The sequence below is a fragment of the Pseudoalteromonas luteoviolacea genome (assembly GCF_000814765.1).
In the GTDB taxonomy this organism is placed as follows: Bacteria; Pseudomonadota; Gammaproteobacteria; order Enterobacterales; family Alteromonadaceae; genus Pseudoalteromonas; species Pseudoalteromonas luteoviolacea_H.
In genome coordinates this window covers 57,672-288,357 of the sequence record NZ_JWIC01000007.1, presented here as the reverse complement: position 1 = coordinate 288,357, position 230,686 = coordinate 57,672, and the positions used below count along the sequence as shown (strand labels likewise).

Annotated in this window: 196 protein-coding genes and 8 pseudogenes (2 of these 204 only partly in view); 85 read left to right on the top strand and 119 right to left on the bottom strand. The window is 40.6% G+C overall.

Going from position 1 to position 230,686, the window contains the following annotated elements:
• The 7 genes from JF50_RS15765 to JF50_RS15735 all read right to left on the bottom strand — a co-directional run.
• On the bottom strand, positions 1-275 hold the 5' portion of the coding sequence (locus JF50_RS15765; RefSeq protein ID WP_200890418.1) for a phosphoribosyl-AMP cyclohydrolase. It extends 235 nt beyond the left edge of the window; the window shows 275 of its 510 coding nt (coding positions 1-275); its start codon is at positions 273-275; its stop codon lies off the left edge, out of view.
• 421 nt (positions 276-696) lie between these two features.
• Entirely contained in the window at positions 697-1,662 is a 966-nt protein-coding gene (locus JF50_RS15760; RefSeq protein ID WP_039610383.1) for an acyl-CoA desaturase, read from the bottom strand.
• 95 nt (positions 1,663-1,757) lie between these two features.
• Entirely contained in the window at positions 1,758-3,830 is a 2,073-nt protein-coding gene (locus JF50_RS15755) for an EAL domain-containing protein (RefSeq protein ID WP_235423456.1), read from the bottom strand.
• A gap of 86 nt (positions 3,831-3,916) precedes the next feature.
• Positions 3,917-4,207, bottom strand: a complete 291-nt coding sequence (locus JF50_RS15750) for a hypothetical protein (protein ID WP_052262355.1) — start codon at positions 4,205-4,207, stop codon at positions 3,917-3,919.
• 41 nt (positions 4,208-4,248) lie between these two features.
• The gene (gene tsaB / locus JF50_RS15745; protein WP_039610382.1) at positions 4,249-4,935 is read right to left on the bottom strand and encodes a tRNA (adenosine(37)-N6)-threonylcarbamoyltransferase complex dimerization subunit type 1 TsaB; all 687 of its coding nucleotides are present in this window, start codon (positions 4,933-4,935) and stop codon (positions 4,249-4,251) included.
• Positions 4,925-6,847 (bottom strand): ATP-dependent DNA helicase, encoded by a 1,923-nt coding sequence (locus JF50_RS15740; protein ID WP_039610381.1) that lies wholly within the window; start codon positions 6,845-6,847, stop codon positions 4,925-4,927. The genes tsaB and JF50_RS15740 overlap by 11 nt, the downstream gene beginning before the upstream one ends.
• 132 nt (positions 6,848-6,979) lie before the next feature.
• A complete protein-coding gene (locus JF50_RS15735; protein WP_039610380.1) occupies positions 6,980-7,210 on the bottom strand; it encodes a hypothetical protein in 231 nt (76 codons plus the stop codon).
• Between the two features lie 345 nt (positions 7,211-7,555).
• Here JF50_RS15735 and hisG point away from each other — a divergent pair, with 345 nt between their 5' ends.
• From hisG to JF50_RS15675, 12 genes are all read left to right on the top strand, one after another.
• Entirely contained in the window at positions 7,556-8,455 is a 900-nt protein-coding gene (hisG, locus tag JF50_RS15730; protein ID WP_039610379.1) for an ATP phosphoribosyltransferase, read from the top strand.
• A 3-nt stretch (positions 8,456-8,458) separates the two neighbouring features.
• Complete coding sequence (hisD, locus tag JF50_RS15725) at positions 8,459-9,754, top strand: histidinol dehydrogenase (protein WP_039610378.1); 1,296 nt, start codon at positions 8,459-8,461, stop codon at positions 9,752-9,754.
• Positions 9,754-10,803 (top strand): histidinol-phosphate transaminase, encoded by a 1,050-nt coding sequence (gene hisC, locus JF50_RS15720; protein WP_039610377.1) that lies wholly within the window; start codon positions 9,754-9,756, stop codon positions 10,801-10,803. The genes hisD and hisC overlap by 1 nt, the downstream gene beginning before the upstream one ends.
• Before the next feature lie 9 nt (positions 10,804-10,812).
• A complete protein-coding gene (gene hisB, locus JF50_RS15715; protein ID WP_039610376.1) occupies positions 10,813-11,874 on the top strand; it encodes a bifunctional histidinol-phosphatase/imidazoleglycerol-phosphate dehydratase HisB in 1,062 nt (353 codons plus the stop codon).
• Positions 11,871-12,461 (top strand): imidazole glycerol phosphate synthase subunit HisH, encoded by a 591-nt coding sequence (gene hisH, locus JF50_RS15710; RefSeq protein ID WP_039610375.1) that lies wholly within the window; start codon positions 11,871-11,873, stop codon positions 12,459-12,461. The genes hisB and hisH overlap by 4 nt, the downstream gene beginning before the upstream one ends.
• A 12-nt stretch (positions 12,462-12,473) precedes the next feature.
• The gene (locus JF50_RS15705) at positions 12,474-13,208 is read left to right on the top strand and encodes a 1-(5-phosphoribosyl)-5-[(5-phosphoribosylamino)methylideneamino] imidazole-4-carboxamide isomerase (RefSeq protein ID WP_039610374.1); all 735 of its coding nucleotides are present in this window, start codon (positions 12,474-12,476) and stop codon (positions 13,206-13,208) included.
• A complete protein-coding gene (gene hisF / locus JF50_RS15700; RefSeq protein WP_039610373.1) occupies positions 13,190-13,963 on the top strand; it encodes an imidazole glycerol phosphate synthase subunit HisF in 774 nt (257 codons plus the stop codon). The genes JF50_RS15705 and hisF overlap by 19 nt, the downstream gene beginning before the upstream one ends.
• Positions 13,960-14,571 carry a bifunctional phosphoribosyl-AMP cyclohydrolase/phosphoribosyl-ATP diphosphatase HisIE gene (gene hisIE / locus JF50_RS15695; protein WP_039610372.1) on the top strand — a complete coding sequence of 204 codons (612 nt, stop codon included), beginning with the start codon at positions 13,960-13,962 and terminating at the stop codon, positions 14,569-14,571. Before hisF ends, hisIE begins: the two co-directional genes overlap by 4 nt.
• A gap of 58 nt (positions 14,572-14,629) precedes the next feature.
• Positions 14,630-15,127 carry a hypothetical protein gene (locus tag JF50_RS15690; protein WP_039610371.1) on the top strand — a complete coding sequence of 166 codons (498 nt, stop codon included), beginning with the start codon at positions 14,630-14,632 and terminating at the stop codon, positions 15,125-15,127.
• A 1-nt stretch (position 15,128) separates the two neighbouring features.
• A complete protein-coding gene (locus tag JF50_RS15685) occupies positions 15,129-15,887 on the top strand; it encodes a glycosyltransferase family 25 protein (RefSeq protein WP_039610370.1) in 759 nt (252 codons plus the stop codon).
• A gap of 293 nt (positions 15,888-16,180) precedes the next feature.
• Positions 16,181-17,299 carry a UDP-galactopyranose mutase gene (gene glf, locus JF50_RS15680; protein ID WP_039610369.1) on the top strand — a complete coding sequence of 373 codons (1,119 nt, stop codon included), beginning with the start codon at positions 16,181-16,183 and terminating at the stop codon, positions 17,297-17,299.
• 3 nt (positions 17,300-17,302) lie between these two features.
• Entirely contained in the window at positions 17,303-18,325 is a 1,023-nt protein-coding gene (locus JF50_RS15675) for a hypothetical protein (RefSeq protein WP_039610368.1), read from the top strand.
• A 495-nt stretch (positions 18,326-18,820) separates the two neighbouring features.
• Here the strand turns inward: JF50_RS15675 and JF50_RS15670 are convergent, their stop codons facing one another.
• The 3 genes from JF50_RS15670 to JF50_RS15660 form a co-directional block, all read right to left on the bottom strand.
• Complete coding sequence (locus tag JF50_RS15670; RefSeq protein WP_039608907.1) at positions 18,821-19,834, bottom strand: IS110 family transposase; 1,014 nt, start codon at positions 19,832-19,834, stop codon at positions 18,821-18,823.
• A gap of 695 nt (positions 19,835-20,529) precedes the next feature.
• Positions 20,530-21,543, bottom strand: coding sequence for an IS110 family transposase (locus JF50_RS15665; RefSeq protein ID WP_039608907.1), 1,014 nt, complete (start codon positions 21,541-21,543; stop codon positions 20,530-20,532).
• A gap of 695 nt (positions 21,544-22,238) precedes the next feature.
• Entirely contained in the window at positions 22,239-23,252 is a 1,014-nt protein-coding gene (locus JF50_RS15660) for an IS110 family transposase (protein WP_039608907.1), read from the bottom strand.
• 453 nt (positions 23,253-23,705) lie between these two features.
• Between JF50_RS15660 and JF50_RS15650 the strand changes: the two genes are divergently transcribed.
• Entirely contained in the window at positions 23,706-24,257 is a 552-nt protein-coding gene (locus JF50_RS15650) for a YkvA family protein (RefSeq protein ID WP_039610366.1), read from the top strand.
• Between the two features lie 51 nt (positions 24,258-24,308).
• Here the strand turns inward: JF50_RS15650 and JF50_RS15645 are convergent, their stop codons facing one another.
• Positions 24,309-26,087, bottom strand: coding sequence for a M61 family metallopeptidase (locus tag JF50_RS15645; protein ID WP_039610365.1), 1,779 nt, complete (start codon positions 26,085-26,087; stop codon positions 24,309-24,311).
• A 174-nt stretch (positions 26,088-26,261) separates the two neighbouring features.
• Between JF50_RS15645 and JF50_RS15640 the strand changes: the two genes are divergently transcribed.
• The 8 genes and pseudogenes from JF50_RS15640 (at position 26,262) to ilvN (ending at position 36,122) form a co-directional block, all read left to right on the top strand.
• Complete coding sequence (locus JF50_RS15640) at positions 26,262-27,794, top strand: GGDEF domain-containing protein (protein ID WP_039610364.1); 1,533 nt, start codon at positions 26,262-26,264, stop codon at positions 27,792-27,794.
• 14 nt (positions 27,795-27,808) lie between these two features.
• Positions 27,809-29,152 (top strand): nucleotide 5'-monophosphate nucleosidase PpnN, encoded by a 1,344-nt coding sequence (ppnN, locus tag JF50_RS15635; protein WP_039610363.1) that lies wholly within the window; start codon positions 27,809-27,811, stop codon positions 29,150-29,152.
• Positions 29,153-29,278: 126 nt separating this feature from the next.
• Positions 29,279-30,047: pseudogene (gene xni, locus JF50_RS15630) on the top strand (flap endonuclease Xni).
• Between the two features lie 78 nt (positions 30,048-30,125).
• Entirely contained in the window at positions 30,126-30,521 is a 396-nt protein-coding gene (locus JF50_RS15625) for a DUF3192 domain-containing protein (RefSeq protein ID WP_039610362.1), read from the top strand.
• Complete coding sequence (locus JF50_RS15620; RefSeq protein WP_039610361.1) at positions 30,511-32,196, top strand: hypothetical protein; 1,686 nt, start codon at positions 30,511-30,513, stop codon at positions 32,194-32,196. The genes JF50_RS15625 and JF50_RS15620 overlap by 11 nt, the downstream gene beginning before the upstream one ends.
• Positions 32,197-32,397: 201 nt before the next feature.
• Positions 32,398-33,405 (top strand): isocitrate dehydrogenase, encoded by a 1,008-nt coding sequence (locus JF50_RS15615; protein WP_039610360.1) that lies wholly within the window; start codon positions 32,398-32,400, stop codon positions 33,403-33,405.
• Between the two features lie 498 nt (positions 33,406-33,903).
• The gene (locus JF50_RS15610) at positions 33,904-35,625 is read left to right on the top strand and encodes an acetolactate synthase 3 large subunit (RefSeq protein ID WP_039610359.1); all 1,722 of its coding nucleotides are present in this window, start codon (positions 33,904-33,906) and stop codon (positions 35,623-35,625) included.
• Positions 35,625-36,122, top strand: coding sequence for an acetolactate synthase small subunit (ilvN, locus tag JF50_RS15605; protein WP_039610358.1), 498 nt, complete (start codon positions 35,625-35,627; stop codon positions 36,120-36,122). The genes JF50_RS15610 and ilvN overlap by 1 nt, the downstream gene beginning before the upstream one ends.
• A 177-nt stretch (positions 36,123-36,299) precedes the next feature.
• On the opposite strand, the gene hupB is transcribed toward ilvN, so the two are convergent.
• The 14 genes from hupB to JF50_RS15535 form a co-directional block, all read right to left on the bottom strand.
• Positions 36,300-36,575: a nucleoid-associated protein HU-beta gene (gene hupB / locus JF50_RS15600; RefSeq protein ID WP_023397797.1), complete on the bottom strand. Its 276-nt coding sequence runs from the start codon at positions 36,573-36,575 to the stop codon at positions 36,300-36,302.
• 151 nt (positions 36,576-36,726) lie between these two features.
• Positions 36,727-37,245, bottom strand: coding sequence for a DUF2878 domain-containing protein (locus JF50_RS15595; protein ID WP_052262354.1), 519 nt, complete (start codon positions 37,243-37,245; stop codon positions 36,727-36,729).
• Positions 37,217-38,482 (bottom strand): SAM-dependent methyltransferase, encoded by a 1,266-nt coding sequence (locus JF50_RS15590; protein WP_039610357.1) that lies wholly within the window; start codon positions 38,480-38,482, stop codon positions 37,217-37,219. The genes JF50_RS15595 and JF50_RS15590 overlap by 29 nt, the downstream gene beginning before the upstream one ends.
• 1 nt (position 38,483) lies before the next feature.
• Positions 38,484-39,209 carry a DUF1365 domain-containing protein gene (locus JF50_RS15585; RefSeq protein WP_039610356.1) on the bottom strand — a complete coding sequence of 242 codons (726 nt, stop codon included), beginning with the start codon at positions 39,207-39,209 and terminating at the stop codon, positions 38,484-38,486.
• Positions 39,202-40,458 (bottom strand): NAD(P)/FAD-dependent oxidoreductase, encoded by a 1,257-nt coding sequence (locus JF50_RS15580; RefSeq protein ID WP_039610355.1) that lies wholly within the window; start codon positions 40,456-40,458, stop codon positions 39,202-39,204. Before JF50_RS15580 ends, JF50_RS15585 begins: the two co-directional genes overlap by 8 nt.
• Positions 40,455-41,174, bottom strand: coding sequence for an SDR family NAD(P)-dependent oxidoreductase (locus JF50_RS15575; protein WP_039610354.1), 720 nt, complete (start codon positions 41,172-41,174; stop codon positions 40,455-40,457). Before JF50_RS15575 ends, JF50_RS15580 begins: the two co-directional genes overlap by 4 nt.
• Positions 41,171-41,596: a nuclear transport factor 2 family protein gene (locus JF50_RS15570; protein WP_327077600.1), complete on the bottom strand. Its 426-nt coding sequence runs from the start codon at positions 41,594-41,596 to the stop codon at positions 41,171-41,173. Before JF50_RS15570 ends, JF50_RS15575 begins: the two co-directional genes overlap by 4 nt.
• Positions 41,597-41,598: 2 nt before the next feature.
• Complete coding sequence (phrB, locus tag JF50_RS15565) at positions 41,599-42,981, bottom strand: deoxyribodipyrimidine photo-lyase (RefSeq protein WP_039610352.1); 1,383 nt, start codon at positions 42,979-42,981, stop codon at positions 41,599-41,601.
• Positions 42,978-43,934: a YbgA family protein gene (locus JF50_RS15560; protein WP_039610351.1), complete on the bottom strand. Its 957-nt coding sequence runs from the start codon at positions 43,932-43,934 to the stop codon at positions 42,978-42,980. The genes phrB and JF50_RS15560 overlap by 4 nt, the downstream gene beginning before the upstream one ends.
• A gap of 14 nt (positions 43,935-43,948) precedes the next feature.
• The gene (locus JF50_RS15555) at positions 43,949-44,629 is read right to left on the bottom strand and encodes a ChrR family anti-sigma-E factor (protein WP_039610350.1); all 681 of its coding nucleotides are present in this window, start codon (positions 44,627-44,629) and stop codon (positions 43,949-43,951) included.
• Positions 44,622-45,245: a sigma-70 family RNA polymerase sigma factor gene (locus JF50_RS15550; protein ID WP_039610349.1), complete on the bottom strand. Its 624-nt coding sequence runs from the start codon at positions 45,243-45,245 to the stop codon at positions 44,622-44,624. The genes JF50_RS15555 and JF50_RS15550 overlap by 8 nt, the downstream gene beginning before the upstream one ends.
• Before the next feature lie 58 nt (positions 45,246-45,303).
• Complete coding sequence (locus JF50_RS15545) at positions 45,304-45,876, bottom strand: LON peptidase substrate-binding domain-containing protein (RefSeq protein ID WP_039610348.1); 573 nt, start codon at positions 45,874-45,876, stop codon at positions 45,304-45,306.
• A gap of 105 nt (positions 45,877-45,981) precedes the next feature.
• Positions 45,982-46,287 carry an MGMT family protein gene (locus JF50_RS15540; protein ID WP_039610347.1) on the bottom strand — a complete coding sequence of 102 codons (306 nt, stop codon included), beginning with the start codon at positions 46,285-46,287 and terminating at the stop codon, positions 45,982-45,984.
• Positions 46,277-47,170 carry a LysR family transcriptional regulator gene (locus JF50_RS15535; RefSeq protein ID WP_039610346.1) on the bottom strand — a complete coding sequence of 298 codons (894 nt, stop codon included), beginning with the start codon at positions 47,168-47,170 and terminating at the stop codon, positions 46,277-46,279. The genes JF50_RS15540 and JF50_RS15535 overlap by 11 nt, the downstream gene beginning before the upstream one ends.
• Before the next feature lie 107 nt (positions 47,171-47,277).
• Here JF50_RS15535 and JF50_RS15530 point away from each other — a divergent pair, with 107 nt between their 5' ends.
• Both JF50_RS15530 and JF50_RS15525 read left to right on the top strand, forming a co-directional pair.
• The gene (locus JF50_RS15530) at positions 47,278-48,357 is read left to right on the top strand and encodes an efflux RND transporter periplasmic adaptor subunit (protein ID WP_039610345.1); all 1,080 of its coding nucleotides are present in this window, start codon (positions 47,278-47,280) and stop codon (positions 48,355-48,357) included.
• Positions 48,358-48,359: 2 nt separating this feature from the next.
• Positions 48,360-51,428: an efflux RND transporter permease subunit gene (locus tag JF50_RS15525; RefSeq protein WP_039610344.1), complete on the top strand. Its 3,069-nt coding sequence runs from the start codon at positions 48,360-48,362 to the stop codon at positions 51,426-51,428.
• A gap of 31 nt (positions 51,429-51,459) precedes the next feature.
• Here JF50_RS15525 and rluF read toward each other — a convergent pair whose 3' ends face one another.
• The 11 genes from rluF to JF50_RS15470 form a co-directional block, all read right to left on the bottom strand.
• A complete protein-coding gene (gene rluF, locus JF50_RS15520; RefSeq protein WP_039610343.1) occupies positions 51,460-52,356 on the bottom strand; it encodes a 23S rRNA pseudouridine(2604) synthase RluF in 897 nt (298 codons plus the stop codon).
• A 121-nt stretch (positions 52,357-52,477) separates the two neighbouring features.
• Entirely contained in the window at positions 52,478-53,566 is a 1,089-nt protein-coding gene (locus JF50_RS15515; protein WP_052262353.1) for an ABC transporter substrate-binding protein, read from the bottom strand.
• On the bottom strand, positions 53,567-54,655 hold the full coding sequence (locus JF50_RS15510; RefSeq protein WP_039610342.1) for a DUF418 domain-containing protein: 1,089 nt from the start codon (positions 54,653-54,655) through the stop codon (positions 53,567-53,569).
• Entirely contained in the window at positions 54,655-55,872 is a 1,218-nt protein-coding gene (locus JF50_RS15505; protein ID WP_039610341.1) for an EAL and HDOD domain-containing protein, read from the bottom strand. Before JF50_RS15505 ends, JF50_RS15510 begins: the two co-directional genes overlap by 1 nt.
• 143 nt (positions 55,873-56,015) lie before the next feature.
• Positions 56,016-57,545 carry a glycogen synthase gene (locus tag JF50_RS15500; protein WP_039610340.1) on the bottom strand — a complete coding sequence of 510 codons (1,530 nt, stop codon included), beginning with the start codon at positions 57,543-57,545 and terminating at the stop codon, positions 56,016-56,018.
• A 9-nt stretch (positions 57,546-57,554) separates the two neighbouring features.
• Positions 57,555-58,853, bottom strand: coding sequence for a glucose-1-phosphate adenylyltransferase (gene glgC, locus JF50_RS15495; RefSeq protein ID WP_039610339.1), 1,299 nt, complete (start codon positions 58,851-58,853; stop codon positions 57,555-57,557).
• Between the two features lie 30 nt (positions 58,854-58,883).
• Positions 58,884-61,367: a glycogen/starch/alpha-glucan phosphorylase gene (locus tag JF50_RS15490; protein ID WP_039610338.1), complete on the bottom strand. Its 2,484-nt coding sequence runs from the start codon at positions 61,365-61,367 to the stop codon at positions 58,884-58,886.
• The gene (glgX, locus tag JF50_RS15485) at positions 61,360-63,411 is read right to left on the bottom strand and encodes a glycogen debranching protein GlgX (protein ID WP_052262352.1); all 2,052 of its coding nucleotides are present in this window, start codon (positions 63,409-63,411) and stop codon (positions 61,360-61,362) included. Before glgX ends, JF50_RS15490 begins: the two co-directional genes overlap by 8 nt.
• A 2-nt stretch (positions 63,412-63,413) precedes the next feature.
• Positions 63,414-65,651, bottom strand: a complete 2,238-nt coding sequence (gene glgB / locus JF50_RS15480; protein WP_039610337.1) for a 1,4-alpha-glucan branching protein GlgB — start codon at positions 65,649-65,651, stop codon at positions 63,414-63,416.
• The gene (gene malQ, locus JF50_RS15475; RefSeq protein WP_039610336.1) at positions 65,651-67,639 is read right to left on the bottom strand and encodes a 4-alpha-glucanotransferase; all 1,989 of its coding nucleotides are present in this window, start codon (positions 67,637-67,639) and stop codon (positions 65,651-65,653) included. Before malQ ends, glgB begins: the two co-directional genes overlap by 1 nt.
• 6 nt (positions 67,640-67,645) lie before the next feature.
• Positions 67,646-67,948 (bottom strand): isoamylase early set domain-containing protein, encoded by a 303-nt coding sequence (locus JF50_RS15470; protein WP_039610335.1) that lies wholly within the window; start codon positions 67,946-67,948, stop codon positions 67,646-67,648.
• 457 nt (positions 67,949-68,405) lie between these two features.
• Between JF50_RS15470 and JF50_RS15465 the strand changes: the two genes are divergently transcribed.
• Complete coding sequence (locus JF50_RS15465) at positions 68,406-70,319, top strand: putative bifunctional diguanylate cyclase/phosphodiesterase (RefSeq protein ID WP_039610334.1); 1,914 nt, start codon at positions 68,406-68,408, stop codon at positions 70,317-70,319.
• On the opposite strand, the gene JF50_RS15460 is transcribed toward JF50_RS15465, so the two are convergent.
• Positions 70,316-70,744 carry an Lrp/AsnC family transcriptional regulator gene (locus JF50_RS15460; RefSeq protein WP_039610980.1) on the bottom strand — a complete coding sequence of 143 codons (429 nt, stop codon included), beginning with the start codon at positions 70,742-70,744 and terminating at the stop codon, positions 70,316-70,318. The genes JF50_RS15465 and JF50_RS15460 overlap by 4 nt on opposite strands.
• Before the next feature lie 151 nt (positions 70,745-70,895).
• On the opposite strand from JF50_RS15460, the gene JF50_RS15455 reads away from it, so the two are divergent.
• From JF50_RS15455 to JF50_RS15430, 6 genes are all read left to right on the top strand, one after another.
• On the top strand, positions 70,896-72,101 hold the full coding sequence (locus JF50_RS15455) for an aspartate aminotransferase family protein (RefSeq protein WP_039610333.1): 1,206 nt from the start codon (positions 70,896-70,898) through the stop codon (positions 72,099-72,101).
• A gap of 37 nt (positions 72,102-72,138) precedes the next feature.
• Complete coding sequence (gene astA / locus JF50_RS15450; RefSeq protein WP_039610332.1) at positions 72,139-73,164, top strand: arginine N-succinyltransferase; 1,026 nt, start codon at positions 72,139-72,141, stop codon at positions 73,162-73,164.
• A gap of 71 nt (positions 73,165-73,235) precedes the next feature.
• Positions 73,236-74,039: a DUF1338 domain-containing protein gene (locus tag JF50_RS15445; RefSeq protein WP_039610331.1), complete on the top strand. Its 804-nt coding sequence runs from the start codon at positions 73,236-73,238 to the stop codon at positions 74,037-74,039.
• Positions 74,040-74,199: 160 nt separating this feature from the next.
• A complete protein-coding gene (locus JF50_RS15440; RefSeq protein ID WP_039610330.1) occupies positions 74,200-74,970 on the top strand; it encodes a helix-turn-helix domain-containing protein in 771 nt (256 codons plus the stop codon).
• A complete protein-coding gene (locus JF50_RS15435; protein ID WP_152614559.1) occupies positions 74,967-75,797 on the top strand; it encodes a polyphosphate kinase 2 family protein in 831 nt (276 codons plus the stop codon). The genes JF50_RS15440 and JF50_RS15435 overlap by 4 nt, the downstream gene beginning before the upstream one ends.
• A gap of 1 nt (position 75,798) precedes the next feature.
• Positions 75,799-77,097: a DUF2252 family protein gene (locus tag JF50_RS15430; protein WP_039610328.1), complete on the top strand. Its 1,299-nt coding sequence runs from the start codon at positions 75,799-75,801 to the stop codon at positions 77,095-77,097.
• Here the strand turns inward: JF50_RS15430 and JF50_RS15425 are convergent.
• Positions 77,074-78,027, bottom strand: coding sequence for a ribonuclease Z (locus JF50_RS15425; RefSeq protein ID WP_039610327.1), 954 nt, complete (start codon positions 78,025-78,027; stop codon positions 77,074-77,076). The genes JF50_RS15430 and JF50_RS15425 overlap by 24 nt on opposite strands.
• Positions 78,028-78,104: 77 nt before the next feature.
• Here JF50_RS15425 and JF50_RS15420 point away from each other — a divergent pair, with 77 nt between their 5' ends.
• The 7 genes from JF50_RS15420 to JF50_RS15390 all read left to right on the top strand — a co-directional run bounded on the left by JF50_RS15420 (position 78,105) and on the right by JF50_RS15390 (position 83,996).
• Complete coding sequence (locus JF50_RS15420) at positions 78,105-78,638, top strand: isochorismatase family protein (RefSeq protein WP_039610326.1); 534 nt, start codon at positions 78,105-78,107, stop codon at positions 78,636-78,638.
• Positions 78,639-78,687: 49 nt separating this feature from the next.
• Complete coding sequence (locus tag JF50_RS15415; RefSeq protein WP_039610325.1) at positions 78,688-78,951, top strand: DUF3081 family protein; 264 nt, start codon at positions 78,688-78,690, stop codon at positions 78,949-78,951.
• Complete coding sequence (locus JF50_RS15410; RefSeq protein ID WP_039610324.1) at positions 78,944-79,252, top strand: hypothetical protein; 309 nt, start codon at positions 78,944-78,946, stop codon at positions 79,250-79,252. Before JF50_RS15415 ends, JF50_RS15410 begins: the two co-directional genes overlap by 8 nt.
• A 209-nt stretch (positions 79,253-79,461) precedes the next feature.
• Positions 79,462-81,069, top strand: coding sequence for an AbgT family transporter (locus JF50_RS15405; RefSeq protein ID WP_052262535.1), 1,608 nt, complete (start codon positions 79,462-79,464; stop codon positions 81,067-81,069).
• A gap of 321 nt (positions 81,070-81,390) precedes the next feature.
• Entirely contained in the window at positions 81,391-82,026 is a 636-nt protein-coding gene (locus JF50_RS15400) for a glutathione S-transferase family protein (RefSeq protein ID WP_039610979.1), read from the top strand.
• Positions 82,027-82,217: 191 nt separating this feature from the next.
• Complete coding sequence (zapE, locus tag JF50_RS15395) at positions 82,218-83,303, top strand: cell division protein ZapE (RefSeq protein ID WP_039610322.1); 1,086 nt, start codon at positions 82,218-82,220, stop codon at positions 83,301-83,303.
• 396 nt (positions 83,304-83,699) lie between these two features.
• Positions 83,700-83,996: a TonB-dependent receptor domain-containing protein gene (locus tag JF50_RS15390; protein ID WP_039610321.1), complete on the top strand. Its 297-nt coding sequence runs from the start codon at positions 83,700-83,702 to the stop codon at positions 83,994-83,996.
• A gap of 271 nt (positions 83,997-84,267) precedes the next feature.
• On the opposite strand, the gene JF50_RS15385 is transcribed toward JF50_RS15390, so the two are convergent.
• Both JF50_RS15385 and JF50_RS15380 read right to left on the bottom strand, forming a co-directional pair.
• Positions 84,268-85,566, bottom strand: coding sequence for a DEAD/DEAH box helicase (locus JF50_RS15385; RefSeq protein WP_039610320.1), 1,299 nt, complete (start codon positions 85,564-85,566; stop codon positions 84,268-84,270).
• A 57-nt stretch (positions 85,567-85,623) separates the two neighbouring features.
• Complete coding sequence (locus JF50_RS15380) at positions 85,624-86,538, bottom strand: 4-hydroxy-tetrahydrodipicolinate synthase (RefSeq protein WP_039610319.1); 915 nt, start codon at positions 86,536-86,538, stop codon at positions 85,624-85,626.
• 150 nt (positions 86,539-86,688) lie between these two features.
• Here JF50_RS15380 and JF50_RS15375 point away from each other — a divergent pair, with 150 nt between their 5' ends.
• Positions 86,689-87,342: a DUF6058 family natural product biosynthesis protein gene (locus tag JF50_RS15375; protein WP_039610318.1), complete on the top strand. Its 654-nt coding sequence runs from the start codon at positions 86,689-86,691 to the stop codon at positions 87,340-87,342.
• Between the two features lie 142 nt (positions 87,343-87,484).
• On the opposite strand, the gene JF50_RS15370 is transcribed toward JF50_RS15375, so the two are convergent.
• Entirely contained in the window at positions 87,485-87,760 is a 276-nt protein-coding gene (locus JF50_RS15370) for a hypothetical protein (RefSeq protein ID WP_039610317.1), read from the bottom strand.
• Between the two features lie 190 nt (positions 87,761-87,950).
• On the opposite strand from JF50_RS15370, the gene JF50_RS15365 reads away from it, so the two are divergent.
• Positions 87,951-88,208, top strand: coding sequence for a type B 50S ribosomal protein L31 (locus tag JF50_RS15365; RefSeq protein ID WP_039610316.1), 258 nt, complete (start codon positions 87,951-87,953; stop codon positions 88,206-88,208).
• An 84-nt stretch (positions 88,209-88,292) separates the two neighbouring features.
• Positions 88,293-88,433: a type B 50S ribosomal protein L36 gene (gene ykgO, locus JF50_RS26795; protein WP_080760261.1), complete on the top strand. Its 141-nt coding sequence runs from the start codon at positions 88,293-88,295 to the stop codon at positions 88,431-88,433.
• Between the two features lie 137 nt (positions 88,434-88,570).
• Here ykgO and JF50_RS26225 read toward each other — a convergent pair whose 3' ends face one another.
• Both JF50_RS26225 and JF50_RS15355 read right to left on the bottom strand, forming a co-directional pair.
• Complete coding sequence (locus tag JF50_RS26225; protein WP_052262351.1) at positions 88,571-92,623, bottom strand: rhombosortase-dependent cadherin domain-containing protein; 4,053 nt, start codon at positions 92,621-92,623, stop codon at positions 88,571-88,573.
• A gap of 346 nt (positions 92,624-92,969) precedes the next feature.
• The gene (locus JF50_RS15355; RefSeq protein WP_039610315.1) at positions 92,970-93,356 is read right to left on the bottom strand and encodes a cytochrome b562; all 387 of its coding nucleotides are present in this window, start codon (positions 93,354-93,356) and stop codon (positions 92,970-92,972) included.
• Positions 93,357-93,432: 76 nt separating this feature from the next.
• Between JF50_RS15355 and JF50_RS15350 the strand changes: the two genes are divergently transcribed.
• Positions 93,433-94,515 (top strand): ABC transporter substrate-binding protein, encoded by a 1,083-nt coding sequence (locus tag JF50_RS15350; protein WP_039610314.1) that lies wholly within the window; start codon positions 93,433-93,435, stop codon positions 94,513-94,515.
• A gap of 190 nt (positions 94,516-94,705) precedes the next feature.
• Entirely contained in the window at positions 94,706-96,358 is a 1,653-nt protein-coding gene (locus JF50_RS15345; RefSeq protein WP_039610313.1) for a S8 family serine peptidase, read from the top strand.
• Between the two features lie 8 nt (positions 96,359-96,366).
• Here the strand turns inward: JF50_RS15345 and JF50_RS15340 are convergent, their stop codons facing one another.
• From JF50_RS15340 to dnaK, 6 genes are all read right to left on the bottom strand, one after another.
• The gene (locus tag JF50_RS15340) at positions 96,367-97,185 is read right to left on the bottom strand and encodes an SMR family transporter (protein WP_039610312.1); all 819 of its coding nucleotides are present in this window, start codon (positions 97,183-97,185) and stop codon (positions 96,367-96,369) included.
• A 7-nt stretch (positions 97,186-97,192) separates the two neighbouring features.
• Entirely contained in the window at positions 97,193-98,146 is a 954-nt protein-coding gene (locus JF50_RS15335) for a phosphotransferase (RefSeq protein ID WP_052262350.1), read from the bottom strand.
• Between the two features lie 77 nt (positions 98,147-98,223).
• On the bottom strand, positions 98,224-100,476 hold the full coding sequence (locus JF50_RS15330) for an acyl-CoA dehydrogenase (protein WP_039610311.1): 2,253 nt from the start codon (positions 100,474-100,476) through the stop codon (positions 98,224-98,226).
• 210 nt (positions 100,477-100,686) lie between these two features.
• Entirely contained in the window at positions 100,687-101,145 is a 459-nt protein-coding gene (gene ybaK / locus JF50_RS15325) for a Cys-tRNA(Pro) deacylase (protein ID WP_039610310.1), read from the bottom strand.
• A 513-nt stretch (positions 101,146-101,658) separates the two neighbouring features.
• Positions 101,659-102,795, bottom strand: a complete 1,137-nt coding sequence (dnaJ, locus tag JF50_RS15320; RefSeq protein ID WP_039610309.1) for a molecular chaperone DnaJ — start codon at positions 102,793-102,795, stop codon at positions 101,659-101,661.
• Between the two features lie 119 nt (positions 102,796-102,914).
• Positions 102,915-104,843, bottom strand: a complete 1,929-nt coding sequence (dnaK, locus tag JF50_RS15315) for a molecular chaperone DnaK (RefSeq protein WP_039610308.1) — start codon at positions 104,841-104,843, stop codon at positions 102,915-102,917.
• Positions 104,844-105,061: 218 nt separating this feature from the next.
• Between dnaK and JF50_RS15310 the strand changes: the two genes are divergently transcribed.
• The 4 genes from JF50_RS15310 to JF50_RS15295 are packed head-to-tail and all read left to right on the top strand — an operon-like array spanning position 105,062 to position 109,388.
• Positions 105,062-105,871 carry a thioesterase family protein gene (locus JF50_RS15310; RefSeq protein WP_039610307.1) on the top strand — a complete coding sequence of 270 codons (810 nt, stop codon included), beginning with the start codon at positions 105,062-105,064 and terminating at the stop codon, positions 105,869-105,871.
• 46 nt (positions 105,872-105,917) lie between these two features.
• The gene (locus tag JF50_RS15305; protein WP_327077599.1) at positions 105,918-107,138 is read left to right on the top strand and encodes a PqiA/YebS family transporter subunit; all 1,221 of its coding nucleotides are present in this window, start codon (positions 105,918-105,920) and stop codon (positions 107,136-107,138) included.
• Positions 107,131-108,786, top strand: coding sequence for an intermembrane transport protein PqiB (gene pqiB, locus JF50_RS15300; protein WP_039610306.1), 1,656 nt, complete (start codon positions 107,131-107,133; stop codon positions 108,784-108,786). The genes JF50_RS15305 and pqiB overlap by 8 nt, the downstream gene beginning before the upstream one ends.
• Positions 108,786-109,388, top strand: coding sequence for a PqiC family protein (locus JF50_RS15295; RefSeq protein WP_052262349.1), 603 nt, complete (start codon positions 108,786-108,788; stop codon positions 109,386-109,388). The genes pqiB and JF50_RS15295 overlap by 1 nt, the downstream gene beginning before the upstream one ends.
• Here JF50_RS15295 and JF50_RS15290 read toward each other — a convergent pair.
• Together JF50_RS15290 and JF50_RS15285 are read right to left on the bottom strand one after the other, a co-directional pair.
• Positions 109,369-109,887 (bottom strand): GNAT family N-acetyltransferase, encoded by a 519-nt coding sequence (locus JF50_RS15290; RefSeq protein ID WP_052262348.1) that lies wholly within the window; start codon positions 109,885-109,887, stop codon positions 109,369-109,371. The genes JF50_RS15295 and JF50_RS15290 overlap by 20 nt on opposite strands.
• A 97-nt stretch (positions 109,888-109,984) precedes the next feature.
• Positions 109,985-112,849, bottom strand: coding sequence for an insulinase family protein (locus JF50_RS15285; RefSeq protein WP_039610305.1), 2,865 nt, complete (start codon positions 112,847-112,849; stop codon positions 109,985-109,987).
• A 353-nt stretch (positions 112,850-113,202) separates the two neighbouring features.
• Between JF50_RS15285 and JF50_RS15280 the strand changes: the two genes are divergently transcribed.
• Both JF50_RS15280 and ushA read left to right on the top strand, forming a co-directional pair.
• A complete protein-coding gene (locus JF50_RS15280) occupies positions 113,203-113,391 on the top strand; it encodes a hypothetical protein (RefSeq protein WP_039610304.1) in 189 nt (62 codons plus the stop codon).
• A 64-nt stretch (positions 113,392-113,455) separates the two neighbouring features.
• Positions 113,456-115,039: a bifunctional UDP-sugar hydrolase/5'-nucleotidase UshA gene (gene ushA / locus JF50_RS15275; RefSeq protein ID WP_039610303.1), complete on the top strand. Its 1,584-nt coding sequence runs from the start codon at positions 113,456-113,458 to the stop codon at positions 115,037-115,039.
• Positions 115,040-115,085: 46 nt separating this feature from the next.
• On the opposite strand, the gene JF50_RS15270 is transcribed toward ushA, so the two are convergent.
• Complete coding sequence (locus JF50_RS15270) at positions 115,086-116,009, bottom strand: hypothetical protein (RefSeq protein ID WP_039610302.1); 924 nt, start codon at positions 116,007-116,009, stop codon at positions 115,086-115,088.
• Positions 116,006-116,896, bottom strand: a complete 891-nt coding sequence (locus JF50_RS15265; protein ID WP_235423454.1) for a hypothetical protein — start codon at positions 116,894-116,896, stop codon at positions 116,006-116,008. Before JF50_RS15265 ends, JF50_RS15270 begins: the two co-directional genes overlap by 4 nt.
• Before the next feature lie 221 nt (positions 116,897-117,117).
• Between JF50_RS15265 and JF50_RS15260 the strand changes: the two genes are divergently transcribed.
• The 3 genes from JF50_RS15260 to JF50_RS15250 all read left to right on the top strand — a co-directional run bounded on the left by JF50_RS15260 (position 117,118) and on the right by JF50_RS15250 (position 122,206).
• Entirely contained in the window at positions 117,118-117,969 is an 852-nt protein-coding gene (locus JF50_RS15260; protein ID WP_039610301.1) for a S1/P1 nuclease, read from the top strand.
• 44 nt (positions 117,970-118,013) lie between these two features.
• Entirely contained in the window at positions 118,014-121,163 is a 3,150-nt protein-coding gene (locus JF50_RS15255) for a TonB-dependent receptor (RefSeq protein WP_039610300.1), read from the top strand.
• Positions 121,164-121,381: 218 nt separating this feature from the next.
• Positions 121,382-122,206, top strand: coding sequence for a hypothetical protein (locus tag JF50_RS15250; RefSeq protein ID WP_039610299.1), 825 nt, complete (start codon positions 121,382-121,384; stop codon positions 122,204-122,206).
• 47 nt (positions 122,207-122,253) lie between these two features.
• Here JF50_RS15250 and JF50_RS15245 read toward each other — a convergent pair whose 3' ends face one another.
• On the bottom strand, positions 122,254-122,700 hold the full coding sequence (locus JF50_RS15245; protein ID WP_039610298.1) for a MarR family winged helix-turn-helix transcriptional regulator: 447 nt from the start codon (positions 122,698-122,700) through the stop codon (positions 122,254-122,256).
• A gap of 118 nt (positions 122,701-122,818) precedes the next feature.
• On the opposite strand from JF50_RS15245, the gene hmgA reads away from it, so the two are divergent.
• Positions 122,819-124,114, top strand: coding sequence for a homogentisate 1,2-dioxygenase (gene hmgA / locus JF50_RS15240; protein WP_039610297.1), 1,296 nt, complete (start codon positions 122,819-122,821; stop codon positions 124,112-124,114).
• Positions 124,115-124,189: 75 nt separating this feature from the next.
• Positions 124,190-124,816 (top strand): maleylacetoacetate isomerase, encoded by a 627-nt coding sequence (gene maiA, locus JF50_RS15235; protein WP_039610296.1) that lies wholly within the window; start codon positions 124,190-124,192, stop codon positions 124,814-124,816.
• Between the two features lie 22 nt (positions 124,817-124,838).
• Here the strand turns inward: maiA and JF50_RS15230 are convergent, their stop codons facing one another.
• Positions 124,839-125,069 carry a TIGR02647 family protein gene (locus JF50_RS15230; protein ID WP_039610295.1) on the bottom strand — a complete coding sequence of 77 codons (231 nt, stop codon included), beginning with the start codon at positions 125,067-125,069 and terminating at the stop codon, positions 124,839-124,841.
• Between the two features lie 180 nt (positions 125,070-125,249).
• On the opposite strand from JF50_RS15230, the gene JF50_RS27900 reads away from it, so the two are divergent.
• Both JF50_RS27900 and JF50_RS15225 read left to right on the top strand, forming a co-directional pair.
• Positions 125,250-125,546, top strand: coding sequence for a DUF1496 domain-containing protein (locus tag JF50_RS27900; protein WP_080760259.1), 297 nt, complete (start codon positions 125,250-125,252; stop codon positions 125,544-125,546).
• Positions 125,547-125,571: 25 nt separating this feature from the next.
• Complete coding sequence (locus tag JF50_RS15225; RefSeq protein WP_039610294.1) at positions 125,572-125,823, top strand: VF530 family DNA-binding protein; 252 nt, start codon at positions 125,572-125,574, stop codon at positions 125,821-125,823.
• Between the two features lie 28 nt (positions 125,824-125,851).
• On the opposite strand, the gene JF50_RS15220 is transcribed toward JF50_RS15225, so the two are convergent.
• The 3 genes from JF50_RS15220 to JF50_RS15210 all read right to left on the bottom strand — a co-directional run bounded on the left by JF50_RS15220 (position 125,852) and on the right by JF50_RS15210 (position 128,898).
• Entirely contained in the window at positions 125,852-126,496 is a 645-nt protein-coding gene (locus JF50_RS15220) for a transporter substrate-binding domain-containing protein (protein ID WP_235423453.1), read from the bottom strand.
• Between the two features lie 224 nt (positions 126,497-126,720).
• Complete coding sequence (locus JF50_RS15215) at positions 126,721-127,833, bottom strand: arginase family protein (RefSeq protein WP_039610293.1); 1,113 nt, start codon at positions 127,831-127,833, stop codon at positions 126,721-126,723.
• A 285-nt stretch (positions 127,834-128,118) separates the two neighbouring features.
• The gene (locus JF50_RS15210) at positions 128,119-128,898 is read right to left on the bottom strand and encodes a DUF2189 domain-containing protein (RefSeq protein ID WP_039610292.1); all 780 of its coding nucleotides are present in this window, start codon (positions 128,896-128,898) and stop codon (positions 128,119-128,121) included.
• 258 nt (positions 128,899-129,156) lie between these two features.
• On the opposite strand from JF50_RS15210, the gene udp reads away from it, so the two are divergent.
• Positions 129,157-129,921: a uridine phosphorylase gene (udp, locus tag JF50_RS15205; RefSeq protein WP_039610291.1), complete on the top strand. Its 765-nt coding sequence runs from the start codon at positions 129,157-129,159 to the stop codon at positions 129,919-129,921.
• 16 nt (positions 129,922-129,937) lie between these two features.
• Here the strand turns inward: udp and cdd are convergent, their stop codons facing one another.
• From cdd to ppc, 3 genes are all read right to left on the bottom strand, one after another.
• Positions 129,938-130,792 carry a cytidine deaminase gene (gene cdd / locus JF50_RS15200; protein WP_039610290.1) on the bottom strand — a complete coding sequence of 285 codons (855 nt, stop codon included), beginning with the start codon at positions 130,790-130,792 and terminating at the stop codon, positions 129,938-129,940.
• Positions 130,793-130,835: 43 nt separating this feature from the next.
• On the bottom strand, positions 130,836-131,204 hold the full coding sequence (locus JF50_RS15195) for a hypothetical protein (protein WP_039610289.1): 369 nt from the start codon (positions 131,202-131,204) through the stop codon (positions 130,836-130,838).
• Positions 131,205-131,393: 189 nt separating this feature from the next.
• Positions 131,394-134,027, bottom strand: coding sequence for a phosphoenolpyruvate carboxylase (gene ppc / locus JF50_RS15190; RefSeq protein ID WP_039610288.1), 2,634 nt, complete (start codon positions 134,025-134,027; stop codon positions 131,394-131,396).
• A 193-nt stretch (positions 134,028-134,220) separates the two neighbouring features.
• Between ppc and JF50_RS15185 the strand changes: the two genes are divergently transcribed.
• The gene (locus JF50_RS15185; protein WP_039610287.1) at positions 134,221-134,940 is read left to right on the top strand and encodes an SDR family NAD(P)-dependent oxidoreductase; all 720 of its coding nucleotides are present in this window, start codon (positions 134,221-134,223) and stop codon (positions 134,938-134,940) included.
• Between the two features lie 4 nt (positions 134,941-134,944).
• Positions 134,945-135,577, top strand: a complete 633-nt coding sequence (locus tag JF50_RS15180; RefSeq protein ID WP_039610286.1) for a flavin reductase family protein — start codon at positions 134,945-134,947, stop codon at positions 135,575-135,577.
• A 70-nt stretch (positions 135,578-135,647) separates the two neighbouring features.
• On the opposite strand, the gene JF50_RS15175 is transcribed toward JF50_RS15180, so the two are convergent.
• Complete coding sequence (locus JF50_RS15175; RefSeq protein ID WP_152614558.1) at positions 135,648-136,457, bottom strand: DUF6279 family lipoprotein; 810 nt, start codon at positions 136,455-136,457, stop codon at positions 135,648-135,650.
• Between the two features lie 316 nt (positions 136,458-136,773).
• Here JF50_RS15175 and JF50_RS15170 point away from each other — a divergent pair, with 316 nt between their 5' ends.
• Positions 136,774-137,499, top strand: a complete 726-nt coding sequence (locus tag JF50_RS15170) for a tetratricopeptide repeat protein (protein WP_039610284.1) — start codon at positions 136,774-136,776, stop codon at positions 137,497-137,499.
• A 10-nt stretch (positions 137,500-137,509) separates the two neighbouring features.
• Here JF50_RS15170 and JF50_RS15165 read toward each other — a convergent pair whose 3' ends face one another.
• The 14 genes and pseudogenes from JF50_RS15165 to JF50_RS15115 form a co-directional block, all read right to left on the bottom strand.
• Complete coding sequence (locus JF50_RS15165) at positions 137,510-138,895, bottom strand: aldehyde dehydrogenase family protein (RefSeq protein ID WP_052262347.1); 1,386 nt, start codon at positions 138,893-138,895, stop codon at positions 137,510-137,512.
• A 376-nt stretch (positions 138,896-139,271) separates the two neighbouring features.
• Positions 139,272-140,728 (bottom strand): annotated as a pseudogene (locus JF50_RS15160) (SLC13 family permease).
• Positions 140,729-140,946: 218 nt separating this feature from the next.
• Positions 140,947-141,606, bottom strand: coding sequence for a M28 family peptidase (locus tag JF50_RS27655; protein ID WP_268747839.1), 660 nt, complete (start codon positions 141,604-141,606; stop codon positions 140,947-140,949).
• A 65-nt stretch (positions 141,607-141,671) separates the two neighbouring features.
• Positions 141,672-141,725: pseudogene (locus JF50_RS27800) on the bottom strand (hypothetical protein); the annotation flags it as partial.
• A gap of 389 nt (positions 141,726-142,114) precedes the next feature.
• Entirely contained in the window at positions 142,115-142,414 is a 300-nt protein-coding gene (locus JF50_RS27650) for a hypothetical protein (protein ID WP_052262344.1), read from the bottom strand.
• A 57-nt stretch (positions 142,415-142,471) separates the two neighbouring features.
• Positions 142,472-144,643, bottom strand: a complete 2,172-nt coding sequence (locus tag JF50_RS15150; RefSeq protein ID WP_052262343.1) for a M4 family metallopeptidase — start codon at positions 144,641-144,643, stop codon at positions 142,472-142,474.
• A gap of 380 nt (positions 144,644-145,023) precedes the next feature.
• Positions 145,024-147,015 (bottom strand): TonB-dependent receptor plug domain-containing protein, encoded by a 1,992-nt coding sequence (locus JF50_RS15145; RefSeq protein ID WP_039610283.1) that lies wholly within the window; start codon positions 147,013-147,015, stop codon positions 145,024-145,026.
• Between the two features lie 134 nt (positions 147,016-147,149).
• Positions 147,150-147,410: a CBU_0592 family membrane protein gene (locus JF50_RS15140; protein WP_039610969.1), complete on the bottom strand. Its 261-nt coding sequence runs from the start codon at positions 147,408-147,410 to the stop codon at positions 147,150-147,152.
• A 154-nt stretch (positions 147,411-147,564) separates the two neighbouring features.
• Positions 147,565-147,816, bottom strand: a complete 252-nt coding sequence (locus JF50_RS27645; RefSeq protein ID WP_080760258.1) for a hypothetical protein — start codon at positions 147,814-147,816, stop codon at positions 147,565-147,567.
• Positions 147,817-148,227 carry a DUF1761 domain-containing protein gene (locus JF50_RS15130; protein ID WP_039610968.1) on the bottom strand — a complete coding sequence of 137 codons (411 nt, stop codon included), beginning with the start codon at positions 148,225-148,227 and terminating at the stop codon, positions 147,817-147,819.
• Positions 148,228-148,298: 71 nt separating this feature from the next.
• Positions 148,299-148,820, bottom strand: coding sequence for a response regulator transcription factor (locus JF50_RS15125; RefSeq protein ID WP_039610281.1), 522 nt, complete (start codon positions 148,818-148,820; stop codon positions 148,299-148,301).
• On the bottom strand, positions 148,817-149,023 hold the full coding sequence (locus JF50_RS27640) for a sensor histidine kinase (RefSeq protein ID WP_052262342.1): 207 nt from the start codon (positions 149,021-149,023) through the stop codon (positions 148,817-148,819). The genes JF50_RS15125 and JF50_RS27640 overlap by 4 nt, the downstream gene beginning before the upstream one ends.
• Complete coding sequence (locus JF50_RS15120) at positions 149,020-150,051, bottom strand: hypothetical protein (RefSeq protein ID WP_052262341.1); 1,032 nt, start codon at positions 150,049-150,051, stop codon at positions 149,020-149,022. Before JF50_RS15120 ends, JF50_RS27640 begins: the two co-directional genes overlap by 4 nt.
• A 78-nt stretch (positions 150,052-150,129) precedes the next feature.
• A complete protein-coding gene (locus JF50_RS15115) occupies positions 150,130-150,528 on the bottom strand; it encodes a DUF4440 domain-containing protein (protein ID WP_039610280.1) in 399 nt (132 codons plus the stop codon).
• Between the two features lie 138 nt (positions 150,529-150,666).
• Between JF50_RS15115 and JF50_RS15110 the strand changes: the two genes are divergently transcribed.
• Positions 150,667-151,740 (top strand): ketoacyl-ACP synthase III, encoded by a 1,074-nt coding sequence (locus JF50_RS15110; protein WP_039610279.1) that lies wholly within the window; start codon positions 150,667-150,669, stop codon positions 151,738-151,740.
• A gap of 274 nt (positions 151,741-152,014) precedes the next feature.
• Entirely contained in the window at positions 152,015-153,490 is a 1,476-nt protein-coding gene (locus JF50_RS15105; protein WP_039610967.1) for an aminoacyl-histidine dipeptidase, read from the top strand.
• Positions 153,491-153,534: 44 nt separating this feature from the next.
• Here JF50_RS15105 and JF50_RS15100 read toward each other — a convergent pair whose 3' ends face one another.
• Together JF50_RS15100 and JF50_RS15095 are read right to left on the bottom strand one after the other, a co-directional pair.
• Positions 153,535-154,899: a leucyl aminopeptidase family protein gene (locus tag JF50_RS15100; RefSeq protein WP_039610278.1), complete on the bottom strand. Its 1,365-nt coding sequence runs from the start codon at positions 154,897-154,899 to the stop codon at positions 153,535-153,537.
• Positions 154,900-155,069: 170 nt separating this feature from the next.
• Entirely contained in the window at positions 155,070-155,435 is a 366-nt protein-coding gene (locus JF50_RS15095) for a hypothetical protein (protein ID WP_039610277.1), read from the bottom strand.
• A gap of 438 nt (positions 155,436-155,873) precedes the next feature.
• Here JF50_RS15095 and JF50_RS15090 point away from each other — a divergent pair, with 438 nt between their 5' ends.
• Positions 155,874-158,495, top strand: a complete 2,622-nt coding sequence (locus JF50_RS15090) for a TonB-dependent receptor plug domain-containing protein (protein ID WP_039610276.1) — start codon at positions 155,874-155,876, stop codon at positions 158,493-158,495.
• An 89-nt stretch (positions 158,496-158,584) separates the two neighbouring features.
• Positions 158,585-160,024 (top strand): tetratricopeptide repeat-containing sulfotransferase family protein, encoded by a 1,440-nt coding sequence (locus JF50_RS15085; protein WP_039610275.1) that lies wholly within the window; start codon positions 158,585-158,587, stop codon positions 160,022-160,024.
• A 15-nt stretch (positions 160,025-160,039) separates the two neighbouring features.
• Here the strand turns inward: JF50_RS15085 and JF50_RS15080 are convergent, their stop codons facing one another.
• A complete protein-coding gene (locus tag JF50_RS15080) occupies positions 160,040-160,945 on the bottom strand; it encodes an alpha/beta fold hydrolase (protein WP_039610274.1) in 906 nt (301 codons plus the stop codon).
• A 121-nt stretch (positions 160,946-161,066) separates the two neighbouring features.
• Between JF50_RS15080 and rlmF the strand changes: the two are divergent.
• Positions 161,067-161,935: pseudogene (rlmF, locus tag JF50_RS15075) on the top strand (23S rRNA (adenine(1618)-N(6))-methyltransferase RlmF).
• Positions 161,936-161,961: 26 nt separating this feature from the next.
• Here the strand turns inward: rlmF and JF50_RS27635 are convergent.
• From JF50_RS27635 to JF50_RS15040, 7 genes are all read right to left on the bottom strand, one after another.
• Positions 161,962-162,270 (bottom strand): response regulator, encoded by a 309-nt coding sequence (locus tag JF50_RS27635; RefSeq protein WP_235423452.1) that lies wholly within the window; start codon positions 162,268-162,270, stop codon positions 161,962-161,964.
• Positions 162,271-162,326: 56 nt separating this feature from the next.
• Positions 162,327-164,390, bottom strand: a complete 2,064-nt coding sequence (locus tag JF50_RS15065; protein WP_235423451.1) for a PAS domain S-box protein — start codon at positions 164,388-164,390, stop codon at positions 162,327-162,329.
• Between the two features lie 107 nt (positions 164,391-164,497).
• Positions 164,498-165,838 carry an ATP-binding protein gene (locus JF50_RS15060; protein ID WP_052262340.1) on the bottom strand — a complete coding sequence of 447 codons (1,341 nt, stop codon included), beginning with the start codon at positions 165,836-165,838 and terminating at the stop codon, positions 164,498-164,500.
• Between the two features lie 52 nt (positions 165,839-165,890).
• Complete coding sequence (locus tag JF50_RS15055; RefSeq protein ID WP_039610273.1) at positions 165,891-166,472, bottom strand: thymidine kinase; 582 nt, start codon at positions 166,470-166,472, stop codon at positions 165,891-165,893.
• A gap of 63 nt (positions 166,473-166,535) precedes the next feature.
• Complete coding sequence (locus JF50_RS15050; protein WP_160290489.1) at positions 166,536-167,330, bottom strand: substrate-binding periplasmic protein; 795 nt, start codon at positions 167,328-167,330, stop codon at positions 166,536-166,538.
• 176 nt (positions 167,331-167,506) lie between these two features.
• The gene (locus JF50_RS15045) at positions 167,507-168,115 is read right to left on the bottom strand and encodes a superoxide dismutase (RefSeq protein WP_039610272.1); all 609 of its coding nucleotides are present in this window, start codon (positions 168,113-168,115) and stop codon (positions 167,507-167,509) included.
• An 18-nt stretch (positions 168,116-168,133) separates the two neighbouring features.
• Entirely contained in the window at positions 168,134-168,640 is a 507-nt protein-coding gene (locus tag JF50_RS15040; RefSeq protein ID WP_052262338.1) for a hypothetical protein, read from the bottom strand.
• Between the two features lie 297 nt (positions 168,641-168,937).
• Here JF50_RS15040 and bfr (JF50_RS15035) point away from each other — a divergent pair, with 297 nt between their 5' ends.
• Together bfr (JF50_RS15035) and bfr (JF50_RS15030) are read left to right on the top strand one after the other, a co-directional pair.
• The gene (gene bfr, locus JF50_RS15035; protein WP_039610271.1) at positions 168,938-169,408 is read left to right on the top strand and encodes a bacterioferritin; all 471 of its coding nucleotides are present in this window, start codon (positions 168,938-168,940) and stop codon (positions 169,406-169,408) included.
• 12 nt (positions 169,409-169,420) lie between these two features.
• Positions 169,421-169,884: pseudogene (bfr, locus tag JF50_RS15030) on the top strand (bacterioferritin).
• A 55-nt stretch (positions 169,885-169,939) separates the two neighbouring features.
• On the opposite strand, the gene JF50_RS27630 reads toward bfr (JF50_RS15030), so the two are convergent.
• From JF50_RS27630 to JF50_RS15000, 7 genes are all read right to left on the bottom strand, one after another.
• Positions 169,940-170,134 (bottom strand): (2Fe-2S)-binding protein, encoded by a 195-nt coding sequence (locus JF50_RS27630; RefSeq protein ID WP_023397915.1) that lies wholly within the window; start codon positions 170,132-170,134, stop codon positions 169,940-169,942.
• A 505-nt stretch (positions 170,135-170,639) separates the two neighbouring features.
• The gene (locus tag JF50_RS15020) at positions 170,640-173,417 is read right to left on the bottom strand and encodes a response regulator (protein ID WP_235423450.1); all 2,778 of its coding nucleotides are present in this window, start codon (positions 173,415-173,417) and stop codon (positions 170,640-170,642) included.
• Between the two features lie 58 nt (positions 173,418-173,475).
• Positions 173,476-174,366 (bottom strand): cation diffusion facilitator family transporter, encoded by an 891-nt coding sequence (locus tag JF50_RS15015; protein ID WP_039610270.1) that lies wholly within the window; start codon positions 174,364-174,366, stop codon positions 173,476-173,478.
• 147 nt (positions 174,367-174,513) lie between these two features.
• Positions 174,514-175,686, bottom strand: a complete 1,173-nt coding sequence (locus JF50_RS15010; RefSeq protein WP_039610269.1) for an NERD domain-containing protein — start codon at positions 175,684-175,686, stop codon at positions 174,514-174,516.
• Between the two features lie 54 nt (positions 175,687-175,740).
• Positions 175,741-176,460: a WD40 repeat domain-containing protein gene (locus tag JF50_RS15005; RefSeq protein ID WP_235423449.1), complete on the bottom strand. Its 720-nt coding sequence runs from the start codon at positions 176,458-176,460 to the stop codon at positions 175,741-175,743.
• Positions 176,454-176,729 (bottom strand): hypothetical protein, encoded by a 276-nt coding sequence (locus JF50_RS27625; protein ID WP_235423448.1) that lies wholly within the window; start codon positions 176,727-176,729, stop codon positions 176,454-176,456. The genes JF50_RS15005 and JF50_RS27625 overlap by 7 nt, the downstream gene beginning before the upstream one ends.
• A 147-nt stretch (positions 176,730-176,876) precedes the next feature.
• The gene (locus JF50_RS15000; RefSeq protein WP_039610268.1) at positions 176,877-177,875 is read right to left on the bottom strand and encodes a WD40 repeat domain-containing protein; all 999 of its coding nucleotides are present in this window, start codon (positions 177,873-177,875) and stop codon (positions 176,877-176,879) included.
• A gap of 268 nt (positions 177,876-178,143) precedes the next feature.
• Between JF50_RS15000 and JF50_RS14995 the strand changes: the two genes are divergently transcribed.
• Positions 178,144-178,380 (top strand): hypothetical protein, encoded by a 237-nt coding sequence (locus JF50_RS14995; RefSeq protein ID WP_152614556.1) that lies wholly within the window; start codon positions 178,144-178,146, stop codon positions 178,378-178,380.
• A gap of 290 nt (positions 178,381-178,670) precedes the next feature.
• Positions 178,671-180,035 (top strand): hypothetical protein, encoded by a 1,365-nt coding sequence (locus JF50_RS14990; protein WP_039610266.1) that lies wholly within the window; start codon positions 178,671-178,673, stop codon positions 180,033-180,035.
• Between the two features lie 262 nt (positions 180,036-180,297).
• On the opposite strand, the pseudogene JF50_RS14985 reads toward JF50_RS14990, so the two are convergent.
• The 3 genes and pseudogenes from JF50_RS14985 to JF50_RS14975 all read right to left on the bottom strand — a co-directional run bounded on the left by JF50_RS14985 (position 180,298) and on the right by JF50_RS14975 (position 184,199).
• Positions 180,298-181,787, bottom strand: a pseudogene (locus JF50_RS14985) (trehalase family glycosidase).
• A gap of 14 nt (positions 181,788-181,801) precedes the next feature.
• Positions 181,802-183,043, bottom strand: coding sequence for an MFS transporter (locus tag JF50_RS14980; RefSeq protein ID WP_039610265.1), 1,242 nt, complete (start codon positions 183,041-183,043; stop codon positions 181,802-181,804).
• A gap of 148 nt (positions 183,044-183,191) precedes the next feature.
• Entirely contained in the window at positions 183,192-184,199 is a 1,008-nt protein-coding gene (locus JF50_RS14975) for a LacI family DNA-binding transcriptional regulator (RefSeq protein ID WP_039610264.1), read from the bottom strand.
• Between the two features lie 478 nt (positions 184,200-184,677).
• Here JF50_RS14975 and JF50_RS14970 point away from each other — a divergent pair, with 478 nt between their 5' ends.
• Complete coding sequence (locus JF50_RS14970) at positions 184,678-186,897, top strand: TonB-dependent receptor (protein ID WP_052262533.1); 2,220 nt, start codon at positions 184,678-184,680, stop codon at positions 186,895-186,897.
• A gap of 257 nt (positions 186,898-187,154) precedes the next feature.
• Positions 187,155-187,346: a hypothetical protein gene (locus JF50_RS14965; RefSeq protein WP_039610262.1), complete on the top strand. Its 192-nt coding sequence runs from the start codon at positions 187,155-187,157 to the stop codon at positions 187,344-187,346.
• A gap of 46 nt (positions 187,347-187,392) precedes the next feature.
• Here the strand turns inward: JF50_RS14965 and JF50_RS14960 are convergent, their stop codons facing one another.
• The 8 genes from JF50_RS14960 to JF50_RS14925 form a co-directional block, all read right to left on the bottom strand.
• A complete protein-coding gene (locus tag JF50_RS14960) occupies positions 187,393-189,087 on the bottom strand; it encodes a hemolysin D (RefSeq protein ID WP_039610261.1) in 1,695 nt (564 codons plus the stop codon).
• 145 nt (positions 189,088-189,232) lie between these two features.
• Positions 189,233-189,925 (bottom strand): aspartate/glutamate racemase family protein, encoded by a 693-nt coding sequence (locus JF50_RS14955; RefSeq protein WP_039610260.1) that lies wholly within the window; start codon positions 189,923-189,925, stop codon positions 189,233-189,235.
• Between the two features lie 200 nt (positions 189,926-190,125).
• Positions 190,126-190,719, bottom strand: coding sequence for a hypothetical protein (locus tag JF50_RS14950; protein WP_039610259.1), 594 nt, complete (start codon positions 190,717-190,719; stop codon positions 190,126-190,128).
• Between the two features lie 213 nt (positions 190,720-190,932).
• Positions 190,933-191,544, bottom strand: a complete 612-nt coding sequence (locus JF50_RS14945; protein WP_039610258.1) for an outer membrane beta-barrel protein — start codon at positions 191,542-191,544, stop codon at positions 190,933-190,935.
• A gap of 485 nt (positions 191,545-192,029) precedes the next feature.
• Positions 192,030-193,049: a low-specificity L-threonine aldolase gene (gene ltaE, locus JF50_RS14940; protein WP_039610257.1), complete on the bottom strand. Its 1,020-nt coding sequence runs from the start codon at positions 193,047-193,049 to the stop codon at positions 192,030-192,032.
• Positions 193,050-193,167: 118 nt separating this feature from the next.
• The gene (locus JF50_RS26200; RefSeq protein ID WP_080760257.1) at positions 193,168-193,659 is read right to left on the bottom strand and encodes a cupin domain-containing protein; all 492 of its coding nucleotides are present in this window, start codon (positions 193,657-193,659) and stop codon (positions 193,168-193,170) included.
• 40 nt (positions 193,660-193,699) lie between these two features.
• A complete protein-coding gene (locus JF50_RS14930; RefSeq protein WP_200890417.1) occupies positions 193,700-194,209 on the bottom strand; it encodes a DUF2938 domain-containing protein in 510 nt (169 codons plus the stop codon).
• 162 nt (positions 194,210-194,371) lie between these two features.
• Positions 194,372-196,621 carry a response regulator gene (locus tag JF50_RS14925; RefSeq protein WP_052262336.1) on the bottom strand — a complete coding sequence of 750 codons (2,250 nt, stop codon included), beginning with the start codon at positions 196,619-196,621 and terminating at the stop codon, positions 194,372-194,374.
• Positions 196,622-196,926: 305 nt separating this feature from the next.
• Between JF50_RS14925 and JF50_RS14920 the strand changes: the two genes are divergently transcribed.
• From JF50_RS14920 to JF50_RS14910, 3 genes are all read left to right on the top strand, one after another.
• Positions 196,927-197,361, top strand: a complete 435-nt coding sequence (locus JF50_RS14920; RefSeq protein WP_039610256.1) for a hypothetical protein — start codon at positions 196,927-196,929, stop codon at positions 197,359-197,361.
• Positions 197,362-197,460: 99 nt separating this feature from the next.
• Entirely contained in the window at positions 197,461-197,919 is a 459-nt protein-coding gene (locus JF50_RS26195) for a BLUF domain-containing protein (RefSeq protein ID WP_052262335.1), read from the top strand.
• Between the two features lie 163 nt (positions 197,920-198,082).
• Complete coding sequence (locus JF50_RS14910) at positions 198,083-199,501, top strand: EAL domain-containing protein (RefSeq protein ID WP_039610255.1); 1,419 nt, start codon at positions 198,083-198,085, stop codon at positions 199,499-199,501.
• 71 nt (positions 199,502-199,572) lie between these two features.
• Here the strand turns inward: JF50_RS14910 and JF50_RS14905 are convergent, their stop codons facing one another.
• The 3 genes from JF50_RS14905 to JF50_RS14895 form a co-directional block, all read right to left on the bottom strand.
• Positions 199,573-200,160, bottom strand: a complete 588-nt coding sequence (locus JF50_RS14905) for a hypothetical protein (RefSeq protein ID WP_039610254.1) — start codon at positions 200,158-200,160, stop codon at positions 199,573-199,575.
• Positions 200,161-200,273: 113 nt separating this feature from the next.
• A complete protein-coding gene (locus JF50_RS14900; RefSeq protein ID WP_039610253.1) occupies positions 200,274-200,687 on the bottom strand; it encodes a hypothetical protein in 414 nt (137 codons plus the stop codon).
• Positions 200,688-201,137: 450 nt separating this feature from the next.
• On the bottom strand, positions 201,138-203,936 hold the full coding sequence (locus JF50_RS14895) for an SEL1-like repeat protein (RefSeq protein WP_039610252.1): 2,799 nt from the start codon (positions 203,934-203,936) through the stop codon (positions 201,138-201,140).
• Between the two features lie 198 nt (positions 203,937-204,134).
• Between JF50_RS14895 and dgt the strand changes: the two genes are divergently transcribed.
• Complete coding sequence (gene dgt / locus JF50_RS14890; protein WP_039610956.1) at positions 204,135-205,580, top strand: dGTPase; 1,446 nt, start codon at positions 204,135-204,137, stop codon at positions 205,578-205,580.
• Positions 205,581-205,672: 92 nt separating this feature from the next.
• Here the strand turns inward: dgt and JF50_RS14885 are convergent, their stop codons facing one another.
• The gene (locus JF50_RS14885) at positions 205,673-206,569 is read right to left on the bottom strand and encodes a LysR substrate-binding domain-containing protein (RefSeq protein ID WP_039610251.1); all 897 of its coding nucleotides are present in this window, start codon (positions 206,567-206,569) and stop codon (positions 205,673-205,675) included.
• Positions 206,570-206,792: 223 nt separating this feature from the next.
• Between JF50_RS14885 and JF50_RS27620 the strand changes: the two genes are divergently transcribed.
• The 4 genes from JF50_RS27620 to JF50_RS27380 all read left to right on the top strand — a co-directional run bounded on the left by JF50_RS27620 (position 206,793) and on the right by JF50_RS27380 (position 209,198).
• On the top strand, positions 206,793-206,984 hold the full coding sequence (locus JF50_RS27620; protein ID WP_235423446.1) for a hypothetical protein: 192 nt from the start codon (positions 206,793-206,795) through the stop codon (positions 206,982-206,984).
• Positions 206,985-207,271: 287 nt separating this feature from the next.
• Positions 207,272-207,691: a hypothetical protein gene (locus JF50_RS27390; RefSeq protein WP_039610250.1), complete on the top strand. Its 420-nt coding sequence runs from the start codon at positions 207,272-207,274 to the stop codon at positions 207,689-207,691.
• A gap of 155 nt (positions 207,692-207,846) precedes the next feature.
• Entirely contained in the window at positions 207,847-208,365 is a 519-nt protein-coding gene (locus JF50_RS27385; RefSeq protein WP_200890416.1) for a hypothetical protein, read from the top strand.
• A gap of 2 nt (positions 208,366-208,367) precedes the next feature.
• Entirely contained in the window at positions 208,368-209,198 is an 831-nt protein-coding gene (locus JF50_RS27380; RefSeq protein ID WP_200890415.1) for an amidohydrolase, read from the top strand.
• A 43-nt stretch (positions 209,199-209,241) separates the two neighbouring features.
• On the opposite strand, the gene JF50_RS14865 is transcribed toward JF50_RS27380, so the two are convergent.
• On the bottom strand, positions 209,242-209,610 hold the full coding sequence (locus tag JF50_RS14865; protein ID WP_039610249.1) for a hypothetical protein: 369 nt from the start codon (positions 209,608-209,610) through the stop codon (positions 209,242-209,244).
• Between the two features lie 344 nt (positions 209,611-209,954).
• Between JF50_RS14865 and JF50_RS14860 the strand changes: the two genes are divergently transcribed.
• The gene (locus JF50_RS14860) at positions 209,955-210,236 is read left to right on the top strand and encodes a GIY-YIG nuclease family protein (RefSeq protein ID WP_039610248.1); all 282 of its coding nucleotides are present in this window, start codon (positions 209,955-209,957) and stop codon (positions 210,234-210,236) included.
• Between the two features lie 290 nt (positions 210,237-210,526).
• On the opposite strand, the pseudogene JF50_RS14855 reads toward JF50_RS14860, so the two are convergent.
• A pseudogene (locus JF50_RS14855) lies at positions 210,527-211,339 on the bottom strand (IS110 family transposase); the annotation flags it as partial.
• 18 nt (positions 211,340-211,357) lie between these two features.
• Positions 211,358-211,540 (bottom strand): hypothetical protein, encoded by a 183-nt coding sequence (locus JF50_RS27615; RefSeq protein WP_052262333.1) that lies wholly within the window; start codon positions 211,538-211,540, stop codon positions 211,358-211,360.
• A gap of 203 nt (positions 211,541-211,743) precedes the next feature.
• Here JF50_RS27615 and JF50_RS27215 point away from each other — a divergent pair, with 203 nt between their 5' ends.
• Both JF50_RS27215 and JF50_RS14850 read left to right on the top strand, forming a co-directional pair.
• Positions 211,744-211,920 carry a helix-turn-helix domain-containing protein gene (locus JF50_RS27215; protein ID WP_160290488.1) on the top strand — a complete coding sequence of 59 codons (177 nt, stop codon included), beginning with the start codon at positions 211,744-211,746 and terminating at the stop codon, positions 211,918-211,920.
• Positions 211,901-213,991 carry a DNA phosphorothioation-associated putative methyltransferase gene (locus JF50_RS14850; protein ID WP_080760256.1) on the top strand — a complete coding sequence of 697 codons (2,091 nt, stop codon included), beginning with the start codon at positions 211,901-211,903 and terminating at the stop codon, positions 213,989-213,991. Before JF50_RS27215 ends, JF50_RS14850 begins: the two co-directional genes overlap by 20 nt.
• A 423-nt stretch (positions 213,992-214,414) precedes the next feature.
• Here the strand turns inward: JF50_RS14850 and JF50_RS14845 are convergent, their stop codons facing one another.
• Positions 214,415-215,197, bottom strand: coding sequence for a restriction endonuclease (locus tag JF50_RS14845; protein WP_039610247.1), 783 nt, complete (start codon positions 215,195-215,197; stop codon positions 214,415-214,417).
• Complete coding sequence (dndA, locus tag JF50_RS14840; RefSeq protein WP_039610246.1) at positions 215,194-216,321, bottom strand: cysteine desulfurase DndA; 1,128 nt, start codon at positions 216,319-216,321, stop codon at positions 215,194-215,196. The genes JF50_RS14845 and dndA overlap by 4 nt, the downstream gene beginning before the upstream one ends.
• Positions 216,322-216,455: 134 nt before the next feature.
• Here dndA and dndB point away from each other — a divergent pair, with 134 nt between their 5' ends.
• Genes dndB through dndE form a run of 4 tightly spaced genes read left to right on the top strand, consistent with a single transcriptional unit; the run spans position 216,456 to position 221,491 of the window.
• On the top strand, positions 216,456-217,544 hold the full coding sequence (gene dndB, locus JF50_RS14835) for a DNA sulfur modification protein DndB (protein WP_039610245.1): 1,089 nt from the start codon (positions 216,456-216,458) through the stop codon (positions 217,542-217,544).
• Positions 217,537-219,192 carry a DNA phosphorothioation system sulfurtransferase DndC gene (gene dndC / locus JF50_RS14830; RefSeq protein ID WP_039610244.1) on the top strand — a complete coding sequence of 552 codons (1,656 nt, stop codon included), beginning with the start codon at positions 217,537-217,539 and terminating at the stop codon, positions 219,190-219,192. Before dndB ends, dndC begins: the two co-directional genes overlap by 8 nt.
• The gene (gene dndD, locus JF50_RS14825; protein ID WP_039610243.1) at positions 219,192-221,156 is read left to right on the top strand and encodes a DNA sulfur modification protein DndD; all 1,965 of its coding nucleotides are present in this window, start codon (positions 219,192-219,194) and stop codon (positions 221,154-221,156) included. Before dndC ends, dndD begins: the two co-directional genes overlap by 1 nt.
• The gene (dndE, locus tag JF50_RS14820) at positions 221,156-221,491 is read left to right on the top strand and encodes a DNA sulfur modification protein DndE (RefSeq protein ID WP_039610242.1); all 336 of its coding nucleotides are present in this window, start codon (positions 221,156-221,158) and stop codon (positions 221,489-221,491) included. Before dndD ends, dndE begins: the two co-directional genes overlap by 1 nt.
• Positions 221,492-221,565: 74 nt before the next feature.
• Here dndE and JF50_RS26185 read toward each other — a convergent pair whose 3' ends face one another.
• The 6 genes and pseudogenes from JF50_RS26185 to dptF form a co-directional block, all read right to left on the bottom strand.
• Positions 221,566-222,825 (bottom strand): potassium channel family protein, encoded by a 1,260-nt coding sequence (locus JF50_RS26185; protein ID WP_052262332.1) that lies wholly within the window; start codon positions 222,823-222,825, stop codon positions 221,566-221,568.
• 128 nt (positions 222,826-222,953) lie between these two features.
• A complete protein-coding gene (locus JF50_RS14810; protein WP_052262331.1) occupies positions 222,954-223,901 on the bottom strand; it encodes a ParB N-terminal domain-containing protein in 948 nt (315 codons plus the stop codon).
• A gap of 24 nt (positions 223,902-223,925) precedes the next feature.
• Positions 223,926-225,281, bottom strand: a complete 1,356-nt coding sequence (locus tag JF50_RS27610; RefSeq protein ID WP_235423480.1) for an ATP-binding protein — start codon at positions 225,279-225,281, stop codon at positions 223,926-223,928.
• A pseudogene (gene dptH, locus JF50_RS14805) lies at positions 225,276-229,010 on the bottom strand (DNA phosphorothioation-dependent restriction protein DptH); the annotation flags it as partial. The gene JF50_RS27610 and the pseudogene dptH, both read right to left, overlap by 6 nt.
• Positions 228,991-230,091 (bottom strand): DNA phosphorothioation-dependent restriction protein DptG, encoded by a 1,101-nt coding sequence (dptG, locus tag JF50_RS14800; RefSeq protein WP_235423445.1) that lies wholly within the window; start codon positions 230,089-230,091, stop codon positions 228,991-228,993. The gene dptG and the pseudogene dptH, both read right to left, overlap by 20 nt.
• A 243-nt stretch (positions 230,092-230,334) precedes the next feature.
• Positions 230,335-230,686: the end of a DNA phosphorothioation-dependent restriction protein DptF gene (gene dptF, locus JF50_RS27605; protein ID WP_235423479.1), read on the bottom strand. It continues 398 nt past the right edge of the window; 352 of the gene's 750 nt are visible here — the last part of the coding sequence; its start codon lies beyond the right edge, outside the window; its stop codon occupies positions 230,335-230,337.

Below are 230,686 nucleotides of genomic sequence, written 5' to 3'. Positions count from 1 at the left end.
ACAAAATAAGAAAGTGCCTCTTTTTGAGTGCCTCTAAATTGATCAACTGATGCCAAAGTCGGCTTAAACAGTACCTGACCATCATTAAACGCATAGAATTGCTCTAAATGCTTAATCGCTGCTTTTTTTGGGTCTTGCGCTTGCCCTATTTTTACGATCCCTTCACCCCAGCCTTTTTGTGCAGCCTCTACTTCAACCGTCGTGATAGAGGCAGCCTGTGCACTCAGTGACATCAATGAAGCAATTGCTAGTGATATTGCAGCTAACTTAATCATGAAACTCTCCTTTAGAATCTTCTATATTTTTTATCGCTAGTTAAACTTGACCACAACATATGTAATCAACTTTAGGGGTCGTCAAGCCTCATACCCTTCCACGAGTTTCAATACCTCGCCCAAAAGGACTACAGTACAAGGTCCACCCATTGTCGTTAAAATTAAGTTATATAACAATTAACTTTATGTAATATTACAAAGTTTCAAGATTAGTAAATTGAACATGGGAAATGGAGAAAAAGATCTAGCACAGAACATCAAAAACATTCATATTATGATACTAGTTACCACACCCATTAGAATTTAATATCAGGTGAGTCTTCAGGCCACACAACAATTTAACCGTGTATTTAATGTACATTTTGTGCTTTGGGAAAACAGTCTTTTACAAACCTATGCGTTCGTCTAGCGACCAAGTTGGTTAAGTGCCTTTTCGGAGAAACTGTGCAACTTTACAATCTTCTGGAGTCCGTTCAATCCGACTGTCTATATTTTTCGACACATTCACCAATTCATTGCGAACTGGAAGTTGTTTGGGCAACTTAATATTTTTAACGATGCCAAGGTTATGTAACGCATTTAAAACCCACCAGCCAGGATCAGGTTCATCCTTATAAAGCCCTAACATGGCGGATCCTGGATAAGCGTGGTGATTGTTATGCCAAGCTTCTCCCATAGACAAGAACCCTGCTATTCTGATGTTGTGCCCTTGTACTGCGGCTCCTTCAACCTCCCATGTTTTATCTCCTTGGTTGTGCGCAAAATACCCAATTAACCAATGCCCTCCAACAGAGATGACTACTCGTACGGAAACACCCCATATTAGCCATGAAAAACCACCTATCATGTATAAAGGGATGGCTAAAGTTAACTGCTGAAACATCCAAGTTTTCTCAATGAATTGATAAAATTTATTTTGAGAAACGAGCTCTTCTATTTCAAATTTAGGGGGATTATTTAGGACGAGATCGCAATTAAGTTGCCACCAAGCATCTTTGATAAGATTTGACCCATGTAGTAAATAGTCATGGCATTTATTTTGCCTTTGAGCCCAATCTCTTAGGTCGTGTTGGATCATCATACCTATGGGACCCGCCATACCAACTAACACACCCAAATAGACAAATAAATACTCCATCCATTTAGGGCACTCGTATGCACGATGAATAAGCAACCGGTGCATGCCAAGAGAGTGGCCACAGCATAATGTAATTCCTGTAAGAACAAAGAATATAAACACCGAAGAAAAAGAGATTACAAAAGGCGCAATAAATACAGCCAGAGCCAGATGAGTTAGGAACCAAATGGATTTAATTGGCTTCCACTTTACATCGCCATCGTACGCATTTGTTGATTGTTGCGACTTTACTCTCTGCGTATTTAACATATCGATCCTGTTATTGACTTGTGTACACACTGCCTCACTTTTTATCTATAACAGTGACTTAAATATAGTTTAAAGCATAAATGAAAGTTTGTGGGTTACTCCTCAACTGGCTCGCCTTTATCTTTTGCCATATTATTGGAGTCGACTAAATCGCCTTTGGTCATATACAAATAAATAGCCTCTTCCACCGGCATGGCTTTAAAGTATAAAAAGCCTTGTACGCACTCAATATGAGACTGTTTTACGACCTTTTCTTCATCGGTAGTTTCAACGCCTTCAGCCACCAGCTTAAAGCCTAATTTCGAGATCATCTCAGATAAATTGGTATATAACGAAATCGACTTACTATTCAATTGTTCTGGCAACAAACTACGGTCTAACTTGATAGTTTCAATATTTAACTTGGATAATACTGACAGGCAAGAATAACCCGTCCCAAAATCATCCATTGCGCAGGCAATTTTATTTTTTTTGAGTGCATCTACAATGGTGACTGTTTTATTAAAATCTTCAATATAACTGGACTCTAGTAACTCAACTTCAACCTGTCCTGGAAACTTAGCAAATGCCTTTATAATTCGTCGATACCCTCCAGTGAGCAGGTTTTGTGGTGATATGTTAAAACTAATTTTCGGTTTTAGGCCATGCTTGGCAAACTGTTCTAAATCTATCTCTAATTGGTCAATGACGTAATTGTCGATGATGTGCAACAAATTATGCTGATCCAGTGTTTCTAAAAACCACGGTCCTGAAACAGTACCATCTTTATTTGTAAGCCTTAATAGTGCCTCAAAACCAACAACATGCTTATTATATGGATTAATTTTAGGTTGATAAAATAACGTCAATGCACCTTGATTCAAGGCCTCTGTTACTTCTTTTAAGCTATGCGCACTAATTTGCTCTTTTCTTTGCGTTTCACTGAAAGAGCCTTCAGCCCCCTCTTCAATTAAACGCCCGGCAGTGTAGCGTTTCATCAGCACATCTAGTGCTTTACCCGATAAGTTATTGTCTCTATTTGCCTTTAAAAATGGGAAATAAATCAGCGCATTAATGAGTACTAAGCCCACTTGTAGCACAATACCTTTTACACTCTCTGTAAGTAACCAACCGTTTATAAAAATAGGGGTAAACCAAGGAATTTCATCGGCATACTCGACCGAAACAAATCCACTATAAAACGCAAAATAAGCAATAGATGCGTTAACTAATGGACAAAGTAAAAACGGCAAAAGGATATAAGGGTTAAATACGATGGGGAGTGCGTAAATCATCACCTCACTGATATTAAACAATGCCAAAGGAGATGAGATAGCTGCAATACGCTTTTCATGTTGACCGTTTTTCAAGAACATCGCAGCCACAATCAATCCCCACAAACATCCTGTGCCGCCTAAAATCACAAACCCAGTAAAAAAGTTATAACTAATTAAATCGGGCAAAACATAGTAGCCCGTTAGCTCACTTGATACGAGCAGTTGATAAGTGTTATCACCATGAACACCGATAAACCAGAGCAAATGAGAGATGATCAGCTGCATTGATAACTTTTCAAATACATTCCAATGGGGGTTAAGTGACCTCAAAAGTTCTACGGTGGCATCAGCCACCATATCAATGTAAGGAAACAGTAGCAGCACAACACTGGTAACAATCAGGTAAGGTAAAATCAAATTTAAATGTTTGCGTAAAAACAAACTAATCGAGCTTACACCGACCAAACGGAACACTCTCAAGCGCTCTAAATAAGACAGAAAATAGCAACAAACAACAGGCATGAGCAAAGAGTATAAAGCCCCCATACGATGATTAATGGCCAGATCACCATCTGATATCGTGATATACCCTGTCGTTGCCGTAAAACAAGTAAATACTAATATGGGGCTGGCAATAGAATGAACTTTTAGATTTTTAGACAGGTAGTAACTAAAAGACATTAAGGTCAGTACTGGAAATATCCCCCAGACCAAAACATTAAAGTCTTCTAAAAATTGATGCTCAACGCCTTTCATGGATATGTTGAGCCACTGATTGATGAGTGTGATTAACGACGCCACGATGAAAAATGGAATTAACGCAATATAGCCCTCACGCAGCGAAAGTATCACTGTGTTGGAGGAAATTTTAAATGCATATTGGTTAAATTTATTAAGCAACGTTCTTGTCACAACTCGGTTTTTCTTTTTACATTACCCCAATAAATTTAGATTACAATCGGTTATTGCAATTTTTTACTGAAAATAATTCAACCTGATCAAGCGTATAAATCAACACCTATGAGCGCTTGTATTTCTGAGCGTCTAGTTTCATTTTGAACGGCCGAGTATGACTGGACTGCTTTGCTGGAGTTGAAGGAAGGTTGATCGTAGATGACCGAGCGTTTGTCCTGTTGAAACTGCTCCGCCAATTTAACACCTTGAGGACTGAACTTAATGTCACTGACTGGGCTGCTATTGTCATTCGGGCGCGCATTCTCCTGAGTTTTAACCACCTTGGAGTTGAACTGATAAGTGTCCTGATTTTGAACTACTTGATTAATCCGCATGCTACGCGCCCACTATTTGTGCCTAATTTAAGGATAGTGCCTTATTCACGACCTGGCAACTTCTTCCAAGTTACCGTATCCCTGACATAATGCGGCTGAGCATCTTGAGCCATAACCGTATCACCATTGCTAAATGCAATATCGCCACTTGCCAACATATATAACGCATTGGGTAAAGATACTGAATCAATGACTGATACATTCAGACGTTGTGCATCATCTGCATAAGTTTGCCAACCAGTGCCGACACCTTTCACACCATTAAAGCTATCATGCAGAGCATCAGGCTTAACGACAATCTCTGCTTGTTTTGCAATGGCGTTACCCAGCTCATCTTTACCAAAATGGCCAAGGTAAATTTCGCCCATACGTGCATCTATAGCACTGATAACTTCGTCACAGTCCTGTGTTTGCAATGCTTCTTGCGCCATGGCTTGTAAAGTTGATACACCATGTAATTTCAAACCTGCCGAATACGCTAGACCTTGAGCGACTGCCACGCCGATTCTAACGCCAGTAAAACTGCCCGGTCCGCGACCATATATAATGCCATCTAAATCTTTAAGTGTGCAATTTGCTTCAGATAATAACGCATCTACAAGCGGCAGAATTTTCTGACTGTGTTGCTGTGGACACACTTCAAAGTGAGTAAAAGTTTTACCTTTAAAGTGAAGGGCAAGGCTCAAAGCTTCTGTAGAAGCATCTATTGCTAGCAAATTATGTTTCATGTTTATCGATGTTCTCTAAAAAATTCAATGCCTTCTCCAAATCTCGCGTACGCGTCATCGGTGGAAGACTTTTAATAAACGTTTCACCGTATTTTCTCGTAACTAAGCGATTATCGCAAATAATAAGCACACCTTTATCAGATCTATCGCGGATCAAACGCCCTACACCTTGCTTTAGTGCAATGACCGCCTGTGGTAGTTGAATATCCTCAAAAGGCTCTTTACCACTGAGCTCTGCATCTTTCATTTTAGCTTGTAACAATGGATCATCTGGCGATGTAAAAGGCAGTTTGTCGATAACAACACAGCTTAAGGCATCCCCTCTCACATCTACCCCTTCCCAAAACGATGCAGTGCCAAGCAAAACAGCATTACCGTGGCGAATAAACTGCTCAAGTATAATACGCTTTGACGACTGACCTTGCATAAAGACGGGGTATTCAGTCGCCGTGCTGATCCCCTCATAAACAAGGTGCATCACGCGATAACTAGTGAAGAGTAAAAATGTACGACCCTCAGCCGCATTAATCACCGACTTCGCTATTTTAACTAACGAGTGCGGCATAAGTTCATCTTTAGTCTCTGGTAAATACCTTGGTAAACACAATAGCGCCTGCTTTTGATAATCAAACGGACTATCTACAATTTTATGAAAATCAGGCTCTAAACCAAGACTGGCGTTAAAGTGGTCAAGTTTATTATCAACAGACAAGGTAGCCGAGGTAAAAACAAAACCAGCCTCTGTTTTTTTTATCAACTCTTGAAAACGATTTGATACATCCAATGGTGTGATATGAATGGTCACAAATCGACGCGTAGTTTCAAACCAATAACTGTAACCCGTTTGAGCAACATCAAACGCACGTTCCATTTGCCCTTTGAAGGCCAATACGCGCTCAAAGGGGTGTTCGATTTTGTCACTACGATCAAGGCACAGTTTGAGTACTTTATACAAAAAGTCTAAATTACCAATTACTCGGTGCAGCGCCTCGCAGATCACTTTGTCTTGCAGCGCTTCTCGCCAATCTCCGCGCGCACCATCACCACCAAACACCAGTCTTAAATCAGCGATACTGGTGGTGAGCTTATTAAGGGTTTTACCTAATTGCAGCATATCTGGCATATCACTGAGATAGATAACACGAATGTCATTCACTAAATCATTGAGTTGCTTGGTACTGATTGACTCACCAAAATAATCGCTCGCAATCTCATTGACCTGATGCGCTTCATCAAAAACATAGGTATCTGCGGTAGGCATTAATTCAGCAAAGCCAGAATCCTTGACCGCCATATCGGCAAAGAATAAATGATGATTTATCACCACCAAATCGGCTTCCATGGCTTTAAGGCGCGCTTTACGTATATAGCACTCAGCAAAATCTGGGCACTCTTTCCCTAAACAGTTATCTGCTGTCGAACTCACATAAGGTAAGACTTTGGCATCTTCCTCTATACCAACACAATCAGCGAGGTCACCACTTTGCGTTTCTGTTGCAAACTTCGCAACCATTGCAAGTTGATGCATCACGTCCGGGTCATCTGTTGGCACATGGGCAACATGCTGATTTAGACGATAAGTACACAAGTAGTTGGCTCGGCCTTTAAGCAAAGCAGTTTTACGCCCTTTACCAAGTGCCTTTAAAAGGCTCGGCAAATCTCTGTGATACAACTGCTCTTGCAGCGCTTTAGACCCCGTTGAAATAACGACTTTTTTGGGACTTATCAAAGCAGGGACGAGGTAGGCAAATGTTTTACCAGTCCCTGTACCAGCTTCAACTACGCATTGACCACCGTTTTTAACGATATCATCAATCGCAACAGCCATTTCAATTTGAGGTTGTCTTGGTTGGTATCCACTAAAATGATTAGCAAGTGGACCGGTCGCTGAGAAGTACTGTTCTATGGACAAAGAAAAATATTACCTGACTAAATAACTCAGGCAATTCTAATTTTAAATCTAAGCGAGAGCAAGGTACCCAACAAACTCTGCCGTTATTTTTCTATTAAATTAAATACGTTTTACCCAGTCTTCATGGCCAAACTAAGCCCAAGTATCCAGATGTTTTTCATCATCTGAGCTGTGACTATTTTCATCGTCCTCATCTGGAGGCAGCTCCCGCTGATGTTTTAATTCACTGTCTACACTATTAGTTTGAGATTTACCTTTGATCTTTTCCGCTTTGTTATCGAGCACACCAACAATTTTAAACGGACCATTGTGCGCAACTTTTAATCGTACGATAGGCGCCATGTAAGGTTTAAAAACATCCATAAGCTTATCCTCCCAAGAAATAAACCACTGACCTATATACTTATTATCGGCAGCTATAATGTATTCTTTATTTATTTTCAAAAAGTACTTGCATGCTTTGGTAATTTCATGATTATCTATAAAAAGTTAATCGAATTACAGAAAATTTTACAATTAGGTAAGAACATGTTTTTAAATCTGACAGCAGTACATCATCACCATCATACATCGGGATAGCCTGTCAGGTATTTCGCTGGTGGGTTATTCCTAAAAGGAACCTCCGGCGAATCATTCAACGTATTTAAAATTTATTTCGCCCTGAGGTTCCCTCGGGGTTTTTCGTTTTTGAATATTAGGAAATAAATTATGAATACATCTAATCGCTTACGTATCGCAATCCAAAAATCAGGCAGATTGTCAAAAGACTGCCAATCCTTGTTAAAACAACTAGGCGTTAAGCTGAACTTGCGTGAACAACGTCTAATCGCGCACTCAACAAACATGCCCATCGATGTACTTCGTGTTCGAGATGACGACATTCCAGGCTTAGTGATGGACGGCGTATGTGATTTAGGCATTGTTGGTGAAAACGTACTGGTAGAAACACAAGCAGAGCGAGAACGCGCAGGCCAATCCAACGCGGTTAAAAAGCTGTCAAAGCTTGACTTCGGTTATTGTAGGCTGGCGCTTGCTTGGCCACAAGAATTAGGTGAACAGTCAAAAGATTGGTTTAACGGTAAACGCATTGCCACCACCTACCCAGAAATTCTTAAGCAATATCTTGCCAAAGAAAACATCGATGCCAGCGTGGTTATGCTAACGGGTTCAGTTGAAGTTGCGCCGCGTGCAGGTCTTGCTGATGCAATTTGCGACTTGGTATCTACAGGCGCAACACTGGAAGCAAATGGTTTAATGCAAGGTGATACCATTTTAGAGTCAAACGCATGTTTAATCCAAAATGCGAACCTGAATGACGACAGTAAGCTCTCATTAATTAACAAATTGCTACCACGCTTAAAAGGCGTTCGCCAAGCCAAAGAAAGCAAATACATCATGCTGCACGCACCAAAAGCAAAACTTGAAGAGGTATGCGCACTACTACCTGGCACTGGTCAACCAACACTGTTATCACTTGCAGGCAGTGAAGATTACGTTGCCCTACACATGGTGAGCAGCGAAACATTGTTCTGGGAAACCATGGAAGAGTTAAAAGCGTTAGGTGCGAACTCTATCCTCGTCATGCCAATCGAAAAAATGATGGAGTAAATTATGCTAGTTTGGGATCAACTTGACCAACAAGCACAGCAAGCAATACTCACTCGCCCTGCCGTTAGTGCAGGTGCGGGAGTGCAAGCAGCAGTCGAAGGCATCATTGACAGCGTGCGTCAAAAAGGCGACCAAGCCCTACTGGAAATGGCCAAGCAGTTTGATAACCGCCAATCAGATAGACTACGAGTACCTGAAGATGAAATCACACAAAGTGAATTTCTGCTCAGCAATGAGCTAAAAGGTGCCATCGATCAAGCTTACAACAACGTACGCGCATTTCACGAGCTTCAACTACCTGAGCCTAAACAACTTGAAACGCAGCCTGGCGTGATATGCGAGCTAAAATATCAAGCCATTGAAGCTGTCGGAATTTACGTACCGGGCGGGAGCGCACCTTTGCCTTCTTCTGTGTTAATGCAAGGTGTATGTGCGCAGCTAAGCGGCGCAAAAACCGTGGTGCTCGCAACCCCAGTGAAAGGTGAAGAGCCGATCCACCCTGCTATTTTATATGCAGCAAAAAAATGCGGCATAAATACCATCATTGAAAGCGGTGGCGCAGGTGTGGTAGCGGCGATGGCACTAGGTACTGAGAGTGTACCAAAAGTCGATAAAGTATTTGGCCCTGGTAATGCGTTTGTCACTATGGCAAAGCAACTGTTATCCCAGTCTGTCCCTGGCTTTGCTATCGACATGCCTGCAGGTCCATCAGAAGTACTGGTCATCGCAGATGAAAACGCTAACCCCGCTTTTGCTGCAGCTGATTTACTATCACAAGCTGAGCACGGCGCGGACTCTCAAGTACTACTGCTAAGTGACAGTGAAACCTTTATCACTGAAGTAGAAGCTGAAATCACAAGGCAACTGGCTGAGTTATCTCGATCTGAAATCGCAAAACAAGCCATGAACAACAGTGCATTGGTTTTAGTTGATTCAATTGATAAAGCATTTGAATTGTCAGCCGAGTATGGTCCTGAGCACTTAATACTGCAACTTCGAGATGCGCAGTCTCGTGTTGATTTGGTGAAAAACGCAGGCTCTGTTTTTGTCGGTGACTACACACCAGAGTCAGCTGGCGACTATGCATCGGGAACCAATCATGTACTACCAACGTATGGTTACTCTAAAACCTATTCCAGTTTAAATTTAATGGACTTTTTTAGAACCTATACCGTTCAGTCCATCACTAAACAAGGCTTATCTGATTTAAGTAAGGCTATCTTGCCATTAGCAGAAGCCGAAGGACTTGATGCACACGCGAATGCCGTTGCAGTTAGATTAAATGGTGGAAAACAATAATGGCAACTTCATTATTACCAAAAAATATCGAGAGCTTGAAAGCATATAGCTCAGCAAAAAGCGAAAAGCTCACAGGAAATACGTGGCTAAATGCCAACGAGAGCCCATTTAATAAAAGCATTGAGATCTCTATTGATGATTTAAACCGCTATCCGGAGCCTCAACCAGAATCCGTAATTAATGCATACAGTCAGTACGCACAATTGTCGCCAACGCAGGTGTTGATGACCCGAGGCGCCGATGAAGGCATTGAGCTATTAATGCGCACATTTTGTGAACCAGCCAGAGACAGTATCGCGATTTTCACACCGACTTACGGTATGTATAAAGTCTCAGCTGATACACAAAACATTGCCATTAACACCCTTTCACAAGCTCAATTGAAAGAAGCGCAAAGCAGCGAACTCAGCGCACTTATCGGCGATGCTAAACTGGTATTTATTTGTAATCCAAATAACCCTACTGGCAGCCTGACACCGATTGACAAAATTGCTGCGCTTGCCAAAGCACTTGAGAACTCTGCACTGGTCGTCGTGGACGAAGCGTATATTGAGTTTGCCCCAGAGCAAAGTGCGGTGTCTTTGCTACAAGATTTCGATAATGTCGTAGTGCTAAGAACCCTTTCTAAGGCGTTTGCCCTCGCAGGACTTAGAACAGGCTTCTTGTTGGCCAATGATGCGGTATTAAACCCTGTACGCAAAGTCATCGCGCCCTACCCAGTATCAACCGCGGTAGCAAAAATAGCAGAACAGGCGCTGTCGGTAGATGCAGTCACGCAAATGCGCAGACAGGTAAATATCTTAAATAGTAATAAAGCCAAACTAAAAACATGGCTGAGTAACTCACCTAAAGTCACTCAGGTTCTTTGCGGTGAGGGCAATTTCGTGACGCTGCAATTAAGCGACAAAGCACTTATCGAACAAGCAATGAAAGCCGGCACCATTATGCGCCCGTTTACACTATTTGGTGAAGACAACTGGCTAAGAATATCAATCGGTAGCGAGCAAGAATTAGAACAAGTCAAACTTTGGCTAGAGCAAAGCGAGTAAGGAAGTAAAATGAGTACGCCATATCTATTCATCGACCGTGATGGCACATTAATCGAAGAACCTGTTACAGACAAGCAGGTAGATAGCCTAGAAAAATTAGCGCTTCTACCTAATGTTATCCCAGCCATGCTGGCTTTGCAAAGCGCAGGATACCGCCTTGTCATGGTATCTAACCAAGATGGCTTGGGCACAGACAGTTTCCCAGAAGAAGACTTTGCCGCACCGCACAACAAAATGATGGAAATCTTCTCATCACAAGGCATTAAGTTTGACGAAGTGCTGATATGCCCGCACTTTGACGAAGACAACTGTGATTGTCGCAAACCCAAAACGGGTTTACTCACTTCTCTGATGCGCTCAGGAAAAGTGGACCTAGCACGCTCTTATGTGATTGGGGATCGTCAAACAGACATCCAACTTGCACAAAACCTATGTATTCAAGGCATCTTGTACGACGATGATTGGAACAAAATTGTCACCGAGCTGACCACGCAAAACCGTCAAGCCAGTGTGATCAGAAATACTAAAGAGACGCAGATCTCGGTTGCTGCAAACCTAGACCAAACCGCCAATGGCGAAATTAATACTGGCCTTGGTTTTTTCGATCACATGCTTGATCAGATCCGTACCCACGCCAATATTGGCCTTGAAATAAAAGCACAGGGCGATTTACACATAGATGAGCACCACTTAGTCGAAGATGTCGGTATCGCGCTGGGGCAAGTATTACGAGAAGCACTTGGCACTAAATCTCAAATCGCGCGATACGGTTTTGCTTTACCGATGGATGAATGTAAAGCAGAGTGCCAATTAGATTTATCAGGCCGAGCATCATTTGTACTCAATGCCGACTTTACTCGCGATAATGTCGGTGACTTAGATGTGCAAATGGTCGAGCACTTTTTTAAGTCGCTATCCGATAACGCCCAAGTAAGCCTAATACTCAGTGTCTCTGACGGCAACTGCCACCACCAAGTTGAAGGGTTATTCAAAGCATTTTCTCGCGCATTAAGAATGGCCATTGCTAAAGATGCGTCTCAACTTACTGCTAGCTCAAAGGGGTGTTTATGATAGCCATAATTAATACCGGATGTGCCAATATCAACTCAGTTCGCTTTGCATTCGAACGTTTAGGCGTGACACCTGAAGTGTTATCTGATCCTAGTCAGTTAGCTAAATTTGACCGCGCTGTCCTCCCGGGAGTTGGGCACGCTAATATGGCCATCAAACGATTGAATGAGCAAGGGTGGAAAGACGCCATTAACGCTTACCAAAGACCCCTCATGGGCATTTGTTTGGGTATGCAAATGCTCTGTGATGACAATGAAGAAGGTAATATTACAGGGCTTGGGGTCATCGACGGCAACATTAAAGCACTGCAAACCGGTGAACTAACGAGTCCGCACATGGGTTGGAACAACATCAATGTCACCAAGGCACACCCATTAACACAAGGGATCAGTAATGATGATCAGGTGTATTTTGTGCACAGCTTTGCCCATGAGCTCAATGACACAACGCTCGCGAGTTGCGAATACGGACAAGCATTTTCGGCCATCATCGCCAAAGATAACTACGCAGGCATGCAATTTCACCCTGAGAAAAGCGCCAAAGTGGGCGCACAGCTTTTAACTAACTTTATGCAATGGCAAGTTTAATAAGGAACGAACATGATAATTCCAGCACTAGATGTTTTAGATAGCCAAATTGTTCGCCTCTATCAGGGCAAATACGATACAGCGCAATTTTACCCGTTTGACTTGCAAACTCGCTTGCATGAATACCAAGATGCAGGAGCAATAAAATTACACCTTGTTGATTTAGAGGGCGCGCGCGATCCAAGTAAAAAGCAGTGGCAACAAATTCAAACAGCGACAAGCAAACTGGATACACCATACCAAGTAGGTGGTGGGATCCGCGCTTATGAAGATATAAAACAGTGGCTTAAAGCAGGTGCAAACCAAGTAGTTATTGGATCATTAGCCGTTGACCAAAAAGAGCAATTAGCTCAGTGGATCCAAGAGTTTGGCGCGGAACGTTTTGTCATTGCATTAGATGTAAATAAAACAGCAAATGGCTGGTCTGTTGCTACGCACGGCTGGCAAAGTGACTCAAGCGTTTCACTATTTGAGTTAATCGACTTTTATCTGGCACTTGGCGTGTATGACTTCCTATGTACGGACATCAGTAAGGATGGCACCATGACTGGTCCTTCATTTGAACTGTATCAGCAAATAGTACAATACAGTCCAGCCGCAAAAGTACAAGCTTCAGGTGGTGTAAGCTCATTGGACGACATCAAACAGCTTATTGAAATTGGTGTCGCAGGCATTATTTTAGGCAAATCTTTATTAGATGGCGCATTTAGTGTTGAGGAGGCAATTGCATGTTATCGAAACGCATAATTCCCTGTCTTGATGTAAAAAATGGCCAAGTCGTCAAAGGGGTCAAGTTTAAACAACACGAAGTGGTTGGCGACATCATTGAACTAGCCAAGCTATATAGCGAGCAAGGTGCGGATGAACTGGTTTTTTATGAGATCAGTGCCAGCGTAGAAAAACGCTTGCTTGATTTAAGCTGGGTCAGAGACATCGCGAGAAATATCGATATTCCTTTTTGTGTTGCAGGTGGCATTAAATCCGTTGCAGATGCCGCAAAAGTGTTAGAACAAGGCGCGGATAAGATTTCTATTAACAGCCCTGCGATAGCTAGGCCTGAACTTATCAAAGAATTGCACGATGAATTCGGTAAGCAATGTGTGGTTGTGGGTGTAGACAGTTTTTATGATGATAAAAGTAGTGAGTATTTAGTATATCAGCTAACCGGCGACCCGAACGCTGCCAGCCAAACACGCTATAAAACACAGGAATGGATCCAGCGAGTGCAAGATTTAGGTGCTGGTGAAGTCGTACTAAATTGCATGAATCAAGATGGTGTTCGCAAAGGTTATGATTTATCACAACTAAGTAAAATGAGATCACTGTGTGACATCCCGCTTATTGCATCTGGTGGCGCAGGCAAAGAACAAGATTTTGTGGATGTATTTAACCAAGCAAATGTAGATGGTGCGCTGGCAGCCAGTGTATTCCACAAGCAAGTAATTGAAATACCAAAACTAAAACAGTATTTGAAAAAGAATAAGGTAGCGACAAGATTATGAAATTAACACCAGACAACATAAGCTCTGTCGACTTTAGTAAATCAGAGTTGATCCCTGCGATAGTACAAGATTACGAAACGGGCGTCATTTTGATGCAAGGGTTTATGAACTTAGAAGCACTACAAGTGACGTTTGAAAAAAAACTTGTCACCTTTTATTCAAGATCTAAGTCAAGACTGTGGACCAAAGGTGAATCTTCAAACAACGTACTCAAGCTCATAGAAGCACACACTGACTGTGACAAAGACAGCATATTAATTTTGGCAACGCCTGCCGGCCCTACTTGCCACCTTGGCACCGAAAGTTGCTTTGATGGCGCTCAACCCGAACTCGCCTTTTTAGGCACACTGCAAAAAGTGATTAAGGAGCGTAAAAACGCTGATCCCGAGTCCAGCTATACCGCATCACTGTTTGCCAAAGACTTAAGCCGAAGCTGCCAAAAAGTCGGTGAGGAAGGTGTTGAAGTAGCACTGGCTGCGATGAAACAAGATAAAGCCGAATTACTTAACGAATCTGCGGATTTAATTTACCACTTATTAGTACTTTTACAACGAAGTGAACTCGACTTATCACAAGTTGTCGAGACATTAGCCAAAAGGCACCAATAACCTACCTCATCCCAAATGACCATGGTATGCTTAGGGAAAATTCGATAAGGAAGCTGCCATGGTTTTTCGCCACCTCATATACTCATTTGGTTTTATCACATTAGTTGGATGTAACTCATTACCTAACGACGTTCAGAAAAAAGTTGAAAACATGACTGACTGTGAAAAAGTCAACGCATTGATCACGGGTGCGGGTGATGGCTTTTCTATTTTGAAAGGCAGCGAAATAAACGGCAAGTTAATGAAAAGCTGGCGTCCCAAAGCACATCTAATTGAAAACAGCTGCCAGATTAATTTGTACACAAGTGGCAACACAGCCTATGAATGTAATAAATCTTTCTCAGGTAAAACTGAAGCGCTAGTTAGGTTTGAGCAAGTAAATGAACAGCTTAAAACCTGTCTAAGCCCTGACTGGGAAGAAAAACAGCACTTTGGCAACGAAAGCAGTCGATCCACTTTTACGAGTGAGCTTTCAGAAACTAAAGTTGCAGTCAATTTTGGTACCACCCTCGATAAGCAGAAACCTTGGGCGGTCAGCTTGGAAATAGTAAAATAATATGACTCAACCACCAATATTTTTAATAAACTTAGATAAGAGCACAGATAGACTGGATGCGGTAACGCAGAGACTCGCACCTTTCGATATAAAATTTGAGCGTATAAGTGCAGTATTGGGAAGCAAAGTAGATCAAACAACACGTGACAGATTTTATTCAGTAGAAAAAAACAGCAGTGATTACCATAAACCACTTAGTCCGGGAGAGATCGGCTGTTACATGAGCCATCTAAAAGTACTGCAACACATTGTAGACAATGAAATTCCTTGGGCCATCATATTAGAAGATGACTTTGAAGTTGTAGGCAACCTTAATGAGGCCATCTCCGCTCTATCAGAAATTGATTTTGAATGGGATATGATAAAGTTAGCTGAGTACGGTGATCGCACTCGCCCAACCGCTTATGAGTTTAAGCTCAATGCTACTTTTAATTTAAAAATTCAAAAGAAAGTATCTGCAGGCACTTGTGCACAAGCTGTCACTCTAGATGGTGCAAAAAAAATCCTACAGTCGAGTATTCCGTTTGGTCGCCCTGTCGATACTGATTACCAACATTGGTGGGAAAAGAACATAGAAATTTTGACCTTATCTCCTTGTCCACTAAAACAAGATCTAGACTTTGACTCCACAATTGGAAATATGAGTAAAGGCCTGTCTTTTAAAACCGCTTTTTGGAGAAGGAAAATACAACAGCTAAAATATAAAGCGTTAAATAAATCAAATACGCGTCGAATTATTAATAAATTCATTGAAAGATAAAATTATGGGGTGAATTCACTTCACCCTAATAATTAAAACCTCATCATTATAAAAAGTAAAAACAAGATTAAAAACAAAAAACGTTACCTATCTTAAAAACACATAATTTAGTTTTCCAACCCTACAACAGACTCATTAATTTCCACCATTAATTAATATATTAAATTTAAAAACAACCGAATTATGAAAATATTAATTATTAGCGACATTTAATTTTATTTAAATTAAATCCTCACTTATGTGATATTATTTTAGGTTAGTTATTAAATATTTATTAAGTGAGGCTAAATCGAATGAAAAACACGCAGTACGACTATCTTATAGTTGGTGCAGGTTTATTTGGTGCAGTGTTTGCCCGAGAGGCCACAGATCAAGGAAAAAAAGTCTTAGTTATTGATAAACGCGACCACACTGGTGGTAATATCTATTGTGAGAATATAGAAGGTATTAACGTCCACAAGTATGGTGCACATATATTTCACACCAGCAATCAGCTGGTCTGGGATTATGTAAATCGTTTTGTTACATTTAATCATTATGTCAACTCCCCGGTTGCCCGCTATCAAGACAAGCTCTATAACTTGCCTTTTAATATGAATACCTTTTATCAATTATGGGGCGTAACTACACCACAACAAGCAAAAGATAAAATCGAAGCAGAGCGCGCTCCTTATGCTGACTTAGAGCCACAAAACTTAGAAGAACAAGCTCTATTTTTAGGTGGGCGAGATCTGTATGAAATACTAATCAAAGGATACACTGAAAAGCAATGGGGCCGTCCAGCCACACAAATACCTGCGTTTATTATCAAGCGCCTCCCCTTCCGGTTTACTTTCGATAATAATTACTTTAATGATACTTATCAGGGGATCCCTGTCGGTGGCTATAATGCATTAACTGAAGCGCTGTTAGAGGGCGTCGAAGTGATAACAGGCATAAACTACTTTGATAAAGCTGATGACTATAATCAACTAGCAGATAAAGTATTGTATACAGGTAAGATTGATGAGTTCTTTGATTGTCAGTTCGGTGCTTTAGAATATCGCAGCTTACACTTTGAAACCGAAGTGCTAGATCAAGACAGCTACCAAGGTAATGCAGTGGTTAACTATACTGAGCGTGACGTTCCTTATACTCGAATTTTAGAACATAAACATTTTGAATTTGGCACAAGTGATAAAACTGTCATCACTAAAGAATACCCGCATGAGTTCAGTAAGGACAACGAACCTTACTACCCAATTAATGATGAAATAAATAATGCTCTATTAGCCAAGTATCAGGAGTTGGCTAAAACAGCACCTTATGCTGATAAATTTATTTTTGGGGGTCGTCTTGCCAATTATAAATACTACGACATGGATGACACCATTGAAGCTGCACTTGCATTAACAACTCAGGAGCTTGTTTAGGTTATGAGTAATAAAGTATATATAGCTAGAAACTATCGCTCTAAGTTTGATGCAGCTGGCAAAGCTAAAATGGACTGTGAAACCATTTTAGAAAATAATGGCTGGAAAAATATTGGTTTCAAGCAAACATGGATCTCAAATTCGATTCTTGGCACGTTAATAAGCGCACTGGGCGTTACATGGGCGATTTTAAAATTAAAGCCCGGCAGTGCCGTATGCCTACAATATCCATTCAATAAGTTTTATGGTTATTGTTTATGGGGCGCAAAACTGAAAAATAGCAAAGTCTTAACCCTTGTGCATGACCTGAAAAGCTTAAAAGGTAAATATGGTCATTCAGATAAGGAAGTGGCACTTTTAAAGCAGTCTGATCAATTAATTGTCCACAATGACAAAATGGCCGCATGGTTTACCGAACAAAATTTTCAAGCCCTAATTACCAATATTGAGGCTTTTGACTATTTACACACAGATAGCCCCAATGCAAAACGAACGGATACTGACTATGCAAAAATCCGCGTCGTGTTTGCAGGTAATATGGGTCCATTTATTTATGAGTTAGATAACCTTGACCGTGGCAACTTTAAATTTGATCTGTATGGTGTGGGCTACGACAAAAATAAAGTCAAAAATGTCGAAGACACAGTATTAGATTACAAAGGCTGCTTTCCATCAAATGAGGTTATTGACCATATTGATGGTGACTTTGGCTTAGTGTGGTATGGCAATACCTTGGACTCATGTGATGGCGTAACGGGCAAGTACTTAATGTACAACAACCCGCATAAGCTTTCGTTATATTTGCTCTGTGATATGCCAATTATTATTTGGGATAAGGCGGCAATGGCGAGCTTTGTGGAACGAGAAGGTATTGGTTTTAGTATCAGCTCTCTTCGCGATATAAAGCATAAATTAGCGGAACTTAATCCAGATCAGATTGAACAAATGAAACGCAATGTAGCACGCGTTAAAGCTGACGTTCAGTCAGGAAAGTATTTAGAAAGAGCCCTGAACCAATTCTCTTAACGAGACATACAATAGGGTCAAATAAAAGCCTTAATTAACATAAAGGCTTTTATTTATATGCTATGACCATAAATTTGCCCCCTACAACACTCTCGCACCAGCACCTTACATTACAAACCTTTATCCATAGCTTGCTTTAGAGCCCACGTATTGATGGCATACGAGCATATCAACCTCAAAATGGATTGCGGAGCAACCCCGCAACGACGAAGGGTGAGAAAGTGCAACTTGTTCAAACCAACGGTACCAACCCCCACCTCGTCACCCTGAACTCGTATATGGACTCCACTTGTTTGACAACATGTTTTTTAAAATTAAAGATGCTTGCGTATATGCGGTTTCTTTTGAGAGCGCTACTCTCTAACCTTTGATTTATTCGCACCTTCTGTCCTAAACGCTTCGTTAGTGTATTATCACTTCAAGTTCAGACAGGTTTTCAGAAGGTTGGTCTTACCTTTTAATTACATTGTTGTCGAACTCTTTTTAAAATGTTTTTTAAATCATAACTGGCTGGTAATTCGTACCTTGTTTTAACATTGCCCAAGCAGTTCTGATATTTTTATTCACCAGCGCAATACAAGCTCGCTTCACTCCTGAACGAGCAACTAACCTTAAGAGCCATTGCTGCTTCAATGTCTTGGGTTTCTCCGGCAGATTAGAAATGTATGACAATGCCCCCAAAAATAAACAGGACTTTAGCTGTTTATCTCCAGCACATTTATCAATTCCCAGCATCACGGTTTTTCCGCCACTGCTAAATTGTTTTGGGGTAACGCCTAAATATACTGAAGCACATCGCCCATTTTTAAAATGCTCCGTTTGACTCAAGCTGGCAATTAGCCCCGCTGCGCCTAAAACTCCCACACCTTCAAGCGCAATAACACGTTGGCATTGTTCATTTTGAGAAACAAGCAGTTCTAGGTTTTTAGTGACTTTATTCAGAGATTGCTCTATTTGATGGTATTGAGCTTTTAAGACACTGAGTAATGGCAATAATACCTCTGGTAAACTATTGCACTCTGTTAAAACCTCTTTCAATGCTTTCTTGGAGCGAGGAATAGTGATGCCATATTCATAAAATAAGGCCCTAATATGATTACTGAGTTGTGTAAGTTGTTTATCCAGAAACTTACGACTCACAGTGAGCGTTTGGAGAATTTGCTGTTCTATGTTTTTTACTGGAGAAAAGGGCATATTTGGTTGAATAGCAGCAATCGCAATCCCGATAGCATCATTGGCATCTGTTTTTTGTTTGCTTATATAAGGCTTAACATGTTTCGGAGACATCCCTCTCACTTCATGACCATAGGATTGAGCAACCCGCCCCCAATAATGAAAACTGCCACATCCCTCCATTGCCACAATGCTAGGAGGAGAGTTAGCGAGTATCTGGCGAACTTTAGATGGAGACTGTGCTTTATTAAAAATAATTTCGCCATGTTTAGAGACTTTTGCGACTTGGATAATATTTTTTGCAAGATCGAGCGCAATCACGTTACGATTATTCATATATGGACTCCTTTGTTTTGGTCGACACCACATTACACTGTATGTGAAGTGTGGTGGAGTCCATATATCGCTTCAGGGTCCGCGTATTGACCGCATACAAGCATAACGACCGCAAAATGGATTGCGGGGCAAGCCCGCAACGACGAAGGTGAGAAAGTGCAACTTGTTCAAACCAACAATACCAAACCCAACTATTTCAACCAACAGTACCAAACCTAACGCCGTCACCCTGAACTCGCTTCAGGGTCCATATCGATCTCAAAATGGATTGCGGGGCTAGCCCGCAACGACGAGGGTGAGAAAGTGCAACTTATTTAAACAACAGTACCAAACCCACCCCTTCACCCTGAACTCGCTTCAGGGTCCATAACTATCTCAAACATGGATTGCGGGGCTAGCCCGCAACGACGAAGGTGAGAAAGTGCAACTTGTTTAAACCAACGGTACCAACCCCCACCCCGTCACCCTGAACTCGTATATGGACTCCACTTGTTTGACAACATGTTTTTTAAAATTAAAGATGCTTGCGTATATGCGGTTTCTTTTGAGAGCGCTACTCTCTAACCTTTGATTTATTCGCACCTTCTGTCCTAAACGCTTCGTTAGTGTATTATCACTTCAAGTTCAGACAGGTTTTCAGAAGGTTGGTCTTACCTTTTAATTACATTGTTGTCGAACTCTTTTTAAAATGTTTTTTAAATCATAACTGGCTGGTAATTCGTACCTTGTTTTAACATTGCCCAAGCAGTTCTGATATTTTTATTCACCAGCGCAATACAAGCTCGCTTCACTCCTGAACGAGCAACTAACCTTAAGAGCCATTGCTGCTTCAATGTCTTGGGTTTCTCCGGCAGATTAGAAATGTATGACAATGCCCCCAAAAATAAACAGGACTTTAGCTGTTTATCTCCAGCACATTTATCAATTCCCAGCATCACGGTTTTTCCGCCACTGCTAAATTGTTTTGGGGTAACGCCTAAATATACTGAAGCACATCGCCCATTTTTAAAATGCTCCGTTTGACTCAAGCTGGCAATTAGCCCCGCTGCGCCTAAAACTCCCACACCTTCAAGCGCAATAACACGTTGGCATTGTTCATTTTGAGAAACAAGCAGTTCTAGGTTTTTAGTGACTTTATTCAGAGATTGCTCTATTTGATGGTATTGAGCTTTTAAGACACTGAGTAATGGCAATAATACCTCTGGTAAACTATTGCACTCTGTTAAAACCTCTTTCAATGCTTTCTTGGAGCGAGGAATAGTGATGCCATATTCATAAAATAAGGCCCTAATATGATTACTGAGTTGTGTAAGTTGTTTATCCAGAAACTTACGACTCACAGTGAGCGTTTGGAGAATTTGCTGTTCTATGTTTTTTACTGGAGAAAAGGGCATATTTGGTTGAATAGCAGCAATCGCAATCCCGATAGCATCATTGGCATCTGTTTTTTGTTTGCTTATATAAGGCTTAACATGTTTCGGAGACATCCCTCTCACTTCATGACCATAGGATTGAGCAACCCGCCCCCAATAATGAAAACTGCCACATCCCTCCATTGCCACAATGCTAGGAGGAGAGTTAGCGAGTATCTGGCGAACTTTAGATGGAGACTGTGCTTTATTAAAAATAATTTCGCCATGTTTAGAGACTTTTGCGACTTGGATAATATTTTTTGCAAGATCGAGCGCAATCACGTTACGATTATTCATATATGGACTCCTTTGTTTTGGTCGACACCACATTACACTGTATGTGAAGTGTGGTGGAGTCCATATATCGCTTCAGGGTCCGCGTATTGACCGCATACAAGCATAACGACCGCAAAATGGATTGCGGGGCAAGCCCGCAACGACGAAGGTGAGAAAGTGCAACTTGTTCAAACCAACAATACCAAACCCAACTATTTCAACCAACAGTACCAAACCTAACGCCGTCACCCTGAACTCGCTTCAGGGTCCATATCGATCTCAAAATGGATTGCGGGGCTAGCCCGCAACGACGAGGGTGAGAAAGTGCAACTTATTTAAACAACAGTACCAAACCCACCCCTTCACCCTGAACTCGCTTCAGGGTCCATAACTATCTCAAACATGGATTGCGGGGCTAGCCCGCAACGACGAAGGTGAGAAAGTGCAACTTGTTTAAACCAACGGTACCAACCCCCACCCCGTCACCCTGAACTCGTATATGGACTCCACTTGTTTGACAACATGTTTTTTAAAATTAAAGATGCTTGCGTATATGCGGTTTCTTTTGAGAGCGCTACTCTCTAACCTTTGATTTATTCGCACCTTCTGTCCTAAACGCTTCGTTAGTGTATTATCACTTCAAGTTCAGACAGGTTTTCAGAAGGTTGGTCTTACCTTTTAATTACATTGTTGTCGAACTCTTTTTAAAATGTTTTTTAAATCATAACTGGCTGGTAATTCGTACCTTGTTTTAACATTGCCCAAGCAGTTCTGATATTTTTATTCACCAGCGCAATACAAGCTCGCTTCACTCCTGAACGAGCAACTAACCTTAAGAGCCATTGCTGCTTCAATGTCTTGGGTTTCTCCGGCAGATTAGAAATGTATGACAATGCCCCCAAAAATAAACAGGACTTTAGCTGTTTATCTCCAGCACATTTATCAATTCCCAGCATCACGGTTTTTCCGCCACTGCTAAATTGTTTTGGGGTAACGCCTAAATATACTGAAGCACATCGCCCATTTTTAAAATGCTCCGTTTGACTCAAGCTGGCAATTAGCCCCGCTGCGCCTAAAACTCCCACACCTTCAAGCGCAATAACACGTTGGCATTGTTCATTTTGAGAAACAAGCAGTTCTAGGTTTTTAGTGACTTTATTCAGAGATTGCTCTATTTGATGGTATTGAGCTTTTAAGACACTGAGTAATGGCAATAATACCTCTGGTAAACTATTGCACTCTGTTAAAACCTCTTTCAATGCTTTCTTGGAGCGAGGAATAGTGATGCCATATTCATAAAATAAGGCCCTAATATGATTACTGAGTTGTGTAAGTTGTTTATCCAGAAACTTACGACTCACAGTGAGCGTTTGGAGAATTTGCTGTTCTATGTTTTTTACTGGAGAAAAGGGCATATTTGGTTGAATAGCAGCAATCGCAATCCCGATAGCATCATTGGCATCTGTTTTTTGTTTGCTTATATAAGGCTTAACATGTTTCGGAGACATCCCTCTCACTTCATGACCATAGGATTGAGCAACCCGCCCCCAATAATGAAAACTGCCACATCCCTCCATTGCCACAATGCTAGGAGGAGAGTTAGCGAGTATCTGGCGAACTTTAGATGGAGACTGTGCTTTATTAAAAATAATTTCGCCATGTTTAGAGACTTTTGCGACTTGGATAATATTTTTTGCAAGATCGAGCGCAATCACGTTACGATTATTCATATATGGACTCCTTTGTTTTGGTCGACACCACATTACACTGTATGTGAAGTGTGGTGGAGTCCATATATCGCTTTAAGATCCATATCAATCTCAAAATGGATTGCGGGGCAAGCCCGCAACGACAAAGGTTAGGAAGTGCAGCTTGTTTCAACCAACAGCGCAAAGCCCAACCCCAAAGTGCGTTTATTAAACCAAATATGAGCGATGATTTTACATTTCAACAAATAAACATTAAAAAAGTGACACGTTACACTGCCAAAAATCATATCTTTTACTAAGATATTTATAAGGTTGAACACTACACAATCAACTTTTGACTTTTTTTCAATTATTGTTAATTTGAGCTTAAATTAGTGATGATTTAATGGCATAGTGTCGTAACTATAGTGGGTAATCACATGCAGTGTATTACCCAACGGATATAAAAATAAACAAGTGCGTAAGGGAGAAATAATGTCCATCCAAGTAAACTTTGAACTCACTGATGTTGATTTAGAACACTTTCGTTCCATGATGCAATCTGCCATTGAACGAAGCACTCATCTGAGTGAAGAAGAAATTATCGCCAAAGCGCGTGAACTTGTTGAGCAGATGGAAGGCACCAATGTACCTGAATTTGTCAGAACAAGAATGATGTCACTCTCAGCACTTATTGATGCAGTTCAAGATGATGAATGGCAGATGCCAGAAGATGAAAAGAAAGAAATCATGCTTTCTTTAGCCTACTTTGGTGAGCCTGAAGATATTGTCCCAGACAATGTGCCAGTACTTGGTTACATTGATGATGCCATCATGATTGAATTAGTGCTACAAGACTTATCTTTAGACTTAAAAGCGTATCGCGAATTCTGCGGCTTTAGAGCAACTGAAGAAGCAAGACGTGGCGATCATGCAAAAGTAAACCGTGAAAGCTGGCTTGCAAGCACTCGAGCTCAAATTCGTTCTTCTATGCGTAGAAACCGTTCAGGTTCTAAAGGCTCTCGTTTCTTCTCTCGTATCATGTAATCAACAGCATTGCAATGAAAAAAGGGAGCGTAACAAAGCTCCCTTTTTTAATTATTTTGCATTTGGATGAGCGACACCTAACCAAGCTTTGTAAAGTCTGGTTTGTCTTTTTGATGGCCTATCAACCGCTCTAACAAACTTATCCATATTCGCTTTTTCGGATAATTTAATCTTAGCTTTCATGAGTTTATGCCGACGAATAAAGGATACTTCCACGGTTTGCCCTGAACGGAATAAAGCTAATGTATGAGGTAAATCTTTTCTAACATGGTGGTTATCAATTGCGACTAGTTTGTCGCCTGCTGTTAACCCAGCCTGCCATGCACTACCGCCTCTGGCGACGTGAGTCAGCTCTAACATTTGACCAACACTTTTCGCAGTTCCATCAATACTGGCAACCCTTATCGTGCTAGGTGGGTAGACATATTCTAAGCCGACTTTTTTGAAGAGCTCGTCGAAATCTATAATGGCAGGCTTTTCAACATATGTGTCCCACCACATAGCATAACTATGACCGCTTAACTGTTTAAGGATCCTTTTAACATCTTCGCTATTAAAAGAGCTTGGGAGTTTATGCTGTTTATACAGCTCGCCATGTACATCTCGATAACTGACCTTACCGTCACTTTTATCGATAAGATCGATATCTAATGCCATTGACACTAATGCGCCTTCCAAATAGATATTAGTACTATAGTTTTTGCCGTGGTCACCCCCTTGGTTGATCCACTTGTCAAAACTTGTATCAGCAACTGATTGCACCTCTCGGCCAGGTGTATTTAAATGGCGATTAAGCGTTCTCGTTAGAGATTTATAAAACTCTTGGTTAGTTGTGATACCAGCACTCAATAATAGGAAGTCTTCTAAATAGCTTGTTGAGCCTTCGACTAACCACAACAAGTCACTATAGTTAATGTCGATATAATCATAGGGGACTAACCCATCCGGTCTATAGTGCTTTACATTCCAAGTATGAATGAACTCATGAGCTGCCGTTGAAATAAAACCAAGATAGTCATCTCTTGATGCAAAGCTGTCTCTATGTCTTTGGATAATCGTTGAATTTAAATGTTCCGTTGCGCCTCTCGCCCCACTGGTGGCATGAACCATGAAAACATATCGTTCATAAGGGTAATCATGCCAAATCAAACTACCTGTTTTAACGAGCTTTTTTAAATCCCGTATCATGAGTTCAACATCATAATTCCCCTCTCCCCAGATCACCAATTCATAATCTCGACCGTCAACCGAATACTTATGTAATTCATTGATACCTGTTTCTATTGGCGAATCAAGTAGCACATCATAGTTTGCTGCTTTGAAACTGTGTTGTGAGTCGGCAAAATCCATACCTGATACGGAGCGCCAATTTTTAGGCACGTTTAAGTTGACCTTCACAGGTTCTTGCCTAAAAGAGTCACTGAACATAAAGAACCCTGAAGCGTCGATAAAGGCATGACTGTCATCTATATGTCGTGACCTAAGTGCTAACTCATTAGCGTACACTTGATAAGAGACAGAAACTTGTGCCGGTGTGTCTAAATGCACTCGCCAAGTATTTTTATCAATTTTATGCCATTTTAATTTTTCACCTCGTCGCGTCTTGGCTGAAAAGAATCGAATACCGTTAGCCATATCAAGTATTTCATATCGACCAGTTCGCCAGTCAGGCAACATCACGTCAACATATGATTGTGCAGACTTTGGGAAAGTGATTTCAACATTACCAAGATGATGCGCAGGTTCAGTAATAGAAAGCGTGTATTCAACATCCGCATAAGAAAATGCACTATAAAGTGCCAATGAGATCAGCGAGAGAGTTTTTTTCATATCATAAAAAATTAAATAGTTTTCTTAAAATTAGCAAAATTCCTTATACTTGAGTTAATAAATTCGTTAAAACTACATGATAAAAAGCTAAGTTGAACATTAAATTCTCCCACATTTTTCAGTAATTTGATGTAAACTTGCTAATGTTATAGTAAAAAAAGATGTTGGATTTTTGTGACTGATAAAACTGTACTATTAGAAAAAAAGCTCTCTCAAGCTATTTCCGCTAGAAAAGCGTTAGAAGAGGCAAAAAAGACACAAGTTTCGATGCTGTCTGACTTCGCCACTCGTCTTTCTTTTAGTTGTAGGGGGCAAGATGTTGCGCTAGATAATCAACTAGCAAAATTTCGCAGTGCTTTGAATAAAGGCATGGAAATAGAACAGATAACCCCACTTATCGAAAGTGCCATCACACAGCTAAAACAACAAGAAACTGTCTATGAAGCGAATGAACGTGCGTTAACAACACACATCCAATCTGCTGGTAAACAATTACAAAAACTAAAAGGCTTACCAGATGACACACGCCGCAAATTAAGGCATGTACTCGACCATGAACTAGGCGATATCAAAGCCGTCTCTGAATTTGTCCCGTTGCTTGAAAAAGTCCTACAATTTTATATGCAGACTTTGCAAGCTAAAGCTGCCCCTGAATTTAATACATCTCAGAGCAACCCAGAATTAGCTATTGAGCTACTCTCTCTCACAAATGAATTGGTTTTTGAAGAAGATGTCTCAGAAAAAATAAAGCAAATCAAACAAAGTTTGTCGTCTGATGACTCCGTAGACTCGTTGCTTGATAATGCGGTCAGTATTATTCGTATTTTTGCAAAGTCAATTGCAAGAGAACGCCAGTCAGCCCAAGGGTTTCTCGTTTCTTTAAATCAAACGCTTGAAGAGCTACACAAATCCATTGTAGAAACAACGAGTCAGTCAAAGTCAGTTAACCAAGAAGTGTCTGCTTTAAACAAGCGAATTGAAGAAAAGATCTCGACACTCAATACCCAAACTCAGCAGGCAACGTCAATTACCGAGCTAAAGCAACTTGTTGACAATGAGTTAAAAGAACTGAGTAAAGACCTCATAGAAAGAGAAAACATAGAAAGGCGCGATAAAGAAGTTTTACTACAAAGTTTCGACAAGATTAATGACCGCATTAACTTACTCGAGACAAAAGTGACAAATTACAAAAAGCGCTTGAATGAACAGAAATTCAAGAGCTTACTAGATGGCCTTACCAAACTGCCCAATCGGACAGCGTTTGATGACAGATATAATCAAGAATTTCACTTGTTTGAAGTTCACAACAGTGATGTGACGCTCGTCGTCATCGATGTTGATCACTTTAAATCAATCAATGATAAATATGGCCACAGTGCTGGCGATAAAACATTACAAGTCATCGCTCGCGCACTGAAAAAATCAATTCGAAAAGCAGACTTTATCGCGCGTTATGGTGGCGAAGAGTTTGTTTTATTGATGCCAGGAATGCCTTTGAGCTCAGCACAGAGCCCACTTGAAAAAATACGCAATACAGTTAAATCGATCCCCTTTAAATTTAAAGAAAAAGAGGTACAAATTACGATTTCACTGGGAGCGACTCAACTTAAAAAAGGTGATACAACTCTATCTGCATTTGACCGTGCAGACAATGCGTTGTATGACGCCAAAAACTCAGGTAGAGATAAACTTTGCATTAGAGAATAACATGGAGAATGCCTATGCATGTACAGCTAAACCCCACTGGAGTTCTTAATTTATTATCACAATTAGAAGTAGACTTGCTACAGCAGTCTTCAACTTTCGAAAGATATCAATTATTTAGAAACTGCGTTTTAGCCGTACTGAACGTAGGCAGCCATACAGACTCAAGCTATGAGATTTACAGGAAGTTTGAAAACTTTAATGTCAAATTAGTCGCTCGCGAACGCGGCATAAAAATCGAACTGACTAATCCTCCTGAATCTGCTTTTGTCGATGGCACCATCATAAATGGTATTCACGAGCATATTTTTTCCGTGATCCGCGACATTTTATTCATATGTCAACGCCACCAGGATGCGCTCGTTGACCCGAAAGAGATTACCCATATGGTATTCGATATGCTTCGAAATGCTGACGCATTAGAAGTGAATACTGACCCTAATATGGTCGTCTGCTGGGGAGGCCATTCAATTAATGAGCAAGAATATAAATATACCAAAGAAGTAGGTTATCAACTTGGCCTAAGAGGGTTAAATATTTGTACAGGGTGCGGGCCCGGTGCAATGAAAGGCCCCATGAAAGGCGCCACCATCGGTCATGCTAAGCAACGTATAACCAGCAACCGTTATTTAGGCCTGACTGAGCCAAGCATCATTGCTGCCGAGCCACCCAACCCGATTGTTAATGAGCTCGTTATATTACCTGATATAGAAAAACGCCTTGAAGCCTTTGTTAGAACGGCACATGCGATTATCATTTTCCCGGGCGGTGCTGGGACCTCAGAAGAGTTACTTTACTTACTCGGGATTTTGCTCCACCCAGAAAATAAAAAACAAGTGCTCCCGGTTATACTAACAGGCCCAGCATCGAGCGCTGCTTACTTTGATGAGATTGCAAAGTTTGTAGAAAAAACGCTTGGTAAAGAAGCGCTTGATAAATTTGAAATTATCATTGATGACCCTGAACGTGTGGCAAAACACATTAAATCAGAAATGCCGAATGTAAGAGAGTATCGAAAGTCAGAAGGTGATGCTTACTACTTTAACTGGACCTTAAAAATAGAAGAGCCTTTCCAAATGCCATTCGAACCCACACATGAAAACATGGCATCATTGAATCTTCATTTAGATCAACCTAAAGAGATATTAGCGGCAAACTTAAGACGAGCGTTTTCGGGTATTGTTGCAGGCAACGTTAAAGACAATGGCGTCAAAGCCATTAAACAGCATGGGCCCTACATTCTCGAGGGTGATAAGTCACTGATGTCTGATATGGATAAACTATTACAAGCCTTTGTTAATCAAGGGCGCATGAAGCTTCCGGGCAGCAAGTATACTCCATGCTATAAAATTCAGGCCTAGCCATAGTCAAATCAATATAATTTGCATTTTTTAGCGAAAACAAAACATTGTGGGGCGATGAACTCTCATTGCCCCTCTGATATAATCCACTTTATTCAGAACTCTTTATGTTAATTTTATTTTTATATGGCTCATTTATTACTCATAGACGCACTAAACTTAATACGTCGCATTTATGCCGTTGACTGCGAGCAAGCAGGTTTAAATGATGAGCAGATTATTAAAAGTTGTTCCCAAAGAGTTAAAAATGCCACTCGTAAATTATTGAAAATTACTCAGGCGACTCATGCCATTGCTGTTTTTGATGGCGATAGAAGTTGGCGATATCACCTCTACCCAGAGTACAAAGCTACAAGAAAACCAATGCCTAACGAGCTTAAGGTTAATCTAGAAAATGTTGCCACAGCGTTTACGGATAACAATGTTAAGGCCTATTTCCCGACACAAGATGAGGCTGATGACATTCTTGCGACACTTGCGTTCAAAGCGTCAAACCATGGTGTTGCCTCAACCATCGTATCCACCGATAAGGGCTTTTTACCGCTCATTAGCGAACACATCAAAATTTACGATTATTTTAAACAGCAGACCATTTCAGCAGATGATGTTGCGAATAAATTCTCTATAGATAAAAGTAAACTCCATGATTTTTGGGGGTTAATGGGTGATAAGACCAATGATATCCCTGGTGTAAAAGGGGTTGGAAAAAAAAACAGCGATTGAAGTATTAAGCCAATTTGATTCCGTAGAAGATGCCCTCGCTGATGTTGAACTGCCATCACCTATCAGGAAAAAAATAGAGGCTGACATCGACAACTTTGTTTTAAGTAAATCATTAGTTGCCTTAAGGACAGACATTGAAGTGGGTTTTACGCTCAGAGAACTGAGACTCTAGTTATTACGTTAAACTCAAATTACTTGTTATGGATACAAGCTTCAGATAGTCTTACCGTGCTCTTCTCAGGTGACTTAAATGATAAAAAAAGTTCTACAATATATATTTCTAGGCCTCGCAGTGTACGCTGGCATTGTCTATCTTGTTATCAACTTTTATAAAGATGATCCAAGAGCAATGCTTTGGAAAGACCGAGAAGCGTTCAATAAAAGGTTCATTAGCAAATTAAAACCAGATACACAAATGGACTTAGAAACTGTGTTAGACAATTTAGGCAGCCCTGACCTAACCTACGTTAAGTCAGACGAGGATACCGTTTTTCAAATCGTATATTACAGAACACAATTGATGAAACCTGATGGCATAACCACACAAGACGAATGCACTGGTTTATTGTTTAAAAATGGTCAGCTAATATTATGGGGTGCTGGTGCCATAGTAGCCTACGAGAAAGCGCTCAAGAATGACGAATAATAAAGATGTATCAAAACAACTTCATGAACTAGTGAATAAAACGGAGCAAACTCTAAGGCTCTATTACAATAAACAAAAGTGGCCAAGTATATTTCCCACACTTGCTGAACTGGCACAACTGTATACAGAAACCTATCAAAATACGCCAAACGCACTGCACAGTTATTTAACGTTTCAGTTTGAACAATTGTCCCCCACTACAAATTTGGTAATAAAAAAATGTATCCTAGTTTGCATCATTGCTCAGGGGCATGGCTATTCTCATAAAATACGGCAGGAACTTCTTGTGGCCTGTCTTGCAAGTTTCTTATGCGTGAAAAATGAAAGTGATAAACTACTTACAGCCAAACCATTAACAGAACAAGGAAAGAAAATCTGGAAAATTAGATATCAACTTGCAGTGAAAGTCCTCCAACATGGTGGTTCAGTAAACAAACAAGCTGCACGAATGATGTCTAGGCTCTCCCCCTATTGCGATACGTTGAAAAGTAAGCGACTGTCTCCGCTATATGACAACATCACACTTATCGTTGCTATTGCGCAAATCATTGCGACTGCCTTGGTTCAAAAACCAAAGCCCAACGCACTCGCTTATACAGTAAAAAAACTCTACCTTGCTAGCCAAAATGGCTTTGTTCGAGATACATTAAATAAGTTAGCGACACAATTTAGTCATTACCCTGTAGGCTGCAGTGCCCAATACAAGGGGCAACGTGCCTTACTGCTGCAAAAGAATGAAAAAAGCCAGATAATTTGTACATTCAAAGATCATAAAATAGACCGACTCGTCAAGACACAGCAAAGACTCTGCTTTGAATTTACGTCTATCAGCAGCGCAGACAAACATCTATTATTTAAAGTTTGGAGTCATATTGAATCTCAGCCGATCGAATTGAGTGCAGATGGGTTTGAGACAACCTATTCAGTTATTGATAAACTGGGACAAAGCAGCTTTAGCAGCTTTAGGGCAATTGAGAAAACCATCGCACCTTTTCCATATATAGAGCAAGCACTGCAACAAGCCGCTAAACAATATAATAGAGAATCCCAAAAAGGCGCTAATACCCGTCATTGTTTGACTATGGTAGGCTTAAACACCGCTAGCCTGTTGTGCCAGAGAGTTCTGATAGAGCAAGTGATTTCACAATTAAAGCACCCTTTTGCAGTCGACATTTGGCACAAGTACCAACAACTCTCTTTAATACTGGCTACGTTAACCAAGCAAGCCTATGGCCAAGATTATGAAAGCATACTCTCGCCAATCAGTGCGGTCATTGCTTTTATGCTTAAACACCACGACATCGATATCAAACGCTTTACTTGCGTAAGTGAGCAAAGTGATACGGCTATCCCCTACTCGTTGGCAAGATTGTTTGGTTTTTTAGAATTCAACTCAGAAAAATTAGATAGCTACTTTGAACATCATTTTAATAACAGTGCGCCACACCGTGCTTTTAAACAGTCTGAGCGAGAAAAAAACAACTCATTAAGCGAGGAAGCCAAGACATTTGTAGCTATAAAGGTACTTGCAATGACATGGAATAGCGCCTATTTCCAGCCAACTGCATGGCAACGCCTTGTTTTAGAAAACCAAATAAAAAAGTTTGGCTGGGAAAGTGAAAAACAGTTACATCAGGCAATTCTTGAGCTTTCGTTACATAGCGTGATTGAATAATATTTATTCTATAAATGTAGAATATACTAGACATAATTTTAATTTATGCCTTTTTATCATTCCTTGCTGGAATATATATGAATAAATTGCTATAAAACGCGCTTAATTTTTCAAGCGAACACACACTTTTTATTTGATTGACTACAATAAACAGGTCTTTCTTAAATGTGTGTACAATTTATTTTGATAAAGGAAAACTAAATGGCTAAGCAAACAGTTACCGTTATTCGTGGTGATGGTATCGGTCCAAGCATCATCGACTCAGCAATTGAAATCTTAAACGCAGCTGGCTGTGACTTCGAATACGAATACGTTGACGCAGGTCTTGCAGCGCTAGAAAAAACAGGTGAACTTCTTCCACCTGAAACACTAGAAGCAATCGAGCGTAATAAGCTTACATTAAAGGGTCCTTTAACAACACCTGTCGGTGAAGGCTTTACATCTATCAACGTTACTTTACGTAAGCAATTTGGTCTGTATGCAAACGTACGCCCAGTTAAGTCTTTCGAAGGTACTCAAGCGCGTTATGAGAACATTGACATCATCACTGTACGTGAAAATACGCAGGGCATGTACTCTGGCCTTGGTCAAGTAACGTCAGAAGATGGTACTGAAGCTGAAGCAATGTCAAAAATCACTCGTGAAGGTGCAGAAAAAATCGTTACTTTTGCTTATGAGCTTGCACAGCGCGAAGGTCGTAAAAAAGTAACAGCGGTTCACAAAGCAAACATCCTTAAATCAACTTCAGGTCTATTCCTTAAAGTTGCACGCGAAGTTGGTGAGCGCTTCCCAGACATCGAGTCTGCAGAAATGATCGTTGATGCAACTTGTATGAAGCTAGTGATGAACCCTGATGAATTTGATGTTGTTGTAACAACTAACTTATTCGGTGACATCATCTCTGATCTATGTGCTGGCCTTGTTGGTGGTTTAGGTATGGCGCCAGGTGCTAACATTGGTGAAAATGCAGCTATTTTTGAAGCTGTACACGGTAGTGCACCTGATATCGCTGGTAAAAACCTAGCGAACCCTACATCTGTTATCCTAGCTTCTATTCAAATGCTTGAGTATTTAGATATGGGTGACACTGCTGAGCGTATTCGCAGTGCAGTAGCTGATGTAATTAAATCTGGCGACCGTACAACACGTGACCTTGGTGGTAACCATGGCACAACTGACTTCACACAAGCTGTGATTGAGCGTCTTTAATTATAAGACTTGTGAGATAGTGCGCCCTGCACTATCTCTTTATTCGTTACTTACTTCCCTAATTACTTTCCCCCAGCTTTTTCACTTCAAACCGTTTTTATCATTACATGTTAACCTTCAACGCTTTTTTTCAGTGCCTCATTCATAAAGCGCAGTTTTTGTTTCTTTTTCCTAAATATTAGCATCGCTAAATTATGCAACATTGATTGTTTTTATAAAATGAAATACTACATTTCAAATTTATCAACACAAAATAGGGATATATTATGCACATTAAGGATTGGTTCGCTTGACAGAAACATCAATTGGCCTTTAAATAAACAGTGTTTAAATAATTTAGCAGATTTGAAATGACTTTAGTTAAGCTTGTACAAATGGTTCTCGTGGTGGTCTTAGTATTAAGTCCATAGGGGCCTGTGTGAGTATACGCTTTCATCGACCCCGCCAATCAGCGGGGTTTTTTTATGCCAAGATTTAACTTGGCTGAGGAATGAGGTAATGAATGAGCAATTTAACGGCTCCGAGTTAGTTGTAAAGGCGCTGAGCGATTTAGAAGTAGAGTTTATCTTTGGATACCCGGGCGGTTCTGTTTTAGATCTATATGATGCCCTGTTTGAACAAAGTGATGTCGAGCATATTCTCGTTCGTCATGAACAAGCCGCTACGCACATGGCTGATGGCTATTCTCGTGCAACTGGAAAAACAGGTGTTGTGCTTGCCACATCAGGCCCCGGAGCTACGAATTGCATTACAGGGATTGCAACCGCATATATGGACTCTATTCCGATGGTTGTGCTATCTGGACAAGTACCATCAAATTTGATTGGTGACGATGCTTTCCAAGAAACCGATATTGTTGGGTGTTCCAGACCGATAGTAAAACACAGCTTTAATTGTAGGCACGCCGAAGACATACCGGCTATATTAGCGAAAGCTTTTTATCTAGCAGGTTCCGGAAGACCTGGGCCTGTGGTTGTCGAATTGCCTAAAGATGTTTTAAACCCTCAGATTAAATTTAACTATTCCATGCCTAATCAATTAGACATGAGAACCTATAACCCCAATAAAAAGGGGCATACAAAGCAAATTAAAAAAGCGGTCGAAGCTATTTTACAAGCGAAAAAGCTGGTTATTTATTCTGGTGGTGGAATTATTCTTTCCGATACATCTGAAAAACTGACGGAGCTTGTCGAAAAACTGAATGCCCCAATCACCAACACCCTGATGGGCTTAGGTGGGATCAGTGGCTGCCACCCTAACTTCATTGGCATGTTAGGTATGCACGGCTCTTTGGAAGCAAACAAAGCAATGGCCAATGCTGATACAATATTGGCGCTTGGCGCAAGGTTTGACGACCGCGTAACAAACAATGTAAGCAAATTTTGTCCAAATGCAAAAATTGTTCATGTGGATGTCGACCCAACGTCAATTTCAAAAACAATTCAGGCACATATTCCTGTCGTTGGTTGTTTAGACACCGTGCTTTCACAGCTGTTAGAAGGCATTAACAATAGCAATATTGCTATTGATCGCAGTGCACAGGAAGCTTGGTGGAAAGACATAACCCAATGGCGAGCGCAAAAATGCTTGGATTTTAAAACTGACGCTGACAAAATCAAGCCACAAACCGTTATTCAAAAATTATACGAAGTCACACATGGCAATGCATATATAACCTCTGATGTAGGCCAGCACCAAATGTTCGCAGCGCAATATTACCCATTTAAAAACCCTCGTCAATGGATCAACTCAGGCGGTCTTGGCACGATGGGTTTTGGACTCCCCGCTGCGATGGGCGTCAAGGTTGCTTTTCCTAAAGATGAAGTTGTATGCGTAACGGGAGATGGTTCTATTCAAATGAATATTCAAGAACTTTCAACCTGTCTACAGTATGGACTGAATGTTAAGGTGGTTTCTCTAAACAACCGTTCTCTTGGCATGGTGAGACAATGGCAAGATATGCTGTACGATGGCCGCCATTCAAGCTCTTACATGGAGTCTCTGCCAGATTTTGTTGCTTTAGCAGAAAGCTATGGTCATATCGGGATCCGTGTTGATCACCCTGATGAACTCGATAGTGCCCTTGAAAAAGCATTTTCAATTACCGATCGCCTTGTCTTTTTAGATATCAGAGTAGATGAGAGCGAGCATGTTTATCCAATGCAAATTAAACATGGTGCAATTGATGAGATGTGGTTGAAAAAAGGAGTGAAAGTATAATGAGACGTATATTAGCGATATTATTAGAAAATGAACCTGGCGCACTCTCGCGTATCGTTGGCCTTTTTTCTCAAAGAGCGTACAACATCGATAGCTTAACAGTCGGTACCACCGATGACAAAACCTTGTCTCGTATTACCATTACAACACATGGCGATGATAGAGTTGTTGAACAAATCACTAAGCAGGTCAATAAACTTGTCGATGTACTTAAAGTGTTTGATCTAACAGAAATCAACCACATTGAAAGAGAGCTCTTGATGGTAAAAGTATTCACCAGAAATGAAGCAATGAGAGCAGCAGTGACGCGTGTTAGTGATGTATTCGGCGCATCAATCGTGGATATGGGTAAACAGAGCTACACCCTGCAATTGGCAAGCAGCACGGATAAAATAGAAAGTTTCCTTGATATGTTGCGTCATGAAAGCGATTTAATTGAATTAGTACGCTCAGGTGCAGTAGGTATTGGTAGAGGGGATAAAGCCCTTAAAAGCTGATATACATAACCATTATTACGAGCGGTAACGCTCGTAATAAACCAAGCCTTTACATTCGAAAGCAAGTCAAAAGATTAAAAATTTATACTAATCAAAATTAAAAAAAGAGCCATCTGGCTCTTTTTTTAATTTACAGGATTAAGTTTTAAACTCAAACCGAAAATATTCATCACTGAATTACAGGTTTACTTGGTCTTTTAAACCTTTACCCGCTTTGAAACTTGGGATATTAGCAGCTGGGATTTGGATTTCCGCGCCAGTCTGAGGGTTACGACCTGTGCGTGCTGCACGCTCTTTCACAGAGAAAGTACCAAAACCAACTAGTGCTACTGAATCGCCTTCTTTTAGAGCTTCAGTTACAGCACTAGTTAAAGCATCTAATGCACGGCCAGCTGCCGTCTTAGAGATATCAGCGTCGTTCGCGATCTTTTCAACTAGTTGAGCTTTGTTCATTTTAAAAATTCCTATATTTTTTATTTTCTGCCGGAGCAAATTCTATGTTTATTCATTTTAAGCATTAGTGCAAGCCAAAATTCAACTATATTCGAAATTAATCTGACAAATTGTACTTGCATCACATATATTTAGCTAAAAAAGGAACGATTTAGCTCAATACCTCAGCATTCCTTCTTATGTGTGACTGTGCGTCAAGCCAACGCAAACACTCAAAACCGACAAACCATATCGCACCATAAATAACCCAAAATAGCCATAGGGGTTCGAGTGTGCTCAACACGCCAGCTTTTGAGCCAGCGTAATAACTACCTGGCGTGCACAACCAAACAATAGGCGCTCTAAACTTTATTGGCAAATGAAAAAGCTTATTCAATGACTCTCTAAAAGAAAACAGCAAAGCGACCCACAGCAAAACTAACCACACGGGGATTAAAGCTGCACCATAGCTGATAACACCTACAGCAACGGCGATTATTTCTATTGCTAAGCCAACCGATAAACCTACAACAACAAATTTACCGTCCCTTCCTTTGTGTGCACTTAATAAAAACATCAGTGCAATAGTTGCAGCCACCGGAAATAAAGCATCCTCTTTTAAAAAAAAGACGGAAAACCAGGCTAGCTGAAACAATACAAAGTTAATAGCGACAGAATACTTTTTCATCATCGCTTAAATACCTTGGTTTTCTAGCGACCAAATGTACTGCACTGGTTGCTCTTTGTTTAAATCCACCCTCGCAGTAGCACAAATAAAACTCCCAAAGTCGATAGAAACGCTGATCAAATTTTTGGTTATCTAATGATGGCCACGCTTTATCAAAACGTTCACGCCAATCAAACAATGTTTTGGCATAATGCAAGCCTATATCTTTAACAGAGTGGACAACCAAGTCCGTACTGCTGCATATTTGTTTACTCATCTCCGTAACGGATGGCAAGCAACCACCTGGAAAAATATACTGCTGTATAAAGTCTGAGTTTTTTAAATAATGATGATATCGCTGGCATGCAATTGTTATCGCTTGTATTAACATCACGCCATTAGGCTTAAGTAAACTACTGCATTTTTCAAAAAATCCAGAAAGATACTCATGCCCAACAGCCTCAATCATTTCAATAGACACAAGCTTATCAAATTTACCATTTAATTCTCGATAGTCATCTTTGAGCAGTGTAATTTGGTCTTGTAAGCCAAGTTCTATAATCTTTTCGCTAACGTACGCGTGCTGCTCTTCTGATATGGTTGTTGTAGTGACCTTACATCCATAATTTTGAGCGGCATAGATTGCGAATGCGCCCCACCCAGTGCCAATTTCAATCACGTGGTCGGATTTTTGTAAATCCACTTGCTCACATATCTCTTTGAGCTTGTGTTGCTGAGCCTGCTCTAAAGAGGCGGTGTGTGTTGGGTATACCGCACTAGAGTACAGCATTTCTTCACTCAGAAACGAACTATATAGGTCATTACCCAAGTCATAATGCGCAACTATATTTTTCTTTGAGCCAGATTTGGTATTTCGATTTTTAAAGTGCGTTAATTTGTTAAACAGGCCAGAAATCAAGGCGAACTTCTTTTCGAACGCATCTAACACGTCTTGGTTTACGACAAATATTTCAATCAATCTCGTTAAGTCAGAGCAAGACCACTGACCATCGATGTACGACTCTCCAGCACCTACACTGCCACCAAGTGCAAACTTGTTGTACATTTGGCTCGACTTTACATGAATAACCGTACTAGTTGCACTGTTTTTATCGCCGAAGATGTATTCTTGCCCTCCGTCGATGAGCTTGATTTGTCCCCATGTGATTTGTTCTAACGCTTTTAACACCAGTGCCTTACACATTTTGGTTAAAAAACTATCGTTGCTCTGACTACTATAGGATTGTGTCGTTTTTTCCATCTTACAAACTTCCTGGATGACTGATAAAAGGAACTCGCTTTAAAAAAAGCTTTAACGCTTGCCAATAAATGCCTTTTAAAATTGAAAAGGTCATTGCAGGAAACTGCTTTAATAAACTACTCATTGAGGGTTTATCTAGTGGTACTCGTTGCAGTCTCAATGTCGCGTCAAATAAAAGTTCACGCTCTTTTTTATTTTCAATATGGACAAAAGCATACTGTGAAGGTGCTTTTATATGCCAATGGTATTCCATATCTAAATTCATGAAAGGTGATACGTGAAAGGTCTTTTCAAAGTTCACTTTTTTCCCAAGTGGTACAAGGTAATAATGCCGTTCATTCCATGGTGTATTACTAACTTCAGCAATCATGTGGGTATATTCCCCATCTTCCTTTGAAAAAAAATAAAAATTGACTGGACTAAAATAATATCCAAAACAACGACACTGACCCATCAAATATACTTTGTTATCTGATGCATCTACACCCATTTCTAAGCTCTTGTCCAATGCACGCTGCTTTAAGCTTTTTATAGACCCTGTTAAATAATCTGCCTGTTCAAACCGTAGTAGCTTTTTTCCTTTAGTGCCAAATAATGGATGGATGTCGTCTAGAAGATGTTGTTCATCCAAGTCAATGCACATCATATACATAGGATATTTGAAATGATGTTCGGCTACCGCAAAGCGACGATGCCTCACATCACCTAAATAAATAGCACTATTCAAAGTTCACTCCGAGCTTTTCAGCTACATCAACAGCACTTCTCACACCATCTTCGTGAAAGCCATTAAACCAATACGCACCACAAAAGTACGTCCGATTGATACCGTCAACTTCAGACTTTCTTTTTTGAGCTCGAATACTGTGTGTATTAAACACAGGGTGATAATAAGTGAATTTTTGAACTATTTTGTCATGGTTTATCTGTTCATCATTATTTAATGTTACACAGTACTGCTGTGAAGAAGATAACCCTTGCAAAATATTCATCTGATAAGTAACACTTGCTGGCCTTGTTTGACTCTCGTCTAGGGCATAATTCCAACTTGCCCACGCAGCTCTTCTTTTAGGTAAGATAGATGTGTCTGTATGCAAAACCACACTGTTAGGAGTGTATGGAATTGCGCCAAGCACTTCTCGCTCAATCTCACTAGCATCACCAAGTAACTTCAAGGCTTGATCTGAATGACACGCAAACACCACTTCATCAAAATGTTCGATGCTGCCATCTTCAAATATGATTTCAACACGATCATCAAAGCGCATCACGGTCTTTATGTTTACGCCTAGCTTGATTCGTTCTTTGAAAGAGCCTATGAGAGGGTCAATATATTGTTTCGAACCGCCAGGAATAACATACCATTGAGGCCGACCAGCAACATCTAGCAGGCCGTGGTTAAAGAAGAATTGAATAAAAAACTGGATCTCAAAATCAAGCATTCCCTTCAAGCTGGTTGACCAAATAGCTGCGCCCATCGGCAAAATGTAATGCTTCTTAAAAAACTCATCAAACCCGTGAGCATCGAGAAAATCACCCAAATTTGTATGATTTGAATAATCGCCACTGTGATATAGCGCTTTAGCTAATCGGTTGAATTTGATAATACTGTATAAGAAACGCCAAAACTTGATCGATAACACATTGCGTTTCTGAGCAAATAAAGAGAAAAAAGTGTGGCCGTTATATTCAAAGTCTCTGTCTGCGGTTTTAACACTGAAACTCATTTGAGTAGGCTTACGCCCTACCCCTATCTGATCAAGCAGTTTTTCAAATAAAGGGTATGTACGGTCATTAAAAACAATAAAGCCGGTGTCGATACCTTGGACGCCTTCAGGCGTGTCAACATCAATTGTTGCAGTATGACCTCCAAGCCTGTCTTCTTTCTCAAACACTGTGACCTTATGTTTTTTATTCAGTAAATAAGCCGCACTGAGTCCCGCAATGCCAGAACCAATGATTGCAATATTTTTCAACGTTTTATCCTTTTGGCTAATGGCAGCCATACATTAAATGGTAATAATGAGAACAGTTTTAAAAACAGCGTAAAACGCTTTGGAAAATGCACTTCATTTTTACGTTTAGAAACCCCTTCATAAATCCTTTCTGCTGCTTGTTCAACACTGACTAAACAAGGCATCGGAAAATCATTTTTATTCGTCAATGGAGTCTCTACAAATCCCGGGTGAACTAAAGTTACATCAATATCTAAAAGTTCAACCTGCATAACACGCGTTAAATAGCTTAATGCCGCCTTTGATGCCCCGTACGCTTGGGCTCGAGGCAGCGGCAAAAAGCTCGCGCTAGAACTGACTATAACGAGTTGGCCGCCTTTTTTTATTTTTGGAATGAATGCTTCAAGACAGTATCCTGTCGCAATCAAATTGGCCTGTATAACTCGTTCGAATAATGCCGAATCAAATTTGTTTGCGTTGTCGATATACTCACATACACCAGCATTTAATATGATGATATCGTGCGCTTCAAGCTTTTCTGCGGCATCAAAGACTTGTTGCTTATCCGTCATGTCAAAACGTGACGAGGACACGCCTCTCGACTCAAATTCAGCTAACTTGTCTTGATTACGGCCGCAAGCTGTTACAATGTCTGACTGGGCGTACTTATAAACCAACGCTTCTCCAATACCAGACGTTGCGCCAGTGACCAGTACACGATTTTTACTTTCACTCATGAAACAGCCCTTTTCTCTAGCGTTTTAATCACGCTGCCAAGAAGCGGGATGTTCCTATACAACAACGCGCCCACATCAAAGTAATCTCTGTGGCTGATAACCTTGGACCCCTTAAAGGTCAGCTGGCTATGCCCAGCCACTGTGATGTTTTTCTTGTTGTTAAGTTTGCTGTGAGAAAAGTGCATTTCCCAGTATAAAAAACCTTTGTTGTCTACAACGTAGTGCTCATTGATATCAAAAGAGATTGAATTTACATTTGCATATAAATTCTCAAAATATCTAGTTAAGGCTTCAATTCCTTCTACTTTATGTAAAGGATCCGAAAATACCACACTATCATCATAAATATTTTTCAATAAACCAAGGTTTTTGTCTGACAGCTGATTATAAATATCTACAAAGTTGTTAAGGTGTTGTTCCATTTCTATACCTTAAATGCATCAAGCGCTCTGGCTCTCGCTTCTTTATGTTCAACTATAGGTGCTGTATAACAAGGCCTGCCAACAGCGTTAATATAATCATGGGGAAAATGAATATACTTAGCTGGCACCCATTCTAATTCTTGTACATATTTACGAATAAAAGTTCCATCAGGATCAAACTTTTCACTTTGGGTTATCGGATTAAATATTCTAAAATAAGGTTGTGCGTCGCACCCCGTACTCGCTGCCCATTGCCAACCACCATTATTTGCGGCCAAATCACCATCAATGAGCTTACTCATGAAGTAAGCTTCACCTTTACGCCAATCAATTAATAAATGTTTAGTTAAAAAGCTCGCAACTATCATTCTCAGTCTATTATGCATCCACCCGGTTTGATTCAGCTGTCGCATGGCCGCATCAACAATAGGATATCCTGTGTTACCTTCACACCATGATGAAAAGGCCTCTTCGTCATCTAGCCACTGCACAGCATTGTATTTTTCATTAAAATTATTGCTTTTGCACAGCTTTGGAAAGATATACATTAAATGACGATAAAACTCTCTCCAGAGTAATTCATTTATATAAGTAAATGCAGAAGTTTTAGTTCTATATAATACGTCCGGGATCCGTTGTTGAATTCGGCCAATTAGATCCGAAGCAGATATAACCCCTAACGCAAGGTAGGGACTCAACCCTGAAGTCCCTTTAATACTAGGCACATCTCGATATTCACTATATTCGTTTAACTTTTCATCTAAGAACTGCTCGATGACCTGTGAAAGTATATGGTCATCCACAGGCCACTTATCAGAAGCACCGTTGGTAACTAACAAGTCTGGAGTTTGCCAAGGAATAGGCTGATTTACTGAGCGAATATACTGACTTATTGGGAAGGTATACTGTGAATACTGCGATAACCATGCTTTTTTAAACGGGGTAAAGACCTTAAACATCTCTCCATTTTTAGTAACGACACTACCAGGTGGGCAAAGAACGTCACCATCATATAAACGCAGTTCAGCACCGAGTGACGTGCACAGTTCATCACGGTTTAACTCGTTAATTTCGTACTCTCTATTGGCATAAATATGAGTAAAACCATGCTGAGTTATAAACTCTTCAAGTTTACTTGGTAATTGCTTAAAATCTTGTGCATCAATCACATGAAGCTTTATACCTAACTCTGCCAATTGACCACCAAGATAATCAATACGCCTTTTAACTAAATCAATTTGTATTTCACTGGTATTGTGTATCTGCCATTGTTTTTCACAAACAAAAAACAGCGCCTCAGTGGCGCCGTTGTTAATCGCGTCTTCAAGCGCTTGGTTACCAGATAACCTCAGATCGCGCCTGAACCAAAAAAGTGCTTTGCTCAAATTGAGAACCTTAATTTTAAATCATGTGGATATGGGTCAAAATACACTTGCTGTTCTAAATAAGACTTAGGGTGAACTCGTAGGTGATGCTTTAATAGAGTCAACGGCACATTTAATGGCACCAGCCCCATTCTATATTCATCAATGGCCTCAACCATTTCCGCCTTCTCGATACTTGATAATTCGTTTTTAAAATAACCTTGTAAATGCGCCAGCGTATTTGCTTGTGCTTTTCTGCTTGCAGGCTTTTTCAACGCAGTCATTAATCCTGAGATATATTGATGCGCCACTACAAGTGACTCATTAGGATCACCTTCAGCAAGTAAACGGCCAAGCGTTCTATATGCAGCGTAATTATGGCTCATAAGCAAATATTTATGTTTGGCATGAAACTCTGTTAACATATGTTTCGTAACGTCTTGCTCCATTAATTCTTGCCAAGACTTATACACGAACACTCTCATTACAAAGTTCTCTCGCAAGTGCACATCGTTCAATCTGCCGTTTTCCTCGCATGGAAGTAACGGGTTATGACGCATTATCTCAGCGGCGAACGCCCCAACGCCTTCAGCTGTCGCACCAGTGCCTGTGTCGTTATATACTTTCACACGCTCCATGCCACAACTTGGACTTTTGGCGCAAAAAACGAATCCAGACAACTCTTTCGCTTTTGTTTCAGCAATTTTCTTACCGTATTCCGTGAGTTTCGGGCCAACATCTTGTGAACCATCAGGTCTACATACTTTAATTGTATCGCCAAAGCGAACTTGCCTTATGGTCTCACGAGGAACAGGCATACCGATGGCTACTTCAGGACAAAACTTAACAAACTCTACATGCTTGCTAAACTCATCCATACAAAAGTTTGAGCGTTTATGTCCTTTGTCAAAGCGCACTCTGTCTCCGCCTAGACATGCACTTAATCCGATCTGTATAGGTGTATTAAATTGCATACTTAAATCTCTCCCTAGTAAATCAGCTTACCAATAGGATTTAGAAGTTTACTTAACCCTTTGTTAAAATGCAGGGCATTGTCGACTAGCGTAAAGCACAAACAGCCTTCTTCAGTTTTGGGAGTATGATTATGTCGCCCATCTAACATGATAAAATCACCGGGCACATATTTCCCACTTTCGTCTTCAAATGTCCCATCTAAGAGTAATGTTAGCTCAAAACCAGTATGTGTGTGTTCTGGGATCTCTCCACCAGGCTTAATATGAAGTAAACTACTTCGCATTGGACCTTCATCCAGTTCGAAACGGGCGCGAGATACCTTGCCAGCATTGATAAAACTACCTAACTTCAACGCAGCAATGGCTCTTGGCAGTTGTACAGATTTATCTTGATAATCAAACATCGTTACTTCGTGAGGAACAACTTGTGAATCGACTTCAAGAGACGTAATGTCAGCCATCATAGCGTCAAACAATAAATCATCCTCTGTTGACAAGGCTTCATCACAGTCAATAAGTATGTCTGACTGATTACTAAACAGCTGCGCCGCTTGTTTTGCTTCAATCGCATCTACTTCACACTGACATTTGTCACAAAGTTCAATATGAGCAGCGATGGCCACACTCAACCCTGCTGGCAATTCTCCAGCAAGGTGCTTGTGCATTAACTGCTTAGAGGGATGATACTTAATCATGCTGCTCTCCCAATTCAACTTTTAACTTCTTCAAGGCTAAGCGCAGCCTAGATTTTACCGTACCTACAGGGATCCCTAGATGATGTGCAAGCTGTTCTTGTGTCATGTCTTCAAAATATACCCCAACCACCACATCTCTTTGCGCAGCTGGCAAGTTTTTAATTTTTTCTTTAAGTTGATTTGTTTGTAGATGGTCTTTAAAACTTTTTTCACACACTTGCTCGTCATGGAACAAGGGCCATATTTCTTCACTTAAATTATCTTCTCGATTGCTTTTTACTTTTCTAAGCGCATCAAATGATGCATTTCGCATAATCGTGTATACCCAAGTAGTTGCTGCACCTTTATCTTGGTGGTAAAGCTTGGCCTTTCTCCACACTGACGTCATTGTGTCCTGCACCAATTCCATTGCCATTGCTTCTGAACCAAATTGCTTGATACCGAAACGCTTTATTTTTGGCGCAAAATAAGAGAACAAATATGCGTACGCTTTTTTGTCCGCATCATTTGCAACTTTAACTAATGCTTGAGTTAACTGCTCTGAAGGGGTTTCTTGCATCCCTTGGTTTATACCTTTTTTTGTGCGGCAATCACGTGATTGCTCTAAACTAACCATAATGTAACACTCTCAGCCAGTAACATAGTAGACTATACGGCACGCTTTAACATTAAGATCACTCTTGTTCGTCAAAAACTTCAAACAAAACACCTGCAACCGCTTGATATGTTCGACAGCTTTGAATTTTTTGCTTTTGAGGCAGCGTGAGAGGCAACAGCTCCAGCCATCTGGCTGCGACCCAAATCGGATCCGCATAATTTTTCTTTTTGTACAAATCATTGAGCTCAGTGTTTACCACAAATAAATCTCTCAACAAGTCAGCCAAGCGTTCGTGATAAACAAAGCTCTCGCTACCAAGCTCCCACAATGGCTTATCGACAGTCTCACATGAACCATATTTTAAGTTCATATCGTCAACAGTTACATCCGAGATCACTACTCTGTGCCGAGCATAAACGTCTATGAGTAACTGACCACCACTGTCTTGTGAAAAGTCAACAATTTCAACAAATACACCTTCTCTCGACACGTCTGTGGCAGACGTTTTATCGCTGTGACACAACACAAAGCCACTGTGCTCTTTCATGGCCATTTTGACCATGTGCAAATAGCGAGGCTCAAATATGCGTAACCGTGTGTAACCCTGCGGTAAAATATATACTGATAAAGGAAAAAGTGCTCGTTTCATATTAACTTAGTTGTGATAATCTCTAAGTCTATTTACGCCAACGTGTTCTAAACCGATCAACCCAATTTCCGAAATTATCTCGATGCTTTCTTATCAAGATATTAATTAACGCCACAAATATTTTTGTAGAGATATTTTTCCATTTAGCAGCAGTACACCCTCTGCTTGAAGCTTAAAAGACTGAGTATTAAACTTCTCACTGCCTGTTGGGAAAGAAATTTTTCCCTGACTGTTAATCACCCTGTGCCAAGGTAAAGTACTGTCATTAGGCAAATGCTTCAATAGGTAGCCCACTGAACGCGCATGCTTCGGTGCGCCTGCAAGCTTTGCTATTTGCCCATAAGTAGCGACACTCCCTTTCGGAATAGCGCCTATAAGTGTGTATACATTTTGTTTGAATTCATCGTTCACGATACTGTTTACCTAACTCTTTAAATCCGTCCCATAAATACTGTGCTACAGAACCATGATGCGGTAACTGTCTTCTAAACGCATGTATATCGACAGTGAACTGATCTTGCCTATCTGATACCCTTATTTGTTCAAGCAATCCTTGCTCTAACTCTTTCTCACAGTGGTTTAATGTCACAATCGCAAAACCAAGCCCCTGTAATAAAAACATCTTGATTGTTGCAATGTCATCAAGTTTCATGACACTGCGACTTTTTGAGTACTCTAGGCGGTCGCTATCAAACTCAAATCCACTCTCTGTCATTGCTAAACAAGGGTACTGATTTAACGCTTCGAATGTTAGTTTGCGCGGCAACAAACCTTTTTTGGCAACCAGGCCCAACTTTACTTCACCAATAGCGACAGACTCTAAGTCACCGGTTGCATGAAACAAATTAAACCAAGGTCCGACTCCGATATCTGATAGTCCTTGATTCACTCTATCGAGTGCAACAAAGCGCTTACCGCTGGTGATTTCAAACGCTGTAGACGGGAACTGCCTAAACGTACGTTTAATAAGCTCATTACAGTTGTAGTCATAACTCATTGCTTCATAGCAAATATTAAACTTGGGCTCGTTTCCTTGAGCAAAATCCGCAGCCATTGATTTAAGGTTTTCATGATGCTCAATCAACTTTACCGCTTCTTTATAAAAGCGCTGCCCTTGCTCTGTAAGCTTAATTCTATAGTCTTCTCTAGTAACCAAGGGAAATCCCAACTCGGTACTAAGCCTTTTTAAAGCTTGTGTTACCGCGGGTTGTGTTTTGAATAGACGTTTGGCCGCATCATTGAGACTTTGAGAATGCGCAACCACATGGAGCACTTCTAAATCCGACAACTTCATAAATTTTATTTATTAAAACTCTAATTTTTTATAATTTTTATTTTAGTACTATTTTATATATCCTGCACTACATTATCTTAGGAGTCATATATTTCGGAGTAACTTAAGTGTTTAAACGCGTACTCGTATTATCTTCCGCACTTTTACTTGGTGCTTGCCAAGATGAAGTTATCCAATCACCAAATCAAGACTTAGTTAGGCCAGTCAAACTGCATACGGTCAGCGATCCAGCGGCAGCAGCTATAAGACATTTCCCAGCAGAAGTTGTCGCAAATCAAGGTTCATACCTCGCATTTCGTGTCAACGGTGAGCTTATCGACTTTCCCATTTTAGCGGGCCAAGAAGTGAAGAAGGGTCAACTACTGGCCAAATTAGATCCTGAAGACTTTGAGTTACAGTTCCAACAACGCAAAGCCCAATATGAGCTCGCTACATTACAGCTAAATCGTATTGAGTCGTTGTTCAACAAGTCAACAGCAAGTAAAGCTGAATACGATCAAGCGCTCGCAAATAAACAAGTCACTGAATCTGCGTATAGAATTGCTCAAACAAATCTACAAAACAGTGAACTACGCGCACCATTTGATGGCACAGTTGCGAAAGTATTTGTCAAAAACTTTGAAAATATCGTTGCCAAACAAAACATTCTCAGACTGGAAACCCGTGACCGCATGGATGTTGTCATTCAAGTGCCGGAAAAACTTGTTGCCCGTGTAAACAAAGATTTAGACTATCACCCAACCGTTATTTTTGATGGTTTTCCTGATAAATCATACTCATTAACCATCAAAGAGTGGGACACTCAAGCAGATCCAGTTACTTTGACATATAAAGTCGTATTTTCACTTCCAATTCCGGAAGATTTCAATTTATTTGCAGGTATGACTGGCCATGTTTATATCGACCCTAGCAAAGTCATGAACTTACAAAAGAGCGCGCTGTTAGTACCTAACGAAGCCGTTTTCTCAGCTCAGGATGAACAAATAGATAATAATCACTACGTTTGGGTGTTTAACACGAATACAAACACAGTCAACAAACGTCGTATAACGCTGGGTGAAATGAGAGCGTCGAGTATTGAAGTTTTAGATGGACTTAAAGCAGGTGAAGTTGTGGTAGCCGCTGGCGTACATCACCTAAAAGAAAACTTGAAAGTGAGGCCTTGGACAAAAGAGCGAGGCTTATAATTATGAGCTTAGCAAGTTGGTCTATTGAAAATAAAGTCATTAGCGCAATGTTTGCCGTGCTGCTATTTGCAGCAGGTGGTGTTTCATACTTTGGTCTCGGCCAATTGGAAGATCCTGAGTTTACATTAAAAAAAGCCATGGTGATCACAGCCTATCCTGGCGCATCGCCACAGCAAGTAGAAGAGGAAGTCACCTACCCAATTGAAAATGCAATACAGAGCTTGCCGTACGTTGATTATGTCACCTCAATTTCTTCTCCAGGCAAGTCTCAGATTTCAGTTGAAATGAAAAGTACCTACCGGAAAGAGGATCTCAAACAAATATGGGACGAATTAAGACGCAAAATTAATGATCTTACACCGCAACTGCCATCTGGTGTACAACCGCCCACAATTATGGATGATTTTGCTGACGTATACGGTATGTTATATGGCGTTACTGGCGCTGGTTATACGTATGATGAGCTCAAAAACTATGTCGACTTTTTACGTCGAGAGCTTGTATTAGTAGATGGTGTCAGTAAGGTCACGGTGGCAGGTGAACAACAAGCCCAAGTCATTGTCGAAATCTCGACCCAAAAAATGTCACAGTTAGGGATTTCTCCTAATCATATTTTCTCATTACTGCAAACGCAAAACACCGTGTCGAATGCAGGTAAAATTCGCGTAGGCAAAGAATCAATTCGCCTACACCCTACAGGTGAATTTTCAAATGTATCTGAGCTAGAGAATTTACTAATATCTCAACCAGGTGCGAGAGAACTGATCTATTTAGGCGATGTTGCTACGGTCTCAAGAGAATACCAAGAAGTACCTAACCACATTACTCGCTTTAATAATGACAGGGCTTTATTGGTCGGTATTTCGTTCACTTCCGGCGTCAACGTGGTTGATGTGGGCGTAGCAATTAAAAAGCGCCTTGCAGAATTAGAATATCAAAAGCCTTATGGTATTGAAGTAAATAGTGTTTACAATCAACCCGCTGAAGTTAAAAAGTCAGTGGATGGCTTCATTGTGAGTTTATTAGAAGCCGTAGCAATTGTTATCATAGTATTACTCATTTTTATGGGTGTAAAAAGCGGTATCTTAATCGGCGGTATACTCCTCCTAACCGTTTTAGGCACTTTCATTTTTATGAAATTGTTTGCTATCGACCTACAGAGGATCTCACTGGGTGCTTTAATCATCGCATTAGGTATGTTGGTAGATAATGCCATCGTAATAACAGAAGGTATTTTGATTAACTTAAAGCGCGGTCAAACGAAAGTGAAAGCGGCGGTTAATATTGTCGAGCAAACCAAGTGGCCGCTATTGGGGGCAACCGTAATTGGTATTACAGCATTTGCACCAATTGGATTGAGCTCAGATGCCAGTGGTGAGTTTGCAGGTTCATTATTTTGGGTGCTCTTTATTTCACTGCTACTTAGCTGGGTAACCGCCATTACACTTACTCCTTTCTTTGCAAACATACTTTTTAAAGAAGAGATTAAATCAGGTAGTAGCGAGCACCAGAACGATCCTTATAAAGGGATTATTTTTACCGCATATAAGACATTACTCGCATTTAGCTTACGTAATAGGTGGGCTACTGTGGTCTTCATGGTTATTTTGCTTGGCAGTGCGGTGGTTGGCTTTAAATCTGTTAAGCAATCATTTTTCCCTGCATCAAACACGCCGATGTTTTATGTGGATTATTGGAACTACCAAGGTGCAGATATCCGCGCAACTTCAGACAATGTTAAAAAGCTCGAAACATTCCTAAGACAGCATGATGCCGTAACAGACGTCACAGCAACAATTGGTCAAGGTGCGCCAAGGTTTATGCTCACATACAGCCCTGAAAAGCAATATGACGCGTATGGACAGCTCATTATCCGAGTAAAAACACGTGAAGATGTCACTGACATGATAGCAAAGGTCCGTGCTTTTTCCGGAGAAAATGAACTGGATGGACAACTGAAAATAAAGCGTATGGAGATAGGCCCTTCAACGGATGCTAAAATCGAAGCGCGCTTCTCAGGTCCTGATCCTGTGGTTTTGCGCCAATTGGCAGCTAAAGCTAAAACAATTTTAGAAAATGACCCTGGCGCGCACAGTATAAAAGACGATTGGCGTCAACGAAGCAAAGTGCTTCAGCCCGTATTTAATGAACAAAAAGCTCGTCGTTTAGGGATCAGCAAAACCGATCTAGACCAGTTACTGCTGACTAGCATCTCTGGTAAACAAGTTGGGCTATACCGTGATGGTACACAAATGTTACCTATCGTCGCACGTTCTCCTGAAATAGAAAGGTACAATGTTGAGAACTTACAGGACTTACAAGTATTTAGCCCTGTACTCAATGTATACGTGCCGGTAAGCCAAATCGTAGATAAATTTGAAGTTGTCTGGGAAGACAGCTTGATCATGCGTCGAGACCGAAAGCGCACTATCACGGTCATGGCTGACCATGATGTTATTGGCAACGAAACACCTGCCAAACTATTTGCCCGAATAAAAGCAGATATTGAATCCATTGAGCTACCTGTTGGCTACAAAATGGAATGGGGCGGCGAGTATGAATCTTCGTCTAAAGCGAAAACAGCCATCTTTGGCTCGCTTCCTCTGGGCTATTTAAGTATGTTTATGATCACAGTGCTACTGTTTAACTCCGTTAAAAAACCTTTAGTCATTTGGAGTACTGTGCCATTGGCCATTATTGGTGTAACAGCCGGGTTAGTTGCTTTTCAAGCCCCATTTAGTTTTATGGCACTACTTGGACTGCTTAGCCTTTCTGGTATGTTAATTAAAAATGGAATTGTGTTGATGGACCAAATAAACCTTGAAATCGACAGTGGTAAAACGCCTTATCAAGCCGTTTTTGATTCTGGGGTAAGCCGTGTAAGACCTGTATCGATGGCTGCCATCACTACGATATTGGGTATGATCCCACTGTTATTTGATGTGTTCTTTAAATCAATGGCGGTAACAATTATGTTTGGACTTGGCTTTGCCACCGTTTTAACCTTAATTGTAATCCCGGTTGTTTATTGTTTGGCATTCAAAATTAAAGCACCAGAAAACGCGCAATAACAAAGTAAAATGGCCGCAATTGCGGCCATTTTTATCTTTTCAGTGAAAGCGTCCCTTTAACACGATCCGGCTTTTTACCTGATCTTCTTTTCGGTTTGTCTGGTCGTGTTTGAGTATTCTGATGCTTGCCACGTGGCTTATCTGATGCACTACGATTCTGATTCAACGGCTCTTTTGGCCTTGTTCTTTTTTTATTATCAACCGATGCTTCTTCCGTTTTAGAAGAACCTTCTATAGAAGCATTGATCTCAGACATTTCCTTTTCGCTTAAATGACGCCATTCACCTGCTCTAAGCCCATTGAGATTTACATTCATGATCCTAACTCGTTTCAGCGTTTGTACTTCGTAACCAAAGTACTCACACATTCTACGGATCTGTCTGTTTAGCCCTTGTGTAAGGGTGATTGTGAACTTTTTAGGCCCTGTTTTTTTCACAAAACATTTTTTTGTCACAGTGCCAAGAATTGGCACGCCTGAACGCATGCCATGAATAAACTTATCATCAATGGCTTTATCAACAGTAACGATGTATTCCTTTTCGTGATTGTTTCCAGCACGCAAAATTTTATTAACGATGTCACCTTCATTGGTTAAAAAGATCAGCCCTTCAGAAGGCCTGTCCAATCTGCCAATAGGAAAAATACGTTCAGGATAATTTATTGCGTTGACAATATTACTTTTTATTTTGCGCTCAGTGGTGCATGTCACGCCAACAGGCTTGTTGTAAGCGATATAAACGCGTTTCGGCTTGGACTTTAAAGGCTTATTATCTACCAAAATATTATCTGCATCAGTGACCTTTAAGCCCATTTCGGCAATCTGACCATTCACAGACACGCGGCCTTCACTGATGAGTGTATCTGCTTCTCTGCGGCTACAAAATCCAGTTTCACTGATATACTTATTTAATCGTTTTGGTGTATCCACGCCATTCTCAATGTTCTAAAAAACGCTGATTGTATAATGATTCCAACTTAAAATGAATCAGAACACTCTAGTACACATCACTTTATCACGAAAGAGGTCGTGACTTTCGCTGAAGTAAGAGTTAGTTTTGCGTTTTCCTCAACTGTTCAGGCGAAAAATCATATGACTTCGATGCAGAATCTAAAATACTTAAATCCTTATAATTAAGCTTCGACCAATCAGGAGAAGACGAAATCCATAGATATTCATCAACATTGTCACTTGTAATTGCAGAAAGGTGGAAAGTAATTGCATTGCTTTCTAGCCAATATTTCGCGCCATGATGAAAATCAAAAAGAGAAACAAGTGCCCAGCCCCCCATCATGAAATGTCCGCCCACTGAAGCCGTTAGTGTGCCTTGTTCAATGAGTCCTAAACTATCAGACAACCAATCAAATCCCCCAATTGCCACTTTATCAGCGTTATTTTTTACCAATTGTCTGACTGCTGTTTGCGCACCCATGGCCATTAAATCTGAAGCGCTCCAAATAATGTGAGTTTGAGGATAACGCTTAAATAGACGTTTTGTTTTTGAGTAAGCTTGCTCTTTTGACCAACTTGCATGCACCGTTTGCTGAAGGTTTATGTCATGCTCTTTGAAGTAATCTGCTGCACCTTGATTTCGTTTATCTGACTCACTTCCATAATGCCCATTGATTGCTAATCCATTGACCTGTCCCTTATGTCCATCAGCAAGCACTTTTTGGTGTAATGATTTTGCCAAATCATAACCTGCTTGGTAATTATCAAAGTATATTTCACCTAACCAATGCTCAAAACGCTTTTTGGGGAACCCTATTTCTTCTTTCTCAAGCCCGGTAATGGTTTGCTCAAGCGTTATAAACTTAATGCCATAATTATTAAGCATTGTTAGGGTCTGTTCCGCTCCACCAGGATAAAGCATTAATATGACATAGTCAGGGCTCGCTCGATAATCGAGGTATTTTTTAAGCTCAGCCAATTGAATGTGACGATTACCATCCCCATAAATCACATCAATGTTAACGTCGAGCTGAGCTGCCGCATTTTCTGTGATCTTCTGAACTTTCCCCCAAAAAGGCTCTCCTTCTAAAGAAGGGTTAACAAACAGCACAGAGAAATTACTTTTGGCTTGAGCCACATACGAAAACCCCAGCGTGAGTATGAGACAAAACACTTTTATCAACGACATTTAATACTCTCTTCTGTTTAAATAGGCCTGACAGTGTGCAATGAACCACTCCGCAGGGCCCCTCAATGACACTCGCCACAAACACCACACTAGTGCTAATTGTAGGATAGTAAAGCTTATAAATAGTAAAAAATAGTCCGTATGCGTGAAATAAATCTTCCATGTAGGGAAAGCAAACTGAAAAAGACCTACACCAAGCACAGACTGCATCAAATAGAGTGAAAGAGCGTTTTTGCCTGCGTGTGAGAGAAGCGATCCCTGAAAAACTTTACTGTTACGGCAATTGAGTATAATGCAAACGACAGCAACACTTAATGGGATGGCAAATAACCAGTTCAATAACTCATATATCACTCGATAATCTGCTGACAACAACGCTCGAGCAATACTAGAGCTAACCACTGATATGGGCATCAATAGGAATAGACAGAACCTTATTGGTACAACCGCTTTGAATTGCCAATAGGCCCGATATAGTAATACACCAATTATCATCAAACCAAAGACATACCAAAGCGTAATCGTAGGAAGCAGCATCAACATCGATAAGTAATTTTCAAAGTTAAACGCGAGGAGCCCTAAAAGACTAAATCCAACTTCATCCAAATCCAGTTGGTAACTATTCGTTGTTTCTCCCCCTTGATAAATTAATAAAATGAGGATTCCGATTGGAATTAAGATACTACAAGCGGCAAGCTTCATCAAAGTGCGCGTGTCTAACTTCATGACAGATAACACAAGCAAACCAGAAAGTGCATAATTGAGTAAAATATCCCCCGGCCACACTACAAAGCCATGAACGCAGCCAATCGCGCCTAAGATGAAAAGGCGACTTTTAATTTCAGCAGCCCTACCTTCCTGATGCTTTGCATAGACCAAGCACAGTGAGACTCCGAATAAAATGCTAAAAACAGTTCTAAACTTACCATGTGCGAAGACATCCACTAAGTAACTGATCAGCTCATCATTCCACTGAGTGCTTGGCGCAACACTGCCGGAAGTAAAATTCGACATGTACATCAAGTTCGTGAGGGGCAAGCCGAGCACGGCAACCCCTCTAATAAAGTCAATCGCCTCTACTCTGCGCATTAATAGACATGGTCACGGTACATATCAGCCCAGTTTACAGCCTGAGCATGGAAATCTGGCAAATTCTCATCTGAAATATTCAGCATGGTGCATGCCTCTTGCATCGCCCACCAGCTCCCACTTTCATAAGCTTTCACTGTATTTAATATATAATATAGCGTGTTAGGCTCTCCAACTAACGCATCTCTGAGCACTTCAGGAAAGGGCAATCGCTCAACGACGACATCCATTGGTTTATCTAAAATCGCATCAAGTAAAGAAAACAAACCTGTTAAAAAGCTCATACTGGCAAGTGACGGCGCTACTTGCCTACTCAATAACTCACAAAATCTAGAGCGTACAATACTTAAACGCGTTAACTCTGTTGGCTTGGTTTCGGCTACATGCGCTGTCATAATTAAGTTTACAAATTTAATTATCCGTTCATGACCAAGATATACCAACGCTTGTTTCAGAGACTCAATTCGGTTTTTAATCGGAAATACACCAGAGTTAATTAACCTAAGCAACTTATATGCTAGTGCGGTATCTTGAGCAAAAAGTTCAGCTATTCTAGGTATATTCATATTGGGTTTTAACGCTTCTGCGTATATAAGCATCACTATCGCGTAATTTATCTCAATATCGTTCTGTGCGATCATGGTCGGTTTCGCGAAAAAATACCCTTGAAAAAAACTAAATCCCATTTTTTTTGCAGTGATAAACTCTTCTTCCGTCTCAACCTTTTCAGCTAATAACTTTAAGTTTTTACGTTTTTTAAGCTGTTCAACCAACGGTCTTATCTGCTCCAACGGCGTTTCAACCAGATCAAATTTGACCAAACGAGCCAGTTTTAAGAATGGCTCCCACTCTTTCGAATAGTTAAAATCATCTAATGCCAAGCGATAGTTACTGTGAAATAGCTGCCTGACTTTCTCGTAGTTTTCGCTTGTTGGAGCAATCGTCTCTAGCAGCTCCAAAATAACATCATCGGCGGGTAAAAATCGAGCAAGCTCCTGATTTAAAGAGTCTTCTCCAATATTTATTAGTGCTTTTTTCCCTGAAGTTAAATAACGCGTCCCAAGATTTAGTTGGTTGTCCATTATTAACTTAGCTGTAGCAGCATTTTCAGCGACATTAGGAAAGCTGTTTTTTGTGCCATCACGAAACAATAGCTCATAAGCTACTACGTGCTTTTTGCGATTAAAAATGGCTTGTCGAGCCACAAACACTTTCAAATCATCGCTCCTAGCTATACTGTATAAATAACAGTACTTTTGTTTTATGCTTTTTTATTATTTTAACCCGAATTTCTGATAAATAAAATCAAACTAAAACATTAAAGTACTAGTTTTGTAACACTAGGATGAGTAGATATCATCTACTCATATAAATTTTCCTTGTACTGAATTGCGCTTTGTTCCCAAGTGAATCTACTTTGAGATGCACCAGCGGCTATTCTATTATACTCATCTCTGTGATGGATAAATACATTTATACACGCTTTAAACCTTTCTAATAAGTTATAAGCCTGATTTTGTATATTATCTCCACAAAAAGTAAACCCATTTTCATTATCAGATACCGTATCGGCGAGTCCTCCAACCGAATTAACTAAGCATGGCTGACCCGCTCTCATTGCCAACATTTGACTAATCCCGCAAGGTTCAAAAGAGCTCGGCATTAAAAACAAATCGCCCAATGCGTACAACAGATCACCAACATCCTGCCCATAGCCATTTAAGTAAAGCACATTTTCATTACGAGCCATAACTTGTGAAAACAAAAATTCTAATTCATGATCGCCTGAACCAAGTACAATCATCCTTCCTTTCTGATCACTGAGTGCCCTTGCTAAATGATCAAAAGTCATATCGCCATCGATTACTTGTTTAAGCAAAAATACTTTTTGATTTGTCAATCGGCCTACACTCGTTACTAAAGGGCCCTCACAGGGTGTTTTTTGCCATGCAAGCAGACGTTGATGTGCAATGTAATAAACACTTTTCAATTCCGCTGACTTTGCCATCCATTTAAAGATATTAGACTCAGCACTACTAAATAAGTCTGCCAGATCTGGTTTAGGCTGCTGCTGTGAATACTCACAGCCATTTAGGATCCCGACAAGTTTCCCTTTACTCGCCGCAATTTGCATATCATGCTCTAAGCCTTCACCACCAAAAAAGCCCGCTTGATGGTCACTACTTCTTTGCACTTCTTCACAGTAAGTAGGCGACACCAAGTGCACCTTGTCTACTAAGCCTATTGCAGCTCTCATGGGGTTAAAACAATGAGGATAAAGATGATCACATATCTGTTGACCATCATAGCTCATCGTCGGAAACCAAGCTTCAAGGCTAGATTCATCCCCGTTAAAAGGCCTCACGCCTTGCAATGCAAGATTATGCACTGTAAAGACGGTTTTTACTTGCTTCAGAACATTGAATCGCGGACTAAACTGTCGTAAAACGGCCACACAAGCAGCGTGCCAGTCATGTAAATGTAACACATCTACCTTGCCAATAAGCCCGTGTTCGATGACTTCACAAACTGCGGCGCTAAAAAACGCAAACTTATTAGCATCGGTATAAAACGGCCTGTCTACATCATTACAATAAACAGATCCTCCATGCTCAGAAAAAAGAGAGTGAGAGATAACATACTGTGACACCCCGTCAGCTTTCTCAACTAGCCACAACACAGCAGTTTCTAGGTGCTGTTTAAAAGGAACTGCAATGTCAGCAACGAACTGTCTATTTAAATTAGCTTGCCCATAATCAGGCACAATGACAGAGGTACTGATATCAAGACGAGACAAAGCGTAAGGGATATCGCGAATAACATCCGCGACGCCCCCAACCTTGCAATTTGGCAACCTATCATTTTCCGCTGCCACCATTACTACATGCATAATTTAACCTTAAGCGCTTTCCAAACTTGACTCTTTTGGTTTTTGGCTTGCTTGCAAGGCAGCAAGCATATCTCTAGTAACGAGTACGATACCTTTATTTGAGACTCTGAAACCATTACTGCGGTCTTCCTCTGGGTCGAATCCAATTCTCATACCAGTTGGGATCTCACAGCTTCTGTCAATAATTGCGTTCTTAATCCTACAATGACGGTTTATCTTAACACCTGGAAGCACAACTGCACCTTCTATTTCACAATAAGAATGCACATGAACATTTGAAAACAATAGAGATTTACGAACCACGGCACCTGAAATTATACAGCCGCCAGAGACCGTAGAGTCTACCGCCATCCCACGTCTATTTTCGTCATCAAATATAAATTTGGCAGGTGGAAGCTGCTCTTGATAAGTCCAAATAGGCCAAGATGGATCATACAGATCAAGTTGCGGCTGAACAGATACCAACTCCATATTCGCTTCCCAGAAAGAATCTATGGTGCCCACATCTCTCCAATATGGCTGTCCAGGATGACTAGGATCCCTAAATGGAAAAGCAAATACATTATGCTCTTCGATTATTGAAGGAATGATGTCGTGACCGAAGTCCCGCCCTGACCCCTCTCTTTGCGCATCTCGTTTTAGCTGTTCAAACAAGAACTCTGTATTGAATACATAATTACCCATAGAGGCTAAACAAGTGCCTGGCTTACCTGGAATAGATGCAGGCTCTGCAGGCTTTTCATCAAAACGACGGACCCGTTTACCTTCATCTACAGTCATGACGCCAAATGTATTTGCCGCTTCATCACAATCAACTTCTAAACAACAAACCGTCATATCAGCGCCCGTTTCGACATGTTTCGCGATCAATGCGCCATAGTCCATTCTGTACACGTGATCGCCCGACAATATCATGACGTATTTTGGTAGCTCATGACGGATTATGTCCATATTCTGAAATACTGCATCAGCAGTACCGCAATACCATTCATCGCCATAACGCTGTGAAGCAGGTAGGATTTCTACAGATTCTCCCAGCTCCTTTTTAAAGTGTCCCCATGCTCTATTTACATGCCTAATCAGTGAGTGAGATTTATATTGCGTTGCAATACCCACTCGACGTATCCCTGAATTAATACAATTAGACAACGGGAAATCAATGATTCTGTGCTTTCCACCAAAGTACACCGCCGGCTTTGCGCGCCAGTCGGTTAATTCGTGCAACCGACTGCCACGTCCACCTGCAAGGATCAATGCATAAGTGTCTCTTGTCAGGTTACTTATATAACGGTTTGCATAACTCGGCATTTCTTATCTCCATATTATTGTTCACGGCGGTTACTGCATTGGTTTCAATCGCCAAATCTCTTCGCTGTACTGAGAAATAGTACGATCGCTAGAAAAAGTGCCACTAGCCGCTGTATTTAAAATACTCATACGATTCCACAGTGTTTTATTCGTATAACTTTTTGCTGCCCGCTTTTGAGCTTCAAAGTAACTTTCAAAATCTTGAGCAACCAACCACGGGTCATTTGGGCTTGTAATTGATCCGATAATGTCATCGAAAATATTAGGTTCGAACAAATTAAAATGGCCACTTTTCAGCAATTTCATGGCATTTTTCAATGGCGCAAATGCATCAATAATGGCTGTTGGATCATAGTGCTGCCTTACCTGGTTCGCTTGCTCTGCAGTGACCCCAAACAAAAAGAAGTTGTCATCTCCAACTTGTTCTCTAATTTCTATATTTGCACCATCCAACGTGCCAATAGTCACAGCTCCATTCATCATGAATTTCATATTACCCGTACCACTGGCCTCTTTACCTGCTGTAGATATTTGTTGGGATAGATCAGTGGCAGCACAAATAGTTTCCATTGCGGTTACATTATAATTTGGCAAGAAAGCCACTCTTAAATAAGGCTGGGCAGCACTGTCTTTATTGACCACATTCGCCACATTATTAATTAGCTTAATGATAAGCTTAGCCATGTAATAACCGGGTGCCGCCTTACCACCAAATAAAACGCACCTTGGCACAATGTCTTTTACATCGCCTCGACGGATCTGGTCATACAACGCAATAACATGCAAAATGTTCAACAGCTGCCGCTTATATTCGTGAATGCGCTTCACCTGCACATCAAATATCATGCTAGTATCAAACTCAACATCACACCGCGCTTTAACTAACTCAGCTAATTTGGCCTTGTTAGCCTCCTTCACTTTTTGCCACTGTGTGTGAAAAGCAGGTTTATCATAGTACCTTCTTATCGCACTGATCTCGGAAAAGTCTGCTTGCCACCCTGCACCAATTTTATCGGTGATCAATGCCGCTAAATCTGGGTTACAATGTGCAAGCCACCTTCTTGGTGTGACGCCATTGGTTTTGTTGTTAAACTTGTTGGGCCATAAATTATAAAAAGTATTAAATAGGCCTGATTTAAGCAATTCAGTATGTAAAGCGGCGACACCGTTTACAGAAAAGCTACCAACAATGGCCAAATATGCCATTCTGATTTGTGGCTCAGGACCCTCTTCAATCAAAGAAAGTTGACTTTGTTTATCAACATCTCCTGGCCATTTCAGTGCCACTTCAGCTAAGAATCGCGCATTTATTTCGTAAATTATTTCGAGCACTCTTGGCAGTAGACGACTGAATAACGAAACCGACCATTTCTCCAAAGCCTCTGGCAATAAAGTGTGATTTGTATAGGCCATAGTCGTCGTGGTTATTTGCCAAGCTTGTTCCCACTCAAGCTCATACTCATCCAGTAATAAGCGCATTAGCTCAGCAACAGCAACACTGGGATGAGTGTCATTAAGCTGAAACACATGATATTGAGCAAAATCGCTAAAATCATTGCCATGCTGTTCAGTCCACTGATGTAATATATCTTGCAAACTTGCGCTCGATAAAAAGTACTGCTGTCGCAATCGTAGCTCTTTACCATTTTCGCTGGCATCATTCGGATATAACACCATGGTAATTTGCTCAGCTAAATTTTTCTTCGCCACAGCCTCGGAGTAACTGCCAGCATTAAACTCTTTCAGATTAAATTCATCTGTGGCTTCTGCTTTCCACAGTCTCAGCGTATTCACTACACCGTTTCGATAACCTGGGATTGGAACATCAAAAGGCACGGCTAAAACATCTTGCGAGTTGACCCATTGGTGGTGAGTACGGCCATGTTTGTCAGTATGGATTTCTACGTTACCAAAAAACTTAACCACTTTCGCTTGCTCAGGCGCGCTGAGCTCCCAAGGGTGACCTTCCCTTAACCATTTATCCGGTTGCTCTATTTGCACGCCATGTTCGATAGATTGATTAAACATACCGTACTCATAGCGAATACCATAACCAACCACGGGTAAACCAAGCGATGCGCAACTATCTAAAAAGCATGCTGCAAGCCTTCCCAAACCGCCGTTCCCTAGCCCAGCATCATGTTCAGCAGACTCGAGTTCTTCCAAGTCTGTACCATATTCTTTAAGTGCAGATTTTACTTGCCCTTCAAGATCTAAATTCAAAATAGCATTACCCAGTGCACGTCCCATCAAAAACTCGAGTGAGAGGTAAGCCGCTTTTTTGGTTTTTTGCTGTGCTAAATGCTGGTTCGTCGCTCTGCATCGAGCCACCATCCTATCTCTGATTGTTAACGCTAGCGCTTGAAATAAATAGTGCTTTGACTCTCCAACCCTATCGCGGCCTAAGGTATAATAAAAATGCCGATTTAAATCATCTGCTAGTGCGCTCTCATTAAGCTTCGGCGCGTCCTGCCAGTGTTTAACAACACACACATTAGACTTTTTGTCAGTCATTCGTGTTTTCCTCTAAATTTGACACAAGTACCCAGGCACTCTGTCCAGTTAGACAAAAAGAGATAGGAAGCGTCTTTGCGTCAAAAGCGTGTTCTGACGTAAACATGCATTCCCAGCTACTAGAAAAAGGGGAAGTTGGAAGCGATATGGACAAGTGCTCTTTATCTGCATTTAAAATCACCATCACCGCTTTTGATTTGAGTTTATCGGCAAGGACATACATAAGCGTTTTATTCTCTTCGTCATGCCAATCGCTTTCACTCATCGGAAGCATGTCTTTATTTAACCATTCTACCGAAAACCGCTCATCATCAGCATGCACGAAGAATGGGTGCTGAAACACACTTAATTGCTTTCTTAATTTAATTAAATCTGAGATAGATTGACTCAACGAATGAGTCATATTTTGGCCTGACCAATCTAACCAGTTGACTTCATTGTCTTGGCAATAAGCGTTATTGTTACCGAGCTGGCTATGATTCAACTCGGTCCCAGCCGCTATCATCGGTACTCCCTTTGACAAAAACAGGGTAACCAACGCATTCAATTGCATTTTGATACGTAGGTTGTTGACCTCACTATTGCTTGTCGCACCTTCTACGCCGCAATTAAACGAGTAGTTTTCGCTATGTCCATCGCGGTTGTTCTCACCATTTGCTTCATTGTGCTTATGCTCAAAACTCGTCCAATCAGCGAGACTATAACCATCATGGCTAGTCAAAAAGTTAATTGAATTAAGCGGTCCCCGTTGATTATGTTCAAACAAATCATTAGAGCCATGGATCCGCTTTGCAAGTTCAGGCAACGTCCCACCATCACCTCGCCAAAAGCGCCTAACTACATCGCGATATTTATCATTCCACTCTCGCCAAGGAGGCGGAAACGCGCCAAGTTGGTACCCACCAGGTCCTACATCCCAAGGCTCTGCAATTAATTTCACGGAAGATAAGATTGGGTCTTGTAAAATTGCCTGAAAAAATGCATGGCGGCTCGTAAAGCCCTCTGAGGTTCGTCCAAGAATTGTCGCTAAGTCAAACCTAAACCCATCAACCCCCATTACTTCGACCCAATATCTGAGACTGTCCATAATAAGTTTTAAAGTTATCGGGTCATCAATATTCACCGTGTTACCACAGCCAGTATCATTGATATAAGCAGATTCTGAAGAATTTAATGTTCGATAATATCCGTTATTATTTAGCCCTTTGAAAGACAGCATAGGGCCATCGATGCCGCTTTCTGCAGTGTGGTTGTATACAACATCTATGATCACCTCAATATCATGTTCATGAAATTGTCGCACCATAGCTTTAAACTCATTGATATCACCATTTACACAATAAGCTTTGTGGGGCACGAAAAAGCTCAGCGTGTTGTACCCCCAATAATTTTGTAAACCTTTAGTAGTCAAAAACTGTTCACTAACAAAAGCGTGAACAGGTAACAACTCTATCGCAGTTACTCCCAGTGACTTGAGGTGTTGCAAAAAGCTCGGCTGCACCAGTGCGGAAAATTTTCCAATTTGGGATTTTTCAATTTCTGGGTGTAATTGCGTAGCGCCTTTCACATGGCACTCATAAATAAACGTATCGCACCAAGCAATATTTGGCTTTTTACCTGTATACAACTGCGCTTTAACCACCTTAGACTTCGGCATATCAATGGCATTGTCTAAGGTATTAAATTCTCCAACAGGTAAATGGCAATAGTGACGTTCGCTCCAAGTAAACTCACCACTGAAGTCCTTTGCATAAGGATCAAGAAGCAATTTATTAATATTAAAAAAGTGCCCATCTGAGAGGCTGTAAGGGCCATCTACTCGATAGCCATAAAGAGCCCCCTCCTTGAGGGAGTCTACAAAGACACTCCACACGCCCCCTTCGTGGCCATACATATCTATTCTGTCTCGCTCACATCTGCCAAACCCATCAAATAGGCAAAGACATACTCTGTCTGCATTAGGCGCGTAGACCGCAAAATTAACGCCGGCGTCGGACACTGTGCTGCCAAGCGGAAACATCTTACCTTTATGAGATATAACCATGCTTATGCCGATATAAATTTTAAATAGACGGTACTGAGAGGCGGTATCGTAATTTCAATACTATTGTCTAAACCATGACTTGAGACCGCTTTGCTTTGTACAAGTTGCTGCCGATGAGCCACAACGTTTACACCACTGCCATAAAAACGCTTCTCATCCGAGTTAAAAACAACTTGATAAACACCACTTTTGGGCACGCCCAAACGGAAATGATGGAACACCTGAGGCGTAAAGTGGCTTACAACAACCATAATCTCTGACTGCTGCTTACCATATCTCACAAAGCTCAATATTGATTGTTCACTATTATCGCAATCTATCCATCTGAAACCAGCTGGCGAACCATCAACCTCGTATAATGAAGGTGCTGAATGATATACTTCGTTCAGTGCTTTTACAGAGTCAAAAACTCCTTTATGTGCATCACTTTCCAATAAAGACCAATTGAGCTGTTGATTGTGATCCCACTCTTCTCTTGGTGCTAGCTCACTCCCCATAAAGAGTAACTTTTTACCTGGATGAGCAAACATGAAACCATAATATGCACGCAGGCTTGCGAATTGCTGCCAATCATCTCCCGGCATTTTGCTCAATAGCGATCCTTTTCCATGGACAACCTCATCATGACTTAATGGCAATATGTAATTTTCAGAAAATGCATACGCCATTGAGAAAGTCATTTCATGATGATGGAATTTTCTATGAATCGGATCTCGCTGCATATAACCTAGGCTGTCATTCATCCAACCCATATTCCATTTGTATCCAAATCCGAGCCCACCATGATCAACACTTTGTGTTACACCTGGCCAGGCGGTAGATTCTTCAGCAACCATCATGGCATGAGGCGAATTTTTATAACAAACGGCATTACTTCTTTGTAAGCAATCTATCGCACCCAGGTTTTCTCTGCCTCCATATTGGTTTGCTACCCACTCACCATCATTTCTGGAGTAATCCAAATACAACATGGATGCCACTGCATCGACTCTCAACCCATCTAATTGAAACTCTGAAACCCAGTAGTTTGCATTAGAGAGCAAATAGCTTTTTACTTCTGGCCTATCATAATTAAAAACACATGTGTTCCAATCAGGATGAAATCCTTGACGCTTGTCAGCATGTTCATACAAATGTGTACCGTCAAAGCGGTTAAGGCCATGAGGATCAGTCGGAAAGTGACCTGGCACCCAATCAAGTAAAAGTCCTATTTCATACTCGTTACATACTTTGCTGAAATATGTAAAGTCATCTACAGAGCCAAAACGGCTTGAAGGGGCAAATAAACCGACAGGTTGATACCCCCATGAACCATCAAAAGGAAACTCACTGATGGGCATCAGCTGGATATGTGAAAACCCTAGCTTTTTTACGTAAGGGACTAGATCATCAGCGAGTTCTCGATAAGTTAAAAAGCGGTTTCCCTCGTGCTCTCTGCGCTTCCAAGAACCTAAATGCACTTCATAAATCGATATCGGAGCCTCTACATGATTACGCTTTGCACGCAACTGCGACTCTTTTTTGTCCAAAGGTTGTAAGTTTAGGCTTTGTTGCAGTACGCTTGCAGTGCCTGGCGCTTGCTGCATTTTTCTAGCGTAAGGGTCTGCTTTCTCTAACTTTTCTCCATTTACAGTGGTAATGGCAAATTTATAACAACTATCCGCTGATAAGCCTGGAATAAATAAATCCCATACGCCACTGGCAGGATGATGACGCATAAAATGTTGGCTAGCTTGCCAATAATTGAATTCACCAATCACAGATACACATTTAGCATTTGGCGCCCAAACACTAAACTGAACCCCCTGTACGCCCTGATGCTCAATAAAGCGCGCGCCAAAATGATCGTATCCATGCTCTAATGTCCCTTCATTGAATAGATACATTGCATCTACATCTAAGGCACTGCTAAAGCTGTAAACGTCTTTAAAAAACAAAGGACCCGACTCAAACTCTACTTTTAGTCGATAATTTCTAATATCAAGCTCAGTATCTAAGACGATAGTAAATAAGTCAGTTTCCAAATAACGCGCAAGCTTTTTCGTTTTTTTGTTTAATACAACGGAAACACTGTGGGCACTGGGGATATAAACACGTAAAACCGTATACACCTTTGGTCCAACCTTCACACTGTGAGGCCCCAAAAAACTGAAAGGATCCGAAAATGTGCCAGCTTGTAAAGCACTGACCTGATCTGTGTAATCTTCTAAAATCTCAACATTTTTACTTACGGTATTCATTATTGCTTCCTGGTTGCATTGAGATGCTGAATAAAGTTTTTATTAAATTCGAATAATTCATCAAGTTCATGATTTAATTTGCGACGCCAGTTCGGATACTCCTTATTCGTACCCGGTATATTTACGGGAAACGCTTGCGAATCCAGATCATCTAGCTGAATAGCCAACAACTTACTCGGGCTTTTAGCCAATATCTGCATGACAGCTCTGTAGACATCTTGACTATCTGCGCTCATATCAAAATCAGCTCCATCGTGCTCACTAAGCCACTTGACTAAGCGTTGTTTCTCTACTGTACGAGCATGTTTTTGGTGATGGGATTGATGTTTGTCAACCAGCCCATACTCATACTTGATATCAATGTCTTTTTCCGTCCACCAGCCATGAAAAGGTGGTACGTCATGATTGGCAACCATAATTAACGCATTTTCCCTAAGTTCTTCAGTCGCCTTGAACTCTCCCTCATGATTCTTTTCAAAATAAAATAGCGTATTCCCAAAAATAGCGGATTCGTGGAGCGCCTGAGTTACCTCTGGTGGTACCACACCCAAGTCTTCACCTATTACAAGAGAATGATGCAAGTGCGATTCAATTTTGAGTATTGCCAAAAGATAATCAAATGGATAATAAACATAACAACCAAGATCTCGCCCTTCACTGTTAAAACACCACCACAGCCGTCTCAATGACATGACATGATCTATGCGTAATGCACCAACATGATTCAGGTTAGAGCGGACAAGCGACTTAAAATAAGCAAACTTGTTTTGCTTGATTCTGATTGGGTTTAGTGCTGGCATCCCCCAGTTTTGGCCCTGCTCTGCCCATGGATCAGGCGGTGCGCCAATATTTGCTTTTTCAGTAAAGCAAGACTGGTAACAACCAAACTCTACCCCCCCTCCGGTGCACCCAACTGCTAAATCATTAACCAGCCCGATCTCCATTCCTTTTGCTATACACAAAGCTTGACAACTGGCCAACTGCTCCGAGCAAAGCCATTGCAAGAACCATTCAAAACGACTTAATTCTAGGCCGTTTAATATGACTTGCTTTTCATCAATAAACTGGTTGAAACAATCCATTCTATAGGGGCTTTCTAACCAGCATTCATACAATCGCTCAAACAGCTTATATTTCAAATTTGACGTTTTAGTGTAGTCAATAAACTTGCTTGAGGTCACCCTGCCCGACCCGACATCGGCCGTCGACGTGAATCGCTGCGTACAATCATTGCCAACAGTCTGCTCAATATCATCAAGGGCAATATACAAAGGGTTTATGAGGCAACGGTGAGACGGGCTATATGGGCTGGCTTCTTCTGGACTATCTGAAAACAGCAAATGAAGTGGATTTAGCAGAACAAAATCACCTCCTTGCAAAGCGAATAAATCAATGAGTTGCTTTAAATCAGCAAAATCTCCAATGCCATAATTTCGGTCGCTTTTGAGTGTATAGAGTTGTAAAGATATCCCAAGTGGTTTTTTGTTGCTGTCATTATAATATGGGTTGTAGCAATGTTTAGGCACTGACCACAGCTCTGATGAGACTTCACCAAAAGCGCCTTCCAGTGTCATATCAAAATAGCCAATGGGTAATTGGCCCAAAACAACATCAACTCCGATATAGCGCTCGCCGTTGTGAATATACTCACCGACCTCCTCACACGCACTGAGTAAAATCGTTGTATCGATACCTGCAGCTTGTGCTTTTATGCCCACCATTGAGTGTTTAAAAGATTCATGGATCTTGAGCAAAAATTTACCTGACTCACTACTACATAAAGTAACTTCTTCAACGACTCTCGTCCAAGGTGCAATATCCAACTCGAAGTTCAAATTTTCAATGGTCTGCGGATCATGAAGATTGACACCGCAGCACTCAAGTGCAGCTTGCCTAGTTAAATTGTCAAAAACGACATGCTCTCCATCGTATTTAACAAAATCAAACCCAATACCATGAAGATAAAAAAGTTGCTGTAATCCTTCCATTGGCGACTAAGCCAATCTTTGCGTATCAACAATGCTGTTTTCGCTGCCAAAACCATTCGCAGCATAACCATCAGCACAGTTGTCGTTATCCCATTGGTTGCCGTTGATTAAATATCGAAAGTGAAATTGCTTGTCCGTAGGCAGCCTGTGCTTGAGTTTAAATCGCTGCTCTTTTTTGTTGAATCTCATGTTAAGAGGCTGCCAATCATTGAACTCTGCAACAAGCTCTACTTTTTTTGCTTCAGGGTGAGAAAACTCAAATGTGATTTCAGCTTCGTTTTTCGTTTTAAAAAAACGTTTTGTTAACATTTTTGGCTCCAAAAACCTAACTTGGTTGGTGTTCCTTGCCACAAAACTATGTCGTATAATATATCGCTACACGAACACGCTTTGTGAGAATAGTTTAGTACATAAAATAACCTTGTACGCCTCACTACAGTGCAATACAGCAAAATTTTGCACCAGAAAAGTACATTTTTGGACAGTAAGCCCATTGCTTTTTAATGCCCATCTGAATTTGAGCAATAATTAGGCCAATGACTTAAAAAAGTAGATAAGAATCATTATCGTGTAAAGTGAATTATATTGATATTTGATCTTGCTCAGAGAAGTGTAAATGATTGTCCCTAAATTAAATTGAAATAATTTTGATAATTGCACTTGTAAATAAAAGCGTGTAAAAGGTTGTCATCCCTGAAGTCAAATTGATGTATACTACAGGAACATGAAGGATCCGGTTTTCGGTTAATTTTGGATTGTGTAAATCATGCAGAATGTTTTAAAAAATTTAGCTTATGCTGTTGTCAGTGTTGTAGTAATTGGTATTGCTGCAAATCTGACTTTTGCTAAACACGTCCTGAATGCGCAATCCGGGCTTCTCTCTTTACACACGCAAACCAAAAATATAGAGCAAATAGAGAAAACCTCTCCTTGGTATCATTTCGTCTATTACGACCAAAAATTCATCAAAGTAGATAACCACACATTTGTTGTTATCACTAAGCAACCTACTCAGTATCAGGTTGTACCCACCACCAGCATATTTAAACTGGTATGGTCATCGCCCACGTTACTCATGCTATGCATACTCGCTGTACTATTTTTTATTACCCAGCAAAAGCGCAATAAGCGTGAACAAACGCAGTTAGACGCACTTAATGCGATTAATAAAGATCTCAATGCATTACTTAATGGGCTTGATATCAAACATAAAGAGCTGCATTCAGGTGGCCCAGTTACGCAAATTTGTTACGCAGTGCAATCTTTAAGTGACAACTTACAACGCATAAAAATACAATCAGACAGTCACGTTTATCAAGATAAGCTCACTAAGCTCATAGATAGACATGCATATATTGAACATATCAGTGAGCAACTCACCATTGCAGATCAAAGCAAGTCAAAGTGTGGATTGCTGTTTATTGATTTGGATGGATTTAAACAGGTTAATGACTCTTTTGGCCATAGCTTTGGTGATGAGATATTGATCCAAGTCTCTGGAAGGCTTGAGCAAGTGGTTAGACAATTTAAACTCAATGACGCTCACCCAGTGCATGGCTTAGACCAAAACTTATCTCGTTTAGGCGGTGACGAGTTTTCTATATTTGTGCCTAATTTGAATGACACTAGCTTTTGTACTGAGATAGCACAAACTATTCTTAGCGAAATAGAGCGCGATTTTGTACTTGGGAACAAGCTTGTAAAAATAAGTGCCAGTATCGGTATTGCAGTATTCCCAGATAGCGCATCCACGCCGAATGCCCTGTTACAAATGTCTGATGTCGCAATGTACCGTGCTAAAACAGATGGTCGGGGTATATTCAGAGTATATTCTCCGGAAATGGGGAACAAGATTAGACGCTATCACTATTTATTAGAAGAATTGAGACTTGCGATTGCCTCTCAAAATTTTCAACTGTCTTTCCAGCCTATTGTCCATGTTGAAGATTGCTCAATAGATTATTTCGAGGCCCTCACCCGTTGGCACCACCCTATTGAGGGGTTAATTCCACCATCTGAGTTTATCCCCATTGCAGAAGAATCAAATTTAATTTTAGAGTTAGGAGATTGGATCTTACTTGAATCATGCCGACAGATGTCTGCCTGGCACAATGCGGGGATGAAAAAAGTAAAAATCTCTGTGAATGTGTCTGGTATTCAACTTAAACATCGCCCTGTTTATGATTGGGTTTTAGAAGCACTTGAAAAGTCAGGGTTGCCCGCAACCTCGTTAATGATCGAAATCACCGAGTCAACGTTAATCACAGCAAGCGATGAAATTATTGCTCAGCTTGAGCGTTGTCGTAGTGCAGGTGTAACGATTGCAATTGATGATTTTGGCACGGGTTTTAGCTCTTTAAGTACACTGGCTGATTTACCGATAGATGTAATTAAAATTGATAAACTCTTTATTTCACAGGCAAAAGACAACCCTAAATACTTCAAAATTTTAAACTCAATCAGTGAGCTTGGTGCACAGTTAGGACTTAAAATCGTTGCTGAAGGTGTTGAACAACTTGATCAGTTTGAGTTGGTCAAAGATATGGGTATTTGTTGTGTGCAAGGTTACCTAGTCAGTCGCCCAGAGACCTCACGCAATGTTGGCGATAAAGTACTTAAAGGCAATGTCAACCACATTGCCACCACTGGGACGAGTGTATGGTTGCCCAAAGCCAATTAGCGTTGAAACTTCGTCTCTAAGATAACGGCTGAATTCGTTCTTTCTACCCCATCAAGATTCCCTATTTCATCCAATAACTGACTTAATTGTTCTAAACTTTGCGCCTCGACAATGGCTATCATGTCGTACTCACCGCTTATCGCATATAAAGCAGAAATATGAGAGAGCTGTTTCAAAGCAATATTGGTTTTTGCTGTTAGCTTTTGTTTGACCTTAATAGAAACATGCGCCACAACAAGGTTTCCCAAATAATCCTGCCCAAAATCAATCTTGTAACCTTGAATAACACCACTTTGCTCTAGTTTTTGTAACCTCGATTGTACCGTTGTCCTAGACATGTCCAACAACCTTGCCAGCTCTGAAATACTTGCCCTTGCGTTGCTACGCAGTACAGAAATCAATCTCTCATCTTGTTTACTTATCATTTTGCATAAAACCAATGTCATTTTGACGAACATTCTACTCATTTTATACAAAATTACACTGCAAATTTTCATCATATCACGCAATAATGTCCGAATAAGAATAGGCACAATCTATGTGTCCCTGAAGTTGAAGTTAAATGAGGACGACGTCATGCAAGTGAATCGCGAATTATTCGATGAAGTAATGGTACCTAACTACAATCCATCGGCGGTTATACCAGTAAAAGGTAAAGGTGCACGAGTTTGGGACCAAAACGGCGATGAGTACATCGACTTTGCTGGCGGTATCGCAGTAAACTGCCTAGGTCATAGCCACCCAGCATTGGTAAACGCTCTGAAAGAGCAAGGTGAAAAGATTTGGCATTTATCAAACGTAATGACCAATGAACCTGCACTGCGTCTAGCTAAAAAGCTGACTGATGCGACATTTGCAGACAAAGTCTATTTTGCAAACTCAGGCGCTGAAGCAAATGAAGCAGCGTTAAAACTGGCACGTCGTTTTGCACTTGATAAATATAATGAAGAAAAAACGCAGATCATTGCTTTCAATAAAGGCTTCCACGGTCGTACCTTCTTCACGGTCACAGTCGGCGGTCAAGCTGCTTACTCAGATGGCTTTGGTCCAAAACCACAAGATATCACTCACATTGACTACAATGACTTAGAAACATTTGCAAAAGTAATCTCAGACAAAACGTGTGCCGTTATGATGGAGCCTCTTCAAGGTGAAGGCGGTATCATTTCTCCAGACGTTGAGTTTGTGCAAGGTGTCAGAGAATTATGTAACAAGCACAATGCCTTACTTATTTTTGATGAAGTACAAACAGGTGTGGGCCGTACAGGTGATTTATATGCGTACCAAGGCTTAAATGTAACACCAGACATCTTAACGACTGCCAAAGCGCTTGGTGGCGGCTTCCCAATTGGTGCGATGATCACCACAACTGATATTGCAAAGCATTTAAAAATCGGTACTCACGGTTCTACTTACGGTGGTAACCCATTGGCATGTGCCGTTGCCGAAGCGGCTTTTGATACGGTTAATACGCCTGAAGTATTAAATGGAGTAAAAGAGCGTGAACAACTGTTCCGTGATGGCTTAAATGCCATTAACGAAAAGTACAATGTATTCAGCGAGGTACGTGGTAAAGGCCTGTTGTTAGGTTGCGTACTAAAAGGTGACTACGAAGGTAAAGCAAGAGATTTCTTAGTAGCAAGTGCAAAGCATGGCTTAATGACGTTAGTCGCTGGCACTAATGTAGTTCGTTTCACACCTTCTTTAGTCATTACAGAAGAAGAAATTAAAGCAGGTCTAGCACGCTTCGAGCTGGCTGTCGCTGATGTAGTAAACGCTTAACCTTTATGGGCGACTCGTCGCCCTAAATGATATTTTTATGCAAGTACTTAGACCTATTAGCAGCAAAGACTTTGCTGCTTTAAAAAACATCGCAGTAGAATCAGGACATGGCTTTACATCATTGCCTGTCGACGACGAGCTATTGGAAAGTAAAATACAGCGTTCTCAAGAAAGTTTTAGCAAGTCATTAAGTACCCCTATCGATGAAGGGTATTTATTTGTACTCGAAGATTTAGAAACAGGCGAGATCAGTGGAACGACAGCCATTGAGGCAGCAGTGGGTATGCAGGTACCTTTGTACCATTATCATCAGGGTAAAACGGTTCATCACTCCAGCACTCTAAATGTATACAATACTGTTGATATTTTATCGATTTGCAATGATTACACGGGTAGTTCTGAGATCTGTACTTTATTTCTGCGTGAGCAATTTAGGCGCGGATTAGCTGGTCGCTTCTTGTCGCGTATCCGCTTTTTATTCATGGCTGAACATGCTGAACGCTTCAGTGACCGAGTCATTGCTGAAATGCGTGGTGTAAGCGACGAACATGGACACAGTCCATTTTGGCAGTGGCTACAAGAACACTTTTTCAGCATTGAGTTCCCAAAAGCCGACCACCTAGTAGGCCTAGGTGACAAAGTATTTATTTCTGAATTAATGCCGAAGTACCCTATTTACGCTAACTTACTCAGCCCAGAGGCCCAAGCAGTCATTGGCCATGTGCATGAAAAAACAAAACCTGCGCTGCGTTTGCTGCAAAAAGAAGGTTTTGAGCACAGGGGATATGTTGACTTGTTTGATGCAGGTCCAACGGTGGAAGCAAGAATAGAAAATATCCGGACTGTACGGGAAACTCAAAACGGGACTTTAGATATCGCTGAAGAGCTACCCCACAGTGAAACAACCTGGGCGCTATCCAATGGCCAACTAGCGCAATTTAGAGCCACATTTACTACTGCGGTAGTATGGAATGAACATACACAAACATTCACAATCACCTCAAAAACGGCAGAAGCATTGCAGTTAAAGCAAGGTGATAAGATCAGTGGATTTGTTTTATAACAATTAAATACGTCGTGCTTTGTCGTAACATTTACAACGCGGCCAAGCCGTTATATTAAGGAATTGTCATTATGCACAACAATGTAGATAGCTTATTTGAGAACCTTTGGAGCAACTATTTAGCAGTTACTCCATCTGCTGTAAAAGTACACGAGCTATTAGGTTCAACTCAAAAAGACGATGTCATCAACGACCACATTGCACTACGTACTTTCAATCATGAAAAAATTGGTTTAGAAAAGCTGGCTGCACATTTCAAAGCTGTTGGTTACAAAGAGTGTGGTGAATACCACTTTGAAGCTAAGAAATTGTATGCGAAGCACTATGAGCACAGCGATCCAAGTAAGCCAAAAGTTTTCATCTCTGAACTACTTTTAGAAAAGTGCTCAGATGAACTTCAAGCAATCGTTGGCCAAATGATTGATAGTATCGACGAAAGTGCCGTTACTGCAGAAAACTTCTTGTACTCTGGTACGCACTGGCAAGTGAGCCATGAAACCTATAAAAAGTTACTTGCTGAAAGTGAATACGCAGCTTGGATGTCAGCTTGGGGTTACCGTGCAAACCACTTCACGGTAAACATCAATTACCTCGCTAATTTTGAGACCATAGAAGCAGTAAACCAAGCACTTAAAGATGCAGGTTTCTCTCTAAATACATCTGGTGGTGAAATCAAAGGCTCACCTGAAGTACTACTTGAGCAATCTTCTACACTTGCTGATCACCACCCTGTTGAATTCTCTGACGGCAAATTTGAAATCCCAAGTTGCTTCTACGAGTTTGCCCTTCGTTACAACAAACCTGACGGTGAATTGTATACGGGCTTCGTAGCGGCTTCTGCAGATAAAATCTTCGAAAGTACCAACGCTAGATAAACATCCTGTGTTGTTATGAATTGAAGTAAACTAACTTAAACACCCAAAGCAGCCTATGGCTGCTTTTTTATTGCGCCAGATAAATTAAAGAGATAAATTTAAAAATATAACCTATTAAATAATCTTCTAGTTTAACGCAACCTACAAGGATGAGGGCAGCATGTATACTATTTTACCTCCCCCAGCGAAACTCAGCCCCTTTGTTATTAACTTCTGGTATGCCAACACCCATCGTTTATTACCCCAAGCTTTACATAGTGATGGGTACATATCGGTATTATTTGTTGCTTCAGGCAAATCGAAAATGAACGAGACTAACCTATCTAATAGAGCCTATTTTATCGGTCCGCAAACTAAAACAACAATGTGGTATTTTCAAAATGAAGTGCAAAATCTCATCGGCGTCAGACTGACACCTCTAGGGGCCAAAAGCTTTACGACTATGCCATTAAAAGAGACAAAAAATCAGTGCATCGAGCTTTTGGATGTGGTTTCAAATTGCCAAAGTTTAATGACAAAAATAACTCAGAGTGAGTACACTCTAAAAGAGAAAATAATATTTCTTTCTCAATGGCTCGAACAACGTTTTAAAACGCGCTACGAGCCACAATCGAGCTTACTCGAAACCATTACCAAAGAGATCCAACTATCACCGAGATCAATAAAGCTGGCTGATATTTATGACACCCTACATATTAATAGCCGACGTGCAGAAAGAGCCTTTGACCAAGCGTTAGGCATGACGGCTAAAGAGTATGCAACCCTTGTGGAAGTATCGAAAGCAAGAAACTTACTCAGACAAAAACCAACATGCTCTTTAACTGATATAGCTTATGAACTTGAATATACTGATCAATCTCACTTCACGCGGCAATTTAAAAAAGTGATGAGCATAACGCCAAAGCAATATAAACAGAGGATATCAATGTGAGCCAAATTGATATAGATAATCAACAAACAACACAGTCCCCCTCTTTAAAACACATCAATGAATATCCAGCTATTGATAATAAAAAAGCGTATAAACAGGCGCTTAAATATTGGCAAAATGAGTTACTTCATGTTCAGCAAGCCTATTACCACCAAGGGCAAAGAGCTGTTATCGTTTTTGAAGGCTGGGATGCAGCAGGAAAAGGTGGCGCAATCCGCCGCGTTACTGAAAAACTCGATCCCCGTGGCTACCAAGTTTACCCGATTGCCGCACCCAGAGACGATGAGCAAGGCAGGCATTATTTATATCGATTCTTCAATAAACTTCCTAAACAAGGCACTCTAACTATATTTGACCGCTCCTATTACGGCAGAGTCTTAGTAGAACGAATTGAAGGTTATGCGTCAGATGCACAATGGCAACGCGCTTATCGTGAAATCAATGAATTTGAGCAGCTTTTGCTCGACGATAACATTAAAGTCATAAAACTGTTTTTACATATAAGTAGTGACGAGCAACTGAAACGATTCTCTGAACGGTTAAATAACCCTTACAAACGTTGGAAATTAACCGAAGAAGATATCAGAAATAGAAACAAACGCACTGAGTATGAAGCGGCCATCGATGATATGTTTAAAAAAACACATACCTCTGGCGCACCATGGTCGGTCATTGTTGGCGATCATAAATGGTTTGCTCGTGTGGAAGTACTCAAAGCGCTTACTAAAGCATTGAGCAAAGATATGCAGATTGAACCACCTCCAATAGACGCAAATATTGTAGCGCTTGCAGAGCAACAACTCGGAATAAAGCACAAGAGGACGTAAAATGAATCGTGAAAACCTACTAACATCTTACTTTGAACGCCATGACGGTATGGTGCCATCATTAGAGTTAAACAAGCATGAAAAAATGGCAGGAAGCGCATTTCATTTTTTCCGCGGCACTGCACCACTGATGTACAGTGACATTTTTGACGGGTTGATTGATCTGCCAGCCTCTGTTTACGATATTCCAGTCACCACGATAATGGGAGATTGTCATACCAGTAACTTCGGTTTTTTAAGCGAAGAGGGCTCTCATGGTGAAACACTGGTATTCACCCCAAATGACTTCGATGATGCCTGTATCGGTCATGCGATTTGGGATATTTTCCGATTTTTAGTCAGTTTAAACTTAGCGCAACAAACCGGACTTGAAATTAAAGAGTCGACTGACTCGATGAACATCAAACAAAAGCCTGCGGTATTAACAGAGCGTATACCACAAGCTCAAACTGAATTTTTAGCGCATTATGTTGCAACTTGCGAAGCGTCTTTACGTGGTGAGAATAATAGCCAAAGCGCGTTGACTGACTTCGACAAAGACCATATATTGCACAAGCGTTGGCAAAAAGGCTTGCAGCGGTTGGTAGGTGGCTCGGCATTTAATGTCAAAAGTACCTTAGCGAAAGACGTCGAACTCACTTCAGTGCCATTGCGGTTTAAACTTGATCCACTAAAGTTTGAACCCATTCACAGCGATATTAGAACCAATCTTATAGAGCAATTCAGGCCCTATGTCGACGACGATATCATTGACTGTGTTGAAAGGTTAGATGCAGGCACAGGCAGCAACCATTTAAAGCGCTTTTATTTGCTGGTAGGCCCCAAAGATCTGCATACACCGGCGCTTTACCATATTGTCGAAGTCAAACAGCAAACACTGGCAGCTCCTTTGCACTACTTTAAAGATTTAAGTCCAATAAATCGCCTCAACCATGCCCACTTAACGGTCAACTGCCAACGACAAATGCAGCGTAGACCTGATTTAATCATTGATGACGCGCTTTGGCAGGGTGTCCACTGGCTGGTACGTTCTCGTCATCATGCACGAGTCGGTATTGATCCTGAGCATATCACCTTGGGCAAGCGTGCAGCACACAAAAATGGCTTTGAACAATATGCTAAAAGCTGTGCACAAGTGTTAGCTTACGCACATATGAGAGGCGACAGACGGTCAATGAATTTTCAAGAACATTGCATAACCGCCCTGCCTCCACTGTTTACCATTCTGATACAAAAAGCGAATCAATATGCGCAGCAAGTAAATGAAGACTGGGAATTATTCAAGGCTCTCAGAAAGTAGTACCTTTGGAATATCAACCACAAGCCCGTCACTCGCGAGGACAAGCTCACCTTGATAATACGTGTGAGCTTCCTCTTCCAAATTATCCAACAATCCGGGCCCATGATAGCGGGCGCTAAAGTGTGTTAATACTAGTAATGGTACGTGAGTTTGGTTAGCAAACTCTGCAATCCGTTTCGCATCGCTATGACCAGTGTGGTGACCGACTTTCTTGAGGTCTTTATGAGTATAAGTCGCTTCGTGAACTAACGCGTCTACACCGTCTATGTGCCCTTTTAAAAGACTTGGTTTCTCATTGTCACCACACACAATCACTGAACGAGGCTGCCAGCTGGGGAAAGCATATGTGTTAGATGCGAGTACTTTCCCTTGATACTCTACGTCAAAACCCTTTTGTAATTGATTAAAGTGAGGGCCTGTCGCAATACCATGTTGTTTCAACAAGCTGGTTTTTAATTTATTCGGTATGAGGGTTTCGCTCACTTTGAACCCAAAGCTGGGTACTCGATGTTTTAGTGTGATGACTTCTATTTTACAGAAGTCAAAGTTCAAACTCGCGCAATTGAGCGCTTCAATGGCGCTAGTTTTAAGATCAAAAGGCAGCGCCAAATCTGTCAGTGAAAATGTGGCATGCAAAAACTCAATCACTTTTTTAGGCGCCACAATATGAACCGCCTCTTTTCTACCCGACATGGCCATAGATGCTAATAAGCCTGGTAACCCATAACAGTGATCGCCATGAATATGGCTAATACAGATCAAACTGAGTTGATACAGAGATAATTTAGATTTAAGTATTTGATGTTGTGTTCCCTCACCACAATCAACCAATACCCACTTTTTTGACTTTTCAAATTTAACCGCAGCGCCTGAAACATTGCGAAAAGCGGACGGGCTTCCAGATGACGTCCCCAAAAACTCCAATTGCATAACTCACTTAAATCCATAATGATGATACTACTGTACATAGTTTAAGTGATGTCAAACAATAGCTAAAGGGTTAATCCATGGACCATACTGACGCTTATCAAATCCTTGTTGTGGATATACAAAAGAGTTTTCAACCCCACATAGCGCAATATTCGGACGTTGTGGCGACCACTCAAAAGCTACTACACGCAGCTGAATTGTTATCACATGAAGTTTTACTGTTTGAGCAATACCCAAAAGGATTAGGGCACACAGATGACCTACTTACTGCTTTTAACATATGTCGATTTGAAAAAACGACATTTAGTGCACTAAACGATCCTTCGTCAAACTCAGCCGTCAATCTAAATACAACAACAATTAAAGTGATTGTTGGTCTTGAGGCGCATGTATGTGTCTATCAAACCGCTCGAGATTTATTACGGTTGAGACAACCTGTTATCGTCGTTGCAGATGCGATAGCTTCCAGAAACCCTCAACATAAAACATGGGCAATTGAACAATTAAGGTATGATGGGGCAGTGATTATGAGTTTAGAAAGTGTGCTATTTGACATGCTTAAAGATGCAAAACATCCTCACTTTAAAGCCATATCAAAACTGATCCGTTAATCCGCCCGGATAGTAATATTAACAATCAGTTTCAGATATTTGGTGAAATATGAAGAATGAACTAAATAGCAACCTCATCTTAAAAGTGTACGAACATATCAGGCAACAAGGTCAAGATTATGAACAAGGAAAACAATTTGAAGGCATCACCGCATTTTCGGATCCCGACGGTTACACGATTTATTTAAAAGGCAGTGGTGTTTTTTTAAGGTTTGGCTTTCATAACACATACCAATTTAATTATGACAAAGAATCTCAAAAAACCGATTTCATGAAAAAAATTAATTACATTGCGAGTATGTTAGATGACTAGAAGTAGAAACAGAGCGTCTACACAGTCATCACAAACATATATGAAACAGGTCGTCGACGCCTTAAGGCAAAATCCAACCGCTATTGGCGTGATTAAAGCTAATTGTCAATACTACCAAGAGCAAGCTTATTTAAAAAAAGGACTTAAGCGCACCATTGAACGCCTAGAGTGGATCCTTGCAGCAGATGATGACATCGAGCGTATCTGCCAGCAAATTATGGCTGATGACCATATTGGAAATAAATGTCGTCAATATCCACTGCTTTTTAAAGGCGTCAATCAATCTCAAAAATCAGAATAAAAAATTAAAAAACACAACCCACAACCTGAATAGAACAATATTTATGCAGTCAAAACAGAGTACTTACTTACATCATAAATATTGACCGCTCTTCGTCACCGATAGTTGTAATTTTATCTCATTTTCACCTTGAGTTAACTTTTATAAATGACCGCTGGATGAAAAAGTGATATGGTATGTCGCATTTTTTGGAACCGAGAAAACTTGCTATGTCGAATGCAGTAGAGACTAAAGCGAATAAAAACTCTCAAGCGCCAGAACAACAAAGCGGCTTATTCAATCGCTTTTTGGCAACCGTAGAGTTTTTAGGGAACATGCTCCCACACCCAATCACCCTTTTTGCAATGTTGTGTGTTGCAATCGTGGTCTTCAGTGGCATTGCCGACTGGATGGGCTTGAGTGCAATTGACCCTCGTCCAGAGGGAGCTAAAGGACGTGATGCTGACGGTGTCATCGAAGTCGTTAGCCTGATGAGTGCAGAGGGCCTACAAAAAATAATGACAGGCCTTGTCACCAACTTTACTGGATTCGCACCACTTGGTACGGTATTAGTGGCGCTACTTGGTGTAAGCGTTGCTGAGCATTCAGGTATGCTATCAGCTGCAATGCGTGGTATGGTCATGGGCGCATCTAAACGCCTTGTAACCTTTATGGTTGTCTTTGCGGCAATTTTATCAAATACCGCGTCTGAGCTTGGTTACGTTGTGCTTATTCCACTAGCTGCCATGATTTTCCACAGTCTTGGTAGACACCCTCTCGCTGGTCTTGCCGCGGCTTTTGCAGGTGTTTCAGGCGGATACAGTGCAAACCTACTTCTTGGCACAATCGACCCGTTGCTAGCTGGTATCACAACACCCGCAGCACAGATGATTGACCCAACTTATCATGTAGGCCCTGAAGCAAACTGGTACTTCATGATGATTTCAGTTTTCTTAATTGCCATTGTAGGTACTTTAGTGACTGAAAAAATTGTTGAGCCACGCCTTGGCAAATACAATCCAGATGATGCAAGCGTTGACTTATCAGAAAACAATATTGAGCATTTAACTGCCAAAGAAAAAAGCGGTCTAAAATGGGCCGGTGTTTCTCTACTTATCGTATGTAGCATCTTAGCGCTAACTATCGTGCCAGAAGATGGCATTCTGCGTCACCCAGAAACAGGTGCTGTAGCAGGCTCCCCATTCCTAAAAGGTATCGTTGTCCTCATTTTTGTAACATTTGCAATCCCAGGTTTTGTATATGGTCGTGTAGTCGGCACTATGAAAACCGACCGTGATGTCATTGATGCAATGAGTAAGAGCATGAGCTCAATGGGCATGTATATTGTGCTTGTTTTCTTCGCAGCTCAGTTTGTGGCGTTCTTTAAATGGACCAACCTTGGCACTATTCTGGCTATCAATGGCGCTGCGTTACTGCAAGCCCTAAATCTTACGGGTCCAGAAGTATTCATCTTGTTCATTATGATGTGCGCAATGGTTAACCTATGTTTGGGCTCGTCTTCAGCTCAGTGGGCTGTAACTGCACCGATTTTCGTACCAATGTTAATGCTTGTTGGTTACGCGCCAGAAACAATTCAAGCAGCTTATCGTATCGGTGATTCTGTAACTAACTTGATCACGCCTATGATGAGTTATTTCGGACTTATCTTAGCTGTCGCAACAAAATACAAAAAAGACATGGGAATAGGTACTTTGGTAGCGACTATGTTGCCTTACAGTATGTTCTTCTTTGTCGGTTGGGTCGCACTATTCTACATCTGGGTATTTGGATTTGGTCTACCTGTAGGACCGAATTCACCAATATATTACACGCCCTAATTAATAGTAAGAGCATTTTTGAAACTGCAAAAATGCTCTTATTTTTCTGTTTTTAATACGCCTCAAAAATGCCTCTAATTACTTTATTCATTATTTTCGCTACATATTATTAAATACGTAGATAACTTTCCTATTTAAGGTAAAATCATTAACGGCAGAGAAACCCCAGGTTAATCTTGTTAACTTCCTTTGGACGATTTAAATTTTTGAATAAAAATACGTCAAAGCATTTGTTATTATTCAAATGCTGTCCTAAAGTCCTAGAGGAATAACCGTAAAAGGAGCTTTCTCACCAATAAAAACTTGATGATAAGGCCAGTTATGTACACTTTGTTTTATTACCCTCGCAATGCCAGTCTTGCTCCACATTTTGTATTAGAAGCACTCAAAGTGCCGTACCAACTAGAACTTGTTGACCGTAAAAAGCACGCTCAAAAATCTGCACAATATTTAAGACTCAACCCTACAGGCAGGATCCCCACACTTGTCGATGATGAATTTGTGCTATTTGAAAGCGGTGCAATATGCTTATACCTTGCAGAGAAACATCCAGAAAGTCAGTTGATCCCAACTGACCCTGTGCAAAAAGGTGTTTTTTATCAGTGGTTAATGTACTTTACAACGACAATACAAGCTGAATTAATGATTTATTTTTACCCTGAGCGCCATACACAAAGCGCTTTGATGTATGACGATATCATTAAAACCCAGCAAACTCGCCTCACTGACATGTTTACTATTGTGAATAGGCATTTGGCAGGTAAAAGCTATGTAGTAAATGAACAATTCACTATCTGCGATTGCTATTTATTTATGCTATGTATTTGGGCCGATGAGCTAAATACTCCTCCACTTCAATTTGAACATTTAGCAAAATATCTTCGTGAAATGGCCAAGCACCCTGTCATTAAAAAAGTTTGCGAAACTGAACAAACTGATTTAAGCCCTTACAAATAAAACCTGTTCTTTGTATCGGAAATACAAATCTAAAGCCAATTTTACATAATCAGATTTTTCATGTAATTGGCTTTTAATCTACCTCATTATTAAAGGCTGAGTTGTTCTAGCAATACTTTAATCGTCTACTTAACTTTATCTCTCACGCAACTCAACGTATTATATAATTCAAACTCCCTACCCCACTGCTTATGTACCGCCTTTTAGATAAATATAATCAACTTATAGAAAGCAACACTTTAACTTTCGATCCAGCACAAGTATCAGCCATTGACGAACTAGACAAGCTTAGCAATCAAATTGAACTTTCGGATCGCGCAAAAGGAATTTACCTTTTCGGGCCTGTTGGTCGAGGAAAGTCCATGCTAATGGACATGTTTTTTGACACTTTGGGGAGTAATCGCAAGCAAAGGCTTCACTTCCATCACTTTATGCAAATAATCCACCAGCAGCTTAAAGAGATCCAAGGAAAAAAGAATCCATTAAACGTGATTGCTAAGCAATGGGCCAAACACACTAAAGTACTTTGCTTCGACGAATTCTTTGTAAAAGACATCGGTGATGCCATGATCCTAGCAGGTCTATTAGATGCGTTTTTCAAAGCAGGCATTGTATTTGTGGCAACTTCAAATTCGCATCCCAATGAACTATACAAAAATGGCCTCCAACGAAGCCGTTTTGAACCGACTATTGATTTAATCTTAGCCCATTGCAAACTGGTCAATATTTGTGGAGAAAATGACCACAGATTTGCAAATGGTTTTTCAGCAAACTTTTATTTTGAAAATGATGAGCTGGGTTTTTCATCTCTTTTTTCATCACTCGGTGGCTCGGAGAAACTGACCAACATCAATATCGAAAACCGACCTGTAGAGATCTTGGGTGAATGTAAGGGAGGCTTATTAATGGAGTTTTTAGCGTTGTGCGCTGAACCGCGTGCAACCCAAGACTATATTCAACTAGCAAAAGACTATGACGTGATTTTCATTAAAAATATACCCGCAATGGGTTGTTCAGTAGTTCATAGCTCAGTTGTTCAAGGTATAGAAGATGGTTATATAAGAACGAAGCCTGCATTTGAAGCAAAGCACTTTGATGATGAGGCAAGGCGCTTTATCGCGCTTATTGATGAGTTTTATGACCGTAAAAAGCTCATTGTTATTTCTTCACTGTGTGACCTAAATAACCTCTACACAGGAGAGTTATTAGCGTTTGAATTTGAGCGTACCAAAAGCCGACTAGTAGAAATGCAATCATGGCAGTTACCTGATACATGACTTATTAAATAGGCCCATTGCACCCGGGGGCAACGCCTCGAGACAAACATTGGACAATATCCGTCATACTGCATATCGCAGTGGCGAAATAGGCTATGCAATTGAAGCTGAATACAGGCAAACACAGCTAACTGATGAAATGGATGCCCACTCTAATGCACTCTAATGCAGGGCTAGAATTGGTGGCGATGTAATCGGAGAGCAAGATTACAAAGCCGCATATATCGAGATAGAGCAGCCTTTACTTGATGAGTTAGTCGCCAAAGCTTCGAGCCGTTGTGACGAATACAGTCTGCCAGATGCAGGAGAATTATCAAGTAGCGTCAATGTACACTATGAAGCAATCGAAACTTAGTTTTACGGGCAGGCTTTAGCGTCGCAGGCTTAAATCGATTAGTGGGCGATGCAAGTAGTGGCTATGACAATTTAACTGATTACAGTAACACAACTTGTGATACACAAAACCTACCTGCAACAGCAATGGATACGCCTAATTTAAAACCAGAAACATCTGAGCAATTCTCCATCGGTGCAGTCTGGAACATGACAGCAAATACAGCCGTCACAATTGATTACTGGCAGACAGAGAGTTGGATGACTATGCATCCGCAACAGAAGTCGATCTGGGATTTAACTATCAAAGCGATAATTACGGCAGTTTTACCATCAGAGTGCGAAATATTTTCGCTATAATCCCCGAAGTGAGGCTAGAAAGGTTCTTTGGATTTAATACTGAAAACCACAATATCTACGACCGAACTATATTTGCTGATTATTCAATTCAGTTTTAAATAAAAAATATCAAATCAATTCTCCCATCCAGCAGCCAAACCCTTTAGCTGGTTACTTTTCACACACTTCACTGCTCAGATTGTCATGCTTAAATCTGGTTTAGAAACATTTTATGAGCACAAAAAAAGCGAGCTATTTGCTCGCTTCCCTTTCGTATTCTTAGCTTAAATAACTACTTATCAAGCTTAAGCTTCACGCCTTTCAACCGGCTTCTCACTGAGCTAATTTTACTGCGGTTTTTAACGCGTGCTTCGCCACTCGCTTGGTTGCTAGGTCTATTAGTGCGAACTTTACGTCTTTGATGGCTCGGCTTTTTACTCAAGTTATCAATTAAGTTTTCACGACTAGCAACTTCATAGCCAGGCAGGTAATAACGCTTTATCTTTTGGCCAATCAAAGCTTCGATATGCAGTAAAAACTGCTCTTCTTCTCGGCTAACAAATGAAATTGCTTGACCAGAATTGCCTGCGCGACCCGTACGACCAATTCTGTGTACATAGTCTTCTGGAAGGTATGGTAAATCGTAGTTAACTACGCGAGGTAAGCCTTCAATATCAATGCCTCGGGCCGCTACTTCAGTCGCAACAAGGACGCGAACTTTACCCTCTTTAAACTCCCTGAGCGCACGACGTCTCGCACCTTGCTTTTTATCACCATGGCAAACAGTAGCAGCAATACCATCGAGCTCCAGCTCTTTTACAATTGTGTCAGCATCATCTTTCATATTGACGAAAACTAGAACTTGCTGCCAATTTTTCTTACCAATAAGCTCAGATAAAAGCTCTTTTTTACGTTGTTGTTCAACTGGATATACCACATGACGTACTGTTTCTGCCGTCGTGTTCTCTGGTGCAGTTTGAACGAGCTTAGGCTCTTTTAGTACCTGTTTGGCAAATTGTTTTACTGCAGATGGGAAAGTTGCTGAGAACAACAATAACTGTTTGTCTTCTTTCGCAAGGGCAATGACACGCTGCATTTCATCGATAAAGCCCATATCCAGCATACGGTCAGCTTCATCAAGCACCAAATGCTCGATGTTTGCTAAATCAACACTACCTAACCTAACTAAATCTAATAACCTACCCGGTGTAGCAGCAACGATATCAGCACCTTGTGCCAATCGTTGAGTTTGACCATCAACGTTCACGCCACCAAACACAGCAACGGTGCGCAACGCAGTATACTTTGTGAATGACTCACAATTATTAGCGATTTGCTCTGCCAGCTCTCGAGTCGGTGCTAAAAATAAAGCGCGAGGTGATTTAGTTGACGTACCTTTTAAAAGGTTGTGGATTACCGGTAAAGCAAAGGCAGCGGTTTTACCTGTACCTGTCTGTGCTGTCGCAAGCACATCGTGACCTTTTCTGATCACAGGGATGGCCGCCTGTTGGATCGGTGTGAGCTCAGTAAAGCCAATTTCATCTAAGGCTTTTAACAAAGGCTCTGGAAAACTAAACGATTTAAAATTCATAACGGTAAACCTGCGACCAATACTGAAGGGTCGCAGATTATACGTCAATTATTAGGATTAACAAAGCTTAAGTAGCGTCTCATCTACTAAATTTGCCTTTCCACCAACAATATATTGCTCATCTACCGCATTTATTAACTTTTGGCCTTCTATCTGTTGCTCCTTGCTCAGTGGAACATATGGCAGCCTAAATACTGGGCTTACTGCCCCTGTCATTATTAAAGCCGTATTGATAGCAATTGGATTGGGTTCACAAAACAACCAACCCATTAATGGCTGAAGATCCTTATTCAGTGTTTCATTTGGCGTATCCATAAGCTGTCTAAATAGTTTAGGTACCAAATTTGATGTCACCGAAATCACACCATGCGATTGAAATTTGTGGCGGCCATCATGTGCTTCGTCATCATTGCCCGACCAACACGCAATCCCTTTCGCTTCATAGTGAGCAATTCGCTCGTTACCAGCACATTCTTTCATGCCAATAAAGTGTTTATGTTTGGAAATAGGCTCGATAACGTCTGGCGTCAAATCTTGCCCTGTTCGGCCTGGCACGTTGTAGATGAACGCAGGACCAATTTCAAGTACTCGGTTAAGGTGCTCCAATACGCCGGCATCAGACGTGCGACCATAGTATGGGTTTATTTGTAAAGCAGCATCCATACCGGAAGCAAAGCCATACTCGGTTGCCTTGATGGCTTCTCGTGTGTTGTTACTTCCTGTATTACCAACAATCACCAGCTTATCTGAAAACTTATTGACACTATGTGCAATAAGCATCAAATGTTCTTCCCAGTTCATGAGCTGACCTTCGCCGGTTGTACCACCGACAATAATACCGTCGACACCCGCAGCAATCTGCATCTCTACTAATGCGTCGTACGCTGGTAGATCAATTTCACCTGACATGAGATATGGAGTTTTGATGGCCGTGATTAGGCTAGCTTTTCTTATCGTTTGTATACTTCGCATGCAATTTTTAGATCATTGTTTATATACGACATGTTTTATCACAATTGACTCAGTATGCCGAGGGTAAAAGAGCAAGATTTAGAAAATTTCTTGCTTAAGTGATAAAAATCATACAAACTTAAAACAACTGTATAAATAACCAGTATCACTATGCGATTATCTGAATATTTGAAGTCAAACTTTTATGATGCCAGCGAGCTATGCGCATTATTGAAAATTGAACACGACCAACTACACGTGTGGCAAGAAAACAGTATCTTTCCAAACGCAAGTTACAGCATTGAAAATCTAATAAAATGTAGCTCATATCTTGGCTTATACGAGTGTATAGAAGTCACTGACTACTACCCTAGAGGTGCGCTTGACTGGGGTCAAATGTTAATGAAACACGCAGTTGAGCATTCTAGTCATGCTTACGAGCTTTTCCAAAACAAATACATCACCACGCTAAAAGCCTGCGCTGATAAAGGTATTGTCAGTGAAGACGATAAATTTGGCGATGATGTGATAGAGCATATTCAGCAAGTGTGGCAACAGTTTCTTTGCAGTAAATACGGGGTAATTAGTCAAAATGGGGCTGTAGAAGAAGTCGTTTTTATTGACCTAGGTCGCTCAATCGTTGACGCTTTAACTGACGATAGAACCAGTAATAATATCCCCCCTGAGCATCGCTTATTACTGCATGAAGCGCTAAAGCTTCTTAATAAGGCCTTAAGTCACAATGCAGCTCACGAACAGCAAGATTCATTAAGATACAAGTATATAGACAGCGTTATTCAAAAGTATGACTTATCTATGAGGTAGCACATTTTTGTATTTAGGTTGTAATTTATAAATAGTCCAATAGGTAACCAGATGTATCTGGATTGATATTTTTGTTGATTAAAATAAAGCCGCTTTGATTACTCTCAGCGGCTTTAATAGTTTAAGGGTAAGTTAAATTAGATTAATCATTTTCTACAGATTGTAACTGCTCGTAATGCGCTCTGTATAATTCAAATCCTTTTAATACCCTCAATTTATCTTCACATAAATTGTCATACCAGGTATCAAATTTATCGTCATCATCTTGTTCACTCAAAACTTGATATTGGGCTAACAACTCAATAATGTCACTGTGTTCGCAACTTAACTCATCTAATTGCTGAGCTAGCGTCGAATGATCCCTATTTTGCAGTTCCGCAATGACACTGTTATCTAATTGTTGTGATTCTTCGCTCACAGTGTTGTCCTCTTTCTCAATCTCGAATCTAGTTATAACAGTCTGATATTGAAGATCCAGTAACAATTTGCTTATTCGTATAATCAATATACAAAAAGTGTAAAAAAAATTTCAGATAAGCAATTGAAAACCATTCTCAAATAGAATACCATTTGTGACGTTATCACATTTCGTAAGGTTTAAATTTACTATGAAAGCAAATATCCACCCGGATTATCAAGCTGTTGCATTTCATGACACGGCAGTAGACAAGTACTTTATCGTTGGTTCAACTATCAAGTCTGATAGAACTGTTGAAATCGATGGTGTTGAGTACCCATATGTGCCGATCGATGTTTCAAGCGCATCGCACCCATTCTACACTGGTAAACAGAAAATCGTTGCTAGCGATGGTCGTGTTGCTAAGTTCAACCGCCGTTTCAAAAACCTATCTGCTTCAACTAAGTAAGATCTGGTTTTTGCTTTACACCACTGCGATAAGCAGTGGTGTAAAACGCCAGCATGGTGTAACAAATATACTAAGGAGCATAAGTTGAAAGTTCTAAGTTCATTAAAAAGCGCAAAGAAAAGACCTGGTTGTCAAGTCGTTAAGCGCCGCGGACGTGTTTTCGTGATTTGTAAAACAAATCCACGATTCAAAGCTGTACAAGGTAATAAGAAGAAAAAACGCTAATTACCTCAATAGCTGTAAGAGCGCTTTTTCAACAAAGTGCTCATTTATACTCCTCTCTTTTTATTCTATTAGTCAATTTATTTTTAGAAAACGCTCATAAAAAAAGCGACTTTCGCCGCTTTCTTTGTATTTCATTTTTAACGTTTACGTCTTCTGAGCCAAGCCAATGGCAAGCTCAACCATGCTAAAAGCCCAAATGAACCCGAATCACCATCCTGATCATCGTCATCATTACCTCTAACATCAATTAAGTTAACCGTGACCTCTGTATAAGTTGATACATTGCCAAATGAATCTTGCGCTCTTACGCCAAAACGAATCACACTTTGAAACTCAAAGTCCAACTCACCTTGAACGACAATATCACCATTACTTGCAACACTGAACGGCGCATTACCAATCACCATAAATGCATCAACAGGCGATACATCTGGATCCGGATCAAAATACTCTAATTGGCCAATGATTGTACCTAAGGCTGCATTTTCAAGTACTTCAAAAGTTTGCCCACTTGGGATTGATGGAACGCGATCTGGATTATCCTCATCATCTGGGACATCAATAACTTCAACTGAAACCTCAACATAGTCAGATTCATTGCCATCAGTGTCAATTGCCTTGACCACAAAAACAAACATAGATTGTGTCTCAAAGTCTATCGAGTCAGTGACTCTGATGTTGCCATTTTCATCAATATCAAATGGCACGTTCCCTAGGATAGTGAATGAGGCAATCGGTGAGTCATCAGGGTCTGGATCTTCAAACTCCAATACGCCTATTATCGTATCAATCGCTGAATTTTCTGTCACTTCAAACTTCTGCTCATCTTTTATAACGGGCGCCACATCTTCATCACCTAACTCGTCCAATACTTCTACAACCACTTCGGTGTAGTCAGAATAATGCCCTAATGAGTCCATTGCGCGAACGAAGAAACTGTATTGACTTTGCATTTCGTGATCTAGTTCCATCGTAGCAATGATTTCGCCGGTGGACTCAATCGTAAAGGGGACCTCATCTAAAATCATGAAACTTTCTACAGGCGAAATGTCAGGATCTGGATCTGTAAAGCTAAGTATGCCAATAGACACCCCAACTTCATTATTTTCTAGGACTTCAAATGTCTGTCCCTGATCAATCACAGGTGCACGTTCAGGCGCTTCGGTGATGCTTAATGCAAATGTGGTTTGACTCTCCTGCTCACCGTCACTGACTGTTAATGTCATATCTGCGGCAAACTCAGTGAATGGTCTTCCCGCGAGTACACCATCAATAAACGACATGCCAGGCACAGATGGTTCTAGTTGAAGCGATAACGCACTGCCTTCTACGTCTTCAACCTTACTATTAAAGTCCACCTCTGCAAGCTCACCGATGAACAGCTCAATATCTTCAAGAGGCTCAATAATCGGCGCATCATTAACCGAGTTTACTGTGATGCTTACTGCAAACTGATTTTCAGGCAGCGTATCATTTGTTGGCTCTGGTTGAGTATCGGCGGTCATACCTTGGAATATGAATGTATCATCACCGAAATAGTTCTCATTAGGCATGTACATGACATTCGCATAATCCCCTGACGCCACTTCGGCACCCTGCTCTAGTTTATTTTCACCTAGCATGAGCATACCGTTATCAGGGAGCTGCACTATTTCGACTGAAGCGAATTCGCTAGAGAGGTTGTCAACAAAAGCGGACCCTATACTCACTTGTGTATCTTCATCTGTTGAAAAAGTGCGTTCAATTTGGTTACTTATTGGCACTTTGTACGCACTGCGCCCATGGGTAAATGCAAACAATTCATTACCCTTGATAGCAAGTTTGGCAATGTTAGTATTCGCTAAACCTGTACCATCAGCCATCCAATTTTGTCCCCCATCAACGGAAACAAATACGCCTAGGTCCGTACCAACAAATAACCTTTGTGTATTTTGTGGGTCTACTGCAATCGTCATCGCAGGAATATTCGGCAGTCCATTATCACTGGCTTGCCAATTTTGACCGCCATCCGTTGATTTCCATACATGTGTTGCATTGAAATTTGATACGGTGGCATAGATAACCTGATTATCGGTAGGATCGAATGCCAGAGAGCTGATCGTTACACCCGATTCTGGTGTTGCGGTTGTCCATGTCGAAGCGGATGTGGCTTGATCAGCTTGGTAAGACACATAAATAGATCCGCCATTTGTACCAGCAGCAACTGCGGCTTCAGTATTTGGCGCTATTGCGATTGAGTAAACTGAGCCGTTCAACGCGCCGGATGCCGCTGACCAATTTGCAGCTTGATCATCTGTGCGCCAAAGTTGGCTACCACCGATCCATAAAACTTGTGAGTTAGAAGGCGCCATTTCAAATCGTGTAATAAATGGGAAACCACTATCACCAGATATCCCATTGACCGAGCTGGCGAAGCTTTGTCCGCCATCCGTTGATTTACGCAATGATAAACCCGTAGTTTCTGCAAAAAGAATGTTGGGGTCAGTCGGATCTATCGCAGTCCAACCACCATCACCGCCCAGTATTTCAACCCAGCTATTAAAGCCACCATCTTCACCAACCAGTGTACCGTTATCCTGTGTACCGCCGAAATAGCTCGTACCACTTGGTTTAACCGTGCCATGATAAAACTGTGTCACTGCATAACCATTATTCAATGTTGACCAACTCACGCGCTGGCTCGCATCCGCATTCGCATTGCCGCACACTTCATCAATCGTTAAGCGCCCGCCAAGGGCGTTATCTGTTCTTTGTATACCGCCATCATTAGCCACGAATAAAGTCGTATTATTTATTCCATCATAATCTGGGTGGAATACAAACTCATGGTGATCTGCATGGGCATATTGTGGATTTGTGGGACTTAGCCACCAAATGCTGGCAGGCACAAATGTTTGACCGCCATCATCTGAACGAAATGTATCTATACCCCCAGTCCAAACTACATCAGGGTTGATAGGGTCTACAGCAATTATATTATCATACCAGCCCTGATTAAATGATTGAGCAGTTCCACCTGTACACAAGTCCAGCAACCCAAAATAAGGGTTACTGAGCAGCACACTTGTAAACCTATCGGCAGTGTCTCTTGTTACCGTTGTTACCCAAGTAACCCCCATATCGGTAGACTTGTAGACGGCATCCATTGCATGGTCATTACGATTTGCTGCCAGTGCATAAATAATGTTGTTGTCTGACGGGGCCACCGCAATCGTTGTTCTGCCTTGATTAGTGCCCGCAATCACTTGCGTCCAACTCTCTGCTGCATCAGCACTCCTGTGCACGCCTCCGGAGCTAAATGATCCGCATGCAGTCAGCAAAACATCAGTGTTGGACTGAGATATTAGTTTAAGATCTGTACAACCAACTGGGGCTCCTTGAGGTACAAATTTTGTTTCCCAGCTAGCCCCCCCATCTGAAGACTTATGAACCCCCGAACGCGTTGCTGCGTATAGCGTATTTGCATTATTTGGACTAAAAACAATTTTGTTTACATATTGAAAGTCCGTATTGCTTGCTGTGCTAGACATTTGAGTCCAAGTTGCACCGGCGTCTTCAGATTTGAAGATACCATCACCACGCAGCGCATCAAAATTGAATAGGCCTTCACCTGTTCCCGCATATAAAATATCTGAATTACTTGGATCAAATGTCAATGTGGTAACAGCGAGGTTGGTAGCCAGATCACTCAAAGGTTGCCATGATGCGCCTGCATCTGTTGTTTTCCAGACCCCACCAGCGACCCCTGCTGTATACATGATATCGTGATTAGTCGGATGGATAATTAAAGTTCGTGTGCGTCCACCAATATTACCAGGTCCAAGTTCCTGCCACTGTCCTAGCTCTTGATTTTGTCCATCCGGCGCATTCAATTGAGGCGTATAGTCAGCAATAACACTATTTGATGGTATTGAAAAGTGTGTCATTTGCTTAATTTGCTTCAGTGCCTCTGAATACTTTTCTACTGGCAGTGTCGTTTCGCCTACAGGAAGCCTTTGAAGGACATAGAACTCTTGCGCCTCTTTGGGCTTATCATATCGTTTAGGTGACTGTGTCTTAGCTTGCGCTTTTTTCTCTAGAAATTCGGCTTTACGCTCGTAAGGCGTTAATGTTTGCTCATGCAGCGCGAGATAAGCTGCTCCGCCGAGTGCAATCGCGACAGCAACACTAACAGGATGAAGAAGTCTCATTGATTTATCCCTTTTCACATTTTAATGATTAGAGTGCCTATCAAGGCAAGAGGTCGAGACTTCTTAAATATAACCTCATGTGATAACGCAACTAAGCCAGGTTTCGCATTCGACATGCCTGAGCGCGTCATTATCACTACATTTAACATCGTTCTTTTCAGATAGGTATCCGACTAGAGTGTAGTAATAAACAGCCATTAAACCATAAAAAGTTTACTAAGACGTTCACTTGATTATCAGCGGCGGATGACACAAAAAAACAAACCATTGTTTCTGTTGGTTTTTATGATAAAACAGATGAAGAAGGAAGCATTATCAACCAGGCTCAACACCTGATTCTCTTCGACTAGCTGCCGAAAAGAAGCTGCCAAATGCTCGGTGGCTCATGTAGTTTGTGGTACTCTTCTCTAAGGGTATCGATTTCAAGTAAAACTTGACGAGCTCGATTCGATTGTGCGTTTTTGGCAAGCACTTTGGCTTTTTCTGCAAGCCCAATAGTGCGATTTAAGCCTTCAATAGACTCTGCTTTCTTGTCTTTTTTAAAGCTCTGATCCTTGGCCTGTTCAACCAATGCTATAAATTTATCTAAATGCGTTATCATAACGTCTTGCTGCTGTGCTTTGATGGCCAATTTATACTCATGACCCATTTTTTTCATAAGTCGATTAAGCTCACTTGGCTGTGAACACACTGCAAAGCTAGAAAACAGTAAAACAACAAGAATAAACTTCATAACACTCCCCTTAAAGTTTGGGCTAGTATATATAAATCAGCTTTGCATTCAAGGTAAATAATGAGCGGTGATAAATATGATTTTTTCGATTAAAAAAGTTTTAATATTCATCGTGTTAGCTCTCGCTATTTATTTACCTTTAACAATAGCACTTGAACAAGAAACACCCCACCCGCTTAAGGTCACTTTCGTAAACCCCGGTTCAAGTGGCCTAAACCCCACAGGCAACTTTTGGTTAAACGTTTCAAAAGTAATGAATGCTGTGGCGCAAGATACCAATATTGACCTTAATATCTTATACGCCGAACGCAACCATATATTGATGAAGCAACTCACGAAGCAGGCGCTAGAATCAGATACAGACTACATCATACTGGTTGATGAAAAACGTGTTATTACTGAAGTTTTACTGAATTCAACAAAAACCCATCCAAACATCTTATTTTTGTTAAACAGCCCTACACAGCTAGAGATCAACAGGTTGAGTGCCAAAGGTTTCGGAATTAAGGGGGCAATATTACCTGATAACTACCAAGCAGGAAAAGAATTAGCTAGAGAGTTGGTTCAATTAACACAGTCCCCAGCCGGAGTTACCGAGTCATTCTCGATGTTAGCTTTTCTTGGGGACGTGGCTACAAATGCCGCGCTCGAGCGAGAACAAGGACTACTCAGCTACACGAATCGGCTTTCTCACATCAAAGTAATTGATAAAGTCGACGCGCAATGGTCAAAAAAAAGGGCGCATGAATTAGCGAGAGGTTTGTTACGAAGATATCGCAATGTCGAGTTGATCTGGTGTGCCAATGATGCGATTGCTTTCGGAGTAAATCAAGCAGCTATCGAACTGGGGGTCAGAGAAAAATTAAAGATTGGAGGTATAAATTGGGATCATGGACATGAAGACAAACTAGATGTGTCTATTGGAGGCCATGTACTCTTAGGTGGCTACTTGCTCATTGAGCTTCAAAAATATCAGCACAGTCTAGTCAACTATATTGGCACGCAGAAAGTAGCAATATTTAGGCCTTACAATGATACTTTTGAACCAATTTACAAAGCAATACATGACGATAACCTAAATCAAATAGACTTTTCACAATTTGTCAATCAAAAGAAAAACTACACAATTATGACACTAAACAAAGAATTAAATTTTTGACCTTTTTTTAGCCAGTCTCAAACAAATTTATTTATCATTACCATATTAAATGAATTTGCATTTCTAATTAAGTTTTAGTTATAGAAATATTAACCAATCATTTTTTTCGCGTGTTTTTTGCACTATTGACAGTTTTTGCAATACCTGTTTTAGTTAAATTGGTTAACAACATGTAACTAGGACAAACAAAATGAAACATAACATTCTAACAAGCACGAAATACACTTTACTTGCCCTTGGCGTTGCGTCTGCGCTTGGTGCTGCGACTGCACATGCAGCAACATCTGAACGCATGATCGTCACATTAAAAGAAGAATCTATGGCAAATGCATTTCCAGTCGCATTGTCAGAAGCAGAGTTAGTAGATTACAAATCACAGTCTTTAAGTTTATTTGCAAACGACATCAATGCTCAAGCGATTAAAACACTACCAAGCATCAATGCGGTAGTTATGGAGCTTACTCCAGAGCAATTATCATCTCTTGAGAAAGATGGTAACGTCGTTACTGTAGAAGTCGATCCAAAGCGCTACGTACCTGAGCTTATCGATGCAGAAATCGCACCTTTTGCTGAATCTACACCATATGGTATTAACATGGTTCAAGCAAAATTAGTAAGCGATGCAGCAGCTGCTAACCGTAAAGTATGTATCATGGATACAGGTTACATGCGCAGTCACGAAGACCTAGTTAGCACTGGCGTAACAGGTGACGACGGTTACGGCTCAAATGATACGGGTCTTTGGTATAACGACGGTAACGGTCACGGTACCCACGTTGCTGGTACTATCGCTGCGCTAGGTGGTAATGGTACTGGTGTGGTTGGTGTGAATGCATCAGGTAACCTTAAACTACACATCGTTAAAGTATTTAACGACTCAGGTCGCTGGGCTTACGGCTCAGATCTAATTGAAGCAATTAACCAGTGTGAAGCTGCTGGTGCACACATCACTAGCATGAGTTTAGGCGGAAGTGGCAGCTCAACAGCAGAACGAAATGCATTCGACCAAAGTTATCAGCGCGGCATGCTTCATATTGCAGCAGCGGGTAACGGTGGTAACAGCTCTCTAAGTTACCCAGCATCTTATGACAATGTTGTCTCAGTAGCTGCAGTAGACAGCTCAGAAAATAAAGCGTCGTTCTCACAGTACAACAGCCAAGTTGAAATTGCAGGTCCTGGTGTTGGCGTAAACTCAACATGGAACAACGGCGGTTACAGAAGTATCAGTGGTACATCAATGGCAACACCACACGTGTCTGGTGTAGCTGCGCTTGTATGGAGTAACTACCCTACTTGTTCAAATGCCGAAATCCGTGCTGCTCTTAATGCCAGTGCAAAAGATAAAGGTGCAGCTGGTCGTGATACTTCATACGGTCACGGTATTGTTCAAGCAAAAGCGGCATACGACTATCTAGCTCAAAGCTGTGGTGGTGGCGGCGACCCAGTTCCAGTCGCTAACTTCTCATTCTCAACAAGCGGTTTAACAGCGACATTCTCAAATGCGTCTACTGCGGGTACTTACAATTGGACATTTGGTGATGGAAACGGCAGTTCACAAACTTCACCTACGCACACTTATGCTCAAGCTGGTACTTATAGCGTAACACTTAAAGTAACTAATTCAGCGGGTGATTTTGATTCAATCGTTAAGCAAGTAACTGTAGAGGACGCGGTAACACCTCCTGGTTGTACAGGTCTAAGTGAGTGGAGTGCATCAACATTCTACCGCGTTGGTGACCGTGTTTCCTATAAAGGTTATGAATACAAATCAACTTGGTGGTCACGTGGTGCAGAGCCTACAGTATTCACAAACGTATGGAGTAAAGTTGGCAAGTGTAACTAATTTTTCTCTTAAAGAGAAAATATAACACTCGTTAACAAGATAACCCCAACGCAGATCCACTGTGTTGGGGTTAGTTTTTCTTTAAACAGATAAACACCAATTAACCCAGCACCGATGATCCCAATAGCGCGTTTAAGCGCTTCTAAAATACCTGGTTGAATGTTTTGTAGCGCGATAAATTGAAAGGTAACCGCCATTGAAAAACAAACCGCGGCTGCAACCCAAGTAGGCATAAACCGACGAATATCTTTTAAATTTAGTGCAGGCCTGTACAACACAGAATTAAGCACCAGCACAATAAAAGTCACATATAGAATATGAAAGTCGACATTGCTATGTAGTAATGCCTGTTTATCAAAAACAATACAGAGCCCCCAGCAAAAGGATGTAACGACAATATAACCCGCCCCAGGTTCACGAATAGCAAAACGTCCACCTTGAAGAATGAAAGATGCGATGACAAGTACCGTAACAGCAATGAGCTCTACATGTTTCAGTGCCTCCCCCAAATATAGCCAAGCAACCGCGCCAGAAATAACGGGAGTGAGGCATAACATCGGCAACATCAGGGCGACTTTCCCAGCCGCCAATGCGCGAATAAAACATACACTGCCAATCCCAGCTAAAACTCCACTGAGCGTTGCTGGAGCAAAGTAATTGAGTTGAGGGAACTCCCTACTTACAACAACCCAATAAATAAAATAAGCAGGTAAAACAAGCGCACTAAAAACAACCGACATCATCGGGGCGCTAAAATGAGCCGATAATCTTTTACGAGTGTAGTCAAACCCCACCCAACAAAAGGCACTTAAAATGGCAAATTCCATATACTACCTAACAATTACTCAACGCTATTTGCGTTTGAGTTTTCATGTATGAGTTAATTTTTGGATGTTCAGGGCGCCATCCAGATAAGAAACGATAAAAATCAGCCCATATAAAACACCAGCAGCTGCGCCACTCAGTCTCAAGGGCTTCGCTGTCTATGGATGAATTCAACGATTTCAATGCATGCTTTAATGCGCAAAAATAATAGTCTAACAAACGGGATGCTTCTGTCTCCATCTGCTGCTCATCTAGTACTGTTGTAAACAGCAGCATTACGTCACTGAGGCCATTTCCCAAACCTGCATGCTGAAAATCATAACCAATAACTTGCAATTCATTAAATGCAAAATTGGCCAGTTTGGCGTCTCCATGTATGAGCGTTTTGTAGCGAGTGTTACTCAGCGTTTCGTCGATTATATATGCGGCTTGCTTTAAAGGTGACAAGGGCATTTTTGTAAATTCATCGGGTCGAGTTCCGAGATGCCAATAATTTCCATAGCCTAGCACCCTAAAATGCGTAGTGGTTAAGTTCTCCCCTACCCAATTAGCATGAAATGAAGCGAGCCAACTTAGCATCGCTTTGATGTGTGTATTTGAGGCAAGCTCTATATTGCTAAAGCCATTTTGCTCGAAGTCTTCCAATAAAGTCACGAACGTGCCATCCGACTCTATTAATTCTAACGCTTTTGGTGCTAAGCAAACGCTTGGCAATGCCTTAGCGAACTGGCTGTAAAAATATTGCTCTTTTACATAACTGTTCACTTTTCGTTTTAAAGAAAACGCCGTTTGTTTGATATTTACATGGGCCAAATCTTCCGGCACTTGGCAGATTTTAACCGCGTATTTCTTATTGCCGAACTGAAACTTTTCCAGCGTACCACAGCCGTTCCAAAGAGCCTTTGCATCGAGGTTATCTTTGTTGAGAGAGTTTAGATAGTATGTATAAAGAGGATACTGCATAAAAAAGCCAAACGTTTTTTTATGCAGTGTAAACGAAACGCCCGTTTATATAAATAAACGGGCGTGTGATTACATCATTATTGATTTACAGCTGATTTAAGCAACTCAGTCTCTTTTGAGTCATCAATTAAATTTAAATCAAAGTCAAACTCATCTACTCTAATCGCAACTTCACGTTTGCGATTGTAATCGACCAACTTGACATATTCTTGCTCGTTAACAACATTGCCAACAAACGCATTATTGAGTGTGTCACTAAATGTAACCCCAGCTTTAATTTCACGCTTTTTAAGTGCTCTTTTTACCTTAGCCAATGAATCTAAACAGCTCATTTTCGCTTTGTAAGCTTGTTCGTTGATATGATGCCCATCACCTTCTGTTGGCTTAACCAAATGAGTTAGCTGTTGTTTAAAGTCAGTATCAAGCTGTGCAGCTTTTGCCAACTCTCTGATCATATCGTCACTTATTTTTGGCATGCGATGCGTAAAGTTCATTGTTGCTAAACGCATAAAGCGTCTTGCAGCCTTATTAGGGAAGTTATCTAAAAACTTATGTAACGCATTCTCAGCCTCAATTAACGCATAGCGAGTCGCATAATGAAAATAAGGTGCTGCCTGCGCCCTATCTTGCTCAGACACTTTTTGCTCATAGTATCTGATTGATGCCATCGCAGCATAGACAAAGCTCATCACATCACCCAATCTCGCAGACAATAGCTCAGCTTGTTTTAACTTTCCGCCAAGGACTAACAAAGAAAAGTCAGCATACACCGCTAGCTTTGATGCAAGTTGCTGAGCCGCTTTTTCGTATTGTATTACTTCAGGTAAACGTGAAGTACCAGCAGCTAAGAATGGAAACAAACCAAGCTTGAAAGCGCGAAGTCCGTTACCAATGCTGTACCCAACTGTTCTTCTGAGGATTCTATTGAATTCTTTGTCCGCATTAGGTTGCTCACTATGAATGGATTCAACCATCGACTGTAGATAAGGGTGACAACGCATCACACCTTGACCAAATATCATTAAGTTTCGCGTAAGGATATTTGCCCCTTCAACCGTGATTGCAATAGGCTGCGCAACGTAGCCGCTTGCCAACGTATTTTGCGGGCCCGTTTGAATTGCTTTACCAGCCAAAATATCCATCGCAGAATCAAGTACATCTCTACCAAGCTCTGTCATGTGGTATTTGGCTATTGCGGTAACAACCGATGGTTTTAAACCCATGCCCAAACCTTCAGTTGTTAAAACACGCATGGATTCTTGCAAGTATGCTTTACCCGCAATATCTGCTAACTTTTCTTGGATCCCTTCAAACTGACCAATAGCCAGTCCAAATTGCTCACGTACAGCCGCATACTCAGATGCAGATTTAAGTGCAACTTGGCTTGTCGATACACCCAATGCTGGCAATGAAATCCCTCGACCTGCACCTAAACAGCTCACAAGCATCTGCCAACCGCGACCGATATTTTTTTGGCCTCCAATGATAAAGTCCATCGGGATAAATACTTTGTTGCCACGAGTGGTGCCATTATAGAAGCGTATACCCATGGGGTCATGGCGGTTGCCAAGTTCAACACCTGGGTGAGATTTAGGGATCAATGCACACGTGATCCCCAATGACTCCTTACCACCGAGTAGGCCATTGGGATCGAACACTTTAAAAGCCAAACCAAGTACAGTGGCAATTGGTGCTAAAGTGATGTAGCGCTTATCCCAAGTAACCTCAAGACCTAGAACCTCTTTCCCCTCAAACATACCCTTGGTAACAATGCCTTGGTCTGGAATACCACCGGCATCAGATCCAGCTTCAGGGCTGGTAAGCGCGAAACATGGAATTTCACGTCCGTTTGCAAGTCTAGGCAAATAATGAGCTTGCTGCTCAGATGTACCGTAGTGAAGAAGTAACTCACCAGGTCCTAGGGAGTTTGGTACCATAACGGTTACAGCGACAGCTGAAGATTTAGTGGCAATGGTCCCAACAATCGTTGAATTTGCATATGGACTAAATTCTAAACCGCCATACTGCTTTGGGATGATCAGAGAGAAAAATCTTTCTTTCTTAAGGAATTCTAAAATATGTTCAGGCAGATGCTTCGAGTTTTGAATATGGTTCTCATCGATCATTGCCATCAACTCTTGAACTGGGCCATCTAAAAACGCCTGTTCCTCTGCCGATAGCTTGGCTTCTGTCACTGCTCGTAATGCAGAAAAATCTGGCTTTCCTTGATAGACAGAACCTTCCAGCCATACATCTCCCGCGTCGAGTGCTTCTTGTTCAGTGACTGAAATGCTTGGCAAAATTTTTCTTAGTTGTGTTCTTAAACTCATAATAAACTCATCCGACCAGATAGATATACCTACATTACGGCATAAAAATCAATTTAGATCAATTGCTCAAATGAAATAAATAACTAATTTTTTACAATGGACGCTAATATCGCTTCAAAACCTTACAAGAATTAATGGCTTACACGTGTACGCTGAATTTATATTTTTTTGCATGAATAAGCATAAATTTGAAAAGATAGATTATAAATACTAAAAAATAGCATAATTTGCATTGGTGATTGCTATAAGTGCCTGCGGACAAATTGAAATTTCTAACCCTCTCCTACCACCACTCACATATATTTCTTCATGCTTTTCTGCACTTTTATGCACCAAAATAGGAATTCGCTTTTTATGGGCAAAGGGGCTAATCCCACCGAGCAGATACCCAGTTGCCGTTTGTGCACTATTTTTATCAGCCATTTGGGCTTTTTTACCCGCAGCAGACTTGGCAAATAATTTTAAATCAACTTGCTGATTAGCAGGCGTGACACCAACAAATAATTGACCATCTACCTCAATTACCAATGTTTTGAATACTTTATTTTCATCAAGGTTTAATTTAGTAGCGGCCTCTTGTGCATAATTCAGTGAATTTGGATCATGTTTAAATTTTAAAACTTGAAAGTTCACTTTATTTTGTTTTAGCAGGTTAATTGCTGGAGTCATAAAAATCCTTATTTTTCTGATATATAGATACAAGCAAGCACAACTTCTTTTGTTCTGAACGGTCTTTATCAGTACCAAATTGCTGATGCTCTACTTTTTGTCATCTACTCGTCAAAATTGTACTAAATTATGCTCGACATTACGCCAATGTCGACTAAAGTTGTATGTGTCAGCATATTTTATATTTTTTAAATAATGCTGCTCATACGCAATTTGGTTGCGCCTTATACATGGGTAAGGTATATGTATACGAGTTTGTCGAGTATCACCGGTGTCGCTTTAAGTGTTTTAACCGCTGTGTTGTTTTTAAATAGTGAATATGACGCTTGGACGGATAAACTTGCATGCGATCAAAAATGCGAATTATTAGGGTGTCAATCTGGAACACTGATTTCAGGAGAGAACCGACGAGATTTATTATGTCGGTGCAACGATGATATGGATTATCTCGTAATATTAGACTGAGAGTAAAACGGCGCCATAGGCGCCGTTTTGATGTGCACGAATAAGTAATTACTTGGTTAAGTCATCAAAGAACTTTTTTACACCATCAAAAAAGCCCTGTGCTTTAGGACGATTTTTACTGGTGTCACCACTCATGCTTTCTTCTAGCTCTTTCAGAAGCTCTTTTTGACGTTCATTGAGGTTCACAGGCGTCTCGATGACAACTTTACAAATTAAATCACCTACAGAGCCACTACGGACAGATTTAACACCTTTGCCACGCATGCGGAACATCTTGCCAGTTTGACTCTCTGATGGAATTTTTAGATTTGCTCTGCCATCTAATGTCGGTACCTCGATCTCGCCACCTAACGCTGCGGTTGTGAAGCTAATTGGTACTTCACAGTACAAATTGTTACCGTCACGAACAAAAATCGGATGTTCACGAACACTTACTTGAACATACAAGTCACCAGCTGGCGCGCCGTGCATACCCGCTTCACCTTCACCAGAAAGTCGAATGCGGTCGCCCGTATCAACACCCGCAGGGATTTTAACTGATAGTGTCTTAGTCTTCTCTACGCGGCCTTGACCATGACAGCTATCACACGGATCTGAGATGACTTGACCAGTACCTTGACACGTAGGACACGTTTGCTGAACAGCAAAGAAACCTTGGCGCATCTGCACTTGACCTGCACCATGACAGGTAGAACATGTTTTAGGTTTAGAACCCGCTTTAGCACCACTGCCATCACATGGTTTACAACTTACCCATGTAGGTACTTTAATTTCAACGTCTTTACCTTTAACAGCTTCTTCCAAGCTTAAGTCTAAGCTATAACGAAGATCGGCACCACGTTGCTGTCTTGACTGACGACGGCCACCACCGCCACCAAAAATATCACCGAATACGTCCCCGAAGATATCGCCAAAGTCGGCTCCGCCACCGAACCCGCCATGGCCTCCACCACCGTTTTGTTCAAACGCTGCATGGCCGTATTGATCATACATCTGGCGTTTCTGACTATCCGTTAGGACCTCGTACGCTTCTTTTACTTCTTTGAACTTAGCTTCTAAAGCTTCATCACCCGCAGTACGATCTGGGTGATACTTCATTGCTAGGCGCTTATAGGCCTTTTTAATATCACGTTCACCGGCGTCTTTTGAAACACCTAATACTTCGTAATAATCACGTTTGGACATAGTTATCACACTACTCTTACAAGACAACTCTCCGACACATATGATCGGTAGTGAGCCAAAATTTAAAAACACGAAGGGCGCGTCTAGCGAAGTCGCCGCGCGCCCTTAACAGTCAACAATTACTTGTTGTCTTTAACTTCTTCAAACTCAGCATCAACAACATCATCGTCTGCTTTCGCTGAACCTTGTTGTGCGCCAGCATCAGCACCAGGACCTGCTTGCTGCGCTTGTGCATTTGCTTGAGCGATTTCCATTAGCTTTTGAGATTTCTCTGCAAGCACTTGAGTTTTTGCATCGATGTCTTCTTTGCTGTCGCCTTTAATCGCTGCTTCAAGTTCAGATAGAGCACCTTCAATTGCAGTTTTGTCATCAGCTGGAAGTGCATCACCTGCTTCTTCAACTTGCTTGCGAGTAGCGTGAACTAAAGCGTCAGCTTGGTTACGTGCACCAACTAACTCTTCGAACTTCTTATCTTCTTCAGCATTTGCTTCAGCGTCACGTACCATTTTCTCTACTTCATCATCGCTTAGACCTGAAGAAGCTTGGATTGTGATCTTCTGCTCTTTACCTGTATCTTTGTCTTTTGCAGATACATGTAAGATACCATCCGCGTCAACGTCAAAAGTAACTTCGATTTGAGGTGCGCCACGCTGAGCTGGGCGAATACCTTCTAGGTTAAATTGACCAAGAGACTTGTTATCAGTTGAACGCTTACGCTCACCTTGTAACACATGAATTGTTACTGCTGACTGGTTATCTTCAGCTGTAGAGAATACCTGTGACTTCTTCGTTGGAATAGTCGTGTTCTTCTCGATTAGCGCAGTCATTACTTGACCCATCGTCTCGATACCTAGAGATAGTGGGATAACGTCAAGTAGAAGAACGTCTTTTACGTCGCCAGAAAGAACACCACCTTGAACCGCCGCACCAAGTGCTACTGCTTCATCAGGGTTTACATCTTTACGCGCTTCTTTACCGAAGAATTCAGCAACTTTTGACTGAACTAGTGGCATACGTGTTTGACCACCAACAAGGATGATGTCATTAACGTCACTTACAGATAGGTCTGCATCAGCTAGTGCACGCTTTAGCGGCTCGATAGACTGAGTGACTAGATCTTCAACTAGTGATTCAAGCTTTGCACGCGTTAGTTTCACGTTCATGTGCTTAGGACCAGTTGCATCAGCCGTTACATAAGGAAGGTTAACTTCAGTTTGCTGTGCTGATGAAAGCTCAATCTTAGCCTTTTCAGCAGCTTCTTTAACACGCTGCATTGCAAGCGGATCAACTTTAAGGTCGATGCCCTGCTCTTTCTTAAACTCTTCAACAAGATAGTTGATAACACGGTTATCAAAATCTTCACCACCCAGGTGCGTGTCACCGTTTGTTGCAAGTACTTCAAACGTGTGCTCACCATCTACTTCGTCAATCTCGATGATTGAGATATCGAATGTACCACCACCCAGGTCGTATACAGCAACAACATTGTCGCCTTGCTTTTTATCCATACCGTAAGCTAGTGCAGCAGCAGTTGGCTCGTTGATGATACGTTTAACATCAAGACCAGCAATACGACCAGCATCTTTAGTTGCTTGACGCTGTGAATCGTTGAAGTATGCAGGTACTGTGATTACAGCTTCTGTTACTTCTTCACCTAGGAAGTCTTCAGCAGTTTTCTTCATTTTCTTAAGAACTTCTGCAGAAATTTGTGGTGCTGCGCGCTTTTCACCGCGTACTTCAACCCATGCATCACCATTGTCTGCTTTAACAATGTTAAAAGGCATGATGCTAATGTCACGTTGTACTTCTTCATCTTCGAAGCGACGACCGATTAGTCGCTTGATTGCGTATAGCGTGTTTGTTGGGTTAGTAACTGCCTGACGCTTTGCCGGTTGACCTACTAGCGTTTCGCCTTCTTCTGTAAATGCAATAATCGACGGGGTAGTACGATCGCCTTCAGCGTTTTCGATAACGCGCGTGTTCTCACCATCCAATACTGCTACACAAGAGTTAGTAGTACCTAAATCGATTCCAATAATTTTACCCATGTGAATCTTCTCCGACCTCAAAAAATTCGTTGTTCTGTTAGATGATTTGATAGATAAGGGCGGCAAATCCTATTTCAAGCTAAAACAAGAAAAAAATTTCATTTTTTTTCAATTTTTTTTATTTTTAGGATGAACAGGGCAAAAAGCAGGCAAAAAATCTGTATTTATCTGTTTAGAGTATATATTCTAACCCAAAAATAACGAGGTATGGATTTACGATGGATTTTGAAACTCTCTTTTCTTCTTTTGAGCTTAATGCACAGCCATGTACAGGCAGCGTTCCTATTACTTGGAGTCAAGGACGAACTGTTTTTGGTGGGCTTAGTGCAGCATTAATGCTCAAACATATGTATGTACAATTAAACGACCCAAGTAGAAAGCTACTTTCATATAGCTGCAACTTTGTTGCCCCGCTAATTGCAGCACAGCCATTTAGTATTAGCACTCATATTTTAAGAAATGGAAAAAACGTCACTCAAATTGAATCTCGTATCGAGCAAAAAGGTGCTACTTGTTTAGTGTCGCTTGCTTGTTTTGGTACCCAAAGAAGCTCTAAAGTTCAAGTCAGCTCATCTTGCCAACCAAGCATACTCAACCAGCAAATCCAACCACAGCAAACCATTAACTATATCGAAGGTGTTTTTCCCGCGTTTATCCAACATGTGGATCTCAATATTCAATCAGGTGCCTTGCCATTTAGCGGTGCAAATTCAACTGAACTGCACGGCTGGATGAAATTCAAACACTCCCCTCAAAACACCTGCCCTGAACTATATATACTGGCTCTTGCAGATGCTTGGCCTCCAACGTTATTGCAACTATGCGATAAACCCTCTCCGGCAAGCTCTGTGTCTTGGTATATTGAATTTCTACAACCGATGAAAATAGAAGAGCTTAATTGGCTGGGCTATGAAGCTATTACCCATATGGCCAATAATGGTTATGGTATTGAAGATGCCAAAATTTTCTCAAGAACAGGTGAGCTACTGGCACTAAGTCGGCAGACAGTCGCTGTATTTGATAGTTGATATTATTGAATTGCTGGAACACAATAAGGTATAAATATTTTTTATTGTGTTTCTGATTGTGATAACTGCTTGCCAACATTGTGATTATTTAGTGTCTATCGCACATATGGACAAGCACCAGAGGGCCATATGCCCGCACTGTGGTAATACACTAGCTAACTGTAAAATTGACTATAACCAAAGCATTAATGCATTTGGATTGTCATCAATATTATTTCTTCTGGTTAGCTTACACCCCCATTTTATTTCCTACGCACAGCATGGGCTCAAACAATCAATTAGTCTTATCGAGGCGATTTCTTTACTTGCCACTCATTTTAGTGCGCTCCTTGCGGGGTTATTAGCATTCACTATTTTAGTTATGCCGTTAGCAGCGCTCATACTCATTATGTTCGCCCACTCACCTTTTTGGCGTCATTTAAATCCTCAACATGCACGAATTATTGTAAGAGCTTTGATGCTGCTTAAACCGCTCAATCTGGCAGATATATTTCTTGTTGCTGTCTTAATTAGCGCATTTAAATTGACAGAGTTTGCTGAGATAGATGTCGGTCTTGGCTTCTGGTCGTACATTCTATTTGTATTATGTTTTATAGAAACACTGTCACTGCTCAGTAAAGAGCAATTATGGGAAAGAGAGCAAATTACTTACTGCCCAGACGAAAGTACATGTGCTCCAAGAGCTCAGCAACAGGCTTTAAAAAAGTGCCATGTATGTGGACAGCTTAGTAACGAACATCGCTGCCCACGATGTACAACGAAACTCAAATTTCGCAAATCTAACTCTTTAGAAAAAAGCGCAGCTTGGATGATAACCGCCATGATTTTGTTAATCCCAGCTCTAGCTTTACCAATCATGGACACAATTAATTTAGGCTTACATACCAAAGCCACTATATATAGTGGCGTTGAAGTAATGTGGCATGCAGGCTCCTACCCTGTCGCTATTCTAATTTTTGCAGCCAGCATTTGTATTCCTATTATAAAGGGCGTTGCTTTGTTCTACTTAATATACCAAGTCAAGGTTTGCTCTCAGCCCAAACTAGCAAGCAAACTATATAGAGCGTTGGAATTTATGGGTAAATGGTCCATGATCGATGTATTCGTCGTTATTCTTTTAGTCTCTCTTGTACAGCTTGGTACGGTCTTAAGCGTTGAACCTCAATCAGGTATTGTGTTTTTCACAGCTATGGTATTATGTCAGATAATTTCAGTTAATCATTTCGACCCTCGACTACTTTGGGATAATTTAAATAAAAATGAATAAAAAAGCTTATATTGAATCCAAGCCAAAGTTTTCTGTTATTTGGATTGTTCCTGTGATTGCAATCATCATCACTGGCTGGATGCTTTATCAACACCAAGCGAATAAAGGACATACGATTTTTCTTAAAATGGAAAACGCCGATGGCCTTATTGCTGGCAAAACCGAAATAAAAGTAAGAAGCGTACAGGTTGGGTTAGTTGAGTCACTGAAATTACAAATTGATCAAAATGCCGTTATCGCAACTGTTCGAATCTTCAAGGATTACGACACTCTTTTAACCGAAGATACGAAATTTTGGACTGTCAAACCACGTGTCGATGAGTCTGGCATATCGGGGTTAAATACACTCCTTTCAGGTGCATACATAGAATTACTGCCTGGCGAAAGCCAAAATACCGCAACCCTCTTTACCATGCAAAATCAGCCAGCTCTCATTGCCCCAGACATAGAGGGGGTCAGATATAAGTTAAAAGCAGCAAATGCGGAAGTACTGGATGTAGGCACTGGTATTTTTTTCAGAAACTACAAAATAGGACAAGTCGAAACAGCCAGTTTCAATGAAAAAACGTTAGAGATGGATTATGGTATTTTCATAAATTCTCCTTATAACGAACTGATTTCGAAAAATGCTATATTTTGGGTAAATTCTGGCGTTGAAGTTGATTTATCTACTGAAGGTATCAAAGTATCAACTGGATCTCTGTCAAAACTCATCAAAGGCGGGATTTCTGTTGACTACCCGCCAAATACCGAGGCAGACACAATTGCAGAGCAAAGCACACAGTATAAACTACATAAAAACTTCGCCGTAGCATTGGAACGACGGTTTGACCTATTTGATTTATATCTTGTGGAGTTTGAACAATCAATCAAAGGTCTAAAACCGGGGGCACCGGTAGAATACAGAGGCATGCGCATAGGTACTGTTGAGCAAGTACCAGCTCAACTGGTAAGAAATGGCCAACCTCTTTACTTTCAACAAGATAACACATCAATCCCTGTATTAATTAAGGTTGAATACGGCAGGATTTATGAAGTAGACGAACAAGCTAAAAAGTACTGGCAATCAAATATAGAAAAATGGATTAAAAATGGACTTAGAGCATCATTAAAAAGTGGTAATTTGTTAACAGGTGCGGTATATATAGAGCTAGACTTCTATAATGCGGCTAAGCCAGAAGCAATCGCAAAACACTTGGTATACCCTGTATTGCCAAGCGTACCTAGCGGGTTTACGGCGCTTTCTGAGCAAGTTATGGCACTGCTTAATAAGCTTAATAATTTACCGATAGATGACACGCTCAACGAAGCACATGAAACGCTCACAGCTTACAAACAATTAGGCAATGAAACAGAGCGTTTGATTAAAAATTTAAACAACAAAAAAGTATCAGAAAAAGTGGACAAAAACTTAACTCAATTACAAGGCACGTTGACTCAATTAACTTCAAGCTTAAAACAGTTTGAAAAAACATTATCAACTTACCAACAAGGTTCCAGTGTTATGGACCAACTCACAGATACACTGAGTGAATTGGAAAGTTTATCAAACACACTAAAACCTGTGACCAAAGGCTTGAACGAACAGCCTAATATGCTTATTTTTGATAAAAGTACCACAGAAGACCCAGTACCGAGGAAGCGTTAATGAGATTAGCTATACACGCTTGTTTGTTATCTTTATTTTTGGTTGGGTGCAGTAACAACAGCACCAGTCATCAGTATTATAAATTTTCTGAGCAGCATCAAAATGCGGCTTCAAACCATGAGTTTAACAACCAAGTTGTTTACCTAGAGGACGTTACTATCCTAGGGGTCGCTAATCAACAAGCCATCGTGCAATACACTCAACCAAATGTGGTCAACATCGCTAGTTTCCATTTTTGGGCAGAACACCCAGAAATCATGTTAACCCAGTTGACACAAAACTATTTAAGTAAGCAAGGCTTTACGGTTGTACCTCGAAGTTTAGCTGGTGATATAGATACAAAACAATACAGCGTAAAACTCGTGATTAATGACTTCGCTGGTCACTATGAAAAAGGTGCCGTTTTAAACGGAAGCTGGTATTTATATCAATTAAAACGTGGAGCTAGCCATTTAGTTCACAGTAAACGATTTGCCATAGACAATGCGCTCAAAGCAGATGGCTTCAATGCGCTAATAACGGCACATCAAACCAATTGGGAAGTATTACTACAAGACATTGAAGCGGTACTCGCACTAAGACTTAATCAAAATAATGAGTAAATAGATAGTCAGCTTTATCTGTAGTCTGTACGTATATTTTTCCTATTTGATTAAACCCCAATTTATTTAGAAGTTTCTGACTGGCTGTATTGTGACTCCCTGTTATGGCATGCAACTGAGTGAGATTAAAATATTGCTTTGCGAAAGCCAGCAGTTGCTCACACACTTCTAGTGCATACCCCTGCCCAGTGTATTCATCTAAAAAAGCATAGCCCAAGTCTGGATGTTGGAGATACGGCCTTTGGTAGAAGCCTGCAATACCGATTGCTTCACCCGACTTTAAACAAATAATGTAAGGCGCACAGCTTTCCAATTCATACTTCATCAAAAAAGACTGAGTAATATACTCCACCGCACTTTGATGATCTTTTACTTGTCTATCTCCTATATGTTCAATAAAGCTTTGCTGGTTAAGCAGCCGTAAAATAAAACTCACATCGTTGACGTTGGCTTCTCTAATTTCACATCGTAAAGAAGCAGTAGTGACTCCATCTATCATAGCTAAGACCGATTTTTAATTATGTAAAAGGCAGTGTATTTAAACACTGCCTTTAATATTTGCTTTCTAATTATTAAAAGCTCAACGAGATATCAGCTTATTTAAAAGTGACATCTTGATAGAGTGCTTCCATAGAACTAATCTTTTTTTGATTCGGCATATCTGCAAAAGGCTCATCTGCAAACTTGTAACCTCGCAACTGAATATTCAAACGAGGCGCAGCCTCATTCAAAAGAGTACTTTTGTAATAAGACTGAATATCCTCCTTTGAAACATTCTCAGCCGCCTTAATTAACTGTGCTTTCGAGTCAAAGCTTAAAGTGTTTTTATACCAATCCGAAATAATTGGCTCTGCTTCGTCAGAAAGGTTTTTTGGCTCTTCATTTAAATTGGCAAGCGCAGACGCTTTAATTTGATTAAACTCATCGTCAGTTAACTTCTCTAACTTTTCAGCATACTCTATTTTGAATGCATCAAAGCGAGCTTGCATTGATTGCACACCTTTTACAGGTGTTTGTATAAATAATCCCATTGCAGAGCGCTCATCAATACTGGTTGCAAATGCACCAACAGCATAGGCCAATTGCTCTTCTGTTCTTAGAGTATTAAACAGAGATTGCCTTAAATGAGATTGCAAAATTAAAGCAGCTGCCTTTTGCGCATAGCCCGGCTGCGGGTGTACGGCCACATCAACGATGGCTACATCAGCAACATCAACGTCTTTTTGAACTACAAGGGTCTCATTTAACTTAGGTTGCCAAAACCCAGCTCGCATATATGCTTGCTGACGCGTTTCGCTACCTGTAACAGTCTCAATACGAGACACAACCTTCAAAATATCCTCTTTATCGTAGTTTCCATAACCAAAAACTCGAATTAGGTTATCGTCCAATAAATTAGCCTGTACTTGTTGAAAATCCTTTGTCGTAATACTTTTTGCAGTAGTGATTAGGCTGTCAGTATCAAAGCTGCCCTCTCTTACTGTCTGCTTATAAACATCAAATGCCTGATAATAAGGAATTTGCTTACCTTTGTTTTGAAGGCCTCTCACATATCGATCAATTGCCTGTTCTAGCTGCTTTTGATTAGGTGTAATTGCAAACCCTTGAAGCGCCTCATCAAGAAGCGTGGCTTGTTTATCTGTAAAACCTGACACAGATAACACTATGCCAGTAGAGCTAGTTACATTTAAACTCATACCCGCTACGTGTGCCTCAGTGATTAATTTAGCTTTTTCAATTTGATACAGATCAGCCCATAAACTCGAAACAACACGGGCTTTGATATCATGGATAGGTAAACTGCTGTTTAAGAAAATTTCAAGCTTACCTTTTGGCTGATGACTAAAACGGTCACTTGATTTTAACCAAGCATGTACACGTTGCCCTTGATATACTTGCTCAACGCCTGCCGATTGAGCACGCTTTATATCAAAGTTTTCAGGCAGTAGCTTGTTAACACTAGGTAATGCTAAAGCAAACTGACTTTTCTTCTCCCAAGACGCAATTTCTGCCTCAGTTATTTGCTCTACTTTATATTCACCATCATAGAAGTGTAGTTTACTGTCGACCGGTTCATCTTTGCTGATATACCAAATACGCATGTTATTAGGAACAAGTTGCTCAAGTACCTTATTCACAGCTCTCGGGTCAAACTTGGCGTAGTGATAACTGGCATTCACTGCATGAGTTAATGGGTAATCCTGCATATTGGCAGTTAATGAACTTACATAAGAAAACTCATCGCTTTTTTCCAAAAATCTAAACTGATTACTCAGAGAAGTTTTTATTTCATTAAAATATTTACTATCGACACCCTGCTCTTTTATCAAATTAATATATTGCATCACTGTTGCAACAATCTCTTCTCGTTGCTGCATGCCGTGATCGGTCAATTGGATATCAATATTAAGCACACCATAGTTCCCATAATGGTTTGGTGAAGCATATGCAGTCAAAGAAGATATGAGCCCCTGCTCTTTTAATACTTGAGCTGGACTGCCTTGCATTTCATTGCTGAGCAAATAGCTGATAAAGTAATTAGGCTTAACCGCAAAATCAGACAGGTTGTTCTCAATGATAAACTCGACGTTTAGCGACTTCACATCTTTATTCGGCTTATAGTGAATGCGCTTCTTTCCGACGCTCTCAAAGTTCAGCGATGTAGATACTGTGGGCTCAGATATCTCTTTGTTCTTAATTGAACTAAAATGCTGAACCGCTTTTTTTTCCATTTCAGCAATTGACTCATTAGACACCATGGCCAATTTCATGATATTCGCAGAGTAATACTTATCATAAAATGCAACGGTCTCTTGATGTAAGTTGCTGTCTGGTTTATCACCCAAAGTTTCTAGGTTACCGATTAAAAATCGGTTCGAAGGATGGTCACCTAATAATTGACGTGCTAATTTGAACTGGCCAAAAAAATCCATTTCACGACGCATAGACCACTCAGCATTGACCGCATTCTTTTCCTTTTCTGTATATTCAGGATAAAGCTTTGGAGATTTGAAAAAGTCAGAGAACCGCTCAAGCGCTTCATCAAATGCATTGTTGTTAATTTTCACCATATAATTGGTCACATCTAACCAAGTATACGCATTGTGAGTACCACCGTTTTTTTGAACAAATGCGGCGTATTCATCGGGATCAGGAAATTTATCAGTGCCAAGAAACAGCATATGTTCTAAATAATGTGCCATCCCCTGCTGAGACATGGGATCATGTAGCAAGCCTACCCCAACACTCAAAGCGGCTGCTGATTTCTCAGCGCTCGGATCTGAAACCAACGCAACTTCTATCCCATTTTCAAGTGTGAGTGTTTTATACTCTCTATCGTCATTAGGGCTGACCACCAACTGCTGTGCAATAAGTTGAATTGAAGATTGTGTCGTATTCGTCGCTGAACAAGCTGTCAAAATACCGAGAGAAATAGCACCTATTGCCAATAATTTTTTCATAAAATTTCCAGTTTAAAGCATCTACATTCCGGGTTAGGTTATTAACACGTATTTGCTTATCGTATTAAACATATATCTATATACTGATATTAAAGTTCTGCCCGTACAAGTACAAGCCTAGAAAAAATGTAACTGTTTGTTAAATATAAACAAGCGCAATAGCTACCTTCTCTAATCCAATACTGTTTGAAAAACTAACAAACATACCGCCGGGGTGAAAAACAAACTCAAAAGTTAATTTTTATGATCAAAAGTGTTTTTTTTACTTTAAAAACGCTCTACACTGCATGCAAAACGCACAGCAACCACACTGACGCAACAAGGTAAGTTTTTAAAAATACAGGGGCAAAATTATGAATGAAGAGCAAATTTGTGACTTTGGCTTACACGCGGGAGAGCCATATAATAAGTTACCCGCTTGCTTTTTAAACTGGATGGTTGAAACCAAGCATGAAAAGCAAGATTTGGCTAAAAATGAGCTTAATAGACGAGAAGAAGCCGTACTCAATTCTCGTAACACTCAAAGCCAAACAACTTTGTAATGCCATTTTTGTGTAATTGCTTTAAACTACGCGCATAAATAAGTTCAGATTTTTAAAATAATTTATGCGCATAATTATTTCTTTATTTTTACTCTCTTTTTTGGCTGGCTGTCAACTTCTCACAGCAAGTAACAATGTAAGATATTTAACGGTTTTGCACACCAATGATAACCATGGTCGCTTCTGGCATAACGAAAGTGGTGAATATGGTATGGCGGCTCGAAAAACACTTATCGATCAACTAAGAAATGAAGCTGAAAAAAGTGGTCACAGTGTGGTGTTACTATCTGGTGGTGACATCAATACGGGCGTCCCTGAATCAGATTTACAAATTGCAGAACCTGATTTTAAAGGCATGAGTATCATTGGTTATGATGCAATGGCAATTGGTAACCACGAATTTGACAACCCACTCAGTGTGCTTGATAAACAAATTGCCTGGTCCAACTTCCCGCTTTTGTCTGCCAACATCATAGACAAAAAAACTCAGCAACCCGCCTATCAAACTTATACCGTTATCAACAAAGGTCAACTTAAAATAGCCGTTGTTGGGTTAACAACAGTAGACACCGCTAAAATTGCTAATCCTCAATATATCGGTCACCTTGATTTCATTACGCCAGCAAAAGCAACACAACCCTTAGTTGATATGATCAAAACTAAGTATCAACCAGATGTGGTCGTTGCGGTGACGCACATGGGTCACTACCATGACGCAAATCATGGTATTAATGCACCCGGTGATGTCACATTAGCAAGAAGCTTGAAGCCAAATACACTCGACATGATCATCGGTGGCCATTCGCAAGAGCCAATCTGTGTTGACAAAAATGGGGAGCCAGATGCGACATTTTCCGCAGGGAAAGCATGCTGGCCCGATAAGCAAAATGGTACCTGGATCATGCAAGCTCATGAGTGGGGTAAATATGTTGGTAAAGCGGTCTTTAAAATCGAAGAAAGTAGAAAAACACTCATCAGTTATGAGCTAGTTCCTGTTAATTTAAAAAATGAACAAGGCGACTTTATTGCTGATGAAATTAAAAAAGACAAATCACTCTATGAATTTTTATTGCCTTATCAACAAAAAGGCGCTGAAAAACTTGCCGGGGCAGTAGGTTCTATAAACGCATTCCTTGACGGCAGTAGAGATCTTGTCAGATTTGAGCAAAGCAAACTCGCTGATTTAATTATCAATGCACAAACGGAAGCGGTTGGTGCAGACTTTGGCATTATCAGTGGTGGTGGCATACGCGCAAGCATGAACGCTGGCGACGTTAATTATAAAGACATTTTAACAGTCCATCCTTTTAAAAATCGCGTTGCTTATATCGACTGGCAGGGCCCTGAGTTAATCGAATATTTATCTATCGTGGGCAGTTTCCCACCTGACGCGGGGGCTTACCTTCAATACCATAAAATCGATTTTAGTATAGTAAACTCAAAAGCTGTCATTAAATCTATTAATGGCAAAAAATTTGATATTAATGCGACCTATAGAATGAGTATTAATAGCTATAATGCTGCTGGAGGAGATGGCTATCCAATACTCACTGAAAAGAAAGGCTTTCAAAATACAGATAGTACAGATGCTCAAGTATTAAGAGCATATATAGAAAAATACTCTCCAATAGACGTCAACACGCTATAAAACCATTTAAATTCAGGCATACGGTTTAGCGCCGTATGCTTGTTATTTACTTTCCTAGTATATCTATATCATTGTCCACGATGTTTGTAAGTGCATAACTGTGCAACTTAGAACGAGATCCCTCACCATGCGCTTTTGGAGGGTAGTACTTTGCTTTTAAATCAGGTGTGCTTACGAGCAATTCATCGAGTGCAGCCCGGATCTCGCTCAACGTTTTCTCTAAGCTATTAGAAAAGTTCGGCCTTTTTCTAATCGTATGACCCAATGATATCAGTCGGTGAAAATATTTATCTGCTAAATCGAGTAATTCATCCGGCAGCTCTTTATTTTGATTCAAAGATGCGTCAGGGTAAGCTCTGCAATATTCCAATAAAGCGAGATAAAAACATAAGGGTTTATTCGCTAACTGTACTTTGGTTTCTTTGTCAGAGGTTAACTGCAAAGTTTTCGAATATAAATCTATTTGCAATATCACTTTTTTTGGTATTACCGGTTTTATATTATCGCGAACCTGAATCTTATGTTTTCTTCTAGAGACATTTTTTAGTAGCGCAAAATTCAATATGGCAAATACCAGAGGAAAAATCAGTAAAAAATTATTTTGCTCCGTATTTAGTTTAAAAAGCATGTAGGTTCTATTTCCGGGCGCATTTAAATGTTCAACACTCAGGCCTTCAGATGGCAATAAAGGCGTATTCGAAATTGACATCAACTTAACCCGACTATTTTGCTCTTTTAAACTTTGATTAATATCACTTATATAGCTGGCCAACGCTTCTGGATCACCAGAGTAATTTAGCATAGGATCAGCTAATGGCAGGCGATGTTTATCCAGAGAAACCCTCAGTTTAACTTCTTGTAGGTCATGATAAATAACATCGTCGATTGTCGACTTTGACATCACGATAAAAATGATTAAAAAGAACATTAGATAAGACGTAAATGTGGCGAGTTTCTTTAGCTTTTTCATTCATTTTCTCCCAAAAACTCATAGGGAAAGACGCTACACTGCCAGTACTGTTTGATGCTATCGAAATAACTTGAGCCAGTATCCTTCATAACTTGATGTAAAAGGCCCTGCAGGGAGCAGGCCAATTCGGTGTTATCATTCACCATCTTTAAATACCATTTACTCCCACTTATATTACTTCCCGTTGGCGTAATATAGTTTTTTGAAAAATACGCTTCATCTTCCTCATTCCAGTAGGTAGCAATGATGTCTAACTCACCTGATGACAGCTTCTCTCTCAAAATTTCATGAGAAGTAACATACTGTATGTCCAAAGCATCAATATCAATATCCAACGATTTAAAAGTCTGTTTAGGCAATATATGCCCTGAGCGACTAGTCGGATAATCTAACAGTCCTATTTTCTTGTCCAAGAAATAAGCTTTTTCTAGCTTAGGCTTTTCTCGATTAGAAATAAAAAATGCGGTGTATTCAGGGTAACCAATCACAGAGCGGTAGCTATATGTAGACTCCGCCATTAATGCTTTCATGACATTATCCTTTGACAGTGTCAAATCAGCTAAACCTTTGGCAATAAAATCAATTTGCTCAGCTAAGTTCCCGCTCCAATAGATATTCACTAACCCATATTGCTTGGCTAACACCGGATCCGAACACAATTTAGGTGCCAGCGTATCCGCAAGCTTTTTTACCGGTACATGCACATTAAATGATTGACTATTCGACACTGAACGAGTTTGACATTGAATGTGCTTTTCCAACAGGTTTGGTAATACAACAACAGATGGGCTATTTAACTGCTTTGCGAGGTAAAAACATGCCAAAACAGACAGAAACAAAACTGTAACAATGGTTGTATTATTGCTTAATTTGAGATTGTATTTCACATCAACTAGATTCTTTTATTCCTTACAAGCTTATTAGATCAACTTTCTTTACTTATTGCAATAGGTAATTTTACCAATCAAAAGTAAGTCATTGAATTTACTACTTTATTAACAAGAAATTATGAATTCTATTGACTCCTTTTTTTTTCCTTAAAAAACCGGACAATTGACCGCATTGGAATACAAGGTCTTTATCTGATTTACATTTTGTAGAGTGAATGATGTTTAGAAGTTCAATTACAGTTTTAGCACTAAGTACTTGCCTTATGAGCAGCTCTGCCTTTGCTTGGGGCCAAAATGGACATCGAGTGATCGGTGAACTTGCGCAAAACAATCTCAGCCATACCGCTATGTCCCAAGTGCAACTCCTTTTAGGTGATGACTCCTTGGCCGAAGTATCTACATGGCCAGATGAAATGCGTTCAAGCCCGAGCCCTTTCTGGAAAAAACAATCCGGTAAATGGCACTACATCAATATTGATGACCCTTCACAAATGCATCGCTACGACAATGGCTCTATTGAACATAAACATGAAGTAAAACACATTCTTGACGGTATTAACTATGCTGTTAACGTTTTAAAGAGCACTTCCTCTACACATGAAGACAAACAGTTTGCGCTAAAGTTCCTCGTTCATTTAGTGGGTGACGCGCACCAGCCTTTTCACGCAGGAAGAGCCGAAGACCTTGGCGGAAACAAGATAGAAGTAGAATTTTTTGGAAAGTCGACTAACCTTCATAAAGTTTTCGACACGGAGCTAGTGGAACATCAAAAGCTATCTTACACAGAATTTACTCGCTCAGTAACAACCTCGAATAAACAATTAATTGCTAATTATTTAAACAGTTCACCTGCTGATTGGTTATTAGAATCGAATAAAATCGCTGAAGAAATATATAAGAGCAATGAAACTGAAATAAGTTGGAGTTATATATATAAATACACGCCAACTATAAAACAACGCCTTCAACAAGGCGGTTATAGATTAGCGGGTTTACTAAACCAAATTTTTGACACTCAATCAAAGCCTTTAATTAATGCGCTTGCTACAAATAAAAGTTTTGAGAAATGATATTTAAACTAACTACTAAACCTAATAACACGGGAAACAACATAATGAAAACGCAACTACGCAAAACGGCACTTTCTCTAGCGGTTATCGCTGGCCTTGGTGCTAGTGGTGCTGCTAGCGCGAACTCTTTAACAGCAACTATCAAAGGTACGGTCGTAGGACCAAAAGGAAACCCTGATACGTCGTCTGTTGTCACTATCATTCACGAACCTACAGGTTCGAAGAAAACTTTTTCTCCTAATGAAAGTGGTGTGTTCAATGCGTCTGGTTTGCGCGTAGGTGGTCCTTACACTGTCGTGATCGACTCTCAAAAACACAGAGACAAAACGCTAACAGATTTATTCCTAACACTAGGTAAGACATCTGCTTTAGATATCGAACTTAACTCTGATGTTGAAACAATCACAATCACAGGTTCTTCTCGTCATTCAATTATCAATGCATCTAAAGACACTATCGGTAGTGTATATGGTGCTGCTGATATTGAACGTGCGCCTTCATTTGACCGTGACCTAAAAGACATTGTTCGCCAAAACCCGCTTGTAAACATCTCTGATGATTCTCGTGGTGAAATGTCAGTGGCGGGTGTAAACCCTCGCTTCAACAGCATCTCTATTGATGGTGTTAAACAAAATGATGACTTCGGTCTAAACGACAACGGTTACCCGACTAACGGCTCTCCAATTTCTCTTCTTGCTATTGACCAAGTTTCTGTTGATATCACACCATTTAATGCAAAAGCGTCAGGCTTTACAGGTGCATCAGTAAACGCAGTTACTAAGTCTGGTACCAACGAGCTTTCTGGTGAATTCTTCTACGAATATGAAGATGACTCTCTAGCTGGCACACCAAAGCGTGAAGATGGTACAGACGTTGATTTACAATACGAGCGCAAAACCTTTGGTGCAGCATTGGGCGGTAAAATCATCGAAGACAAACTGTTCTTCTTTGTTGCTTATGAAGAGTCAACAACACCATATGTTACTGAATGGGGCGTGCAAGGTTCTGGTGCAGCAAACGAGCTTGACTGGTTAACTAACGCGGATATTGAAAAAGTTCAAAGCGTAGCAAGCAGTAAATATGGTGTGAACACAGGTGATGTACCTAGCGGCTTGAACGATGATAGTGAAAAGCTATTGCTAAAACTTGATTGGAACATCAACGATTATCACCGTGCAGCATTCACATACCAAGATTCAACGGACAACTCAATTACGCCGCAGAATACGCGCAGTAGCCGTTTCTCTTTATTGAGTAACTGGTATGATAAAAAAGGTGAAATTACCTCATACGCCGCACAATTCTATTCAGATTGGACTGATGAGTTCTCAACTCAGGTTAAAGTGTCGTACAAAGACACTAAGACTGATCAAGCCCCTTTCTCTGATGCGCTAAACGATGCTAAAGTAGCTCAAGTCCGTATTGACTTTGACGACAATAGACTTTACTTCGGTACAGATCCATACCGTCACGCAAACAAACTAGAAAATACAACGACCACCATTGACGTTGAGGGTGAATACCTGTTTGACTACCACACACTAAGCTTTGGTATTGGTGTTGAAAAGATTGACGTATTCAACCAGTTCGTACCTTTCTCTCGCGGCGACTGGACCTTTGACTCTTTAGCAGACTTCGAAGCAGGTAAGGCAAGCCGAGTTTCATACTCAAATGCACACACAGGCAACCCGAACGACGCTGCGGCAGATTTCGAAGTACAAAACCTACACATGTTTGTGGAAGATCGTTGGGACATTCGTGACGACCTATGGATCAATGCAGGTGTTCGTTACGAGCGTATTTCAACATCAGGTCTAATCCGTGAAAATAGCACTTTCACTGGATTATATGGCTTTTCAAACACTAACAGTTTAGATGGTAAAGACATCATTCTACCTCGTCTAGGTTTTAACTGGACAGCAGCTGAAGACCTAACAATCAGTGGTGGTGTTGGTCGCTACTACGGTGGTACACCAAATGTTTGGATTTCTAACTCATATTCAAACGATGGTCAAATCAATGTACGTGCAGACACCAGTCTTGTTGACCTGGAAGCCACGAGTGAGAACGATAATAGATTTACCCAGCCTCCTGTAGGTGCAACGCTGGCTGAAGGTGATGGCGACGTTAATTTAATCGACCCTAATTTCGAGCTACCTTCAGAGTGGCGTTACGGTATTACAGCAAACTACTCAGCGGATTTCTCTAGCATTGGCCTTGGTGATAACTGGGACCTTGAAGCAAGCTTCATGTATGTAAAAGAGAAAGATGCTGTCCGTTGGCACGAACTATACCGTGAGACACAAGAAGTGGTAGTCGGTCCTGATGGCCGTAATATCTACGTAGGTACAGACGAGCGCGACCGTGCTGATATCATGCTAACAAATGGTGACGGTGGTACACGTAAGACATTTACTTTCAGTCTTGCAAAAGCATTTGAAAATGGCTTGTATGTGAATGCTTCTTACGCAAATCAAGACGCATCATCTCTGGTTGGCGGTACGTCTTCTACTGCAAACTCAAACTATGAGAAATACAACACAGCTGACAGAAACAACCCTGTCGTTGGCCGCAGCCGTTATGAAATTGAACATAGCTTCAAGCTAAATGTGTCGTATTCTACTGAGCTATTTGCAGGCTACAAGTCTACTTTCTCACTACAAGGTGAACGTAGCTCTGGCAGACCTTATAGCTGGATATTTGCAAACGGCTTCGATACGTTCGGTGGCCAAAACAACTTCGACGACGGTGAATTCCTAGCTTATATCCCTACAGGTGCTGATGATACTAAAGTAAGATATGCTGACGGCTATAGCTATGAGCAATTAAAAGCTGTCATTGACGAAAATGGTTTAGGTGGTCATGCTGGCGGTATTGTTGACCGTAATACAGTAACTGGTCCGTGGACAACGCGTTTAGACTTTAAATTTACGCAAGAAATCCCTGGCTTCATGGAAGGTCACAAAGGGTCGGTCTATTTCTCAGTTAAGAATCTACTTAACCTAATCGACAGCAGTGCAGGTAAAGTCTACAGAACAGACTTCTTCAACAATCGTGAACTAGTCGGTGTTGAATATGACCAACCAACTAACCAGTACGTTTATAGCGAAGGGTATGAAGACGAAGCTCCTACAACATTTGACGCAGAGCGTTCTTCATGGCGTATCAAGTTAGGTGTTAACTACAAATTCTAATATCTAACTTAAACATGTAATTAGATGTCAAAGGCCAGTTTAATACTGGCCTTTTTTATTTCTTTGTCTTTCACTGAGTGATCACTTGACCTACAACACCAGCTAAACTTATTGTTCAATTCACACAACAGAAACACTTTAGGAATATAATATTTATGAAGTCAGGTGTTTAAAAAGATATAAATACAGCTATGTTTTTTTGAAAAGGATAAGTTCAAATGAAACTAAAAACACGACTATTCAGTGTCATCATGTTAGGCAGTATTACTGCCACTCCTACCTACGCAACTCAACAAGAAGCAGCCACAGCCAGTGCCGGTGAGCAAATTTTAGATCTGGCTAAAGACCAATTACTCTCGGGTGTCGGGTCACTCCTGTTCAATCGCTTTTTTGGTTCTGGTGGGCCAAATTACGTCATGTTAAGCGAAGCAAGTTTACAGGCAATTCAGGAGCGCGTAAGAGCTGAAATTATTCGCGATGCTGAGTTTGAATTCATTTCAGAGTTTAACGCTTTAGAATCATCCATGGAGCACTATTCAGATACTGCCAGATATGGTCGCCCTGATCTTGCTTTACTGAGTAGCTTACTGGTTAAGTCAGAAGATGTGATTAATCATAGAGCGCTCAATGCTCGCTATAATAATGACTTTTATTATATGGCAGATACCTATGCCCTAGCAGCATCCGTGACAGTCGCTATCTACACCGAACGCTATTTACAGGGTTACGTGTCTAAAAGTGTCGTTTCAACCAAAGCACATAACCTTGCCAATATACTCGACACTATGCTTAGGCAGAAAAAAACTGCCGATTTACCTTTACGTGAGCAATGTGAATCACCAGATCCCTACGGCCAAGTTGTAGAATACAAATGCTCTTTAAGAGATCCGCATGGCAATACACTCGCGTCTTATGTTATCGAGCCTCAATATCCAGATGATGAAATCTACTGGGAAAACTTAAAAAGAGCCAAAGAAGCGGAGTATAGAAAAACTAAATTTGATGGTATTCAAGTGGTCATAAACAAACTGCGCGGCTTATAACCTTAAGGGGGATTGGCGTATATATCTATCAATACGGCAATCCTTTTCTAGGCTTTATCAACGCTTTGCGATAGTTTTTCAATCAGCATTTTTAATGTACTTTTCTCACTGTCTGAAAAATTAGATAATAAACTTTGCTCCCACTCTTGTGCTTTGGGTGTTAACTGTTTAAATAACGATACACCTTCATCTGTGCATGCAATTACTGTGGCTCGCTTATCCTCAGGGTGCTTGGTGAGTGTCAAAATTTGCTTCTCTTCTAATTGCTTAATAGCGCGTGACACCGTGGATTTATCCATATTAGCTAGCTCACAAATTTGCTTTGCTGTTGCAAATTCAATATTGATCACATGTGACAAGACGCGCCATTGAGCCTGCGTTAGTCCTGCTTCTTGACTGTATACTTGCGCAAAATCATTACTTACCTTTGTAGATAGTGCAACCAGTTGGTAAGGCAAAAATTGACTAATATCTAAAATCACTGATTTACTCACGGTGCAAAGCGCCTCTCTATTTTGTAATTATTAATTTACAGTACATCTTTCTCAGGATGTTTGCAATTACTCTCACATGAGAGTATCTTACAGAAAACATCAATGGAGTCTACGTAAAATGAGTACAGAATTCGACTATTTGACAGGATTTGGTAACGAATTTGAAACCGAAGCCCTACCAGGTGCGTTACCAGTAGGTCAGTTTTCACCACAAAAAGTGAAATACGACCTATACGCTGAGCAATACAATACAACCGCATTTACTGCCCCTCGCGCTGAAAACCGCAGAAATTGGTTCTATCGTATTCGCCCTTCAGTTGTACAAGGCGAATACCAGCCAATGGACAATGGTCTAGTGAGAACAGGCCCTATCACTGAGGTACCAACACCACCGTCAATGTTACGTTGGAACCCAGTGGCAGTACCAGCTGAAACAACAGACTTCATTGATGGCCTTATTACAATGGCTGCTAACGGCAGTGCCAATGGTCAAGTCGGCATCGGTATTCACGTATACGTCGCAAATGCTTCAATGGAAGGCCGATACTTTTACAACGCAGACGGTGAGTTGCTATTTGTTCCTCAACAAGGCGAACTCGTACTGCACACTGAATGTGGCAAGCTTGCAATTAAACCTGGAGAAATTGCAGTTATTCCACGAGGTCTTAAATTCCGCGTAGAACTTATCAGTGAACAAGTACGTGGTTATATTTGCGAAAACTATGGCCACCCTTATATCTTACCTGAGCGTGGACCGGTTGGCGCAAATGGGTATACCAACGAACGTGACTTCCAATACCCTGTCGCTGCTTTTGAAGACCTTGAAGGTGACTTTGAGCTAGTTGCTAAGTTTAACGGTAACCTATTCCGCTGTGATATCGGACATTCTCCGCTGGATGTTGTTGCATGGACAGGTAACAGCGCCCCTTATAAATATGACCTTTCTCGCTTTAATGTGATGAATACGGTTAGCTTTGACCACCCAGATCCGTCAATCTTTACTGTTTTAACCTCTCCTTCTAGCGAAGAAGGTGTAGCGAATGTTGATTTTGTTATCTTCCCACCTCGTTGGATGGTCGCAGAGAATACATTCCGCCCACCATATTATCACCGTAACATTATGAGTGAATTTATGGGGCTTATTGAAGGCGTATATGATGCAAAAGAGCATGGTTTCGTTCCAGGCGGTATGAGCTTACATAACTGTATGTCTCCGCATGGCCCTGAAGCAGATGTATTTGAAAAAGCCTCAAATGCAGAGCTTGAACCTCAGCGCTATGAGAATACTTTGGCATTTATGTTCGAGTCACGCTATGTTATTTCTCCGACGAAATATGCATTAGAAGGCAAAGAGCGTCAGCCAAACTATTCAGATTGCTGGAAAGGCATTAAAAAGTACTATAAAGGTGCATAATAGAAAAACTTGCCCTAACAAACGCATTTATACTGGCCACTCACTTGTGGCCTTTGTCGTGAATAAGGATTAAAAATGAAACTATACACTTACTTCCGTTCATCTGCGGCTTATCGCGTCCGCATCGCGCTTAACTTAAAAGGCATTGAGCACCAGCTTGAAGGGGTTAACCTTCTTAAATCTGAACAGCAGCAAGCACCTTACACAGATAAAAACCCACAGGGCCTTTTACCTGCAATGGAAACTGAGCAAGGGACTTTGGCACAGTCTTTGGCTATCCTAGAATGGTTAGAAGAAACACACCCAGATACGCCCCTTTTACCGTCTGATCCTTGGCAAAAAGCACAGGTTCGTAATTTCAGTTACGCCATAGCATGTGATATCCACCCTATTGACAACTTGCGCGTACTTAAATATTTAAGCGGTGAGTTAGGCGTTACTGATGAGCAAAAAACAACATGGTATCAACACTGGATTATCGAAGGGTTTAAAAAGTTAGAACCCACATTAGGCGAAGGCCCGTTCTGCTTCGGCGAGCAGCCAACGCTGGCAGATCTTTGCTTGGTTCCACAGGTCTTCAATGCACTACGCTTCAAAGTGGACATGACGCAATTCCCGAAGATTGCAGCAGTTTACGCTCACTGTAATACATTGGAAGCGTTTATTAAGGCAGCACCCGAGAATCAACCGGATGCAGCTTAACTAGAGTTCTGGTCGTGGGGTGTTACTTTAATGCCCCATGAACTTGGTCAATATGAGCGAGCAAGTCGTGGCCTAAATCTGTCAAATATCCTCCATCAGGCCTATCAATTACCCCTTTTGCAAATAACCGCTCCGCTGCAGCTAATATGCTTTGATCCGCACTACTATGTATTTTGAGGCCTTGGTGTAAACTACTCCTTGGAAATTTTGCCAATAGTTCTAGTTCCGCCATTAACTGAGTGTCAAATGCCATACTTCCCCCTATTACAATCAAGCTACCATTCGGGCATGACTTGTGCTTACATTTAAATATAATCGGTCAGACGGTGTTGCCGCTGACAATCCTTTTGAACAGCCGTTACCATTACTAAATTAATACCGTAACATTAGTGCCGATAAACGTACTTCGACCTAATAAACATTAGCCCAGACTATGAGTAATGCCATGTATAAGATCAATTTTTTATCATTTTTAATACTTTTTTTATGTTGCTTGCCGGTATATGCAAAAGTAAATTCACCTCGGGTATTTATTGACTCACCACAGCGCGTTTGCTGGTTCAATTCATCTCAATACAGTGAAGGCGCATTAATCAAACAGTTTGATAAACTTTATGTATGTAGCCATAAATATGCCAACCAACCGGATAGCCAGCTCGTTTGGTTGCAGCTTGACAAAGATGGGATACCTAAAAGGCTGGATCTCAGAGGTAAGATAAGAGTACACTAGCGCGTCGCGAATTTTAGGTTTAAACATGAGTACACAGCAACCAAATAACCCTCTTCATGGTGTAAAACTGCAAGATATAGTGGAAAAACTTGAAGCTGAACTTGGCTGGGAAGAAATGGCGCAACACGTTAATGTAAACTGCTTCAAAAAAGATCCATCGGTTAAGTCTAGCTTAAAATTTTTACGCAAAACCCCATGGGCCAGAGAAAAAGTCGAGCAACTTTATCTAGACACTTTCCACAGCTTTTCGTGGCCAACTAGCCCTCAGTCTAAATAAGTGCAAGTGAGTAAGAGGTAACTACCTCTTACTCCATGACTTTACCGCTTTGTAACTGCTCATAACTCGATATGATTTTCTTAACAACATGGGGAGATAGTCTTTTATTACAGGCAAAGTAAAGTTCAGTATCTAAATTGTGTAAAGTTAAAACTGGCTCCAATAACTCGCTCAATGGTTCATGTTGACGTTTAAACTCAAACTGGTTGTCACTTAAAATAACCAAATCGACAAATTTTCGCCTCGTTTCAAGTAACTCAAATACGCGATCAAATGAATTTATCAGTACTAGGTTATACCCTTCAATAAACCCATTTTTAACCAAAAATTGGTGACTGTAGTTATCTTTAATCACCGCAACCTTATACTGTTTCGTATCTTCAATTGATTCTAGGGAGATTTGTGACGACTTTAGCGCATAAAAAGATGTAGTGAACTTACTAATGGGGAAAATCCAATTAAACTTTTCACCCCGTATCTCATTTTTAGCCATTGAGAAAATACAAGTATTATCATCTCGTGCAGCGGTATTATATGCTGTCGTCCAACTTTCAACTGAAATACGATAGTTTATCTCAGAATTATCCAGGACAGATTTTACCTTGTCTACCGCACTACCAACCAACTCTCCCTCACCATTTAAGTATTGGAATTTTGGAAAATTTTCGGTCACGATATTAAGCGTATAATTAGCCTGAGCGACCGCTACGAATAAAAGGAAATAGCATCCAAGCACCCACCGATACAACTCATCTCTCCAATCAGACTAGGTTTATGTCTATAAACTATAGGTAAGAAATACAACTCTGTGAAATTTGCAGAGGATATATGTGAATACACTCACAACCTGGAGTATAAAGTAGGAAAAAAGGGGGCTTCCCCCCTTAATCAGACGTGTTATGCTTTGTTCATCGCATCAATTAAGAATGCAGAGATTTTAGCCCCTTCACGTAAAGTCGTTTCTGAACTTGACTGCCCAGCTAAAGAACTGTCTGTAAACGGTGCAATTTCCATCATGTCAGCACCTGTAATTGGAAACTCTTTTGCAAGTGCTTTCAAGATTGTCAACGCTTCCTCTGGCGTCAAACCACCCGTCTCTGGTGTACCTGTAGCCGCAGCAAACTCTTCGTCAAGCGCATCGATATCAAAACTCACGTAAAGTTCATCTACCTTGTCAGCTTTAAGTTGTTCAATGACACCGGCAACAATTGCATCTGCACCTTGCTCGCGAATTTCATGCGCCCAGTGTTGCTTAACACCAAACGTGCCTTCCCAATGTTCTTTCGCTTTACCACTTGAGCGTATGCCGAACTGAATCAAGTGATGTGGAGCAGGTAAGAACTCAAGAATGTGGGTACACCATGAACCAAAGCACAGATCAATACCTAATCTTTCTACCAGTAAGTCTGTATGTGCGTCAAAGTGAATAATTGCAGTGCGTTTCCCCTGCTCTCTTTTAGCTTTCAAATATGCTTTTGTCAGCGGGTAACTGATAGAGTGGTCACCACCAATACCAAACACGCCTTTTTCAGGGTAGTGCTTGTAAAATCCGTCGCAAACGTCTTCAGTAATTGAAAGCGGTGCGACAAAGTAATCACTATTTTCGTCCTGATAAAGCGCTTTTTGACAGTTTGAGATAGTGCCTTCATTTAAATACTTATCATGAAGTAAATGAGGTATCACACGCACATCACCGAGATCAAACGCAGAAGTTTGTGGTTGCTGTTCTATTAAAGTACTTCTTAAAAAGAGTGGCCCCCAATTTGCACCGCGCAAAATACCACCGCCACAGTCTGAGCTGATACCCAAAATCGCTGCTTTATGCTCGCTATCATCGATATTCTGTAACGACTCTTTCCAAAGCGCTTCAACACCTTCAGTTTGACCATATAGCTTTTGTCTAAGTGCGTCTTTACGCTCCTTAGCTGTGTTTACAGTAAAAACACCATCACCTGGTGGGCACAAACAATTTTCTAGTTTTTCAAGGTATTGTGATTTGCTGTTGCTCATAGCGTGCTCCTCAATAATTTGCATAATCATGCTAAATTAACTCTACTTCAAAAACGTAATCCGCTATTGAATTCGACCCAAATATAATCAAATGTCATCTCAAGAACTGCAAAGCCATTTAAACTAAACTTATTTAAATTCAAAGATATGTACAATTAATAAATTGAGCTGAGAGAAAATTACAATAAGAATAACGCTGATATAACATGGCAGAAATATAAGTCAACCACTGAGAGAGAAATGCGTTTCTCTTACAGCGGCTGAATATTCACAGAACCTGTCTAGTTATTCGTACCCTCTAGGTTTTTTGGTTTTAATAATCGCAATGTAGCCGTGCCAACTCGCATAGGATAACAATGGCATTATAATGATAAATCCAGCTGCGCCAGTCAAAAATCCAATGAGCACCAGCGTAACAATCGTCAATCCCCAGACAATCATCGCAGGCACATTGGTGCCCACAGCGTGAATAGACGACACGACTGCTGTCATGATATCAACACGGCGTTCCATCATGATTTGCGGCGTAAATGCCGAAATAGCAAAGACAGCCATCATGAGCACACCCCCTACTATGGAACCCAAAGCTAAAAAAGCAGAGAGTTGCTCAAAATTAGGGTTGGGTACATTTGGATATAGCGCATGTATCAAGGCAGCTAACCGCATCCATACAATCATAATGACCATCAATAAAATAGCAAAGCCCCACTCACCCGCAGGGTTTCGAAACATAGACTTCAGGCTGTGTATTAATGTTGGTTTGTGTCCTTTCTCTAACTCCCATGCAACATCGTACAACCCAGCAGCAAACGCTGGACCAATAAGCGCGAAGGCGACTGACGCCGGTAATATCACTAAATGCGTGCCAGACTGAAAGACAAGCCACATAATAAAAGCAGGGATAATGCTAAAAACTAAACCATAAACGAGACTGAGAATAGGCGCTCTAACAATATCTTTGCAAGCTAACGACAGCCAGTGAAATGGTGCTAGAGCGGCGATCTGATTGCTCTCCAAACACCGTGCGAACTCCGGATTTTTATCTACTGAGTGAGATGTTGGCATAAAATTGTCCTCTCTACATTGCTATATTAAGGTTTAGATTAGCGAGGCCCAACATGCAAGCATTGCAATAGTTCATATAAGTATTTATTGATCAAATCGATATTATCTGGTCGTAAGTAACAAGTTTACCTTTATTGAAACCAAGCTCGCCTTTAAAGTGAGCAATTGGTTAACTTGAATGAACGTAGCGGACATGTGTCCTGTACTTAAAACTCGCTAACTTTAACCATTACGTTTTAGAACATAAAAAGGTTTTTTATGGAAAAGGTATTTCACTTAGGGTTGACCAAAGCAGATCTTCAAGGGGCCACACTTGCAATCGTGCCTGGTGATCCAGAACGCTCAAAGCGTATTGCACAACAGCTAGATAATGCAATTTGCCTAGCGCAAACGCGAGAATTTCACATTTACCTTGCGACAATCAAAGAGCAACCTGTTGTAGTATGCTCAACAGGGATTGGCGGTCCATCTACGTCAATTGCCGTTGAAGAGCTGGCTCAACTTGGTATTAAAACTTTCCTTCGAATTGGCACAACTGGCGCAATCCAGCCGCAAATTGACGAAGGCGATATTCTGGTTAGTACAGCATCTGTCAGATTAGACGGTGCGAGTCAGCACTTTGCGCCATTGGCTTATCCAGCAGTATCTGATTTCCATAGCACGCAAGCTATGGTACAAGCATGTGAATTTGAAGGTGTGCCTTACCATACCGGTATTACTGCCTCCAGTGACACCTTCTACCCAGGTCAAGAACGTTACGATACTTTCTCAGGCTATGTTTCTAAAGCCTTCCAAGGTTCATGCGAGGAATGGCAAAAGCTAAACGTCATGAATTATGAAATGGAGTCCGCGACCCTGTTCACTATGTGTGCGGCACTGGGACTTAAAGCAGCGTGTGTCGCAGGCGTCTTAGTTAATCGAACTCGACAAGAGATCCCAGATGTGGACCATCAGCTTGTCGAAAAACGTGCAGTGTCTGTTGTTATTAAAGCAGCTGAAATATTACTGACACAAGAAAAGTAGGCTAGCGCCTACTTTACTAAAATACGTGGTGAATGAGAGGCACATTACCTTTTAAGCTCGTTAATACAGCTTGCGCCACGGATTTTTGATTCTCATACCCAGCCCTTTCAACCAGGGTAATTTGTTCTACATCCGCTTCATCCAGTTGCTCACCAGACAGCGCTAATTGACTCAAAACACTATTCATTGGCGACAGACTTGGGCTGTACGCTGCATTCTCAGCGTATCTGCCATAAAATGCTCTCCCATCAGTCAATACTAACTCAGCGGCACATAGATTCTCAGTATATGGAACATAAGCAAATCGTAAATGCTGTTTAAGCGCATCAGAGATAGGTAGATCGATATTAATATTAGATGCAGTATTTGCCATTAACGACGAAGCATTACCCAAATCATTTGGACCAAAATCACAAGGAAGAAGCTCACTGAGCGAGTATGTCCCAGTCGGAAGTAAAATTGTTAAATTTCCAGCAGAGCTTAGCTCATTCATAAACTGGCGACAGAATCCGCATGGTGCCGCGTTAATCGCAATTGAAGTGATTTCTTGAGCACCATTAATCCACGCGTTATTTATGGCTGCTTGCTCAGCATGAACAACCAAAGATAACGCTTGATGTTTAAACTCTAGATTAGCACCAAGGTACATATTTCCCGTCACTTTATCAAAAGCGACAGCGCCAACAAGAAATTGTGAGATGGGTGCTTGGGAGAATTTTGCGGCGACTGGCAATAAAGCTTGTTGCAGTTGTTCTAGCTCACAGTGAAGCCGTTCTGTCAGTTGGGAGACGATATTCGCACTGAGCGTACCATTGGATTGCTTCGCAATATCGAAAATATATTCTTCTGTTTTGTTGTCTATTATTACCATAATTTAATTATTATAGAATATGGCATGCCAGTTTACGCAGGTTTTATGCGTTACTCAACCATTCCTTCGCAGATTTAAAACATTCAAAGTTTTCTGCATGAATGCCAAATCTTTTGACTTTTTGTAAGAAGAGATCGTGCATGTAACCCTCAAACCCTACTACCCGAGCTATCTGTATATTTGTCAGGTAATGTGCCACCCTAGGCATGACATTAACGATATCAATTGCAGCAAACTTGTGCTCTAGCTCAGACACGTCGACCAGTACCTTTCTACTACCATGTTGCTCAGAATAAGCTTTAGCAGCTTTATAAGCATTCACCACATCTTCAGCTCCGGCTTTGCCACGCACGGTCATTAAGATGAGTGACGTTGTTTTATCATAAGTAATACTGGTTGATAATGCTGACATATAGAACTCTGCAGAAAGATCGATTAATAAATTAATAAAGAGGGCAAGGATTTTAATTTAAAGCTCGCTGCTGTCAATGAAATAAGATTTAAAAATGAGTAAAAAATAAAAAACCAACCACAAAGGATTGGTTTTTTATTTCCACAAGTTATATATATGTGATAAAGCAATACAAATAATACATAAGCACTAGCCAGTATTACGCAAACCTGCCGCTATACCCATCATGGTTATCATCAGTGCGCTATCTAAAGTATCCGCATCCGTACTTCGCGTCCTTTTTAACAACTCTACTTGCAATAAATTCAGCGGATCTGTGTAAGGGTTCCGTAATGATATTGATTCTTTAACCCATGGTTGAGCTGATAATAGGCTCCCCTTTGGTGCCAAGCGTAAGATCTCTTCCGTTGTTTCCTTGAGCTCAGCACGTAACTGCTTGCCAATGATCTGTAAGTTTTCCGGCACTAATCGCTCATCATAATACTCGCTTAACCACAGATCAGCCTTACAAAACACCATCTCAAGCATTTCTAGGCGAGTTCTAAAAAATGGCCATAGTTCACTCATCTCCTCGATGAGGGCATCCCCGCCCAAACTTAGAACCGCTTTCAAGCCTTCATTTGCACCGAGCCAAGCAGGTAACATAAGGCGGTTTTGACTCCAAGCGAAAATCCAGGGAATGGCTCTGAGGCTCTCTATCCCCCCTTTTGGGTTACGTTTTGCGGGACGCGAGCCGAGTGGTAGTTTGGCCAGTTCAATCTCAGGCGTTGCACTTCTGAAATACGACACAAAGTCTGGCGTATTTCGTACATATTTGCGATACCTTTCGCATGACGCTTCACTGAGCAGGTCCATAGCCTCGCGCCATTGTGTTTTTGGCTTTGGTGGAGGGAATAAATTGTTTTCAATAATCGCACTGGCATATAAGGACAAGCTTTGAATTGCAACCGGTGGAAGACCAAATTTAAAACGGATCATTTCACCTTGCTCCGTCACTCTCAAACCATGCTTCAATGAGCCTGGAGGCTGTGAGCGCAATGCTTGGCGTGCTGGTGCGCCTCCGCGTCCAATGGTGCCACCGCGCCCATGGAATAACTTCATTTTAATGCTGTGTTTATCACCTAATTCAATGAGCGATTCCATCGCTCGATATTGCGCCCAACCGGCCGCCATCATCCCTGCATCTTTTGCAGAGTCAGAATAACCTATCATGACATATTGCTGATGAGACAAATGACCTTTATACCAGCTCGAACTAAATAACTCGGTCATGACCGTGTCGGCACGATTGAGGTCGTCCAGCGTCTCAAACAACGGCGCGACAGGCAAATTGAATCCCACACCACTCTCTTTTAAAAGTAGTTGAACTGCAAGTACATCCGATGCATATTGCGCCATCGATATGATATAAATGCCTAAAGATGCGCGGTCTTGCTGTGCAATCACATCAAACGTATCAATGACCTCTTTGACAGACTCACTAGGCCGCCAATGTTTTGGAATTATAGGCCGCCTAGAGCTTAACTCAGACAGTAAAAACGCTTGTTTATCTTGCTCTGACCACTGAGCATAATCACCCACGCCTAAGTACCTAGTTAGCTCTGAAAGCACTTCTGTATGACGCGCCGAATCCTGGCGAATATCAAGTTGACATAAGTTAACACCAAAACAGTTCAAGCGCCTTAGAACATCTAATAACAAGCCTTTGGCCACCACTTCCATGCCTAATTCATTGAGTGAGTCAAAACAAATTAACAGCGGAGTTTGTAGTTGCTCTGTGTCTTTAATTTTATCTCGGCATGACGTCGGCGAGCCTTTAATTTTACTTTCTAAGAAGTCGATGGTTTCACGTACATCTGCTTTTAAACTTTTAAGCAACGCTCTATACGGTTCATTTGTTTCACCAGTTCGCGACAGCAGCGACTGATTTGCACCGCTCATGGATAATTCTGCACTGAGCTTATCTAGATCGCGATAATACAGATCCAATGCCATCCAACGCCCATGATCCAGCACACTCTGAGTAACTTTAGCTGTGACGTTGGGGTTACCATCTCTGTCTCCCCCCATCCAAGAAGCCAGTTTAATCGGTGAAAAACTTTGCGGTAAATCAATGCCTAAATGCTGTTTAGCCATCTTACTAAGTTCACTCACAAACTGAGGAATGGCATGCCACAAACTATTTTCCACTACAGCGAATCCCCACTTGGCTTCTTCCAGTGGCGTCGGGCGTTTGTCTCTAATTTCATTAGTATGCCATGCTTGACAGATGAGCTGCGCTATCCTAGAAACAATTGTTTCACGCTCTACACCTGAGCACGCTATACTCTCAAGCTCCTTCAAACAGTCACTGAGTTCAACATGCTTGCTGATAATTGTCCGACGAGTAACCTCTGTTGGATGAGCAGTTAAAACCAGTTCAATTTGTAGCGTAGACAAAACTTGTAATGCGTCTGCTTGAGAACAGGTCCCTTTGTCTACGTGATCGGCAAGCTCTTTAATCGTGCTCTCAATCGTATCAAACGAACCGCCAGGCGCACCGGTTTTTGATATCGTATGATATTGTTCAGCTACATTCGCCAAGTTTAAGAAGTGATTGAATGCTCTGCACACAGGCAACAATTCTTCGTTGCTAAGCGCTTTGAGCGTATCGATTAGCATTTCTCTGGCTTGATCATCGCCCCCTCTCGATGCTTTAGCGAGATGCCTGATCTGTTCAACTTTTTCAAGTAATTCTGAGCCCTGAGCATGTTCTATGGTTGCCCCAAGACATTCACCTAGCAGGCTCACATTACGGCGAAGATTTGTATATTGCTGATCCATACACTTTCCTTTGAATACATTTTATGCAATCCAATATACTGTTAAACATACATAAATGAAAAGACCATTTGGTTACACTTTTTGACCAACACGATTTATGCACATAGGGACATCAACTGCGAAAAGACGCTTTAGTGATCCAATTCCCGAATAATACCGTACACTACAAAAACATAAGTTAGGTACCTTCATCATGGCTCAGAAAACGGCCGTTGTAATCGGGGCAAGCGGCGCAATTGGCAAAGCGCTGGTCAATTTACACTTACGTCACAATGACCATGTTGTCGCTATAAGCCGTGAAATAATAAATACATCGCATCCGCACCTAAATAAATTTGAAACCGATTATACAAAATCGAATATTGACGAGTTGGCCACTCGGGTATCTCGTATATACCCAGCAATCCATTCGATAAGCATATGCAATGGAGTACTGCACACAGAAGACCACATGCCCGAAAAACGTCTTGAGTCTTTTGACATTGATTACTTTGGCATGCTCATGCATATCAATACAACAATCCCGTTCATGTGGTTGCAAGCATTTATGCCGCACTTACTTTCAACACAAACACCGTGCGTCGTTACTGCACTCAGTGCCCGTATAGGCAGCATCTCAGATAACCAACTTGGTGGATGGTATAGCTACAGAGCGTCGAAAGCCGCACTCAATATGCTTTTCAAAACCGCTAGCATTGAACTGCAAAGACGCAAGTGCAATGCAAAGTTAATGTTGTTTCACCCTGGCACAACGGACTCAGCACTCTCAAAACCATTTCAAAACAATGTGCCAGCAGAAAAATTATTTAAACCTGAATTTGTTGCTGAGCAACTCAATATCTTTCAAAACAACAGAGAATTTAACGGTGCCGTCGACTTCATTGACTGGCAAGGTAAGAACATACAATGGTAATAAAATGATTGTTAACAACCAAGACATACTCGATCTCCCTGAACGTTATAGAGCCCACTTTATAAACAGCTTATCGGGGTATAAAAGCGCAAATTTGATCGGAACACGTGATTTAAATGGCAAAGAGAACTTGTCTATCGTCAGCTCTGTTTTTCATCTTGGCGCTAATCCTCCTTTACTAGGTGTCATATTCAGACCTCACAGCGTAAGACGTGACACATTAGAGAATATATTAGAAACCGAAACATACACAATAAACCACGTTAACTCACTTATTTGGCAAGAAGCACATCAGACATCGGCTAGATACGACGAAGACCAGTCTGAATTTGATGAAACAGGACTAACGCCATGCTATCACGAGAGTTTTGAGGCGCCTTTCGTTGCACAGAGCCAAGTTAAAATTGGCTTAAAATTAAGACAGCATCAAACCATTGAGCTTAATAAAACGGTACTGGTTATTGGCGAAATTGTTCATGTTGAAGTCGCTGACCTTGCTGTAAAAGAAGATGGATTTATTAACCTTGAACAATTAGACACAGTGGCAGTATCAGGACTCGACTGTTATCACACCACCAGCAAGATAGACAGATTGGAATACGCCAAACCGGATTTGCCTGTGACGCGAAAAGCATAACCTCTTGACACGCTGCTGTTAGCAAACTTCAATCAATGCTGGAATCAAATCCAGCATTTATCCCATGACTTTACAATTTAGTGTTTTTAAGCACCACGAGTAAATCACTCAACTCATCAAAATAGTGAGCTAATTCCTCTTGTTGATTATTGGATAGCGTTTCTCTAAGCCGTAACATGAACTTGATTTGATCTCGAATACGTCGCTCCCTTTTCTCAATACGGTGTTCAGGCCAATAGCGAGGATGGTTAACAACGTAGCGCCCTAGTTTTATAATGTCAGCTTCACCTAGCTGTTTTTGCGCTAATAGTGACTCGATTGCTGCAAGTCTATTTTGATTATTCAATGCCCTTATTTCTTGATAAAAAGCAGTTTTATCGACATGTCTCGCTATCATGTCTTTTTGTTTTTTATCTAAACTTCCTAAAATATCTTCAAAACGTGTTAGGGCCCTCGCCTGCCTATCGACATCGTTTTGTCTCAATTGCATTTTTTCTTTAATACTGTCGATCAGTTGTGCTTTTTGCGAATTATCCAGTGACATCAGAAACTTAATAGAGGCTGGCTCTAGGCTCTCTATGAGTTCATACCAATGTGCGTTAACCCGCATGCTGAGTTCATATAGCTGTTGCTCATCCATGTCCTTCCAGCCATTTTTAAGCACACTTAACCACTCTTGATAAGTTGGCAAGTAACGAGACTGGTGTATCACCTGCACTTGCCCAAACTCTTTTAAAAACCATGCTTGTTGATCGTCTGTGAGCGCTACATATTTTTCGAGCTGATTTAACGCCAACCTGTCTGAGTTTTTATACACAGTCCCATAAAAACAACCTGTCAGCATCAACAACGCTAAAAAAACCCAAGTAAACCTAAACACAACCCCTCCCAAACACAATTAATTATCATTTGCAGTTGACAATCAATAAAAAGTTATTGATAATCATTCTCAATGAAGCGGTGGTTTTGATTATACGCACAAGACTTACTTCATTAAGTGAATTGCTATTCGACCCAGTATATTCACAAACTCATTTACTTGCTACATTGCTCATATCGGTGACGGTAGATATGAAAATTAAAAGGCCCGAAAGGGCTTTTTTTATTTCCCTTCATAAGGTTATAGTCTAAACTGCATATTTATACTATGTGCATTAAACTAAACGAAAAACCCTGTGCCATAAGGAGAAATTAAGATGCGAAAGTTAACTCAAACACTTTTATTCTCGGGGCTAATTCTAAGCTCTACGCCAACACTTGCAGGGTTAGAAGAAGGCATCGCTGCTGCAAATCAAGGTAAATTTGATATTGCCATTAAAGAATTTCAATATTTAGTAGACATGGGCTTTGCACCCGGTATGTATGAATTGGCCAAAATGTATGACGGTGGTTATGGCGTACCGAAAAACCCTAGAAAAGCAGCTGAACTGCTGCAAAGGGCTGTGAAACTCGGAAGTGCTGATGCGATGTTTGCCCTTGCTGTGCTTTATCAAGATGGACGTGGGGTTAAACTAGATAAGCAAAAAGCCGTAGACCTGTTTACTCAAGCTGCAAAAAAAGGCTTACCTGCCGCACAATTTAACCTTGGTGTAATGAATGCCAACGGTGACGGCGTGGTTCAAGATTATGTCAAAGCGCGCTTTTGGTACGAACGTGCAGCAGCCAATAACTATACATTGGCTATGTACAATCTTGCCCTGCTCTACTACCAAGGTTTAGGCGTACAAAAAAATGTAGAACGCTCGTATATTTGGAATCTGCTTGCCGAATTTAACGGTTACACACAAGCAGCAGAGAGCCGCCAGCTAGATGAGCAAAGCTTATCTCGCTCTCAGTTAGAAAGAGGGCAGCGCATCGCCAACGAGATTTATCACAAAATTCAAGCCAAAACCTATATCGCAGGTAGTGGCTTCGCCGAATAAAAGTGTAAAGTTACTTCAAATATAGCCACGTCAGCAGCTTTTTAATGGCATGGCTATATTGATTGAACAAATTACTTCGCCAAATCCGACTACTGGATTGAAATACCGATTTCGTGTGACTAAAAGTCACGAACCCTTCCTGACCATGATATTGCCCCATACCCGAACGCCCAACTCCACCAAATGGCAGATCGGTGACCGCGACATGCAGCAGCATGTCATTAATACTGATAGAACCCGCTTGCAAAGATTGTCTGATATTGATTTGATCTTCAATATTGTCCGAGTATAAATAACACGTCAGTGGACTTCCTTGGCTTTGAATGATGCTTTTAGCCTCAGCTAAGTCACGCACCTTCAAGACACTCAGTACAGGGCCAAAGACTTCCTCTTGCATAATACGTGAATCTAGCGGGGGATTTAGCACTAAGTGTATTCCAAAGTGCTCAGCACATACATCTTCAAGCGGCTTAGAGTGGCAAACTTGCGCTCCAGCTTCAATCGCTTCTTTTACGATTGACGCTAGCCTTTTGGCATGATGTGCGTTTAAAACACCTGTTTTAGTTTCCTTACCTTCGCAACTAAGCAACTGATGTTTTAGTTTTGTGATAAAAGCATCATAGATAGATTCTTCTACCAACACATAATCAGGTGCCACGCACACTTGCCCTGCATTCATACTTTTTGCAAATATAATATCTAATACGGCTTTGTCTTGGTTCGCATCCGCTAACACCACCAAGGGTGATTTACCTCCAAGTTCCAAGGTGACCGGCACAAGATTTTGTGCGGCGGCTGCATACACTTGTTTACCAATGCTCGTAGATCCGGTGAAAAATAGGTGATCAAAACTTTGCTGGCTAAAGGCAGATGCAATAGCAGCATCGCCTTCGACAACAATGCAGTCATCCTCTATTGATTTAAGCACATCCCTCATCACACTGTTTACTGCCGGAGTGAATTCGCTGAGTTTTATCATCACCTTATTACCCGCTGCGATAGCTGTCGCCAGCGGGACCAGCGCCAATTGGATCGGATAATTCCATGGCGCAATAATACCAACAACCCCTTTAGGCACATACTCAATCCATACTTTGGAAGGAAAGAACTGCCAACCTGCTGTTTTAGATTGCGGTTTCATAAATGCATCGATATGACGACATAAGTAACGAATATGGCTTACGGTAGGGATTAAGTCAGCTACAAGCGTGTCGTACTCGGCCCGAACGCTAAAGTCTTGATTAGCCGCTTCTACGAAACGTTGTTTGTTTGCAATAATTGCAGCATTTAACTTTTTTAGTTTATCTTTTCTTTTCGCGCTCACTGGGAATGGCTCAAGACAGTATGCGGACTTTAAGCTCATTAACCCCTGCTCAATCACTTGTTCTTGATTCACTCTCTCAGCCTCACAAGTTTGCTCTCCATCAAAACTAAACAGTTAAACTTACCTTTTTATCGTGCCATTTTCAGCCTCTTAAGACTTACCCATTACTGAGCCTAATGTTCAGCTAGTTCATGCAGGAACGCAACCGTCACAATTTCAAAAGTCCTGACGCTCATATTTTTCATGCCATTATTTAACGTTAAAACAATATTCATCCATTAAAGCAGGCTTAGAAAGTTTTTAGATATTAAATCATATCAATCATTAATAAACCAAACTTATAGTTCGACGATAAAAATAAGATTGAACAAAGATAACGTATTTTTCAGTTCAACAAAAAGGCCACCTTCATTTAGGTGGCCTTACAACGGCTTAAAATAAATAGCGCTTAAAATACAAAAACCCACCGAGCAACCGTTAAGGTTAGAAGACTTATCATTGCAATAGCAATAAGGTTTAATACAAATCCAGCTTTAATCATATCCCTAATTTTTATCTCACCAGAGCCAAATACGATCGCATTGGGTGGAGTTGCAACAGGCATCATAAACGCGCAACTTGCAGCCATGGCAGCAGGAATGATCCACACCAAGGGAGTCCCCGTCACTTGCTCAGCAACCGGACCAAGTAAAGGTAAAAAGCCCGCAGCTGTTGCCGTATTGCTTGTCAGCTCAGTTAAAAATGTAATTAAAGCAGCCACAGCAATTACACTCAATACAAGTGGAATAGCACTCGCTCCCGCTAATAGGTTTGCGATGTACTCAGCCAGGCCAGATCCTTTAATTTGGCTCGCTAAAGTTAGCCCGCCACCAAATAATAAGAGTATGCCCCATGGCACTTCTTTTGCAGCAGGCCAGTCCATGACTTTTTTGCTCGCCTTTACTGTCTGCAGGTAAAACAAATAACATAATAGACGCTGCAACAGCGATTCCCGTATCCGTTATGTTTAACCCTGTCCATGTTTGTAAATAGGGTCTCCAATAGCCAACCAAATACAGCAAATAAGAAAACGTACATGACGTTTTTCTCAGCAATCGTCATGTTACCTTGCGCTTTGAGCTGAGCGGAAAATACCTCTGTCATCTGACTGTTGTTTTGTTGCGGAGCAAGTTTGAACGCAAACTTAGTTAACCAAAGCCAACACAAAATAATCATGCCAAATGTAAATGGCACCGCAACAATCATCCATTGTCCAAACCCTATTTCTATTTGATGGTTGTCCACAGGTAAGCGACCATTAACGCATTTGGTGCTGTGCCAATAATAGTACCTACTCCACCTAAGCTTGCACTATAGGCAATAGCCAATAACAAAGCTTTGGCATAGTTATCACAGTGAGCACCGTTTTTTTGCAAAACATGGATCACAGACAACGCAATCGGTAATAACATCAATGTGGTGGCCGTATTATTTATCCACATAGACAAAAAGCCACTCACTAACATCATAGCCAGTACTTGATACTTAGGATTTGTGCCACTTTTAAGCATTGTTTTCAGCGCAATACGTTTTGTGCAACTGCGACTTTTCCATCGCAATTGAAATCAAAAAACCGCCTAAAAATAAGAAAATTAAAGGATGCGCATAGGCAGACGAAGTACTCTTTATGTCGTTTATCCCCGCTAGAGGCACAGCCAATAAGGGCACCAATGAGGTAACAGGAATTGGGACTGTCTCACTTACCCACCAAACAGCGAGCCACATTGCCAAGCCAGCTGTGCGCCAGCCTTGCTCTGATAAACCTTCAGGGCCATGGGTGATACATGTCATTAAAAAAAGGAAAGGGCCTAGAAATAGCCAAAACTTGTTATATATGGAACTGCCTTTAACCATTGTATCCGTCATTTTTCTATTTTTTATAATTGTGCACTTAAAATAAGGAGGCAGTATGAATGACCCCCTACGTTTCCACAAGCCCACAACACCTCTAAGTTACATAAAACCGAACTTTTTAATTACCACAATGTAAAATAGGTAATTGAAAACGCTACTGCCAGGCAGCAGCGCATAACATCACCTTGCCTTTATGGTCATCGTCACACCAGCAGCTTGCGTATAGCCTCTCAAATCAAAATACCAATTGCCGGATTCGGGAAGCGAAATGGTACACGTTTCTTCATTACCATATTTGTAAGGACGGCATCGAAATTGGGAGGTTGACGACTGAGTGCCAAATTGACATATAAATCTGCATCGCCCGTTCCACCTGAAATTTTCACTGTCAGCTCTTGATAGCTACTCCCTATAGCCAGAGACGTTCGCCACCACTGCCCAGAAGATACGTTCAAATTTGTGTATGTCTGGTCAATTGGCGTAGGCTCTGTTGGTGGTGGCGTTACACTGCCAGCTGTTTTAGCTAACTCCGCAACATACGCACTCGCCAACTTAGCAAAATGAATTGAATGATCCGCGTCGTACTCAGTATCATTGGCAGTGTGTATTAAACGATTTGACTCTCTCATCCGTGACTCAAATGGAAATGACGCTGGAAAACTCTGTTGATACCAAGATGCATGATCAGAACAACCATAACCACAGCGATCAAAGCCATAGCTCACGTTCGTCAAATACCTATCAAGCAACTGGCTCATAAAGTTATTTTGTGCGCTATTGGTATAATCGGTAATGAATACGATATCGTACTGACCACCTTTATGCCCAGACATATCAAATTGCGCCATACCTACTACATTTTTACCCGATGCTTTATAATCTTGGGCGATCGCTTTGGAGCCTCTAAGCCAACTTCCTCTGCTGCAAACCCATTATTTTCACCGTTCTTTTCGGCTTATAGTTTGTAATCCACAATGGCCTTAAGCACTTCACTGAGTACCGCAATTCCTGACGCATTGTCATCGGCCCCTGGCGCTCTGCCACTGCTGGGTTACTGCCATTGATTGAATCTAAATGCCCACCAATAATCACAATTTCATCGGCCAATTCGCTCCCAGGGACCGTCACCACCACAGAGGACTGAGCCCATGAATGTGTGTAATGCTCGACAGAGATATCCGGGCGCGTACTGGCTAAGCTCTGCCAGTGGCTTTTAACCAGTTTGACGCGTCAACACCAGATTGTTGAATGTAGTAACGATTATAAAACCCGGTCATCGCACTCACGGTGTTAACTAATCCGTGGTCGATACTTTTCCCATTAAAGCTTGCACTGTTTCAGGATTATCAATTGAATATGTTAACTCTGGCTGGTTATTATGAGCATACTCTAATGTGGTCAAATAAGCCTTTGCCTCTGCTTCACTATCATGAGCGACCAAAACCCTCCGCATCTGTGATACTGCTCATGCATAAAGTGACTGAGGTTTTCATGCTCTGCCTCATGCATTAATAAAATATCCGCTTCTTGGTGAGTGTGACTTGCTTGGATATATGAACGACCTTTAACTGAGTTTTCTAATTGGTAGTGATGACTTGCTGATGCACCTAACGTTATCCATTTTTTTTCAGATACTGCATTTGATAAAGAGGAAAATGTAAGACACGCCAACAAACATAAGTATGTGTTTGAACGCATAATTTATCCTTTGGAAGATATCAAAAGGCGGCATGTCGCCGCCTTATCAAGTAAATCCTAATTTGCTTTGATATTCAGTGTCACGCCACTGGCATTACTATAACCACGTAAATCTATGTGCCACGTTCCTGATTGCGGGTTCGTGAAAGTGCAAGATTCACTATTGCCATTTTTATATGGACGACATTGGTATGAAGATGTAGAAGAAGCTGAACCAAAGTTGACGTAGAGGTCAGCATCACCACTTCCCCCTGAAATCGATACAGTTAAATTTGCGTATCCAGCATTGAGCTCTTGTGTATACCTAGCCCACTGCCCTGTAGACACAGATACATTGCTTTCTGTACGATCTATAGGCGGTGTATTATTGCTTCCATCTGAGTAACTTCCCGTTAGTGATACACCAGATATTTGATTCCATGCTTCAACCATCACAAAGTAAGTACCTGCTTGAATATTCGCGATTGAGCAAGACTCATTACTCGTAGAGGAAGTGCTCTTACAATCATAAGCTTGTAAGGTCGGCCTGGCACCAAACTTCACATATAAATCGGCGTCACCAGTTCCCCCAGTTGTGGTAAATTTAAGGTTACTTGACCCTGCTGGCACATTCAGTACAAAGAATTGCTGTGATTTAGCTGCACCACTGATGCCTGTGCGAGCTACACCGTTTGTTAACTCTTCATCAGTAGGCGGTGTGCCACAACTGCTGCCTGAACTCAGTTGAGATGTGACACCCACTAGCGCCAAAGCAGCCTTCACATCATCTGGGTTGTAGCCAAGGTCGCATGCAGCATCCATCACCCCATTACCAGCCAGATCCCAATCTGTACTTGCCGTCCAATACATCTGATTCGCTTTGGCCATCACCACAAAAGCTTTTTTAGTATCCCAGCCCGCTGTTGTTGCTAAATGATAAAAGGCTTTATTGAACACACCAGATGAGTGATGCACATCCATACCTGAAGTAAAGTTTGATTGATGATCAATAGAACGACCATCTTTTGTTGGATCATTCATATATCGAAGTGCACCACTCCCTTTGAAGATATCCTGTCCGACCAACCAGTCATTGCTCCCTCTCATATAGAATTCCGCAGCTTCGCCTGCCATATCAGAAAACGCCTCGTTTAAACCACCAGATTTATTACGGTAGATTAACCCTGAGTTTTGTTCTGTAAAACCATGGCTCACCTCGTGTGCAGACACATCCAAACTTACCAGTGGGTAAAATCGGTCTTTACCGTCACCAAAAGTCATCGAACGTCCATCCCAAAACGCATTTTCGTAATTATTGCTGTAGTGAACTCGCATTTGTAATTGGAAACTCAGTGGTGCCGTACCTAACCAATCACTGTACATATTGAACACCACATTACCAAAATAGTGCGCATCATTAAGCGGTGAATATGCGCCATTAATTTCTTTAACTGTATTCTCTGGGCAAGTGAAACTATGCGCGCTAGAACCGCTACTTCCATGATTTAAATGAATGGTCTTTACATTGGCATTATTCATTGTGCAGGTATTACCTGACTGGCTAACATCCAAATGACCATAGTCAGTACCATATTGATAACGGCCTGTTTTTTGGTTGCCACCCGGACCTGTTGCGTTAGCATGTTGAATATTATCATAGCTGAGTAACACTTCCCCAGTATGTGCATCAACAATTTGATATGGTCTGGATGGTGAGTCGCCATACGTCACATGCGAAAGCTCATAAACCAAACGAGCTTGATTATTTTTATCTACCCATATAGCGAGCTGCTCTGTCTCATGGAATGTTTTTTGCGCCAACTGCGTTGCTGGTAATGAGGCAGTCGATAAGGCTTTAGCCTGTGCCGCGGCCAAACTCGGCTTAACTGACATGACATCTGCATTAATGTCGTATACAGCAGCACCATGCGCGTGCTTCAACAGACCTTGCTTATCAAAAGTTAAACTGACTGTGTCACCAATAACAGGCAAGCCTTGATACATTTGTTGATAACGGTGGGTCACCGAACCATTCTTGTGTTTAAAGCTTTTGAGTATTTTTAGCGAGTCATCAGCAGAAAGGCCGATTAATTGATTTGCGGGTGTTGAGAGTAAACTCATCGATCCTGACTGCAACATGATATTTAAATTGTTATGTTGATTTAAATACTGCTTCTGCGCGGCGTTTGCAGCACAACTCAGTACCGCAAGAGTGGCGAGAGTTAATTTAGTTATTTTATGGTTTTTCACTTTATGCTCCTTGATTGTGTGTATTACATTCAAAAAATACCTGAATGTGCACCGTGTTTGGATGCATAGTTGAGACTAGCCAAATAAAACAAAAAATAAACCTTTAATTTACATAAATTAAACCTATGGCCAGTTGTATTTTTTAATCAATACTTTCATAAAGTTAGCTAAATTAAGACAAAATTCACAGTCTAAATATGACCAAAATGTAAACAAAATACTACAAAATCAATATTAGATTATCAATAACGATTTAAGGGCATAAACGAATGGGATTTATGCGCGTGCAATTCTCCCATTTAAGTAGGCTAAAGCGATATCTTCATTTGTTTTATGATAAAGTTGAACAGGTGATTTATATAAACTTTTGCACAGCGGAGTTAAAATTCGTAGGTATAACGCAGTCTCAGCTGCCTGCCTTTTTGTGGCACCCTGCCATCGTATCTTCTGGGATCGAATGCATCGGTAGACTTATCAAACGCATTTTGAACTTGTAACGCAACCCCTTGTTTATCATTTATTTTCCAGCCAATCGTTGCGCCAAATAACCAATGACTTGGCTGATGGTAAGGTGAAAATTCAGGATCATCAGGTAACACAGCAGGGATGACCGTGATGCTGTCTCTCCATATCCCGTTGACGGAGTATTGCATATCTCCTTGGCTATAATTGAATACTATAGAACCAAACTTTTTATAACTCGGGTTAAACGGTAAATCGATGTATTGGGTAAATGTGCTAGATAACCAAGCTGATTCATTTATATGCAACGTGCCGCTAAATTCAAAACCTTGCATGCTAGTTTCAAATACATTGTCAAACGTAAAACGAGATAATGCTTCGTCCACAGGAATTAAATTAATAAAATCCTCTAATTCATTATCAAATAAAACCAAATCGACTTGCCAATTATCATTTTTTGCATGCCATACTAACTCTGTCGTTTTTAAATATTCTGCTTTTAGATCTGGGTTACCAACGGTCACTTCGTCATTTGAATGCAGCTCATTACTAACAGGGGCTCTAAATGCCTCGCCATACTGTAGCTTAAAAGTATGCACAGGATTAAATTGATAAATGAGTGCCAATCTTGGTGATAATTTACGATCGATGTCAATCACATCATCATAACGAAGCCCTGTAAACATTGTGATAGATTCAGTGAGGGTATATTTAACTTGTGTATAAACGGCGTAAGAGTCGAAGCTAGCTTCGAGCGGCTCAAAAGGCTTATGATTGCTAATAACTTGAAGGCCGCCAAGGTAAAAAGGCTCATCTACAAAAATCTGCCCAGTCTCAGGGTTATAATAATTAGTGTATACATCAGCACGAGATTGCTCTTCCCAAGAATATTCAGCACCAAAAATGATATTTAGAGACTGGTTATATCCATACACAGTTTCGCTGTTTAAAGTAAGATCTCTTGATTGCCAACGTGGGCCTACAAAAAAATCGTGGTCTAATTGAAGTTCTTCAGCACTGGCAATTAATCCTGCACTTTTTATGTCATGCTTTATAAATTCCAATCTTGTCGTATTTGAAAGTGAGTCACTCCATGATGATTTGACTTCCAATTGCATACCCAGATTGCGACTGGTGTGCCTATTATCTTTAGACTCACCTGATAAATTAATAAACTCATCTAATCGCGTCTCAGAGTTATGAATTGCAAATCGCCAATTCTCCCAATTTAACTCAACCTCAACGAACCGACCATCAATCGGATCTCGCACTTTCGCTTCAAAATACTCATCTCCATCATCTCTGTATAAAGAGGCATTAGCTTGAAGTGACAGACCATTTTCAAACGTATGATGAGCGCTTAATGCGCCTTGATACATACCATTGTCGCCGACAGCAGCCATAAATTGGTTAGAATTTTTCTTTGTAACGATATTCATCACGCCTAAAAAGGCATTGCTGCCATACAAAGCGGAACCGGGCCCTCTGATAAACTCAACTCGTTCTACTATTTCAACGGGGATAAAAGGAGCATAAACAGAAGCTTTGCCAAAAGACGCATCATTAAGTCTTTGCCCATTGAGCATGACCAGCACATTACCGCTGTCTAAATAGATACCGCGTGCGTGCTCTTTTGGCACAGCACCAACCCAATCGCCGCGAGTTGACTGCATGCCAGGCACGAAGTTCATGAGTTCATATACATTGGCGACGCCTAATAATTGAATATGTTGACGATTAAAAACGGTCGTACTCGATGGCACAGTGGTAGGTGATTCAGTGGTTTTAGTGGCTAAAGTAATGTTAACGTCAAGCAATTCCTCAAAGCTCAACTCAAATAGCTCTTCTTGAGAAGCAATTGCATTAAAGCAAAAAAGAAAGACAAAAATAAGCGGGACTGTTTTTTTCATATTGAGCCTGACTACTGATACCGTAACAAGCTCAACTCAGGTGAACAATTTCACCAAATTTTGCTTACACAGTTACCGTTCATACATCTAAATAATACGCATGAAATGTAACTGTGCAAGTTTTTACTTAAGTTTTATGCAGCCTGTAACTTCTTTGCCTTGAAATACTTATACAAGCCAATCAAGGAAGCAACTATCCAAAACAGCTCAATTACAAAGCTCGCTAGGTTGAAGTTGTAGCATAAACTAATAAGTAGCAGGATTGCACCAGAGAGGTTCATGAGGTTATATTTGAGGCCATCTGGTGTGACCTTTTCAAGTTGCAGTAAGAAAAACGCTCCAACTACAAGAAAAGTACCAGTCATACCTATTACATCAAATAAAATGTCAATCATGTTTTTGTCCATATATTTTGTGGATACTCACCCAAACACGCTGGCCCTTTTCCATGGGTAGGGTGACTTTCAATCGTTGAAACAGCACAAACTCATGAATTATCTTAAAATCATGATGATTGAGACAGGATATTTGTCCTTATATTGAAATCACTTATTTAAAAGTCACTTTATTGCCAACAATTTTGAGTGCAGGTGCCCCCCTTATCAGAGTCTTTCTGGAAAACTCTTGTTCGCAATCAGGGCAATGAGTTTGATTGATGGTATGATCAACACTTATTCGTTCGACAAAGCATTTTATGAGGCTGCCCTTACCGCCTTTTCGGTACTTAAACAACTTGGCTTTGCACTTAGAGCAAAACACATCGACTGTCCGAGTAGGGCCCTTTTTATTAGGTTTGGCCAATTAATTTAAACTCCCAACCACAAATCCGATTAAAGTAAATTGTAATGTGTGATAACCCGCATTCACTAGAAATAGTTTTAGAGGCCTTTGCTCAAACAAGTAACTAATCCCAAACGACGTGGTGACAAAAGTAACCCCAATAAACAGACCAAATGTCATCGCATCCAATACTGAAGGGCCTTTTCCAACTAACATCGCAACAGCAACCGAAGCCAAAATACAGAGCATAAATGAGCCTAAGAATATAGCTTTATGATCGGCATGTTTTAAGTCGAGTTCAGTTAATCCAGCACCTTCTAACCACGCCTGTTGGAACATCAATGGAGAATACCACAGGCCTCCGAGCAAAAAAGAGCTCAATGCAGCTAACAGTACTGCCACTATATTTACTTCGAATACATACATTAGCATTTGCTCCATTGTTTAACTATTTTCAATTTAGTTAAAATCTACCAATTGAGCAATGTAAGCGCCAAAGTTGACTATTTTGATACCGGTCTTTTTTGCAACTTACGCTGTAAAGTTCTTCTGTGCATATTGAGCTGACGAGCCGTTTCCGACACATTGCCCTCATTTGCTTGCAATGTTTGTTGGATATGTTCCCACTCCAATCGCTCTGGCGACATTGTTGACTCAAACGAGTCTTCAATCGCCACCTCTTCACCTAGTAGTTTTTTTGCAATCAACTTCGTGTCAGCAGGCTTTGTCAAGTAATCATCCGCCCCCAGTTTTATTGCTTCAACCGCGGTCGCGATACTGGCAAAACCTGTTAGCAAAACCAATATACAGTTGGGAAGCACTTGTCTAATTTGTGCGATATGCTGCAAACCAGATGAATGCTCAAGCTTCATATCTAGCAGCACATACTCAGGTAAAAATGCGCTGCACTGAGATAAGATGTCTCTCTCATAATTCACGACTTGACACTCAAATCCCATCTTTGACATCCGCCTTGCGAGCGTATTTGAAAAGGCGACATCATCCTCAATAATTAATAACCTCATGATAAACCTACTATCGGTAATACAGCGGTAGACAGGACGCCACCTTCTGCCAAATTTTCAAGGTGTAATTCACCATTTACTCTCTCTAACGTTGCATGAGTTAACAACAGCGCCATACCAAAACCAGTATCACTTTCGACAATAGATTTGCCCAAGTCATCTAACTTCTTCTGAGCAATTCCTTTGCCTTCATCTTTGATCAATAAATACCATTTCCCCCTTCTGCATATGCAGTCAATTCAATATGGTACTTATCGGCACGCTCATTTGCTTTTGCCGCATTGACTATCAAATTTAACAGTGAAGGCACTAACATTGGATCCCCATTGATCTCAACAGAAGATGTCTTTTCAACAATGGACAAAGATTGTTCTGGATATTGAAGCGTCATTAACTCTTCTAGTTGCGCTATCACAAATTGTGTAGATTGCGCCTTTTCTTGACGCTTTAACTTAAGTAGCTCTGTTTGCTCTCTAAAACTATCTAGTTGAATACGACACTGCGAAAGCGGTCCGTGCATCTCAGAAACCGCAGGATGTTCAGGGAAATCCTCACGAAGTTCCTCCAACAATAAATTTAGGTGAGCAATCGGCGTCGCGAGTTGGTGCGTTACCTGTGCTGCGGCACTACCAAGTGCTAAAAGCTGCTCTTGTTGCAATTGCTTTTCGCGCGTTTTCGCCAACAGCGCCTCTCTCTCTCGAATCCGCTTCACAAGTATTGCGACAACACCGACAGTCACAACCACCATGAAAACAAAATTCACAAACATGCCTAGCAAGTGCTCGCCCATATGCATACCATGGTGATGCATTGGCATAGTCACAGCCAAATACAAATAACCATATGAGAGCAAAGCACTCGCTGATACAAATAACACGTAACCAATTGAAACGGTAACCGCGGCTATAATACAAGGTAAGAGTAATAATGAAACAAAAGCGTTACTTGCACCGCCTAAAAAAGACAGTAAAACAGATAAAAAGACGATGTCTGCCATCAACTGTAAAGTCATGGCCCTTTCTGAGATTTCTCTGCTTCTACGATACAAAACAATGCTAACGAGTTGAAACAGTGATTCTAATGCTATCACCGTAAAAACAGGCTGATGGGGGATGCTTTTGTCGAGCAATAAAATTGAAATTAACACCAAAATAAGCTGTAAGACAATCGCAATCGAACGCAGTAAAAGCAGCTGTCCAAGTGCAGATTGGGGCGAGAAAGCAATAACCATGTAGCAAGCCTAAAAGCAAATGAGGACGTACTTTACCCGATCAATCTCCCAACTTAAAGGCATCAGAACTAGAAATGCTCAATCATATTTGAGAATAAACTCTGGGCTGGGAGTACCTTGATGAAAGAGTAACTGCCACCCTGCTCCGTTGTTACGCCATAAAGACATTCTGAGAGAAAACTGTAAGTTAGAATAAGCATTACGTCGATAGGCCGCATGATAAGTAAGCTGTGCTATCGTCTCACTTAACATTTGTCCCCTAAAGTCTTGATTATAAAACTGCGGTACTTTTTCGCTTGGCAACCGCGACAGTACATGCCGTTTATCAAACAATAACCCATTGGCAGAAATTTCGTAAAAATCATCATCCAATAACAAAGATAAGCGCTCTTTAGATTCTCTCACATGTGGTTCAAGTAAGCGTCGCTCTAAGGATATGAGTTCATCAAGTAGTTCTTGAGTGATTTTCTGAGTCATAAACAGCTGATATCTGACCTGTTTCTCATACAATTCTAGTCAAATGTACCAATTCAACAAGGTATTCTTTGTGTACAAATCAATAGTTTGTTATAAATATGCAATTAACCGAGTGGTCGGATTTGATTAAGAGACACTATGATATATGCAAAAATTACAGGTTGGGGTAAAGCATTACCACCAGCTTCTATCAGCAATGATGAAATGAGCACCATTGTTGATACCACTGACGAATGGATAACAACGCGTACTGGGATCCGTGCTCGTCGCGTTAGTCACGTAAGCACAGCTGAATTGGCCACCATCGCCAGTAAACAGGCCCTAGCCTGCGCAGATGTGAGTGGTGAGGATATTGATTTAGTGTTGCTTGCTACCTGCACACCTTCAACTATGGTTGCCAATACAGCCTCTCTGGTACAAAAAAACATTGGCGCTACCGGTGCTGCAGCCTGCGATACCAATGCCGCTTGCTCTGGGTTTCTTTATGCTTTACAAAATGCAACTGCACAGATCCAGTCTGGTATGATCAAAAAAGCAGTCGTTGTCGCTGCGGAGCGCATGACTTGGTATATCAACTGGGCTAAAAGAGACAGTGCAGTGTTGTTTGGTGATGGCGCTGGTGCAGTTGTACTGGAAGCGAGCTCAGAACCAAGCGGTTTACTGGGTACAAAAACAGGGTGTGATACTGAAGATAGAGATATTTTACACATAGCCAACTACGGAACAGACTTAAATAAATATGAGGCAGTTGGCCCATCTGACCTATTGTTTGAAGGACGTGAAATCTTCAAGCGCGCAGTAACCGGTATGAGCTTGGCGTGCGATGACGTTATGGATAAAGCGAAGCTCAACCTTGATGACATTGACGCCCTTATTCCTCATCAGGCTAATCTTCGTATTATCCAAGCAATACAGAAAAAGTTAGATATCGAAGACGAAAAAGTGATTGTCAACATCGACAAGTATGGCAACACATCAGCTGCAACAATTGCAATCGCGCTATGTGAAGCTGTCGAACAGGGGATGATCAAGCCACATGCTAACATTATGTCTGCCGCTTTTGGAGCCGGGCTAACTTGGGCTGCAAGTTATATAAAGTGGGGCGAACGCATTACACCTCTCGCGACTTCAGATTATACATTTACGCCTTGTGAACAATCAGGACTTGAACTCGTTCAAGATGCCGTCACCGCTTGTAAAAATAACTCCTAATCACTGTGAGCAGTAGCGTCAGCTACTGCTCGAAATACTCCATCATACCTGATAGTATTAGCGCTTCAGCACTCGAAAGACCACTACGTCTTTAAACACTCTGCTTTGTTACATTGACTACTTTAAATAATGCTTAATTCCTTATTTTGACGCTGTATAATCGTCTTACATTTAGAATTACTTTTGATTATTTCAATTAGAGTAGTAAATAGACAACTGGTGTTTGCTACACAATCAAAATTACTGACAACAAGCTAGTTATTAGGGGAATATGGTGTTTAAACCTCATTCAGAGATTAGCCAACTCGAACCACAAATCGTTTGGCAATTTTTCGACCAAATTTGTTCCATCCCACATCCATCTAAACATGAAGAAGCACTTGCTCAATTTATTGTTAACTGGGCGAATTCAAGAGATTTAGCCACGCGTCGTGATAAAACCGGTAATGTCTTTATCAAAAAGCCTGCAACCGAAGGCATGGAAAATAGAAAGCCTGTCGTTTTGCAAGCACACATTGATATGGTGCCTCAAAAAAATGATGATACAGCGCATAACTTCGAAACCGATCCAATTAGACCATTTATAGACGGTGACTGGGTAACCGCAGACGGAACTACGCTAGGCGCAGACAACGGTATTGGTATGGCTTCTTGTCTTGCGGTACTTGCTTCAGATGACGTTGCACATGGACCACTGGAGGTCATTTTAACAATTGACGAAGAAGCGGGTATGACTGGCGCATTTGGTTTAGAAGCGGGCTGGCTAGAGGGTGAGATTTTACTCAACACCGACTCTGAACAAGAAGGCGAGATCTACATGGGCTGTGCAGGCGGCATTGATGCTGGCCTAACACTTGATATCGAGAGACAAGAAAAATCAGCCCAGCAGACTTATTTAGAAATTTCTTTGAAAGGCCTAAAAGGAGGTCACTCTGGCGTAGATATTCATACCGGACGTGCCAACGCAAATAAGCTGTTAGCTCGCACATTGAAACATCACCTTACAGATATTGAGTTCCAAATTGTTGAATTCAAAGGTGGCTCTTTAAGAAACGCAATCCCACGTGAAGCCTACACAACCATTGCCATTCAAGACGCAGACATCAATAAAGTCTCTACCTATATTGAGCAAGTACAATCTCTCATGCGCCAAGAGTTGTCAGCTATTGAGACGGGCCTCACTTTCAATGTTAGTCAAACAGAGAGTGCGCTAAATCCACTGACATTAACCAGCACTCAGCAACTGTTATCCCTATTAAATGCATGCCCTAATGGCGTCGTTCGAATGAGTGATGATATTCAAGGCGTCGTAGAAACCTCATTAAACTTGGGTGTGATTACAACACAAGCAGACAGCATAGAAATATTATGCCTGATCCGCTCTTTGATTGACTCAGGTAGAAAAGATGTTGAAGGTACTTTGTCTTCATTGGCAGAGCTTGCCGGTGCAAAAGTTGAGTTTTCTGGTGCTTACCCTGGTTGGAAACCTGAGCCTGAATCAGAACTAATTCATATCTTCAGAGACATGTACGAAGGCATTTATGGTAAAAAGCCAGATATCATGGTGATACATGCAGGGCTTGAATGTGGTTTATTTAAAGAACCATATCCTGAGATGGACATGATATCGTTCGGCCCGACCATTAAGTTTCCTCATTCTCCTGATGAGAAAGTACATATTGAATCTGTCGGCTTGTACTGGCAACAAATGAAAGCATTACTTTCAAACATACCAGTTAAAACGGCTTAAATAATAAAAAAACGGCTCATATGAGCCGTTTTTATGTATATTAATTAGGAGAAGCGTTTTTGTAAGTATGCAAATGTAGCTCTAAGGCCCAAGCCTTCACCACCCACAGGTCTCCCTGGCAAATGGCGAACATTCCACGCCATCACATCAAAGTGTAGCCACGGCGTATTTTCAGGCTCAACAAACTCTTTTAGGTACAGCGCAGCTGTAATAGAGCCTCCGAATGGCGTCGAACCACAGTTTGAAATATCTGCTATATCGCTTTTGAAAAGACCTTTATATTGATCAAACAGAGGCAGTTGCCATACTGGATCATTATGCTCCAAGCCTTCAGCAATGATGTCATTGGCGATTTTCTGATCTGTACTATAAAAACCAGGTAACTCAGTACCTAAAGCAATACGACATGCCCCTGTTAAAGTAGCAAAGTCAATCAATAGATCAGGGTTTTCAGTTTGCGCTTCAGCCAATGCATCACATAATACCAAGCGCCCTTCTGCATCCGTATTATCGATCTCTACGGTGATCCCTTTACGAGTCACAATGACGTCACCAGGTCTAAACGCGTTTTTCGAAACGGCATTTTCAACCGCAGGCACTAATACACGTAATCTAACAGGTAGGTTTGCCGACATGATCATATGTGCAAGACCAAGTACATGAGCAGCGCCACCCATGTCTTTTTTCATATTGCGCATGCCTGCAGCAGGTTTCAGGTCTAATCCGCCCGAATCAAAACACACACCTTTACCAACTAAAGTTAATTTTGGCGCGTTTTCATCACCCCAAGTTAAATCCAACAAACGAGGCTTGTTATCACTGGCGCGGCCAACCATATGAATAGTTGGGTAGTTGTGCTCAAGTAACTCATCTCCAATCAACTGTTTAAATTCAGCACCAAATTGCTCAGTTAATTCAATGAACGTTTCCGCTAAATGTTGAGGCATCATGTCAGCCGCTGGCGTATTTACCAAATCGCGAACCAAGTATATGCCAGTTGTAATATCAGAAACTTTTTTACAAAGTTGCTCATTGGAAATGGCTAATTTAGCTTGAATAGGTGCCGCTTTTTTATAAGCGTTATATTTATATGCACCAAGAATATAACCCGTTGCAGCTCTTTCAATTAGATCTTCACTGCCAACAAATTGATATAGACCTTTTGGAAGTTGCTTAGCAAGGTCTCCAGCGAGCCATTGATCATCAAGCGACTCAACAACACAGACAACACTTGATAACTCACCGCTAGTCAAATCAGGTATCAGCAATACATTCTGACCTTCTTGGCGAGTCGCCAATACAAAGCTTTTTGACGGTTCTGCGTGGTCTGATAGCCAACGATCAAGGTTTGCTTCTGTGGTAAGATGAATTGGTGTTCCTTCTTGGGAATGAACGAGTAAAGTACTCATACGTGCCTCTTATTCTAAGTTGTATTGCCTCAAGGATAACAATAACTGACACACAATTCACCGTTATAAGGGTAAGTTTTTTCTATATTTTCGTAAACACAATATCAATTAAACGTAATAGAAAAAGCGCCACAAAACACGAAACCTCTTAATAAGCTTTTAAATGGCTATTACTTCTTTTTGTCTGCTTTTTTAATTGCAAAAGAGCTAGGTAACACTTCTACACCAAACTTATTCCCTAGCGCGATGATTAAAGGGATGGTGATTGGCGCAAATGGTAAAATGGCGAACACGCCTAGGCCTAATCCTTTTAAAACATCTACGAACTGCTTATTAGCAACTTTGAGTTCTGATCTCGTTGCGTTCCCTAACGTGTATCTTTTATAGATATCAAGCATCTCTTCCGTTTCTTGCTTTTCTTGCGCTAGGGCTCCTTTCAAAGCAATCAGGGTACGTTTGATCCTTAACCTTTGTCTTTTTCTACTTATTCGTGCCACCCGTATAGGTGCTTTATGCACGACCTTTATCAATCGCATTGACAACCAAAATCAGCTTATTTTCTGACATTCTAGCAAACTTCTATATAAAAATCGTGCGGATATTTGGTCCAAACCAAAGTGGCATTTAAACCTCGATCGCACTCACACAAATTAATAAATGTCACAGTGTTAAATAAATGGTTAATACAATCCCAAAATTATCAATAAAACCAATTTAAAATAGCGTTCCTTTGCAATTAACAACCCATCCCAGTACCTTTTATATTAACAAAAAACAGTTAAAACCATCACAAAAAGTCTAAAAAAACGTTTTATTTAAAAATAAATACAATTAAATCAAACAAAAGATTGAACTTAACAAATTGACTGCTACATTTATACACGTGTTAATTGGTTGATTAAAACTATGTGAAAACACAATATTGCATATTGCAATTTAGTATACAAAAAATTTAGAAAAACTGGGGAAACAGGATGAAACTACAGAGATGCAAGCTAAGAAAGGCTATTCAGTATGCTATTTCTACGACTGCAGCAACAACCGCGCTTTTAGCATTTGGTGTTCAAGCGGATGCCAGAGAAGAAGGCGCCAATAAAGATATAGAGAAGATCGCCGTCGTTGGTTCGAGGGCAGCACCAAGGTCAATTGGGGAATCACCGGTACCGATTGATATTATTGGTGGTGATGAATTAAGTAAGGCTGGTGGCGATGACATGCTTGAGCTTCTTAAAGGATCAGTACCTTCGCTCAATGTCCATGCAAACCCGATCAGTGATGCTGCAAGTCTTGTGAGACCTGCTAACTTACGCGGCTTGCCTGCTGATTCGACATTAATTCTACTTAACGGAAAACGTCGTCACCGCTCTTCTGTTATTGCATTTTTAGGTGGTGGTATCAATGATGGTGCACAAGGACCAGATATTTCTGTTATCCCAAGTGTCGCCCTTAAGCAGGTCGAAGTGCTTCGTGACGGTGCTGCTGCACAATATGGCTCTGATGCAATAGCAGGTGTTTTGAACTTTGTACTTAAAGATGCTTCAGAAGGCGGCAGTTTTTCTGTTAAACAGGGCGAGTATTATGAAGGGGATGGTGATACAACAACATTTGAAGGTAACATTGGCCTACCATTCACTGATCAAGGCTTTGTAAATTTAAGTTTTCAATATAAAGAGGCAGACCCAACAAGCCGAAGTGTTCAAAGACCTGATGCACAAGCATATATAGATGCCAGCGTAGAAGGAGTGAGAGATCCAGCACAGATTTGGGGTGCACCAGAGATAAAAGACGATATTACGCTGTTTGGTAATGTTGGACTTGAATTAAGTAATAGTTCTGAATTTTATATGTTTGGTAACTATTCCGAGCGTGATGTAAAAGGTGGGTTCTATTATCGTAATCCACAAACCCGTCCGCAAGTCTACTCTGGTGATGGCGGTAATACTCTGCTTGTTGCTGATTTAGATGGCGTTGGCACAGGTATCGAGTGCCCAACTGTAAACCTCATAGGTGCGGATGAAAAACGCATACAAAATGTTTCAAACATCGTCGCATACCAGCAAATTGCAGCTGACACAGAACTAGGCAGAAATTGCTTTGCATTCAATGAGATTCTGCCAGGTGGCTTCACTCCTAACTTTGGCGGTAACATCACGGATACATCACTGACCATCGGCACAAAAGGTGAGTTTACTGAAGGCTTTATGGAAGGCGGCTTCTATGATGTCAGTGGCTCTGTCGGACGAAATGAATCTCGTTACTTCATCACCAATACGGTGAATGCTTCACTAGGTGCGGAAACACCGATGGAGTTTAGCCCAGGTAAATATATTCAGTTAGAGAAAAACTTTAATTTGGATGTATCAAAAGGCTTCGACTTTGATCTGGCTTATGAAGTAAATGTCGCAGCTGGCCTTGAATGGCATGAAGAAACCTTTGAAGTTATTGCCGGAGATGAAGCATCTTTCATTGCAGGTCCTCTTACACAACAAAACTTCGGTATTGGTTCTAATGGTTTCCCAGGCTTCCAGCCTTCTGCCGCTGGCGAATTTACTCGACGTAACTATGCCGCATATGTAGATGTTGAAACCCCATTCACAGATGACTTTTTAATGGGGTGGGCGCTAAGATATGAGGACTATGACTCGTTCGGTTCGACGACTAACTTCAAAATTGTGGGTCAATATCAGTTAACTGATGATTTATCAGTGCGTGGCTCTGTTAGCACAGGTTTCCGTGCGCCGACAGTGGGTCAGGCAAATGTTAGTAACGTTCAAACAAACCTAAGCAGCGGCGTTCTCGTTGACTCAGCCCTTCTTCCACCAACAAACCCAGTTTCGGAAATTCTAGGTGGTACTGAGCTACAACCTGAAGAGTCTGAAAGTTACACATTGGGTTTTGTATATCAAACGGGCGATTTGTTCTTAACCATCGATTACTACAACATCCAAGTTGAAGACAGACTCAGTCAATCAAATAAAATTGACTTAACACCTGCACAAAAAGAAGCATTAAAAGCTGACGGCGTGCCAAATGTTGACAGTATAGCTCAGGTATCTTTCTTTACTAATGACTTTGATACCACAACACAAGGTGTGGACGTTGTGGCTAACTATTCAATGGACTTGATAGGTGGCTTCGCGACCTTTAGCATGGCGTATAACTGGAATGAAACTGAAGTTGATAAGTTCTCGACGATTACGGGGGATTTCAAGGTAGAACGCTTAGAAAAAGACTTGCCACAGCATCGCGCTACATACACGTGGACGCAACAGTGGGAAGATTTCTCTGGCTTTATTCGCTACAACTACTTTGGTGAATACCAAGGTGTTCACGTTGACTATGATGCTACAGCAATCATGGCCGATCCCAGCTTCACTTTTGATGCCGAGCTAACGTATTACGCGACAGAGAATATCAGCTTAACGGTAGGTGCAAATAACATCTTTGACCAAGATGCAGAGAAAGTCATTGACTTTCTTGAAGAGGGCAACAATGAACTTACGCCTTCAAACACATGGGGGGGTATCTACTATGAAACCTCTCCATTTGGTATTAATGGTGGTTTCTACTATGTCAAAGCAACTTATACGTTCTAAACTTTATCTGTAACCCAGAAGCAAAAGAGGAATTAGCGATGGCTATTTCCTCTTTTTATTTTTATCATTAAAATAAACTGCTTAAGAACATGTTACTTTTAGACCGTGCAACTGAATTACTATTAGAAAATAGGCTTAGAGAAGCTGAATTTATGTTTAAGCAAGTGCTTAAACAAAACCCAAAAAATGGCAAAGCCCTATTCGGACTTGGCCGAATATGCATGCGCTTAGAGCAATATGATAATGCCATCTATTATCTCAAAAGAGCGTGCGAACACCTGCCTAAAATGCTTGATCCCCTCTATGCATTAGCCGATGCTTTTATCGCAGTAGGGTCTCCTGTCGATGCAAAAACCGTGCTTGAATACGCGCTTAGCGTTGCACGACATAATGCACAAATCCATTACCACCTTGGGCAATTCTATTTAGACCATGGGTTTATAGATAATGCCTATCAAGTGTTTAAAAAAGGGCTAGACTGTCCTGTCTCTGGTGTTTCGGTGTTCATGATTTTTGAACTCATGCAACTTGCGCGCCCGGACGAAATTCCAGTTTTAATGGAGCGCCTTAAAGAGTTTGAGAATAAATTCGAGCATCCCACATTTCATATTGTTGCATACCATGCCTATGCAACAGCCCATCAAGCACTTGGCGAGAACAAAGAAGCATTCGAGTATTATAAAAAAGCCAACGAATTGCAGCTCACTCAATGTACATTTAGAACCGCTGATATGTTGCCTTTTTTCAGCCGTTTACTGGATACCTGCGATGATGATTTCTTCTCAAAACCAATTGATAAGGTCAAGTCAACCTTTACTCCCGTGTTCATTGTTGGCTTGCCAAGAACCGGCTCTACTCTATTAGAGCAGATCCTTACTCAACACTCTCAGGTTGGAACCATTGGCGAGAGCATTGTGCTGAGTGACAAAATCGTCCCTTACCTTGAAATGCGTACGGAGCGTAATTTCCCTGAATGTATCTATGACCCCTCAACATCAATGTTAGACTACTGTCGCAGCGTCTATGTTGATGAAATAAAAAAACATCGCGTGCAAGAAGAAGCCGTGATCAATAAATTACCCTCTAACTTTCAAAATGTTGGCTTAATATACAAATTATTTCCTAATGCCCGAGTAATACATTTAACGCGTGAATTTAAAGCCAATGCATGGTCTGTCTATAGTAACCATTTCGCTGAGAATGAACCTTATTTCTGCTCGCTTACTGAATTTGAACTCTATGCAGACATTGAACAACAGGTGATGTCTCATTTTGCAACCCGAATAAAAAGAAATATATATGAGGTAAGCTACGAAAAGTTAATTGAAGAACCTGAGCGCACCATTCAAAAAATTCTTAATTTTATCTATTTAAAATATGAACCAGAGTGTATGGAGTTTTATAAAAGCCGAGCAAAGGTATCGACGTTAAGTAAAACTCAAGTCAGGCAGCCTATTCACACTCGTTCTTTGAGTCGATGGCAAATTTTTGAAGCTCAAATTGAAAAAGAATTAGACAAACCAACGTAACAACAAAGGCTTATCTCACCCCTTATAATAGTCAAACCAATATAGTACATCTTGAAACTGGTCGTTGATGGCATTGGGGTGAGTTAACATATCAATATGACCGTAATTATGTTTATGGCCATATTTTTTACCATAAATTTTGAGTTCTTGGATCCCGATACCTGACTCCTTCATAAACATTGTAATGTCGATCGGCTGAGCCAACGCTTTGTCACTCACGCCTGCAATATGCAGCGTTGGCGGCAATGTGATGTTCTCTAAAGCAGCGCCATAATCAAAAGCATCGTCACTATCAACCCAAGGGCTTATCTGAGCCCATTGCGCACTTTGCCTATGTGATTTAGCAGTCTCACTATCAGATCCCCACCGCAGTTTTTTGGCAGGTAAAAAACCATACTTTTTGGTATAATAGTAAGCCAACCAATACCATAGTATATTGGCTTTTAATAACTTCTCTGGATGGTTGTTATATAAACTTCGTTTAGAACCAAAGTAGGCACACGCACGCACATGCTCAATTTCACTTGGAAAGCGGGCAAACACACTATTCATAATCACCCCACCCCAAGAGTGCGCAACCCAATATTCAGGCCTTCTACCTAATCGTGAAGAAATAAAATCTAATGCTGTTGGTATATCCTCTAAGATGGACTCTGTTTGTCCATAATCATGATTTTTGTCTATAGCAGGCTCGCTATCACCTCGTCCCCGTAAATCCAAAACAAAACATCTATACCCCTGCTTTGCTAAATAAGGCGCAAAACCTTTATTGGAGTGAGTGTAGAAAATTTTACCATTTTCAATTGCACCATGAAGACATAAAACAATAGGTCCTTGTTTATCTGGGTTATGAATATATCTAAGGTGTAATGACGCATTGCCCTGTGATAAAGGTACTTGTATTGATTCTTGTTTTATCATGATATATCCATACTTTTTACTCATCGTACCAGTAGATATATTTAAAAGTAAACCCATTAGTGGAGACATTGAAAATAAGGTATAATTTCAGGCAGTAATTTTGTGATATACATTTTCAATCATGCACCCTAGAAACAAACATGCCAACGGCTATGATCTGTCAGACTTATCAGAGGCCACCCCGGAATTGACTCAGTTCATAATCGACAAACCAAATCATCAAAGTACCATTGACTTCTCTGATGCTCGTGCAGTGCTATTACTTAATAAAGCTTTGTTGTTTAGGCATTACGGGATTAAATTTTGGGATCTGCCGCAACAGTTTTTATGTCCACCTATTCCTGGAAGGGCAGACTATATCCATGCTCTAGCCGACTTGCTTGCAGAGGACAATGACGGCATCATACCTACAGGAAAAAAAATAAAGTGCTTGGATATCGGAACAGGCGCCAATCTCATTTACCCAATACTTGGCAGTGCAGAGTATAAATGGCAGTTTATTGGCAGTGATATAAACCCTATTGCGGTGAAAGTGGCTGACAATATAGCAAAAGCAAACAAGCTTCCAGTAAAAATAAAGCAACAAACCGATAGCAATGCGATATTTAAAGGTATCATCACAAAAGACAGCTATTTCGATATCACAATGTGTAACCCCCCATTTCATGCTAGTGAAAAAGAAGCGCAGCAGGGTACACAGAGAAAGTGGAAAAATTTAGGTATCAGCAAAACAGCCAAACAACTCAATTTTGGCGGTCATGCACCAGAGCTTTGGTGTGAAGGCGGCGAGCCTTATCATTCATAACGAGTATGATAAAAGAGAGCGCGCAGTTTGGTAAACAAGTAGGCTGGTTCACGAGTTTAGTGTCTAAAAAAGATAATTTACCTGCGCTAACAAAGTGTTTAAAACAACACAATGTCAAACGTCATAAAGTCATAAAAATGCTTCAGGGTAACAAACAAAGCCGCTTTATCGCATGGCAGTTTTAATTAACTGCCCCACTTTTCATCTCCCCTTATAATCTCGAGCAAAATTTGTTTAAAACACCAAACAACGCTCGCATATCAATTGGCTTGCCGATGTGGGAAACAAACCCTTGAGACAAATACCGTCGGACATCACTCGACATGACGTTAGCGGTAAGGGCGATTACGGGTAAGTTAGGTTGGTGTGCATTTATTACTTGCTGTGCTTCAATGCCATCCATTTCAGGCATATGAATGTCCATTAAAACCAAGTCGAATTGGCGAGAGCGACAAGCATCAACCGCCAAGATGCCATTTTCAACCACCATTAATTCTGCTTGTGTATCTTTTAACATCATTTCAACAAGCATCTGATTTATTTTGTTATCTTCTGCAATGAGTATTTTTTTACCCGCTAAGTCTGGGGGGAGATAATGATTTCTTTAGGGGGTGTTCTCGACGCTTGAGTATTTTTATCAATTGGTAAGATAACGCGGATATGTGTGCCTTTTCCTTGCTCGCTGCTGAGTTCAATACTGCCTTGCATAAGCTTAACTAAACTCGCTGTAATGGACATACCAAGCCCTGTACCGCCATACTTTCTGGTTGTTGACGTATCCGCTTGCGCAAAGCGATCAAAGATACAATTTTGAGCCTCCGCGTTCATGCCAATACCAGTATCACAAACCTCAACAATCACAGCTGCTTTTTCATTCAGTACCGTTTCAGCTAAGTGTATGTTTACAGATCCACTCTCCGTAAACTTTACGGCATTTGAAGCAAGGTTCAGTAATATCTGTTTGACTCTAACCAAATCCCCAAGCCACTGGTCCTTAAATTGCTTATCAATAATGATGGCAAACTCGAGCCCTTTATTACTGATCAATGCATCTAAATCGTATTTTACAGAATCCAATATATCCGCAAATGAAATGGGCGCATTCTCAAGCTCAAGTTTATTGGATTCTATTTTTGAGTAATCCAAAATATCATTGATAATTGTAAGCAAACTTTGAGCTGAAAAAGCGGCGTTAGCCAGCGTCTTTCTGTTATCTGAGTCCAACTCTGCACTTTGCAATAACTGAAGCCCACCTAAAATAGCATTCATAGGTGTTCGGATTTCATGACTCATGTTTGCCAAAAAATCGCTTTTAGCTTTCACTGAATTTTCTGCAGCTAGCTTAGCTGCAGCAAGTTTCTCAATAACGGCAACCTTGTCTGTTACATCATAATTTACACCAATGACTTTAATTGGCACACCCAATTTATCTTTAATGATTTCGGCACTGGCTTTCATAGTCCTTATATCACCATTTGGGTGCACAACTCTAAACTCCGGATCATAAACGCCTTCACCTTGTACAGCTGAAGCCAGTTTAGAACGTACAAATTCGAGATCATCAGGGTGTACACTATTTTCCCAAGCTTCATACACACCAGAAAACTGCCCTGCCGTTACACCATATAGCTTAAACATCCAATCATCCCAAATAAGCTCATTGGAAATTAAATCCCATTCCCAAACGCCAATCTCAGCTGAGTCATTCGCAAGCTGCATCCTAATAGCAAAAGAATCGGCTTCATCTTTCGCTTTCTGAATTTGTGCTTCGACTTCCTTTTGGCGCGTAGTGTCTTGAACCACAGACCAGATAAAATCTATTTCATCGCTATCTGTAATTTTGATACCTGATAATAAGACTGGAAATACCTTGCCAGATTTATGAATATACTCCTTTGCATAAGGTCCATATCGCCCTCTCATTTTCAAGTCTTCAAGCTGTTTATACTCCTGCTGTTCATATTTTTTCGGCGTCAATTGCCAATAGTCCATTTGATTCAGCTCTTCGACAGAATACCCCGTAATGTTACCGAACTCCTGATTGACATAATCAAAGCTACCATCTTGCATAAAATTAATGGCAATGCCGACGGGTGCCAAATTAACAAAGTGCTCAAATTTTTCTTTCTCTCTCTGATATGCCTTCTGATAGTGCTTAATATCCGAATGCGCTTCATCAAGTTTTTGTTGGGCTTGCACTATTTCTGTGATGTCTCTTCCGATTGCGAGAATAAGTTCCTCACCGTGAAATTGCACGGATGTTAAAGATACTAAACAAGGAAAAGTCGAACCATCGGGGCGGCAATGGGTCCATTGGAATAGCTGAGCTCCCTCCTGCTGCGTTTTCTCAATATATTGCTTCGCTAACTGTTCAGATGATTGACCACATGGCTGATGCTTTGGTGAGATGTCAGCAGGAGTCAGTTGCAAAAACGCTTCCTTACTATTGATCCCATGCATTTCAATCGCCGCAGTATTGCACTCAACGAATGTCCCAGACTGAAGATCAACAATAGAAAGCGCATCACCGGACACATCGAATAGCTTTTTGTATTTATCTCGTTCAAAGGTAACTTGCTCAAGCTCAGATCGTAATCTTTTCAGTTCATTCTCTAAATTTGCACATCTTGTCCGAGACATAGCAGCTCCATATGCGCTTCAGTCTAAAATTATTTCACCAATTGGAATAAATATAGGAGTAAACCCTGATTATTTGAATTAAGCAGGTTGTGCTTATTCCCCAGCACTTAGTCAAAAGACGAATCAACTTCAGCGGCAGGAAGTTGAATTTCAAACTGGCTGCCAATACCAAGCTTTGACGCCACAATAATATCCCCTCCTTGGTTTTTAGCCATCATTAAGGCAATCGTCAGCCCCAAGCCAACATTGGAGCCAACAGGCTTAGTGGTGTAAAAAGGGTCAAATATTCGTGTTAGTTTATCTGGCTCGATCCCGCAGCCTGTGTCTTCGAACACAATACGTACAATCCCTGCATTTTTGCTGGCTGTTATTTTGACATCACTTATCTCCGATCCCGACTCTTTTGCGTTGAGGTATAAAGCTTCAAAAACTTTCAGCAGCTGCTCTCTACAACACATAACCTGAACACTTTTATCATGAGTGCTTTCATATATCTTTTGGTCGGTTATCTCACTACAAAACGTCGTGAGTATCTCATTTAAATCATATTCCCTAGGCTGTTCATCAGATACACCATTAAACACCGACAGCGCCGCAACTATGCGTTCAATTCTATTTAAATCAATTGCATTGTCTTCGAGCAATTCACCTATATCAGTAAAGTCACTGACTAGCTGATTTTCTCCAAAGCCCTCAACTTTTTCGAATAAAGAATCAATATAATCCTTTAAAACCGCAAAGTTACATTTCAATGCTCCCAGTGGGTTATTGATCTCGTGAGCCATACCTGCGGCTAAATAGCCTACAGACGCCATTTTTTCAGATTGTACTAATGTTGCCTGCTGTCTAATAATCTTGTCTTTCGCTTCTCTAAGAGAACGGTTAGACGCAACCAGTTCAGCCGTTCGCTTCTCTACCTTTTCTTCTAGAGTTTCATTTAGCTCTTTTAATTCACGCGCTAATTCTGATTGCTTTTTGATATCACGAAAAGCCCGCAAGGCGCTTGTCATCGTGATATATAAACGGGACTTTGTCAGATCTACTTTATTTTTGTAGTCATTAATATCATATTTGAGCATCACTTCGTGTTCTGGAATCGTACTGGGTTGCCCTGTTCTCAAAATAATGCGCACATCATGATTATTAAGCTCTTGCCTAATTTGGCGAACACATTCAAGGCCCGCGTTGTCTGTTTCCATAATTACATCGAGTAGAACAACACATATTTCAGGATCAGATTGCATATGCTTCATTGCTTCAGCTTTAGAGTATGCATGTAAAAATGACAGCTCTCTGCCTTCGTAGGTAAATTTTGATAAAGCCATGATCGTCACATCATGTATTTCAGGCTCATCGTCGACGACGAGTACTTTCCATGGAGGAAGCTGAGATGTCTGAGTTGTTTGCGCAGACTCGCTTGCAAGAAAAGAAAAAGTTGAGTTAGGCATGGCTACCAATTGTCTGTATTGATAGCCTTAAGCATGGCAAAAAAAGTTAAAATTACAACCTATTAAGTTCTGTTTTATAATGCTTTCTACAAACCGAGACGTAGCGATCATTACCGCCAATTTCGACCTGATCGCCGTCAGCAATAGCATTACCCTGCTCATCTAAACGCAATACGTGGTTCGCCTTTCGACCACAGTGACATACTGTTTTTAGTTCTATTAGCTTATCTGCCCAAGCCAATAAATATTGAGCCCCTTCAAATAACTCACCTCTAAAATCTGTTCTCAACCCATAACACAGTACCGGGATACCTAAAGAGTCAACAACATCGGTTAATTCAGAAACTTGCTCTTTAGATAAAAACTGGCTTTCGTCCACCAAGATACAATCTAATTTTTGCATTTGGTGTTCATTATTTACAAGCTCAAATACATTCGTCGTCGGCTCAAATGTACTTGCATCAGCTTCTAGACCAATTCGAGATGCAACTTTGCCAACACCTGAACGATTGTCTATGGCAGCCGTTAGAATAAAAGGCGTCATGCCTCGCTCACGGTAATTAAATGCCGATTGCAATAAAGTCGTAGATTTACCCGCATTCATTGCTGAGTAATAGAAATAAAGTTGTGCCATAGGTGTAAAATGAAAGTTTCGAGTGTGCGTAAGTCTACAGAAACTTACCTATTCTGACCATAATCAATATCTTGGAATTTTATGATTAACCGGGTTGTTGACATAATCTAAATAGTACTCATGCAATGGCATTACTCCTAACTCTTGCCAAAGTGTCTGGGCAACATCAGGACTTTGCAGTAAAAACGCCTTCGACAAAGCCAAATATCCATAACTAATATCAATAGGAGGGAATACAGGTTCAAGTGCGTCGCTATATGGAAAGCCAGACACTTGCTCGTTATAAACTTGGCATAACCCTAACGCCCCATCAACTAATCCTTTCAACACAAGCTGATAAGCATCATCTTGTGAATCAGTTTGAATGACACGATACAAATCCTGATGCAAAGCGTGTAAGACAGCATACCCACGAGGTACAGCCAAACTGATCGGATAGTTATTATTCGCCACGTCTTGAGCAAGGCCTTGCTGCCCGACCAAACACGTTCCCAACATGCTTATAGCGAGACTTTCGTCAACGTCACCTTGGGCATTTATCGGAAAATTGAGAAAGGATGCTCTTTCAGAGCGATACGAAGCGACGACAGCATCTACTTTATTTTTTTGGATATCATGTAGGCACCTTCGCCAAGGTTTGCGCACAAAGTTAAAACGCACATTTTGAACTTTGCTCTCAAGCCCTCGTAAAATCTCTATCGTGGCACCTGGTCGATGACTCGGTACTTCAAACCCACTACCAAGAAAAAAGGGAGGGATATTTTTGTCTTCGTAGCACAAAGTGATAAAGGTTGTAGCATATGATGATGAAGACCACAATAATACAATTAAAAGCGCTAACAGACGCATATAGCTCACAGCTCATTTTAAGGTTTAAGCATTGCAGTTGCATGCCTGATGCTACTAATACTATAGCTTACCCTGTTCTGTATGTCGTTTAATAAAATGATTTCTTGATGTCTTTAGGTATCTGGAGAGGCAAATAAAAAGTGCCTTGTATGTAGCTTATACCAGGCACTGAAAAATCGCTTGCGTTATTTAGCGTCTAAGTAACGCTTCTCAACTTCAACCCAGTTAATGACATTATAAAATGCAGCAATGTATTCCGGACGGCGGTTTTGATATTTAAGATAATAAGCATGCTCCCAAACATCTAGACCTAAAATTGGAGTCTGGTTGCTCATAAGTGGACTATCTTGATTTAAAGAGCTTGTTACTTTTAACTCGCCGTCAGCATCAACAACTAACCAAGCCCAACCACTACCAAAACGACTGACAGCCGCAGCAGTAAACTGCTCTTTGAATACATCAAAACTGCCAAACGTATCTGAAATTGCTTTAGAAAGTACCCCTTCATGCAAGTCACCACCATCTGGCGACATAATGGTCCAGAATAAACTGTGGTTATGATGACCACCAACATGGTCTCTCACTGCACCTTTTAGGTTTTCAGGCAGAGATTCAATGTTAACAAGCAAGTCTTCAACACCACGCTCAGCGAACTCAGTGCCTTCTAAAGCTGCATTGGCTTTATTAACATAAGTCTGATGGTGCAGTGTATGGTGGATTTCCATTGTTCTTGTATCAATATGTGGCTCTAGAGCGTCATATGCGTACGGTAGTTGTGGCAATGTAAAAGCCATGATTTTTCCTCATTTACTTTAATGGACGATATGTGGACGGTTAAAACCACCTTCCATTGCTATGTTAACTTGTTCAATTAACTCAGGAAGGTGAGGATGACAGGACGCAAAATTGATTAACTCCTGCCGCGTTTTATGTAAGTGATGACAAGCAATTTCAACGATTTCTATAGACGCGTTTTCTACTAAGTTGAGGATCACCGTATGAACTTCGATCAGCTGTTGGCAAGCTCGCTCAGGCTTAGACAATGCTAAAAAGCAATCAGCTAAATTATGAGCTGCGACCACCAGTGCAGGACAGCAATGTTCAATTGCAGTTAATTGCTCATCGCTTGCCTCGCTTTTTAAAAAGCGCTCAAGTAAATGACCAGCCAGATTTAAAGCACTTTGATATTTATCTCTGGCCGAATCAAATTGACCGTGCTGGAATGCATCGTTACCAGTTTTAATAGCGTATTGCCACGGGGCAAGGGCGTACTCCAATGGAGTATCAACTGAAGTTTCTGGTTGCTCAATTAGGGCCATTACGCTCCCCTTAGGTTGCTTTACACCAGACAACTATAAACAAAACCAACACCTTAATGCAAATTGTTTTTATTTGCATTATTACCATAATTTACGAGTGGTTATTTTATCTAATACCATCCATATCAAACCCAAACATAGATACTGCTTAAATAACAACCTCAGTTAAAAGCATAAAAGACAACGATAATGAGAATAAGAATCAATTGTTAAACCTATGATTTTAAAGGGTTTTTATTGACAAATAAGTTCTCATATATAGAATACCCCCTAAAGTCAGAGTTTGAGGAACATCCTATGAAGGGTAAACAAAAAATCATCGATGCATTTAATGCACTACTGGCAAATGAACTTGCTGCAATTGACCAGTATTTCATCCACTCTCGTATGTACGAAGACATGGGTCTTGATAAATTATATGAGCGCTTGAATCATGAGATGGAAGAAGAAACAACGCATGCAGATTGGCTAATTAAACGCATTCTATTCCTAGAGGGCGTACCAAATATGACCAAGCGTCGCGACTTATTAATTGGTCAAGACGTCAAATCGATGATGGAAAACGACCTAACACTTGAACTTGAAGTAGTCGCATGCGTTAAAGATGCAATCAAAGCATGTGAAGAAGAGCAAGATTACCAATCACGCGCTGTACTAGAAAAGCTACTTTTTGACACAGAAGAAGACCACGTATATTGGTTAGAGCAACAAATTGGTCTAATTGATAAGATCGGTATTCAAAACTACCTACAATCGCAACTTGCATAGGAAGGCTAATACATGAAAGGTAATAGAGAAGTTATTATCGCACTCAATAAAGTTCTAGCAAACGAACTTGTAGGTATCAATCAGTATTTTTTACATGCTCGCATGTTTAAAGACTTCGGCTTTATGAAGCTGGATAAAGCAGACTATAAAGTGTCGATCCAAAAAATGAAAAATGCGGACAGACTTATCGAGCGTATTTTATTTTTGGAAGGCCTACCTAACCTACAAGACCTAGGTCGTTTAAACATTGGTGAGAACGTACCTGAAATGATTGCTGCCAACCATGCTTTTGAAGAAGTCTCTTTAAAAGATTTGCAAGCTGCTATCGCTTTGTGTGAAGAAAAGCAAGACTATATCAGCCGTGAAGCTTTAGACAACATCCAAAGCGAGCAAGAAGAGCAAATAGACTGGCTTGAAACTCAGCAACAGTTACTAAAAACAATGGGAAAGAAAACTACTTACAATCACAAATGTAAGTTACTCCCATTAAAAAAGGCGCTTAATTCAGCGCCTTTTTCGTTATTCAATTCTTTATGCAACTTGTTCAGTCACATCAACAATATCAATCAGCTTTTCATTCAATATCTTTTTAGTACAGTTACAACATTTACCGCATTGGGTGCCAACACCTAGCTCTTTGCTAAGATCTCTCATAGAACGAGCACCGTCATCTATCGTCTGCGCTATTTTTTTGTCTGTTATTCCGTGGCAGATACAAATATACATGAATGAAAACCAATCTCAATTACATCAACTGAGGCTAAGTTTAATCTAAACAAAAATAGTTATCAACTCACTTACGCATAAAAATGAGAATAGTTACTAATAGCATTGATCAATAAAGAGTTTTATTTCACTTTTTATAATGGTTCAAGCCTTCAGCTGTAAAATGACAGTGCAAATTTCAATCAACCTATGGCGCCTAGCCTAATTTTTATCTATTTACTGGGTTCAAATCCACATGTTTATTTAATTCTGAAAAAGATCAAGACTGTTTCATGTGCATCGAAGTAATGTGTTGGACAGATTGAAAGCGAAATGATGATACTATTTCACTGACTTGTATGAGCGACATAAAATATACATGCCTGCTACTTATCACTGACACGCCCTCATTATTACAGCCTTTGATTTCCTTCCCAAAAACAGAAATTTCAAGCTTTGAAACAAATAATGAATTAACCAAATGTAAAAAACAGAACTCTGAAAACGATAAAAATTAAGAGTCTAGCTATTTCTGCAAGTGTTGTACTTGCCACTTAATCAAACATTGATAGAGCTCCGATGACTCAATAGGCTTCGCAACAAAGTCATCCATGCCGACTTGCAGGCACTTTGCCCTATCTTCACTGAACGCGTTAGCAGTGATCGCGATAATATATGGCGTGCCGTATTCATCAGGCTGAGAGCGTATGGCGCGTGTGCACTCAAACCCATCCATATTCGGCATTTGACAGTCCATAAGTACCACATCATATTTTTGAACGCTTAGAGCATCTAGCGCCTCTATGCCGTCCTGCGCCTTGACGATTTCCCCTCCCGTTTTTGCCAGCATTTGCATTGCAACTATCTGGTTTATTGGATTATCTTCAACCAATAATAAGCGCACACCGTCTAAGTTTGGAATACCAACGCTGTCTTGAACAGACCGTTCTATTCGCCCGCCTCGTTTTGCAGGGATCACGACTGAAAACTCACTGCCCTGATGCTCTTGAGAGGTAAACGTCAGCTCTCCTTCCATCAGTGAGACCAAGCGCTTGCAAATTGTCAAACCAAGTCCTGTGCCACCATATTTGCGTGTTGTAGACAAATCCGCTTGTGTAAATTCGTCAAACAAATCTTTTTGCGCTGCCTCTGAAATGCCCACACCAGTATCTTTGATGCTGCAAGTAAGCCGCTCATTGTGATAGCTCACTTCAAAACGAATAAAGCCCTCTTCAGTAAACTTACCTGCATTACTCAATAGATTATTAATCACCTGTCCGACACGTAAGTCATCAATGATAAGTACTTCAGGGACGGTGTCTGATAGTACATAGGTAAACTCGACATTTGACTTTTTGATTGACTGTTCAAATGATGTAGAGATATCCCTGACAAACTTCTTAATATCAGTGTCTTGTTGAGATAGATGCAAAGCCCCGGCTTCAATTTTCGAGTAATCCAAAATGTCATTTAGAATGAGTAACAGTTTATGGGCTGACTGATAAATAATATCTAACTGCTCTTTTGCTTTAACGTCTTGCTCAGACTGGATCAGCGCTTCGGACATTCCAATAATGCCATTGAGCGGTGTCCTTATCTCATGGCTCATATTAGCCAAAAATTGACTTTTTGCGGAGCTTGCGCGATTGGCACTTTCAAGTGCAGTGATCAATTCCTCGGTTTTTTGCCGCACTTCCAACTCGAGCGTTTTATTAAAATCTTGTAGCTTACGATTAAGCTGTGCATTTTCTTCATTCGCTGTATTTAACTTAGTGAAACTCATCGAGAGTTTAAACGCCAACTGTGAAAACTGCTGCTGTAAAATAATCACCTCTAAGCAACTGCCATCTGTCGTATTATTGACGTCAGACAGTTTTTTGCTGGGGTCAAAGGAGTTTATACTATGACTTAAATCCACAATGGGTTTAGTGAAAACACGCGTCATTCTATTCACCAAAAAGCTGCTGATAGCAATGATAAACAAAGCCAAAATAAATGACTGGATCCACGCTGAAGCGACCGCCAAGTTAACGTGTTTTCGCTCTATTAAGCTAATTACACGCCACTGAAATATGTCTGATTGCATACTTTGCTTATAGTACACATCTCGATTGTTACTGATATAGATTTGATCGGTTGTCTCTGTGAGTTCATCTAATTGCTTATCTGCAATGTTATCTAAAATATTGAAATCAGATTTTAAAGAGCTATAAACGATGTTATTTTCATGATCAACAATCAGTAAGTGCCCTTTTTGCGCCAGCACCCTAGGAATAAATTGTTCAAAAGACTCAAAGTAGAGTGAGCTCTCGACAATGCCTTGGAACTCCCCTTCTTCGTATAGCGGAGCAGATACCGCCACCACTGGATCATTACCAAACCCTCTACCTTGAAATATTCCAGACACGTAACCGTTAGGATAGTAAGGTGCTTGAAGAAAGTATTCACGATCAGCCACCGAAGGCACTTCACCCACTAAACTCACTTTCAAGGCTTTAGGATAAAAGTGTGTGACCATCGCGCTGTGATCAGCCACAATCGCTGTTCGAAAGTTAGGGTAAGTCTCTACCAGCCGTCTAATTACCTGCTGTTTTTCAACGCCTGATTGAATATCCTGCGCAGCCACCATAATGGCTCTACGATAGCTTTCGAGGTAATCATCTATTTGTTTTAATGCACTGCCAGATGCGTCTTGCAGTTGAGCGGTGACTTCGTACTCAATTCGCTTGTAATGGCTATTTGTAAGCACTATCGTCGTGATCAGTACCACCAATATAATCAATTGACTGATCATGTAGTTGAGAATTTGATACAAAGCTTTTGCTTGCCAAACACGTTTGAACAAAAAAAGTGATATCAAGTCGACAATTGCAAGGTAAACCGCCGCATTAATCAGGTACTTGGCAAGTGCGGTGAAAATAACCAGTAAAGTCAATCCAAGCACAAACTTACCGACAATAAATAAAATGGGCACACCAAAGAGCACCCAGTAACCAAGCCCTCTAATAAACAGCGGTTTGTTGGCACGAATACAAAAGATTTGCAGCCACGCTATTTCGAATAAAAATACAAGAGAAGCCCAGCAATGCCCCCATCGGTATAACAGGAACAGTGCGCCAATGCCCACCGCAATGATTGCATAACGCCAGCCTAAAGCAAGTAAGCACAAAATGACAAACAGCTGCCCAAACAAAAACTCGGAGCTATCTAAAAACCAGATAGGCAGTAGGTTTGCGATCCCGCCAACCACTCCTAAAAAAAGTGCAATAATTACCTTGGGTAACTTAACGAATTGATTCAGCAATACCAGCTCCTCTTTATATTCTATTAAAAAATAAAGGAAAGCTGGTTATTTGCCAAGTTTAATGGTGGGGACAATCGTGACTTTCTATTTGAAGCACACACTTTTCTACTGAAAATAGCTGTTTTAAGCGGGCTTCAACTTGATAACGACATGCATCATCATGCATTTCAATAGTACAATGGTGCTTTAATACAATATGCGCACCGACAATTAATTCATCGTCTGTGTTAGATACCGTCACATTGTGCACGCTTTCAACATGCTCTGTATCCACAATCGCCTGCTCAAGCTTATTCACATTAGGTAACGCGCTATCTTTGCTTAGTAGCCCGGTCAAGCAAGATTTAATCACTTTAAAACCCGTGAATAACACAAAACTCGAAATTAACATACTTGAAAGAACGTCAATAATATTCCAGCCAGTTAAATGAATGAGAATACCTGCGATAAAGGTAGAAATTGTGGATAATAAATCAAAGAAGGAATGTAAAAATACGGCATACACATTGATGCTGTCTTTACGGCCTTTGTATAACACCCAAGCAGCTACCCCATGAAATAAAAATCCAACACCAGCAATGGTAGACATTACAAATGTATTCACTTCATGAATGTGACCTTGAGAGTGCAATTCAATGCGCTCCGTCGCTTCTAATAGAATAATAACAGCGATAGAGACATATAATACGCCGTTAATGAGTCCACCAGTGTATTCTGCTTTTTTGTAGCCTTCGTTAAAGTTTTTTGCCAGTTTTACAGCAATGCTTGATGCTATCAATGCGATAAGCAAAGAACTGTTATGTACAAATAAGTGCCCGGCGTCAGCCAGCACGGCTAAGGAATTGGCAAAGTATGCACCAATAACCTGGATAACCATAAACGTGCAAGTTAATGCAAGCGCAATAAGTAGGCGCTTCCGAGAAGCCTCATGAGTTGTAAGATCGGTCATTCGAAACTTGAGAAACCTTTGTAACTATAAATTAGAGGGTGCCTTATGATAAAGGACGATAATTGTAACTCTATTTCATTTCAGACGCATCAAAAATCACAATATTTAGCAAATAAATAGACTATTTTTTTCATCTAAAAGCATGATCTAACTTGCTGTTTGTCGTGATTGGTTCAGCCCATGGCTTGCAGCGTACAAACCTTGCTCGAAGTAACGCAGTTGTTCGTGACTGAATATGCATTGTGTGTAACGCATGACTTCAATGGGGACCTGCGAATTATCAAAACAATTTGCGGGCCGTCCAGGATAAAAGCGCACACCATTATTAAATGTCACAATGTCCCTTACGCCGCAGCTCGCACCAATGCAATCGGCAAGTTTACTTGCACGTATTTTTGATGCATTCAATGGATTTAAGAAAAACTGTGAACTCCCCTCTTTGCTTGCGTGCCACATTTCACCACTTATATTGGCCTCAATGTCCCCTTCATGATGTATGCACACACATGTAAAAATGCCAAACGGTGACAGTACCACCCCATCAATATCTAATTCTTGCAAGAGCGGGCTCATACTACGTGGAACAATAATATACTTTTTTTTATCTAGTTTGCTGCTAAGCGCATCGTAAGTACGTCTAAAACCTCTTTTTTTGGTTTTATATGACGCACAGGAGGTATGATTAAAAGCGCGTTTTCCAAGCTCAATTAAAACATAACCGCATAAAACAATGCTTAGCCAAAACCCAAATCGTGCAAAGTGCTCAGGTTCTTGATTAATATCTAAGGAGGGAGAATGACGAGTTTTATATTGAGCTGGATCGATTGTATTCACAGAAGCAACTGATTCAGACATAACAGGCGTCGTCGTAACAATCCGAGTTCGCCTATTATGTTCATTTTGTCGATTCTTTTTGGCCAACTGGGCTTCAAAAGCTTGCCTTTGTTTGGCAACTTGCTCCGCGCATTTAACCGCACTTTGAAAGTTCTGCTCACCGTGATGACATATAATGGGCTTTTGAAAAAAGGCCTGCCATTGTTGGTATACCTTGGGGTCTTTAAACTGACTGATTCCATATACTGGCTGACGTGCATGTATTTCAGCAGATGTGCGCTCAATGTCTGAAGGCGATTGGCAATAATGCGCTACCCGCTCTAGCAATCGTGTGATACGAGCTTGCTCTGAGCCTGTCAAATTGCTGTTGTTTTGCAGAAACACCAGCTCCGAGGCATACCTATCACACTGATTTACATCAAGCTGTGTTGACATTGACGCCACACAACCAGAATAAATTAGTAAAAACAAAATCCATCTGTTCATTTTACCGTACCTAAATTACATAAATTTAAACGTCAACCCAGTGGGAGATTTAAGTCACTTTCTGTTGGCCAACATATTTAATGCCCACTCTTCCAACAATCCATCGCTACTTAAAGTCACCAGCTTTTCTTTAGTCGGTGCATACATATCAACAATCGTCGCACCTGAACTCACCGTATTAATCTGCCATGTACCTAACTCATTACCACTTTGCGTATCCCATATTGTCAGCTGAGATTTAGATGAAGAGGTTGCCAATAGACGGCTTTTCTCAATAAATAACGCCTTGCGAAATACCTTAAAACGCGCCATGTACTTAAGTTCACTTTTATCTGCTCCATCAATGAGCGATGCAATAACCTGATTGTCTAACGCATCCGATACAAAAAACTCAGAGAAGTCTTTTCGCACCGCTAAGCTCGTAACTCGGTGGTTAAACTCTTTGGTAAAGACTGGCTCTGGTGAACCAAATTGCCAAAGTGCTAATTTTCCGTCTTGCGCAGCAGTTAAAAACAACTCCCCTTTATCATCCCATTCAACATGCATGACTGGTCGGCTATGGGGGGCAAACTGATTATTCACCTGAGTATGCAGATGAGCCATATTAACCGTGCCATCTGACATGGCCACGATTATTTTATCCATAAAAGGTGACAAAGAGACCGAGGTGATATGCGCATACCCACTTACCCCTGTAAAGCTCACTTTAGTCACTAGCTTTTCTGTTGACAAAGACCAAAATTGAAGCTGATTATCACCGACAACAATCAACATGTTATTATCTTTTGACAACACAACATCCGAGATAATTCAGGCATTTTATCCTTCGGAACCGAAAACAACTCGGTCATCGATTTGCTATCCCAGACTGTTAGAGTATTTGTGCTATCTATAGTAACTAACTTACTGCCATCTTGTGAAAAATGGCCGATAAGCACGCCCTTATCTCCAAGTTGACTGATGGTGCCTTTACTCAATAAGATTTCATCCTCACAACCTGTTAAAAACAGCATTAAAAGAAATGGGATTAGTCTAAACAACATGGCTCTAGCTCTCTAAGTTAAAGGGCAATAAATAATCTGTGCAAATAGTATAGCCTTTTACTTTTTTGTACAGTGTATTGTCTGCTCTCTTTGATACAGCCCAGTGAGCAGCAAGATTTGTAGGCAAAATAAGCAAAGTCTACGCCACTACCTAGTCAAATTTTTTAAGATATTGATATCCCAATATTCAATAATCCCATCGCTATTCAATGTGACCAGTTTACGCTCTCTATTGATGTGCATATCAACGATCAATGCCGTAGAAGTTGCCGCTTGAATGCCATAAGCGTCAATTTCTTGCCCCGTATTTACATCCCACAATGTCCACCAAGACTTACTAGACCCAGTTGCTAAGTATTGACCATCAGGACTAAATGCAGCAGCGCGAAACCACCTGAATCGCTCGCGATAAGCAAGCTTAATTAACGCCCGCTCTGATGAGAAAGGCCTGAGGATTATTTGCTCATTGAGCGCATCAGATGCAAAAAGTAGATTTTGCGATAAATTATAGGCGACACTCGTCACACGTTTTGACAGTCGGTGCTCGAATGTTGGCTGCAATGTGCTCGCATTTAAAATATTCACTACACCATCATGTCCTGCACTGAGTATGAGTTGTCGCTGCGTACCTAATTCGAGAAAGCTCACTCTGGCATCATGATACTTAATTCGCTTAGTCAGTTTATTTTCAAAGTCAATCACACTGATGGTGCCATCAGTCATCCCCACTAACAGCTGCATTGGGTTTGCGTAAATGGCTATCTTTGACGTTTTAGCAAATTCTGACTCTCCTGAAACATCGAATTGGCCTAACCTCACCTTGTCGACGAGATCCCAGACCACCACATACGTTGTGAAGCTTGCGGCTAACAGCCGATTGTCTTGTGATATTGCAATATCTGTTACCTTGGTCTCGTTCAATTTAAACTGAGCCAAAACACCACTGCCATCGGTCTTTGCAATGTTCAATGTGCCTTGAGCCACGAAAGCAACTAGGTCGGCATGTGATGAAAACACACCAAGATCTATTGGCACTTCACTGACTTGATGGAAAGCCTGCTTTGGATTTTCACTCACGCCATCACACCCAAGCAACAGAGTCACCAGAACAGCGGTTGATAAGATATGGATGATACTTTTATACATAGGCGTTCTCCCAATACTGCTCATTCCTTGTTTCGCCTCAAAACAGCTATATTCTAAACTTTAAGTTTTAGTCTCTTACCTATATTATCGGACATAAATCTTATTTATTTAGAAAATATAAACGACAGGGCAATCTAAAAGTACTATAATTAAAAAGTCGTAGCGAGGAGTTCACTCGGCAGAGCATGATTGCACGTTATTGCCGTGGAGCTAACGAACCGAGGTAATTATGTGTAGCGCACCCAGAGCGAGAGTGTCAAAGGGTAAAGTGGTCGATTATCAAGACGCGATGAACCAAAACTTAAGCCCAAAAAAACGCTCCGAATTTGCCAAAAAAGCCAATGCTGCCTATGAAAAACGCCACCCTAATGAGGAGTATAAAATGGCCTACAAAAATGAAAAGAAAAACCAAAAAACAAAATCGCTAGTACACAAAATAGAAATAATTCTGGTTCTTATCGTTTTTATCGCCATTGCCGTTAGAGTCATATTTTTATCAGAATAAGTGTGATCAGGCTCTCCGCCTTCACCTCTTCTTTCACGCGTTCCTTGCAAACACATCACATCGATAACTTATAAATCGACTCACTTTTAAGTAGTCAAAGTTAATTGCCTTAATCGACATACTCATAGATCCACTTTTAGGGACTAATTTTCAAATTAGTGCCAATTGCGCCTTGCACAACAGCAACGTTATAGTATAACATAATCTCAAATTGTTATTTTATAACATTATAAAAGCAGGCGTATTTACCCATTTCCTGCAACTTAAATACTCTAATAATTGAAAGAAATATGAAACACACACACAAATTACTCTCCGTTGCAGTTGCAACAGCATTGCTAGCAGCTTGTGGTGACACAGAAACAACTATTATTGAACATGCTCCAGTCGTAGAACCTGTTGAGCAAGACAAAGGCCATGACGACCACGCGCATGATGGACATGACCATGATCACGACTCAGTTGGTGAGGCTGGTCGTTTATTGGTAACTTCTCCAGAGTCAAACTCTGTACATGTTCTAGATATTGAGCACAAAGAAGTCGCAGGTGAACTTGCTTCTAGTAACTATGCAAGCAGAGTATATGCAACTGAAAACAGCCGCTACGCTATTTTAGTTCAATCCGAGCAAGGTCGTGTCGAATTTGTAGACGGTGGTATTTGGCAAGAGGATCATGGCGACCACATGCATCCTTATGAAGAAGCACCTACATTAAGCGATGTTGCTTTTGACCATGTAAAACCTGCGCACGTTACTAACGGCGAGCACAGCACTGCGATTTTCTTCGATGGCAGTGGCGATGATGCTGTTAATGCAGAAGTCGTTGTTTTCTCTGAAGCTTATCTTGGCGGTGATAAAGACAAAGTCGCTGAAATTCACTACGAAACAAACATGCACGGCGCAGCTCAGTCTCGCGGCGAGTACACATTCAGTACAATTCGCGATCCACAAACTGAGTCTACACTGCCTACACAAATTGGTGTTTATCACAAACATGACGGCCACTTTGACCAAGAAAAAGTATTCGATGTCACTTGTCCAGCGCTGCATGGTAGTGCGCAAAACCACGAGCATGTGTCTTTTGCCTGTGGTGACGGTGTTGTCGTTATCGCTGAAGAAAATGGAGAGTTTGTCGCTTCTAAAATTGCAAACCCAGAAAGCTTTGTTGAAAACCAGCGCATCGGTTACTTAATTGGACATGAAAGTAGCCACCAATTTATTGGTGTTGCAGGTACTGAGCTTGTCGTTGTTGATGCTGAACATGGCGAAATCGAAAAGATTGAATGGTCAGTCACAGAAAGCCACAGATTTGCTGGTGGTAACTTCAATTATGACGGCTCTCATGCAGCTGTATTAGACACAGCCGGTGTCTTAACAATTTTCGAACAACACGCCGAAGGTGATGAGCATCATTGGGAAATTGCACACTCAGTTAAAGTACATGAGCATGAGTTGTCAGCAATCCCTGAAGGTACTGTATTTAGCATTGCATTCTCTGGCGCTGAAAACATTGCTTACGTAACGGATTCAACTGCACAGCATGTCATTGGCTATGACCTTGAAACAGCTGAAGTAAAAGTTGAAATTGAGCTAGATTTTACACCAGAACGTTTAGTTTGGTTAGGTATTGAAAAAGGAGGCGAACACGCACACTAATACTCCCGAGTATAACGTGTATGTCTCTTGATTGTGAGCCAAAGCGCCTTTTTTAAGGCGCTTTTTTCTTTTCAATCCCTAATCAGACTCAGAGTTTAACCTGCCTTAATTTTTCCTCAAAAAGATTAAAAGTGCTACTACATTGCAGCCATTCTAGTAAGTGTTGTGAAATGGTAGAGGGGTCAAGGGAGTGCATAGCACTTGATAAAACAACCCTCAGAGGAAAGCACATAAAACGGCCAACCTCTAAGAGTAGATAAAACTACTTATCTGGGAACAACTTGTACAACCGACAAGCGACGCCGTTTGTCCAACCAAAGCCTTGTTGTACGATATATTCGCCCCTTGTGCTTTTTTGTTCAACTCGATGACATTGTATTTTTCTAACAGGCATTGGTTGATGGCAAAATTCGACTCAAGTGTATGAAGCCACCTTGTGCCAATCAGCTTTGCTTCCTGTTCAAAACCATAATTTAAAAGCCCTTTAACACCAAACCACTGTAATGGTGCCCAACCATTTGGACTGTCCCATTGCTGAAGAGTCTCAGTGAGCGTCGTGACAAGTCCACCTACTTTGCAAAACTCAGACATAATTTTCTTCGACATACGCAACGCATGGCCATCATCTTTTACCAAGTTGAAAAATAATGCCGTGGCGCCAGCCATCGTCTGCACTTCTCGCTGACACTTGTTAGCGATATCATAATCAACATACCAGCTTGCCTGCTCATCCCACATATACTGTTCTATTAGATCAGCGCGCGATTTTGATCTTTTATCCAATTTTTTATATTCAGCATGATAGCTTAAAGCAAGATAGCATCGAGCTAATTGTAACTCTAAAAAATATATCAAAGCATTTAAGTCGATCGGCACCATTTCTGTTGTAGCAATGGTTTTTAAATCACTTGGATCTCTCAACCAGCGACTACTAAAGTCCCAACCAGACTCACAAGCCGCACGTATATTTCGATAAAATGAAAGTTTCTGCTGTGCCGTTAGGTGTTTTGCGTCTTCCAAATCCTCTCGGTAAGATTCAGGCCTAGGCAACGCTTCATTATCCCAATAACGATTCAGCAAACCACCACAAGGCATCATCACAACACGAGCGTGCGTGTTATTTTTTGCAGAAAGCTCCCCTTGCCCTTTCATCCAAAAATCATATTCGCGGCGTAATGCAGTCGTTACTTTTTTCAGCCACTGTTTGTCAGAACTTTTTTTATCCCATAGCAAATCGACCATTAAAGCCGTCACCGGAGGCTGAGAGCGCGTCGCATAATAGCTACGATTTCCATTTGGTACGTGACCTAATGAGCCTATCAAACTGCAAAAGTTATCGAGCATATGCTCAACAAGCGCTTCTCGGCCAGAGTCCATCAAACCAAGCGCTGTAAAATAGCTATCCCAATAATAGATTTCATTAAACCGACCACCTGGAACAACATACGGCTTGGGCAAGCTTAGTAAAGAGCTCGTATTTTGATCGCAAACCTGCCTTGTTAGCCTGCCCCAAAGCTGCTCGATATAGTCTTGTACAGAGCTAACATCATCTAATGCATCCAGCTCAGGTGCCTGTGCAAACTCAAAATGAACGTCTACAAACTCAGCCAAATCTTTAGGCTGCAACTCCTCATAAAAGTCACAAACGGCTTGCCATGATTGCTTTGGGATCGCATCAGCAAACGTTTTGCTATCATTGAAAATCCCCGACAATTGAACGTCCTTAAATAAGCGGCTGTGCTCAAACTTCATTCTTCTTCCTCGACTTAAACTGCTGACGAGCACGCTACTTGTTGAGCACGCTTTTTAAATAAAAATAAGGTAATCGTGATGATAGCCATTGGAATTAATGACATATAGAAGGCATGTTGACCGCTCATATACTCAAATACAAAGCCTGTAATTAATGAACCAGTCGTACCACCGAGTGCTGAAAAGACCACAATTAAGCCTGTCATCGCAGCATGGCGATGCTTCTCAAGACTACTCAGCATAATTGAGTTAATCACTGGATAAATTGGTGCCATCAATAGTCCAAGTAATGGCATTAAATACGCGGCTACAGGCGCATCAAATACACTTGTGATTTGGTTTTGTGGCAAGTCTTTGGTCATAGGTAAAGTCAATAAAACCAGAATAGCCATACCTAAAAGGCATAGGTTCAAAAATAAGTACCAATCTACTTTTTTCAAAATTTGACCTGCTGCCAAACGGCCAATGGCCAAACTGGCCGCAAAAATACTGCTCAGCTGCACACTGACATCAACGGGTAGGTTGAGTACTTGATTATTAAAGGTAGGTAGCCAAGTGCCGACACCTTGCTCAATCAACACATATAAAAATGCACTGATCACAAACACCAACACCAGAGGCTGGTAAGTTAATCGCAACATGTCTAAGAAGTCATTTTTAGCACTGCCAGATTCAAGTGCTTGCTCTGCCGGCTTTTCGATTTTGGCAAACCAAACCAAACACATTGTGGCAATAGATAGTGCACTAAGCAGGTAATATACGTTCAACCAATTATGTGAGGTAATATCTTCACTCAAAAAGGCGGCAAATACCCAGTACCCACTGAGCACCCCCACCATGAATACACCTTCAATGGTATTTAATAAACTAGAATGAGATTTTGTTGAGTCAGTGACTTGACCGATTAGGGCATAAACGGAGACTTTAACAATCGCAAATGCACAGCCAACAGCAGCAAATAACGCTTTAAGCGCCCAAAAGCTACCTGCGATTGGCGTGATCATGCACATCACAGTAACCAGAGATAAGCCACCTAATAATGCCAGCTTGTAGCCTACCCGAGGAATAAATGAAGCGACTAAAAAAGACACAATCGCTATCGGTAAATCTTTAAACCCTTCTAGCGATGCGGCTTGCGCTTTGGAAACGCCAAAAGTATTGATAGCTTGCAAAATCACAGTGCCAACGCTATTGAGCAAGATTGCAAATAAAAAGTAACAGGCTCCCATAGCCAAAATAGTTCGCATATTGTGCATTGAAAGACTCGTAAATACTGTAAGTTTAATTCAGTCTAGCGCTCATGCGCGAACAATGCAATCGTTTGCATTTTAAAATTTAATAATAGCTGTTAATCATTTTAAGCCGCTTTTATCTTGATTTTCACACTTAATTGGCACCAACACGCTAACTTGATTGGCGTTCAACGAGTTTAATAGCCAACTGGCTGGATACCACCTGCTCACCGTCAAGTTGCGCCAATAGCTTGTTTACCAAAAGCTCGCCTGCTTGTTTAGTATCCTGCCTAATTGTGGTCAAAGAGGGAAAGCTAACATCTGCCATCGCGATATCATCAAAACCGACAATATGTACGTCGTTTGGAATGCTGACATATCGTTCTTTTAGTGCTTTCATCGCGCCTAAAGCGACCATATCACTACAGGCAAAAATACCATCAAAATCAAGCCCATCACTACGTAACTTAAGGTTTATCGCGTCGTAAGCCGCTTGACTGGTGATATCAATTTTCAATAATTGGCACTCCTCTTCAATGCCTTTGCTTGCTATCGCTGCACAAAAGCCGCTGTACCGTTCACCAATTTCAGCATGCTCAGGTTCTCCCAAAAACAAAGGTGCTTTACAGCCTCTCGAAATCAAATGATCTGCCGCTAGTTTACCTCCGAGGTAATTATCACTGCCTACTATCACATAATCCGCCTCCGTTTTGGGGTCACCCCACACCACCAAAGGCATACCGGCTTTGGATGCGCTTTCTATCAGCGCCTGCTGTTTGCCTTGACCTACAACAATGACACCGTCAGCACGACGTCCATCTATAAAGTAACCATGCCAATCATCGCCCGCCATAAACGAGTTTGATAACAGTAACTCATAGCCTTGTCGGTTCACTGCAAGGTTGATATCACTCACCACTTTAAGTAAAAATGGATCATCAATCGATTGCTCCGTTTCCGAATCAAGGTTTATTAAAACCGCGATAACCTTTGTTTTTTGTAACCGTAACCGACTTGCAGCGGCGTTTAAGCTAAAATTATGTTCTTTAGCTAACTGCTGGATCCGCTCACGCGTTTCTTGTTTAATTAATGGATTGTCATTGAGCGCCCGCGACGCCGTCGAGGTTGACACTCCAGCCAACTTAGCCAGATCAGCCAGTTTTAATTTTTTTTGGTGCATAGCTTATTCACTACTTCATAAAGCACTTTGCAATGCTTGAGCATGACTCAATGGGCTTTAATACCCTGTAACCTTCATGCTTCTAGATTAAACTAACCGAGAAGTTTCATCTACAGTGAACAACTCTTCTCCTCAGATATTTTCATTTAAGACACACTTTTTATTAACCTATTGTTTTTATTATCTCCGCCTTAACGCCACAGGTTATAAAAAAGCATGGACATGCAGCATTAGGTAAACTGTAAGTAAAAAAATATCGCAGCCCTATTGCAAACGTTTGCATAAAGATCTATTTTAAAATAACGCCCAGTAGAAACCAATTAAAAATATACTGAATGAATCATTAATTTCGTTTAGGTATGCGGCGAAAAGCGATGCCAACGCGTAAGTTGGCCATTATGACAACACATATGACACAACCAAGGGAGCAGCTCCTGTGAACCTAGGCAAGAAGTATTCTGCACTTGCAGCAGCGGTTATGGCCGCAATTACATATTCAAATGTAGCCAACGCTGAGCAACAAAATAAAGCCAAAGACAAGGTAGAAACCATTGTTATTTCTGGTACCCCTGGCGGTATGGGGATCCGTAAAGTGGATGCCGCATACGCCGTTACCAACGTGGATGAATCTTTAATTGAGCGACTTGCGCCAAAAAGTACAGCTGACTTATTCAAAGCCATACCAGGGGTTTGGGTAGAAAGCTCGGGTGGCGAATCAGGAGCCAATATTAATGTACGCGGGTTCACATCAAGTGGTGATGCACCTTTTTTAACTGTCAGTCTGGATGGTTCGCCGGTTTACCCTGCTCCAACGCTATCATTTTTAGAAAATTCGTCTATTTTCCGTATCGATGAAACCATTTCAATGATGGAAGGACTTAGGGGCGGCCCAAACCCTGTATTGTCAAATGGACAACCGGGGTTAACAACCAACTTCCGACTTAAACGTGGTCAAGCAGATACGGAAGGCACCTTTAAATACACCACCTCAGACTATGGCTTACAACGTATCGATGGTGTGATAAGTGGAGAAGTGAGCGAAGACCTATATTATATGGTAGGCGGCTATATCAAACGCTCATCGGGGATCCGTGACGCAGGTTTTACCTCTGAAAAAGGTCATCAATTCACCATAAAACTAACCAAAGAATTAGAGAATGGTGAAATCAACGTTTACACTCGCCAAACTGACGACACCGGCGCATGGTATCTACCTACGCCACTGAATGAGGCGGGTATCGATGCAAAATACACTCAACTAGGTACACTGAACCGCCAAGCGACTATTTCTGCTGGTAATGGTAAAGTGGACATTGATTTAGCTGAAGGTCGAGGCTGGGACGGACATGTCTCTGGTGGTAGCATCTCATTGGAGCTTGGTAATGACTGGCACTTTATCGACCGCTTTAGTTTAACTCAAGGTAAAGCAAATACTTATGGTCTTGTGCCTGCAGGCAATGCCATGAACTTATCCGAAGTTGCTGATAACGGCGTAAGCGCAACAGGCGTGGCAACGGGTAAAGAGTATGGTGCCGACACACGTGTTCAGGACTATGGCCGTTGGGTGGTACTTAAAGATATCGAAGCCTTCACCAACGACTTAGCGCTCAGCAAAGATTTTGGCGAAATTAACAGCGCCTTTGGTATTTACACCGCAACTACCTCAGCGAAAGATTGGTGGAGCCTAGGCAACACCGCCTACCATGTCTTAGAGCAAGGCGGCGAAATGCTGACAGGCATCGCCTGTAATGACTCGCTTGAAGGCTGTGGATTTAACTACGACATCAACAGTAACGGTGATGCCACAACACTTGCTTTTTATACCACACATAGCTACGCCGCTACTGACAATTTAACGATTGACTTAGGCCTTCGTAATGAGCGCCACCAGGTTGACTACACCGTTGATGAAGGCCTTGATGGCGTGATCACAAAATCGGTTGACTACAGCGCGCGCAAAACCTCATGGACAATCGGCACTGATTACAAACTAGATGAGCAAAGTGGTGTGTTTGTCCGTTTCAATAAAGGCTTTAAGATGCCTTATTTTGACGATTTCAGAGATAACTTTGATGACTATTCTGCTGGTGATGAACTGATCAAAGAAGTTGCACAAAGTGAAGTCGGCTACAAGTTTATGGGTGAAAACATGGACTTCTTTGCAACACTTTTTGCAAATGAAGTAAAGGGTGAGTCATTCTCTATTCGTCCAGATTTACCTGCACAGCGTTTTACCACTGAGGCACATGGTATTGAAATAGATTTTAATTACAATCATGACTCAGGTTTCAGTGTCAATCTAAATGGTACCTTGCAAAACAGCGAAGTAGCACAAAGTCCAGACGCAACACTTACGGGTAACAAGTCACAACGTATCCCTGATTGGCAATTACGTATCACACCAAGTTATGAATTTGAACTTGGTGACATGTTCGCGACAGTTTACGGCACGATTTCTGCTGTTGACTCACGTTATAGCGATATTCAAAACACACCCAGTGCCGTTTTAGATGGCTATGAAAAAATCGATATCGGATTAACCCTTGAACCAATGGAACAAGTACAGGTACAAGTCGCTATTGATAACCTGACTGACGAGCAAGGTTTAACTGAGGGGGACCCACGTAACCCTGCAGCAGCGAACGGACGCTATATTTTGCCGCGTAGTGTTAAGTTAAGTGTTGCTTATAGCTTCTAATCCCAAATTTCGCCCATCATTCGGTGGGCATACCTAAAACTAACGACCAAAGCCCAATGAGGATCACCTTTATATTGGGCTTTTTTCTTACATTAACTACACTTTAAAATACTTAATGCGCTTTTTTACATAATGTAATCATTCAGCTTGTAACAAAGTGACAAATAGTACTCTTTGCAAATTTTAATGATTTTCACTTGTTAGCAATACAATAAAGCTGCTCAATACTATGCTTCGCAAGTGCTGGAGTGAACTTTATGAATATTGAAGAAATTCAAAAAGGTGAATGGTTAGAATATCAAGACCATCCAGTCGAAGTTTTAATTGTAGATAGACGTAACCACGTCGTGACCGTGTGGGATGAACGCAGTCAAAGGAAGATAGATTTACATGCTGATTTACTCAAAGAAGATCCACAGTGCCACTGTGACTCATTTCTCTATTACTGAATAAATGCCCAAAGCGTAACTCCAGCTTTGGGCTCATCCTAACTAATTATTGTTGAACCAATAACCATTGCGCATTTTCATGACTTGCATCACCTTTACGAGATAAATGCACTTGCCCAGACTCAATATCAGCCCAAACATATTGCTGCCAAAAATTATTTTTCAAATTTACACGCGTGCCGTACGGCTCAATATGAAAAGATGCCTTATTGGGCGACGTCCAAAGTTTAGTATCACCTGTGAAGTTGTTTTTATAGCTTAAAAACAGTTCAGCGTTATTCCTTGTTCTAAAATAAGAATCACCGCCCTCACCTTTGACCAAAATAAAATCGATTGGCGTTGCATGTTCAACGTATAGAAGCGCATTTTTTTGCTCGCCACTTTGTGAACCAATGGCTTTACCGTTACTCGCATTATGGAGATGCACAACATCACCCGTGTCTGCTTTAAGCTGGTTTGGTTGCCAATCTGACGGTGGTGTTTTCCATGTCAGTGATTTCCACTTCCAATTGTATGGCATGTTAATTAAGGGGTCGTTGACATCATTGTAACCAGCTTCGGCTTCAATATTATATAAGCAGTGTCTACGCTCTTCCTCTAATTGTGCAACTCGATCAAGTTGACTTGTCGTGCCCACTTTAAGTTCAGTCATACAATTGATTAAAGACTTACCCTTCCCTTGCTCACCCGGGGCCAAAACATATGTATGGTCACGCTTTGCTTCATCTTCATACCAATTGAGCATGGCCTGCTCTTCAAATGACAACCAGTTATCCACCAGCTGCTGTGCTTCTTGCTGAGCTTTTGTTCTTCGCTCTTCTTGCGGTAGTGACATAGTGCGAATAAACGCCGCCCATAAATCTTTACTGGCTTCCAAAGACACCAAAGCAACGGGCTTTATATTACTGGGCTTATAAGCTTGCCAGCCACTTTGGCCTCTTGACTCAGGCTTCCATATCACGTCACCACTTTGGTAATTAATCGCTTCTTTGGTGTCATGGGTATGTTGCTCTGCGCCTTCTGAGCAAAGGTATGCCTTAACTTGCCAAATTTTTTCATAATTATCGACTGCTAGACGCACCGTGTGCTCAGGGCTAAATGAATCCTGGAATAAATGAACTGCTCGACCAAATAAAAAGTAGTTGTGGTCAACTTCAACAGCTTTGGCATAGCCGCCCCCATCCCAGACTTTAATCTTTTTAGACTCAGCAGTTGCGGCATTTACAAAGTGATTAATGAACCGAATTTGCGCACGTTTTGCTGCGTTGACACCACCAATACCACCTATATCGTCATAGCGACGCATAAAATGATCTTGCTGTAAATCTGCGGGCTCTTGCGCAACGGCATTAAAACAGTTTGGCCCTGTTGGATCTGCACTGGCATTTGTCACATTAAATCCGGCAATATCAACCCATCGTTCGCCAACAATTGCAGCAAAAATGGCATCATACCCTGACCAGTAAGTCCCATCATCATTGGTGTTAGATAAGATCCTTTCAACTTCGTGCTGAGCGACATTTAGCTCAATAGATTTCGCTAAGCCATTATTCCAATTTAACCTTGGATCTTGGCTATCGCTGACTCGTGTATCTTGCCCCATCAGCTCTAATGCAGAGGTGCGTGTTAGCCACTCATGCCCAATTGGCATCACGCCAGCCCCGCCCAATTGAGTGAATGACATAGCTGAAGAACTCGTGACCATTGCAGCCACTGCACATGAAAGATATTTTAATTTCATAATTACTCCTTTTAAAACGAGTAAATTTTTACACAAAATTAAAATAAAAGCTCTAATTTTTGAATTGTTTATGATTGAATATACAAAAGAACATATAAAACATTCTAAAAACCATCAAAGTAAAAATATAAAACAATGAAATTCATCATGTTAAAGAGGCTGACACCGCACTACCCGCATGCAATATAGCCGTATCAAACAGCGGGATATCTGTGTCATTTTCGTTAACAAGTAATGCAATCTCTGTACATCCCAAAATAACTGCTTCAGCCCCCTGTGCCTGCAGTTTTGCAATGATTTCTACATACGCTTGCTTAGATTCAGGCTGTATAATTCCAACACACAGTTCATTATAAATCACATCATGAATTACGTTTTGGTCTTCTTCATCAGGCACAATCACTTCAATATCAAATTTGTTTTTAAGTCTGTCTTTATAAAATGACTCTGACATCGTAAATTGTGTACCAAGTAGTCCAACTTTTCGTTTGCCATCTCGTTTTAATTGCTCTCCAGTTGGATCTGCGATATGAATGAGAGGAATGCCTACGCCGGCTTGTACCTCTTCAAAAATCAAATGCATGGTATTTGTACAAATGAGTATGAAGTCAGCGCCAGCGCGTTCAATGTCCTGGGCATCTTGGGTGAGCATGTTAGCCATTGTGCTCCATTCATTTGCCTGCTGAAGCTCAGCGATGGGCGCAAAGTCGACACTTTTCATCACTATTTTAGCCGAATGCAGCCCACCCAAAGCATCTTTAACACCCTGATTTATATACTTATAATAATTAGAAGTTGATTCCCAACTCATGCCACCAAGCAAACCAATTGTTTTCATTTTTTATTCCTTTTGAAATGTATGTTTTAAGCGACGTTGCAACCATGAGTAAAACAGTATTACTATAAACATACACTTGATAAAATACACCGCAATCGATAATAAAAAATATAAGTCGATCTTTAGCATTTACTCATTATTTTGTTTTCCATACTAAGCCTCGACCCCATAAAACAGATTCAAGTAGTTACTTTATTTGGCTAAAATGCGTAGCGGTACGTTATACCTAGTTGATCAATCCCCTGACTATCAAAATAACTCAGCACAATGCTTGAGTCGCCCATGTGAGCTTGCACGCCCAATTCAGCCCACGCACCCTCATTATTTTTTGCCCCTTTAGGCTCAAAGTACTCATAGCCTAGCCGAGCATACCCCGAAACATATTCATTAAAGCGGTGTTCGTATTCGGTAAAAAAGCGATAAAAATCCCCTTCCAGTGTGTAATGTTTCAAATGCCAGTCCATTTCACCAAGTCCTGCACCAAATGAGAATCGGCCATCACTTGTTTCATATAGAATATAACCGAGCTCAAAATAATTTTCGTCTATGTCTATATCTAGTTGTCTTGGGCCACTTTCTATCGTATCTCCTTGACGTTTTACCGAGAAACTGGTGTAGAGCCCATTCTCAAATTCATAGCCAAAACCCAGCTTAATACCATCTGGCTCTACTTTTGATTTATCTCCAAAATCACTTTGTACATATCCAAACTCAATGAATGTTTTGCTCAAATCAGCCGCTTGTACGTTTAACCCTGAAACCGATAACATCATCATACATAACATTTTTTTCATTACTTTATTCCTTCATTTAACGCTTGGGAAAATGGTATAGAAGATACAGAAAAGGGTCTGTATCAAAGTGTCTCAATCGTTATCAAGCTATATAATTAAGCTGCTAGGTCAAAATTTATGACTCAATCATGAGTACCCAATTAATGGAGAAGGAATAAAGAAATGGGCTGATATGATGTGTACCAACCCAGAGGAGAAATCTAAGATAAATCGTTAGAATGAATAGCGGTATACAAAAGCAACTTGCTCAATGCGCTTGCCTTCTGAGAATTCCCAAGAAAAACTCGATGCGCCCCAATGTGCGCGAATACCCACTTCGGTCCAAAGTCCATTTTCACTGCTCGCTTCCTTGCCATCTAAAGATTCATATCCAAGCTTGGCAAACGCCGAAAAATACTGATTAAATCGATAGTCATACCCCGTATATAAACGATACAGGTCAGCATCACTACTGCTATCTTCAATTTCAAGCTCAAGCTCTCCGGCAAATGCCCCAACAGAAAGTCGCCCGTTCTCGGTTTCATGAGCTACATAGCCTAGCTCCAACACATTTTCGTTGAGGTCAATGTCTCGGTCAAAAAACGCGATTAGAAACGTATCTTTATGCCTTTTAGTATGTATACCAGCATATATGCCATTCTCGAATTCATAGCTTAAGCTAACTTGATGACCAACCAAGTCTAGATCTGTTTTATTATCAAAATACATGTCATCTTTAAAATCTGATTTTGAATAGCCTAGTTCAATATAAGTGTTACTCAGATCCGCAGCTTGGGCATTAATACTACATGCTGCGACTGCAGCCATTAATAATTGTTTTTTCATGTAAAGTGACTCCTTAAAGTATTGGTATTCATGCTAAACCTCTTTATTGAGAAAAACCGTTTCAAACTGTCTAAAGGCACATCAAAAATAAGCCAATTATTAAAAAAAATCGGACCATTCATTTACATTCATTTACAAATACCACTTCAAAAAGCTAACTAAGAAGACGAAGAAAACAAATTATAAGTATAAAAATCATCAACTTAAAACCGTACGATCACGTTAACTTAAAATTCCAATACAGTCTCAATGACCATTACGTAAATATAAAAAACAGTCTTCAGCGATTGATGTCACTATTTACTTTTACTAATTTAGAATTCAATTTTTAGTTTGCATACACGCCCAAAAACACATGCTAATATTTACCAGAAAGGTAATATTGCCGTTTATCGGTTGAGTAATTCATCGAGAATAGCGAGTGCAGGGCTTATATTGTTAGATACATAAGCCCTAAAGATGAAGCTTTGATAGCAAGTGACAGGTTAATCAATTTTAAAATATGATTTAGCTGTCTCTATAAACACATCAATTTTGTCTTTATTTATGCCTAAATGCGTAACTAAACGCATCCCTTGATACCCTGGTCTTAAGTTGATGCCTTTGCTAAACATGACCTCAGCAAACGCTTGCATATCGATACTCTCATCGACATTTAAAAACACTAAGTTTGTTTGAACATCATATGATGAACTATCAAACCCGGGAAGTTCATTAAGGCGCTGTGCCAAGTAGCGCGCATTATCATGGTCTTCAGCCAACCTATCAACGTTATTTTTCAGTGCATATATGCCTGCAGCAGCTAAAATACCAGCTTGTCGCATACCACCACCGAGCATTTTTCTGAGTCGCCGTGCTTTTTCTATAAACTCACGATCGCCCATTAACAACGATCCAACGGGTGCACCTAACCCTTTCGATAAACATACTGTCATTGAATCAAAATATTGGCTGATCTCTTTTACATCCACTCCTAGTGCAATCGCTGCGTTATACACCCGCGCACCATCAAGGTGTTGCTTAAGCGCATACTTTTTAGTAAATGCCCTCGCTTCTTTTAAGTAATCTAAACCTAAGACCTTACCACCTATGGTGTTTTCTAGACTTAACATTTTAGTTCTCGCAAAATGAAAGTCATTGGGCTTGATAGCAGCTGCGACTTTATCTAAACAAATACGTCCATCAGGCAGGTTCTCAATCGGTTGGGGCTGCACAGAACCAAGCACAGCAGCCCCACCAGCTTCATACTTATAGTTATGTGCATTTTGGCCACAAATATATTCATCTCCCCTCTCACAATGTGCAAGGATCGCTAGTAAGTTAGCCTGCGTACCCGAACTAACAAATAGAGACGCCTCAAATCCATGTTTTACCGAGCTATATTGCTCTAGTTCATTCACTGTGGGGTCATCACCATACACGTCATCACCCACCATCGCATTACTCATTAAACGCCTCATATCTTTACAAGGCAATGTCACCGTATCCGAGCGAAAATCAATCATAAAGCTTCCCTATTAAGTCCGTTATACTTGCACTATCGACTGTAGAATATATCATTTTAAACCTACTATGAAACCACACAAATCAATGTACTAGCCTTACTACACAGGAGCGAATCAACTAAGGTAACGGACGGCTATCTTCAACAATGCCAAACGCTTTATTTAACCTTGGACATGTGAAGCTCTGCTCAGTGGCTTCAAAATTAAAATCTTCAGCAGAATTCAAAACCTCCCCTTCCATCTGTATCATTTTTTCAATACCCGGAGGCGTATATAAAATCAATACCTTAACTCGCTCATCGGTCTCATTTCGAAATCCTCGCAGTGTATCTGGCGGGCAAAAAACAAATGTGCCAGGGGTTGCATCATACCGATCAGAGCCATCAAATATAGTCAGCGTGCCACTCAATACCAAAAAGGACTCCTGTTCATTGGCATGAGTATGAAATGGCCCACCTTGTCCAGGCTCAATAATTGACTCAATTAGAGAAAACTGACCATCCGTCTGTTCACCATTGATAACTTCACGGTATAAGTTGCCAGCCGATTTTACGTAACACCCGCTATTTGGGCCATTTACTAGTATCTTATTCTCTGCTTTATCCATCATTCATTCCTTTACCTTAAATACATTAGGGAAAAATTAAAAATTACGTATAAAATATCGAGATACATAACAGTGTTAGATACAAGCCAACACCAAAAGAAGTATGCGCCCCAAGACTCTTTAACCTCGCTATATTGGCTCTTGGCACTTTGCTTGCTGCGATGCCCATACCAAAACATGGCTGCATCACAAAAAAAGGAAAACATACCGTTAATGTGCCAAAGAATATCGCGAGCCATGGGTTTAATAATGAGCTACTGACCATGTGCGTGAGAAATATGAAAGAAAGTGCAAACAATACACCTATCAGATAATGGGCAATCCAGCCGACCACTCCCTCAAGGTTTTTAGGCTTAGCACTCATGATATTGCGATGGAATATCTCGCCTTGCAAGCAGTGTAATACCCAGCGACCAACTAAACCGTAATTTAATGATTGAACACCAAAAATACGCTTTAAGCATTCACTCCATATATCCATAAACACGGTAGCCCCAAGGCCTGCAATGATAGATAGTCCTATCATTTGAAGCATCCCCTCTTCCAAATACATACAAATCTCCTCATCCTCAATATTGTTAATAAGACATTTAGAAGGAAGAAGACTATGCCACTTAAAGTCGACTTTAAGTCAAGAGGAAAAATAGAAAATGGATGACCCAATCATTTTTAAAGAAAGGAGCAATTAGAAAAAACAGACTGTTAAATAAGAAAACTAATATACTTTAGTCGGAGTCAAAAATCGCAACAGAGCGCGAGTCAAGTGTTCTAACAAAATTGGCTTTGTGATGTAGTCATTCATGCCCGCTTCAATACAAGCTTCTCTGTCTCCTTTCATTGCATTTGCCGTTAATGCCAATATTGGAATGTTTAAAAAGGTCTGCCCACCTTCACCGCGGCGAATACGTCGAGTTGCTTCAAATCCATCCATACAAGGCATTTGACAGTCCATTAATACCAGTTGATATTGGTGTTTAGCTGCTAATAGTTTATCCAATGCCTCCTGTCCGTTATTTGCAAGCTCTGTTTTTAGTCCTAACGAATCAAGCATTTTTTTAGCAACTAGCTGATTAACTGGATTATCCTCAACAAGTAGCACGACCTGTTGTTCAAACGCCTTTGAAGAGACATTTTCATTTATCGAAGGTGCTTGTTCAGTGCCTTTAATAGACATCATAAACCCTTCAAATTCACTTTGTGAGAATGGTTTATTAAACCGTCGGTAAAACCCACATTCACTAAAATAATGGCTACTCTCCGTATCTTTTAAAAGCGTCAAAATCACGGCTTTCGCATTAGGCTGGAGATTCATTTTTTTAAGCCACTGTTCCGACTTTTTACCGTTCATATAGCGGCTTAAAATAACCAGATCTGTTTGCGTATTTATAAAAGATTCAGCCGCTTTTAATTCACTCGCAATATTAACCGTTGATGCATGCCGACAGACTATGCCCTTGAGTGCATTCGCAGCTGAAACATTGCTTTCAATGATTAACACTGAATTGAATTGAGTACTTAGCTGTCTATGTTCAACATCCACAGGCTCCAGCATGATTTCAAAACTAAAAATACTCCCAACGCCCAACTCGCTGCGCAAAGATGCATTCCCTTCCATCAATTTACACAGGGTTTTGACAATAGCTAAACCAAGCCCTGTACCACCAAACCGCCTTGTTGTGGTTGAATCCACTTGTGAAAATGACTGAAATAATTTTTTCTGCTTTTCTAATTCAATTCCTATACCTGTATCTTTCACATGGCCAATCAACTTCACTTTTTCTTTTTCATTGTGATTTTCAGTGCTCAGGGTAACAACCACTTCTCCTTTGTGTGTAAACTTCAATGCATTGCCAATTAAATTACCAAGTACCTGCTTAAAACGGACCGGATCTCCTTTTACATAACGCGTCTTCAAATTGACTGTATCTAATACTAGCTCTAGTCCTTTCCCATGAGCGGCATGTGCATGCGTTTGTATTAGCGATGCGCTTTCAGTGATCAGGTCAAATTCTGTTTTTTCAATTTCTAGCCGGCCCGCTTCTATCTTCGAAAAATCTAGAATATCATTAATCACCACCATCAACGCGTCTGCACTGGACTTTGCTGTCATTACGTAATTATGCTGGATCTCGTTGAGGCCTTCTTTCTCAACAAGATCTAACATACCGATCACCCCATTCATAGGGGTGCGGATCTCATGGCTCATATTGGCTAAAAATTCTGATTTATGTCGAGAGGCTTCTTCCGCTCGTTTTTTCGCAATCGCTAATTCATGATTCGTATTGAGTAATGCTTGCTGCGCTTGTTTAATCGCAAAGTTATGTAACTCACCCACCATGATGGCAAAACCGAAGTTAAACACCAGTTGCGCGACCATAATGGTAATAAAAAATAACTGAATATAAATACTGGTATCTGTCATGATACTGGTTGCGCCATCATTGATTGGGGCGCTGATCCTAAAAAAACCCGCCGTGTTTAAACACCCTAAACCCAAAACAACCAGTGCACCCGAGACTTCAAAGCGATTTCTTCTATGTTCAAGCATAAAAACCACCATCCATATGGATGTGCACAAAATCGTGAACACAGCGAGCTTTAATCGATACTCGTAAGAGTCGAACCAAAACGTAAAAGCCGTTAACAACACTAAGAATCCGGCTACATATGCAACCAATATTCGCCAGGGAGGACGCTTATCTACGGCATAATACAAACCGATTAACATCATGATTAAGGACAGCTGACCACATAAATTAGACGCAATATGTTTAAAAAAATAAGGTAGCGCATTTTGGGCTGCAAAAAGGCCGAAGTTAGCTACGAGCAACCAAGGCCCTATTGCCCAAAAAGCCGTGGCTTTAATATTACGATTTGCCATCCATAGAAAGGTAAGTGCAGTTGCCGATGCAACAATGCCAACTGCACACATCAACAATATTGTTTGTGTCGATAGCGCCAGCATCAGCCCTCGCTTGAATATAGTGAAGTATCAATTCGATTACTAAAAAAGTAGGAGAGAGCAGCATCAAAGTAAAGAAATATATCTAGAAACTTCAATAAATTATTGCATCTAATCTAATTTGACTGCCCTGCGATTATTTTTCTCAGTATAGAGAATCGACCTATTGATACAATTAAATATAAAGTTACAAATCCACAAATGAAAATTTAATTTTTAAGTGGTAACTTAGCGACGTCATTAAATATATCAGCAATTAAATATTTTAATGGCATAAATTAATTAAAAATTAAAAAGGAAGTTTTAGAATGAAAATTACAAAAGTGGCCTTAATTTTAGCAGCGCTATCGGCAACATCAGCAGTATATGCAGACTCAGGTTTAGGTGTGAACATTACCGAGAAACCTCGCCCAGGTGTACCTCAAGCACGATGGACCTACATTGATATCACAGATAGCTATGGTCAACATAACAATGCAAAATTCAACTACAGCATTTCTAACTACACAATCAATTTTGATTGGGTAACGAATGACGGTGCGGTAGGTGGCTGTAGTATTTACTATGACGTAAACAAAGACAGCTCTACCGCTTGGAATGATCAAGTTGCAAAGCGTCGCTACGATACAACCAAATTAATCTTGTCAAACCTTAAGCAAGGCGATCAATTATTTGTACAGTCTGCATTTGGTCAAAACTCAGCACCTTGTGAAGTAACTGTATCTCACAAGATTGGACTATAATTCGTCCAGTAAAATTGAGGGAACATTTCCCTCAATTTTTTGCCTACCATAAATCAGCCTTGTTTTCGTGCGAACCAATATATTTGCGACTATCTTTGTATGTATCGCAATAACCTCAATCGTACTATGGAATTAATTGAGCTCATTTATATCAGCACCGTCACAACGCCACTGAGCGATGCAGAGTTAGAAACACTAAGAAGACAATGTGCTGCAGCAAATCAAATAAGCAGTATATCTGGCATGCTGCTCTACGATAGACATCACTTCATGCAAGTCATTGAGGGAGATAAATCTAAGGTAGAACAGTTGTTTGAGCATATAAAGCAAGATAAAAGGCACAAAGAAGTCGAGGCGCTAATTTGTAATCCCATTGGGAAGCGTAACTTTAGAAAATGGGCTATGGGCTTAATTGACCTAGACAAAGAGCCCTCTTACCGCAAGGTTAAAGAGACTAGACCTCATCGTCGCCTGCCGTTAAGTTATAAGCTGCTAAAGTCATTTCGTAATCATGAGTTTGAAATTGAAGAACATATCAAGCGCTCTTTTGGCGCTTAGCACCGCTTTAATGTTGCACACTTATCACTAATCATAGACATCTAGTCACGTGGTAGTGTAATGGACTGTAATATAAAAAGCCGATAAACACTGAAAAACACATAATTCGTCCATTTTTGTGTATTTAAATCTGAAATGCACATTTCTCAACTATTTATCTTTTATGGACAATTTATATTTAAGCATCGCAATCGTTATTGCTGCAATTAGTTTAATCGCACTGATAAAAACAAACCAACTGCGTAAAAAGGATTTGAAAATCTTAAATGAGCTGAAAAAAGCAAAAGAAGCGCTGAGCAAGTCTGTTTTGTATCATGGCACTAGCGACATACCTAATTACCTGTTTTTCATGCAAAAACTAATGAAAGTAGACAGGAAATTTTCTCAATTCCATGTTTCTCTCATTAAACTTGGAAAAACGCCAGTTTTTGACTCCATTGAAAGTAACCAAGACACCTTATCTCAATTGTTTAAAGAAGTCGGTAAAGCCTGTCAGCCGTTTGCACTTGCACTGCATGATTCTGATTATATGGTGATGGCATTTGTTACGCATGACACAGGATCAGACCAACAAGAAGCTGAAGCGAAGCAAAAAGAAATCCTCGAGAAATTGCCAAAGCAAGTGTGGGTAAATAACACGCAAGTACCCATTGATTACGCAATATCATCTATGAGCCTTACCGGACAATCGTCTTTATATGGCATAGACAAAGTGCAAAGAAGACTAACTTTTTCAATGAAGTATGCTTTGGAATCTCAAACAGGGACATTCTTTCATAATGAAAAGCTCTATCAGGCAGAGATGTATCGAAAGCATGTATTGCTGAAACTCATGAATAGTATCTCATTCAACCCTGATGACTTTTATCTTGTTTTCCAACCGATATTCAAATCATCTGACATTGACAACCCAAAGCGCTATGAGGCCCTGATACGTTGGAGAAATACTAAAAACCTCGGCCCCAAAGCCTTTATGCCAATGATTGAGGATAAACCGGAGCTACATAGCGAGCTCACCAAAATTGTGATCAACCAAATTTACTCCATGTTGAAGATCAAACTGGATGCACACGAAAAGCTTAAACCCATTCACATGAATATATCCGCTAAGTTACTGGAGGATGAAAGCCTACTTGCTTATTTGAAAAAAGTGATTAGGGACACGCCATCTATCGCTGCATTCATCACTTTTGAACTCACCGAAGGCAGCGATCTAACGCTAAGTGATAATGCAATTAACACGTTAAGAAAAATGTCTAACTTAGGCTTTAGTTTTGCTATTGACGATTTTGGTAAGGGTGAGAATGGCAATGAACTTCTAAATAGCCGTTATTTCAATGCTGTCAAAATTGACAAAACGTTCATTACACATGTTCAAGACAAGGCAGCACAAGCGCCGAGATTAGACTTAGTGATCAAAACTGCACAGCAGAGTAAAAAAACGGTGATAGTTGAAGGCGTTGAGAATAGGTTTCAATATGAGTACATGAAACGCTACCCGAACATCTACATTCAAGGTTACTTCGCATCTGTACCGCTGACAATGAATGAATTTTTATCACAAGAACAAGATGCAGCTTAATTCGTTTTTCTAAAAAATGTGCTTAGTCGGTTTTTCATTATGTTGGAAAAACCGGCTAACTTGAACACTCATTATCTAGACTTAAGCCAAAATAAACTACCTTCTACTGAACACCAGGCTGTTAGTCCACCTTTATTAATATACTCATTTACACAATCAGACTTTTCATCAGCACCCAGTTCAGCGCTAGAGCCACTCATAGACACGATATCAGGAAATAAGCCTTTCACTTTTTCTTTTAAAGCATTCGTTTTTGGATTGCTACCGTGCTGAGCATACTCATTGAGAAGAATCGTTGCACTATCCATTAACTTGTTTTCACTATATACATTAGATTTATACTTGTTTAAAAGTGCTGTCAAACAATGCCATTTACCTTGTTTAATGTAGCAGTTATAAAGTTGATAGCGATTTTCATAATAGTCATTAGGCGCAAGATTAAGCAGCTCTTCTAGTTCCTTCTGGGCTAAATCATAATGCTCTAAATTAAAATGTATTTGTGCTTTACGCGCCTTCAATATGAAATAGGGCTGTATCTCACTGAGATTTTCTAGTTCATTCCCATATTGTTCAATAAAATGCGTTGTAATGAGCTCCCGTTCGAGCACACTAATAAGTTCATCAATAAACTTCAGTGTGGATGCGTTGTTTTTGCTCAATATGTCATTAAGGTGACTTTCGATTTGTTTACGATCAAATCCAGACAGTGAGTTAACTTCATCGGCTTGCGATATACATTGCTCAGAAAACCGTAACTCATAGGCTGTTTTGCTTATACATGGTTCAAGACTTTGATACGCAGAGATAAGATCAGTTGTAAAGTCTTGCTCATTTGAGGAAAGGCTCTAAACGCATTTAGATACCCTTGAAACCCCTCTAACACAGTTTGCAGTGTCTTTAATTGAGTATCTTGTTCGACAGTTAAATCTGCCTGTTTGATAAAAGAAAGTGAGCAAAGCATACCAGAGCAATAATTTGGTAAAGGCATGCCACTTAGCAAAGCATTCTTAAGGTGAGGCTGAGTGAGGATACATTCTTCTGGTAACGAAAAGTCTCCTTGTATGATTTTATCCATACAAAGATTATAAAATGCCATTATAGCTTTTAATTCTAATTCGTCTTCCGGTACTTTTTCTGCAAAGAGGTGCGGGATCCAAACACTTGGCAAAACTGTTTGTGGCGTCAAACCTAACCCTGTTATATACCCTTCAATGAAAAATGGATCAGGCTGTTCTTCCGATAAAAAAGACAGCTCATCTATAACTTTCTTAATGCTTCGTAATCCTTAAAAGCCACTTAACTTTATGTTTATATTAATATCATACATGAGTAACCGCATTATTTATACATAAAAATAACGTACTGTTTCCACGACTTATCAAGTATAGAATATAAACTCATATAAAAGTGCAATAAAAAGGACTATCTTTACTTAAGCAAGAACTCCCATATCGAGTACTGGCCTTGTATAAAGCTGAGAGCCATTAACAAAGATAGTTGTTATATTTAATATTATTACTTTGTGAGATTATTCTTTTTTACCTACTTTATGATTAAACGAAGGAACCTGCAAAAAATAACAGTAAGATATACATTTTCTTTTTCGCCAGTACACAAACAAAATGATATAACCTCATTAAGGCTCTATATCAAACTGTTTAATGATAGATTCCGCTTTTTCATGACCGCCTGAAGCCGCAGCTCTGAGTAACTTTTTTGCTTCTGATGTGTATACATCGCTATTTTGCTTCTTCAGTAGTAAGGCTAACTTATACATGCCTTCAGGCTCCTCTTCCCTCGCAGCTAACTGCAACCACTTAAGCGCTTGACGGACTGACTCTTCACTCGTCTCTAGTCTTGTATAATAATCACCAAGTAAGATGTAACTTTGTACAAACTGTCTATCAGCTGCCCGCAGTAACCACGTTAAGCCATCTTTATCTTTGTCCAATGCTAATTTTAAAGCCCCTAGATTATGCATTGCGTCAGGTAACCCCAAATTTGCAGAGCGTTCGAAAAAGCTAAGTGCCAGTTTAGTATTCACAGCCACATGCAAACCATCACGGTATATCACGCCCAATGAGTTAAGTGCGATGCCATCATTTTGTTCGGCCGCCTCAATAAAATACTGTCGAGCCTTAATAAAGTCATTGTCAACATTTATACCATGATAAAAGTGTTCACCAATAAAAGATGCAACATTAAAGTCTTTAGCTTTAGCCAACTGAGAGATGGCCTCTAACGCTTTGCCTTCATTTTTTTCAACGCCTTTTCCAGACCAGTAAAATTCAGCCACTTTGTTTAAAGCATCAACTTTGCCTAGCGTGACCGCAGTGCGGTACCAATCCAGTGCCAACTGCATATTTTTAGGGTGTAACACACCAGACTCATACCAATTGGCAATTTTGTATGCAGCTGCGGAATTGCCTGACTTGACCGCATCTGTGAGCAATAGCAACGCATCTTCAATCGCATTGCCTGGGATTTTATTGGTTTGGATCAGTTCGGCTTGTTTTACGATACAAAGTTGACACCCGTCAACTGCGCCTTGGCCAAGCAATTTAAATGCAAGAAGCGCATCGCCCGATTGTTCTATCACGCAATTACTGTAGCGTATAACCGCATGCACAGCGCCTTGCTCATGTGCCCGTGAAAACAATGTGCATGCCTTGTGTAACGATTCACTCGTACGTTCGGCCAAATACACATCACCAAGATTGATCATTGCAATGATATGATTTTGTTCGACCGCTTGCTGATATAACGCCACCGCTCTCGCCTTATCCTTTTTTACGCTCACGCCGTTGAGATAGAATGTGGCCAGATTATTCTTGCCCAGCGCCGAGCCGGCCTCAGCGGCTTGAATGTATAAAGAAGTGGCTTTTTCTAGATCTTGCTCAACCAACTCACCTTGTTCGTATAAAAAGCCCAAATGCGCAAATGCACTACCAGCTCCCAACACACCTGCTTGTAAGTAATATGATTTTGAAACATCGAAATTCACCAGCTCGCCAAAGTCTCCGTTTTGGTAAGTTCTACCAAGCTCCTCTATGGCAGAGACATCATTACGACTTGCAAACGACTTTAACAACTCAACAATTGGCAGATCCTGTTCTCGATTTACACGCATCCCTCTGACTAAATTAATTAAGCAATTCTGCTGTCCTAATTTTGCCCCTTCGAAATAATAAGACTTTGCCAGCGCCCAACTCTCAGCCAATGCTACATCGGCAGCATGACAATAACTAGGCGCATGCCCCGCCTTGGCCGACTGCAAGTAATACTCAAGCGCTAGTTGGTTATTTTGCGCTTTCCCATCACCATACAGATATGCATTAGCTAAATTAAATGCGGAAAATTGGTTTCCCAAATTCGCAGCTTGCTCAAATAGAGTCAGTGCTTTATCGCGGTCTTTTTCTATCCCAGTACCCGAATTATACATAGATCCCAGATTATGTATCGATTGTGCATCTTGATTTTGTGCGCCTTGCTTGTATAGCAAAATGGCTTGATCATAGTTTTGCACGACGCCATTGCCTACTTCATACAGACGACCTAAGTTCCCATAGCTTAATGTACTGCCATACTCAATCGCTTGCTCAAAATACGTCTTTGCTAATGCATAATTAACGGCAACACCATCTCCATTGTTGTACATCATCCCTAAATTATTTAACGCATCACTAGAGCCATGCTCGGCGGCAATTGTGTACCAATTTAGTGCTTGAGCGGTATCAGGTAAATGCCTGTGATATAAATACCCAAGTTCAAAAGCACACTCTTGGTAACCACGGGCATAACTCACTTGAAAGTAATCCTTAGCTTTCTCTAAATCACCTAACTTTTTTGACTCCCGGTAAACAACGCCTAAGCCGCACAGTGCTTTTATATCTCCTTGGTAAGCGGCATTGGCAAAAAGTTGCTGTGCAGTTTCGTACCCCTTCTCTTCTCTCCAGTGTCTGATAAAAATGTAACCAAGCTCAGTCGCAGCCGATGGCTCACCCAACTCAATTGCACGCGCATACAGAGTCATTGATTTTTTTAGATCAGCTTTCACACCATTGCCACCGAAGCGATACCATTTTGCTAAAAATAAAATTGCTGGTGTATAGTCTCGCTCAGTCGCTTTAGTCGCCCACTCTAGTGCACTGCCTTGTACATAGTCTTGACCATGACCTTTTAAGAGGTTTTTTGCGATCTGTAATTGGGCTGGTCCATATTCATACTCAGCTAACTCATTGAGTATTTCAAACTCATAATCAAAGTCCTGTAACCGATATGCCTCTTGCGACAGCAAGAAGTAGCTTTGCGCTACTAAAGCGTCGTTGGACACATCATTTGGTTTATGAAAAAGCAAGTGAGGTTCGACGGTGTTTTGGCTGACCTTACAGCCAAATAAAAAAGTGATAAGAACAGCTAATACTAAGAATTTCATACAAAAATCTAATCATGATGATGCTAAGGCCAAGACTGCCAGCATGGGTAAACACTTGCAAGTCGTCACAATTAATATTAGTCAAGGTTAATCTATTTGGCATCTAACTACGCTTTCTTATCTACAAAAGGTCATAAGTTTGCATCGTTAAACAATCTGTTTACAATGAAGTTCTCTCAGTGGGTAGCGAGTAACAAAATGGATTTTAATAAAAGAATAAATGCGATGCGTGCTTATAAGGAGCAGCAAGACCTCTCTATCAGCATAGAAAGCGATAGAGGACGTATCATTAATTGTGCAGCACTAAGACGTCTGCAGCAAAAAACTCAGGTCTTTCCGCTTGAACGAAACGCTGCTGTGCGATCCCGCCTCACTCACTCCCTTGAAGTACAGCAAAACGGCCGATTTATTGCTCAGTCTATCGTTAAAGTATTAAACACAAATAAAGAGATACAATGCAGTTTAACAACAGAAGTCGCTAATGCCTTAGTAAGCTTGGTTGAGATGGCTTGCCTAATGCATGACATAGGTAACCCAGCCTTTGGTCACTTTGGCGAAGCCGCAATCAATGATTGGTTTGAGCGATATTTTACCGCCCACTCAACGTACGACTACGTAAAAACCCCGACTAATCAACAGTCAGCATTGATCCTAGATATTTGCAGCTTTGAGGGTAACGCCCAAGCTATTCGTATTGTAACCACTTTGGCTAATTTGAATTTAACTTACGCTCAAATTGCTGCTATTTTGAAATACACGCGCTGTGGTACTACAGCTAAGCCAAGTGGCAATTCAAACAACTACTTAAATAAAAAGGTGGGATATTATTTTAGTGAACAATCCATTGTAAAACAGCTGTGCGACAAATTAGAAATGCCTTTAGGTCATAGACATTTAGCAGCGTATATCATGGAAGCAGCTGACGACATCGCCTATTGCTTAGCAGATATCGAAGACGCTGTAGTTAAAAATTTTCTCAGTGTTGAGCAAGTGATTATACTTTTACAACAAGAGTATCGTCGTCAACTAAGAGACATGCAATTGAGCTGCCATGAAGACCTGATAGATCAAGCGTGCAGCAAAGCCCTAAACAGAGCGAATCAAAACCCAGCCAATTTAAGTACTGAGTTTTTCATATATTTACGAGTCGAGCTCATTCACCCGTTAGTAAAACATGCGACAAAGCGTTTTATTGACAATATAGAAGAAATCTTTGAGGGCAGCTTTAATCAAGCATTATTAGAAGATAACAGCCATCAACATGCGATTACTCGCTCATTGAAGCAAGTCGCTTTAAAGCATGTTTTTTGTCACCCTGAAGTAGAAGAGTTAGAGCTACAAGGTTATAAAATCACCTCGGGGATTTTAAATGAATACCGCCGCTTACTGGATGTCTCTGAAGCTGCTTTTAAACGTATTATTGAACACAGTCATGATTACCCCGTTGAAGTCAGGCTGCTTAAGCGCATACCCGGTCAGTATATTTCTGTTTACCAAAAAGCCATTGCAAAGCTGCACTTAGAACAACAAACACAACCTATTTATGAGTTTTATTACCGCTGCAGACTGCTTCAAGATTATGTCAGTGGCATGACTGATCAGCTTGCCTATGACACATATCGCACGTTATTGGTTGCAGATTAAATAAACGAACATTTTGGGCTAAGACCTCATCACACTTGGGTTGCGGGCCAAGCCCGCAACGACGTAGGTACGATAGTGCTACTTGTTTAAACCTAGCTTTTATTGAGTGTCATACCGTTCAACTCAGAAACAATCCACTCTCTAAAAGCTTGAACTTTTGGCCAAACAAAATGGCTTTCAGGCGCAACTAAGTGGTAACTATATTCACACAACCAAGCAAACTCAGGGTGTATTTCCAACTGACCCAGCTCAACAGACTGCGCAACCATACGTTTACGCAATAAAGAAAACCCCTGCCCCGCAACGGTCGCTTGCTGCACGAGCGCCGCATTGTCAATTTTAAGGTTGCTTAAAGTGTGGCCCTTTAGACCAAGCTGGGTACTTAAATTCTGCCAAGCAACTTCATTGTCACGCCCTTCATCATAAATGAAGTTAAGTTGAGTCAATTGGGGTCGTAAAGGCTTACGCGGATTGATTACTCCAGGTCGATACGCAATAACCAGCTCATCTTGGGCTATTAATTCACTTTTTAGCCCTGGGTAGTCACCCAAACCAAACCGGATCCCAATGTCTATGTCTTCCCGATTAAAGTCAGCAAGCTGCTCAGTCGGATCGATACGAAGTTGATAGCTAGGCAGCGCATTATTAAAACTTGTCAATCTTGGTAATAACCAACAGGTTGCAAACGAAGGTAATACCGATAAGTTAATTGTATTGGGGTTAGGATCTGATTTTAGAGCAGATAAGCCGCTTTCAATTTGCCCAAACGCGGTATGAAGATAAGGTAGCAACGCTTGTCCCTGCTGCGTTAATGACACTTTTCTGGTTTGCCGCTCAAACAGAGTACAACCTAACTGCTGCTCTAATATTCGGATTTGCTGGCTCACCGCAGCCTGAGTGACAAACAACGCTTCTGCGGCTTGTTTAAAACTGCCTAACTGCGCTGCTGTTTTAAAGTACCAGAGCCCTTTTAATGGTGGTGTTTTCATCACTTTATACTTAAGAAAATCTTAACTATGGATCATAAATTCTCGTTTGTCAGTTTTATGAATGCGCTCGATACTTAATGAGAATATCAGAGACAAAGGGAGTCTTTATCGTGAAATACGCAATTATCCTAGCATTTCCGCTGGTGACATTTACGTCGGCAGCCACTCAGTTAAATACAGAAAAGATATTTACTGACGCAGGTTACCCTATAAAAACTTAATTATGAAAGCTGAAAAAGTGGAGTTACTTTATTCTCAAGAGCAAAATAAAACCACCTGTCGTATTAAGGTATACGACGAAGGGAACCTGCATGAAAGTAAGCAAATAGAAGTCGCATCTGATGAATTTGGCAAGCAGCCGATAAAAAGCTGCTTGAAAAGGGATCGCGCCAAGCACATCTTGAGTTTGCTTTAGACTGTCAGCCATAACACTGTGCATCAGAAGCTTTTAAGTTTCTATAAACTAAAGGCTTCTGGTTTTTTAATTAACATTCAATGGCTCAAGCCACACTATCGACTTGTGACTGACGATTATAGATTTATTCAACGTGCCTGATTATGACAGTTCCATATCTTTCAGCCTTTTGTGTGTTGAACTCTCACCAGTATTAAGGCGTTTTCTCAGATAACACGACTCCCCTACCTAGCGTTAATATTTCCAGAATAATGATGTAAGACAGTGTAATACTTTTGTGCTGAGGTTTGGCTGTATGCTTTTTTGGCAATGCTAGAAAACTCACAATCAAGCAAAAGGAAGATAACAATGAGCCATCACGACTGCCACGAGTGCGCCAATGTGCATGCCATAACCCACTTTGGACAGCATTTGAAAACCAACAAAGTTTAGACAAAATAAAAGAACAAATCAGCCAGTCACTTGTTGACAAAACTGAGCAAGATAACAAAGCCTTTAAAAAGCGAGTGATGTATTCAGGTGGGTACATCCGCCCAATGATTGGAGGCTCAACGGAACAAGTTGAAGCCATTGGCTTTGCCGAAGGTAAAGTGGTCGCTGTAGGTGATATCGGACTCGGTCAGCACACACATGCATGCTCTTGGCATGCAGCCAGAAGACCATATAAAACTCCAAGGCCAGCAGACTTTGCTGCCAGGATTAATTGAACCTCATGTTCATATTGTGCGACAGCTATGACTATGAGCTGGCCAAACTTAGGTCCCTATGACGGACAACATTAAAACAGGATTACAGCCCAGATACGATTATTGATTCGGCCAAAAAAGCGCAAAGTCAATTAACCAATAAAGATGAATGGCTTTTGGGAACTGACGTTGACCCATCACTTATGCCATTTATTAATGATCAGCTCGATGTCATCGACATAACAAGATTGAGCGATGAGTTTCCAGACAGGCCTGTCTTTTGGTTGGCAGCATCGCTGCATACCGCCTACATCAATCAGGCTGCACTAGACATAATCTTAAATAACGTTGACGACAAGGATGATCAAGATAGGCTAAAAAGCCAAATTAAAGAACAAGGTGCGCTGCAAGAACTTGATCAAATGCAACTTGGTTTCAATGCGATACCGCTGATACAAAAAGAGCAAGTGATCCGTGATTTAAAAAAGAACATCGACTGTATATTTAAAACAGCAAATGAACGCGGTGTTACCATGATGTTTGAAGCGGGCATGCAAAAGGCTATGGAAGCAGCTCTTGAGCTTTATCAGGCACTTAACCCACAGTGGGCACGTGTCGGCTACGCCAAACTATGTACAGATGAAAGCAAGCCAATACTTTACCTGACCATAAACCAGTCAAGGAACGTGACTTAGATATGCCATTTAAAGCCGCTGTAAAACTCGTTTCAGACGGCTCTAATCAGGGGCTGACAGGCTATCAAAGTGAACAGTACAGCTGTAACCCTAAGAATAACTACGGTATATTTAATTTTAATACACTTCCAGCAACATCCAGTGACACTCATACGCAAGGCACCTCAAAGCCTAATTTTCAAACGATGGTGAATACCGTCATCAATAAAGGCTGGCCAATGCTCATTCATGCCAATGGCAATCATGCCATTGATATTACTCTGGATGTTTACGAAAACGCCCTTCAAGGTCAATCGGGGCTAAGCTCGCGCCATCGGATAGAACACTGCTCACTGTTGAGTGACCTTAGCGCACAACGTATGCAGCAACTTGGGATCTCGCCTAGCTTTTTAATCGGCCATGTTGGCTACTGGGGTTATGCATTTGAGCAGGTTATTTTTAAACAAAAAGCTCAGTTATTAGATCGCTGCCAAACCATGCTAGGCCTTGATGCACGGATCACATTACACAGTGATTTATCCGTGAGCCCACTTGGACCGCTACGCATGATGGAACAAGCAGTAACCCGAGTTATGGAGAAATCACCTGAAAAGACTGTACTTAATGAAGCTGAGTGTATAACTAGAGCCCAAGCGCTTCGTGCTATTACCTTTGATGCTGCATGGCAATGCCATGTTGATAAATGGCTTGGCAGTTTAGATACAGGGAAATTAGCCGACTATGTGATTTTAGAGCAAGATCCCATGACTATTGAAGACCCGAGTAAAATTAGAGACATCAGCGTTGAGCAAACTTGGGTTGGCGGCAGACTAAGATACCCAAGACAAGATTGAATTTAATAAATTTACTGTAGCAAAACACTTCTCGCTGCGTGGCTCATCCTTTTGAAACACGCAGCGCCTTTCGTTTATGCCAAACTAGACACACAGCTAAGCTAAACACACCACTGATATACGTAATTATTAGTGGAGTCTGAGCCCCCACATCCTCGGCATACATAAATGCATTAGACAACACCCATGCTGCAATAGCACCAACAAGTAACCATAGCGCAGCACAGACCAATTGAAACTTAGGCGCCGATGCATAACCACTCAGCACCACACAAACTGCCGCCACTGACCCAATTGTTGGCTTTTTCCAAATACCGACCACTTCCGCGAAGATACCCGCCACAGTTGCCGAGACAATAAAAGCAGTTATCACAATAAAAATAGAAAGACCAAAACGCAGGATTAAATTCATAGCATGCTCGCACGATATTTTTGTTAGCGCCTACCTAAACATATGTTATGTCATTAAAAATATAAATTTTCGATGTTTTTATAACTATAGCCTTAAATCTAAGCGTGCGCATATGGTAAGTAATCAAACATAAATTGCGGGGCAAGCCCGCAACGACGAAGGTAAGTAAAACGCTGCTTGTTTAAACTTTCTAAACACAACTAAACATGCAGCAACTCACTAAAACCAATAACACTAACCCAAACCCCGTCACCCTGAACTCGTTTTCACGCCCACTTTTGATTCAAATAGAAAGAAATTTATACACACAAACGAGTATGCTCATCATTTTCAAGGAGTGAAATATGCAACCAAGTGTATACATACTTGCATCGAAACCATATGGAACCATTTATATTGGCGTGACAAAAGATTTAAAAGCGCGGGTATATCAGCATAAAAATAATTTAACCAAAAGCTTTACGAGCCAATACAATGTGCATCATTTGGTTTATTTTGAATGCCACGATTCAATCACCACAGCCATCGCACGCGAAAAGCAACTTAAAAACTGGAAAAGAGCATGGAAAATCCAATTGATAGAATCGTTTAACCCTAAGTGGCAAGACCTATATCACAAAATATAACCGACTGGATTTGCCTTTCTACTCATTAAAACCAACAGCACCAAATCCAATCCCGTCACCCTGAACTCGTATATGGACTCCACTTGTTTGACAACATGTTTTTTAAAATTAAAGATGCTTGCGTATATGCGGTTTCTTTTGAGAGCGCGACTCTCTAACCTTGGATTTATTCGCACCTTCTGCCCTAAACGCTTCGTTAGTGTATTACCACTTCCAGTTCAGACAGGTTTTCAGAAGGTTGGTCTTACCGTTTTAATTACATTGTTGTCGAACTCTTTTTAAAATGTTTTTTAAATCATAACTGGCTGGTAATTCGTACCTTGTTTTAACATTGCCCAAGCCGTCCTGATATTTTTATTCACCAACGCAATACAAGCTCGCTTCACACCTGAACGAGCAACCAACCTTAAGAGCCATTGCTGCTTCAATGTCTTGGGTTTCTCCGGCAGATTAGAAATGTATGACAATGCCCCCAAAAATAAACAAGATTTTAGCTGTTTATCTCCAGCGCCTTTATCAATTCCCAGCATCACGGTTTTACCTCCACTGCTAAATTGTTTTGGGGTAACGCCTAAATATACAGAAGCACATCGCCCATTTTTAAAGTGCTTCGTTTGACTCAAGCTGGCAATTAGCCCCGCAGCACCTAAAACACCCACACCTTCAAGCGCAATAACACGTTGGCATTGCTCATTTTGAGAAACAAGCAGTTCTAGGTTTTTAGTGACTTTATTCAGAGATTGCTCTATTTGCTGGTATTGAGCTTTTAAGACACTAAGTAATGGCAATAATACCTCTGGTAAATCATTGCGCTCTGTTAAAACCTCTTTCAATGCTTTTTTGGAGCGAGGAATAGTGATGCCATATTCATAAAATAAGGCCCTAATATGATTACTGAGTTGTGTAAGTTGTTTATCCAAAAACTTACGACTCACAGTGAGCGTTTGGAGAATTTGCTGTTCGATATTTTTTACTGGAGAAAAGGGCATATTTGGTTGTATAGCAGCAATCGCAATCCCGATAGCATCATTGGCATCTGTTTTTTGTTTGCTTATATAAGGCTTAACATGTTTCGGAGGCATCCCTCTCACTTCATGACCATAGGATTGAGCAACCCGCCCCTAATAATGAAAACTGCCACATCCCTCCATTGCCACAATGCTAGGAGCAGAGTTAGCGAGTATCTGGCGAACTTTAGATGGAGACTGTGCTTTATTAAAAATAATTTCGCCATGTTTAGAGACTTTTGCGACTTGGATAATATTTTTTGCAAGATAGAGCGCAATCACGTTACGATTATTCATATATGGACTCCTTTGTTTTGGTCGACACCACATTACACTGTATGTGAGATGTGGTGGAGTCCAGAACTCACTTCAGGACCCCCCCTCAAACATGGATTGCGGGGCAAGCCCGCAACGACGATTGGCTGCTTTTGCCTATACCACTCGCATAAATACATAAATTGGCGTAAGTTAACCTTAAACATAATCAAAAAACGTTTTTCATGGACAAAAACCAAAACAAAGGCCATTGGCTTACCACCAAACAAGCTCAAAAACACTTAAAAGTCAGTGGTTGTGAGCTCATGCATAAACGCGAACATGGCGAACTAGTCTTCGAAAAACGAGGTCGAGCGTATTTCTATTATTTTGAGCAAGTCGATGAGTCTATCCTTTCCTGAATACAAAAAAGCAATAAAAAGCTTAAAGCTAGGCAAACACTTACCTAATGCAATCTACATTCACCGCTCTGCTTTACAACAAGCCCTCACGCCTGAATTGAATGCACTCATAAACAATGCATCAAATGTGTTTGCGGAAGGTAATACATGGAACATCGTCAAACTACTAAAAAGAGACTTTAAGCTCACTCTACTCAACTACCCAGATTTTGATACCTACGCTTACCCAGCACTCAACAAAAGTATCACCATTGATTTAACAGAACACACAGCCAAAATAACCGATTACACCCAATCAGATAACCCACCAATATTGCATCGTAAAGAAGCGTTTGTGCTACCTAATTACCCACACTTTACGGAGTTTAAAGCCATCACATTAGAAGGCGAGCAAATCGGCCTATATCAAAACACCAAAACAATCGGTTTTAAACAACAATGGACTCGATTGATACAACGTAAAGGCTACAAACTAAATCAATATGGTCGACTCGAACAAGTCGAAATAACTAAACCTGCAGCAATCACTGAGCCACAACAAACAGCTCAAATTCAGCGGCACCTAACCGCGATAAATCGCGACAGGCTCTCAGCCCCCTTTCAAAAGCTTGCAAAGTATGGATATTTAAATGGTGATTACTCAATTCACGACTATGGATGCGGTTTTTCAGATGATTACAATGAATGCATTAGCCACGGGCTAAACATAAACGCATGGGACCCAGTACACAAACCCGATGGCAAAAAAGTGCAGAGCGACATTGTAAATCTTGGCTTTGTGCTTAATGTCATTGAAGATTATGACGAACGAGAGCAAACGCTTAAACAAGCCTATTCATTATGCGATAAGTTACTTGTCGTTTCTGTAATGCTTATTAACTCAAGTATATTCGAGCAATTTAAACCTTATAAAGACGGTGTGATCACCAAACGTAACACCTTTCAAAAGTACTACAGTCAAGCACAAATCAGAGAGTTTATTGAACACACCCTCAATGTAAACACCATACCATTTGGCCAAGGGGTCATCGCCGTGTTTAAATGCCCAGCTTTGCTAGAGCAACATCACATTGAGCTGCAATTTAATAACCACGAATGGCAACATATTACAAAACGCCCTATTGCTAAAAAGCTACCCGAACGAATCAAGCAAAGCGTATTTGAAAAGCACACTGAACTGTTTGAATCCTTTTGGCAGCATTGCCTACATTATGGCCGTATACCTGCTAACGACGAGTTTGAACAAAGCGAGCAAATAAGAGCGGTGATCGGCAGCCATAACAAAGCGTTTGAACTAGTACAAAGCCAATTTGAATATGCTGAATTTGAAGCTGCTCAACACAAACGACAGCAAGACCTTTTGGTATACTTTGCCCTAAGCCTATTTGGCAAGCGCCAAACAAAAAGCCATTTACCCAATAGGCTACAACGTGACATAAAAATGCATTTTGAGAGCTTAAACCAAGCCCTTGAGCAAGCAAAAGTACTACTCTTTTCAATTTCATCGCCAGCCAACATAGCCAATGCATGCTCTCAAGTTTTTGAACAACTCAACATTGGTGAGTTTAACCATAGCCAAAGTTATACACTACCCAAACACTACCTAAACAAATTACCAGCAATCTTACGAGTGTATATTGGCTGTGCCGCACAACTTTATGGAGACATCGACGACATTGACCTAATAAAAATACATATGCGCTCAGGCAAAGTAACGCTATTAAAATATGATGATTACAGCAAAAAACTCCCGCTACTCACCGAGCGTATAAAAGTAAAAACTCGCCGAGCAAGGCATAGACTACTTTTACTACCGGGTAACGAATACCCGCTACAACCGCTTTACAACAAACTGGACTTTATTGAGGCGGATATAAACGAATACAAAGCACAGCAACGATTTGATAAGCGACTCTCTGATATGCTCGAAGGGTCGTACCAAAAGCAGAATGGCCCAATTGGGATATTCTACAAAAGGTGTTTGAGTATTGGGGAGGTGAAACTTAAGGGAGACAAGTTTATAAAAAAACTAAAAAATTTGACCAAGGTCCATTTTCCCTGTTCTCTTTAAGTATCTCTCAGGAAAACCTAACACATTAGTAAAAATGGCATATATGAAAGCCTGAATCATAATTATATGTACAGTTAATAAATTCAGAATTCAGGACCTCAGTCCTATTCCAGTTCGACCTTTCGAATTGACAGTTTCTAAATATAACTTTTTCAAAACAACTCCCCAGTAAATCAGTCCTGAGAAATGAACAACTTACGAAATGTGAATCAGTAACTTTTAGGTCTTTAAGTTTTTTTCGTTCAAAATTGCAGTTTGTAAATCTACAATCATTAAATTCAGCTCTCATCATTCCTGTAATAAAGTGAAATCTATATCCGCAACTCAACACTTTGAAACTTTTTATCAGTGAGTACTGATAGATCTGACATATTAATTTTGTTATATAAATTCAAAACTCATTCCCTTTCATAATAACTATTTTTACACCAAATCTAGCTCGAAATCATAGATTGGAATGTGGCTAGTAGATACTCCAATACCACGTTCAATCATAATCTCTGCAAGCGTTTCACCATCAATTAAAACTATTGGTACACAACCACGTTTAAAGGCGCTATCTTGTGCTTCTTTAGTAAAGCTGCTTGTAGTTATAAATATGCCTTGTTGAAACTCGCCTTGTATTGCACCTCTAAACATATCAATATCAGGTCGAGAAACTTTGTTTGTTTTTTTGTAGCGCTTACATTGAGCTGCTACATGGAGCATTGAAATACCTACTTCTAATTGACCATAGACGTCAATACCACCATCGCGACCACGTTGAGTAACTTCCATACTTTCAAAACCATAACGTTCTAAAAAGCGCCTACAGAAAAATTCAAACTCTTCAGGTTCAAGTGAATAAAGATGATCAACTATACGTTGTATCGTATCTTGCTTTAATTTGTTAGCTAATTGGTGTACCAGCTCCAAACTGTTGGTCATCTTAACTTGCTCTTCTTTATTATCAGCTGAAGAAGCGCTCAATAATGAAAATTCACCAACTTCATTTTTAGTGAACAGTTTAATTTGTGACTCATTGTTCCAAGAAGTGCTATCACTATGTCGCTCCATTTGAACACGTAGCACAGAAAGCGGGTCTTTTGCTCCAAATTTATACAATGAGTGTTCCATAATTTTACTGTAAACGACCTTGTAAGTTGCAGGTTCACCAATCAGTGATAAAGCTTTTACTGCGGCTTCTGCAATTGTTACTTTACTCATATCTGTATCTGCTTAATTTTTTCTACTATTTCATTAATTGGTAAGGATTCTGTCATATATCCCCATGATATACGCACTGCACCTGTGATCCTATCTTCATCAAGCCCCATAGCTGTTAATACATGTGAAGGAGTATAACTTGAAGATGTGCATGCAGATCCATTTGAAACTGCCGCAATCCCTTTTAAGCTAACCATTAACGACTCTGAATTCACGCCTGAAACAGAAAAGTTTAAAACATAAGGAGAAGTATTCTCGCCGTTATAGTGTGCACCAACTTTATCTAATTCAACCATGAGCGATTGCTTTAGTAAACTCGCATAAGTTTGCCATTTATCAGCATTTTTAATCGCCAATTCACAAGCTAAACCAAACCCTGCAATCAAAGGTACAGGTAAAGTACCGGGTCGAAGGCCTTTCTCTTGACCGCCACCAAATTGAATTGGTTTTAATGGTGGTTTTATAAAACCGCGCTTACGCATAATTAGTGCACCAATACCTTTAGGGGCATAAACTTTATGACCGCTAGCGCTTATTAAATCGACACGGTCATTTTTTAAACACTCACTCAGCTTACCAAAGCTTTGCGCCGCATCTACATGCAAGTACGCATCATTAAACTTAAGCGCCTCACAAATATCGTTCATTGGCTGAATGCAACCTGTTTCATTATTTACATGCATAATTGAGACAAGCACAGTATCGTCTCTTAACAATGCGTTAAGCTGTTTAGGGTCAACCAAACCACTTTCGCCTACATCTAAGTAACTTACTTCAAAGCCATTATTTTCTAGATGCTCAATTGGCTCCAAAACAGCTTTATGCTCTATTCGTGTGGTAATAATATGTTTTTTATTTTCTTGCTCCGCAAAGTCTTTTATACCTAAAATTGCAATATTATTACTCTCTGTAGCACCACTAGTAAAAATGACTTCTGATTTATCAGCAGCAACAACTTCAGCAACCTGCTTTCTTGCCGTTTCTACGTGTTTCTTAGCTAGTGCGCCAAATTCATGAGTCCGGCTACCAGCATTGCCATACTCTTCAACCATCAATCTGTACACTAAATCAGCAACTTCTTTCGAGACTGGTGAAGTTGCGTTCATATCTAGATAGGCAGTCATTTTCTCTCCAAAAAAATTATAAATATTCACAGACAATTTAATCACTATACTGTAGAATTTGCGCCAACCTGTTCGTACGAACAAAAGCAATAAACTACGAACTACGCAACAAAGGCATAACACAAAAAGTAGCAATGAGCCAAATCGTATCGGGTACTTCCTTTCCTGCAATCAGGGGAACCCAAGCAAAAACAGAATATTACATCGTTATGTGCCCACTAAAAAGGTTAAATAAGATATTTACCTTTGATGAAAGCAAATTACCTGTAGATCAACGAGCACAGCGTATCATTAACGAAGAACGCATACCTGATATAGCTAACTATATTTTAGATAACAGAGATAATTACGTCTTTTCTGCGCTTACCGCATGTATTAGCGGTGCAAGTGAGTTTGTACCAATTGGTGAAAGTAAACACGAACAAAAAATTGGTACTCTTTTAATAGATGAAGACGCTGAGCTATTTATCACAGACGGGCAACACCGTAACGCCGCAATTTTAGAGGCCATAAAGGCAGATCCATCGCTTGCTGATGAATCTATTTCAGTGGTGTTCTTTAGTAATAAAACACTCGAAGAGCGCCAACGCATTTTTAAAGACTTAAATCTTTACCCGGTTAAAACAGACTCCTCACTAAGTATCACTTACGATGATAAGCCTGACGCCATACTTTCAAAAACTGTCGTGTTTAGAAGTGAACAGTTCACAAAGCTTGTTCATATGGAAAAAAGTAATCTAGGTGTACGTTCTAAAAAGCTAGTTAGTCACAGCGCAATTAATAAAGCCACCAAGTACCTACTCGGAACCATAAATCAGAAAAACTATGAGTCACTCATACCTACAGCAACTGAATTTTGGCACGAAGTGCTAAACAATATGCCTGCATGGCAGCTGGTATGTGAAGACAAAGCATCTGGTGGTGATTTACGTGACGAATCAATTCACGCACACGCTGTTACACTTCATGCTTTAGGAATGCTTGGTGCATATTTACTTAAACACGATCCGCAATGGCAAAAAACCCTCAAAGGCTTGAGTGATATTAATTGGTCGCGTAGCAATAATGCTTGGCGCGGACGCTGCGTAAACAACAATGCTATGACCAATAACCGCAAAGCTGCTGAACTTACTTGTATTAAAATTAAAGAATTTTTAAACGTAACACTTACGAATAAAGAACAAAGTGCTGAACAAGCATTCCAAGGGGCAAATAATGACTGATAGTGTAGTACAGTCACATTCTGCTTTTGCTGGCGGGCTAAAAGAAGCCATTGAGCAAAGTATCGATCATATTAAAGTGCTCTACATGAGCGATAGTATTCCATGGGTATTAGGTTACAGTGGCGGTAAAGACTCAACAGCCATTTTGCAGTTGGTTTGGTATGCCCTGCAAGAGCTCAAAAAAGAAGGCAAAGCAAACAAAAAAGTACATGTAATTAGTACCGATACGTTGGTTGAAAACCCAATTGTTGCTTTATGGGTTGAAAAATCACTCGACAGAATGAAAGAGTCAGCCGATGAGCAACAACTACCTATCGTGCCACATCGCCTAACACCAGAAATTAAAGATCGCTTTTGGGTTAACTTAATTGGTAAAGGTTACCCTGCCCCGCGTATGAAGTTTCGTTGGTGTACTGATCGTTTAAAAATATCGCCATCAAATACCTTTATTCAAAACCTTGCGAATAAAAATGGTGAAGCTATTTTAATACTCGGTACACGTAAAGCAGAAAGCACTGCCCGTGCTGCTGTAATGGAGAAATTTGAGAGCTCAACCACCAACACCCGTAAAGCGCTTGGTCTAACCGAGAATGGTTCACTAGAGCGAGTTTGGGTATATACGCCTATTTCAACATGGAGTAATGATGATGTTTGGGTTTACTTAAACAGCATTAAAAATCCATGGAACTTCCCTAATCACGATTTAATGGGCATGTACCAAGGCGCAACAGAAGGTGGCGAATGCCCGCTGGTAGTAGACAAGTCAACGCAGAGTTGTGGCGATAGCCGGTTTGGTTGTTACGTGTGTACTATGGTAACTGAAGACAAATCAATGAACGCCATGATCTCAAACGATGAAGAAAAAGAGTGGATGTACCCGCTTGTTTCACTTCGTAATGAACTTGAGATAAATGATGCAGTGCGAGAGAAAAAGCTCGAAAAGCTGCGCCGAGATCGCAACAACCGGGACTTCCGCCGCATGAATGGTACGCTTACCGTGCACGTATCTAAACATGGTGCAGACGTAGTACACGGCCCTTATATTCAAACATTCCGTGAACACATGCTGAAAAAAGTGCTTGAAGCACAAGTAGCTGTGCAGCACATGGGACCGCCTGAAGTCAAAAACTTAGAGCTACTCCCAATTGAAGAGTTAGAAGCGATTCGAAAAATTTGGCTTGAAGATAAACACGAAATTGAAGACAACTTGCCAAAAATATATGAGCAAGTAATTAAAAAGCCATATCCAGGTAAACGCCGCGCGCACCACCCTATTTTAAACAATGACACCTTAAGTAAATTACAAACTTATTGTGAGCAACATGGCGATAAAGAAGGCTTACTTTACCAGCAAATTCGCGCCACCTTGAGCGTTGCAAATAAATACCGCAACCAACTTCGCCGAGCAAAACTAGGCGATGAGCTCAATGATGTGTTAGACAAAGGTGCGTTCAACAGCATGTTTGAAGCAAAAGAATTTGCCCTAGAGCGCGAACGTCATCGTTTACACATTAAGCTCACAAACGATCAAAGCCTCACAGCAAAAGAACAAGAAGAGATTAAAGACAAGATCCACATGATCACTAAGTGTATTAAAGAACAAGGTTATAGCTCCCTACCAGAAATTGAAGTTGTGGAGGTAAAATAATGTTATTGCAGTCTCTTACCTTACATAACTTTGGTATTTACAAAGGCACACACTCGGTTGATTTAACCGTTTCAAACGACAAGCCTGTAATTCTTTTTGGCGGGCTAAATGGTGGCGGTAAAACCACGTTTTTAGATGCATTACAGCTAGTACTTTATGGTAAGCATGCAAAATGCTCTAACCGAGGTAATCTCGCCTATGGTACATACCTAGCCAGTACACTTAACCGTTACGTCTCTAAAACTGAACAAGTATCATTAGAGCTGACATTTAGCCACACCACAGACACAGAAGCACAAACATTTACTGTACGCCGCGAGTGGAAGATAGCAAAGCAAGTTGAAAACTCAAAAGACAAAGTCACAGTAAGCTGTAATGGTGAACACGACCAATACATCGGCGAGCACTGGGATGAATTTGTAAACGAGTTTATACCTATGTCATTGTCCGACTTATTCTTTTTCGACGGTGAAAAAATAGAAAACCTCGCGCACCCAGAGCGCAGTAATGAACTAATAAAAACAGGCATTGAAAACCTACTAGGGTTAGATTTACTCAGCCAATTACACCTAGATTTAAATAATATTGAGCGCAAACGCAAAGCAGAAAACCTAGATACAAGCGTAATTGAAAAGGTTGAAACCTGCGAAGCCGATATTGAAGCAAACAACGATATTATTGAAGCGCTAAGCGTTGAAATTGCTAAGCTGAAAAACCAGCAAGGCAAAATAAATGTTGATATCAACAAAGCAAGGCAAAAAGTCCGAGACTCAGGCGCACACCTCATTGAAGAACGTGACCAAATTCGTTTTGAATTGGGTGCTATTGCTCAGAAGTTAAAAGACAGCCTACAACAACGCGTTAAGCTAGATGCCGGCATAGGGCCGCTTGGCTTAATTAAACCGCTACTTAAGCAAACACACAAACAAGCTGTACTTGAAGAGCAAGCAAGCGAAGCCAGCGCGCTTAATAAAGCCATTGAAAGCTACGAGGCGACGCTACTCAAATCGCTTGAAGGGCAAACACTGCCAGAAGCAGCGCGCACTGCGCTTGAAAACTCTATGGCAAGCATGGCAACAGAGCGCCAAGCTCTTGCTAATGTTGAAAGCTATGTCGGTTTACCAAGTAACTTATTTAATGGGCTTGAAGCAAAGCTTGAGCTTGACCAACAAGAGCGTGAAGCGCTTATTAAAGAGCGCGAAATACTACTTGAGAAAAAGGCCCTGTTTGAAAAAAAAGAAGAATCAATTCCAGATTACGAAACGGTAAAACATGTACTGAGTGAATTGGCACAGTTTGAAGCTGAATTTAAAAACGCACAAACGCTAATTAAAGCCAAATCAGCTGAGCTTGAACAAGCACAAGCAAAACACGCAGTGCTAAACCAGCGTTACACCAACCTGCTTACACAACAAAGTAAAGACACTTTTGAGCAAAAACGTTCGCTACAAGTGGTTGACCATATTGGTAAGTTAAAAGAGACCATGCAAGGTTTTGCTAAAAGCTTAATAAAAGAAAATATCGAACTACTGCAAGATAAAATTACTGAAAAATTTATTGCCCTTACCCGTAAAGAGCAGCTAATCAGTGGCGTGCATATTTGCTCTACAAGCTTTTCACTTACACTACTAGCACAAACCGGTGAAGAGCTCTCTCCTAGCAGACTTTCAGCAGGTGAACGCCAGCTACTTGCGATTGCTATTTTATGGGGGCTTTCAGAAGCGTCGGGTAAAGAGCTACCAACTGTTATCGACACCCCGCTTGGGCGGCTAGACGGTAAACACCGTACCCGCTTAATTGAAGGTTACTTCCCGTTTGCAGCAAATCAAGTTTTACTGCTTTCGACAGATGAAGAAATCATGAGCGATTACTACAGCAAGCTTAAACCCGCAATTAGCCGCGAATACCACATTCGCTACAACGAACAAGCCACCACCTCGACCATTTCAGAAGGGTATTTTTAATGTTACACACAATCGACACCATCAAACTTTCTGAAAAACAAAAGCAACAGCTTATTCGCTTAAAAAGCAAAACAGGGATTGAAAATTGGAATGTACTGTGCCGCTGGGCACTCTGCATGTCTCTAGCTGAAGAGTCAGTGCCGCCATTTGAAGAAGTCCCTAGCGACAGCAATGTTGAAATGACGTGGAAGGTATTTGCTGGCGAATACGGTGATCTTTATTTAGCGGTGTTAAGAGAAGCTTATCAAAAACAAAGTGCACAACTAGAAGGTGTGCACTTTGGTGATTTTGTTAAGTTGCATTTGAGTAGAGGTGTGGTCTACTTAAGTCAATAATATGCACTGTTAGCCTGCTCAAATTAAAACAAGAAGACCAAGCTTGGCGAACTTTTTAATTTGAGCTATGAGATTCATCGCGAATACTTCTTTATCAACGTACCTAAAAACAAGCTTGTTAAAACCAGACCCAAAAGGGCTTGAAGTGCAGAAAGAAACCTACTTTCACCAGCTACAGGTGAAAAGTCACCATACCCGAGTGTTGTAAAAGTAACGACACTATAATACAAATGAGTCCAATAACCTGGAGTAGCTGCCGGTTTTCCTTCTTGTTCTGTGCAATGTAAAGTTACATCTCCATTACATATGAACTCAGCTAACCCTGATGGAGCATTAACGCCAGTTTTCATGTAAATCAGTGCAAAGCCAAATATAACTATAATACCCCAACCAAAAACACGCCTAGGAGATTCTCCATATCTAGCCAATGCCCACAAAATAAACATCCAAATGCGCTTAAAGCTTAAACTAAGCCCTTTTTGCACGTGTTTACTTTCTTGAACATATATTTCGGAAGCTTCATCACTCATACCCGCTTCTTGGTATTGAACCCTACATTTACGGTACACACTTTTTAAAATTTCTTCTACATTTGCAATCCTGTGTTCTTCCTCTCCGTTAGATTGACTGCTACTAAACAACCGGTAAGTCTTATTCCATAATTGTTTAATCAAACACTTTCTATTGAATTCATTCTCTAAAAACTGAATTGCTGCTTTATATTCTTCTGCCGCAACATCGTGTGAATATTGTGATGTAAATATCTCAGCCTTCTTACAATGGTATTTGTAAGTGTCTGCTCGATGCTGTTCACTATTAAGTTTACATGCACTCAGCACAGCATCTAAAGCTCTTAACTTATCTGTATTTGGTTGCCTGGTATGGTCTCTATAATTAAAGTTCTTAATTGCATATTCAAATGCTTTATCTAATTTGCGCTTATTTGCTTCTAAAGCAGCTTCATATAACATATTTGCATCAGAAGTATTTAAATCGTTCAATTCTTTATCTAATAGCTGGTTTGCAACAGAAAAATCATAAGATGTAGTCTTAACTGGAACATTTTGTTTTTTAACGTGAGAAGGGCTTACAATGCTCCAATAGTAATTCTTGCCAATTACGATCACAGCTGAATGGTTGTTCTTTAACCACCCCTCGAAGTTATCGATTTCTAAATTCAGCCACGTTTCAATATCGTCGTTATCTTCCTCTCCAATAAGGTCGTTGTCATTTGTATATGAACGAATGAAGTCAGATCCACTTACTCGCTTTGTGGGGCTAGTATTTATTTCACGCTTCAACTCTTCTAAGGCCGCTCCATACCAATCTTTCACCTAAAGCTCCTCCAATAAATCTTTTATTGCAGTAACTACTTTAGTTAACTCTTCAGCTTCTTCATCTGCCAAATCTACACTGTCTAATCGGTTAAGAAACCTAATAAACTCTGTGATCTTAGTAATATTTAAGTTTGATGAATTATCAATACTCGTAGTAGCTCTAATCCTCTCCTCAGCTTGTTCGTTAGTGATATCACTGAGCAATACCCTTTTTCTATTTGACTGCTTACAGACTCATTAACAATAGTTTTACAAAAACTGCGAGCCTCTGTAGGGTTATTGATTTCAGCACTTGTCGCATCATTTAATTTAACAATATGCCGGTACAAGATTCTTCTTTTTGATTTCGATGCGAATTGTTTGCCATCTTTCCAACCGAACCACTCCCTAGCATATTTATTAGATACAAATTCTAGCAACAACGCATAATGCTTTGGCTGTATATATTCACCATATTTTGAGTCACTTGCCATTTGAAGGTATGCAAGGTAACCATTCCTTCTCCTATTGGCTTCGATTCCAGATATACCTAATAGTTTACCAACTTCGTTAGCTGGCTTTCCTAGTTTAAACAAATCATCTACTAACTTCGCGCGCTGTACGCCCGTCCACTGCTTAGGACCAGAAACGTGTCTTATTCCCATCAGAGTTTTAAACTGTTCATCTATTTTTTCAGAACTAATCGCATCAATTAATACGACGCTTAAAGATGACATTTTATCAAGTAATGAGTCTGATAAGACTATGTAACCATCAATGTGATCTCTATAAAGACTTTTTAAAGCCGCTGTTCTTCTGTTGCCTTCAATAACAACATACTTATTTTCAGAACCTTTCAATTTCCTAACAACTATTCTATCAACATCTAGAAAACCATTAACTAATATAGATTCCATTAAGTCATTTAGTTGTTCTTTGGAAAGCTTTTTTTCTAACTCATTCTGAAGACTCTCAACTTGATCATCAGAAGTTACAGGCTCAATACCTTTATAGGCTAACCTATAATTATTCGGATCGAGCATTAGCTGATCGAGGGAAACTCTAATATCCTCTAATTCAACTCCAACGTTCATTATTTTTTCCTCGTTTGATTAGAACTAAACTAGTTCCCAAAAAGCCTTATCTTTGATATTTCTAATACTTTTTTTACCATCAATATACAGACTGGTGTGTTTCTCAAGTTCGCGAATATACTTCATGAGTCTTTCTTGTTCTTGCTTATCATCCACATTAAAAATACTCTTAATATCTTGGTTTTTAATCTGTGCTACTCGGTGAACTATCCAGCTTAAGATATAGGATGAATAATCGTTTTCACCGGTTTTAAAGTGGGTAATATCTTGTGTTGATAGAATGACACCTACACCATATTCACGGCCTTCTTTTAATATTTTGCGAAGGCTGGCAAAGTTTTGTGACATAAAATTATCGGCTTCATCAACTAGCACTAATTTGGTCACTTGCCTAAAATCCCCCAGAACTTCTGGCTTACCTTGTTTTTGCATTTGCGAATAAAACAAGTCTAGTGTGAGTGCAACAACAAGATTTTGGATGCTTGTATCGTAACCAGCCAGCTCAATAACCGTTACGCCATCAACTAAGTCGTACAAACTTTTAACTTTATTAGCACAAGGTTCAAATACTTCAAAAGAAACTAAACTATCTAATGCGGCATATAGCGAGTCTTGTTCGACCTTTTCTTGCTCAAGATAAAGGTCCCAAAGATCACTTAAAGTCGGTGCGGGTATATTCCACGTAGTTTTATCAGAACGATCAATTCCAACATTTTGGTAAGCTTCTAAAATCAGATTTTTAAGCTTTGTTTGCTGTTTAGGTCCTAACCCAAAAGCCTTTGTCATTGTTGTAGCAAAAGCACTAGCTGTATGCACTGGCAGCTTTGGCTTATTCCCAAACAAGCTCAAAGGGTTGTATGGTAAGCAATCTAAGTTAAATGATTTGCCGTTAGTAGCATTTAAAAACTTATCATCAACATAGTCAGATTTGTAATCGAAAATCAAAATACCAATTGGTTTACCATCTACATTATTATGCTGGTTACGATAAAGCTGAGTTACTACCGATTTTGTACACTGGGTTTTACCAGTACCCATCGTGCCGATAATACCCGAGTTAGTATTCATAAACTTAGCGGTGTTTGTGGGCTCCCAGTATACAGGTGTGTTTTGGGATAATACATGACCTACTAATACTTTTAAGTGTTCATTGCTTTGTAGTTCTTCACTGCTACTTTTATTTTCAGTTTCTCCATTTTGACTGGTATTTGGCTCCTTCAAGTCAACAGTAGCCTGTTTTTCAACCTGTTGTTTTGTGGCAGAATCAGCCACTTTATGTATCTCGCTTAATAAATTAACTGTAGTTTTTTCATTAAGAATGTACCGCTCATCTATATGGTGGAGTTTTGCTGGTGTGAGTTCAGCAAATAATGTTTGCATAGGTGTTTTGACCCAGTGGCTTAAACAAGCTGCAGGCACTTCAATTTTTAAGATATTACTTTCAAGAGTAAACTTAGCTTGGGCGAAATAAGAATCTTCTACATTTACAAACAATAACCCAGCTGGGTAATCGGTTAACTCTGCAAGTTGATAATCACCTTGTAACCAATATGCGCTGTTGTCTTCAATCACATCAAAGTAATCATTTTCATACACGTTATACAATTTGTATTTATCAATTTGCATCAGCACTTGGCGCATAAATAAGCCACGGTATAAGTGCCCTGCTAATGTTTGTTGACCAAGTAAAGATTCAAAGTAGCTTTTTAATTCTTGTGCTTGTTTAACACCTTTACTGTGGGTTTGGCGTTTACCTGTTTTTACCTCTACAGGTAATAGAATAATTTGTTGGTCTTTAAAGCCAACAAACAAGATGTCGTCAGAGATCACGCCTTTTTTAAAGCCCTGCGCCAAACGTGACAAGTCACTATCAGCCATATTTAAGCCAAGGTTGCCTGCCACACGAATTACTTCTGCAATTGAAAGAGGCACCCAAGTAATATCACTTTTAGCGAGTAAACAATTTACATATTTGTAGGCACAAATAATGCCGCGTTTTTCTTTACGCTCGTTGTCATTGGCTGTAACTAGGTTAAGTAACCATTCGCCATTAAAGGCATTGAACTCTTCAATAATACCGCCATCATCACTTTCAAGTACCTTGTTATACAAACCAGTTTGCTTAGTTACGGTGATCGCGTCGTAATTCACTGAGTTTGTGTAATTGTCTGAGTAATGAATAAGCACCATGTTCTTTTGGTTTTCAAAAAACTCTAAGGTGACTTTCGGGTCAATAATGGTTGTCCAAATAGAGTTTTCGTAAGAGCGCTCAAGTAGCGTTTTAAACTCTTCGGTCACCACAAGCGCTTGTGAACGTGATGGGTTGTATTCTTCGTGTTGGCTGCGCGCAGGTTTAACTAGCCCACTGTATTTAGCAACAAGTTCAAGCTGCGGCGCTTCGCTAGTATCAATACCATGTAAACCAAATGCGGTGTAGTAACGGCCATTTTTGTTGGTTGCTGCTTCGCCTGGCATCAAACCATGACACGCAACACCCGTTTTTTGCTTTAACACGTCAACATCAGTTGCTTGCACACGCTCATTATTTTTGAAAAAGCTCATATGCGCATAGGCTTGTGCTTTTTCACCTTTGTCGTGCGTAAACTTGCTATAGGTTAAACGTGTACGTAGCAAATCAATAATGCTATCAGCTTGTGTTTTAGCTGATCCTTTATTGAGTTCGCACAGGTCTTTTAGCTCGTCATAACTTGCTGTGTCTGCAAATTTATCAAACCAACAGTAGCTTTCGGCTTCGTCGTACAAATTCACATGTATGTTTGTGACTTTGTCCTTTTTCAATTTGATGTAGTCAATTAACCCTAAGAACACTTCTTTATTTTGTTGATTGTTAACTGAGTTAATAATCAAGGTAGTTTTATTACCAGCTACAAACAGGTTTAAAGGCTGCTGTGAACTTGTTTACCTTGTCTTTTACTAAACTACGTACAAAGTCATAACTGCTTTCTTGTTGCGGAATAGCTTTGACCAAAAAACATTTTCTTTCTCAGAATGGTTGTATGAGAAATCATTTTTCGCGTCATACACAAACGGCATTAAACCTTGCACAGTTAAGCGGTTAATTGTGACTGGCGGTAGTTTTTTAAAACTGCCAATGTTCTTCTTATCTTCCGCTAACACACTTGCTAGATTGGCGTTATAAGCTAAAACAAGTGGGTGTAAAGGTGTAATATATTCCTGCTCAGAAAATTCAGCAAAACCAATATTCACCAAGGTTTTTTGAGCCTTACTTAATGGCGCATTAAAAGGTATTTGATTAATCTCTTGTTGGTAAGCCGCTACAATTTTAGTGATGATTTGTCGTAATTCAGCTCCCCAACCAGCCAGGCTAATAAGCGTTTTAGTTTTATGTAAGTAATCAAATAAATCGCGATACGCTAAAAATAACTCGTTATATACGCCTTCTATGTCATGCAGTAGTGTTTGCCCATTAGTCTGCTTACTTAAAGTTGACTTATCAACAAGCTGTGCTTCATATTGCAGTAAGGTTAAACGCTTTGCTTTGGGCGCTATTTCTTTACCATCTATTTGAACTTTATTTTTGCTGCGATTAAATTGCCCGTAGTAATCATCTTCAAATATATGGTTGAAGCGGCCTTGATCCAGCAGCAGTGGTAATGATAAAGAGTCCGTTGATACTTCGCCTTCAACATTAAAGGTCAGTTTTGTTTCTTTACCCTCTACCGTAAAACATACTTCGTCTGACTCACTGGCAAGTTTTTTAAAATCAACCGTGGCAAACTCTTGGTTATTCAAACACTCTTCGTTTCTTTGTACGGTAGCAGCATTACCCTCTTCAGCTATTTGCAGGGAGTTATCGTCTGTTTGTAAAGTGATGTACTGCTTTTTCTTATCAGGTTCAACTAAAAAGTTATGTTTGAAACCTTCTTCGAAAAAGTCATTTTTTCGCAGTACTAAAATTTTAAACTTGTGGGTTTCTTTGGGTTTATCAGTTTTAACTTGTACTGCAATATATCTTGCTTGCCCGTTAAAGCTGCCTGTTACAATTGCACGGCTACGCACACCGCCTAAATTTTTAATTGTGACTACTGCTTTTTGCTCGTAGTTATCATGCTGCACCGAACAATAACTGTCTTTTAGTTTTTGTTTGATAAAGCTTAAATCTAACTCAAAGGCGTGTTGATCAGCTTCTAAAAATAACAGTATATGGTTTTCTCTAAGACCTGCACCGCTCTCTGTTTTGGTTTTTGTTACATACTCCAAATGCGGGGCTTTAATACTCTCAAGCTCTAATAGCTCAGTACGGTTTTTATCTTGCTCAGCTAAACATTCGCCTAGATCTAGCGTTGTTTTATATCGTTCAACATCGTCTTTTGGGAAATGTTCTTTAACGAACTTTTCGCCTAAGTCTTCCGCAGCGAGTTTATCTTCTAGCTCATTAGGGAAATGATGGGTAATAAAATCGAGCTTATCGCTTAACTTACTATTTAACTCTAGGCGTTCTCTAATCGCGTCTTTATCATCCCAAGTTCCCTTAATAAGCTGCTCATCTCGAAGTCTACCTGTTTCTTCAAAACGTAAATCCCCGTCGGCAATCGCATAATAAAGCTTTTCAAAGCCAAACATGGTGGCTTCATCTTCGAGTATTTCTTCAAAGCTAAAATCAAGTAAGCATTCTGAAATTTGTGCAAGGTCGCCTTTTTGGTCAATTAACCCATGTAAAAGCTGCTTTATTTGTTGTGGATGCCAAACAGCACCTTGTTGCGCAACGTCTTCGGTTGAATTTTTAAGTGTATCAAGTAACGAATTATGTATAACAAGTAAAGCCGTGCCTTTAGTTTCGCCCTCAAGGGCTGAAACTTCATCACGTAAATGTGCAATGTAGTTTTCGGTAAAGTTTTCACCTTCATAAACAGGAATTAGCTCAACATCACCATACTTTAATGTAGGTAAGTTGATACCTTTTACATTAATGTGTGTTTGTGATTCTTTGGTAAACGCTTGATAAAGTTTGTACCCTTTCCCTGCATCAGGGCATGTGAACTGGTATCTGAAACCTACTTTTATTTCATTCGTCGCCCATTGATTAAAATGCGCAACTAAAAACTCTTCAAACTGTTTTTCTAACATACACTGCATCCCCGCTATCACTCATTCTTTCTACATTGCCCATGCGCTCATAAAAATCTATTAAGGTTTGTTGGCTTTGTTTATCAAAAAATACGCCTCTTGCTTCGAACTCTTTTACAAGCTCGTGAAAACGTAACTTTTCATGTGTGCCTATAGCTAGGTTTGTAAGTAACACAATTAAATCTTGATTAAAGGTGAGTACTTGCCCTGCTTTACCTCTTTTTTGAATGAAAGGGTTTAATATTTGATTAACCATGCCTTTTACAGGTGTTTCGTTATATTGCGCTAATCGCCCTGTTTTTCGATCAAACTGGGCATAAGTAACTTTTAACAAAGCTCTAATAGCATCTTCAATGCTATCTTGGTTTTGCCAAATTTGTTCTTTGTTAAAACGTTTCGCAGCGACACGCTGCTGTACAAACTCATTACCGAATTGGTTAAGCTTTGCCAACGTGCTTTGTTGTTCATCGCTGTTCTGCTCATTTAACTCTGTATAAAGCTGCCAAAGCGGTCGAATATTATTATTTTTATCATTTGGCTGTAGCGCTTCATTCATAAACAAATATGGAAATAAAAAGTGTATATATTCGTGGAGTTGCTTATAACCAAATGCCTTTACTTGTGTTCGTTCTTCACTTGCTCTTTCGTTATCTAATATAAAAAAGCAAGGCTTACTTTTAGGCTCACCGTTAGTCCAGTCTTTTATATTCAGTGCCATTTGCGAAATATATAAAAAACCGTATAGTCTGATCATCGCATTAAAGTTATTAATCAAATAATTAGGGTGGTCGTTTAAGAAGGTTAAGTCTTTTTTAAAGTAACCAGTTAAAAACGGTAGGTAGGTGGGCAGTTCTTTATACTTTGATTCAGCTTTTTTACCAGTTACATAAAAGCTATCAAACTCGTTTTTAATTTCTTGCTCTAAAAAGTTTAATTCACTCTCAGGGGACTTTGTAAGGCTAAAGCCATTTAATAGACCAGCAAACATCGCTCCCATTTTTTTATCATTTTCACTAATTTCTTTATCTACAGCTTTAAAAATCAGTAGTTCGGGTGACACTTTATAAAGCTGGTCGTTCACAAAGTACATTTTCTCAAGCACTGACCATAGCTCAACTTCATCTACTTTTTCTGTTATCCGCGTTTCACATAACTCTTTAAAGCTATCTACGTTTTCTTTAACTAGCGCCTTGTCGTAAAGCAGGTGAACAAAAAGACCAAGAATTGTGTCCCAGCAAAACTTATAGTGTTTGTCTTTGTTCTTAAAGGTAAAAATGAACCAAATCCATTTTTCTCTGGTGGTGTTAGTGTTTCTTTTAACATATTAAATGCCACTCACTTCAAATTCATCTTCATCAACTTTTTTAATACCAATGCTAGTATTGCCCTTCAAAATTTTGAGTGTGTTAACTTTATTAGCGACTTTGGAGATGTCTTCAATGAGTTCATCTAACAACACAACTGTGTTTTTGTCGTGTTTATTTGGTCGATAGCCGTCTTCTATTCGTTGTATAAGTTCGAGTAAATTAAGAGTCACAGGAATTGTGAGAGACTCACCTTGTACATTTAGACACGCTGTAAAACTGGCAGAGCTTTTGGGCGGATGGTTGATGATGTTTTTATGGTCTGCTTTCACTTCAAGCTCAGCAACTAGCTGATAACCGTTCAGTTCTTTT

What these genes read in the sequence shown, in the direction of transcription:
- JF50_RS15760 (WP_039610383.1), bottom strand. Translation starts at nt 1,662, where the DNA reads ATGTTAAATACGCAGAGAGTAAAGTCGCAACAATCAACAAATGCGTAC.
- JF50_RS15750 (WP_052262355.1), bottom strand. Translation starts at nt 4,207, where the DNA reads ATGCGGATTAATCAAGTAGTTCAAAATCAGGACACTTATCAGTTCAAC.
- tsaB (WP_039610382.1), bottom strand. Translation starts at nt 4,935, where the DNA reads ATGAAACATAATTTGCTAGCAATAGATGCTTCTACAGAAGCTTTGAGC.
- JF50_RS15735 (WP_039610380.1), bottom strand. Translation starts at nt 7,210, where the DNA reads ATGGATGTTTTTAAACCTTACATGGCGCCTATCGTACGATTAAAAGTT.
- hisG (WP_039610379.1), top strand. Translation starts at nt 7,556, where the DNA reads ATGAATACATCTAATCGCTTACGTATCGCAATCCAAAAATCAGGCAGA.
- hisD (WP_039610378.1), top strand. Translation starts at nt 8,459, where the DNA reads ATGCTAGTTTGGGATCAACTTGACCAACAAGCACAGCAAGCAATACTC.
- hisC (WP_039610377.1), top strand. Translation starts at nt 9,754, where the DNA reads ATGGCAACTTCATTATTACCAAAAAATATCGAGAGCTTGAAAGCATAT.
- hisB (WP_039610376.1), top strand. Translation starts at nt 10,813, where the DNA reads ATGAGTACGCCATATCTATTCATCGACCGTGATGGCACATTAATCGAA.
- hisH (WP_039610375.1), top strand. Translation starts at nt 11,871, where the DNA reads ATGATAGCCATAATTAATACCGGATGTGCCAATATCAACTCAGTTCGC.
- JF50_RS15705 (WP_039610374.1), top strand. Translation starts at nt 12,474, where the DNA reads ATGATAATTCCAGCACTAGATGTTTTAGATAGCCAAATTGTTCGCCTC.
- hisF (WP_039610373.1), top strand. Translation starts at nt 13,190, where the DNA reads ATGTTATCGAAACGCATAATTCCCTGTCTTGATGTAAAAAATGGCCAA.
- hisIE (WP_039610372.1), top strand. Translation starts at nt 13,960, where the DNA reads ATGAAATTAACACCAGACAACATAAGCTCTGTCGACTTTAGTAAATCA.
- JF50_RS15690 (WP_039610371.1), top strand. Translation starts at nt 14,630, where the DNA reads ATGGTTTTTCGCCACCTCATATACTCATTTGGTTTTATCACATTAGTT.
- JF50_RS15685 (WP_039610370.1), top strand. Translation starts at nt 15,129, where the DNA reads ATGACTCAACCACCAATATTTTTAATAAACTTAGATAAGAGCACAGAT.
- glf (WP_039610369.1), top strand. Translation starts at nt 16,181, where the DNA reads ATGAAAAACACGCAGTACGACTATCTTATAGTTGGTGCAGGTTTATTT.
- JF50_RS15675 (WP_039610368.1), top strand. Translation starts at nt 17,303, where the DNA reads ATGAGTAATAAAGTATATATAGCTAGAAACTATCGCTCTAAGTTTGAT.
- JF50_RS15670 (WP_039608907.1), bottom strand. Translation starts at nt 19,834, where the DNA reads ATGAATAATCGTAACGTGATTGCGCTCGATCTTGCAAAAAATATTATC.
- JF50_RS15665 (WP_039608907.1), bottom strand. Translation starts at nt 21,543, where the DNA reads ATGAATAATCGTAACGTGATTGCGCTCGATCTTGCAAAAAATATTATC.
- JF50_RS15660 (WP_039608907.1), bottom strand. Translation starts at nt 23,252, where the DNA reads ATGAATAATCGTAACGTGATTGCGCTCGATCTTGCAAAAAATATTATC.
- JF50_RS15650 (WP_039610366.1), top strand. Translation starts at nt 23,706, where the DNA reads ATGTCCATCCAAGTAAACTTTGAACTCACTGATGTTGATTTAGAACAC.
- JF50_RS15645 (WP_039610365.1), bottom strand. Translation starts at nt 26,087, where the DNA reads ATGAAAAAAACTCTCTCGCTGATCTCATTGGCACTTTATAGTGCATTT.
- ppnN (WP_039610363.1), top strand. Translation starts at nt 27,809, where the DNA reads ATGCATGTACAGCTAAACCCCACTGGAGTTCTTAATTTATTATCACAA.
- JF50_RS15625 (WP_039610362.1), top strand. Translation starts at nt 30,126, where the DNA reads ATGATAAAAAAAGTTCTACAATATATATTTCTAGGCCTCGCAGTGTAC.
- JF50_RS15620 (WP_039610361.1), top strand. Translation starts at nt 30,511, where the DNA reads ATGACGAATAATAAAGATGTATCAAAACAACTTCATGAACTAGTGAAT.
- JF50_RS15615 (WP_039610360.1), top strand. Translation starts at nt 32,398, where the DNA reads ATGGCTAAGCAAACAGTTACCGTTATTCGTGGTGATGGTATCGGTCCA.
- JF50_RS15610 (WP_039610359.1), top strand. Translation starts at nt 33,904, where the DNA reads ATGAATGAGCAATTTAACGGCTCCGAGTTAGTTGTAAAGGCGCTGAGC.
- ilvN (WP_039610358.1), top strand. Translation starts at nt 35,625, where the DNA reads ATGAGACGTATATTAGCGATATTATTAGAAAATGAACCTGGCGCACTC.
- hupB (WP_023397797.1), bottom strand. Translation starts at nt 36,575, where the DNA reads ATGAACAAAGCTCAACTAGTTGAAAAGATCGCGAACGACGCTGATATC.
- JF50_RS15595 (WP_052262354.1), bottom strand. Translation starts at nt 37,245, where the DNA reads ATGATGAAAAAGTATTCTGTCGCTATTAACTTTGTATTGTTTCAGCTA.
- JF50_RS15590 (WP_039610357.1), bottom strand. Translation starts at nt 38,482, where the DNA reads ATGGAAAAAACGACACAATCCTATAGTAGTCAGAGCAACGATAGTTTT.
- JF50_RS15575 (WP_039610354.1), bottom strand. Translation starts at nt 41,174, where the DNA reads ATGAGTGAAAGTAAAAATCGTGTACTGGTCACTGGCGCAACGTCTGGT.
- JF50_RS15570 (WP_327077600.1), bottom strand. Translation starts at nt 41,596, where the DNA reads ATGGAACAACACCTTAACAACTTTGTAGATATTTATAATCAGCTGTCA.
- JF50_RS15560 (WP_039610351.1), bottom strand. Translation starts at nt 43,934, where the DNA reads ATGCAATTTAATACACCTATACAGATCGGATTAAGTGCATGTCTAGGC.
- JF50_RS15555 (WP_039610350.1), bottom strand. Translation starts at nt 44,629, where the DNA reads ATGATTAAGTATCATCCCTCTAAGCAGTTAATGCACAAGCACCTTGCT.
- JF50_RS15550 (WP_039610349.1), bottom strand. Translation starts at nt 45,245, where the DNA reads ATGGTTAGTTTAGAGCAATCACGTGATTGCCGCACAAAAAAAGGTATA.
- JF50_RS15545 (WP_039610348.1), bottom strand. Translation starts at nt 45,876, where the DNA reads ATGAAACGAGCACTTTTTCCTTTATCAGTATATATTTTACCGCAGGGT.
- JF50_RS15535 (WP_039610346.1), bottom strand. Translation starts at nt 47,170, where the DNA reads ATGAAGTTGTCGGATTTAGAAGTGCTCCATGTGGTTGCGCATTCTCAA.
- JF50_RS15525 (WP_039610344.1), top strand. Translation starts at nt 48,360, where the DNA reads ATGAGCTTAGCAAGTTGGTCTATTGAAAATAAAGTCATTAGCGCAATG.
- JF50_RS15515 (WP_052262353.1), bottom strand. Translation starts at nt 53,566, where the DNA reads ATGTCGTTGATAAAAGTGTTTTGTCTCATACTCACGCTGGGGTTTTCG.
- JF50_RS15510 (WP_039610342.1), bottom strand. Translation starts at nt 54,655, where the DNA reads ATGCGCAGAGTAGAGGCGATTGACTTTATTAGAGGGGTTGCCGTGCTC.
- JF50_RS15500 (WP_039610340.1), bottom strand. Translation starts at nt 57,545, where the DNA reads ATGCATGTAGTAATGGTGGCAGCGGAAAATGATAGGTTGCCAAATTGC.
- glgC (WP_039610339.1), bottom strand. Translation starts at nt 58,853, where the DNA reads ATGCCGAGTTATGCAAACCGTTATATAAGTAACCTGACAAGAGACACT.
- JF50_RS15490 (WP_039610338.1), bottom strand. Translation starts at nt 61,367, where the DNA reads ATGACTGACAAAAAGTCTAATGTGTGTGTTGTTAAACACTGGCAGGAC.
- glgX (WP_052262352.1), bottom strand. Translation starts at nt 63,411, where the DNA reads ATGGTTATATCTCATAAAGGTAAGATGTTTCCGCTTGGCAGCACAGTG.
- glgB (WP_039610337.1), bottom strand. Translation starts at nt 65,651, where the DNA reads ATGAATACCGTAAGTAAAAATGTTGAGATTTTAGAAGATTACACAGAT.
- malQ (WP_039610336.1), bottom strand. Translation starts at nt 67,639, where the DNA reads ATGGAAGGATTACAGCAACTTTTTTATCTTCATGGTATTGGGTTTGAT.
- JF50_RS15470 (WP_039610335.1), bottom strand. Translation starts at nt 67,948, where the DNA reads ATGTTAACAAAACGTTTTTTTAAAACGAAAAACGAAGCTGAAATCACA.
- JF50_RS15465 (WP_039610334.1), top strand. Translation starts at nt 68,406, where the DNA reads ATGCAGAATGTTTTAAAAAATTTAGCTTATGCTGTTGTCAGTGTTGTA.
- JF50_RS15460 (WP_039610980.1), bottom strand. Translation starts at nt 70,744, where the DNA reads ATGATAAGTAAACAAGATGAGAGATTGATTTCTGTACTGCGTAGCAAC.
- JF50_RS15455 (WP_039610333.1), top strand. Translation starts at nt 70,896, where the DNA reads ATGCAAGTGAATCGCGAATTATTCGATGAAGTAATGGTACCTAACTAC.
- astA (WP_039610332.1), top strand. Translation starts at nt 72,139, where the DNA reads ATGCAAGTACTTAGACCTATTAGCAGCAAAGACTTTGCTGCTTTAAAA.
- JF50_RS15445 (WP_039610331.1), top strand. Translation starts at nt 73,236, where the DNA reads ATGCACAACAATGTAGATAGCTTATTTGAGAACCTTTGGAGCAACTAT.
- JF50_RS15440 (WP_039610330.1), top strand. Translation starts at nt 74,200, where the DNA reads ATGTATACTATTTTACCTCCCCCAGCGAAACTCAGCCCCTTTGTTATT.
- JF50_RS15430 (WP_039610328.1), top strand. Translation starts at nt 75,799, where the DNA reads ATGAATCGTGAAAACCTACTAACATCTTACTTTGAACGCCATGACGGT.
- JF50_RS15425 (WP_039610327.1), bottom strand. Translation starts at nt 78,027, where the DNA reads ATGCAATTGGAGTTTTTGGGGACGTCATCTGGAAGCCCGTCCGCTTTT.
- JF50_RS15420 (WP_039610326.1), top strand. Translation starts at nt 78,105, where the DNA reads ATGGACCATACTGACGCTTATCAAATCCTTGTTGTGGATATACAAAAG.
- JF50_RS15415 (WP_039610325.1), top strand. Translation starts at nt 78,688, where the DNA reads ATGAAGAATGAACTAAATAGCAACCTCATCTTAAAAGTGTACGAACAT.
- JF50_RS15410 (WP_039610324.1), top strand. Translation starts at nt 78,944, where the DNA reads ATGACTAGAAGTAGAAACAGAGCGTCTACACAGTCATCACAAACATAT.
- JF50_RS15405 (WP_052262535.1), top strand. Translation starts at nt 79,462, where the DNA reads ATGTCGAATGCAGTAGAGACTAAAGCGAATAAAAACTCTCAAGCGCCA.
- JF50_RS15400 (WP_039610979.1), top strand. Translation starts at nt 81,391, where the DNA reads ATGTACACTTTGTTTTATTACCCTCGCAATGCCAGTCTTGCTCCACAT.
- zapE (WP_039610322.1), top strand. Translation starts at nt 82,218, where the DNA reads ATGTACCGCCTTTTAGATAAATATAATCAACTTATAGAAAGCAACACT.
- JF50_RS15385 (WP_039610320.1), bottom strand. Translation starts at nt 85,566, where the DNA reads ATGAATTTTAAATCGTTTAGTTTTCCAGAGCCTTTGTTAAAAGCCTTA.
- JF50_RS15380 (WP_039610319.1), bottom strand. Translation starts at nt 86,538, where the DNA reads ATGCGAAGTATACAAACGATAAGAAAAGCTAGCCTAATCACGGCCATC.
- JF50_RS15375 (WP_039610318.1), top strand. Translation starts at nt 86,689, where the DNA reads ATGCGATTATCTGAATATTTGAAGTCAAACTTTTATGATGCCAGCGAG.
- JF50_RS15365 (WP_039610316.1), top strand. Translation starts at nt 87,951, where the DNA reads ATGAAAGCAAATATCCACCCGGATTATCAAGCTGTTGCATTTCATGAC.
- JF50_RS26225 (WP_052262351.1), bottom strand. Translation starts at nt 92,623, where the DNA reads ATGAGACTTCTTCATCCTGTTAGTGTTGCTGTCGCGATTGCACTCGGC.
- JF50_RS15355 (WP_039610315.1), bottom strand. Translation starts at nt 93,356, where the DNA reads ATGAAGTTTATTCTTGTTGTTTTACTGTTTTCTAGCTTTGCAGTGTGT.
- JF50_RS15350 (WP_039610314.1), top strand. Translation starts at nt 93,433, where the DNA reads ATGATTTTTTCGATTAAAAAAGTTTTAATATTCATCGTGTTAGCTCTC.
- JF50_RS15345 (WP_039610313.1), top strand. Translation starts at nt 94,706, where the DNA reads ATGAAACATAACATTCTAACAAGCACGAAATACACTTTACTTGCCCTT.
- JF50_RS15340 (WP_039610312.1), bottom strand. Translation starts at nt 97,185, where the DNA reads ATGGAATTTGCCATTTTAAGTGCCTTTTGTTGGGTGGGGTTTGACTAC.
- JF50_RS15335 (WP_052262350.1), bottom strand. Translation starts at nt 98,146, where the DNA reads ATGCAGTATCCTCTTTATACATACTATCTAAACTCTCTCAACAAAGAT.
- JF50_RS15330 (WP_039610311.1), bottom strand. Translation starts at nt 100,476, where the DNA reads ATGAGTTTAAGAACACAACTAAGAAAAATTTTGCCAAGCATTTCAGTC.
- ybaK (WP_039610310.1), bottom strand. Translation starts at nt 101,145, where the DNA reads ATGACTCCAGCAATTAACCTGCTAAAACAAAATAAAGTGAACTTTCAA.
- dnaJ (WP_039610309.1), bottom strand. Translation starts at nt 102,795, where the DNA reads ATGTCCAAACGTGATTATTACGAAGTATTAGGTGTTTCAAAAGACGCC.
- dnaK (WP_039610308.1), bottom strand. Translation starts at nt 104,843, where the DNA reads ATGGGTAAAATTATTGGAATCGATTTAGGTACTACTAACTCTTGTGTA.
- JF50_RS15310 (WP_039610307.1), top strand. Translation starts at nt 105,062, where the DNA reads ATGGATTTTGAAACTCTCTTTTCTTCTTTTGAGCTTAATGCACAGCCA.
- pqiB (WP_039610306.1), top strand. Translation starts at nt 107,131, where the DNA reads ATGAATAAAAAAGCTTATATTGAATCCAAGCCAAAGTTTTCTGTTATT.
- JF50_RS15295 (WP_052262349.1), top strand. Translation starts at nt 108,786, where the DNA reads ATGAGATTAGCTATACACGCTTGTTTGTTATCTTTATTTTTGGTTGGG.
- JF50_RS15290 (WP_052262348.1), bottom strand. Translation starts at nt 109,887, where the DNA reads ATGATAGATGGAGTCACTACTGCTTCTTTACGATGTGAAATTAGAGAA.
- JF50_RS15285 (WP_039610305.1), bottom strand. Translation starts at nt 112,849, where the DNA reads ATGAAAAAATTATTGGCAATAGGTGCTATTTCTCTCGGTATTTTGACA.
- JF50_RS15280 (WP_039610304.1), top strand. Translation starts at nt 113,203, where the DNA reads ATGAATGAAGAGCAAATTTGTGACTTTGGCTTACACGCGGGAGAGCCA.
- ushA (WP_039610303.1), top strand. Translation starts at nt 113,456, where the DNA reads ATGCGCATAATTATTTCTTTATTTTTACTCTCTTTTTTGGCTGGCTGT.
- JF50_RS15270 (WP_039610302.1), bottom strand. Translation starts at nt 116,009, where the DNA reads ATGAAAAAGCTAAAGAAACTCGCCACATTTACGTCTTATCTAATGTTC.
- JF50_RS15260 (WP_039610301.1), top strand. Translation starts at nt 117,118, where the DNA reads ATGTTTAGAAGTTCAATTACAGTTTTAGCACTAAGTACTTGCCTTATG.
- JF50_RS15255 (WP_039610300.1), top strand. Translation starts at nt 118,014, where the DNA reads ATGAAAACGCAACTACGCAAAACGGCACTTTCTCTAGCGGTTATCGCT.
- JF50_RS15250 (WP_039610299.1), top strand. Translation starts at nt 121,382, where the DNA reads ATGAAACTAAAAACACGACTATTCAGTGTCATCATGTTAGGCAGTATT.
- hmgA (WP_039610297.1), top strand. Translation starts at nt 122,819, where the DNA reads ATGAGTACAGAATTCGACTATTTGACAGGATTTGGTAACGAATTTGAA.
- maiA (WP_039610296.1), top strand. Translation starts at nt 124,190, where the DNA reads ATGAAACTATACACTTACTTCCGTTCATCTGCGGCTTATCGCGTCCGC.
- JF50_RS15230 (WP_039610295.1), bottom strand. Translation starts at nt 125,069, where the DNA reads ATGGCATTTGACACTCAGTTAATGGCGGAACTAGAACTATTGGCAAAA.
- JF50_RS27900 (WP_080760259.1), top strand. Translation starts at nt 125,250, where the DNA reads ATGAGTAATGCCATGTATAAGATCAATTTTTTATCATTTTTAATACTT.
- JF50_RS15225 (WP_039610294.1), top strand. Translation starts at nt 125,572, where the DNA reads ATGAGTACACAGCAACCAAATAACCCTCTTCATGGTGTAAAACTGCAA.
- JF50_RS15215 (WP_039610293.1), bottom strand. Translation starts at nt 127,833, where the DNA reads ATGAGCAACAGCAAATCACAATACCTTGAAAAACTAGAAAATTGTTTG.
- JF50_RS15210 (WP_039610292.1), bottom strand. Translation starts at nt 128,898, where the DNA reads ATGCCAACATCTCACTCAGTAGATAAAAATCCGGAGTTCGCACGGTGT.
- udp (WP_039610291.1), top strand. Translation starts at nt 129,157, where the DNA reads ATGGAAAAGGTATTTCACTTAGGGTTGACCAAAGCAGATCTTCAAGGG.
- cdd (WP_039610290.1), bottom strand. Translation starts at nt 130,792, where the DNA reads ATGGTAATAATAGACAACAAAACAGAAGAATATATTTTCGATATTGCG.
- JF50_RS15195 (WP_039610289.1), bottom strand. Translation starts at nt 131,204, where the DNA reads ATGTCAGCATTATCAACCAGTATTACTTATGATAAAACAACGTCACTC.
- ppc (WP_039610288.1), bottom strand. Translation starts at nt 134,027, where the DNA reads ATGGATCAGCAATATACAAATCTTCGCCGTAATGTGAGCCTGCTAGGT.
- JF50_RS15185 (WP_039610287.1), top strand. Translation starts at nt 134,221, where the DNA reads ATGGCTCAGAAAACGGCCGTTGTAATCGGGGCAAGCGGCGCAATTGGC.
- JF50_RS15180 (WP_039610286.1), top strand. Translation starts at nt 134,945, where the DNA reads ATGATTGTTAACAACCAAGACATACTCGATCTCCCTGAACGTTATAGA.
- JF50_RS15170 (WP_039610284.1), top strand. Translation starts at nt 136,774, where the DNA reads ATGCGAAAGTTAACTCAAACACTTTTATTCTCGGGGCTAATTCTAAGC.
- JF50_RS27650 (WP_052262344.1), bottom strand. Translation starts at nt 142,414, where the DNA reads ATGCGTTCAAACACATACTTATGTTTGTTGGCGTGTCTTACATTTTCC.
- JF50_RS15145 (WP_039610283.1), bottom strand. Translation starts at nt 147,015, where the DNA reads ATGAAAAAAACAGTCCCGCTTATTTTTGTCTTTCTTTTTTGCTTTAAT.
- JF50_RS15140 (WP_039610969.1), bottom strand. Translation starts at nt 147,410, where the DNA reads ATGATTGACATTTTATTTGATGTAATAGGTATGACTGGTACTTTTCTT.
- JF50_RS15130 (WP_039610968.1), bottom strand. Translation starts at nt 148,227, where the DNA reads ATGCTAATGTATGTATTCGAAGTAAATATAGTGGCAGTACTGTTAGCT.
- JF50_RS15125 (WP_039610281.1), bottom strand. Translation starts at nt 148,820, where the DNA reads ATGAGGTTATTAATTATTGAGGATGATGTCGCCTTTTCAAATACGCTC.
- JF50_RS15120 (WP_052262341.1), bottom strand. Translation starts at nt 150,051, where the DNA reads ATGGTTATTGCTTTCTCGCCCCAATCTGCACTTGGACAGCTGCTTTTA.
- JF50_RS15115 (WP_039610280.1), bottom strand. Translation starts at nt 150,528, where the DNA reads ATGACTCAGAAAATCACTCAAGAACTACTTGATGAACTCATATCCTTA.
- JF50_RS15110 (WP_039610279.1), top strand. Translation starts at nt 150,667, where the DNA reads ATGATATATGCAAAAATTACAGGTTGGGGTAAAGCATTACCACCAGCT.
- JF50_RS15100 (WP_039610278.1), bottom strand. Translation starts at nt 154,899, where the DNA reads ATGAGTACTTTACTCGTTCATTCCCAAGAAGGAACACCAATTCATCTT.
- JF50_RS15095 (WP_039610277.1), bottom strand. Translation starts at nt 155,435, where the DNA reads ATGCGATTGATAAAGGTCGTGCATAAAGCACCTATACGGGTGGCACGA.
- JF50_RS15090 (WP_039610276.1), top strand. Translation starts at nt 155,874, where the DNA reads ATGAAACTACAGAGATGCAAGCTAAGAAAGGCTATTCAGTATGCTATT.
- JF50_RS15085 (WP_039610275.1), top strand. Translation starts at nt 158,585, where the DNA reads ATGTTACTTTTAGACCGTGCAACTGAATTACTATTAGAAAATAGGCTT.
- JF50_RS15080 (WP_039610274.1), bottom strand. Translation starts at nt 160,945, where the DNA reads ATGATAAAACAAGAATCAATACAAGTACCTTTATCACAGGGCAATGCG.
- JF50_RS27635 (WP_235423452.1), bottom strand. Translation starts at nt 162,270, where the DNA reads ATGATGTTAAAAGATACACAAGCAGAATTAATGGTGGTTGAAAATGGC.
- JF50_RS15065 (WP_235423451.1), bottom strand. Translation starts at nt 164,390, where the DNA reads ATGTCTCGGACAAGATGTGCAAATTTAGAGAATGAACTGAAAAGATTA.
- JF50_RS15060 (WP_052262340.1), bottom strand. Translation starts at nt 165,838, where the DNA reads ATGCCTAACTCAACTTTTTCTTTTCTTGCAAGCGAGTCTGCGCAAACA.
- JF50_RS15055 (WP_039610273.1), bottom strand. Translation starts at nt 166,472, where the DNA reads ATGGCACAACTTTATTTCTATTACTCAGCAATGAATGCGGGTAAATCT.
- JF50_RS15045 (WP_039610272.1), bottom strand. Translation starts at nt 168,115, where the DNA reads ATGGCTTTTACATTGCCACAACTACCGTACGCATATGACGCTCTAGAG.
- JF50_RS15040 (WP_052262338.1), bottom strand. Translation starts at nt 168,640, where the DNA reads ATGGCCCTAATTGAGCAACCAGAAACTTCAGTTGATACTCCATTGGAG.
- bfr (WP_039610271.1), top strand. Translation starts at nt 168,938, where the DNA reads ATGAAGGGTAAACAAAAAATCATCGATGCATTTAATGCACTACTGGCA.
- JF50_RS27630 (WP_023397915.1), bottom strand. Translation starts at nt 170,134, where the DNA reads ATGTATATTTGTATCTGCCACGGAATAACAGACAAAAAAATAGCGCAG.
- JF50_RS15015 (WP_039610270.1), bottom strand. Translation starts at nt 174,366, where the DNA reads ATGACCGATCTTACAACTCATGAGGCTTCTCGGAAGCGCCTACTTATT.
- JF50_RS15010 (WP_039610269.1), bottom strand. Translation starts at nt 175,686, where the DNA reads ATGAACAGATGGATTTTGTTTTTACTAATTTATTCTGGTTGTGTGGCG.
- JF50_RS15005 (WP_235423449.1), bottom strand. Translation starts at nt 176,460, where the DNA reads ATGTTGATTGTTGTCGGTGATAATCAGCTTCAATTTTGGTCTTTGTCA.
- JF50_RS27625 (WP_235423448.1), bottom strand. Translation starts at nt 176,729, where the DNA reads ATGTTGTTTAGACTAATCCCATTTCTTTTAATGCTGTTTTTAACAGGT.
- JF50_RS15000 (WP_039610268.1), bottom strand. Translation starts at nt 177,875, where the DNA reads ATGTATAAAAGTATCATCCATATCTTATCAACCGCTGTTCTGGTGACT.
- JF50_RS14990 (WP_039610266.1), top strand. Translation starts at nt 178,671, where the DNA reads ATGAAACACACACACAAATTACTCTCCGTTGCAGTTGCAACAGCATTG.
- JF50_RS14980 (WP_039610265.1), bottom strand. Translation starts at nt 183,043, where the DNA reads ATGCACAATATGCGAACTATTTTGGCTATGGGAGCCTGTTACTTTTTA.
- JF50_RS14975 (WP_039610264.1), bottom strand. Translation starts at nt 184,199, where the DNA reads ATGCACCAAAAAAAATTAAAACTGGCTGATCTGGCTAAGTTGGCTGGA.
- JF50_RS14970 (WP_052262533.1), top strand. Translation starts at nt 184,678, where the DNA reads ATGGCCGCAATTACATATTCAAATGTAGCCAACGCTGAGCAACAAAAT.
- JF50_RS14965 (WP_039610262.1), top strand. Translation starts at nt 187,155, where the DNA reads ATGAATATTGAAGAAATTCAAAAAGGTGAATGGTTAGAATATCAAGAC.
- JF50_RS14960 (WP_039610261.1), bottom strand. Translation starts at nt 189,087, where the DNA reads ATGAAATTAAAATATCTTTCATGTGCAGTGGCTGCAATGGTCACGAGT.
- JF50_RS14955 (WP_039610260.1), bottom strand. Translation starts at nt 189,925, where the DNA reads ATGAAAACAATTGGTTTGCTTGGTGGCATGAGTTGGGAATCAACTTCT.
- JF50_RS14950 (WP_039610259.1), bottom strand. Translation starts at nt 190,719, where the DNA reads ATGAAAAAAATGTTATGTATGATGATGTTATCGGTTTCAGGGTTAAAC.
- JF50_RS14945 (WP_039610258.1), bottom strand. Translation starts at nt 191,544, where the DNA reads ATGAAAAAACAATTATTAATGGCTGCAGTCGCAGCATGTAGTATTAAT.
- ltaE (WP_039610257.1), bottom strand. Translation starts at nt 193,049, where the DNA reads ATGATTGATTTTCGCTCGGATACGGTGACATTGCCTTGTAAAGATATG.
- JF50_RS26200 (WP_080760257.1), bottom strand. Translation starts at nt 193,659, where the DNA reads ATGATGGATAAAGCAGAGAATAAGATACTAGTAAATGGCCCAAATAGC.
- JF50_RS14930 (WP_200890417.1), bottom strand. Translation starts at nt 194,209, where the DNA reads ATGTATTTGGAAGAGGGGATGCTTCAAATGATAGGACTATCTATCATT.
- JF50_RS14925 (WP_052262336.1), bottom strand. Translation starts at nt 196,621, where the DNA reads ATGCTGGCGCTATCGACACAAACAATATTGTTGATGTGTGCAGTTGGC.
- JF50_RS14920 (WP_039610256.1), top strand. Translation starts at nt 196,927, where the DNA reads ATGAAAATTACAAAAGTGGCCTTAATTTTAGCAGCGCTATCGGCAACA.
- JF50_RS26195 (WP_052262335.1), top strand. Translation starts at nt 197,461, where the DNA reads ATGTATCGCAATAACCTCAATCGTACTATGGAATTAATTGAGCTCATT.
- JF50_RS14910 (WP_039610255.1), top strand. Translation starts at nt 198,083, where the DNA reads ATGGACAATTTATATTTAAGCATCGCAATCGTTATTGCTGCAATTAGT.
- JF50_RS14895 (WP_039610252.1), bottom strand. Translation starts at nt 203,936, where the DNA reads ATGAAATTCTTAGTATTAGCTGTTCTTATCACTTTTTTATTTGGCTGT.
- dgt (WP_039610956.1), top strand. Translation starts at nt 204,135, where the DNA reads ATGGATTTTAATAAAAGAATAAATGCGATGCGTGCTTATAAGGAGCAG.
- JF50_RS14885 (WP_039610251.1), bottom strand. Translation starts at nt 206,569, where the DNA reads ATGAAAACACCACCATTAAAAGGGCTCTGGTACTTTAAAACAGCAGCG.
- JF50_RS27620 (WP_235423446.1), top strand. Translation starts at nt 206,793, where the DNA reads ATGAAAGCTGAAAAAGTGGAGTTACTTTATTCTCAAGAGCAAAATAAA.
- JF50_RS27380 (WP_200890415.1), top strand. Translation starts at nt 208,368, where the DNA reads ATGCCATTTAAAGCCGCTGTAAAACTCGTTTCAGACGGCTCTAATCAG.
- JF50_RS14865 (WP_039610249.1), bottom strand. Translation starts at nt 209,610, where the DNA reads ATGAATTTAATCCTGCGTTTTGGTCTTTCTATTTTTATTGTGATAACT.
- JF50_RS14860 (WP_039610248.1), top strand. Translation starts at nt 209,955, where the DNA reads ATGCAACCAAGTGTATACATACTTGCATCGAAACCATATGGAACCATT.
- JF50_RS27615 (WP_052262333.1), bottom strand. Translation starts at nt 211,540, where the DNA reads ATGAATAATCGTAACGTGATTGCGCTCTATCTTGCAAAAAATATTATC.
- JF50_RS27215 (WP_160290488.1), top strand. Translation starts at nt 211,744, where the DNA reads ATGGACAAAAACCAAAACAAAGGCCATTGGCTTACCACCAAACAAGCT.
- JF50_RS14850 (WP_080760256.1), top strand. Translation starts at nt 211,901, where the DNA reads ATGAGTCTATCCTTTCCTGAATACAAAAAAGCAATAAAAAGCTTAAAG.
- JF50_RS14845 (WP_039610247.1), bottom strand. Translation starts at nt 215,197, where the DNA reads ATGAGTAAAGTAACAATTGCAGAAGCCGCAGTAAAAGCTTTATCACTG.
- dndA (WP_039610246.1), bottom strand. Translation starts at nt 216,321, where the DNA reads ATGACTGCCTATCTAGATATGAACGCAACTTCACCAGTCTCGAAAGAA.
- dndB (WP_039610245.1), top strand. Translation starts at nt 216,456, where the DNA reads ATGAGCCAAATCGTATCGGGTACTTCCTTTCCTGCAATCAGGGGAACC.
- dndC (WP_039610244.1), top strand. Translation starts at nt 217,537, where the DNA reads ATGACTGATAGTGTAGTACAGTCACATTCTGCTTTTGCTGGCGGGCTA.
- dndD (WP_039610243.1), top strand. Translation starts at nt 219,192, where the DNA reads ATGTTATTGCAGTCTCTTACCTTACATAACTTTGGTATTTACAAAGGC.
- dndE (WP_039610242.1), top strand. Translation starts at nt 221,156, where the DNA reads ATGTTACACACAATCGACACCATCAAACTTTCTGAAAAACAAAAGCAA.
- JF50_RS14810 (WP_052262331.1), bottom strand. Translation starts at nt 223,901, where the DNA reads ATGAACGTTGGAGTTGAATTAGAGGATATTAGAGTTTCCCTCGATCAG.
- JF50_RS27610 (WP_235423480.1), bottom strand. Translation starts at nt 225,281, where the DNA reads ATGCAAACATTATTTGCTGAACTCACACCAGCAAAACTCCACCATATA.